The 229,205-nt window shown below is 71.9% G+C and carries 203 protein-coding genes, 5 tRNA genes, 3 pseudogenes and 1 riboswitch (1 of these 212 running past the window's edge); of the genes and pseudogenes, 127 read left to right on the top strand and 84 right to left on the bottom strand.

All coding sequences use genetic code 11. The features are described 5' to 3' along the window. The 3 genes in view from ACGFT1_RS21990 to ACGFT1_RS21980 are tightly spaced (at most 26 nt apart) and all read left to right on the top strand, a layout consistent with a single transcriptional unit that may run on beyond the window. Nucleotides 1–287: the 3' portion of a hypothetical protein gene (locus tag ACGFT1_RS21990; RefSeq protein WP_373910630.1), read on the top strand. It extends 67 nt beyond the left edge of the window; the window shows 287 of its 354 coding nt (coding positions 68–354); its start codon lies beyond the left edge, outside the window; its stop codon occupies nt 285–287. Further along, nucleotides 284–1,624 carry a hypothetical protein gene (locus tag ACGFT1_RS21985; protein WP_373910629.1) on the top strand — a complete coding sequence of 447 codons (1,341 nt, stop codon included), beginning with the start codon at nt 284–286 and terminating at the stop codon, nt 1,622–1,624. The genes ACGFT1_RS21990 and ACGFT1_RS21985 overlap by 4 nt, the downstream gene beginning before the upstream one ends. A gap of 26 nt (nt 1,625–1,650) precedes the next feature. Then, nucleotides 1,651–2,370, top strand: coding sequence for a hypothetical protein (locus ACGFT1_RS21980; RefSeq protein ID WP_373910628.1), 720 nt, complete (start codon nt 1,651–1,653; stop codon nt 2,368–2,370). Nucleotides 2,371–2,866: 496 nt separating this feature from the next. Here ACGFT1_RS21980 and ACGFT1_RS21975 read toward each other — a convergent pair whose 3' ends face one another. Next, entirely contained in the window at nt 2,867–3,331 is a 465-nt protein-coding gene (locus tag ACGFT1_RS21975; protein ID WP_373910627.1) for a hypothetical protein, read from the bottom strand. A gap of 55 nt (nt 3,332–3,386) precedes the next feature. Between ACGFT1_RS21975 and ACGFT1_RS21970 the strand changes: the two are divergent. Further along, nucleotides 3,387–3,611 (top strand): annotated as a pseudogene (locus ACGFT1_RS21970) (tyrosine-type recombinase/integrase); the annotation flags it as partial. Nucleotides 3,612–3,692: 81 nt separating this feature from the next. Here ACGFT1_RS21970 and ACGFT1_RS21965 read toward each other — a convergent pair. Beyond that, nucleotides 3,693–3,765, bottom strand: a tRNA-OTHER gene (locus ACGFT1_RS21965). Nucleotides 3,766–4,060: 295 nt separating this feature from the next. On the opposite strand from ACGFT1_RS21965, the gene ACGFT1_RS21960 reads away from it, so the two are divergent. The 3 genes and pseudogenes from ACGFT1_RS21960 (at nt 4,061) to ACGFT1_RS21950 (ending at nt 8,514) form a co-directional block, all read left to right on the top strand. After that, on the top strand, nt 4,061–4,354 hold the full coding sequence (locus ACGFT1_RS21960; RefSeq protein WP_373910626.1) for a CU044_2847 family protein: 294 nt from the start codon (nt 4,061–4,063) through the stop codon (nt 4,352–4,354). 11 nt (nt 4,355–4,365) lie between these two features. Continuing rightward, nucleotides 4,366–4,881, top strand: a pseudogene (locus tag ACGFT1_RS21955) (serine protease); the annotation flags it as partial. 597 nt (nt 4,882–5,478) lie between these two features. After that, nucleotides 5,479–8,514 carry a WD40 repeat domain-containing protein gene (locus tag ACGFT1_RS21950; protein WP_373910754.1) on the top strand — a complete coding sequence of 1,012 codons (3,036 nt, stop codon included), beginning with the start codon at nt 5,479–5,481 and terminating at the stop codon, nt 8,512–8,514. Between the two features lie 382 nt (nt 8,515–8,896). Here the strand turns inward: ACGFT1_RS21950 and ACGFT1_RS21945 are convergent, their stop codons facing one another. Genes ACGFT1_RS21945 through ACGFT1_RS21930 form a run of 4 tightly spaced genes read right to left on the bottom strand, consistent with a single transcriptional unit; the run spans nt 8,897 to nt 10,497 of the window. After that, the gene (locus tag ACGFT1_RS21945) at nt 8,897–9,274 is read right to left on the bottom strand and encodes a hypothetical protein (protein ID WP_373910625.1); all 378 of its coding nucleotides are present in this window, start codon (nt 9,272–9,274) and stop codon (nt 8,897–8,899) included. Further along, nucleotides 9,271–9,618 carry a hypothetical protein gene (locus ACGFT1_RS21940; protein WP_373910624.1) on the bottom strand — a complete coding sequence of 116 codons (348 nt, stop codon included), beginning with the start codon at nt 9,616–9,618 and terminating at the stop codon, nt 9,271–9,273. The genes ACGFT1_RS21945 and ACGFT1_RS21940 overlap by 4 nt, the downstream gene beginning before the upstream one ends. After that, a complete protein-coding gene (locus tag ACGFT1_RS21935; protein WP_373910623.1) occupies nt 9,612–10,043 on the bottom strand; it encodes an ATP-binding protein in 432 nt (143 codons plus the stop codon). Before ACGFT1_RS21935 ends, ACGFT1_RS21940 begins: the two co-directional genes overlap by 7 nt. Before the next feature lie 46 nt (nt 10,044–10,089). Beyond that, the gene (locus tag ACGFT1_RS21930) at nt 10,090–10,497 is read right to left on the bottom strand and encodes an NUDIX hydrolase (protein ID WP_121788297.1); all 408 of its coding nucleotides are present in this window, start codon (nt 10,495–10,497) and stop codon (nt 10,090–10,092) included. Between the two features lie 107 nt (nt 10,498–10,604). On the opposite strand from ACGFT1_RS21930, the gene ACGFT1_RS21925 reads away from it, so the two are divergent. The 10 genes from ACGFT1_RS21925 to ACGFT1_RS21880 all read left to right on the top strand — a co-directional run bounded on the left by ACGFT1_RS21925 (nt 10,605) and on the right by ACGFT1_RS21880 (nt 17,512). Then, entirely contained in the window at nt 10,605–11,390 is a 786-nt protein-coding gene (locus ACGFT1_RS21925; RefSeq protein WP_373910622.1) for a GntR family transcriptional regulator, read from the top strand. A gap of 170 nt (nt 11,391–11,560) precedes the next feature. Beyond that, nucleotides 11,561–11,902 (top strand): hypothetical protein, encoded by a 342-nt coding sequence (locus ACGFT1_RS21920; RefSeq protein WP_373910621.1) that lies wholly within the window; start codon nt 11,561–11,563, stop codon nt 11,900–11,902. Further along, nucleotides 11,902–13,278, top strand: coding sequence for an FtsK/SpoIIIE domain-containing protein (locus ACGFT1_RS21915; RefSeq protein WP_373910620.1), 1,377 nt, complete (start codon nt 11,902–11,904; stop codon nt 13,276–13,278). The genes ACGFT1_RS21920 and ACGFT1_RS21915 overlap by 1 nt, the downstream gene beginning before the upstream one ends. Before the next feature lie 88 nt (nt 13,279–13,366). Further along, nucleotides 13,367–14,014: a DUF2637 domain-containing protein gene (locus ACGFT1_RS21910; RefSeq protein ID WP_373910619.1), complete on the top strand. Its 648-nt coding sequence runs from the start codon at nt 13,367–13,369 to the stop codon at nt 14,012–14,014. 13 nt (nt 14,015–14,027) lie between these two features. Beyond that, on the top strand, nt 14,028–14,219 hold the full coding sequence (locus ACGFT1_RS21905; RefSeq protein ID WP_373910618.1) for a mobile element transfer protein: 192 nt from the start codon (nt 14,028–14,030) through the stop codon (nt 14,217–14,219). A 15-nt stretch (nt 14,220–14,234) separates the two neighbouring features. Continuing rightward, entirely contained in the window at nt 14,235–14,429 is a 195-nt protein-coding gene (locus ACGFT1_RS21900; protein ID WP_094054604.1) for a hypothetical protein, read from the top strand. Between the two features lie 25 nt (nt 14,430–14,454). Beyond that, nucleotides 14,455–14,700 carry a SpdD protein gene (locus tag ACGFT1_RS21895; protein ID WP_373910617.1) on the top strand — a complete coding sequence of 82 codons (246 nt, stop codon included), beginning with the start codon at nt 14,455–14,457 and terminating at the stop codon, nt 14,698–14,700. Between the two features lie 154 nt (nt 14,701–14,854). Beyond that, nucleotides 14,855–16,150, top strand: coding sequence for a replication initiator (locus tag ACGFT1_RS21890; protein ID WP_373910616.1), 1,296 nt, complete (start codon nt 14,855–14,857; stop codon nt 16,148–16,150). Beyond that, nucleotides 16,143–16,355: a helix-turn-helix domain-containing protein gene (locus tag ACGFT1_RS21885; RefSeq protein ID WP_373910615.1), complete on the top strand. Its 213-nt coding sequence runs from the start codon at nt 16,143–16,145 to the stop codon at nt 16,353–16,355. Before ACGFT1_RS21890 ends, ACGFT1_RS21885 begins: the two co-directional genes overlap by 8 nt. Next, nucleotides 16,355–17,512 (top strand): tyrosine-type recombinase/integrase, encoded by a 1,158-nt coding sequence (locus ACGFT1_RS21880; RefSeq protein ID WP_373910614.1) that lies wholly within the window; start codon nt 16,355–16,357, stop codon nt 17,510–17,512. Before ACGFT1_RS21885 ends, ACGFT1_RS21880 begins: the two co-directional genes overlap by 1 nt. A gap of 81 nt (nt 17,513–17,593) precedes the next feature. Here ACGFT1_RS21880 and ACGFT1_RS21875 read toward each other — a convergent pair. Next, a tRNA-Arg gene (locus tag ACGFT1_RS21875) sits at nt 17,594–17,666 on the bottom strand. A 210-nt stretch (nt 17,667–17,876) separates the two neighbouring features. Beyond that, a complete protein-coding gene (locus tag ACGFT1_RS21870) occupies nt 17,877–18,326 on the bottom strand; it encodes a hypothetical protein (protein WP_373910613.1) in 450 nt (149 codons plus the stop codon). Here ACGFT1_RS21870 and ACGFT1_RS21865 point away from each other — a divergent pair. Continuing rightward, nucleotides 18,301–18,816, top strand: coding sequence for a hypothetical protein (locus tag ACGFT1_RS21865; protein WP_373910612.1), 516 nt, complete (start codon nt 18,301–18,303; stop codon nt 18,814–18,816). The two genes, ACGFT1_RS21870 and ACGFT1_RS21865, sit on opposite strands and share 26 nt — an antisense overlap. Continuing rightward, nucleotides 18,809–20,059, top strand: a complete 1,251-nt coding sequence (locus ACGFT1_RS21860) for a M23 family metallopeptidase (RefSeq protein WP_373910611.1) — start codon at nt 18,809–18,811, stop codon at nt 20,057–20,059. Before ACGFT1_RS21865 ends, ACGFT1_RS21860 begins: the two co-directional genes overlap by 8 nt. A 264-nt stretch (nt 20,060–20,323) precedes the next feature. Here the strand turns inward: ACGFT1_RS21860 and ACGFT1_RS21855 are convergent, their stop codons facing one another. Next, a complete protein-coding gene (locus ACGFT1_RS21855) occupies nt 20,324–21,601 on the bottom strand; it encodes a M6 family metalloprotease domain-containing protein (RefSeq protein WP_373910610.1) in 1,278 nt (425 codons plus the stop codon). Nucleotides 21,602–22,013: 412 nt separating this feature from the next. Between ACGFT1_RS21855 and ACGFT1_RS21850 the strand changes: the two genes are divergently transcribed. Next, nucleotides 22,014–22,661 carry a TetR/AcrR family transcriptional regulator gene (locus ACGFT1_RS21850; RefSeq protein WP_373910609.1) on the top strand — a complete coding sequence of 216 codons (648 nt, stop codon included), beginning with the start codon at nt 22,014–22,016 and terminating at the stop codon, nt 22,659–22,661. 168 nt (nt 22,662–22,829) lie between these two features. Further along, nucleotides 22,830–24,368, top strand: coding sequence for an MFS transporter (locus ACGFT1_RS21845; protein WP_373910607.1), 1,539 nt, complete (start codon nt 22,830–22,832; stop codon nt 24,366–24,368). A gap of 115 nt (nt 24,369–24,483) precedes the next feature. On the opposite strand, the gene ACGFT1_RS21840 is transcribed toward ACGFT1_RS21845, so the two are convergent. Further along, entirely contained in the window at nt 24,484–24,993 is a 510-nt protein-coding gene (locus tag ACGFT1_RS21840) for a MarR family winged helix-turn-helix transcriptional regulator (RefSeq protein ID WP_373910606.1), read from the bottom strand. Between the two features lie 125 nt (nt 24,994–25,118). On the opposite strand from ACGFT1_RS21840, the gene ACGFT1_RS21835 reads away from it, so the two are divergent. Then, a complete protein-coding gene (locus ACGFT1_RS21835; RefSeq protein WP_373910605.1) occupies nt 25,119–25,910 on the top strand; it encodes a dioxygenase in 792 nt (263 codons plus the stop codon). 11 nt (nt 25,911–25,921) lie between these two features. On the opposite strand, the gene ACGFT1_RS21830 is transcribed toward ACGFT1_RS21835, so the two are convergent. Then, nucleotides 25,922–26,440: an N-acetyltransferase family protein gene (locus ACGFT1_RS21830; protein ID WP_373910604.1), complete on the bottom strand. Its 519-nt coding sequence runs from the start codon at nt 26,438–26,440 to the stop codon at nt 25,922–25,924. 193 nt (nt 26,441–26,633) lie between these two features. Here ACGFT1_RS21830 and ACGFT1_RS21825 point away from each other — a divergent pair, with 193 nt between their 5' ends. Next, nucleotides 26,634–27,632 (top strand): RNA polymerase sigma factor RpoD/SigA, encoded by a 999-nt coding sequence (locus tag ACGFT1_RS21825; protein WP_373910603.1) that lies wholly within the window; start codon nt 26,634–26,636, stop codon nt 27,630–27,632. 939 nt (nt 27,633–28,571) lie between these two features. Here ACGFT1_RS21825 and ACGFT1_RS21820 read toward each other — a convergent pair. Beyond that, complete coding sequence (locus ACGFT1_RS21820; RefSeq protein WP_373910753.1) at nt 28,572–29,555, bottom strand: helix-turn-helix transcriptional regulator; 984 nt, start codon at nt 29,553–29,555, stop codon at nt 28,572–28,574. A gap of 188 nt (nt 29,556–29,743) precedes the next feature. On the opposite strand from ACGFT1_RS21820, the gene ACGFT1_RS21815 reads away from it, so the two are divergent. The 5 genes from ACGFT1_RS21815 to ACGFT1_RS21795 all read left to right on the top strand — a co-directional run bounded on the left by ACGFT1_RS21815 (nt 29,744) and on the right by ACGFT1_RS21795 (nt 35,873). Beyond that, complete coding sequence (locus ACGFT1_RS21815; protein WP_373910752.1) at nt 29,744–31,207, top strand: MFS transporter; 1,464 nt, start codon at nt 29,744–29,746, stop codon at nt 31,205–31,207. A 304-nt stretch (nt 31,208–31,511) separates the two neighbouring features. After that, nucleotides 31,512–32,273, top strand: a complete 762-nt coding sequence (locus ACGFT1_RS21810) for a DeoR/GlpR family DNA-binding transcription regulator (RefSeq protein ID WP_373910602.1) — start codon at nt 31,512–31,514, stop codon at nt 32,271–32,273. Beyond that, nucleotides 32,270–33,217, top strand: a complete 948-nt coding sequence (gene pfkB / locus ACGFT1_RS21805) for a 1-phosphofructokinase (protein WP_373910601.1) — start codon at nt 32,270–32,272, stop codon at nt 33,215–33,217. The genes ACGFT1_RS21810 and pfkB overlap by 4 nt, the downstream gene beginning before the upstream one ends. 103 nt (nt 33,218–33,320) lie before the next feature. Continuing rightward, nucleotides 33,321–35,477, top strand: a complete 2,157-nt coding sequence (locus ACGFT1_RS21800) for a fructose-specific PTS transporter subunit EIIC (protein ID WP_373910600.1) — start codon at nt 33,321–33,323, stop codon at nt 35,475–35,477. Nucleotides 35,478–35,597: 120 nt separating this feature from the next. Further along, the gene (locus tag ACGFT1_RS21795; RefSeq protein WP_373910599.1) at nt 35,598–35,873 is read left to right on the top strand and encodes a hypothetical protein; all 276 of its coding nucleotides are present in this window, start codon (nt 35,598–35,600) and stop codon (nt 35,871–35,873) included. A 28-nt stretch (nt 35,874–35,901) separates the two neighbouring features. Here the strand turns inward: ACGFT1_RS21795 and ACGFT1_RS21790 are convergent, their stop codons facing one another. From ACGFT1_RS21790 to ACGFT1_RS21780, 3 genes are all read right to left on the bottom strand, one after another. Further along, nucleotides 35,902–36,648, bottom strand: coding sequence for a DUF6227 family protein (locus ACGFT1_RS21790; RefSeq protein WP_373910598.1), 747 nt, complete (start codon nt 36,646–36,648; stop codon nt 35,902–35,904). Nucleotides 36,649–36,805: 157 nt separating this feature from the next. Continuing rightward, nucleotides 36,806–38,023 (bottom strand): Ig-like domain-containing protein, encoded by a 1,218-nt coding sequence (locus tag ACGFT1_RS21785; protein WP_373910597.1) that lies wholly within the window; start codon nt 38,021–38,023, stop codon nt 36,806–36,808. Between the two features lie 263 nt (nt 38,024–38,286). Further along, nucleotides 38,287–39,312, bottom strand: coding sequence for a P1 family peptidase (locus ACGFT1_RS21780; RefSeq protein WP_373910596.1), 1,026 nt, complete (start codon nt 39,310–39,312; stop codon nt 38,287–38,289). A gap of 91 nt (nt 39,313–39,403) precedes the next feature. Here ACGFT1_RS21780 and ACGFT1_RS21775 point away from each other — a divergent pair, with 91 nt between their 5' ends. Next, complete coding sequence (locus tag ACGFT1_RS21775; RefSeq protein ID WP_361987015.1) at nt 39,404–39,580, top strand: hypothetical protein; 177 nt, start codon at nt 39,404–39,406, stop codon at nt 39,578–39,580. A 19-nt stretch (nt 39,581–39,599) separates the two neighbouring features. On the opposite strand, the gene mscL is transcribed toward ACGFT1_RS21775, so the two are convergent. The 6 genes from mscL to ACGFT1_RS21745 form a co-directional block, all read right to left on the bottom strand. Beyond that, on the bottom strand, nt 39,600–40,076 hold the full coding sequence (gene mscL, locus ACGFT1_RS21770) for a large conductance mechanosensitive channel protein MscL (protein WP_373910595.1): 477 nt from the start codon (nt 40,074–40,076) through the stop codon (nt 39,600–39,602). A 138-nt stretch (nt 40,077–40,214) separates the two neighbouring features. Beyond that, nucleotides 40,215–40,850, bottom strand: coding sequence for a hypothetical protein (locus ACGFT1_RS21765; RefSeq protein WP_373910594.1), 636 nt, complete (start codon nt 40,848–40,850; stop codon nt 40,215–40,217). Between the two features lie 258 nt (nt 40,851–41,108). After that, nucleotides 41,109–41,942, bottom strand: a complete 834-nt coding sequence (locus ACGFT1_RS21760) for an S-methyl-5'-thioadenosine phosphorylase (protein ID WP_373910593.1) — start codon at nt 41,940–41,942, stop codon at nt 41,109–41,111. 100 nt (nt 41,943–42,042) lie between these two features. Beyond that, complete coding sequence (locus ACGFT1_RS21755; RefSeq protein ID WP_373910592.1) at nt 42,043–42,372, bottom strand: FmdB family zinc ribbon protein; 330 nt, start codon at nt 42,370–42,372, stop codon at nt 42,043–42,045. A 67-nt stretch (nt 42,373–42,439) separates the two neighbouring features. Continuing rightward, on the bottom strand, nt 42,440–43,735 hold the full coding sequence (locus tag ACGFT1_RS21750; protein WP_373910591.1) for an MFS transporter: 1,296 nt from the start codon (nt 43,733–43,735) through the stop codon (nt 42,440–42,442). Nucleotides 43,736–44,024: 289 nt separating this feature from the next. Continuing rightward, nucleotides 44,025–45,551 carry a potassium/proton antiporter gene (locus tag ACGFT1_RS21745; RefSeq protein WP_373910751.1) on the bottom strand — a complete coding sequence of 509 codons (1,527 nt, stop codon included), beginning with the start codon at nt 45,549–45,551 and terminating at the stop codon, nt 44,025–44,027. Nucleotides 45,552–45,743: 192 nt separating this feature from the next. On the opposite strand from ACGFT1_RS21745, the gene ACGFT1_RS21740 reads away from it, so the two are divergent. Further along, nucleotides 45,744–48,650: a penicillin acylase family protein gene (locus ACGFT1_RS21740; protein ID WP_373910590.1), complete on the top strand. Its 2,907-nt coding sequence runs from the start codon at nt 45,744–45,746 to the stop codon at nt 48,648–48,650. A 93-nt stretch (nt 48,651–48,743) separates the two neighbouring features. Here the strand turns inward: ACGFT1_RS21740 and ACGFT1_RS21735 are convergent, their stop codons facing one another. Next, nucleotides 48,744–49,364 (bottom strand): 5-formyltetrahydrofolate cyclo-ligase, encoded by a 621-nt coding sequence (locus ACGFT1_RS21735; protein ID WP_373910750.1) that lies wholly within the window; start codon nt 49,362–49,364, stop codon nt 48,744–48,746. 98 nt (nt 49,365–49,462) lie between these two features. On the opposite strand from ACGFT1_RS21735, the gene galU reads away from it, so the two are divergent. The 7 genes from galU (at nt 49,463) to ACGFT1_RS21700 (ending at nt 55,077) form a co-directional block, all read left to right on the top strand. Then, nucleotides 49,463–50,374 carry a UTP--glucose-1-phosphate uridylyltransferase GalU gene (gene galU, locus ACGFT1_RS21730; protein ID WP_121788325.1) on the top strand — a complete coding sequence of 304 codons (912 nt, stop codon included), beginning with the start codon at nt 49,463–49,465 and terminating at the stop codon, nt 50,372–50,374. Then, complete coding sequence (glp, locus tag ACGFT1_RS21725) at nt 50,371–51,693, top strand: gephyrin-like molybdotransferase Glp (protein WP_373910589.1); 1,323 nt, start codon at nt 50,371–50,373, stop codon at nt 51,691–51,693. The genes galU and glp overlap by 4 nt, the downstream gene beginning before the upstream one ends. A gap of 121 nt (nt 51,694–51,814) precedes the next feature. Then, nucleotides 51,815–52,327: a cyclic pyranopterin monophosphate synthase MoaC gene (gene moaC / locus ACGFT1_RS21720; RefSeq protein ID WP_373910588.1), complete on the top strand. Its 513-nt coding sequence runs from the start codon at nt 51,815–51,817 to the stop codon at nt 52,325–52,327. Next, the gene (locus tag ACGFT1_RS21715; protein WP_373910587.1) at nt 52,324–52,863 is read left to right on the top strand and encodes a molybdenum cofactor biosynthesis protein B; all 540 of its coding nucleotides are present in this window, start codon (nt 52,324–52,326) and stop codon (nt 52,861–52,863) included. Before moaC ends, ACGFT1_RS21715 begins: the two co-directional genes overlap by 4 nt. A gap of 20 nt (nt 52,864–52,883) precedes the next feature. Next, complete coding sequence (locus tag ACGFT1_RS21710; protein ID WP_373910586.1) at nt 52,884–53,537, top strand: GNAT family N-acetyltransferase; 654 nt, start codon at nt 52,884–52,886, stop codon at nt 53,535–53,537. A gap of 173 nt (nt 53,538–53,710) precedes the next feature. Beyond that, the gene (gene glpR / locus ACGFT1_RS21705) at nt 53,711–54,907 is read left to right on the top strand and encodes a gephyrin-like molybdotransferase receptor GlpR (RefSeq protein ID WP_373910585.1); all 1,197 of its coding nucleotides are present in this window, start codon (nt 53,711–53,713) and stop codon (nt 54,905–54,907) included. A 96-nt stretch (nt 54,908–55,003) separates the two neighbouring features. After that, nucleotides 55,004–55,077 (top strand) — tRNA-Ala (locus tag ACGFT1_RS21700). A 155-nt stretch (nt 55,078–55,232) separates the two neighbouring features. Here ACGFT1_RS21700 and ACGFT1_RS21695 read toward each other — a convergent pair. Continuing rightward, nucleotides 55,233–55,709, bottom strand: a complete 477-nt coding sequence (locus tag ACGFT1_RS21695) for a GNAT family N-acetyltransferase (RefSeq protein WP_356817653.1) — start codon at nt 55,707–55,709, stop codon at nt 55,233–55,235. Nucleotides 55,710–55,801: 92 nt separating this feature from the next. Here ACGFT1_RS21695 and ACGFT1_RS21690 point away from each other — a divergent pair, with 92 nt between their 5' ends. Continuing rightward, nucleotides 55,802–56,605 carry an exodeoxyribonuclease III gene (locus tag ACGFT1_RS21690; RefSeq protein WP_373910584.1) on the top strand — a complete coding sequence of 268 codons (804 nt, stop codon included), beginning with the start codon at nt 55,802–55,804 and terminating at the stop codon, nt 56,603–56,605. Between the two features lie 5 nt (nt 56,606–56,610). On the opposite strand, the gene ACGFT1_RS21685 is transcribed toward ACGFT1_RS21690, so the two are convergent. Further along, complete coding sequence (locus ACGFT1_RS21685; RefSeq protein WP_373910583.1) at nt 56,611–57,315, bottom strand: MerR family transcriptional regulator; 705 nt, start codon at nt 57,313–57,315, stop codon at nt 56,611–56,613. Between the two features lie 132 nt (nt 57,316–57,447). Between ACGFT1_RS21685 and ACGFT1_RS21680 the strand changes: the two genes are divergently transcribed. The 4 genes from ACGFT1_RS21680 to ACGFT1_RS21665 all read left to right on the top strand — a co-directional run bounded on the left by ACGFT1_RS21680 (nt 57,448) and on the right by ACGFT1_RS21665 (nt 61,148). After that, nucleotides 57,448–58,974: a flavin-containing monooxygenase gene (locus ACGFT1_RS21680; protein ID WP_373910582.1), complete on the top strand. Its 1,527-nt coding sequence runs from the start codon at nt 57,448–57,450 to the stop codon at nt 58,972–58,974. Beyond that, nucleotides 58,971–59,951, top strand: a complete 981-nt coding sequence (locus ACGFT1_RS21675) for an alpha/beta fold hydrolase (RefSeq protein WP_373910581.1) — start codon at nt 58,971–58,973, stop codon at nt 59,949–59,951. Before ACGFT1_RS21680 ends, ACGFT1_RS21675 begins: the two co-directional genes overlap by 4 nt. After that, on the top strand, nt 59,948–60,832 hold the full coding sequence (locus ACGFT1_RS21670) for an SDR family oxidoreductase (protein ID WP_373910580.1): 885 nt from the start codon (nt 59,948–59,950) through the stop codon (nt 60,830–60,832). Before ACGFT1_RS21675 ends, ACGFT1_RS21670 begins: the two co-directional genes overlap by 4 nt. 88 nt (nt 60,833–60,920) lie before the next feature. After that, complete coding sequence (locus tag ACGFT1_RS21665) at nt 60,921–61,148, top strand: hypothetical protein (RefSeq protein WP_373910579.1); 228 nt, start codon at nt 60,921–60,923, stop codon at nt 61,146–61,148. A gap of 78 nt (nt 61,149–61,226) precedes the next feature. Here the strand turns inward: ACGFT1_RS21665 and ACGFT1_RS21660 are convergent, their stop codons facing one another. Next, complete coding sequence (locus ACGFT1_RS21660) at nt 61,227–64,520, bottom strand: S41 family peptidase (protein WP_373910578.1); 3,294 nt, start codon at nt 64,518–64,520, stop codon at nt 61,227–61,229. Between the two features lie 182 nt (nt 64,521–64,702). Here ACGFT1_RS21660 and ACGFT1_RS21655 point away from each other — a divergent pair, with 182 nt between their 5' ends. The 9 genes from ACGFT1_RS21655 to ACGFT1_RS21615 all read left to right on the top strand — a co-directional run bounded on the left by ACGFT1_RS21655 (nt 64,703) and on the right by ACGFT1_RS21615 (nt 72,237). After that, nucleotides 64,703–65,305, top strand: a complete 603-nt coding sequence (locus tag ACGFT1_RS21655) for a TetR/AcrR family transcriptional regulator (RefSeq protein WP_373910577.1) — start codon at nt 64,703–64,705, stop codon at nt 65,303–65,305. A 111-nt stretch (nt 65,306–65,416) separates the two neighbouring features. After that, complete coding sequence (locus tag ACGFT1_RS21650) at nt 65,417–67,618, top strand: MMPL family transporter (protein ID WP_373910576.1); 2,202 nt, start codon at nt 65,417–65,419, stop codon at nt 67,616–67,618. 210 nt (nt 67,619–67,828) lie between these two features. Next, entirely contained in the window at nt 67,829–68,254 is a 426-nt protein-coding gene (locus ACGFT1_RS21645) for a WXG100 family type VII secretion target (RefSeq protein WP_373910575.1), read from the top strand. Between the two features lie 59 nt (nt 68,255–68,313). Then, nucleotides 68,314–68,625: a WXG100 family type VII secretion target gene (locus ACGFT1_RS21640; RefSeq protein WP_373910749.1), complete on the top strand. Its 312-nt coding sequence runs from the start codon at nt 68,314–68,316 to the stop codon at nt 68,623–68,625. Further along, nucleotides 68,625–70,319: an RNase A-like domain-containing protein gene (locus tag ACGFT1_RS21635; protein WP_373910574.1), complete on the top strand. Its 1,695-nt coding sequence runs from the start codon at nt 68,625–68,627 to the stop codon at nt 70,317–70,319. Before ACGFT1_RS21640 ends, ACGFT1_RS21635 begins: the two co-directional genes overlap by 1 nt. Nucleotides 70,320–70,338: 19 nt before the next feature. Then, nucleotides 70,339–70,827, top strand: a complete 489-nt coding sequence (locus ACGFT1_RS21630) for a hypothetical protein (protein ID WP_373910573.1) — start codon at nt 70,339–70,341, stop codon at nt 70,825–70,827. Between the two features lie 52 nt (nt 70,828–70,879). After that, complete coding sequence (locus ACGFT1_RS21625) at nt 70,880–71,179, top strand: RNase A-like domain-containing protein (protein ID WP_373910572.1); 300 nt, start codon at nt 70,880–70,882, stop codon at nt 71,177–71,179. 21 nt (nt 71,180–71,200) lie between these two features. After that, nucleotides 71,201–71,866: a contact-dependent growth inhibition system immunity protein gene (locus ACGFT1_RS21620; protein WP_373910571.1), complete on the top strand. Its 666-nt coding sequence runs from the start codon at nt 71,201–71,203 to the stop codon at nt 71,864–71,866. Between the two features lie 95 nt (nt 71,867–71,961). Then, nucleotides 71,962–72,237 carry a DUF1876 domain-containing protein gene (locus ACGFT1_RS21615; protein ID WP_373910570.1) on the top strand — a complete coding sequence of 92 codons (276 nt, stop codon included), beginning with the start codon at nt 71,962–71,964 and terminating at the stop codon, nt 72,235–72,237. Nucleotides 72,238–72,252: 15 nt separating this feature from the next. Here the strand turns inward: ACGFT1_RS21615 and ACGFT1_RS21610 are convergent, their stop codons facing one another. The 4 genes from ACGFT1_RS21610 to ACGFT1_RS21595 form a co-directional block, all read right to left on the bottom strand. Next, a complete protein-coding gene (locus ACGFT1_RS21610) occupies nt 72,253–73,422 on the bottom strand; it encodes a serine hydrolase domain-containing protein (RefSeq protein WP_373910569.1) in 1,170 nt (389 codons plus the stop codon). 177 nt (nt 73,423–73,599) lie between these two features. Then, entirely contained in the window at nt 73,600–74,358 is a 759-nt protein-coding gene (locus ACGFT1_RS21605) for an energy-coupling factor ABC transporter ATP-binding protein (protein WP_373910568.1), read from the bottom strand. Continuing rightward, complete coding sequence (gene cbiQ, locus ACGFT1_RS21600; protein ID WP_361986955.1) at nt 74,346–75,107, bottom strand: cobalt ECF transporter T component CbiQ; 762 nt, start codon at nt 75,105–75,107, stop codon at nt 74,346–74,348. Before cbiQ ends, ACGFT1_RS21605 begins: the two co-directional genes overlap by 13 nt. Before the next feature lies 1 nt (nt 75,108). Then, complete coding sequence (locus tag ACGFT1_RS21595) at nt 75,109–76,152, bottom strand: energy-coupling factor ABC transporter permease (protein ID WP_373910567.1); 1,044 nt, start codon at nt 76,150–76,152, stop codon at nt 75,109–75,111. A 149-nt stretch (nt 76,153–76,301) separates the two neighbouring features. On the opposite strand from ACGFT1_RS21595, the gene ACGFT1_RS21590 reads away from it, so the two are divergent. After that, complete coding sequence (locus tag ACGFT1_RS21590; protein WP_373910566.1) at nt 76,302–76,640, top strand: SsgA family sporulation/cell division regulator; 339 nt, start codon at nt 76,302–76,304, stop codon at nt 76,638–76,640. Nucleotides 76,641–76,721: 81 nt separating this feature from the next. Here the strand turns inward: ACGFT1_RS21590 and ACGFT1_RS21585 are convergent, their stop codons facing one another. The 3 genes from ACGFT1_RS21585 to ACGFT1_RS21575 form a co-directional block, all read right to left on the bottom strand. Next, nucleotides 76,722–78,389 (bottom strand): penicillin-binding transpeptidase domain-containing protein, encoded by a 1,668-nt coding sequence (locus ACGFT1_RS21585; protein ID WP_373910565.1) that lies wholly within the window; start codon nt 78,387–78,389, stop codon nt 76,722–76,724. Nucleotides 78,390–78,485: 96 nt separating this feature from the next. Beyond that, entirely contained in the window at nt 78,486–80,117 is a 1,632-nt protein-coding gene (locus ACGFT1_RS21580; RefSeq protein ID WP_373910564.1) for a penicillin-binding transpeptidase domain-containing protein, read from the bottom strand. A 129-nt stretch (nt 80,118–80,246) separates the two neighbouring features. Beyond that, nucleotides 80,247–82,004 (bottom strand): dolichyl-phosphate-mannose--protein mannosyltransferase, encoded by a 1,758-nt coding sequence (locus ACGFT1_RS21575; protein ID WP_373910563.1) that lies wholly within the window; start codon nt 82,002–82,004, stop codon nt 80,247–80,249. A gap of 125 nt (nt 82,005–82,129) precedes the next feature. Here ACGFT1_RS21575 and rsmI point away from each other — a divergent pair, with 125 nt between their 5' ends. The 10 genes from rsmI (at nt 82,130) to ACGFT1_RS21525 (ending at nt 94,930) form a co-directional block, all read left to right on the top strand. Beyond that, nucleotides 82,130–82,978 (top strand): 16S rRNA (cytidine(1402)-2'-O)-methyltransferase, encoded by an 849-nt coding sequence (gene rsmI / locus ACGFT1_RS21570; protein ID WP_373910562.1) that lies wholly within the window; start codon nt 82,130–82,132, stop codon nt 82,976–82,978. Nucleotides 82,979–83,169: 191 nt separating this feature from the next. Next, entirely contained in the window at nt 83,170–83,577 is a 408-nt protein-coding gene (locus ACGFT1_RS21565) for a hypothetical protein (protein ID WP_373910561.1), read from the top strand. 47 nt (nt 83,578–83,624) lie between these two features. Then, complete coding sequence (locus ACGFT1_RS21560) at nt 83,625–84,521, top strand: TatD family hydrolase (RefSeq protein ID WP_373910560.1); 897 nt, start codon at nt 83,625–83,627, stop codon at nt 84,519–84,521. Nucleotides 84,522–84,629: 108 nt separating this feature from the next. Further along, entirely contained in the window at nt 84,630–86,039 is a 1,410-nt protein-coding gene (locus ACGFT1_RS21555; RefSeq protein WP_373910559.1) for a ubiquitin-like domain-containing protein, read from the top strand. A 75-nt stretch (nt 86,040–86,114) separates the two neighbouring features. Beyond that, complete coding sequence (rsmA, locus tag ACGFT1_RS21550; RefSeq protein ID WP_356817605.1) at nt 86,115–87,002, top strand: 16S rRNA (adenine(1518)-N(6)/adenine(1519)-N(6))-dimethyltransferase RsmA; 888 nt, start codon at nt 86,115–86,117, stop codon at nt 87,000–87,002. 169 nt (nt 87,003–87,171) lie between these two features. After that, complete coding sequence (locus ACGFT1_RS21545; protein WP_373910558.1) at nt 87,172–88,065, top strand: 4-(cytidine 5'-diphospho)-2-C-methyl-D-erythritol kinase; 894 nt, start codon at nt 87,172–87,174, stop codon at nt 88,063–88,065. A gap of 92 nt (nt 88,066–88,157) precedes the next feature. Beyond that, on the top strand, nt 88,158–89,966 hold the full coding sequence (locus ACGFT1_RS21540; protein ID WP_373910557.1) for an ABC-F family ATP-binding cassette domain-containing protein: 1,809 nt from the start codon (nt 88,158–88,160) through the stop codon (nt 89,964–89,966). Nucleotides 89,967–90,255: 289 nt separating this feature from the next. After that, nucleotides 90,256–92,223: a PQQ-binding-like beta-propeller repeat protein gene (locus tag ACGFT1_RS21535; protein WP_373910556.1), complete on the top strand. Its 1,968-nt coding sequence runs from the start codon at nt 90,256–90,258 to the stop codon at nt 92,221–92,223. Nucleotides 92,224–92,311: 88 nt separating this feature from the next. After that, nucleotides 92,312–94,063 (top strand): PQQ-binding-like beta-propeller repeat protein, encoded by a 1,752-nt coding sequence (locus ACGFT1_RS21530; RefSeq protein WP_373910555.1) that lies wholly within the window; start codon nt 92,312–92,314, stop codon nt 94,061–94,063. A gap of 174 nt (nt 94,064–94,237) precedes the next feature. Beyond that, complete coding sequence (locus ACGFT1_RS21525; protein WP_373910554.1) at nt 94,238–94,930, top strand: LuxR C-terminal-related transcriptional regulator; 693 nt, start codon at nt 94,238–94,240, stop codon at nt 94,928–94,930. A gap of 74 nt (nt 94,931–95,004) precedes the next feature. Here the strand turns inward: ACGFT1_RS21525 and ACGFT1_RS21520 are convergent, their stop codons facing one another. Further along, nucleotides 95,005–95,343: a hypothetical protein gene (locus tag ACGFT1_RS21520; RefSeq protein WP_373910553.1), complete on the bottom strand. Its 339-nt coding sequence runs from the start codon at nt 95,341–95,343 to the stop codon at nt 95,005–95,007. 21 nt (nt 95,344–95,364) lie between these two features. Further along, nucleotides 95,365–97,056: a sodium:solute symporter family protein gene (locus ACGFT1_RS21515; RefSeq protein ID WP_373910552.1), complete on the bottom strand. Its 1,692-nt coding sequence runs from the start codon at nt 97,054–97,056 to the stop codon at nt 95,365–95,367. 197 nt (nt 97,057–97,253) lie between these two features. Between ACGFT1_RS21515 and galT the strand changes: the two genes are divergently transcribed. From galT to galK, 3 genes are read left to right on the top strand one after another with little or no spacing between them, the layout of a single operon-like run. Then, nucleotides 97,254–98,315 carry a galactose-1-phosphate uridylyltransferase gene (galT, locus tag ACGFT1_RS21510; protein WP_373910551.1) on the top strand — a complete coding sequence of 354 codons (1,062 nt, stop codon included), beginning with the start codon at nt 97,254–97,256 and terminating at the stop codon, nt 98,313–98,315. Continuing rightward, nucleotides 98,312–99,274 carry a UDP-glucose 4-epimerase GalE gene (galE, locus tag ACGFT1_RS21505; RefSeq protein WP_373910550.1) on the top strand — a complete coding sequence of 321 codons (963 nt, stop codon included), beginning with the start codon at nt 98,312–98,314 and terminating at the stop codon, nt 99,272–99,274. Before galT ends, galE begins: the two co-directional genes overlap by 4 nt. Then, a complete protein-coding gene (gene galK / locus ACGFT1_RS21500) occupies nt 99,274–100,428 on the top strand; it encodes a galactokinase (protein WP_373910549.1) in 1,155 nt (384 codons plus the stop codon). The genes galE and galK overlap by 1 nt, the downstream gene beginning before the upstream one ends. Here the strand turns inward: galK and ACGFT1_RS21495 are convergent. Then, nucleotides 100,355–100,891 carry a GNAT family N-acetyltransferase gene (locus ACGFT1_RS21495; RefSeq protein WP_373910548.1) on the bottom strand — a complete coding sequence of 179 codons (537 nt, stop codon included), beginning with the start codon at nt 100,889–100,891 and terminating at the stop codon, nt 100,355–100,357. The two genes, galK and ACGFT1_RS21495, sit on opposite strands and share 74 nt — an antisense overlap. 104 nt (nt 100,892–100,995) lie before the next feature. Then, on the bottom strand, nt 100,996–101,148 hold the full coding sequence (locus ACGFT1_RS21490) for a hypothetical protein (RefSeq protein WP_373910547.1): 153 nt from the start codon (nt 101,146–101,148) through the stop codon (nt 100,996–100,998). A gap of 60 nt (nt 101,149–101,208) precedes the next feature. Here ACGFT1_RS21490 and ACGFT1_RS21485 point away from each other — a divergent pair, with 60 nt between their 5' ends. Further along, a complete protein-coding gene (locus ACGFT1_RS21485; protein WP_373910546.1) occupies nt 101,209–101,976 on the top strand; it encodes a LuxR C-terminal-related transcriptional regulator in 768 nt (255 codons plus the stop codon). On the opposite strand, the gene tamR is transcribed toward ACGFT1_RS21485, so the two are convergent. Beyond that, nucleotides 101,935–102,432 carry a MarR family transcriptional regulator TamR gene (gene tamR / locus ACGFT1_RS21480; protein WP_356817578.1) on the bottom strand — a complete coding sequence of 166 codons (498 nt, stop codon included), beginning with the start codon at nt 102,430–102,432 and terminating at the stop codon, nt 101,935–101,937. The two genes, ACGFT1_RS21485 and tamR, sit on opposite strands and share 42 nt — an antisense overlap. Before the next feature lie 88 nt (nt 102,433–102,520). On the opposite strand from tamR, the gene ACGFT1_RS21475 reads away from it, so the two are divergent. After that, a complete protein-coding gene (locus tag ACGFT1_RS21475; protein ID WP_373910545.1) occupies nt 102,521–103,333 on the top strand; it encodes a trans-aconitate 2-methyltransferase in 813 nt (270 codons plus the stop codon). Between the two features lie 43 nt (nt 103,334–103,376). Here the strand turns inward: ACGFT1_RS21475 and ACGFT1_RS21470 are convergent, their stop codons facing one another. Then, nucleotides 103,377–104,063, bottom strand: coding sequence for a TetR family transcriptional regulator (locus ACGFT1_RS21470; protein WP_373910544.1), 687 nt, complete (start codon nt 104,061–104,063; stop codon nt 103,377–103,379). Then, complete coding sequence (locus ACGFT1_RS21465) at nt 104,060–105,067, bottom strand: acyl-CoA desaturase (RefSeq protein WP_373910543.1); 1,008 nt, start codon at nt 105,065–105,067, stop codon at nt 104,060–104,062. Before ACGFT1_RS21465 ends, ACGFT1_RS21470 begins: the two co-directional genes overlap by 4 nt. A gap of 303 nt (nt 105,068–105,370) precedes the next feature. Between ACGFT1_RS21465 and ppc the strand changes: the two genes are divergently transcribed. Further along, nucleotides 105,371–108,103: a phosphoenolpyruvate carboxylase gene (gene ppc / locus ACGFT1_RS21460; RefSeq protein WP_373910542.1), complete on the top strand. Its 2,733-nt coding sequence runs from the start codon at nt 105,371–105,373 to the stop codon at nt 108,101–108,103. Nucleotides 108,104–108,417: 314 nt separating this feature from the next. Here the strand turns inward: ppc and pth are convergent, their stop codons facing one another. The 6 genes from pth to ACGFT1_RS21430 form a co-directional block, all read right to left on the bottom strand. Further along, nucleotides 108,418–109,020, bottom strand: a complete 603-nt coding sequence (pth, locus tag ACGFT1_RS21455; protein ID WP_373910541.1) for an aminoacyl-tRNA hydrolase — start codon at nt 109,018–109,020, stop codon at nt 108,418–108,420. 75 nt (nt 109,021–109,095) lie between these two features. Further along, complete coding sequence (locus ACGFT1_RS21450; RefSeq protein WP_373910540.1) at nt 109,096–109,686, bottom strand: 50S ribosomal protein L25/general stress protein Ctc; 591 nt, start codon at nt 109,684–109,686, stop codon at nt 109,096–109,098. Nucleotides 109,687–109,891: 205 nt separating this feature from the next. Further along, nucleotides 109,892–110,872 carry a ribose-phosphate diphosphokinase gene (locus tag ACGFT1_RS21445; protein ID WP_373910539.1) on the bottom strand — a complete coding sequence of 327 codons (981 nt, stop codon included), beginning with the start codon at nt 110,870–110,872 and terminating at the stop codon, nt 109,892–109,894. 153 nt (nt 110,873–111,025) lie between these two features. Beyond that, a complete protein-coding gene (glmU, locus tag ACGFT1_RS21440; protein ID WP_373910538.1) occupies nt 111,026–112,474 on the bottom strand; it encodes a bifunctional UDP-N-acetylglucosamine diphosphorylase/glucosamine-1-phosphate N-acetyltransferase GlmU in 1,449 nt (482 codons plus the stop codon). A 112-nt stretch (nt 112,475–112,586) separates the two neighbouring features. After that, nucleotides 112,587–112,661: transfer RNA gene (locus ACGFT1_RS21435), tRNA-Gln, on the bottom strand. Nucleotides 112,662–112,690: 29 nt separating this feature from the next. Beyond that, entirely contained in the window at nt 112,691–113,554 is an 864-nt protein-coding gene (locus ACGFT1_RS21430; RefSeq protein ID WP_373910537.1) for a helix-turn-helix domain-containing protein, read from the bottom strand. A gap of 161 nt (nt 113,555–113,715) precedes the next feature. On the opposite strand from ACGFT1_RS21430, the gene ACGFT1_RS21425 reads away from it, so the two are divergent. Continuing rightward, complete coding sequence (locus ACGFT1_RS21425) at nt 113,716–115,029, top strand: sensor histidine kinase (protein WP_373910536.1); 1,314 nt, start codon at nt 113,716–113,718, stop codon at nt 115,027–115,029. A 75-nt stretch (nt 115,030–115,104) separates the two neighbouring features. Here the strand turns inward: ACGFT1_RS21425 and ACGFT1_RS21420 are convergent, their stop codons facing one another. Both ACGFT1_RS21420 and ACGFT1_RS21415 read right to left on the bottom strand, forming a co-directional pair. Further along, nucleotides 115,105–115,638, bottom strand: coding sequence for an SUKH-3 domain-containing protein (locus ACGFT1_RS21420; RefSeq protein WP_373910535.1), 534 nt, complete (start codon nt 115,636–115,638; stop codon nt 115,105–115,107). 127 nt (nt 115,639–115,765) lie between these two features. Continuing rightward, entirely contained in the window at nt 115,766–116,281 is a 516-nt protein-coding gene (locus tag ACGFT1_RS21415; RefSeq protein ID WP_373910534.1) for a YwqJ-related putative deaminase, read from the bottom strand. Between the two features lie 287 nt (nt 116,282–116,568). On the opposite strand from ACGFT1_RS21415, the gene ACGFT1_RS21410 reads away from it, so the two are divergent. The 3 genes from ACGFT1_RS21410 (at nt 116,569) to ACGFT1_RS21400 (ending at nt 121,411) form a co-directional block, all read left to right on the top strand. Next, a complete protein-coding gene (locus ACGFT1_RS21410; protein WP_373910533.1) occupies nt 116,569–117,609 on the top strand; it encodes an SMI1/KNR4 family protein in 1,041 nt (346 codons plus the stop codon). 10 nt (nt 117,610–117,619) lie between these two features. Then, the gene (locus ACGFT1_RS21405; protein ID WP_373910532.1) at nt 117,620–120,310 is read left to right on the top strand and encodes an SUKH-4 family immunity protein; all 2,691 of its coding nucleotides are present in this window, start codon (nt 117,620–117,622) and stop codon (nt 120,308–120,310) included. A 213-nt stretch (nt 120,311–120,523) separates the two neighbouring features. Further along, the gene (locus ACGFT1_RS21400; RefSeq protein WP_373910531.1) at nt 120,524–121,411 is read left to right on the top strand and encodes a DivIVA domain-containing protein; all 888 of its coding nucleotides are present in this window, start codon (nt 120,524–120,526) and stop codon (nt 121,409–121,411) included. Nucleotides 121,412–121,434: 23 nt separating this feature from the next. Here the strand turns inward: ACGFT1_RS21400 and ACGFT1_RS21395 are convergent, their stop codons facing one another. From ACGFT1_RS21395 to ACGFT1_RS21385, 3 genes are all read right to left on the bottom strand, one after another. Then, the gene (locus ACGFT1_RS21395) at nt 121,435–123,060 is read right to left on the bottom strand and encodes a cation acetate symporter (protein ID WP_373910530.1); all 1,626 of its coding nucleotides are present in this window, start codon (nt 123,058–123,060) and stop codon (nt 121,435–121,437) included. Next, nucleotides 123,057–123,455 (bottom strand): DUF485 domain-containing protein, encoded by a 399-nt coding sequence (locus ACGFT1_RS21390; protein WP_373910529.1) that lies wholly within the window; start codon nt 123,453–123,455, stop codon nt 123,057–123,059. The genes ACGFT1_RS21395 and ACGFT1_RS21390 overlap by 4 nt, the downstream gene beginning before the upstream one ends. Before the next feature lie 179 nt (nt 123,456–123,634). Next, nucleotides 123,635–125,131: an MFS transporter gene (locus ACGFT1_RS21385; protein ID WP_373910528.1), complete on the bottom strand. Its 1,497-nt coding sequence runs from the start codon at nt 125,129–125,131 to the stop codon at nt 123,635–123,637. A gap of 445 nt (nt 125,132–125,576) precedes the next feature. Here ACGFT1_RS21385 and ACGFT1_RS21380 point away from each other — a divergent pair, with 445 nt between their 5' ends. The 4 genes from ACGFT1_RS21380 to ACGFT1_RS21365 all read left to right on the top strand — a co-directional run bounded on the left by ACGFT1_RS21380 (nt 125,577) and on the right by ACGFT1_RS21365 (nt 133,719). Then, nucleotides 125,577–126,365 carry an ABC transporter ATP-binding protein gene (locus ACGFT1_RS21380; RefSeq protein WP_373910527.1) on the top strand — a complete coding sequence of 263 codons (789 nt, stop codon included), beginning with the start codon at nt 125,577–125,579 and terminating at the stop codon, nt 126,363–126,365. Further along, the gene (locus ACGFT1_RS21375) at nt 126,362–128,941 is read left to right on the top strand and encodes an ABC transporter permease (protein WP_373910526.1); all 2,580 of its coding nucleotides are present in this window, start codon (nt 126,362–126,364) and stop codon (nt 128,939–128,941) included. The genes ACGFT1_RS21380 and ACGFT1_RS21375 overlap by 4 nt, the downstream gene beginning before the upstream one ends. A 297-nt stretch (nt 128,942–129,238) precedes the next feature. Beyond that, nucleotides 129,239–132,769: a transcription-repair coupling factor gene (gene mfd, locus ACGFT1_RS21370; protein ID WP_373910525.1), complete on the top strand. Its 3,531-nt coding sequence runs from the start codon at nt 129,239–129,241 to the stop codon at nt 132,767–132,769. A 233-nt stretch (nt 132,770–133,002) separates the two neighbouring features. Further along, nucleotides 133,003–133,719, top strand: coding sequence for an HNH endonuclease family protein (locus ACGFT1_RS21365; protein WP_373910524.1), 717 nt, complete (start codon nt 133,003–133,005; stop codon nt 133,717–133,719). A gap of 51 nt (nt 133,720–133,770) precedes the next feature. Here the strand turns inward: ACGFT1_RS21365 and ACGFT1_RS21360 are convergent, their stop codons facing one another. After that, a complete protein-coding gene (locus ACGFT1_RS21360; protein WP_373910523.1) occupies nt 133,771–134,484 on the bottom strand; it encodes a hypothetical protein in 714 nt (237 codons plus the stop codon). Between the two features lie 221 nt (nt 134,485–134,705). On the opposite strand from ACGFT1_RS21360, the gene ACGFT1_RS21355 reads away from it, so the two are divergent. The 15 genes from ACGFT1_RS21355 (at nt 134,706) to ACGFT1_RS21285 (ending at nt 154,000) form a co-directional block, all read left to right on the top strand. Then, entirely contained in the window at nt 134,706–137,129 is a 2,424-nt protein-coding gene (locus ACGFT1_RS21355) for an N-6 DNA methylase (RefSeq protein ID WP_373910522.1), read from the top strand. A 161-nt stretch (nt 137,130–137,290) separates the two neighbouring features. Further along, nucleotides 137,291–137,953 carry a hypothetical protein gene (locus ACGFT1_RS21350; RefSeq protein WP_373910521.1) on the top strand — a complete coding sequence of 221 codons (663 nt, stop codon included), beginning with the start codon at nt 137,291–137,293 and terminating at the stop codon, nt 137,951–137,953. A 38-nt stretch (nt 137,954–137,991) separates the two neighbouring features. Then, complete coding sequence (locus ACGFT1_RS21345) at nt 137,992–139,485, top strand: protein kinase (protein ID WP_373910748.1); 1,494 nt, start codon at nt 137,992–137,994, stop codon at nt 139,483–139,485. Nucleotides 139,486–139,617: 132 nt separating this feature from the next. Next, entirely contained in the window at nt 139,618–140,445 is an 828-nt protein-coding gene (locus ACGFT1_RS21340; protein WP_373910520.1) for a glycoside hydrolase domain-containing protein, read from the top strand. Nucleotides 140,446–140,579: 134 nt separating this feature from the next. After that, nucleotides 140,580–141,233, top strand: a complete 654-nt coding sequence (locus tag ACGFT1_RS21335; protein WP_373910519.1) for a SurA N-terminal domain-containing protein — start codon at nt 140,580–140,582, stop codon at nt 141,231–141,233. Between the two features lie 195 nt (nt 141,234–141,428). Then, nucleotides 141,429–142,412 carry a nucleoside triphosphate pyrophosphohydrolase gene (locus ACGFT1_RS21330; protein WP_373910518.1) on the top strand — a complete coding sequence of 328 codons (984 nt, stop codon included), beginning with the start codon at nt 141,429–141,431 and terminating at the stop codon, nt 142,410–142,412. Nucleotides 142,413–142,660: 248 nt separating this feature from the next. Continuing rightward, entirely contained in the window at nt 142,661–143,974 is a 1,314-nt protein-coding gene (locus ACGFT1_RS21325; protein WP_373910517.1) for a cytochrome P450, read from the top strand. Between the two features lie 119 nt (nt 143,975–144,093). Further along, entirely contained in the window at nt 144,094–145,182 is a 1,089-nt protein-coding gene (locus tag ACGFT1_RS21320; protein WP_373910516.1) for a transglycosylase family protein, read from the top strand. Between the two features lie 182 nt (nt 145,183–145,364). Beyond that, nucleotides 145,365–145,544: riboswitch (cyclic di-AMP (ydaO/yuaA leader) on the top strand. Between the two features lie 4 nt (nt 145,545–145,548). Beyond that, nucleotides 145,549–146,286 carry a transglycosylase family protein gene (locus ACGFT1_RS21315; protein ID WP_373910515.1) on the top strand — a complete coding sequence of 246 codons (738 nt, stop codon included), beginning with the start codon at nt 145,549–145,551 and terminating at the stop codon, nt 146,284–146,286. Nucleotides 146,287–146,623: 337 nt separating this feature from the next. Continuing rightward, nucleotides 146,624–147,913, top strand: a complete 1,290-nt coding sequence (eno, locus tag ACGFT1_RS21310; RefSeq protein ID WP_373910514.1) for a phosphopyruvate hydratase — start codon at nt 146,624–146,626, stop codon at nt 147,911–147,913. A 189-nt stretch (nt 147,914–148,102) separates the two neighbouring features. Beyond that, nucleotides 148,103–148,579 carry a septum formation initiator family protein gene (locus ACGFT1_RS21305; protein WP_373910513.1) on the top strand — a complete coding sequence of 159 codons (477 nt, stop codon included), beginning with the start codon at nt 148,103–148,105 and terminating at the stop codon, nt 148,577–148,579. A 50-nt stretch (nt 148,580–148,629) separates the two neighbouring features. Beyond that, nucleotides 148,630–149,166 carry a DUF501 domain-containing protein gene (locus ACGFT1_RS21300; protein WP_361986859.1) on the top strand — a complete coding sequence of 179 codons (537 nt, stop codon included), beginning with the start codon at nt 148,630–148,632 and terminating at the stop codon, nt 149,164–149,166. Beyond that, on the top strand, nt 149,163–150,131 hold the full coding sequence (locus ACGFT1_RS21295; RefSeq protein ID WP_373910512.1) for an exopolyphosphatase: 969 nt from the start codon (nt 149,163–149,165) through the stop codon (nt 150,129–150,131). Before ACGFT1_RS21300 ends, ACGFT1_RS21295 begins: the two co-directional genes overlap by 4 nt. Nucleotides 150,132–150,575: 444 nt before the next feature. Then, nucleotides 150,576–151,955, top strand: coding sequence for an NAD(P)/FAD-dependent oxidoreductase (locus tag ACGFT1_RS21290; protein WP_373910511.1), 1,380 nt, complete (start codon nt 150,576–150,578; stop codon nt 151,953–151,955). Between the two features lie 743 nt (nt 151,956–152,698). Then, entirely contained in the window at nt 152,699–154,000 is a 1,302-nt protein-coding gene (locus ACGFT1_RS21285) for a class I SAM-dependent methyltransferase (protein ID WP_373910510.1), read from the top strand. A 53-nt stretch (nt 154,001–154,053) separates the two neighbouring features. On the opposite strand, the gene ACGFT1_RS21280 is transcribed toward ACGFT1_RS21285, so the two are convergent. Beyond that, nucleotides 154,054–156,582, bottom strand: a complete 2,529-nt coding sequence (locus tag ACGFT1_RS21280; protein ID WP_373910509.1) for an ABC transporter permease — start codon at nt 156,580–156,582, stop codon at nt 154,054–154,056. Next, nucleotides 156,582–157,382, bottom strand: coding sequence for an ABC transporter ATP-binding protein (locus tag ACGFT1_RS21275; protein WP_373910508.1), 801 nt, complete (start codon nt 157,380–157,382; stop codon nt 156,582–156,584). Before ACGFT1_RS21275 ends, ACGFT1_RS21280 begins: the two co-directional genes overlap by 1 nt. A gap of 415 nt (nt 157,383–157,797) precedes the next feature. Here ACGFT1_RS21275 and ACGFT1_RS21270 point away from each other — a divergent pair. Together ACGFT1_RS21270 and ACGFT1_RS21265 are read left to right on the top strand one after the other, a co-directional pair. Continuing rightward, nucleotides 157,798–157,881 (top strand) — tRNA-Leu (locus ACGFT1_RS21270). A gap of 360 nt (nt 157,882–158,241) precedes the next feature. Beyond that, nucleotides 158,242–159,105 (top strand): Bax inhibitor-1/YccA family protein, encoded by an 864-nt coding sequence (locus ACGFT1_RS21265; RefSeq protein WP_373910507.1) that lies wholly within the window; start codon nt 158,242–158,244, stop codon nt 159,103–159,105. Nucleotides 159,106–159,183: 78 nt separating this feature from the next. On the opposite strand, the gene ACGFT1_RS21260 is transcribed toward ACGFT1_RS21265, so the two are convergent. Further along, nucleotides 159,184–159,414 carry a DUF4287 domain-containing protein gene (locus ACGFT1_RS21260; protein WP_356817497.1) on the bottom strand — a complete coding sequence of 77 codons (231 nt, stop codon included), beginning with the start codon at nt 159,412–159,414 and terminating at the stop codon, nt 159,184–159,186. Nucleotides 159,415–159,513: 99 nt separating this feature from the next. On the opposite strand from ACGFT1_RS21260, the gene ACGFT1_RS21255 reads away from it, so the two are divergent. Further along, a complete protein-coding gene (locus tag ACGFT1_RS21255) occupies nt 159,514–159,825 on the top strand; it encodes a hypothetical protein (RefSeq protein ID WP_373910506.1) in 312 nt (103 codons plus the stop codon). 7 nt (nt 159,826–159,832) lie between these two features. Here the strand turns inward: ACGFT1_RS21255 and ACGFT1_RS21250 are convergent, their stop codons facing one another. The 3 genes from ACGFT1_RS21250 to ACGFT1_RS21240 form a co-directional block, all read right to left on the bottom strand. Next, nucleotides 159,833–160,615, bottom strand: a complete 783-nt coding sequence (locus ACGFT1_RS21250) for a hypothetical protein (RefSeq protein WP_373910747.1) — start codon at nt 160,613–160,615, stop codon at nt 159,833–159,835. 292 nt (nt 160,616–160,907) lie between these two features. Then, nucleotides 160,908–162,125 (bottom strand): acetyl-CoA C-acetyltransferase, encoded by a 1,218-nt coding sequence (locus tag ACGFT1_RS21245; RefSeq protein WP_373910505.1) that lies wholly within the window; start codon nt 162,123–162,125, stop codon nt 160,908–160,910. Nucleotides 162,126–162,293: 168 nt separating this feature from the next. Further along, complete coding sequence (locus ACGFT1_RS21240; RefSeq protein ID WP_373910504.1) at nt 162,294–163,313, bottom strand: SGNH/GDSL hydrolase family protein; 1,020 nt, start codon at nt 163,311–163,313, stop codon at nt 162,294–162,296. Between the two features lie 161 nt (nt 163,314–163,474). Between ACGFT1_RS21240 and ACGFT1_RS21235 the strand changes: the two genes are divergently transcribed. Next, a complete protein-coding gene (locus tag ACGFT1_RS21235) occupies nt 163,475–164,866 on the top strand; it encodes a cystathionine beta-synthase (RefSeq protein ID WP_373910503.1) in 1,392 nt (463 codons plus the stop codon). A gap of 638 nt (nt 164,867–165,504) precedes the next feature. Here ACGFT1_RS21235 and ACGFT1_RS21230 read toward each other — a convergent pair. Then, nucleotides 165,505–165,927 (bottom strand): hypothetical protein, encoded by a 423-nt coding sequence (locus ACGFT1_RS21230; RefSeq protein ID WP_373910502.1) that lies wholly within the window; start codon nt 165,925–165,927, stop codon nt 165,505–165,507. 179 nt (nt 165,928–166,106) lie between these two features. Between ACGFT1_RS21230 and ACGFT1_RS21225 the strand changes: the two genes are divergently transcribed. Continuing rightward, nucleotides 166,107–166,949, top strand: coding sequence for a MurR/RpiR family transcriptional regulator (locus ACGFT1_RS21225; RefSeq protein ID WP_356817487.1), 843 nt, complete (start codon nt 166,107–166,109; stop codon nt 166,947–166,949). Between the two features lie 97 nt (nt 166,950–167,046). After that, nucleotides 167,047–167,631, top strand: a complete 585-nt coding sequence (locus ACGFT1_RS21220; RefSeq protein ID WP_373910501.1) for a hypothetical protein — start codon at nt 167,047–167,049, stop codon at nt 167,629–167,631. 7 nt (nt 167,632–167,638) lie between these two features. On the opposite strand, the gene ACGFT1_RS21215 is transcribed toward ACGFT1_RS21220, so the two are convergent. Genes ACGFT1_RS21215 through ACGFT1_RS21200 form a run of 4 tightly spaced genes read right to left on the bottom strand, consistent with a single transcriptional unit; the run spans nt 167,639 to nt 169,749 of the window. Next, nucleotides 167,639–168,013, bottom strand: a complete 375-nt coding sequence (locus ACGFT1_RS21215; protein WP_121788412.1) for a hypothetical protein — start codon at nt 168,011–168,013, stop codon at nt 167,639–167,641. A 20-nt stretch (nt 168,014–168,033) separates the two neighbouring features. Next, nucleotides 168,034–168,540 carry a roadblock/LC7 domain-containing protein gene (locus ACGFT1_RS21210; RefSeq protein ID WP_373910500.1) on the bottom strand — a complete coding sequence of 169 codons (507 nt, stop codon included), beginning with the start codon at nt 168,538–168,540 and terminating at the stop codon, nt 168,034–168,036. Between the two features lie 31 nt (nt 168,541–168,571). Further along, nucleotides 168,572–169,369 (bottom strand): transcriptional regulator, encoded by a 798-nt coding sequence (locus tag ACGFT1_RS21205; RefSeq protein WP_373910499.1) that lies wholly within the window; start codon nt 169,367–169,369, stop codon nt 168,572–168,574. After that, entirely contained in the window at nt 169,366–169,749 is a 384-nt protein-coding gene (locus ACGFT1_RS21200) for a hypothetical protein (protein ID WP_373910498.1), read from the bottom strand. The genes ACGFT1_RS21205 and ACGFT1_RS21200 overlap by 4 nt, the downstream gene beginning before the upstream one ends. A gap of 310 nt (nt 169,750–170,059) precedes the next feature. On the opposite strand from ACGFT1_RS21200, the gene hutU reads away from it, so the two are divergent. Genes hutU through hutI form a run of 4 tightly spaced genes read left to right on the top strand, consistent with a single transcriptional unit; the run spans nt 170,060 to nt 175,507 of the window. Then, on the top strand, nt 170,060–171,724 hold the full coding sequence (hutU, locus tag ACGFT1_RS21195; protein ID WP_373910497.1) for a urocanate hydratase: 1,665 nt from the start codon (nt 170,060–170,062) through the stop codon (nt 171,722–171,724). Between the two features lie 44 nt (nt 171,725–171,768). Then, nucleotides 171,769–172,971: an allantoate amidohydrolase gene (locus ACGFT1_RS21190; RefSeq protein WP_373910746.1), complete on the top strand. Its 1,203-nt coding sequence runs from the start codon at nt 171,769–171,771 to the stop codon at nt 172,969–172,971. Next, nucleotides 172,968–174,305, top strand: coding sequence for a formimidoylglutamate deiminase (locus ACGFT1_RS21185; protein ID WP_373910496.1), 1,338 nt, complete (start codon nt 172,968–172,970; stop codon nt 174,303–174,305). The genes ACGFT1_RS21190 and ACGFT1_RS21185 overlap by 4 nt, the downstream gene beginning before the upstream one ends. A 29-nt stretch (nt 174,306–174,334) precedes the next feature. After that, the gene (gene hutI / locus ACGFT1_RS21180) at nt 174,335–175,507 is read left to right on the top strand and encodes an imidazolonepropionase (RefSeq protein WP_373910495.1); all 1,173 of its coding nucleotides are present in this window, start codon (nt 174,335–174,337) and stop codon (nt 175,505–175,507) included. A 250-nt stretch (nt 175,508–175,757) separates the two neighbouring features. On the opposite strand, the pseudogene ACGFT1_RS21175 reads toward hutI, so the two are convergent. After that, nucleotides 175,758–176,654 (bottom strand): annotated as a pseudogene (locus ACGFT1_RS21175) (DMT family transporter); the annotation flags it as partial. A 145-nt stretch (nt 176,655–176,799) separates the two neighbouring features. Then, entirely contained in the window at nt 176,800–177,696 is an 897-nt protein-coding gene (locus ACGFT1_RS21170; protein ID WP_373910494.1) for an RNA polymerase sigma factor SigF, read from the bottom strand. Nucleotides 177,697–177,942: 246 nt separating this feature from the next. On the opposite strand from ACGFT1_RS21170, the gene ACGFT1_RS21165 reads away from it, so the two are divergent. Beyond that, nucleotides 177,943–178,320: an STAS domain-containing protein gene (locus ACGFT1_RS21165; RefSeq protein WP_373910493.1), complete on the top strand. Its 378-nt coding sequence runs from the start codon at nt 177,943–177,945 to the stop codon at nt 178,318–178,320. Between the two features lie 327 nt (nt 178,321–178,647). After that, nucleotides 178,648–179,217 carry an ATP-binding protein gene (locus ACGFT1_RS21160; RefSeq protein WP_373910492.1) on the top strand — a complete coding sequence of 190 codons (570 nt, stop codon included), beginning with the start codon at nt 178,648–178,650 and terminating at the stop codon, nt 179,215–179,217. A gap of 943 nt (nt 179,218–180,160) precedes the next feature. On the opposite strand, the gene ACGFT1_RS21155 is transcribed toward ACGFT1_RS21160, so the two are convergent. After that, nucleotides 180,161–181,666 carry a peptide MFS transporter gene (locus ACGFT1_RS21155; RefSeq protein ID WP_373910491.1) on the bottom strand — a complete coding sequence of 502 codons (1,506 nt, stop codon included), beginning with the start codon at nt 181,664–181,666 and terminating at the stop codon, nt 180,161–180,163. Between the two features lie 488 nt (nt 181,667–182,154). Between ACGFT1_RS21155 and ACGFT1_RS21150 the strand changes: the two genes are divergently transcribed. Both ACGFT1_RS21150 and ACGFT1_RS21145 read left to right on the top strand, forming a co-directional pair. Further along, a complete protein-coding gene (locus ACGFT1_RS21150) occupies nt 182,155–182,832 on the top strand; it encodes a response regulator transcription factor (RefSeq protein ID WP_030653180.1) in 678 nt (225 codons plus the stop codon). A 32-nt stretch (nt 182,833–182,864) separates the two neighbouring features. Then, complete coding sequence (locus ACGFT1_RS21145) at nt 182,865–184,136, top strand: ATP-binding protein (RefSeq protein ID WP_373910490.1); 1,272 nt, start codon at nt 182,865–182,867, stop codon at nt 184,134–184,136. A gap of 9 nt (nt 184,137–184,145) precedes the next feature. Here ACGFT1_RS21145 and ACGFT1_RS21140 read toward each other — a convergent pair whose 3' ends face one another. Continuing rightward, entirely contained in the window at nt 184,146–184,643 is a 498-nt protein-coding gene (locus tag ACGFT1_RS21140) for a GtrA family protein (RefSeq protein WP_373910489.1), read from the bottom strand. A 182-nt stretch (nt 184,644–184,825) separates the two neighbouring features. Here ACGFT1_RS21140 and ACGFT1_RS21135 point away from each other — a divergent pair, with 182 nt between their 5' ends. The 3 genes from ACGFT1_RS21135 to ACGFT1_RS21125 are packed head-to-tail and all read left to right on the top strand — an operon-like array spanning nt 184,826 to nt 187,667. Then, on the top strand, nt 184,826–185,965 hold the full coding sequence (locus tag ACGFT1_RS21135; RefSeq protein WP_373910488.1) for a 5-(carboxyamino)imidazole ribonucleotide synthase: 1,140 nt from the start codon (nt 184,826–184,828) through the stop codon (nt 185,963–185,965). Continuing rightward, a complete protein-coding gene (gene purE, locus ACGFT1_RS21130) occupies nt 185,962–186,483 on the top strand; it encodes a 5-(carboxyamino)imidazole ribonucleotide mutase (RefSeq protein WP_373910487.1) in 522 nt (173 codons plus the stop codon). The genes ACGFT1_RS21135 and purE overlap by 4 nt, the downstream gene beginning before the upstream one ends. A gap of 5 nt (nt 186,484–186,488) precedes the next feature. Continuing rightward, nucleotides 186,489–187,667 carry a dipeptidase gene (locus tag ACGFT1_RS21125; RefSeq protein ID WP_373910745.1) on the top strand — a complete coding sequence of 393 codons (1,179 nt, stop codon included), beginning with the start codon at nt 186,489–186,491 and terminating at the stop codon, nt 187,665–187,667. On the opposite strand, the gene ACGFT1_RS21120 is transcribed toward ACGFT1_RS21125, so the two are convergent. Continuing rightward, on the bottom strand, nt 187,616–188,746 hold the full coding sequence (locus tag ACGFT1_RS21120; protein ID WP_373910486.1) for an alkene reductase: 1,131 nt from the start codon (nt 188,744–188,746) through the stop codon (nt 187,616–187,618). The two genes, ACGFT1_RS21125 and ACGFT1_RS21120, sit on opposite strands and share 52 nt — an antisense overlap. Nucleotides 188,747–188,801: 55 nt before the next feature. Here ACGFT1_RS21120 and ACGFT1_RS21115 point away from each other — a divergent pair, with 55 nt between their 5' ends. Continuing rightward, a complete protein-coding gene (locus ACGFT1_RS21115; protein ID WP_373910485.1) occupies nt 188,802–189,161 on the top strand; it encodes a MerR family transcriptional regulator in 360 nt (119 codons plus the stop codon). Between the two features lie 126 nt (nt 189,162–189,287). Continuing rightward, nucleotides 189,288–190,388: a dipeptidase gene (locus ACGFT1_RS21110; RefSeq protein ID WP_373910484.1), complete on the top strand. Its 1,101-nt coding sequence runs from the start codon at nt 189,288–189,290 to the stop codon at nt 190,386–190,388. Nucleotides 190,389–190,476: 88 nt separating this feature from the next. Here the strand turns inward: ACGFT1_RS21110 and ACGFT1_RS21105 are convergent, their stop codons facing one another. Both ACGFT1_RS21105 and ACGFT1_RS21100 read right to left on the bottom strand, forming a co-directional pair. Continuing rightward, a complete protein-coding gene (locus ACGFT1_RS21105) occupies nt 190,477–190,863 on the bottom strand; it encodes a VOC family protein (RefSeq protein ID WP_373910483.1) in 387 nt (128 codons plus the stop codon). A gap of 143 nt (nt 190,864–191,006) precedes the next feature. Continuing rightward, nucleotides 191,007–191,366 (bottom strand): VOC family protein, encoded by a 360-nt coding sequence (locus ACGFT1_RS21100; RefSeq protein WP_373910482.1) that lies wholly within the window; start codon nt 191,364–191,366, stop codon nt 191,007–191,009. Nucleotides 191,367–191,471: 105 nt separating this feature from the next. Between ACGFT1_RS21100 and ACGFT1_RS21095 the strand changes: the two genes are divergently transcribed. Next, nucleotides 191,472–191,978: a CGNR zinc finger domain-containing protein gene (locus ACGFT1_RS21095; protein ID WP_373910481.1), complete on the top strand. Its 507-nt coding sequence runs from the start codon at nt 191,472–191,474 to the stop codon at nt 191,976–191,978. Between the two features lie 92 nt (nt 191,979–192,070). On the opposite strand, the gene ACGFT1_RS21090 is transcribed toward ACGFT1_RS21095, so the two are convergent. Next, nucleotides 192,071–193,414: a UDP-glucose/GDP-mannose dehydrogenase family protein gene (locus ACGFT1_RS21090; protein ID WP_373910480.1), complete on the bottom strand. Its 1,344-nt coding sequence runs from the start codon at nt 193,412–193,414 to the stop codon at nt 192,071–192,073. Nucleotides 193,415–193,594: 180 nt separating this feature from the next. Here ACGFT1_RS21090 and ACGFT1_RS21085 point away from each other — a divergent pair, with 180 nt between their 5' ends. Further along, nucleotides 193,595–194,767, top strand: a complete 1,173-nt coding sequence (locus ACGFT1_RS21085) for an acyl-CoA dehydrogenase family protein (protein WP_373910479.1) — start codon at nt 193,595–193,597, stop codon at nt 194,765–194,767. 162 nt (nt 194,768–194,929) lie between these two features. Further along, nucleotides 194,930–195,292, top strand: a complete 363-nt coding sequence (locus ACGFT1_RS21080; RefSeq protein WP_373910478.1) for a four-helix bundle copper-binding protein — start codon at nt 194,930–194,932, stop codon at nt 195,290–195,292. A 69-nt stretch (nt 195,293–195,361) separates the two neighbouring features. On the opposite strand, the gene ACGFT1_RS21075 is transcribed toward ACGFT1_RS21080, so the two are convergent. Then, nucleotides 195,362–196,639, bottom strand: coding sequence for an LCP family protein (locus tag ACGFT1_RS21075; protein ID WP_373910477.1), 1,278 nt, complete (start codon nt 196,637–196,639; stop codon nt 195,362–195,364). A 118-nt stretch (nt 196,640–196,757) separates the two neighbouring features. Here ACGFT1_RS21075 and ACGFT1_RS21070 point away from each other — a divergent pair, with 118 nt between their 5' ends. Next, a complete protein-coding gene (locus ACGFT1_RS21070) occupies nt 196,758–197,306 on the top strand; it encodes an acyl-CoA thioesterase (RefSeq protein WP_361986785.1) in 549 nt (182 codons plus the stop codon). Nucleotides 197,307–197,460: 154 nt separating this feature from the next. Here the strand turns inward: ACGFT1_RS21070 and ACGFT1_RS21065 are convergent, their stop codons facing one another. Continuing rightward, nucleotides 197,461–198,843, bottom strand: coding sequence for an LCP family protein (locus ACGFT1_RS21065; RefSeq protein ID WP_373910476.1), 1,383 nt, complete (start codon nt 198,841–198,843; stop codon nt 197,461–197,463). Nucleotides 198,844–199,094: 251 nt separating this feature from the next. Here ACGFT1_RS21065 and ACGFT1_RS21060 point away from each other — a divergent pair, with 251 nt between their 5' ends. Further along, complete coding sequence (locus tag ACGFT1_RS21060) at nt 199,095–200,123, top strand: glycosyltransferase family 2 protein (protein WP_373910475.1); 1,029 nt, start codon at nt 199,095–199,097, stop codon at nt 200,121–200,123. Between the two features lie 92 nt (nt 200,124–200,215). Here ACGFT1_RS21060 and ACGFT1_RS21055 read toward each other — a convergent pair whose 3' ends face one another. From ACGFT1_RS21055 to ACGFT1_RS21020, 8 genes are all read right to left on the bottom strand, one after another. Beyond that, on the bottom strand, nt 200,216–201,871 hold the full coding sequence (locus ACGFT1_RS21055) for an LCP family protein (RefSeq protein WP_373910474.1): 1,656 nt from the start codon (nt 201,869–201,871) through the stop codon (nt 200,216–200,218). An 82-nt stretch (nt 201,872–201,953) separates the two neighbouring features. Then, entirely contained in the window at nt 201,954–203,723 is a 1,770-nt protein-coding gene (locus ACGFT1_RS21050; protein WP_373910473.1) for an LCP family protein, read from the bottom strand. A 228-nt stretch (nt 203,724–203,951) separates the two neighbouring features. Beyond that, the gene (locus tag ACGFT1_RS21045) at nt 203,952–205,133 is read right to left on the bottom strand and encodes an LCP family protein (protein ID WP_373910472.1); all 1,182 of its coding nucleotides are present in this window, start codon (nt 205,131–205,133) and stop codon (nt 203,952–203,954) included. Between the two features lie 249 nt (nt 205,134–205,382). Continuing rightward, a complete protein-coding gene (locus ACGFT1_RS21040; protein ID WP_373910471.1) occupies nt 205,383–206,138 on the bottom strand; it encodes a TIGR03089 family protein in 756 nt (251 codons plus the stop codon). A gap of 94 nt (nt 206,139–206,232) precedes the next feature. Continuing rightward, the gene (locus tag ACGFT1_RS21035) at nt 206,233–207,255 is read right to left on the bottom strand and encodes a DNA-3-methyladenine glycosylase (protein ID WP_373910470.1); all 1,023 of its coding nucleotides are present in this window, start codon (nt 207,253–207,255) and stop codon (nt 206,233–206,235) included. 57 nt (nt 207,256–207,312) lie between these two features. Beyond that, nucleotides 207,313–208,677 carry a coenzyme F420-0:L-glutamate ligase gene (locus ACGFT1_RS21030; protein WP_373910469.1) on the bottom strand — a complete coding sequence of 455 codons (1,365 nt, stop codon included), beginning with the start codon at nt 208,675–208,677 and terminating at the stop codon, nt 207,313–207,315. After that, on the bottom strand, nt 208,674–209,657 hold the full coding sequence (gene cofD / locus ACGFT1_RS21025) for a 2-phospho-L-lactate transferase (RefSeq protein WP_373910468.1): 984 nt from the start codon (nt 209,655–209,657) through the stop codon (nt 208,674–208,676). Before cofD ends, ACGFT1_RS21030 begins: the two co-directional genes overlap by 4 nt. Before the next feature lie 107 nt (nt 209,658–209,764). Then, complete coding sequence (locus ACGFT1_RS21020) at nt 209,765–210,295, bottom strand: cysteine dioxygenase family protein (protein WP_373910467.1); 531 nt, start codon at nt 210,293–210,295, stop codon at nt 209,765–209,767. 687 nt (nt 210,296–210,982) lie between these two features. Here ACGFT1_RS21020 and ACGFT1_RS21015 point away from each other — a divergent pair. The 3 genes from ACGFT1_RS21015 (at nt 210,983) to ACGFT1_RS21005 (ending at nt 216,737) form a co-directional block, all read left to right on the top strand. Further along, a complete protein-coding gene (locus ACGFT1_RS21015; RefSeq protein ID WP_003975777.1) occupies nt 210,983–211,246 on the top strand; it encodes a WhiB family transcriptional regulator in 264 nt (87 codons plus the stop codon). Between the two features lie 233 nt (nt 211,247–211,479). Further along, nucleotides 211,480–215,247 (top strand): glycosyltransferase, encoded by a 3,768-nt coding sequence (locus ACGFT1_RS21010; protein ID WP_373910466.1) that lies wholly within the window; start codon nt 211,480–211,482, stop codon nt 215,245–215,247. Continuing rightward, nucleotides 215,244–216,737, top strand: coding sequence for a DUF5719 family protein (locus ACGFT1_RS21005; protein ID WP_373910465.1), 1,494 nt, complete (start codon nt 215,244–215,246; stop codon nt 216,735–216,737). The genes ACGFT1_RS21010 and ACGFT1_RS21005 overlap by 4 nt, the downstream gene beginning before the upstream one ends. A 162-nt stretch (nt 216,738–216,899) precedes the next feature. Here the strand turns inward: ACGFT1_RS21005 and ACGFT1_RS21000 are convergent, their stop codons facing one another. Then, complete coding sequence (locus ACGFT1_RS21000; RefSeq protein WP_373910464.1) at nt 216,900–217,286, bottom strand: metallopeptidase family protein; 387 nt, start codon at nt 217,284–217,286, stop codon at nt 216,900–216,902. 398 nt (nt 217,287–217,684) lie between these two features. On the opposite strand from ACGFT1_RS21000, the gene ACGFT1_RS20995 reads away from it, so the two are divergent. The 6 genes from ACGFT1_RS20995 to ACGFT1_RS20970 all read left to right on the top strand — a co-directional run bounded on the left by ACGFT1_RS20995 (nt 217,685) and on the right by ACGFT1_RS20970 (nt 223,461). Further along, entirely contained in the window at nt 217,685–218,062 is a 378-nt protein-coding gene (locus tag ACGFT1_RS20995) for a DUF3499 domain-containing protein (protein WP_373910463.1), read from the top strand. A gap of 155 nt (nt 218,063–218,217) precedes the next feature. Further along, entirely contained in the window at nt 218,218–219,582 is a 1,365-nt protein-coding gene (locus ACGFT1_RS20990) for a phosphomannomutase/phosphoglucomutase (protein ID WP_373910462.1), read from the top strand. Between the two features lie 70 nt (nt 219,583–219,652). Further along, nucleotides 219,653–219,823 (top strand): Trm112 family protein, encoded by a 171-nt coding sequence (locus tag ACGFT1_RS20985; RefSeq protein ID WP_023550037.1) that lies wholly within the window; start codon nt 219,653–219,655, stop codon nt 219,821–219,823. Nucleotides 219,824–219,959: 136 nt separating this feature from the next. After that, nucleotides 219,960–221,087 (top strand): SIS domain-containing protein, encoded by a 1,128-nt coding sequence (locus ACGFT1_RS20980; RefSeq protein WP_373910461.1) that lies wholly within the window; start codon nt 219,960–219,962, stop codon nt 221,085–221,087. Nucleotides 221,088–221,188: 101 nt separating this feature from the next. After that, nucleotides 221,189–222,340, top strand: a complete 1,152-nt coding sequence (gene manA, locus ACGFT1_RS20975; RefSeq protein WP_373910460.1) for a mannose-6-phosphate isomerase, class I — start codon at nt 221,189–221,191, stop codon at nt 222,338–222,340. A gap of 140 nt (nt 222,341–222,480) precedes the next feature. Continuing rightward, complete coding sequence (locus tag ACGFT1_RS20970; protein ID WP_373910459.1) at nt 222,481–223,461, top strand: cation diffusion facilitator family transporter; 981 nt, start codon at nt 222,481–222,483, stop codon at nt 223,459–223,461. Between the two features lie 22 nt (nt 223,462–223,483). Here ACGFT1_RS20970 and ACGFT1_RS20965 read toward each other — a convergent pair whose 3' ends face one another. Beyond that, complete coding sequence (locus tag ACGFT1_RS20965) at nt 223,484–223,867, bottom strand: S26 family signal peptidase (RefSeq protein ID WP_373910458.1); 384 nt, start codon at nt 223,865–223,867, stop codon at nt 223,484–223,486. A gap of 529 nt (nt 223,868–224,396) precedes the next feature. Here ACGFT1_RS20965 and ahcY point away from each other — a divergent pair. Together ahcY and ACGFT1_RS20955 are read left to right on the top strand one after the other, a co-directional pair. Then, the gene (ahcY, locus tag ACGFT1_RS20960) at nt 224,397–225,854 is read left to right on the top strand and encodes an adenosylhomocysteinase (RefSeq protein WP_373910457.1); all 1,458 of its coding nucleotides are present in this window, start codon (nt 224,397–224,399) and stop codon (nt 225,852–225,854) included. Nucleotides 225,855–226,070: 216 nt separating this feature from the next. Further along, complete coding sequence (locus ACGFT1_RS20955; RefSeq protein ID WP_373910456.1) at nt 226,071–226,685, top strand: hypothetical protein; 615 nt, start codon at nt 226,071–226,073, stop codon at nt 226,683–226,685. Nucleotides 226,686–226,739: 54 nt separating this feature from the next. Here ACGFT1_RS20955 and ACGFT1_RS20950 read toward each other — a convergent pair whose 3' ends face one another. Continuing rightward, entirely contained in the window at nt 226,740–227,699 is a 960-nt protein-coding gene (locus ACGFT1_RS20950) for an RDD family protein (RefSeq protein ID WP_373910455.1), read from the bottom strand. A 142-nt stretch (nt 227,700–227,841) separates the two neighbouring features. Here ACGFT1_RS20950 and ACGFT1_RS20945 point away from each other — a divergent pair, with 142 nt between their 5' ends. Next, complete coding sequence (locus ACGFT1_RS20945) at nt 227,842–228,849, top strand: stage II sporulation protein M (RefSeq protein WP_373910454.1); 1,008 nt, start codon at nt 227,842–227,844, stop codon at nt 228,847–228,849. A 130-nt stretch (nt 228,850–228,979) separates the two neighbouring features. Here the strand turns inward: ACGFT1_RS20945 and ACGFT1_RS20940 are convergent. After that, on the bottom strand, nt 228,980–229,205 hold a 226-nt coding region (locus ACGFT1_RS20940), incomplete at its 5' end, for a hypothetical protein (RefSeq protein ID WP_373910453.1).

Raw genomic sequence — 229,205 nt, 5'->3', positions numbered from 1 at the left:
ACGATGAGAGCGCTGCCCTCGCGGCGGCGCTCACGAAGCTCAAGCACGGGCTGGCCGCGGCCGGCTCTCCCTGGGGTGACGACGAGCAGGGCGAGAAGTTCCACAAGGCGTACGGCCCTCACGTCAAGCAGATTGAGGAGTCCACCCAGATCCTGGCTGACGGCCTGGCCAGCATCCGAGAGGCCATGGTCGACATGGCCGACGGGCACATCGACAACGAAGAATTGATCCGAGGCATGTTCAGCCGGATCCGTGTAGCTCACGACACCAAGGGCGACGGTAGGTGAGTGTCGCTGACAAGGCCCGTAAGGTCGTCCAAGACCTGACGGGCATGTGGTGGCCGGCTGCCGACGAGGGCGGGCTGCGAGATGCAGCCAAGGCGTGGCGGGGCTTCGCCGACGACGTCGACGATGTCACCTCCGGCGCCGACAAGGCAGCCCGCTCCATCATCGAGCACAACAAGGGCGAGGCCATCTCCGCCTTCGAAGACCCGTACTGGCGTCGCTACTACCATGACGGGCACGGCTGGCTGAAAGACCTGGCCGACGCCGCACGCGATATGGCCAAGGCACTGGACGCGTACGCGGACGCCGTGCACGGTGCGAAGAAGAAGCTGGAACACGAGCTGGAGATCGTCGGCGCCACCCTCGTCGCCGGCACCGCCCTGGCCATCTTCACCGCGGGCATCTCCGAGGGCGCGGCAGCGGCGGCCGCGGTCACTGTCGCGGACCTGGCCGCCGGCCTGGGCATCGCGGTAACCGAGGAGATCGCCACCATCGCGGGCACCACCCTGGCCACGGCAGCTTTCGCTGGCGTCGAATCCGTCACTGTCGACCTGGCCGTGACCCAGCCTGTTTCCATCGCTCTCGGCGAGAGCAAGGGCCTCAGCCTCGACGAGGCGGGTGACGCCGGTCTCCAGGGCATGGTGTTCGGCGGGCTGTTCGGCGCCGGAGCCGGGAGTATCAAAGCGGCAACCGACGCGGGGGGACTGCGTGACTTCTTCGCCAGCCTGCCCGGCTTCTCCCGGTCGGGGGCCGTGCTTCCCAGCGAGCTCGACTCCCTCAGTCCGGACGAACTACGCCTGATCCGTCAAGACGACGACTTCGGCGCCACGCACAACCCGGTCGGCCTGAAGAAGTCTCGCTTCGATCCGGACATCGGGGTTGTTCCGGCGGATCCGGATGGTGAGATCACCCCGCTGCAGCACGTGCTCGGCGGCAAGAACAGGGCGGCCAAGGAATCCAGCCAATACACATCGTTCGCTCCGCAGGACGGCACCGGCAAGGTGTACGGGAGCGAGGAGATCCACCTCGACTACCAGCGGCTTCAGAAGGACATCGACGCGGGGCACGTGCACGGGGTCGAAATCCTTCCTCCGCAACGCGTGCAACAGTCCATCGGCGAGGAGATCGACAAGGCGGCTGGGCAACGTGTCGAGGTCCCGTCCGCGCTCAAGCCCCATGAGGTGTCCGACTTTGTCGACGGCCTCGGGCTGAGCAAGGGCAAGTCACGTAAAGTGACCGACAGGGTGATGGCTCTGCTCAACACCCGCCGGGACGGCGAATGGCTGATCAGCGGCGTCGTTCCGAAGGAATACGTCACCGGCCCCTACCCCACCTCGTGATCGTGATTTTTGGAAAGGAGTGCCCTGTGCCCGACGCCCCATCCGCCCGCTGGGAGCCGGACCCTGTGCTGAGGGAGCTCCTGTTCACGGACTTCGACGGCCTGCCCGCCGAGCCGGACGACGTCATCGCCGATGCTCTCGACGGCGGCTACGTGGAACGCACCGAGGGCCTGGTGGCCCTCCTGCGCGACGAAGGCGCCGATCCGGCCGCACGCTTCCTCGCCTGCTGCGCGCTCTGTTCCTGGGCGGATCCGATCGGCTACGCGACGGTTGTCGAGGCGGCCGGTGCACCCGAGGACCTGGCTTGGAGAGGCCAGACGTACGACCGCTTCAACAGCCAGGACGACACGTTCGCGCACCTGGCAGAGGCGGTGGGCCGCAGCCGCGACATGGTCGACGAGCGAGGCACCGCGGCCGAACGCATCGAGGCGGCTCGGGCACTGATCCGGATCGCCGACCGGGTCCAACTCGACCGCAGTGCGAACGACCTGCTGTACCCGGAGATCGTCTCGGCGTGCCGGGGCGATCTCGTTGCCGTCGTCGACCGGGGCATCGCTCGCCTCGCGGCGGGCGGTCACCTTGAGTTCGACCTCGGCGTACAACTCGCCCTGTTCATCAACGCCCTCGCCGCATCCGAACCCGCGTGGGCCGTTGACGCCGGCCACCGACTCGCCGCCGCGCATCCCGGTGACCGGGCTCTGAGAGAACTGGTCGAGTCCGGAGGCAGCTCTCTCTGGCTGATGTAGCGGCGCCCACGGTCTCGTCCGGTCACCGTCGATGATGACGGCCGGGTTACCGAACGTCCCTGCTGAGGCGTTCACGCCTCAGGAAGGTCCGTGCCCCTCCGCGCGTCCGATTCTCATGGCCCTGACAGGCGCGACTGGTGTCGATGGTGCCTGCGTGGGTCACAGACACCCCGCACGGCTCGGCTCGGCAGTGCGTTTGCGGTGCGGATCCGGCACGCGGCCACTGATCCCTCCCGGCACAGCAAATAGGCCCCGGTCTCCGACCTGGGCCTTCTTCATGGAGCGGGTGACGAGAATCGAACTCGCGCTCTCAGCTTGGGAAGCTGCGAGCCTTTTGGGGCCGGTTTCCGTGCTGACCTGGATGAACGGTTCGCTCGGGGCCTCCACGGGTGCTGCCCCAGTCACCGTGGTTCCCCGCTGTTCCCCGCTCGATCTGGTGCGGTTGTGGTGCGGTCCGTCGGCGTTCGGAATCAGCTCAGGGGCCTGCGCAAGTACCTCAAAGGTGCTGCTTCGCTGAGCCGACGAGTCGGCTGATGTTGTCACGGGTCCGTGCTCTCAGCTCGTCCAGCTCAGCCCTGGCGTCCGTCTTGGGCAGCTCCGTGATGTCCGCAAGCACGTCTTCCGCGGTCCGGCTCAGCCGGTCGTCATCCGTCAGCATCTGCACCCGGAACAGGGCCTCCTGGGCGCTGGAGCGCAAGTCGTAGGCGCGGATGCGCACCGCGTCGGGGTCCTCCGGTGGTGGCTGCTCATGCTCACAGAACCACAGATGGACCAAGCAGCGGCGATAGTTGACCAACGCGCCGGCGTAGGCGGAGTAGGCATCGAGTCGCTCCTGCCGAAGCTTCTCGCGGCGCGTGAACTGATGGCTCCTGTCGGTGGTGCGCTGCTGAAACGCCAGGGTGATCCCCGACCCAAGCAGGGTTCCGAGAACGGCTATGGCGCTGGCGATGATGGACTCCACGCCTCAAGCTGATCACGTCTCGCCGCCATGGGTGGGCCGCTGGCCCAACTTCGGCGCCCAGTCCGCCGGCCTCCGCGTCGTCCGGCTGCACGACGCTCGCCACGGCACAGCCACGCTTCTCACGGCGGCCGGGGTCGCGCCCCGGGTCGTGATGGAGATCCTCGGGCACTCGCAGATCAGCATCACCATGGACGTCTACACGCACGTCGTGCAGGACACGCAGCGCGAGGCCATGAGCCACATGGACCGGCTGCTCAGGAGGCGCCCCGGTCGTCAGTGACCGTCGCCATTGATGTCAGACGTGGATGTCAACGCAGAGGGGGCACCTCCGGAAATCCGGAGGTGCCCCCTCTGACCTGTGTGCCCCCGGCAGGATTCGAACCTGCGACACCCGCTTTAGGAGAGAGGCTGGCGGATCATGCTGCTGACCTGGCGCTTCGGTGCCTGGGGCGGCGGCCGACAACTCAACCGGACGCACCCTCGTTGACCGCGGCTGACCCCTGCATCTGGCACGGTTGTGGCACGCGCCGTTTGGCGCCATCAAGGCCCGGTCCGTGCCATCCTCCCGCCGCCAGCCGCGACAATGATCACCGATGGCCGCGGCTCGCACCGGCGCCCGCATGGTCGCCGAGCAGTGCGGACCCAGAGTCAATCAGGCGACAAGCCACTAGACTGAGCGCTTCCAAGTAGGGGGGAGCAGCGGTGAGTTCGTCTCAAGTAGCTACATACATGCTCGATGACGACACAGTCGTAAGGTTCGAGATTGAGCCGACTAGCGACTTCCAACCGGTAAGTACGGATGGAGTCATCGGTCGCGTTCAGGAGGCAGTTCGTCCAGCTGTAGAGGCGGCACGGGCCGTGCTTCAAAAGGTGGCGGAAGCCAAGCCAGACGAAGTGCAAGTCAAGTTTGGTGTCAAAGTAAACGGCACAACGAACTGGCTGGTAGCGAAAACCGCGCTTGATGCGAATTTTGAAGTCACGTTGACATGGAAACCTGATGGCGGAAGTGGCGCTGCAGCGTAGGGTTGCGTGACATGCCCGAGTCCGAGCGTGAGGTTAGACCGCAATCCGCCGCGTGGGTTGCAGCCATCCATACATCAGAAGATGATTTGCGGCCAATTGGTTCTGGATTCGTTGCGGATATCGATCGCGTCATAACATGCGCTCATGTCGTGCAACCTCTGGTGGCGCAAGGGAATAAAATCTGGGTCGCATTCCCCAAGTCGGAGTTCATGGGACCTCGGCGGCTGCAGGTCCGAGAAGTCGTAACTCCCTCGCAACCGCAGATTCATGACGTTGCGATCCTGTACCTGGAGGAGACACTCCCAGAAGACGCTCCAGCCAGGTTGAGATGTCCCAGTGCTGGCGACTTGGTCGGTGGTGACTGGTGGTCCTTTGGCTTCCCTGACGGGCAGTGGATAGGTAACTCTGCATGCGGCCTAGTCGGTGAAGAGCTGAGCTATGGCTGGGTCCGGCTCGACACAAATTCTCGATACCCCGTTCGCCCTGGTTATAGCGGAGCTGCACTCTGGTCTCCTGATTACAGTGCTGTAGTCGGGATAGTTGGACAGGCGAACGGAATCAGTGGTGATGCTTGTGCTATTTCGCTTTCCCAGGCAGATCGTTGCCTCCCCGATCAAAAAATTCGCACCCTAAGTGAATGGAGCATTGAAGCGGCCGGCGAAGCTGCCTTGGCGGCATGGGGCTGGAGGCTTGAAGATGATCCAGAAGCGGGTAGACACTGGAAACCACGCGCACGCGGTGTCACCGTAGACACGGAACGCGGATTTCGGTTCCGTGGGCGCGCTACTGCTCTGACTAAAATTATTCAGTGGATGGGTGGGCGATATGAGCGTCGTGCTCTAGTTGTTACCGGTTCGCCGGGAGTCGGTAAGTCAGCAGTGCTGGGCCGAATCGTAACAACAGCAGATGCGGCAATCGCAGCATCTCTTCCCTCCGAGGACGATGGAGTACGGGCCCCTATCGGCTCGGTGGCATGCGCTGTGCATGCTAAGGGAAAGACGGCCCTGGACGTTGCCTGTGAGATCGCGCGGGCTGCTTCCGCTACGCTTCCAATGCAAGTAGATGACCTACCCGCAGCACTACACAAGGCGCTGACCTCTCGGTCGGGAAAATCTTTCACCGTCGTGATCGATGCCCTCGACGAAACCGTGAGCACTGAGCAAGCACGGCTTACAGTCACCAGGATCGTCCTCCCTCTCGTGGAAACTTGCTCAGATGTAGGCATTCGCGTACTTGTCGCCACCCGACCACGGGATGATGAGGGCAATCTGCTATCGACCTTCGGGCCGGCGGCAGAAATCATCGATCTGGACAGTTCTGAATTTTTCGAAAGCGCGGACCTCGCCGCTTACGCTGAAGCCACACTGCGCCTCCTAGGCGACGAAAGACCAGCCAATCCTTATCTCGATGCAGAAGTGGCCGGGCCTATCGCTCTTCGGATTGCTGAACTCTCGGAAAGAAACTTTCTTGTCGCAGGGCTCGTTGCTCGTACCCATGGGTTGTACGATGCCGCCGCGATCGCCCCACAGGATGTGTCGTTTACCCCAACAGTTGAAGCCGCTCTACGGAATTACCTTCAACGACTTCCCAATGTCGGTGACGTTAAAGCGGATATTGCGCTATCCGCACTCGCTTTTGCCGAGGCGCCTGGTTTTTCGCTGGATCTATGGAAGACGGCGATAGCCGCTATATCGGGTACCGACCTCACAGTCTCAGCGGTGAAGCATTTCGCGCGATCTTCTGCAGCTAATTTCCTGATCGAAACCAGCAGCGTTGGTGAGGTGAGCCAGTACCGCCTCTTCCATCAAGCTCTAAATGACGCTCTCATCAGCGGGCGAGCTGAAGTGTCTTCACGGGAAGAAGATGAGCGTGCAATAGCTAGATCCTTCATGGCTGAAGGAAGGTCTGCTCGCTGGCAGGATTGCCCACCATACTTGCTTAGGTCGCTTCCATATCATGCTCATCGTGGCGGCATCTTGGACGAGATGCTACTCGATGACGAGTATCTTCTGTACGGAGATTTGAGAAGGCTAATTCCTCTAGCAGACGGAAGCGCGAGTAAGGATACTCGTCACCGCGCTCAGTTGCTTAGGAAAGTGCCCGAGGCTATTAATGCGGATCCTGCGACCCGTGTTTCGCTATTCAGCGTGACGGAGCTACAGGAGCGACTCGGGAAAAGTTTTAAAGAGTATAAAGCAGACGCCCCTTATCGAGCTGAATGGACTACCGTAGCGCCTCGATCTGAGGAGGTTACGCTCGAAGGTCATACAGGAGGCGTCGGTGCGTTGTGCGCAGTGAAGGCCGGCGGCCGGCAGCTACTGGCAAGCGGTAGTGAGAACGGCAATCTTCGTTTGTCGGACCCTTCAAGCGGAGAAACTATCCGAGTGTTGGAGGGACACTCTGGGAGCGTAATTGCTCTCTCCAGTTTGCAGGTGGGGGGTCGCACGCTCCTAGCCAGCGCCACCACCGAAGCACCTTCTCGAAGGTTCAATTCCAGTGTGAACGAGGTATGGCTCTGGGAGCCGACAATGGGGATCAGGGTCGGAGTGCTAAACGACCAGGAAGAAGAACTTACCGATGCGTTTGCACTCTGCAGCGTACGTGTGGGAGAAGACGACCTCCTGGCAATGGCACATTTCAGTGGGCGAGTTTCTATATGGGATCCCATTTCCGGTCGCCATCTTCGTACGATCACTTCCGTGCACTGGGTTGAGTCCATCTGCACTGCCTCAACGGGGAAGCGGGAACTTCTTGTCTGCTCAGAAGAGGGAGATGTCAGCCTAGTTGACCCTGTTTCGGGCAGCGTGACGCGGACTTGGAGGCACGCGGATTCCGGAGATGTCAACGATGACTACTTCGACCAAGGGGACGTAAACGCAATCGCGCAAGTTGTCGTTGATGGTGTCCGGTGCCTAGTCAGCGCCTCGTTGCACGGTGTTTTCATCAGAGCGTTGGGTTCCGGAGAAGTCATACGCGAGCTAGAAACTACAGGTAGGTCCGTTCGCGGCCTCTGTGCCGTAAGTGACCAAAATTGCGATCTAATTGCTGGTTTCTGCGACGAAGATATTTTCCTGTGGGATGCGTCAACTGGCCGCATCATCCGAAAACTGAAGGGTCATACTCAAGACGTCCTCGCCCTTTGCAGCATTCAGGTGGGACAACGCATCATGCTGGCGAGCAGCGGGGTAGATAATTCCGTTCGCTTGTGGGACCCGAGGGCGGCGATCGGACATACCCTGTCTGAGTTGTCGAATGGCGTTTACTCGGTTCATAACTTCATGCTCTCCTCTCGCCCTTCGGTTCTGACCTGTGAATATAACGGGTCAATTCGATTGCGGAGTGTTAAGACTGGAAACACTGCACGACTGGTTCAAAATTATCCGCAAGATGTGTTGTCGGTTCTCGGCAAGCGGGTTGCAGGGAGACCGGCAATTATCACGGGGGGATTCGATGGCATAGTTAGGATGCGCGACCCGTTCGGTCTGGATGCTCCTCAGCCTGTCTTCACGTCGCACACGGGACCGGTGGTCGCTATTAGCGCCATCGATATTTTCGATTGGTCGCTTGTGGTAAGCGCAGATAAACACGGCACTATCTTCGTTTGGGATCCAGTCTCACGGGAGATCGTGCTGAGATTCGAGGACTGGTATGATGAGGTCTATGGCGTCGGTGACGTCGTAAATGGCGTGGATCCGCTTATCGCCTGCGCCGGGCATACTTCCTCGAATGGTTCGCTTATCACGGTCGATCCCATCAGTGGTGAGATCGTTCGAAAATTCTCGGCGCGGAGGGGATGGGTCTCGTGTCTGACCACATTCCGGGTTGGCGAAAATTCATTTGTCGCCACGGGTGGCGAAGATGCAATCATTCGCATATGGGATGCTGCCAGTGGAAAAGCCGTTGCAACGCTTGAAGGGCACACTGGCTCAGTTACGGCCCTGGCTATAGTTCGATCCGGCAGAAGGCTGATTCTGGCCAGTGGAGGCGGCGATCGGACGGTGCGTCTTTGGGATCCCTTGATGGGTAGGCGGTTGCTGGAAGTGCCGGTGTATCACCCCGTCACTTCAGTCGCCCAAGTTGGAAAGTCTCTGGTGATTGGATCGAGTGCTGGTGTGCTGTCGCTGGCGATCAATTGGCAGGCGCCAAAAATAGCCCAATGAGCTTGTATCGCAATCGTTCGTCGAACGAGGCGGAACGGGTTTGGCCGGTGGCCTGCCCGGTCTGGGGTCGAGCATGATCAGGGGGCCGTACGCTGGTTGGCAACTCGGGCAGGCTTTGGACCTGCCCGCAATGTGCACGAGTGGCCCCCTGGTCTTGCTCGGCGCGGGACCCGGACCGGGGAGGTGGCTAAAGCCGTGGAGCCGACCGGCCTCAGCCACGACGTAGCTCTTCTCTGACGCCAAGTGGCTGGTTGCTGTGCGCGCGGCACGGGCGCCGGCCGGGCTGGAGCGGGGCGGAGACAGGAGCGCAGGCCCGGCCGGGGGCCGGGCCGCGCGCGGGGAGCGGAGCGAGCCGCCTTGAACCAGTAGAGAAAGTTGTAACTCAGTCTGTGCGGTGGGGCGTGAAGGTATGGGCGCACGCTGGCAGTTCAACGCCCTGTCGGTGTGCGAGGGGCAGGAAGAGGGCCGGCCGGATCGTCCAGGTGATGTGGACGCTGGCATGCGTGATGGTCACTGCGCACGGTTCGGAGCGTAGGAGAGCCCTCCGCGTCTCCGCGCGCTCATCGTGCAGCCACGCCCATGCCTCGTCTGATGCGTCGGAGTCAAGTGCCGGCGAGATGGCGCGAAGCGCGATAGCGACCCATCGGTCTGCCTGAGGTGCCGAGTACGCATCGAACGACGCCAGGCGCCTCGGCGCTTCCGCGCCGGCGGCATCCTCGGTCCAGCATTCGCACCAGTATCCGCGGGTGGTCCCGTTCATGACTTCACTCCCACCGGGTAGGCCAGCAACACGTAACGGGTGCTCTCGTCGTGGAGGGTGAGTTGGTAGCCCGTGCCGCTGGTCATGTAGGCCAGGGCGCGTTCGTGTTCGGCTTCGTCCGTCAGCCAGTGCAGGCCCGGCTGTGCGTACGGCACGTCGAGCTGGTCGGTGATGTCCCGCGTGCGCTCTCGTAACCAGCGCAGCGCCAGGCGTGGGCTCGTGGCGTCGTGTGATCCCAACGGGATGGAACGGACCTCGTCCAGCGGGTAGGCGGCGGCTCGGCACTGGCAGAGGAGGGGGCTTCTGTCCGTCCTCGGCGGTACGGGAAGAGCGGGCATCAGCATGGGTGCCCTCCCGCTGGCCCGGCCTGGGGGAAGAGTTCCGCGGTGATGGTGTACCCGCCGGGACTGTCGTGGACGACGACTCGGTGAGCGATTGCGCTGACCATGCTCAGGCCCCGGCCGTGCTCGGCCCGCTCGTCCCGGTGCTCGACCTTCGGCGCCGTACCGGTGCTTCCCTCGTCGGTGACCGACAGGGCGACCGCCTGCGACGAGACCGCGAGTGCCAGGTGGAAGCTGCCCGGCCGCATGCCGCTGGCCGTGTGAAGGATCGCGTTGGTGCTCAGCTCGCTCACGATCAGCTCGGCGTCGTCGGCCAGAGGGGAGCCGCGCAGGATGTCGCGCGTCCAGCGGCGGGCCCGGCTGACCTCTTCCGGGAAACCTGGGCAAGACAGTCCCCAGACCCGGGCTGTACTCGTATACTCGTGCATACAAGTTCCTTCGTGCTGGTAGGCCGCCATGTGCAGCGGGTTCGGACTAGACGAGTTTCACGCCGTCGTGGGCGCGAATGGCCGGCGGGGACGCCGCGTCGAGTGCGTCAAGGACGCGGACCGCGTACGCCTCGTCGGCAAGTTCGATGACTTCTTCGCGGGTGGCCCAATGCAGTGCGCGGGTCTCATCCCCGGTGGTCGGAGTGCCGTCGGCCGCCTGGCAGCGGAAGACGAGGGAGACGATCAAGCCCGTCATGTTCTTGTAGATGCCGGTCAGGGTCGCGGGAAGTGCGATCTTGATGCCGGTTTCTTCGAGGACCTCGCGCTGAAGGGCTTCGGGGATGGTTTCCTCGCGTTCGAGGACTCCGCCCGGGGGCTCCCACTTACCGTTGTCGCGGCGCTTGATCAGGAGGGCCCGGCCTTGGTCATCGACGATGACCCCGGCGACGCTCACGGAGTGCGGGCGTTCAGTGCTCACGTTCCTCGGCCCTCTCGGCTGACTAGGCTCTCCACCGTAGCAACAAGACTCGCCCACTCGTCTAGATACCTAAAGGAGTACGCATGGCGTCCCTACCGAGCATTCTCGGCGGCCTCGACCCGACCAGTGATCGTGCGGTCTTCCGGCAGATCGCCGATCAACTGCGTGAAGCCATCGACCGTGGGCGATTCAAGGAGGGGGAGAAGCTGCCCTCCGAGGCTGAGCTGGTCGAGCACTACGGGGTTTCCCGCATGACGGTCCGGAACTCCTTCTCGATCCTCCAGGGTGAGGGCCTGGTGCACGCCGAGCACGGCAAGGGCGTCTTCGTCCGTCCCCGGCCTCCGGTGCGTCGGCTCGCCTCCGACCGGTTCGCCCGGCGCCACCGTGAGCAGGGGAAGTCCGCGTTCATCGTGGAGGCCGACGCCGCCGGCGGTCACCCGAAGGTGGACAGCCTGGAGGTCGAGGAGGAGAAGGCCAGCCAGGACATCTCTGCCCGGCTCGGTTCCGTGCGGCGCGTACTCGCCCGGCGTCGCCGGTACCTGCTCGACGGCCGGCCGGTCGAGTTCGCCACCTCCTACCTTCCGCTCGACATCGCCCGCGGTACGCAGATCGCCGAGCCCAATCCTGGCCCCGGCGGCATCTACGCCCGCCTGGAGGAGCTGGGCCACCAGCTCGACCACTTCGAGGAGGAGATCCGGGCCCGGATGCCCTCGCCGTCCGAGGTGAAGACGCTGCAACTGGCTTCCGGTGTGCCGGTGATCCACCTGATCCGTACCGCCTTCGACACCGCAGGGCGGGCCGTGGAGGTCTGCGACACGGTGATGGCGGCGGACGCGTACGTCCTCTCCTACCAACTTCCGGCGACCTGACCGGCGGTGCGCGAGGCCACTTCTCGGACTCGTACGCCTCGACACGCATACTCGTTTAGACGAGTGGGCAAGTCGTGTGGCAAGGTGGTTCCCGTTCCTGGCGAAGTCGGGTTCGAAAGATGCATCTTGTCTAGACGAGTAGATAGGAAGAAGCCTTACGCACCATCCGTGTGGAGACCTCGGCCGCGACGATCCTGCTGACCGAGGCGCCTGAGCCCAAGGTCCGCGACCGGCAGTCGGGCGAGATCGCGAAGGACGCCGTCAGCGGTGAGGCGCTGATGACGATCGGCGTCGTGTACATCGAGGAGGGGGAGTCGTCCCTGATCAAGGTGACCGTTCCGGAGAGCGGGGTGTCGGGAGGGCTCGCCCTCGGTGCCCCGGTCTCGTTGCCGGGCCTGGTCGCCCGGCCGTGGGAGAGCGTGTTCAACGGGCAGCAGCGCCACGGCATCGCCTTCCGGGCCGCCGCCGTCACTTCGGCCGCCTTCCCGGCCGCTGTGGGGGCCACGGCCTGATGACCGAACTGGCAACGCTCCTGGAGGTGGGTGGTCCCGTCGCCGCACTCGGTGGTGGGGCCGCCTACGCCCGGGCGCGACACCCCGGCGTCTACTGGTCCACGGTCGGCTTACCGGTGTCCACGGTCCGGCTGCTCAGTTCCTACGGCTCCGTGATGGAGGCGTGCGGCCTCACCGTGGCTCCCTCCAGGCTGCGGGTCCTGGCGGTCAAGGCCACCACTCGCCGCGAGGTCCGGCCCGTACCGCCGCGTCGGGGAGTCATCAGGCCGACCACGACGGGGCTGCGCGTCCGTCTGCGGCTCGCCCCGGGGCAGGAACCCGCCGACGTGGCCGCCTCCGCCGAACGGCTGCGGCACGCCTGGGGCGTCCATGCCGTCTACGTGACCACGGTCAAGCCGGGCGTGGTCGACCTGCGGCTCATCGGCTTCGACGTGCTGCGGCGGGTCCGCATGCCGCGAAAGCTGCCCTGGGGGCTTCTCCGGGTGCCGGTCGCACTGCGGGAGGACGCCACTCCCTTCGTACGCGACTACCGCACCGTGCCGCACCAGCTCACGCTTGGCGCCACGTTGTCCGGCAAGTCCATGTACCTGCGGCACTTGGTCGCCGGGCTCGCCCGTCAGCCCGTCGCCCTGGTGGGCATCGACTGCAAGCGGGGCGTGGAACTGGCGCCTTTCGCTCCGCGGCTGTCGGCGCTCGCCACCGACCCGGACGAGGCCACCGAACTCCTGCCCGTGCTCGTCAAGGAAATGGAGGCCCGGTACGACCTGATCAAGTCCCGGCAGGGCATCGAGCCGAGCACGCCGGACGAGGAGATCACCTCCGACATCTGGGGCCTGCCCGAGCATGAACGCCCGGTCCCCGTGGTGCTGTTCGTCGACGAGGTCGCCGAGCTGTTCCTCGTCGCCACGAAGAAGGATGAGGAGCGGCGGGACGAGATGGTCACACAGCTCATCCGGCTTGCTCAGCTCGGTCGGGCCGCCGGCATCTATCTGGAGGTCTGCGGGCAGCGCTTCGGCGCCGAGCTGGGCAAGGGCGCGACCATGCTGCGGGCCCAGTTGACCGGCCGCGTCTGCCACCGCGTCAACGACGAAGCCTCCGCCAAGATGGCACTGGGCGACATCGCCCCCGAGGCTGTCTCCGCCGCCTGTGCCATCGCACCCGAACGGCCCGGCCTCGCCGTGGCCGGTGACACCTCCGGCGGCTGGTCCCGCATCCGCACGCCGCACCTCTCCCTCAGCGACGCGGCCGAAACCTGTCGCGAATCGGCCCACCTGGTCCCCGAACTGCCCGCGCTCAACCGCTTCCGGCCTCACGTTCCCGTGCGGCCCGTCGAGACACCGAGCCCGGTCGTGCGGCCCCGACCGGTGACCGACTGACCCGCACCCGCCCTTGCCCCCGGTCGGCGTGACCGCCTCACGCCATGTCCCTACCCCTCCCATGCCCGACCCCGGAAGGAGCCGCAGCATGCGCGCCCACCTGGCCCGCGTCGACGCGGTGCTCGTCCAAGCGGTCATCGCCGCCGCGCTGTCCTTCGCCCACCTGCACGACGTCGCCACGGCGGCCGGACATGACGGGTGGAAGGCGTGGGCCTACCCCGTCTCGGTCGACCTGCTGCTCGTCGCCGCCTGGCGCCGACTGCGGTCCGGCGAGGCCAAAGCGGCTGGGTGGTGCTGGTTCCTGATCGCACTCGCCGCGTCCCTGGGTGCGAACGTCGCCACCGCCGGGCTGCTCGACCTGGACCAGGTGCCGGCCTGGCTTCGCATCCTCGTCGCGGGCTGGCCCGCGGTCGCCTTCCTCGGCGGAACCCTCCTCGTCCACTCGTCGCCGACCACGGACGACGAGACCAGTGACGACGTGGACCCGGAGAAGGTCGAGGACATCCAGGCCGAGGAGGACGCGCCTGGCCCCGCACCGGAGCCCCCGGTGACACCGGCAGTCGAGCCACTACCGACCCCCGTTCCCGTCGCTGTCCCGGCCGCTCTGGTCGCACACGCCCGCAAGGTCGCCGCCGAACACCACGCCCGTACCGGAACAGCCATCGACACCCCGACCCTGCGCGCCCGCCTCGGCGTCCCGCCGCCCATGGCCGACGCCATCGCCGCCCAGCTCTGAAAGGAGACCCCACGTGAGCGCCAACCGCCGCTTCCGCTCCGTCACCCGCATCGGCCCCGTCCAGGTCGGCACGTCCCACGACGGTCGCGGCCGGGAGAAGCACACCGCCGCCTGCACGGCGCCGCGCTGCGGCTTCTCCGCCGACTACGACAGCCGCGCCGCCGCCGAACTGGCCGCCCGTACCCACCACTGCCCCGTCCGCTGAAAGGACCCGGAAACCGTGACCGTCAGCCTCCCGCTCGTCGCCGTCCTCGGCTTCTTCGCCTGGGGAGCGGTCAAATTCCTCGGCGTCCGCACGTGGATCGTCGTCCTGATCGCCCTCTTCGGGTTCTGGCTCTCGCACACGTTCATGGCCCCGGCCATCGAGTCCGGCACGCGCTCCGGCGTGGACATCGTCAACGGCTCACATGACTAGACGAGTAGGTAAGGAGAGCTTCGCCGTGTTCTTGCCCAAGTACCCCGACAGCCCGACGCCGCCGCCCGCGTATACGCACACCGTGGCCGACCCGGCTCCCGTCCGACGTCCCGTCCCTCAGATCTCCGTAAGCACCGGAGCGGTCGCGGCTGTCCTGGTCGGCGGTGTCGTGCTGACCGCGCTCCTGGCCGCCGTCGCCGTCACGGCCGTCTCCGTGGCCGTCGCCACCGTGGTCCTGCGCTCCCTGTTGCGAGACCAGCACCGCCGCTGACGCACTGAACCCCCCGGGGCGGCCTCGATACCGCCAAGCATCCGCCGCCCCGGGGGCTGTCTCCCTCCAGCCGAACCAGAAGGAGAAAGCCATCATCGCCCGCGCCACTCCGCCTGGGCTCCACGAACTCGGCGAACTGGCTGCCCTCGGCACCATGCCCGCGCTACTGCGCCAACTCGCCGGCCTCGGGGGCTGCACGCACCCGATCCGCCTCGACGGCCACCGCACCGAGTACGACGTGAACACCCGCACCGGAGAGATCGGCAACGTCCTCCACCACCTCGACTCCTCCAGCCTCCCGGCCGGTCACCTCCTGGTCCGCTGCAACAACCGCCGCACGACCCGGTGCGCGGCCTGCGCCGAGGTGTACCGCCGCGACACCTTCCACCTGATCACCTCCGGACTGCGCGGCGGCAAGGGCATCCCCGAACGCGTCGCCGCCCACCCACGCGTCTTCGCCACCTTCACCGCGCCCAGCTTCGGCCCGGTCCACAACCGGCCCACCGCCCCGCCCGGTTCGGTCCGCCGCTGTCGCTGTGGCGCCCTCCACGACCAAGACGACCCGGCCCTGGGCACTCCGCTCGACCCGGACCGCTACGACTACGAAGCGGCCGTGCTCTGGAACGCGCACGCGGGCCCGCTGTGGCGGCGCTTCTCCATCTACCTGCGCCGGGAGGTCGCCAAGCGCGCCGGCCTCACCCAGCGGGCTTTCCGCGAGTACGCCCGGGTGTCCTTCGCCAAGGTGGCCGAGTACCAGAAGCGAGGGGCCGTCCACTTTCACGCCGTCGTCCGCATCGACGGCCCCGAGGGCGGTGACACCCCGCCTCCCGCCTGGGCCACCGCCGAGCTGCTGACCGACGCCATCCGGGCCGCCGCCATCGCTGCCCGCGTGGACGGCCCGGTCATCGACGGCCGGGCGCACGCCTTCGCCTTCGGTCGTCAGCTTGACGTGCGGACTATCCGCTCGGCCGACTTCGACGGCGGCCAGGAGCTGACCGAGCGGGCCGTCGCCGCGTACATCGCCAAGTACGCCACCAAGGGCGCCGAGACCGCCACGGGTGCTCTCGACCGGCCGCTGAAGTTCCTCGCCGAACTCGCCCAGCTCGACATCAGCGACCACGCCCGCCAGCTCGTCCGCACCGCCTGGACCCTCGGCGCGCGCAAGGACCTCGAACCCCTCCGGCTGCGGGCCTGGGCCCACATGCTCGGCTTCCGCGGCCACTTCTCCACCAAGTCCCGCCGCTACTCCACCACCCTCGGCGCCCTCCGCGGCGCCCGCGCCGAATGGCGTCGCGCACAGGCCCTGGAAGCGACCGAGACCGACCGGGACACCACCCTCGTCCTCGCGCACTGGATCTACGCCGGAACCGGCCTCACCGACGCCGAAGCCTGGCTCGCCGGAACCCTCGAACCCGCTCCCGGAACGGAAGGAGAACCCACCCATGGCTGACCGCTACCTGACCGTGGCGCAGGTGGCCGAACTCCTCGGCACCACGGAGCGCTTCCCGCGCCGCCTGATCGCCGAGCGACGCATCGTGTTCGTCAAGGTCGGTCGGCACGTCCGTATCCCGGAGAGCGCACTGAACGCCTTCATCGACGCCAATACGGTGCAGCCGATCGGTCACCGGCGAGGCTCGCTGCGGAGGGCTGCCTGATGGCCAACAAGAAGGGGAAGCGCCGGGACTTCGGTTCCGTCCGACAGCTTCCGTCCGGCCGTTGGCAGGTCCGCTACCGAGACCCGGAGACTGGGCAACTGCGCCCCGCTGAGAAGACGTACGCCACCAAGACCGACGCCCAGGTCGCCCTGACGCACATCGAGTCGGACATCGCGCGCGGGCAGTGGTCGGACCCGGACGCCGCGGTGGCGAACTTCGCCGAGTACGCCACCGCATGGCTGCGAGACCGGAAGCTCGCCGACCGTACCCGTGAGCGGAACGAGTCGGTGATGCGGCTGCACATCCTGCCCACCCTCGGGGCCGGAACGGTGGCCGACGTGACGACCGCCCGCGTGCGGAGTTGGCGCGGCAAGCTCCTGGCGGCCGGCGTGGGCGAGCCGTCGGTCGTGAAGGCGTACCAGTTGCTGCGTGCCCTGATGAACACTGCCGTGGACGACGAGCTGATCCGGCGCAACCCGTGCCGCATCAAGGGCGCGGACCGCTATGACGTGCCCGAGCGACCGGTCCTCACCGTCGCGGAGGTTTTCGCCCTCACCGACTCCATCGCTCCGCGTTACCGGCTGCTCGTGCTCCTGGCGGCCTTCACCACTCTGCGGTTCGGGGAGCTGGCGGCCCTGCGGCGCCGGGACATCGACCTGGAAGGCCTGACCGTCACCGTGCGCCGCGCTCAGGCCGAGTTGCAGGACGGCCGGCTCTTCGACAAGGCGCCGAAGTCCGCGGCCGGGATGCGCTCCGTTTCCTTCCCGGCCGAGCTGCTGGACGCGGTCACGTACCACCTGGAGCGCTTCGCCGCTCCCGGCCGCGACGGGCATGTCTTCGTCGGGCCGCAGGGTGGGCAACTGCGGCGGAGCAACTACCGGGACGACTGGGTCAAGGCTCGGAAGGCTGCGGGTATCACGGCCGAGCTGCACTTCCACGATCTGCGCCACACGGGCAACACCCTGGCCTCGACCGCAGGGGCCAGCACACGGGAGCTGATGACCCGCATGGGCCACAGCAGCTCGCGGGCCGCGCTGATCTATCAGCACATGACCAGCGATCGTGACCGGGCCATCGCCGATCGGCTCGGGGCCATGATCCGGGGCGGCGGGGGAGTGGCCTGCGGGCCCGCCGAGAAGGACTCTGCGGGCTCGTAGTGGCACGCGTGTGGCACGACCCCTATAACGCCGAAGGGCCAGCCTGGGAGGAAACCCCTCCTGAGCTGGCCCTTCTGGCTGTGCCCCCGGCAGGATTCGAACCTGCGACACCCGCTTTAGGAGAGCGGTGCTCTATCCCCTGAGCTACGAAGGCGTGGCTTGATCGAAACCTTGCACGGAACTCGGTGAGGTGTCCGTGGCCAGGTCTGGGTGTCAAGCCCTGAGTGTCCTGGAGGCGACCGCTGCGGCGTGGACAGGCTGGGCCTGTTGACATGCCGCAGCGCCCGCCGAGACGCTCGATCCACAGGGTACCGGATCGGGGCTCGGGCGGGCGCTGGTGTTGGGGGGCCGGCGGTGGTGGTGCTCAGGCGGTGGGGCTCAGCAAGGGTGACCGCTCTTCGTGGAGGGCCCGGCTCGTCGAGTTCTGGGCGAGGACGAAACCGAGGGTGAGGAGCGTGTGGGCCTCGACGCCGTAGCCGATCAGGCGCCCGTTCCACAGTGAGGCGTCGAGCTGGGAGTGGCCCGACTCGGCGTCGCTGCGGTATCGGTAGGCGAGCTGGTGGGTGCGGGTGTATTCAGGGATCTGCTGGAGGTGCTCGGCGCGGTGGAATCCGCGTTCCTCGTCGCTTTCGCCGGCCGGGCGGTCACCGGCACGGCTCGTGGTGGCGCCGGCGACGCGTTGGATATGGGCCCCGTGGCGGCAAGGAGGTTCCAGGATGTGACACTTCGGGTTCTCGATCTTCCTGTGGGGCCATTCCACGATCTGGTTCGAGATCGTCTTCCATGCCGTGATCGTGATTGCGCTGGCGTTCATGATCTTCGGTGGCCGACTGCTCACGCTGGCGCAGGCGGTGATGATGTGGTCCCTGCACAACCGCAACCAGGACGTCCTGGAAGGTGGCGACAATCTCGCCCAGATCGTCATCTTGTTCATGTTTTTCACCGTCTCCAACGCCTACTTCGCATCTGGTGCTGAGCGGCGGCGCGCACAGATGCGCGCACAGGAACAGCCGACCGTCTCCACCGTGCTACACAACCTGGGCGCCTTCCTGATCGTCTTCCAGGCCGCGGTGCTGTACTTCGCCGCCGGCTACTGGAAAATCACCGGAAAGGTGTGGCAGGACGGCGTGGCCATGTATTACATCAGCCGGGTCACCGGCTTCGAGACGTCGGCGACGTACACGCATCTGATGAACAACGCCCTTGTGGGCACCACCACTTGGTCACTGTCGCCCGCGAGCGGCATGTCCTCCGCTGCGATGACGGCCGTACCGGCCGGCCAGGAGGGAATGGTCGATGCGTGACAGGACCGGAGACCCGGCGGACTCCCGTCACGAATCGGGGCCGGACGCCGGCTCGGAGCATGCCGCTGCGGACGCCTTGTACCGGTTCCTCACTGCCGAGCCCGCCGACCGGGGACGTCTGGCACCGCGCGTCGTCACCGCTGTCGGCCTGGAGCGGTTCCACCAAATCGTGGACAGCACCCTTGAACGCGTCGGCGATGTCACGGAAGTGCGTGACAGTCCGGACGGACTGGTGATCGAGGGCACTCGGGGGCGTGCCCTCGCCTTCGCCACCACCAAGGACGGCCATGAACTCGACGGGCTCCTGCTCGCCCCTGGCGAACACCGTCCCCCACGTCTGCGTATTCCCCTCGGCGCCCGCTCGGCTCCGGGGTGGATTGTGCTCGCCCTGCTGCTCATCCTGCGCATCGACGCATGCTGGGAGGCTCCCTCCAGGATGGCCTGGTGCGGTCGGCTGCTCTTCGTAATGGCCGGGTACCTGTTCATCGAGGGGTGGTGCGCTCCCGCCGAGCTGCCGTGGTGGGTGCGCGGGCCGCTGGAGGCCGGCGCGCTCGCTGCCCTCGCCTCCGCCTGGCGGCTGCCGGGGCTGCCCACATCGAGCGGGGACGCCCCGGAGCTCGTCGTGGGGGCCGTCATGGTGGCCCTTCTCGGCTGGTTCCTGATACGGGCACGGCGCCACCGCTGGGGGACGGCCGTCTCCCGGCCCCTCGTCTTTCCCCTACGGGGCGGCAGCTGGTGTGTGGTGCAGGGCGGTGGACGCAGTATGAACCATCACGTGGTCGTCCCTGCGCAGCGCGGCGCCCTGGATGTCATCCAGATCGGGCCTCTCGGCGGGCGGACGCGTCGCCGAGCCCGGAGTGAGGGCGTACAGGCGAAGAACGAAAGCTACCTCGTGTACGGGCAGCCTGTGCACGCACCTTGCGACGGGACGGTCGTCTCCGCCGTCGGTCGCCTCGCGGACCAGGAGCCGGGCACGATCCGCCTCCAGCCCACCTACGGCAACCACGTGTGGATCGACACCGGCGCCGAGATCCTCAAGCTGGCACACCTGCGTCCGGGCAGCGTGACCGTGGCCGAAGGCGACACCGTGCGCGCCGGTCAGGTGCTCGGCGAGGTCGGCAACTCCGGCAACAGCAGTGAGCCGCATCTGCACATCCACGCCGAACGCGACGGCCTCGGCCTCGACCTAAAGTTCGAGGGCATCTCTGGCCCGCTGTGCCGAGGCCGGACCGTCCGCACGTAGGCACCCCGTTCATTTCAGCGGCTACCGGCCCGGGACGGCGAGACACCCGTACCGTGCCGCCTCGCCCTGCCCCGCGCGCCACCCGGCGCCCCCACACCAGAAGGTCCGCACCCGTAACTCTCCATACCCTCATGTAGGTACTCGAGGACCTCGGTCGGTCCGGCAGGCGCCGTTCTTGCCACGCTCGGTCTGCTCCCCTGGGTCCCGCCTGCCCGTACCGGTGCGGCCCTCAGGTCCGGCCGGCCCGTCTTCCCCGGGTCCCTCTCACGCCCGCGTTATCCGCACCCGGTAGTTCCCTTCGTCGTCCTTGCTCATCACCCGCACCGTTATCCCGTGGCGCGGGTCCTTGAAGCTCTCGCCGGGGGTGAAGGGGGCGTCGGAGAGTTCCGCGTGGACGTTGGGGCTGCGGGTGCAGCCGCCGCTGGAGCGGTGGCTGTCGTAGACGGTGACGGGGCCGCGGCCGGTGTCGACCGTGGCGTCGATCTTGTAGATCAGCAGGCCCGGGCGGCACACCATCTCGTCGTTGCCGCCCTGTGCGCGTATCTCGAGTGCGTAGGCGCTGCGGGCGGTGACGGGCACGAGGATCAGCTTGCCGCCGCCCACCTTGTACAGCGGTGACAGGGTGTACTCGACGCTGCCCCGCGCCGCCGCGCAGTCGACCTGGTCGCCGTCCAGCCAGCCCAGTTTCCACTTGTGCCAGCCGAGCAGGTCGTTGTCGGCGCCCCAGTCCTCGCTCATGATGTCCCAGTGCCCGACCGCGCCCCCGCCCTCCTGGGTGTAGAGGTCGGGCAGCCCGAAGGTGTGGGCGTTCTCGTGCGGCAGCACCCGGAAGCCGGTGCGGGCGTAGGAGCCGGAGCCGTCGTCCTGGCGGGAGTAGACGAAGGACGCGTTGGCGATGTGGACGCCGTCGGCGACCGGGGCGTCCGTGTTCCCGGCGAAGGTCACGGACAGCACGGTGTCCAGTGCGGAGGGGCCGGCGTTGGGGGCGACGAGCACGTTCAGCAGGTCGTAGTCGCGGAAGTCGACCGTGGGATCGGCGACGGCCACGATGTCCTGCACCAGGCGCCGGTAGCCGGGGTCGAAAGGGGCGCCGCGCTCTATGCCGTAGTCCCGGAAGGTCTTCGGCATCCGCAGCCAGCTGGTGACAGGAGTTTCGGGGCGGTAGTCGAGACGGCCGTACGAGGCGGTGCGGAACCATTCCTGGGTCTGCGGGAAGAACTCGTGGAAGCGGTCCATGGCGCTGCCCTGACCGGGTGCGTCGGGAAAGTCGATCATCAGGGTGAGGGCGTGCACCGTGCCGGTGGAGCGGGAGTAGCCGGGCGGGGTGGGCAGGCCTTCGGTCATCTGCACCTCCCGGCCGCCGTGGACCATGCACGGCAGCAGCGCGGAGGAGCGGGCCAGGGCGGCCGGCCCGGCGGTGGTGGGCGCCGTCAGATGTCCGCTCCCCGCCGAGGTGCTGACCGCGAGGGTCAGCACGGTCACCACGGCGAGGGCGGCCACACGGCGCGGGCGTATGCGGCGGCGGGGCGGCTGCGGCTGCATACATGGACCTTTCGCTCCACGGCAGCCGCCGGTATCCGGCTGCACCCTTGCGATCACCCTGGGGCGGGGGGAGGCCGGGCGCGCGCTGGCGGAGCCGATCGTGGGAACGCCGGTCCGCAGAGGGGTGAAACCCGGGGGAGGGTGCGTGTGGCTCAGGTCACAGGAATTTTCGGGAAGGCGGGAAATAACCGGGGAGGCTCTCCCCGTTTAGCCCTGTGTCGGAACGAAGCGGGGACCGGCTCCCCGGATCGGCCTCTCGCCCCGGCAGGCAACGACCGGTGTGACGACCGATGACACGACGAACAGCGCCACAGCGACACAGCGGTACCGGAACACCGGCTCAAGCACCGACCGAGCCCCGACCCACGCATCGACTCGGGCCCCGCGCCCCAGAGACCTCAAGGAGTACACCGTGACGGCCACGACCGCCTCCACCGTGCGCAAGGTGCCCCGGCCCCGCGCCGACGCCCTGCGCAACCGGGAGCGGATCGTCACCGCCGCCCAGGAGATGTTCGTCGAGCACGGGCCGGATGTGCCGCTCGACGAGATCGCCCGCCGGGCCGGCGTCGGCAACGCCACGGTGTACCGGAACTTCCCCGACCGCGACGCCCTCGTCCGCGAGGTCGTCTGCACCGTGATGGACCGTACGGCCGAGGCGGCCGAGCGGGCCCTCGCGGAGACGGGGGACGCCTTCGCCGCCCTGGAGCACTTCGTGCACACCGCCGCTGACGAGCGGATCAGTGCCCTGTGCCCCATGGTGACGAGCACTTTCGACCAGCACCATCCCGACCTGGAGGCCTCCCGCAAGCGCATCGAGCAGCTCGTCGAGGAGGTCATGGGCCGGGCCGAGGCGGCCGGACAGCTCCGGTCCGACGTGGGGGTCGGCGATCTGCTGATCGTCGTGGCCCAGTTGAGCCGGCCCCCGGCCGGCACGGACTGCGTCCGTGGCGACCGCTTCGTCCACCGTCACCTGCAACTGTTTCTGGACGGCCTGCGGGCCCCCGCCCACTCCGCTCTGCCGGGCGCGGCCGTCAGCATCACCGAACTGCGCAACTGCTGACGCGATCAACGACACGATCAGCGATCAGCGATCGACGGCCGATGGTCACAACGATCAGTGATCCGTGATCAGTGATCGATGCGGTCGCGTCCGTGAATCTCCGTTTTCTCGTCATTTTCCGTTTACCAGACGTCTTTTCCGTCACGAAGTCCCGAAGTGGGTATCCCCATGTCAGAAACAGCCCTCAAGGCTCCCGGCCTCGCCGCCCCGAGCGGTGACGCCAACCGCTGGAAGGCGCTCGTCTTCATCGCGCTCGCCCAGCTGATGGTCGTCCTGGACGCCACCATCGTGAACATCGCCCTGCCCTCGGCCCAGCAGGACCTCGGCATATCCGACGGCAACAAGCAGTGGGTCGTCACGGCCTACGCCCTCGCCTTCGGCGGTCTGCTGCTCTTCGGTGGCCGCATCGCCGACCTGTGGGGCCGCAAGCGCGCCTTCGTGCTGGGTCTCGTCGGTTTCGCCGCCGCCTCCGCGCTCGGCGGCGCCGCCACCACCGGCGGGATGATGTTCGGCGCCCGCGCCCTCCAGGGTGCCTTCGGCGCGCTGCTCGCCCCGGCCGCGCTCTCCCTGCTCGCGGTGATGTTCACCGACGCCAAGGAGCGCGCCAAGGCGTTCGGCATCTACGGCGCCATCGCGGGCGGCGGCGGCGCCGTCGGCCTGATCCTGGGCGGTTTCCTCACCGAGTACCTGGACTGGCGCTGGACCTTCTTCGTCAACGTCCCGTTCGCCGTCGTCGCCGCGGCCGGTGCCTACTTCGTCATCCGGGAGCCGGAGGGCGGCCGCAACCGCTCCCCGCTCGACATCCCCGGCGTGATCCTCTCCACGCTCGGCCTGGTCGCCCTGGTGTACGGCTTCACCCGCGCCGCGTCCGACGGCTGGAGTGACAGCGTGACCGTCGCCATGTTCGTCGCGTCCGTGGTGCTGCTGGTGACGTTCGTCTTCGTCGAGGCCCGGGTCAAGGCCCCGCTGCTGCCGCTGCGCGTGGTGACCGACCGCAACCGCGGCGGCATCTACCTCTCCCTCGGTCTCGCGATCATCGGCATGTTCGGCCTGTTCCTCTTCCTGACCTACTACCTCCAGATCGTGAAGGGCTACTCCCCGGTCAAGACCGGCTTCGCGTTCCTGCCGATGGTCGCCGGCATGATCACCGGCTCCACCCAGATCGGCACCCGGCTGATGACCCGCGTCCCGGCCCGCCTGCTGATGGGCCCGGGCTTCCTGGTCGCCGGTCTCGGCATGCTGCTGCTGACCCAGCTGGAGATCGGCTCCTCGTACGCCGGCCTGCTGCTGCCCGCGATCATGCTGCTCGGTCTCGGCATGGGTACGGCGTTCATGCCGGCGATGTCCCTGGCCACCCAGGGTGTCCAGGCCCGGGACGCCGGTGTCGCCTCCGCGATGGTCAACACCTCGCAGCAGGTCGGCGGCGCGATCGGCACGGCCCTGCTGAACACGATCGCCGCCTCGGCGACCACCTCGTACGTCAGGGACCACATCGCCGGTGCCGCAGCCAAGCCGCAGCAGGAGCTGGTGAAGCTCCAGGGCATGGTCCACGGCTACAGCACCGCGATCTGGTTCGCCGTCGGCATCCTGGGTCTCGCCTCCCTGATCGCCTTCACCTTCGTCAACGCGGGCCGCGCCGGTGGCACCGTGGTGGCCGCCGGTGAGGGCGCCGAGGACGAGCTGCCGGTGCCGGTGATCGCCCACTGACGGACTGCCGTCCGCACCCGCTTCCGCTGCGCCACGTGAGCTGTCGCTCAGGTGAGTGGGCCGGCGGAGCCGGGGCGGCCCCGCGCCCACGGCGTCGCGCTGATGGGTGCGGGAGTCAGCGGAGCCAGGGCAGGTCCGCACCCGCTCCGTCGGGTTGGAGGCCCTCGGCGACGATCTCCATGATCTCGCCGAGGGCCTTCTGCTGTTCCGGGGTCAGCCGTTCGAACAGCGCCTGCCGTACGGCCTTCACGTGGCCCGGTGCGGTGCGCCGCAGCACCTCCTGGCCCTCGTCGGTGAGTACGGCGAACTGGCCGCGCTTGTCGGAGGGGCAGTCCTCGCGCCGTACCCAGCCGTTCTTCTCCAGCCGGGCGATCGCGTGCGAGAGCCGGGAGCGGGTGATCTTGGCCTGCATGGCGAGCTCGGTCATCCGCAGCCGGCGGCGCGGTGCCTCGGCGAGGCCGACGAGGAGGCCGTAGTAGATGTGCGGCATACCCGCGTCGCGCTGTAGCTGCCGGTCGAGGTGGTCCTCGAGCAGGGTGGTGGCGTGCAGGTACGCGCGCCAGACGCGCTGTTCCTCGTCGGTGAGCCAGCGGGGCGATGCGGCGGTGTCCGGTGCCGTGTTCATGGGTCCACTGTACGAGCCTGCTGCTTGAAACTTGAACAAGTCGGGCGTAAGGTCGCTCCTACGAGCTTGAGAGTTAAAGTATCTGGCTCGGGACCGCAGTCTCTGGACCACTGGGAGCCGCCGAGATGTCCGCCACCACCCAGGAGCGCATGCCCGCCCTGTACCTCAGCCACGGCGCCCCGCCGCTCGCCGACGACCCCGTCTGGCCCGGCCAGCTCGCCGCCTGGGCCGCCGGCCTGCCCCGCCCCCGGGCCGTCCTCATGGTCTCCGCCCACTGGGAGGAGGCCCCGCTCGCGCTCGGCGCGGTCGAGACCGTCCCCCTGGTCTATGACTTCTGGGGCTTCCCGGAGCACTACTACCGGGTGCGGTACGCCGCCCCCGGCGCCCCCGCACTCGCCGACTCCGTCCGCAAGCTGCTGCGCGCCCCCGGCATCCCCGTCCAGGACATCCCCGACCGCGGCCTCGACCACGGCGCCTACGTCCCCCTCGTCGAGATGTTCCCGGCCGCCGACGTCCCCGTCCTCCAGATCTCCCTGCCCACCCTCGACCCGGTCCGCCTGATGGACATCGGCCGCAAACTCGCCCCGCTCCGCGACGAGGGCGTACTGATCGTCGGCTCCGGGTTCTTCACCCACAACCTCGCCGCCCTGCGGTACACCGGCCCCGGCGTGCCGAGCTGGTCCTCCGAGTTCGACGACTGGGGCAGGCGCGCCCTGGAGGCCCGGGACTGGGACGCCCTGCTCGACTTCCTGGACAAGGCCCCGGCCGGCCGCTATGCCCACCCGCGCACCGAACACTTCGCCCCGCTCTTCGTCACCATGGGCGCGGCGGAGGCGGGCGGCGAGCTGGACACGCAGAAGTCGGTGATCGACGGCTTCTGGATGGGCATGGCGAAGCGGTCGGTGCAGTTCGGCTGAGCCCGCTTCGGCTACAGCCGCTTCTCGTACCAGGCCACGTCCCAGTAGCGGCCGAACTTGCGCCCGACCTCCTGGAAGGTGCCGACGCGCCGGAAGCCGAAACGCTCGTGGAGCCGGACGGAGGCCGCGTTGGGCTGGGCGATGCCCGCGTAGGCGCGGTGCACGTCCTCCGCGGCGAGGACCTCGAACAGGGCGCCGTAGAGCAGCGTGCCGATCCCGCGCCGGCCGGACTCCGGGGCGACGTACACCGACGTCTCCACGGACGTCGCGTACGCCGGCTTCGGCCGGTGCGGGCCGGACGTGGCGTACCCCAGAATCCGCTGTGAGTCCGCGGCCGCGGCAACCAACAGCCGGTGCGGGCCGTCTTGTGGGTGGGAGAGCAGCCAGGGACGGCGCTCCTCGGGAGTGAGGGCCACGGTGTCGAATGTGACGGCCGTCTCACGCACGTAAGTGTTGTAGATCGCCGTGAGGCTCTCGAGATCCCTCTCGATCCCCGCTCTGACCTGCACCTCAGCGGTCTCCGACGGCATCTTTCCCCCTCGCGTGGTGGCACAGGGTACTGCATGATCAGAAAAATCGGAGGGCGGGTTGGGAATTCTGTCCGGATTCCAGTCGTTGTTCCCCACGGATGCAGGGCACTCGGAAAGAGTCCCAGAGACAGTCCCCGGAGTGCTGAGCGTTCACCAGAACCACCCGCCAGCCCACCACCGCAAGGGAGCACGCATGGCAACCCGTGCCGTCGCCCGTCGTAAGTCCGCCACCGGCGAGACGGCCGACTCGGCAAGCAGTGTTCGCGCTCATGGCGGCGAGATCGCAGACCGCGACCTGGTCGGCATGTACCTCGAAGAGATCGCGCGCACGCCGCTGCTCGACGCCGCCAAGGAAGTCGATCTCTCCCAGACCATCGAGGCGGGTGTGTTCGCGAGCCAGGTCCTCGACGGCTACGAGGAGACCAGGACGGACGCCACCCGCGAGGAGCTGGAGGCACTGGTCGCCGAGGGAGAACGGGCCAAGGACGTCTTCATCCGCTCCAACCTCCGTCTGGTCGTCGCCGTGGCCCGGCGCTACCCGCGCAGCGGGCTGCCCCTGCTCGACCTGATCCAGGAGGGCAACGCCGGTCTGGTGCGCGCCGTCGAGAAGTTCGACTACCGCAAGGGCTTCAAGTTCTCGACGTACGCCACCTGGTGGATCCGCCAGGCCATCACCCGCTCCATAGCCGACCAGTCCCGCACGATCCGGCTCCCCGTCCACCTCGTGGAGGAGCTGGGCCGCATCCGCCGCGTCCAGCGTGAGTTCAACCGCGAGAACGGCCGCGACCCGGAGCCGGCCGAGATCGCCGCGGAGCTGGGCTCGACGCCGGAGCGCGTCATCGACGTCCTCGACTGGGCCCGCGACCCGGTCTCCCTCAACATGTCGGTGGACGATGAGGGCGAGACCCAGTTCGGCGACCTGCTGGAGGACACCTCGGCCGTCTCCCCCGAGCAGTCCGTCATGACCCTGCTGCGCAGCGAGGAACTCGACGACCTGATCGGCCGCCTGGACCAGCGCACGGCCTCCATCATCAAGATGCGGTACGGCATCGAGGACGGCCGTGAGCGCACCCTGACCGAGGTCGGCAAGGAGCACGGTCTGACCCGCGAACGCATCCGGCAGATCGAGAAGCACGCCCTGCTGGAACTGAAGAAGCTGGCCCGCGACACCGGGTTCGACGCGGCGGCGTAGCGGGGACGGGGAGACGCCGGGGGCCGCGCGGCCCCGCCGGCGCGGGGTGTGGCGAAGCGCGGGCGAGGGGATGATCGTCGTGAGCGATGTCCGCCCGCGGCCGATGCCCGCGCCCCGAACGGCGTCCGCCGGTGGGCGGCGCCCGTCCGTGGGTGCGGCGTCCGGCCGTGGCCGAAGGGGCCGCGGCGTACCGGGCGGGCGTACGAGGCGGTGGGGTGCGGACCGTACGCCGTCACGGCGAAAACGGCGTATCGGATGTACGGCTTCCGCGCGGCGCGCACGCCCGTGGCGAAAGACGGCGCAAACATGGCGTAGTCCGATCGCTTCAACCGTGGAGACCGAGGGAACAACCCATGCGGGCCCTTCAGCGGGCCTCAGGACCGCACTCCCCACCCCCACGGCACCACCTGCCGACCCCACGTGAACCACGTCCCGACGCAATCCCCCCCCGGCGCCGGGACTTCCCCGCCGGGCTCCGGCGCCCTCCCCCCCCCGGGCGTCCGGAGCCCGGCTTCTTCTTGTCCTCGCGGCGGAGGCCGGGGGGTGCGGGGTGGTCGTCGGGCGGTGTGCCGGCTGTTCGTCAGGGCTGTGCCGGGTGCCCGGGCACTGGAGCGGCGGTCCACCCCGGACCTGAACACCGGGGTGGGCCGCCAGACGGCAAATTCTGTCACACGGGCATAGATCGCCCGGACGAGCACCATCCCCACCCCTGCTCACCAGCCGTTCTCCGCCTCCGCGCCGGTGTCGCTCACCGAAGCCGCAAGGCCGGGAGCCGGATGGAGATCGCCCGGACGGCGGCCCTCCACCGCCTGGCCGACACTGCTGGGTGGCCACGGCGGCCGTGGCCGATTCCGCCGTCCGCGTGGCCGTGGAGTGCCGGGCGGCCACGGCGGCCCCGCCCTGGGAAGCGGCAGCGGGCGGCGCGGGCCGGTGCGGGATTCAGGCGTCGCCGTGCGCGAGCGTGTCCGTGGCTCTGGTGAGGCGTTCGCCCAGCTCTCGCACCCCGTCCACGAGTTCCGCCGGGCCGCGCACGGTGAACTCGCACCCGACCATGGCCAGCCGCACCGCCAGCCACTCGACGGGACCGCCGGTGGTGCCGCGCAGGACGCAGCCGCCCGCGCCGTCGTCCTCGAGTGTCCCGGCCCACGACGGTATGCGCGCGCAGACCTGCTCCGAGGGCGCGGCGAACCGCACGTCGAACGTGTACGTCTCCTGGTGCCGGTGGATGGACTGCCGCAGATACTCGGCGGCGCTCCCCGCAGGCAGCTCCCTCGGCGCGAACCGGACCCCGGTCGAGAACGGCCGGCTGACCCGGTCCACCCGGAACGTGCGCCAGTCGGCCCGGTCGAGGTCGTAGGCGACGAGGTACCAGCGCCGCCCGGTGGACACCAGCCGGTGCGGCTCGGTCAGCCGTCGGGACGCGCTGCCGTCCTTGTCGCGGTAGGCGAACCTCAGCCGTTCCCGCCCCGCCACGCTCGACGCCATCACGGTGAGTGTCTCCGGCGCGATGCTCGGCCCGTCTCCGCTGGTCAACAACGTCGTCGCGGCCCCCAGCGTGGACACCCGGTGGCGCAGCCGGGCCGGCAGCACCTGCTCGAGCTTGGCCAGGGCCCGTACGGACGCCTCGTCCACCCCTGCCACGGCGTGTCCGGCGCCGGCCCGCAGCCCCACGGCGATCGCGACCGCCTCCTCGTCGTCCAGCACCAGCGGCGGCATGGCCTTGCCCGCCACCAGCCGGTACCCGCCGTCCGCGCCCTTCGTGGCCTGCACCGGATACCCCAGCTCGCGGAGCCGGTCCACATCCCGCCGCACCGTCCGCCGGGACACCCGGAGCCGCTCGGCCAGCTCCCCGCCGGGCCACTCGCGGGGGGTCTGGAGGAGGGAGAGGAGCTGGAGCAGGCGTGCCGGGGTGTCGGTCGTCATGAGGACCAGGATGCCGTGGATATAGGACACGATCTGACCTACTGCGGGTCTAGCTTTCTCGCATGACCTCGATCGACCGCAACGCCGAGAAGATCCGCGGCACCGGCACCGGCACCGGCACCGGCCCGCTCCCACCCACGCCTCCGGCGTCCGGTGACAGGACCCGCTGGCTGGCCCTGGCCATCGTCATGACCGCGGCCTTCATGGACCTGGTCGACGTGACGATCGTCAACATCGCCATCCCGTCCATCCGGCGCACCGCCCACGCCTCGGTCAGCCAGATCCAGTGGATAACCGCCGGCTACGCCCTCGCGTTCGCCGCCGGCCTCATCACCGGCGGCCGGCTCGGTGACATCCACGGCCGCAAGCGGCTGTTCCTGATCGGCGTCGGCGGCTTCACCCTCGCCTCCGCCCTGTGCGGCTTCGCCGTGAACCCGGAGATGCTGGTCGCCTCCCGCATCCTCCAGGGCGGCATGGCGGCGCTGATGGTGCCGCAGGTGCTGTCGATCGTGCACGCCACCTTCCCGGCCCACGAACGCGGCAAGGTCTTCGGCCTGTTCGGCGCGATCGTCGGTCTCGGCGCGGTCTCCGGCCCGCTGCTGGGCGCACTGCTGACGGAGTGGAACCTGTTCGGCCTGGAGTGGCGGCCCATCTTCCTCATCAACCTGCCGGTCGGCATCGTCTCCTTCCTCCTCGGCCGCCGTTTCATCACCGAGTCGCGGGCACCGAAGGCCCTGAAACTGGACCTGGTCGGCGTCGCCCTGGTCACACTGGGCCTGCTGATGCTGCTCTACCCGCTCACCCGCGGTCGTGAGCTGGGCTGGCCGCTGTGGGGGTACGTGTGCATGGCCGGCGCGCTCGTCGTCTTCGCCGGGCTGGTGGCCTACGAGCGGCGCAAGGCGGCCCGGGACGGTTCCCCGCTGGTCGAGCTGTCGCTGTTCCGCGTGAAGAGCTTCGCCGCCGGCATCGCCGTACAGACCGTCTTCGGCGTCGCGCTCGGCATCTTCTTCCTGGTCTGGACGCTCTACATGCAGATCGGCCTGGGCTGGAGCCCGCTGCGGGCCGGGCTGACCGGGGTGCCGTTCTCCATCGCCGTGTCGGTGGCGGCCGGGCTGTCGGTGCAGCAGCTCGTCCCGCGGTTCGGACGCAAGGTCCTCCAGGCCGGCGCGCTGCTGATGGGCGCGGGCGTGCTGCTCTACCTGTGGGAGGCCCACCACTACGGCCTCGCCATCGCCTCCTGGCAGATGGCCCTGCCGCTGGTGGTGATGGGCGCGGGCATGGGGCTGATCGTCGCTCCGCTGACCGACGCGGTGCTCTCGGAGGTGCCGCGTGAGCACGCCGGTTCCGCCTCCGGGCTCATCAACACCGTGCAGCAGATGGGCAACGCGCTCGGACTGGGTCTGGTGTCGGTCGTGTTCTTCGGGGAGATCGGCGACCGGTTGACCCCGGACCGGGTCGGCCCGGCCTTCGTGCACGCCTTCCAGCACGCCCTGTGGTGGGTCGCCGGGATCATGGCTGTGATCTTCTTGCTGATGTCCGCCCTCCCCAAGCGCCCGGCGCAGCACCTGGAGGGCGCGGAGCCGGCGGCCGCGGAGGACGGCGCCGGACAGGACGCGCCGGTGGCCGGAGCGGAGCCCGAGCTGGTGCCGTGACCCCGTAGGCCGCGGCGCCCCCGCAGGACGGGGGTGAGACACACGCGCGGCTCACGTCCGTACGACGACAGGCCCGGCGCCGGACAGGCGCCGGGCCTTGTGCTGCCCGCACGCTCGTCAGGCGTGCCTCGCCCCCGCCACCGCCATCCGCCCATGCGGATTCACGCCCACTCATGCCCAGCCGTGCCCGTCATGCGCCCGAATGTGTTTACTTCCTCGAAGGTGCGGCGTAGTCTCGGCTTGAAACCACATATTCGGGCATGGCATCGGAAGTGGCCGGACATCGAGGCGGAGGCAGAAGGACATGTACGCACCGGAGCGGCAGCAGGAGATCCTCCGGCTCGCCCGTGACGGCGGCCGGGTCGACGTGCTGTCGCTGGCCGAGGAGTTCCAGGTCACCGCGGAAACGATCCGCCGCGACCTGAAAGCCCTCGACCGCGCCGGCCTCGTCCGCCGGGTGCACGGCGGCGCCATCCCGGCCGGCCGGCTCGACTTCGAGCCGGACCTCGCCGAGCGCGAGACCACCGCCGCCGACGAGAAGGACCGCATCGCCAAGGCCGCCCTCGCCGAACTGCCGGCCGAGGGCACGGTGATCCTGGACGCCGGGACGACGGTCGCCCGCCTGGCCGCCGCCCTCCCGCTGGAGGCCGACCTCACCGTCGTCACCCACTCCCTGCCCATCGCGGCCCGGCTCGCGGACCACCCCGGCCTCCAGCTCCACCTCATCGGGGGGCGCGTACGGCACCGTACGCGCGCCGCCGTGGACGCCTGGGCGCTCCGCGCGTACGGCGAGATCCGCGCCGACGTCCTGTTCGTCGCCGCCAACGGCTTCTCCGCCGAGCACGGCCTGACCACCCCCGACCTCGCCGAGGCCGCGGTCAAGCGCGCGGCGATCGCCGCCGCCCGGCGCGTGGTGCTGCTGGCCGACTCCGCCAAGCACGGCCAGGAGCACTTCGCCCGCTTCGGGGGCCTGAGCGACGTGGACCTGCTGATCACCGACAGCGGGCTGAGCCCCGAAGACACCGCCGTCATCGAGCGCGGCGGCACGGAAGTAGTGCGCGCATGATCCTCACCGTCACTCCCAACCCGTCCCTCGACCGCACCTACGAGGTGCCCGCCCTGGAGCGCGGCGAGGTCATCCGCGCCACCGGTGAACGCATGGACCCCGGCGGCAAGGGCGTGAACGTCTCGCGCGCCGTCGCGGCCGCCGGCCGGCGCACCGTCGCCGTCCTGCCCCTGGGGGGCGCGCCGGGCGCGCTCGTCGCCGACCTGCTCGACGCGCAGGGCATCGAGGTCGCACCGGTCCCGGTCGCCGGCGCCACCCGCTCCAACATCGCGCTCGCCGAGGACAACGGCGTGCTCACGAAGATCAACGCCCCGGGCCCGGACCTGTCCGCGGCGGAACAGGAACTGCTCCTGGAGACGGTCCGCGCCCAGTCGCGCGACGCCGACTGGATCGCCTGCTGCGGCAGCCTGCCCCGGGGGCTCAGCCCCTCCTGGTACGCCGACGTCGTCACGCGGGCGCACGCCGGCGGCGCGCGCATCGCCCTGGACACCTCCGGCCCCGCGCTCCTGGAGGCGCTGCGCGCCCGGCCCGACGTGGTGAAGCCCAACGCCGAGGAACTCGCGGAAGCGGTCGCGCGCCCCCTGGCGACCGTGGGTGACGCCCTCAAGGCGGCCGAGGAGGTGCGCGCGATGGGCGCCGGCTCCGTGCTCGCGAGTCTGGGCGCCGACGGCCAGCTCCTGGTGTCCGAGGCCGGCGCCTGGTTCGGCAGCGCGCGTGTCTGCGCCGTCCGCAGCAACGTCGGCGCCGGGGACGCTTCCCTCGCCGGCTTCCTCATCGCCGGCGGCACCGGACCCGCCGCCCTCGCCTCCGCCGTCGCCCACGGTGCCGCCGCCGTCCAGCTCCCCGGCAGTGTGATGCCGGGCCCCGCCGACCTGGACCCCGCGGTGGTGACGGTCACGGCCGACATCCCCCTCGACCGCGAACTGACGGAGCCGGCGCCATGACCCCCCTCCCCGCACCCACCCCACCCCGCTCCCCCCACACCACCCCCGTCCCCACCACCGCCCATCCGTCCCCCCGGGCGGTACGCGTGCAGAGGAGCCCGCGATGAGCGACATGATCACCGCGGATCTGGTCGACCTCGACCTGTCCGCCGACTCCAAGGAAGCGGCGGCCCGTGCCCTCGCCGAGCGCATGGCGGCCCAGGGCCGGGTGACCGACCTGGAGGGCTTCCTCGCCGACGTCGCCGCCCGCGAGGCCCAGATGCCCACCGGTCTCGACGGCGGCATCGGCATCCCGCACTGCCGCAGCACCCACGTCACCGAGCCGTCCCTGGCCTTCGGCCGCAGCGCCGCCGGTGTCGACTTCGGTGCCGCGGACGGCCCGGCCGACCTGATCTTCCTGATCGCGGCACCCGCCGGGGCGGACGACGCCCACCTGACGATCCTCTCCTCCCTCGCCCGTCAGCTGATGAACGCCGAGTTCACCGCCGCACTGCGGACGGCGAACGCCCCGGAGACGGCCGCGGCGCTGATCCGCGGGGACGACGTGCCGCCGGCGGAGACGGGCGCCACCCAAGACGCCGAGAGGACCGGCCGGAGTGCCGGTGACGGCGTCGCTCAGGACGCTGCCCAGCGCACCGCGGGCGCCTCCACAGACACCGCTGCGGCGCCGGCGGCGGCCTCCGCCGGCGCCGCAGCGGCCACCAGCACGGCACCCACCCCGCCCGCACCCCCCGGCAGCGGCGCCGACGAGCGTCCCTTCCGTATCGTCGCCGTCACCTCCTGCCCCACCGGTATCGCCCACACCTACATGGCGGCCGAGTCCCTGGAGAACGCGGGCCGTGCGGCGGGTGTCGAGCTGGTCGTCGAGACGCAGGGCTCGGCCGGTTTCACCCGGCTGGATCCGGCGGTGATCGCGGCGGCCGACGGCGTGATCTTCGCGCACGACGTCCCCGTACGCGACAAGGACCGCTTCGCGGGCAAGCCGACCGTCGACGTGGGCGTGAAGGCGGGCATCAACCGTCCCGGCGACCTCATCGCGGAGGCCCGCGAGAAGGCGGCGCGCGGCGAGACGAGCGGCCCGGCGCACGCGTCGGCCGGTACGCCGGTCGAGCGCGCGGGCGACTCCACCGAGGGGTACGGCAGCAAGCTCCGCACATGGCTGATGTCCGGCGTCAGCTACATGGTCCCGTTCGTCGCCGCGGGCGGTCTCCTCATCGCCCTGGGCTTCGCGATCGGCGGCTACGGCATCAAGAACGCGCCCTCGGTCATGGACCACTTCGTGTGGAGCCAGGCGGACAGCTGGGGCGCGCTGCTGTTCCAGATCGGCGGCGTGGCCTTCGGCTTCCTGGTCCCGGTCCTGGCCGGCTACATCGCCTACGGCATGGCGGACCGCCCCGGCCTGGTCCCCGGCTTCGTCGGCGGCATGATCGCCTCGACCATCAACGCCGGTTTCCTGGGCGGTCTGGCGGCCGGTCTCCTCGCCGGCGGCGTGGTGCTGGCGATCCAGAGGTACGACGTACCGGCGGCGCTGCGCGGCATCATGCCGGTGGTGGTCATCCCGCTGATCTCCACGGCGATCGTCGGTTTCCTGATGTTCGTCGTGATCGGCAAGCCCATCGCGACGGCGCAGAAGGCCCTCACCGACTGGCTGGGCGGCCTCACCGGCACCAACGCCGTCCTGCTCGGCGCGCTGCTCGGCCTGATGATGTGCTTCGACCTGGGCGGACCGGTCAACAAGGTCGCCTACACCTTCGCCACCGCCGGTATCGCCGTCGCCGACCCCAGCGCCTCCGCCATGCAGATCATGGCCGCCGTGATGGCGGCCGGCATGGTCCCGCCGCTGGCGATGGCCCTGGCCACCACCGTGCGCGGCAAGCTGTTCACCCGGACCGAGCGCGAGAACGGCAAGGCCGCCTGGGTCCTGGGCGCGTCCTTCATCTCCGAGGGCGCGATCCCCTTCGCGGCGGCCGACCCGCTGCGGGTGATCCCGTCCGCCATGGTGGGCGGCGCGATCACCGGCGCCCTGTCGATGGCCTTCGGCGCGACTCTGCGCGCCCCGCACGGCGGCATCTTCGTGGTCCCGCTGATCGGCAACCCGTTCCTGTACCTGGTGGCCATCGCGGCCGGTGTCTGCGTCGCCACGGCCCTGGTCGTCGTCCTCAAGGGCATGCGCAAGCAGGCTCCCGAGTCCCCGGCCACCGACCCCGCCGCGGACCGGGCCACCGCACCGGAGGGGAGCAGGCAGCCGATAGCCGCCTGAGCGCCGCACCACCCCGCGTGGCGCCTTGTCCCTTTAGTTCGCTGTGAGTTGTTCACGGCACCTGCGAGATACGTCACGGTCCGGGACCGAAGTCCCGGACCGTGGTGTGTACTGGGACGCATGCCTGACCACGCCCCGACCCTCCAGCTGATCGGCGTGGCCGTCCTCGCGGTGGCGGCCGTCGCCTGGGCCGTCGTCCTGGTGCGTCTGCTCCGCCTGCTGCGCCGCACCGGCCCCCGGGCCACCGCCCGGCGCTCCATCGCCCGGCGTGGGCCCGCGCGGCTCCCGGCCCTGCCGCGTCAGACGCGGGTCGGCCCCCCGCTGGAATCCGTCGAGCTGACACCCGCGGAACAGGACGCGTTCGCCGGCCTGGTCCGGCAACTCGCCAGCGGCTGACCGAGGGCGGTTCCTGCCCCCGCCGCCGTTACCCCTGGCGCGCCGCGCGCCTCTCCATGGCCTCACGGGCCGCGTCCTCCGACATGTACACCTCGCACATGTGCCGCCCGTCGGGGGTCGCCGTGTGCTCGACCTCCCACAGGGAGAGCTCGGTGCCGTCCGGCAGCAGGAAGGCGTGTTCGTACAGCGTGTAGCTCAGCCCCGCCCGTCCGGCCCGGCCGGGTCGTCCGAAGGCCTGGGTGATCTCGTGCGCGGTCGCCGTCGCCAGCAGCGCCGCCGTCTCGGCGCCGGGCCGGTCGGCGTTCTCCGCGCGGCGCAACAGTCGGCGTGCGTGGTCCGCCGAGTCACCGGAGGCGAACACGTGCCGGGGCTCGGGAACCGCCCACAGCCGCATCAGCGCGGGCAGCTCGAACTCCCGGGTGTCCGGCGGCATCCCCAGCCGTGCCGTGGCGGCCTGTAGCTCCTCCTCGTCGGCGTACACCTCGTGCTCCGGCGCGCTGCCGGGCATGGGGTTGTGCACCAGCTCCCACAACGTCACCGCCGTGCCGTCGGCGAGCAGCCAGGTGTGACGGTACGTCTCCCTGTGCAGCCCCGCGCTGTGATACGCGGAGTGCAGCGAACTGTCGTGCGCCAGCGCGCAGTCCAGTCGCCGTATCACCTCGTCGGGCAGTTCGAAGGAGTTCAGGGCACGGCCGAGGAGTCGCGCGAGATGCTCCTCAGGAGACTCGGGCGACTCGGCTGGTTCGTACGCTGCGGTCTCGTACGGAACGCTCAAGGCATCTCCCGGCGTTGCTGCATGTCACCTTGTGGGTGCATACCGTAGCCCCTCGGTCGGACATCATGCCCGGGAACCGGGAAAACGTACGCCGGGAAAACGCGCGGGCCGCGCGAAATGTTCCCGCGCGGCCCGTCATACCGTCAAAAGCCGCCGGTCAGAGGGCGCTTCCGGCGGTCCAGGCGCTCCATGACATGTTCCAGCCGTTGAGGCCGTTGTCGGGGGCGACCGTCGCGTCGGGGGAGTTCTTGACGATCACGACATCCCCGACGAGCGTGTTGTCGTAGAACCACTTGGCGGAGGTGTCGCCCTGCGCTCCCTGCACGTCCGCGAGCCCGACACAGCCGTGGCTGGTGCCCTCCCGGCCGAAGGGCGGGTTGCCCTTGTTGTACCAGTAGTTGCCGTGGATGAACGTCCCCGACGACGTCAGCCGCATCGCGTGCGGGACGTCCGCGATGTCGTACTCCCCGCCGAACCCGACCGTCGAGCCGTTCATGCGGGTCTGCACGAACTTCTCGGAGATCACCATCTGCCCGTTGTACGTCGTGTGCTGCGCGCTGCCCGCCGATATCGGCACCGATTTGAAGGTCTTGCCGTCCCGCACCACCGTCATGGTCTGCGTACCGGCGTCGACCGTGGAGACCTGCGAACGCCCGACGGTGAAGGAGACGTTCTTCTTCTGCACCCCGTAGACGCCCTTCGCGCCCTCGACCCCGTCCAGGTCGACCTTCATCGTGACCTTGGACCCGGCCTTCCAGTACTCCCGCGGCCGGAAGTCCAGGCGCCGGTCCCCGAACCAGTGCCCGACCACCTGCTGACCGCTGCTGGAGTTCACCGCGATGTGCGACTGCACGGCCTTCTTGTCGGTGATCGACTTGTCGAAGGTGAACGACACCGGCATGCCCACGCCGACGGTCGTGCCGTTGTCCGGCGTGTAGGTGCCGATGAAGCTGTTCGACGAGGTGACGGTGGTGAAGATGGAGTTCGCCGCCGCCGTGCGGCCCCGGGAGTCCTTCGCGGTCGCGGCTATCTGGTACTTCGTCCCGCGCTCCAGGTGCTCCTTCGGCTTCCAGCTGTCGCCGTCCGCGGATATCGCCCCCGGCACGGTCCGCCCCGACCCGGCCACGGTCATCTTCACGTCGGTCAGCCTGCCGTCGCTGACCTTCACCCCGGTGGCGTTGATGGACGCGCCGGTCGAGCCGTCCTTGGCCGATATCGCTATCTCCGCCGTCGACGTCTTCGGGGAGCCCTTGGCGCCCTTGCCGTCGTCGTTGCCGCCGTCGGCGCCACCGCAGGCGGTCAGGGTGAGGGCGCCGACCATCAGGGCGGCACAGGCCCCGAGTGCGCGCCGCGCTGCAATGTCCGGCGTTGTCACGGGCTGCTCCAGTTCATGTGATGTGCGTGGTCCGTTCCAGTGCGTGGAGAAAGAGGGGACCGACGCCGGTCGGGGTTCCCTCCGGCCCTCTTGAACGCCATCACGTGACAGAACCGCGACAAAACACCGCCGTCAGCCGCACCCCCCGGCCCGCTCGTCCACCCGGCCCCGCCCCGGCCGGGCCTTCCGCGAACCGGCGCGCGGCAACCACCTGCGCGGCAACCACCCGTGCGGCAACCACCTGTGCGGCAACCACCTGTGCCCTATCCCTGCCGGTACAGCTCCTCGTACGCCGGCCACCCGCCTCCCGGCCCGTCGACCGACTCGGCGGCGCGCACCGCCCCTACGATCGCGCGCGTCACCAGATCCGCGCCGGCGGCCAGGATGTCGTTGAGCGCCAGGGGATGCGCGCCGAGCGTTCGGGTCCCGGTCGCCAGCGCGAACACCGTGTCCCCGTCGTGCAGGAGGTGCACCGGCCGCACCGCGCGCGCGATACCGTCGTGCGCCGTGCCCGCCAGCTTCTGCGCCTGCGCCTTGGAGAGGCCGGCGTCCGTCGCGACCACCGCCAGCGTCGTGTTGAGCGGCGCCGCCGCGTCCCGGCCGGCGATCTCGTCGAGACGCCGACGCGCGGCCTCGTGCACGCGCCGCTCCGGATACGCCACCCGTCCCTGGAACAACTCCCCGTACAGCACGCCCGTGTCGGGGTCCGCGACCGACCCGGCCGCGTTCGCGACGACCAGCGCCGCCACGGTGATGCCCGAGTCGAGCACGGTGCTCGCGGTGCCCACCCCGCCCTTGAGCAGCCCCGCCACGGCGCCCGTGCCGGCGCCGACACACCCCTGCGGCACCCGGGCGCCGGGCGGACAGGCCGCCGCGGCCTCCACCGCCGCGCGTCCCGTCGCCGCGTCCGGACGCGCCCGGAAGTCGCCGCCGCGCCCCAGGTCGAAGACGCACGCGGCGGGCACCACCGGCACGACGTGTGCCGGATCCGTCCCCACCGGCACCCCACGCCGCTGTTCCTCCAGCCAGGCCATCACCCCGGAGGCCGCGTCGAGGCCGTAGGCGCTGCCTCCGGTCAGCACGACGGCGTCGACCTTCCGCACCAGGTTGCGCGGGTCGAGCGCGTCGGTCTCCTTGGTGCCGGGGCCGCCGCCGCGCACGTCCACCGCGGCGACGGCACCGCCTCGGGGGGCGAGGACGACCGTGGTCCCGGTGAGCCAGCCGTCACCGCTGCGGGTCGCGTGCCCCACCCGCAGTCCGGCGACGTCGGTCAGTGCGTCAGCTGTCATGGACGCCAGTCTGGCCCAGCCCGTCCCCATCGAGGAGTGACGGCGGGAACACCGCGCCCGGCCGGTCCGGCGGGAGCCGTACCCTGGTGGCATGAGCACCGCCCCCGAACCCGCGCCGCGCGACCCGAAGCCCGCGCTGGTCTTCGACGACCCGCTGGAGCAGCAGTCCTCGGACGACACCGACCGCGGGTGGGGCGAGCGCCCGGACGGTGACAGCGCCGCCGACCTGAAGCGCTTCCTCGACGAGAAGCCGCCCCACCACCTCTGAGCCGGCCGGGAGGGAACCGCTAGCGCTCCTGGTTCCCGGAGCCGCGCTGCGCCACCAGCGCGTCGCGGATCTCCTTGAGCACCTCCAGCTCGGACACCTGCACGACCTCCTTCGTGCCCTCCCGTGCCGCCCTGCGCGCCGCCTGCCGCGCGAGGTACTTCGACATGGGCAGCACCATCAGGAAGTACACCACCGCGGCGGTGGTCACGAAGGTGAGCGTGGCCCCGAGGACCGAGCCCCACAGGATCTGCACGCCGCTCTTGACCGTGCCGTTCGCGCCCACCTTGCAGGGGGCTTTCAGGCAGGAGCTGTAGTTGTCGAGATTCTGGGTGCCGATCGCTCCGACCAGCGGGTTGATGATTCCCTTCACCACCGCGTTGACGATGTTCGTGAAGGCCGCGCCGATCACCACCGCCACCGCCAGATCGACGACGTTGCCGCGCATCAGGAAGGCCTTGAAGCCGTGCCAGACGCTCGGTTCCTTCTTCGCGCTCACCTGGGGGACTCTCCTCGCGTGCACAGGGTGTGGAACAAAGCCCCCCGCAACCTACGGCACCGTGCGGCCATGGTGTCCAGTCCCGTAGCTTGATCGATACCCGCGACAGGAGGCCGCCGAGCACGCGGGCGAGCGGGGTCAGCACAGGGTCACCGCCAGGCGGGCCGTGGCGCTCGCGCCGACCAGCCGGGCCGCCGTGGCCCGCGGTGCCGCCAGCACGACCAGGGCCCCGCTTCCGGCCGCACCGTCCAGCGGCTCCGGCACCTTCGCCACCCGCACACCGCGCGCGAGCACCCGGGCGCCGCCCCCGGCCGACGGGTCCTCGGCGGCGATGACGTCGACCCGGTCACCGGGCCGGAGGAGCCGTACCGTGGCGGCGTCGGCGATCCGCACGGGTGCCGCCACCATGTCCACCGCCGCGTGCCGTCGTACGGGGTCCGCCGGCCGGTGACCGCGGGCGCGGTCGGTGCCGTGCGGTTCCGGTGCGGTCCGGGGCCCCGCGGCCACGAGTGCCGCCGCGGTCACCGCGAGGCCGGCCGCGACGGCCCTCCTGCGGTGCCGCAGCAGCCGTTGCAGCTGATACCGCCCGCCCCGCACGCGCACCGGGGCGAACGCCGGCACCTCACGGGTCATCGGGGCATCCGTGCCGAGCGGGAGCGGGGGCCGGAGCGGTGCCGCGAGCGCGGCGGGAGCGGGTGGGCGGGCAGGAGAGGAGCGCGAGCCCGGAGGAGGGGGCGGGGTGGAGGCGTACGGGGTGGGCGAGGACGAGGGCATGGGGATCACCGCCTGCGACGAGGAATTCGGCTTGCCATGCCACGATGAGGCCTGGCGCCGGATCCCGTCGCAGTCGGTGGATCACCGGCCGACTGTGGACAACTCGCTCACTCGAACGGGCACTCCCGCCCGCTCCCGCCCCGGCGCCCGGCCGTCCCGCCCGCTGCCGTCCCGCCGTTCAGCCCGGCCGCCGTCCCGCCCGTTGCCGCCCCGACGTTCAGCCGCTCAGCCCGCCGCCGCGCCCCCGCCCCCGGCGCGTCACGGCAGTTCGAACCCCGGGTCCATCCCGCCGAGCCCGTTCACGCACAGGCAGTCCCGCGCCTCCGTGTCCGGCAGTGCCGCCACCGCGTCGAACAGGACACCGCGCAGCCGGTCGACGTTGGCCGCGAACACCCGCAGCACCTCCTCGTGGGAGACGCCCTCACCGGTCTCGGCGCCCGCGTCGAGGTCGGTGACCAGGGCCAGCGACGAGTAGCAGAGCTCCAGTTCCCGGGCGAGCGCCGCCTCGGGGTGGCCCGTCATGCCCACCACCGACCAGCCCTGTGCCCGGTGCCACAACGATTCCGCACGCGTGGAGAAGCGCGGCCCCTCGACCACGACCAGCGTGCCGCCGTCCACCGGCTCCCAGTCCCGCCCGCGCGCCGCCTTCAGCGCGGCCGCGCGCCCGGTGGGGCAGTACGGGTCGGCCATGGACACGTGCACGACGTTCGGCACGGTGCCGTCGGGCAGCGGCAGCCCGTCGAAGTACGTCTGCGCCCGGGACTTCGTACGGTCCACGAACTGGTCCGGGACGAGCAGGGTGCCGGGGCCGTACTCGGGGCGCAGGCCGCCCACCGCGCAGGGGGCGAGGACCTGCCGGACGCCCATGGAGCGCAGGGCCCACAGGTTGGCGCGGTAGTTGATGCGGTGCGGCGGCAGATGGTGACCCCGGCCGTGCCGGGGCAGGAAGGCGACCCGCCGGCCGGCGATCTCGCCGAGGAAGAGGGAGTCGCTGGGCGCCCCGTAGGGGGTGTCGACCTGGACCTCGGTCACGTCCTCGAGGAACGAGTAGAAGCCCGAGCCGCCGATTACACCGATCTCTGCGTTCGCCATGACCAGCACACTAGCTGGCGGCGGATGCGCGGGGGAGCCGGTGCCGGGGAGCGCCGAAGACCCCGCCGTCGTACGACGGCGGGGTCTTCGATGAGAGGTCTCAGGCGGCGGAGCTGCTGGACGAGCCGGAGCCCGACGCGGCCGAGCCAGACGAGGCCGAGCCCGAAGAGGACGAGGTCGTCGAAGAGGACGCCTTCGAGTCGGACGACGAGCCCGACGACGGCTTCGACGCCGGCGCGCTGCTCGACGTGGAGCCCCGCGAGTCGTTGCGGTAGAAGCCGGAGCCCTTGAAGACGATGCCGACCGCGGAGAACACCTTCTTCAGGCGGCCCTGGCAGTTGGGGCACTCGGTCAGAGCGTCATCGGTGAACTTCTGCACCGCCTCGAGGCCCTCGCCGCACTCGGTGCACTGGTACTGGTAGGTCGGCACTGTCTTCCTCCTGGCACTCTCACTCAATGAGTGCTAACGACGGTCCATAGTGACGTATTCCCGGGGATCAGTCCACCGTGACCGGCACGCGGTGACCGACGCCACGCGCGACGGTACGGTTGCGGGGCCGCGCGATCAGCCGTGAGCGCAGCGCCAGCAGGGTGATCAGCGCGAGTACGGTGCCGGCCATGGGCACCAGGAATCCCGCGCCGTCCCACAGCCGGTCCTCCAGCTGTCCGGCGACCGTCACGGCGGCGGCCTGGCCGAGCGCGACCGCGCCGGTCAGCCAGGTGAAGGCCTCCGTGCGGGCACCGGCCGGGACCAGGCCCTCGACCAGCGTGTAGCCCGTGATCAGCGCCGGCGCGATGCACATGCCGACCAGCAGGCCGAGCGCGGCGAGCAGCAGCACCGAGTGCGCAGTCCACAGGGCGGACGCGGTCAGCGCGAGCGCGGTGTAGCCGACGACCAGGCGCTTGTGGGGGGCCACCTTCCAGGCGATCGCGCCGCAGACGATGCCGGACAGCATGTTCCCGGTGGCGAAGGTGCCGTAGAGGACGCCGTTCAGACCGGGCTCGCCGATCGACTCGGTGAACGCCGCGAGCGACACCTGCATGCCGCCGAAGACCGAGCCGATCCCCAGGAAGGTCGCGATCAGCACGCGTACGCCGGGAATGCGCAGGGCGGAGACGTGCTGCACGCGCGCGTGCCCGTCGCCGCCGGTCACCGGCGGCTGCGTGCCTCTCTGGGCCGCGAACAGCAGGCCGCCGACGAGGGTCAGCGCGGCCTCCGTGACCAGCCCCGCCGCCGGTGCCACGGCCGTGCTCAGGGCGGTCGCCAGCAGGGGGCCGAAGACGAAGGTCAGCTCGTCGGTGACCGACTCGAACGCCGCCGCGGTGGTCATCAGGGGCGAGTCCTGCAGCTTCACGCCCCAGCGGGCCCGCACCATCGGGCCGACCTGCGGCACCGAGGCGCCCGTCGGGACGGCCGCGAGGAACAGGGCCCACAGGGGTGCGTGTCCCAGGGCGAGTGCCGTCAGTGTCAGGCCGGCGAGGGTGTGCACCAGGACGCCGGGGACCAGCACGGCGCGCTGTCCGTGGCGGTCCGCGAGACGGCCGCTGTAGGGCGCGAACAACGCCATGGAGACGCCGGTGGCGGCCGCGACGGCGCCCGCCGCGCCGTACGAGCCGGTGGTGTGCTGCACGAGCAGCACGATGGAGATGGTGAGCATCGCGAACGGCTGGCGCGCCGCGAAGCCGGGGACCAGGAACGTCCAGGCGCCGCGGGTGCGCAGCAGCTGTCCGTATCCCGGGCGGGACGACGCCTGCGGGTTCTCCGCCGGCTCGTTGGTGACCGTGGACGCCACGGCCCGTGCCTTTCTTCCGCCTGGTAGCGCGCCCGTGCGGGGGCGCCGAGAGCTGTCCTCTTGCGCGGAACTGCGGTAGATACCGGGCCTCTGCGAAAGGGCGTTTCCGGCCGCCATACGGTCGCGCCAGCTCTGCATCAGGCAGAGTTGGTTCGATCAGTGCGCCTTTATCCTACAGGGATCATGTCCTTGTGCTCCTGTGAAAGAGAGCACCGTCGGGCATGTTCGCCTCTGATCGGCGCGGGTGCGCCTCGTACGGGACGCAGCCGGGACGCTCGGCGCCGGCGCGTCACCGCCCGCCGTCCGCCTCGCCGGTGCCCAGCCAGCTCGCCAGCTTGCCGCCGCGGGCGACCGCGCGCAGCCGGCGTTCGGCCGCGTCGCGGACCGGATCGGTGGCGACGACCAACAGCTCGTCGCCCCGCCTGAGCACCGTCGTGGGCAGCGGCACGAACGACTTCTCCGCGCGCACCACGAGGGTGACGGCGGCACCGGCCGGCAGCCGCAGCTCGTTGACCTCCACGCCGTGCATCCGTGAGCCCTCGGGGATCGAGACGGACAGCAGGTGCCCGCGCAGCCGCTCCAGGGGCGCCGACTCGATGCCGAGATCGGAGGCCTCGCCCTGCTCGCCCAGGCGCAGGGTGCGCGCCAGCCACGGCAGGGTCGGGCCTTGGACGAGGGTGTAGACGACGACCAGCACGAAGACGATGTTGAAGATGCGGTGGCTGTTGGTGACGCCGTTGACCATGGGGATGGTCGCCAGGATGACGGGCACAGCGCCGCGCAGTCCGGCCCACGACATCAGGACCTGCTCCGGCCACGGCACCCGGAACGGAGCGAGGCTGGACACCACGCTCAGCGGCCGGGCCACCATGGTCAGGACGAGCCCGATGACCAGCGCGGGCCAGACGTCGTCGCCCAGCTCGTGCGGGGTGACCAGCAGCCCGAGCACGACGAACATGCCGATCTGGGCGATCCAGCCGAGCCCCTCGGCGAAGCCGCGCGTCGCGGGCCAGTGGGGGAGCTTGGCGTTGCCGAGCACCATGGAGGCCAGGTAGACGGCCAGGAAGCCGCTGCCGTGCGCCAGGGCGCCGGCGGCGTACGCCGTGACGGCGATCGCCAGCACGGCGATCGGGTAGAGGCCGGAGGCGGGCAGAGCCACGTGCTTGAGCCCCCAGGAGCCGAACCAGCCCACCGCGAGCCCCAGGACCGCGCCGATGGCCAGCTCCAGGAGTATCTCGCCCAGCAGTACGTACCAGTGGTCGACCGGACCCGCGGTGGAGAAGGCGACGACGAGGATGACCACCGGGGCGTCGTTGAAGCCGGACTCCGCCTCCAGCGTGCCCGTCACGCGCGCGGGCAGCGGGATGCGCCGCAGTACGGAGAAGACCGCCGCCGCGTCCGTCGACGACACCACCGCCCCGATGATGAGCGCCTGCCGCCACTCCAGACCGACCAGGTAGTGCGCGCCCGCCGCGGTGACCCCCACGCTGACCGCGACTCCCGCCGTGGCCAGGACGGAGGCGGAGGGCAGGATGGGCCGGACCTCTTTCCACTTCGTGCCCAGGCCGCCCTCGGCCAGGATCACGACGAGGGCCGCGTACCCCATGACCTGGGTCACCTCGGCGCTGTTGAAGTGGATGTCACCGATGCCGTCCTGGCCCATGAGGACGCCGATGCCGAGGTAGACGAGCAGGCTGGGGAGCCCGCTGCGCGAGGAGATCCGGACGGCCGCGACGGCGACCAGCAGGACGACGGAGCAGACGAGCAGGAGCTGGTTGAGGTGGTGAACAGTCAGCGGGCGTTCCTCCTCCGGGATGTCCGGTTACTTCGTTACCTTACCTAACTCTTGACGCTTTCTTGACGTTCCACAAGGCAAGATCGAACGCTCGTGCACGCCGGTTCCCGACTCCGCGTCAAGCGGCACAGGGCCCTGCGCCTATGGTTGCTCCAGCGCTCATTCAAAGTCACAGCCCGACCTGCCGCTCGCGTTAGGACAGCAAGGACAGCGATGCCCCCCAACACCACCGCCACAACGGGTGACAAGCCCGCCAAGTCCGGCAGGAAGAAGGGGCGCAAAGCCCGACTCGTCGTGCTCGTGCTGGTTCTGGCCGTCATCGGAGGCATCGCCTACGGGGCGTACTGGTCGATCAGCACCGTCCGCGCCTCCTTCCCGCAGACCACGGGTTCGATCAAGCTCGACGGCCTGTCCGGGCCGGTCGACGTCAAGCGGGACGGCAACGGCATCCCGCAGGTCTACGCCTCCTCCGACGAGGACCTGTTCATGGCGCAGGGCTATGTCCAGGCGCAGGACCGCTTCTATGAGATGGATGTGCGCCGGCACATGACCTCCGGCCGCCTGTCGGAGATGTTCGGCAAGGGCCAGGTCAAGAACGACGAGTTCCTGCGCACCCTCGGCTGGCACCGGATCGCCCAGCGGGAGTACGACACCAAGCTGTCGCCCGCCGCGAAGAAGTACCTCCGGGCGTACGCCGAGGGTGTCAACGCCTACCTCAAGGGCAAGGACGGCGCGGATCTCTCCCTGGAGTACGCGGCCCTGGGTCTGACCAACGACTACAAGCCGGAGAAGTGGACCCCGGTCGACTCCGTGGCCTGGCTGAAGGCGATGGCCTGGGACCTGCGCGGCAACATGCAGGACGAGATCGACCGCGCCCTGATGACCAGTCGCCTCGGCCCGCAGCAGATCCAGGAGCTGTACCCGCAGTACCCCTACGGCCGCCACAAGCCGATCGTGCAGGAAGGCCAGTACGACGAGCTGAGCAAGAGCTTCCGGCAGAGCGGCGGCACGGGCACCTCGCAGACCACGGGCACGACCGGCTCCACGGGTGCGACCGGCACGACGGGTACGACCGGCACAGCGGGCACGACCGGTACGGCGGGCACCACGGGCGGTACGACCGGCACCACCGGCACCACGGGGGCGACCGGTACCACCGGCACCACGGGTACGACCGGCTCCACCGCCACGGGCACCACCACCGGCGCGAGCGGTTCGGGTCTCACGAGCCAGCTGGGCGGCCTGTACAACGTCCTGGACAACGTCCCCGCGGCCGTCGGCGTGAACGGTCAGGGCATCGGTTCGAACTCCTGGGTCGTCGCCGGGAAGTACACCGTGAGCAAGAAGCCCCTCCTCGCCAACGACCCGCACCTGTCGGCGTCCCTGCCGTCCGTCTGGTACCAGATGGGCCTGCACTGCCGGACCGTGTCGAGCAAGTGCCAGTACGACGTCGCCGGCTACACGTTTGCCGGGATGCCCGGTGTGATCATCGGCCACAACGCGAAGATCGCCTGGGGTCTGACCAACTCCGGCGTCGACGTCACCGACCTGTACCTGGAGAAGGTGACCGCGAACGGTTACCTGTACGACGGCAGGGTGCGGCCCTTCAAGACCCGTGAGGAGACCATCGAGGTCGCCGGCGGCCAGTCCAAGACGATCGTCGTCCGGCAGACCCAGGACGGCATGCCACTGCTGTCCGACCGTGACGACGAGCTCGTCCAGGTCGGCAGGAAGGCCGCCGTCAACACCGCCGCGCCCGACCGCGGCGACGGCTACGGCATCGCCCTGAGGTGGACGGCGCTCGACCCGGGCACCACCATGGACGCGGTGTTCGCCCTCGACAAGGCGTCGGACTTCAGCGAGTTCCGCTCGGCGGCGGCCCTGTTCGACGTGCCCTCGCAGAACCTGGTCTACGCCGACACGGACAACCACATCGGTTACACGCTGCCCGGCAAGATCCCCACGCGCTCCGCCGCGGACGACGGTTCCGTCCCGGCGCCCGGCTGGGAGTCGAAGTACCGCTGGACCGGCTTCGTCAAGCCCGACGAGCTGCCCTACGAGTACGACCCCGCGCGCGGCTACATCGTCACCGCCAACCAGGCCGTCGTCGGCAAGGACGCGTACCCGTACACCCTCACCGCCGACTGGGGCTACGGCACCCGCAGTCAGCGCATCACCGACCTGATCGAGTCCAAGATCAAGGACGGCGGCAAGATCTCCACCGACGACATGCGGCAGATGCAGCTGGACAACAGCAGTGAGATCGCCAAGCTCCTGGTGCCCAAGCTGCTGAAGCTCGACCTGGGCGACCCGGACGTCCGCGAGGCGCAGAAGCTGCTGGAGGGCTGGGACTACACCCAGGACGCCGACTCCGCAGCGGCCGCCTACTTCAACTCCGTGTGGCGCAACATCCTCAAGCTCGCCTTCGGCAACAAGCTTCCCGAGGAGCTGCGCGTCAAGGGGCAGTGCCTGTGGGTCGACAAGATCGACAGCACCGGCCCGCTGGACGACGACACCAAGGTCCGCGAGTGCGGCCAGCGTGACGCCGACCAGGCACAGCCGGACGGCGGCGACCGCTGGTTCGAGGTCGTGCGCATCCTGATGGACAAGCCCGGCAGCGACTGGTGGAAGACGCCCAAGTCGGGCACCCGCCCCGCCGCGGCCAACCGCGACCAGCTCTTCGCCCGCGCGATGATCGACGCCCGCTGGGAGCTGACCGCCAAGCTGGGCAAGGACATCGACACCTGGAGCTGGGGCCGGCTGCACCGCCTGTTCCTGAAGAACCAGACGCTCGGCACCGAGGGCCCCAAGGCCGTGCAGTACCTCCTCAACCGCGGCCCCTGGAAGCTCAGCGGTGGCGAGGCGGCGGTGAACGCGTCCGGCTGGAACGCCGCCGGCGGCTACAACGTCGTGTGGGTGCCGTCCATGCGCATGGTCGTCAACCTCGCGGACCTCGACAAGTCCAAGTGGATCAACCTGACGGGCGCCTCCGGACACGCCTTCAGCGCGCACTACACGGACCAGACGGGCATGTGGGCCAAGGGCGAGCTGCTGCCCTGGTCGTTCTCGGACAAGGCGGTCGGCAAGAGCACGAGCGACACCCTCGTCCTCAAGCCGTGAGCCGCTGACGGCACCGCACGGGAAAAGGCCCTCCACGCGCGCGTGGAGGGCCTTTTCCCGTCCGCGAAGCCTGTGGGACCCGCGGAGCGCCGCTCAGGCGGGCGCGAAACGGTGCACGCCGCGAGGCGTCACCGCCGCGTGCACCGGCTTGTCGTGCGCCTCGGCCGGGACGCGCGCGACGACCTCCGTGTCGTACAGCAGCACCACCAGCCGGGGCCGTGCGCCCGCCCCCTCGAGACGGGCCAGCACCCGGTCGTAGGAGCCTCCACCGCGCCCCAGGCGCATCCCGCGCCCGTCCACCGCGAGCCCCGGCAGCAGGACGACGTCCGCGCCCGTCACGGCGTCGGGGCCGAGGCGCGCGCCCGACGGCTCGGACAGCGTCATCCGCCCGCCGTGCCGGACCCGCGCGAGGGAGCCGGGGCCGGTGTACTCGCCCCAGTCCAGATCGTTGTCGGGCAGCAGCACGGGGAGCAGCACGCGCACCCCGCGGGCGCGCAGCGTGTCCAGCAGCGCGAGGGTGCCCGGTTCGCCGCCCACGGAGACGTACGCCGCCACCGTGCGTCCGCCCGCCAGCTCGGGCAGCTCCAGCGCGCGTTCCGCCAGCGCCCGGCCCGCCGCGCGGACGTCATCCGCCGTCAACCCGTTCCTCACCGCGAGGATCTCCCGCCGCAACGTGGCCTTGTCAGGCTCACCCGTACGTCCGCAGTGTTCCACTGGTCGTTCTCGCACCCTTCTCTTAACGCAGGCGATATAAGGGTCAACCGAACCGGAGCCACAGATCTCCCACAAAGGCACCGGATATGGTTGCGGGCATGACTCAGTCCCACCCCAGGATCAGCAAGGCTGTCATCCCCGCGGCAGGCCTCGGCACCCGGTTCCTGCCGGCGACCAAGGCGACTCCCAAGGAGATGCTGCCGGTAGTGGACAAGCCGGCGATCCAGTATGTGGTCGAGGAGGCCGTTGCGGCGGGACTCGACGACGTCCTCATGGTCACCGGGCGCAACAAGCGCCCCCTGGAGGACCACTTCGACCGCAACTACGAGCTGGAGTCGGCGCTCGGCAAGAAGGGCGACGCCGAACGCCTCGCGAAGGTGCAGGAGTCCAGCGACCTGGCCACCATGCACTACGTGCGCCAGGGCGACCCCCGGGGTCTCGGGCACGCCGTGCTGTGCGCCGCCCCGCACGTCGGCCACGAGCCGTTCGCCGTGCTGCTCGGTGACGACCTCATCGACCCGCGGGACCCGCTGCTCCAGCGCATGATCGAGGTCCAGGAGCGGCACGGCGGCAGCGTGATCGCCCTCATGGAGGTCGCGCCCGAGCAGATGCACCTGTACGGCTGCGCGGCCGTGGAGGCCACCGCGGACGGCGACGTGGTCAAGGTGACCGGACTGGTCGAGAAGCCGGACCCGGCGGACGCCCCGTCGAACTACGCGGTCATCGGCCGCTACGTCCTCGACCCGCGCATCTTCGGCATACTCCGCACCACCGAGCCGGGCCGCGGCGGCGAGATCCAGCTGACCGACGCCCTCCAGCAGCTCGCCCAGGACGAGAAGGCCGGCGGCCCCGTGCACGGCGTCGTCTTCAAGGGCCGCCGCTATGACACCGGCGACCGTGGCGACTACCTCCGTGCCATTGTCAGACTCGCGTGCGAACGTGAGGACCTGGGCCCGGACTTCCGGACCTGGCTCCGCAGTTACGTAGCCGAGGAGATGCAGCAGCCTTGACCAGCGCCGCGACCCGCCCCGCCGGCCCTGACGACCTGTGGTCGGTGGACGAGCACCTGGAGGACATCCTCTCCACCGTCCGCCCCCTGGAACCCATCGAGTTGCAACTGCTCGACGCCCAGGGCTGCGTCCTGGTCGAGGACGTCACGGTGCCGGTGTCCCTGCCGCCGTTCGACAACAGCTCCATGGACGGGTACGCGGTGCGGGTCGCGGACATCGCGGGCGCCGGCGAGGAGTTCCCGGCCGTCCTGGAGGTCGTCGGGGACGTCGCGGCCGGCGCCGCCGACCCGGTCCGGATCGGCCCCGGGCAGGCCGCGCGCATCATGACCGGCGCGCCGCTGCCGCCCGGCGCCGAGACCGTCGTCCCCGTCGAGTGGACCGACGGAGGACTCGGCGAGGGCCCGGTGAGCGGCATGCGGTCGCGCAGCCTGGCCCCCCAGGGCGCCGAGGGGCAGGTGCGCGTGTACCGGCCCGCCGCGCCGCGCGCGCACGTGCGCGCCAGGGGCAGCGACGTGAAGGCCGGTGACCTGGCCCTGGAGGCCGGCACGGTCCTCGGCCCGCCGCAGCTCGGGCTGCTCGCCGCGATCGGCCGCGGCACGGTCCGGGTGCGCCCGCGCCCGCGCGTGGTCGTCCTGTCCACCGGCAGCGAACTCGTCCAGCCCGGTGAGGAACTGGGCCCGGGCCAGATCCACGACTCCAACAGCTTCGCGCTCACCGCCGCCGCGCGGGACGCGGGCGCCATCGCCTACCGGGTCGGAGCCGTCGCCGACGACGCCGAGACCCTCCGCTCCACCATCGAGGACCAGCTGATCCGCGCGGACCTGCTGGTGACCACGGGCGGGGTGAGCGTCGGGGCGTACGACGTCGTCAAGGAGGCGCTGTCGTACGCCGCCGACGCGGACGAGGCGGGCAGCGGTGTGGAGTTCCGCAGGCTCGCCATGCAGCCCGGCAAGCCCCAGGGCTTCGGCTCCATCGGCCCCGACCACATCCCGCTGCTGGCCCTGCCCGGCAACCCGGTGTCGTCGTACGTCTCCTTCGAGCTGTTCGTCCGTCCCGCGATCCGCACGCTGGCGGGCCTCACGGACATCCACCGGCCCCGCGCGCGGGCCGCGCTCACGGCGGACGAGGCGCTGCGCTCGCCCCGGGGGCGCCGGCAGTTCCTGCGCGGCGTCCACGCCGAGGGGAAGGTCACCCCCGTGGGCGGTGCGGGTTCCCACCTGGTCGCGGCGCTCGCGCGGGCGAACGCGCTGATCGTCGTCCCCGAGGACGCGGAGTCGGTGGAGCCCGGGACCGAGGTGGAGGTCGTCCTCCTGGGCTGACGCGCGCGCCCGTCCACAGGAGGATCCTCCTCCGCTGCGCGCCCCGGCTTGGCGGTAGCGTGTCGGGCACAGCAGGCCCGCGCACCGCACCGCGCCGGGCCCGGACCGGGAGCGCCACACCATGACTGTGCCTTCCCGGGGGGAGACCCCCGGACGCCCTGTGCAGGACCGACTGACGCACATCGACGAGGCGGGCGCGGCCCGCATGGTCGACGTGTCCGGGAAGGACGTGACCGCGCGCACCGCCCGTGCCGCCGGCCGGGTCCTCGTCTCACCGCGCGTGGTCGAGTTGCTGCGCGGTGAGGGGATGCCCAAGGGGGACGCCCTCGCCACCGCCCGCATCGCGGGGATCATGGGCGCCAAGCGCACTCCGGATCTGATCCCGCTGTGCCACCCGTTGTCGGTGTCCGGTGTGAGACTGGACCTGTCGGTCGCGGACGACGCCGTGGAGATCCGGGCCACGGTGAAGACGACGGACCGCACGGGCGTCGAGATGGAGGCCCTCACCGCGGTGACGGTCGCCGCGCTCACCGTGATCGACATGGTCAAGGCGGTCGACAAGGGAGCGGTCATCACGGACGTACGGGTGGAGGAGAAGACGGGCGGCGCGTCGGGCGACTGGAGCCGGGCATGACCGGCGACGGCACGACCGGCGGGGCGCTGGGGGCACCGTACGCCGCGCTGGTCGTCACCGCGTCCAACCGGGCCGCCGCCGGAGTCTACGAGGACAAGGGCGGCCCGCTGGTCGTGCGGGGCCTGGAGGGCTTCGGCTTCGCCGTGGACGGGCCGCGGGTGGTGCCCGACGGCGATCCGGTCGAGGCGGAACTGCGGGCGGCCGTGGCAGCCGGCTACGACGTGGTCGTCACCACCGGCGGCACGGGCGTCTCGCCCACCGACCGCACCCCCGAGGCGACCCGCGCGGTCATCGACCACGAGGTGCCGGGCATCGCGGAGGCCGTGCGCGCGTACGGGCGGGACAAGGTGCCGACCGCCGCGCTGTCCCGGGGACTCGCGGGCGTGGCCGGCGGAACGCTGATCGTCAACCTGCCCGGGTCCACCGGGGGGGTGCGCGACGGCCTCGCCGTCCTGGAGCCCCTCCTCGTGCACGCCGTCGACCAGATCCGCGGCGGTGACCACCCCAGACCCGGCAGCGGTGGGGGTGCGAGCTGAACAGCCCTTCGTGGCCCGCCGTGCTGGCGGACGGCGAGGTCGTCCTCCGGCCGATAAAGCTGCGCGACCAGCGGATGTGGCGCGAGGTGAACCGGCGCAACCGCGACTGGCTGCGGCCCTGGGAGGCGACCATCCCGCCGCCCACGCCGAGCGGGCCGGTCGCGCACCGGCCGACCTACCGCCAGATGGTCCGGCACCTGCGGGCCGAGGCCGGCGCGGGCCGGATGCTGCCGTTCGTCATCGAGTACCAGGGGCGGCTCGTCGGACAGCTGACGGTCGCCGGGATCACCTGGGGATCGATGTGTTCCGGACACGTCGGTTACTGGGTGGACCAGGGGGTGGCCGGACGCGGGGTGATGCCGACGGCCGTCGCGCTGGCGGTGGACCACTGCTTCCGCACCGTCGGACTGCACCGCGTCGAGGTCTGCATTCGCCCCGAGAACCGGCCCAGCCGCCGGGTCGTGGAGAAACTCGGATTCCGCGAGGAGGGGATCCGGCCGCGTTATCTGCACATCGACGGGGCCTGGCGCGACCACCTCGTCTTCGCGCTCACCGCGGAAGAGGTGCCCGACGGGCTGCTCGCCCGCTGGCACCGGGCGCGCTCCCGCGAGGCCCGGCGCGCCGAGGGCCCGGCCGGTGCCCCGGGGAATCCCGCCGAGCGCCCGAGAAATTGAATATGTGTTCGAAATTGATCCGGTGTTGACCGTTCGTGCGGCACATAATTCGCGCCTGCGGCGGTCCGCTGATCGCATCGGTCCCAAAAAATGCTGGAAATATCAGCCGGATCGTGCGACACACCGGCCCAATTGGCGGATGGCCTCAGGCAAACCCCTCTACCGTGTGAGACGTGAGCAGCAGCGGCCTCATCTACGCAGTCATTGTCGGGGCCTGGGCCGCCTACTTGGTGCCGATGTGGCTCCGTAGGCAGGACGAGCTGAACGAGGCCCGTCCGACGGAACGCTTCAGCACCGCCATCCGGCTGCTGTCCGGACGGGCGGGGATGGAGCGCCGGTACGCCAGGGACCTGCGGGCGCGCTCCACCCAGGAGGGGGAGCCGGACGCCGGCGATCCGGACGCGGTCACCGACTCGGTGGACGTCCGGGCCTTCGCCATGCCTCCGACGCGCCGTCAGAGCGTCCCGGACGCCGAACCCGAGACACCCGGCACCGCCGAACCGGCACGCGACCAGGCCGCCGAACCGGCGGCCGGGCCGGGATCCGGTCACTCGCCCTGGGTCCCGCCCCAGCGGGAGCCGGCCGCCCGGCGCGAGCCCTCGGCACAGGCGGCCGAGGCACGCGCCCGGCGCTCGAAGGTGCTCGCGCGCCGACGGCGCACCACCGTGATGCTCTTCCTCGCCTTCACGCTCGGCGCGATCGTCGCCGCCGTCGGCGGGCTCGCCTTCCTGTGGGTGCCCGCCGTGCCGGCCGTGACCCTCAGCGGCTACATCGCCCACCTGCGCGCGCAGGAGCGCCGCCGGTTCGCCTACCAGATGGACCGCCGGCAGGCCGAGGCCGCCGCCCAGCGCCTGCGCGAGCGCCAGCCGCGCCGCCGGGCCCCGCTCGACGCCGGCCCCGGCGCGGACCAGCCGGCGGAGGGCCCGGACAGCGGCACGGACACCGGCCTGTCCGCGCTCGCCGCGGACCGCCGTGCCCTCGTCGAGCAGACCGACCACGCCGAGTGGGTCGACCAGCAGCGGGAGCGGCAGCGCAGGCCCGGACACGGGGACAGCTGGGACCCGGTGCCGGTGCCCCTGCCGACGTACGTCACCGCGCCGGTCGCTCCGCGCGCCACCTCCGACGTGGATCTGGCGGCGCCCGACACCTGGAGTTCGGCGCGCTCCAGCGCGGTCGCGCCGGAGCGCGAGGCGGGCCACCCGCCGCAGGGCGAGGCGGACGAGGCGGCCCCCGCGCCCGGGGAGAAGCCGGTGGCCGGCCGCAACGGCGCACGCCGTGCGGCCTCCGCGCGCCGAGCGCGGGAACGCGGCCGTACGCCTCTCTTCGACCAGTACGACGAGGGCGGACGCCCGCGTGCGGCCAACGAGTGACCCCGCCCGTCCGCACCCCTCCCGGCCCGCCCTGACCAGTCAGGGAGCGGATTTCCGGGCACCGCGATCGGGATGCTAGAGTTTCACTCGTTGCAAGGGCCTGTGGCGCAGTCCGGTAGCGCACCTCGTTCGCATCGAGGGGGCCAGGGGTTCGAATCCCCTCAGGTCCACGCACAACTGTCCCCGAGTCAGCTCGGGACGGTGAACGAAGATCCCGCCGATCATCACGATCGGCCGGGATCTTCGTCGTTTCGCGGGCACGGCGCCTGGCCGGGTCCGCGCCGCCGGGAAGCGGTGCGCGGGCGGGACCCGGCGTGTGCGTGGCTCACAGGCGCTTGGCGTAGCAGCGGCTGTCCTCGTAGTGGCGGTAGTAGCCGAACTTCACGCACGGCTCGTAGCCGCTGGAGGTGTACAGCGCGATCGCCTCGGGCTGCTTGGTGCCCGTCTCCAGGACCATGCGGAGCCGGCCGGCCGCGCGGGCGTCCTCCTCCAGGGCGGCGAGGATGCGGCGGGCCAGGCCGCGGCCCCGCATGTCCTCGACGACGTACATGCGCTTGAGCTCGGCGTCGCCGTCCTCGTTGCCCTCCTCGTTGCGGTCCTGGCCGCGCCAGCCGCCGGTGGCCACGGGGCGGTCGTGCTCGTCGTACGCGATCAGGTACAGGCCCCGGGGCGGGTCGAAGTCGGCGGGGTCGAGGGCGGTGGCGTCGCCTCCGTCGCCGTAGCGCAGGTGGTACTCGGCCTGGACCTCGTCGTTGAGCTTGGTGGCGTCGGGGTGATCGAACCGAACGCGACGTATATTCATTCTGGGTATCGTACTTCTATGCAGTGGGTGGCGGGGGGTGGCGCGGGTTGGGGTCGTGCGGACACCGACCAGTGTGCCGGTAGGGTGCCCGGGTGCTGACTGTGACCTCCGTGAACGTGAATGGACTGCGGGCCGCCGCGAGGAAGGGCTTCGTGGAGTGGCTCGCCGGGACCGAGGCGGACGTCGTCTGCCTCCAGGAGGTCCGCGCCGAGCCGCACCAGCTGCCCGAGGAGGTCCGCGGCCCCGACGGCTGGCACGTCACCCACGCCCCGGCCGCCGCGAAGGGCCGCGCGGGCGTCTCCCTCTACACGCGCCGCGAACCCGACCGGGTCCGGATCGGCTTCGGCTCGGCCGAGTTCGACGGCAGCGGGCGCTACGTCGAGGCCGATCTGCCCGGCGTCACCGTCGCCTCCCTCTACCTGCCCTCCGGCGAGGCCGGCACCGAGCGGCAGGACGAGAAGGTCCGCTTCATGGACGAGTTCCTCACCCACCTGAAGGACCTGCGCACGCGGGCCGCCGCCGACGGGCGCGAGGTGCTGGTCTGCGGCGACTGGAACATCGCCCATCGGCAGGCCGACCTGAGGAACTGGCGCGGCAACACCAAGAACTCCGGCTTCCTGCCCGAGGAGCGCGCCTGGCTCGGCCGGGTCCTGGAACCGGCGGACGGCGGCTACGTCGACATCGTCCGCGCCCTCCACCCGGACGCCGAGGGCCCGTACACGTGGTGGTCGTACCGCGGGCGGGCCTTCGACAACGACTCGGGATGGAGGATCGACTACCAGATCGCCACGCCGGGGCTCGCCGACCGGGCGATCAAGGGTTTCGTCGAGCGCGCGGCCACGCATGCCGAGCGGTGGTCGGACCACGCGCCGGTCACCGTCGTGTACGACCTGTAGCGGGCCTACGGGCGCCCCTGGCCGCGCTCGGCCACGCGGCGGTCCAGGGCCAGGGAGAGTTCCGCCTCCACGACGCTGCGGGCCAGGGGGCGCAGGCGGTTCAGGTCCTCCTCGGGGGCGTGGCGCAGGATCAGGTCGGTGAAGAGGGCGGCCAGGGTGTCGGCGTGTTCGCGGACGCGGGCGCCGGCCGCCAGGACCTCGGCGAGCGGAATGCCCTCGCGGACCAGGGCGGAGGAGACGTCGAGCAGGCGCCGGCTGATGTGGACGATCTCGTCGCCGTCGGTGCCGAGGTAGCCCAGGTCCATGGCGGCGGCGAGGTTGTCGGGGGTGACCTCGCCCTCGAAGCGGGCGGCGAGTTCCTCGGGGGTGAGGCGGACCGGTTCCTCCTCGCTGGGTGTGCCCACGCCGAGCAGGTCGGCGACGTCGCGTCCGTGGTCGAAGGCCTCGGCCAGCTCCGCGATGCCGGTCAGGGTGTGGCCGCGCTCCAGCAGGGCCGCGATGGTGCGCAGCCGGGCCAGGTGGTGGTCGTCGTACCAGGCGATGCGGCCCTCGCGGCGGGGTGCCGGCAGCAGTCTGCGCTCGCGGTAGAAGCGCAGGGTGCGCACGGTGATGCCGGCCAGCCGGGCCAGTTCCTCCGTGCGGTACTCGCGGGGCGCCGGGGGGTGGGCCGCCGGGGGGCCGGCCTCGAAGTGCTCTGCGTCCTCTGCCACGACCGCAGCCTATGGCGTACCGCCGGTAACTTCCTTGTCCTGCCCCCTACCGCTCGGTACGGAGCTGCTCTACAGTCCCATTGCGCCAGTGTTCACTGGCATGGTTCCTAGGTGACGCGTGGAGGTCTCGGGATGGCCGAGCACGAGCATGTACGGGTGGCGGTGATCGGGTCCGGCTTCGGCGGTCTCGGGGCCGCCGTACGGCTGCGCCGGGAAGGGATCACCGACTTCGTCGTCCTGGAACGGGCCGACAGCGTCGGTGGCACCTGGCGGGACAACAGCTACCCCGGGTGCGCCTGCGACGTGCCCTCCCACCTCTACTCCTTCTCCTTCGCGCCGCACCCCGACTGGCCGCGCACCTTCTCCGGGCAGCGGCACATCCGGGGCTACCTGGAGCACGTCACCGACCTGTTCGGACTGCGCCCGCACCTGCGCCTGGGCTCCGAGGTCACGCTGATGACCTGGGACACCGAGAAGCTGCGGTGGACCGTCGAGACCACGCGCGGCACGCTGACCGCCGACGTCGTCGTCTCCGCCACCGGGCCGCTGTCCGACCCGAAGATCCCCCGGATCCCGGGCCTGGAGTCCTTCCCCGGCGAGGTGTTCCACTCCGCCCGCTGGGACCACGACTACGACCTGCGCGGCAAGCGGGTCGCCATGGTCGGCACCGGCGCCTCCGCCATCCAGATCGTGCCCGCCATCCAGCCGCAGGTCGGCCGGCTCACCCTCTTCCAGCGCACCCCGCCGTGGGTGCTGCCCCGCGTCGACCGGGCCATCAGCGGCGCCGAGCGGTGGCTGCACCGGCGGCTGCCGGTCACCGCCCAGGTCCGGCGCGGCCTGCTGTGGGGCATCCGCGAGCTCCAGGTCCAGGCGTTCACCAAGCGCCCCGACGAACTCGGCGTGGTCGAACAGCTCGCCAAGCGCAACATGGCCCGCGCCGTCAAGGACCCGGCCCTGCGCGCCAGGCTCACGCCCGACTACCGCATCGGCTGCAAGCGGATCCTGCTCTCCAGCACGTACTACCCGGCGCTCGCCCGGCCCAATGTGGACGTGGTCGCCAGTGGGCTGAGCGAGGTCCGCGGGTCGACGGTCGTCGCGGCCGACGGCACCGAGGCCGAGGTCGACGCGATCATCTTCGGTACGGGTTTCCACGTCACGGACATGCCCATCGCCGAGCGCGTGGTCGGCGCCGACGGCATGACGCTCGCCGAGTCCTGGAAGGGCGGCATGCGGGCGCTGCGCGGCGCCGCGGCGGCCGGGTTCCCGAACTTCATGACGGTCATCGGGCCCAACACCGGCCTGGGGAACTCCTCCATGATCCTGATGATCGAGTCCCAGCTGAACTACCTGGCCGACTACCTGCGCCAGCTCCGCGTCCTGGGCGAGGGCACCGCCCTGGACGCCCGGCCCGGCGCCGTCGAGGCCTGGAACCAGCGGGTGCAGGAGCGCATGAAGCGGACCGTGTGGAGCACCGGCGGCTGCACCAGCTGGTACCAGGACGCGAGCGGCCGCAACACCACCATCTGGCCCGGTACGACGACCGAGTTCCGGCGCGCGACCCGGCGGGTGGACCTCGCGGAGTACGAGGTCGTGCGCGCCGCCGGGCGGTCCGCGCCGACGCAGGGCGACGGGACCCGGCAGAGCGAGGCCGCCGCATGACCCGGCGCACCCCGATCGCCTCCGTGACCTCCGGCCCGTACGCCCCGCCCACCCCCTCCCGCACCCTCACCGTCACGTCCGCCGACGGCGCGCGCCTGCACGTCGAGGTGCACGGCCCGCAGGGCGCGCCCCCGGTCGTCCTCTCTCACGGCTGGACCTGCTCGACGGCGTTCTGGGCGGCCCAGATACGGGACCTGGCGGCCGACCACCGGGTGATCGCCTACGACCAGCGGGGCCACGGGCGCAGTCCGTCGAGCCCCGCCTGCACCACCGACGCGCTGGCGGACGACCTGGAAGCGGTACTCGCGCAGACACTCGCCCCCGGGCAGAAGGCGGTGGTCGTCGGCCACTCCATGGGCGGCATGACGGTCATGGCCGCCGCCGGGCGCCCCCGCCTGCGCGAACACGCCGCCGCCGTCCTGCTGTGCAGCACGGGCAGTTCGCGGCTGATCGCCGAGTCGCTCGTGGTGCCGATGCGCGCCGGACGCGTGCGCACCTGGATCACCGGGCGCGTCCTCGGCTCGCGCGCACCCCTCGGACCGGTCACACCCCTCGCCCTGCGCGTCCTCAAGTACGGCACCATGGGCGCCGGTTCGGCCCGGCACATGGTGGAGGCGTGCGCGCGCATCGTGCACGGCTGCCCGCGTGCCGTACGCCACGCCTGGGCCGGGGTGCTGGGCACGCTCGACCTCGAACACGGCGTACGGGAGCTGCACGTGCCCACCGCCGTCCTGTTCGGCACGTCCGACCGGCTCACGCCCCCGGTGCACGCCCGTGCGCTGGTCGCCGCGCTGCCGCACTGCGTCGGCCTGACCGAGCTGCCCGGCATCGGCCACATGACCCCGGTCGAGGCGCCCGGGCCGGTGACCGGCCTCATCCGGGAACTGGCCGGTACGTACGTCACGGGGACCAACTCCCCGAAGTCCCCGGCAGGTTCCCCTGCCACACCCGTACAGCAGGTCAAGGAGGGCGCATGAGCAGGGTCAGCCTCGAAGGACAGGTCGCGGTCGTCACGGGAGCGGCGCGCGGCGTCGGTGAGCTGCTGGCGCGCAAGCTGTCCGCGCGCGGGGCGAAGGTCGCGCTGGTCGGGCTGGAGGAGGAGGTGCTCAAGGAGGTCTCCGGTCGGCTGCACAGCGAGAGCGCGCACTGGTACGCCGACGTCACCGACCACGAGGCGATGGGCCGGGTCGCGCGGGAGGTGAAGGAACGCTTCGGGAAGGTCGACATCGTGGTCGCCAACGCCGGTGTGGCGAACGGCGGTCCGTTCGCCGACTCCGATCCGCAGGCGTGGCGGCGGGTGATCGAGGTGAACCTGATCGGTTCAGCGGTGACCGCGCGGGCTTTCCTGCCGGTGCTGGCCGAGAGTCGCGGCTACCTGCTCCAGATCGCCTCGCTCGCCGCGATCACGCCGGCGCCGATGATGACGGCGTACTGCGCGTCCAAGTCGGGCGTGGAGGCGTACGCGCACAGTCTGCGCGCCGAGGTCGGATACCAGGGCGTGCGTGTCGGGGTCGCCTATCTGTCCTGGACCGACACCGACATGGTGCGCGGCGCCGACCAGGACGAGGTCATGCGGGAGCTGCGGCAGCGGCTGCCGTGGCCGTCGAACAAGACCTACCCGCTCGGCCCCGCGGTGGACCGGCTCGTCGCCGGGATCGAGCGGCGCTCGGCGCATGTGTACGGACAGTGGTGGCTGCGCGGCATGCAGGGTGTGCGCGGTTACCTCCCCGCGCTCATCGCCACGGTCGGGCAGCGCGAGATGAAGCGGTTCGCACCGCGTCTGCAGGGGATGCGCTCCGGGCTCGTCGGCGCGGGTGGGGCGGCCGACGAGACCGCTCGCGTCACGCACCGTAACTGATCGACATGCACTTCGTGTTCGCCCGTGTGAATCTGGTCGAGGCCCCACCGAGGGGTCGATTCCCCACCCACTACGGGAGTGAACCCACATGGGTATGAAGGACCAGTTCCAGGAGAAGTCGGGCCGGCGGCCGGAGCAGGCCGAGGAGAAGCTCGGCCAGGCCCGTGAGAAGGCCGGCCAGCGCGGACCGCAGGACCGCCAGGGCCGCCAGGGCCGTCAGGGCCGGCAGCCTGAGCGGACCAGCCCCGGCCACCGTGGCATCGAGGACACGGAGCATCAGGCGGAGGACCGCTTCGACCAGGACTACGACGCCTAGTCGAGGCTCCGGCCGGACCGGCGTGGGGTGCCCTTCTCCGCGAGGGGCGCCCCGCGCCGCTGTGCGGGGGACGGCCCGTCAGGAGGCGTTTCTGGGAGGCAGTTTCGGGCGGGACCGGTCCGGGACGTCGCGGTAGCCCGGTGGCGTCGCAGCGGGGGTGGCCGCCAGGAGGTCGAGGGCCAGCCGGACGGCGTCGGCCAGTTGGGCGTGGCGGCCCTCGGCCCAGTCCAGCGGGGTGCGCGTGATGTCCAGGTCCGGGGCGACGCCGTGGTTCTCGACGGACCAGCCGTAGGCGTCGAACCAGGCCGCGTTCATGGGGACGGTGATGACCGTGCCGTCGCCCAGCCGGTGCCGGCCGGTCATGCCGACGACCCCGCCCCAGGTGCGCTGGCCGACCACCGGGCCGAGTCCCAGCAACTTGAAGGCCGCCGTGATCATGTCGCCGTCGGACGAGGTCGCCTCGTCGGCCAGGGCCACCACCGGGCCGCGGGGGGCGTTGGAGGTGTACGACACCGGTTGCGCGTCCCGGGTCAGGTCCCAGCCCAGGATCGTACGGGTCAGTTTCTCGATGACGAGTTCGCTGATGTGCCCGCCCGCGTTGCCGCGCACGTCCACGATCAGCGCGGGCCGGGAGACCTCCAGGCGCAGGTCGCGGTTGAACTGGGCCCAGCCGGAACCGCCCATGTCGGGGATGTGCAGATAGCCGCACTTGCCGTCGCTCAGCTCCCGGACGACCTGGCGGCGTTTGGCCACCCAGTCCTGGTAGCGCAGCGGGCGTTCGTCGACGAGCGGGACGACGGCGACCCGCCGGGCCCGCCCGGGTTCGCCCTCGGCGGGGGTGAACGTCAGCTCCACGGTGGTACCGCCGGAGCCGGCGAGCAGCGGGTAGGGGCCGGTGACCGGGTCGACCGGCCGGCCGTCGACGTGGGTGAGGGCGGCGCCCTCCCGGATGCCCGTGCCGGCCAGCGGTGAGCGGGCCTTGGAGTCGGAGGAGTCGCCGGGCAGGACGCGTCTGAGCAGCCACCGGCCGTCGCGGCGGACGAGGTCGGCGCCGAGGAGGCCCTGCCGGCGCTGGTAGTGGGGCGGCCCCTCGTTGCGGCGGGCGGCGGTGACGTAGGCGTGGGAGGTGCCGAGTTCACCGAGGACCTCGCGGAGCAGGTCCGCGAACTCGTCGGGAGAGGCCACCCGTTCGACCAGGGGTCGGTACTGGGCGAGCACCGCGTCCCAGTCGATGCCGCACATGCCCGGGTCCCAGAAGTGGGCGCGGATCAGGCGTCCCGCCTCCTCGTAGGCCTGGCGCCATTCGGCGGGCGGGTCGGCCTGGTGCAGGATGCGGCGCGAGTCGATCCAGACGGTCGTGTCACTGTCGCCGGGCTCGGCCGACGGCACGGCCCGCAGGTCGCCCTCGTCGACGACGACCAGCCGGGTGCCGTCACCGCTGACCGCGAACCAGTCGAGGTGGCCGACGAGTTCGGACTTCTTCGCCTTGCCGATGCCGAAGTGTTCGAGGGTCGGGCGGCCGGTGGTGTCGTCCGGGCTGGCGAAGGTCTCGCCGAGCGCGCCGGAGATCGGCCAGCGCAGCCAGACCAGGCCGCCGCCGGCGACCGGGTACAGCGCGGAGTACTTGGAGGCGATCACCGGGAACGGTGTGACCCGGTTCTCCAGCCCCTCCACCTCGACGGTCACCGTGCCGGCCTCGCCGGTGTCCTCGTCGTCCACCAGCGGGTCGAGTCCGCCGGCGGCGGGGCGGCCCTCGGGGTTCAGGGCGAAGGGGGAGGGGGTCGCCGAGGAGAGCGGGACCAGGTACGGGCGGCAGCCGAGCGGGAAGGACAGGTCGCCGGTGTGGACGTCGTACACCGGGTCGAAGCCGCGCCAGGAGAGGAACGCGAGGTAGCGGCCGTCGCGGGTGAACACCGGGTTCTCGTCCTCGAAGCGGCCGTTGGTCACGTCCACGATGAGCCGGTCCTTGATCCGGGCCAGCTTGATCTGGCGCAGGGTGCGGCCGACGCCGGGGTGGGACCAGGCGAGCCAGGTGCCGTCGGGGGAGAAGGCGAGGTCCCGCACGGGACCGTTCCCGGACCGCACCAGCTCGCTCACCCGCCCACCCTGACCACCGGCCTCTGTGTCCGTCGTGTCCGTTCCTTCCTCCTCCGGCACGTCGATCAGCAGCAGCCGTCCGTCGTGCGAGGCGACGGCGAGCCGTTCGCCCCGCGGGTCGCAGACCAGCTCCCGGACGCGGCCCAGTGCGCCGGAGGCGAGCCGGCGCGGCGGGCGGTCGCCGGTGGCGCGGGGCAGGCGGGCGATCTCGACGGCGTCCTCGCCCTCGGCGTCGGTGACGTAGGCGACCTGCCCGGTGGAGCCCAGCATCTCCGGCAGCCGTACCCGGACGCCGGGGGTGTCGGTGAGGGTGCGGGCCGGGCCGTCGCGGTGGGTGAGCCAGTACAGGCTGCCGCGGACGACGACGGCGCTGGCCCGGCCGGTCTCGTCCACGGAGATGCCGTCGATGTCCTGCGCGGCCGGCACCTGGTGGCGGCGGCGGCCGGTGCGCGCTCCGGCGAGCCGGATGTCGAGCCTGCGCGGTACGCCGTCGGGGGAGAAGTCGTCCACCAGCCACAGGTCGCCCGCGCACTGGTAGACCACGCGGCTGCCGTCGCCGGCGGCGTGCCGGGCGTAGAAGGTGTCGTGGTCGGTGTGGCGGCGCAGGTCGGTGCCGTCGTAGGCGCAGGAGTAGAGGTTGCCGACGCCCTCGTGGTCGGAGAGGAAGGCGATCCGGCCGGCGACGAACACGGGGGAGGACAGATGGCCGCCGAGGTCCGGCAGGAGCCGCTGCCCGTGCAGCCACAGCCGGCCCATGGCGCCGCCGCGGTACCGCTTCCAGGCGGCCGGCTCGTGCGGCGGGGTACCGGTGAGCAGCAGCGTCCTGCGCTCACCGGCGAGGTCGGCGGCCTGGATGTCGGCGACCGGCCCCCAGGGCAGCCGTCCGCCCGGGTCGCCGTCGGCGGGGACCTTGTAGGCCCAGGTGAAGTGCGAGAAGGGCTGGCCGTGGGAGGCGACGGCCAGAATGTCCGTGGTGCCGTCCGGGTCGGGGGGCGTCCAGCCGCACACCTGGGTGTCGGCGCCGCCCCAGTACGTCAGCTGCTTCGCGGGCCCGCCGTCGACGGCGGCGAGGTGGATCTCGGGGGCGAGGCTGCGCCAGGTCGTGTACGCGATGTGCCGGCCGTCGGGCGAGAAGCGCGGGGGCCCGGTCCTGGTGCGGTCCACGGTGAGCCGCCAGGCGCGGCCCGGGGTGTCCAGGGGGGCCAGCCAGAGGTCGTCCTCGGCCACGAAACACAGCAGGTCGCCGCTGAGGTGGGGGCAGCGCAGATAGCTCACCTCCCCATGCTTTTCCGGTCCCACGGCACCAGCAACTCGTGGGCCCGCGCCGGGCGGCCCCTTACGGGCTCCTCACCTTCGTGACCGAGCACACGTACGAAACCGTTTCGTTTCGCACGCGTCCGGGGTATCTTCAGTCAGGTACGACGACGAAAGTTCCGGAAGCGGGGAAGGTGACAGGCATGACCGAAGCCGTGTCGACGGCGCGTCGCAGCCGGATCACCCCCGAGCGCGAGGCCGAACTGTACGAGGCCGTGCTCGACCTGCTCCGGGAGGTCGGCTACGACGCCCTCACCATGGACGCCGTGGCCGCCCGCACCCGGTCCAGCAAGGCCACGCTCTACCGCCAGTGGGGCGGCAAGGCCCAGCTGGTCGTCAAGGCACTGCGGCACGGCAAGCGGATCCACACGGAGGACGTCGACACCGGTTCCCTCCGCGGCGACCTGCACGCCGTCGTGGCGCTGGAGGACGACTGCACCATGGAGCGGAACTCCGCGCTGATGCGGGGCGTCGCCATGGCGATGCACCACAACGACGATCTGCGCGAGGCCTTCCGGGACCAGATGGTCGACCCGGAGATGGGCGGGTTCCAGCAGGTGCTGCAACGCGCGATCGACCGGGGCGAGGTCCGCCCGGACTGCCCGGCGATCGAGTTCCTGCTGCACATGATGGTCGGCGGCTTCGCCACCCGGGCCCTGCTGGACGACCAGCCGCCCACCCAGGCCTTCCTCACCTCGTACATCGACGCCGTGGTCCTCCCCGCCCTCGGCGTGCGTACCGACTGACACTCCCCACGAAACAGCCCCGAACAGCCTCCACCTGACGTCACCGCTCACGTCGTCGGGCTGATCACCCCTGCCCAGCTCAATCCACGACCTGACCGGGAGTACGCCTCCGTGGCCATGTTCCTCGCCAAACTCGGCCGGCTCGCCTTCCGGCGACGCCACTTCGTCGCCCTGATATGGGTCGCCCTGCTCACCCTCGCGGGGGTGGGCGCCGCCTCCGCGCCGGCGGCCGGCAACACCTCCTTCTCCATCCCCGGCACCGAGGCCCAGAAGGCCTTCGACCTGCTGGAACAGCGCTTCCCCGGCATGAGCGCCGACGGCGCCACCGCCCGGGTCGTCTTCAAGGCCGACCACGGCGGGAAGATGACGGACGCCGGCAACAAGGCGGCCGTCGAGAAGACCGTCAAGGAGCTGGGAAGCGGCTCCGAGGTCGCCTCCGTCGCCGACCCCTACCGCGGCCACACCGTCAGCAAGGACGGCACCGTCGCCTACGCCTCGGTGAAGTACAAGGTCTCCGGCATGGAGCTGGAGGACTCCTCCAGGGACGCCCTCAAGACCGCCGCCCAGCACGCGCGGGACGCCGGCCTGACCGTCGAGGTCGGCGGCGACGCGCTGAACACGACCCCCGAGACGGGCTCCAGCGAGGTCATCGGCATCGCGATCGCCGCCGTCGTCCTCGTCATCACCTTCGGCTCGCTGCTCGCCGCCGGGCTGCCCCTGCTGACCGCGCTGATCGGCGTCGGCATCGGCGTCTCCAGCATCACCGCGCTCGCCTCCACCCTGGACCTCGGCTCCACCACCTCCACCCTCGCCTCGATGATCGGCCTCGCCGTCGGCATCGACTACGCCCTGTTCATCGTCTCCCGCTACCGCGCCGAACTCGCCGAGGGCCGCGAACGCGAGGAGGCCGCGGGGCGCGCCGTCGGCACCGCCGGCTCCGCGGTGGTCTTCGCCGGCCTGACCGTCGTCATCGCCCTGGTCGGCCTGTCCGTCGTCAACATCCCGATGCTGACGAAGATGGGCGTCGCCGCGGCGGGCACCGTCGCCATCGCCGTCCTGATCGCCCTCACGCTGATCCCCGCGCTGCTCGGCTACGCCGGCCGCAAGGTGAAGCCGGCCGGTGAGAAGAGCCGGCTGCTCGGCGGCGGCCGCACCCCGAAGAATCCCGGCCGCCCCAACATGGGCACCCGCTGGGCCCGCTTCGTCGTCCGCCGGCCGATCGCCGTTCTCCTGCTCGGCGTCGTCGGCCTCGGCGCGGCGGCCGTCCCGGCCGCCTCCCTGGAGCTGGGCCTGCCCGACGACGGCTCCCAGCCCGTCTCCACCACCCAGCGCCGCGCCTACGACCTGCTCTCCGAGGGCTTCGGCCCCGGCTTCAACGGCCCCCTGATGGTCGTCGTCGACGCCAAGGGCAGCCCCGACCCCAAGGGCGCCTTCACCGAGGTCGGCAAGGAGATCAAGGGCCTGAAGGACGTCGTCACGGTCACCCCGGCCGCGCCCAACAAGGCGGGCGACACCGCGACCATCACCGTCGTCCCCAGGTCCAAGCCGTCCTCGGCGACCACCGAGGACCTCGTGCACGCCATCCGCGGCAAGGGCGCGGACATCGCGCACGACACCGGTTCCACGGTCCTCGTCACCGGCTCCACGGCGATGAACATCGACGTCTCGCAGAAGCTGAACGACGCCCTGCTTCCCTACCTCGCCCTCGTCGTCGGCCTGGCCTTCCTCCTGCTGATCGTGGTGTTCCGCTCGGTCCTGGTCCCGCTGAAGGCGGCCCTGGGCTTCCTGCTGTCGGTGCTCGCCGCCCTCGGCGCCGTCGTCGCCGTGTTCCAGTGGGGCTGGCTGTCCGGCCTGATGAACGTCGAGCAGACCGGACCGGTCATGTCGATGATGCCGATCTTCATGGTGGGCGTCGTCTTCGGCCTCGCCATGGACTACGAGGTGTTCCTCGTGACCCGCATGCGGGAGGCGTACGTCCACGGCGAGAGTCCCGGCCAGGCCGTGGTGACGGGCTTCCGGCACGGCGCGCGCGTCGTGACCGCCGCCGCCGTCATCATGATCGCCGTCTTCTCCGGCTTCATCGGCTCCAGCGAGGCGATGGTCAAGATGATCGGTTTCGGTCTGGCGATCGCCGTCTTGTTCGACGCGTTCATCGTCCGCATGGCCATCGTCCCGGCCGTCCTGGCCCTCCTCGGCCGGCGGGCCTGGTGGCTGCCGCGCTGGCTGGACCGCGCGCTGCCCAACGTGGACGTCGAGGGCGAGGCGCTGCGCGCCGCCGGCCCGGACGCGGAGAAGGAACTGGTACGCGCCTGACGCACCACGCGTGACCGGCCGGTGAGGGTGCCACCCCGTTTCCCACGGGGTGGCACCCTCACCGGTTTCCTTTTGCCCGCCTCTGTCCCGCGCGGAAGCACGTCCGCTCGGCATCCCCTTGCCGGCAGGGCCGCGCCTCCGCCTCAGGAATCTTTCGTATGATTCTGCGGTCAGTTGAGGGCGAGATGCCGACTTGGTGGGGGAAACGGCATGGGGGCACCAGGCACGAGCACGAGTGAGAACGGCGCTTCCGACCTGCGGGTGTCGTCCGACGGCCTGACCAAGCTCGCCGGCGACCTCGGCGAGATGCAGGACCACCTCGACAAACAGATCAAGCGCATGGACGAACTCGTCGACCGTATCGAGGCCGGCTGGCGGGGACCGGCGGCAACGGCCTACCGGGAGTTCCATCGTGCTGCCGCGGGCGACGCCGTACGTATCCGGGAAGTGGTGAAGGGCCTGGCGGAAGCCGTTCGTATGAGCCGTGACGGCTTCAGCGCCGACGATCTGCGTGTGCTCGAACAGATGCGTCGGATCCACGTGGATGTCGACAGCGAGGTCGACAAGCTCTCCACGCCGAATGCGGGAGCGGCCGACGGTCCGGCTCGCCCGCGCAGCAACCTGGACGGTCTCTGACGTTCGCAGCGCCACACGCCGGCCTCGTGAACCAGGTCACCGACTGCAAGGGGGAAAGCATGTCGTCCGGTACCGACGGCGACCACATCTCTGTCTCGTTCGCCACGCTGCATGAACTGGCCGTCGAGCTGGAGGACATCCTCAAACAGCTCAACGGCAAGCTGGACGACCTGTATGAACGCGTCGAACCGGTCGTCCTGTCCTGGAAGGGCGAAGCGCGCGAGGTCTTCGTCGAGAAGCTCGACGAGTGGGATCGCTCTGCGCAGGACCTTCAGGCGGCACAGAAGTGGCTGCACCAATACGTCATCACCGGTCACGCCAATTACGCGGCAGCGCACAAAGCGGTCCTGCGTGGCTGGGGAGCCGCCTGATGGCCGCCCCGGCGGCCCCCGGGCACGGGGAGATCGATGTGACGCCATCGATCCTCTACCAGGTCTCCTCGAACGTGGCGGGCCAACAGGACCCTCTCGACGGGGGCATCAAGGCGTTCGTCGACGAGTTGGTACGGTACCCCGACGGGGGCGGCAACGGCTCTGCCATGAAGGACTTCACCCAGGCCTACGTGAGAGTCGCCAATCGATTTCTCGAGGTGTGGGCCAAGGCCGTGGTGAGCGTCGGTGGCGCCGGCGTCGGATTCACCAGCACTGCCAACAACTACGCCGCGGCTGACGCCGCCACGCACCCTTCATCAACAGGCCATGCGCCCCAGCGCCCCCTTCCGCAGGTGATCGACACACCACCCAGGTACGGGCCGGTCACCGATTTCAAGTGGGCGGACTTCGACGACGGCCAAGACTTCGCGCAAAAGGCCCTGGAAGGGCTGGAGGTCGTAGTCCTCGCCATCCTGCGTCCTCTGCTGGAACACGAGTGCCGTTGGGGGAAGGCGGCGACGATCCTCCCCTTGCCCAATCACCTCCAGCTGTACAAGGTCTCCGAGACCTGGAGGATGCCGCAGACCACGCTCAGCATGGTGGACGGGATGCTGACCAGCTTCATCGGCGGCATCACCGACCAGTCCAACCAGGAGTGGTATGACGCCATGCGGCAGTTCTGCAGCACGCTGTGGGGCACGTCCGCCTGGGGGAAGACCCGAGACGGTTACGACTGGGCGAACGACGGTGCGCGCAAGAGGGGCACCAGCCACCCGGTCTTCGCCGTCCTGTTCGACACCTGTGATGCCATGGTCGATGCCGTGTACCACGTGGCCCAGGCGGCGGAAGACGTTCGTAACGACCTGCACCGGATCTATCGGCAGGCCGTGCTGGACAGCCTCAAGCAGCTCGATCCGCGAGAATTGGACGTCACGGACGCCAAGAGCCTGGTCAAGGGGCTGTGGCACGTGGGCAGGGGCCTGGTCGTGGACGTATCGGTCGGTATCGTCCTCAACATCGACGAAGACGCCATGAACGACGCCGTCGCCACCTACAACAACCGGGTCCATCGTCAGGTTCGAGGCATCAACGATCTGATGTCGGCGCTGGACGAGGCTTATACGAGTGCGCCGACGTTCCATGCAGAATCCGCCAGAGCCGAGGCATTCGGTGCGCGAGCTCTGACCGACTTCAAAGGAAACCCGCTGTACACCGTGCCTCGTGACAGCGAGGCCAACCATGCGTATCCCATCGACCTGGCGAATCAAGAGGGAATTCATGGCAGTCATGTCATCGATAAGCACGTAGGTAAGACCGATGAGCAGTTGGCGCAGCGACTCAGGGATCAGTCAACGATTCCCGCCGCTTCCAGCTTCACTGATCTCGCGGGAGCCCAGAAATACACGCAAGAAACGGTAGAATATGTGGGACCGTCGGCTAATTCGGGCCAGCGGAACGAAGGTGTCGACAATCGGGCAAAAATCAAGAGATGGCTCTCAAGGCCTCGCGCTGACAATTCTATTCTGAAGCTCGATCCGGTGGAGTTCGCTCACGTGACCGGGCGTACCCTTACGTCGGCGGACCCGAGGGCGGGTGCCGCACGGGATGCGCATTCCGTGGAGGTGGTACTCAAGTACAAGAACGGTCTGCACCCGCCCTATGTGGTCTACACGTCCATGCCGAGACTTCCGTGAGAACACCTGGGGAGGACCTGTGACGAACAGTAATACAGCTCTGCCGGTCTGTGCGCGGCAGCGCTTTGATGAACGTCACGCCTTCGTCGCTCTCGGGGTGCGCGGCGGCGCGGATTGGCGCGACACGGTGATGGAAGTGATCCAGGGGCATCCCGTACTCCGGCAGGTGGATCGCCAAGAGATGCGGGACAGCCTCTTGGAGGTTTCACCCGGCCAGGCCATGGAGCTAGCCGGGCTGATTTCGGTTGGATCTCTTCTCTATGGCCCTTGTGCATCCCTTCGCGCACCGGATGAGGAACGTGACGCCTGCCTGCGGGAACTACTGAGAGCGGTAGGGGATGGCGCACGTTTCTTCACCAACCACGGACATGCGGAAGACGGTGAGGAAGGTGACTTTTTGGCGTCGTCCTTTCACGCCAACGTGCTCGCCGGGACAACCATCGACATTTGCCTGGTCGGGGTGTCGGACGGCAACGTCCTGGTTCTCTGGCGTTTCGAGGATGACTAGGCGTTCGCAATCATGCGATCGCTGCCGTCACAGCCCCAGGAGAAGACCGAAGATGCGCACCCGTTCCGCGACCTACCCCGACCGCGAGACCGCCCAGTGGGCCACCCAGCAGGTCGTCACCGTCAATGAGCAGCTGATCCACCGCTGGCTCGCCCGGTCGACGCGCTCGCGCCTGACCATCGAGGCATCCTGGCCGTCCCGGCGCGAGCCGGTCGGACGCGTCCTGCTCCAGGCGATGATGCTGGCCGGGCGGGAGCCCGTCGATGTCCGGGCCGCCCGCGTCACTCTGAAGCGGGATGCCTCCCTCCCACACGGCTTCGCCGTTCACGCCACCTTTCCCATCTATCTGTAGCGATCGCAGAGGCTGACCCCCGTGCCCCTGAGCCCCCTCGAACACGACCGCCGCTATGGCGAACTCGACCAAGTCATGCGCGCCTACCTCGGACATCCGGCGGACGACACCCCGGACAGGCCCGGCGCAGCCCTGACCGCGTACCTCCGGCAGACCTGGCACAGCCGACCGTGGGCTCTGGCCATCGCCGAGCGACAGCTGCGTGACTACGCGGAGAATCCGCCGGGGCGGTTGCGGTTGCGACTCGGGGAGTTCTACGCCATCCCCGACACAGGCCTTGCCGAGGGCGAGATCCAACAGTGGCTCCTCTGCCTCGCCGACCACATCAAGCGCAGCGTCGAGGCGGGCGAGGTCCCACCGCCGGCGATCCCCGCCACCCACTGGGAGTGGCAAGCCCGTTTCCCCGAACTGGGCCAGTTCCTCGGCGGCTGGTTCTCGCAGGACATGCCCGACGAGTTCACCGACCACGCCTTTGCCGTCGAGGACTACCGGGTGTCGACAGACCCGCATCTCGTCGCCCGACTGATCGGAGAACTGCACGAACTCCTCGCACTCGATCTCGACGAGTCCGGCTACGCCGTCGCTGTCGCCGAGCTGGGCATGGAGGTCGACCCCCCGGCCCCCTACTCAACGGACGCCTGGCTCGCGCTTGTCGCCGACCTGCTCATCGGGCCGGGACCGGGCTGATGGTGCACGCCGGGTAGGGGGACGCGCGGCGTCGATATGACGGGGCGGGGTTCTCGGGCGCACCCTGGGAGGAGTGGTTCTCGGAGGTGGTCCTCATGATGCACACCACTGTGGGATGGCACGTCGAGCTGGAGTTCCTGGAGGACGACCAGCACACGCGCGCGGCGGCCATGGTGCGCCTGCCCGACGGCAGCGAGGTACGGGCGCACGGCCGCGCCAGCCGGCACCGCGTGGACGCGAACCAGCCCCGGGTCGGCGAGGAGGTCGCCGGTGCCCGGGCACTGAACGAACTGGCCATGCTGCTGCTGGCCAAGGCGCACGAGGAGATCGACGCGGACTCCGGCCGGACCTCGCACCCGATCAACGTCTGACCGGCGCCCCGCGCGTCAGTCCAGCGCCGTGCGTACGGCCCCGACCAGCGCCTGCGCCCTCGGGTCCGCCGTCACGCTCTTGCGGAAGCCGTTGGTGACGTAGCCGAAGGCGATGCCGGTGTCCGGGTCGGCGAACGCGAGGGCGCCGCCCCGGCCCGGGTGGCCGAAGGAGCCGGGGGAGAGCAGCGGGGACGCGGCGCCGTGCAGCATGTAGCCGAGACCGAAGCGGGTGTTGACCACCAGGACCCGGTCCGCCCCGGCCGACTGCTCGGTGCGGGCCAGTTCCGTCGTCTCCGGCGCGAACAGGCGGGTGCCGCCGTCCACCTCGCCGATCAGCGAGGCGTAGAAGCGGGCCAGTCCGTCGGCGGTGGCGATGCCGTTGGAGGCGGGCAGGGCGGCGGCGCGGTAGGCGGGGTCGTTCTCGTCGGGCAGGGGGGTGATCGCGGCGAACGCGCGGCGGGTGAGCGAGCCGGGGTCGGCGTAGGCCTCGGCCACCGCCCGCTTGGGGCGCGTCCTGAGCCCGCCGGGTGCCGGGGGCGCCTCCAGCGGGCCGACGCGGCCGACGCGCGCCCGCTCCCGCTCCGGCAGGCCCAGCCACAGGTCCGCGCCGACGGGCCGGGCGATCTCGTCGGCGATCCACTCGCCCACGGGACGGCCGGTGACCCGGCGGATCAGTTCGCCGGTGAGCCAGCTGTAGGTCTGGGCGTGGTAGCCGTGGTCCGTGCCCGGCTCCCACACCGGGGCCTGAGCGGCGACGGCCGCGGCGCCGACGCCGGGGTCGGCGGCTTCGGCGGGGGTCAGCGGGCGGTCCAGCACGGGCACGCCCGCGCGGTGGGCGAGCAGGTGCCTCACCCGCGTGTGCTCCTTGCCGGCCGCCTTGTACTCCGGCCAGTACGTGCCGACCGGGGCGTCCAGGTCCAGCTCGCCGCGCTGGTGCAGGAGCAGCAGCGCGGCGGCGGCGACGCCCTTGGTGGCGGAGCGCACGATCTGCGCGGTGCCGTCCTCCCAGGGTGCCGCGCCGGCCGGGGCGTCGACGTCCCGGTCGCCGGTCCACAGGTGGACGACCCGGTGCCCGTCGCGGTAGACGGTGACGGCCGCGCCGCGCTCGCCGAGCCGCGCGAAGTTCGCGGCGAACGCCTCCCCGACCGGCTCGAAGCCCTCGGCCACAGTGCCGTGCACGTCCACGCCCGCCGTCCCTTCCCTCGCCTGCGACGCTGGGTGCAACATCGACCGCGGACCTGCGATTCCTCGGTGGCGGGGCGGCGGACGTGAGGTGTCTCTCAGCCCGCCCGTCGAGGCCCGCCCGCCGGAGCCCGGCCGTCTAGGCCTGGCCGTCGAGGCCCGCCCGTCAGAGCCGGGCCGTCACGCGCCCGTCGCCACGCCCTTCGGGTCGAACCCGAAGGGCAGTTCCAGCCGGTGCGCCCGCATCAGCGTGTCGTCGGAGAGCAGCTCGCCGGTCGGGCCGTCCGCCACGATCACGCCGTCGCTGAGGATCAGGGAGCGCGGGCACAGCTCCAGCGCGTACGGCAGGTCGTGGGTGACCATCAGCACCGTGACGTCCAGGGAGCGCAGGATGTCGGCGAGTTCACGGCGGGAGGCCGGGTCGAGGTTGGAGGACGGCTCGTCCAGGACCAGGATCTCCGGTTCCATGGCGAGCACGGTGGCCACCGCGACGCGACGGCGCTGGCCGAAGGAGAGGTGGTGCGGGGGCCGGTCGGCGAAGTCGCCCATGCCGACCTGTTCCAGCGCGGTGCGCACCCGCTCCTCCAGGGCGGCCCCCTTCACCCCGGCGGCGGCCGGCCCGAACGCGACGTCCTCCCGCACGGTCGGCATGAACAGCTGGTCGTCCGGGTCCTGGAAGACGATGCCGACCTTCTGCCGGATCGCGGCCATGTGCCGCTTGCCGACGGGCAGCCCGGCCACGGTCACCGTGCCGGTGCCGCCGCCGAGGATGCCGTTGAGATGCAGCACCAGCGTGGTCTTGCCGGCGCCGTTCGGGCCGAGGAGCGCGACCCGTTCGCCGCGGGAGAGGGAGAAGTCCACGCCGAAGAGGGCCTGGTGCCCGTCGGGGTAGGCGAAGGCGAGGCCGGAGACCTCCAGAGAAGCAGTCACAGTACCCATCCCAGCAGACAGACGACGAGGGCGGCGCAGGGGAGGGTGAGGGCGTGCCGCCACTGTGCGCGGGACGCGGTCACCTCGTCGATGACCGGCATCGCGCCGGCGTACCCCCGGCTCACCATGGCCAGGTGGACCCGCTCCCCGCGCTCGTAGGAGCGGATGAACAGCGCACCGGCGGACTTGGCGAGCACGCCCCAGTGCCGCACGCCCCTCGCCTCGAAGCCGCGCGACTCCCGGGCGATCCGCATCCGGCGCATCTCGTCGGTGATGACGTCGCCGTAGCGGATCATGAAGGACGCGATCTGCACGAGCAGCGGCGGCAGCCTCAGCCGCTGGAGCCCGAGCAGCAGTTCCCGCAGTTCGGTGGTGGCGGCCAGCAGCACGGAGGCGGCGACGCCGAGGGTGCCCTTGGCGAGCACGTTCCAGGCCCCCCACAGCCCGTTGACGCTGAGCGAGAGCCCCAGGACGTGCACCCGTTCGCCCTCCGCGACGAACGGCATGAGCACCGCGAACGCGACGAACGGCACCTCGATCAGCAGCCGGCCGAGCAGGAAACGGGCGGGCACGCGCGCGTGGTGTGCGACGGCGGCGAGCAGCACGGCGTACCCGGCGAACGCCCACATCGCCTCGCGCGGGGTCGACACGACGACCACCACGAACAGGAACGTGGCGGCGAGCTTGGTGTGCGGCGGCAGGGCGTGCACGGGCGAGTGCCCGTGCCGGTAGAGCCTGTGTGCGTGTCCGGCGCCCACGTCAGACGCCCAGGTTGGCGGGGGAGACGTCGTCCGTGCGCCGCCTGCGCACCGCCCAGAACACCGTGCTGCCCGCGACGATCGTGACGCCGACGCCGATGACGCCCGCGAGGCCGCCGGACAGCCGGGCGTCCCTGACGTCCTTGACGCCGTAGCCGGCGAGCGGCGAGCCGGACGCGGAGTGCTTCTGCGCCTTCCGGTCGATCCCCTTGTCGTGCGCGACCTTCTCCAGGCCGTCGGGGCTGGCGGAGGCGTAGAAGCTGACGAAGCCGGCGAGGACGAGGGAGGTGACGAGGCCGGTCACCCACAGCGTGCGCCGCGAGGTACGCGCCGCCACGGGCGCCGCGGGAGCCGGCGCGTCCACCAGCACGCCGTCCACGCGCAGCCGGAGCCGCTGGTGCAGGCCGCGCGCGCCGTGCACCAGGTCGGGCCGTACGGCGATGACGGCGCCGACGGTCAGCGCGGTGATGACCGCCTCACCGATACCGATCAGCACGTGGACGCCGATCATGGCGGTGGCGACCTTGGCGAGGGAGACGTCGGTGGTGCCGCCGACCGCGTAGATCAGGGTGAAGGCGACCGCGGCGGCCGGCACGGACACCAGCGCGGCGACGAAGGAGGCGACGGTCACCGAGCGCCGCTTGCGGGGCAGCACGGCGAGCAGGCCGCGGAAGACGGCGTACGACACGACGGTGGTGACGATCGCCATGTCGGTGATGTTCACGCCGAGCGCGGTCAGCCCGCCGTCGGCGAACAGCACGCCCTGCATGAGCAGCACCACCGACACGCACAGCACGGCGGTGTACGGCCCGACGAGTATCGCGGCGAGGGCGCCGCCCAGCAGATGGCCGCTGGTGCCGCCGGCGACGGGGAAGTTGAGCATCTGCACGGCGAAGATGAACGCCGCCACGAGACCCGCGAGCGGTGCGGTCCGCTCGTCGAGCTCGCGGCGGGCGCCGCGCAGGCTCACCGCTAGGGCGCCGGCGGCGACCACTGCGGTGACCGCGGAGGTGGGGGCGTCGATGAATCCGTCAGGTACGTGCACCGTACGATTTTAGGCCCTTGTTGCGAACGCCTTGCAAGAGAGACCCGGTCTCGATTCTCGCCGGGGCGGAATCCGGAAACTGTGCGACGCTGGATAGAAAGCGGATGCACAGCTTTCGCATACGTCACCATGCGTGAGAGGGCGGTCCGATGTCGGTAGTCGAACAGTACGCGCGCGCCCATATCGTCACGGACGAGGAGGAGCCGGGGGCCGTACCCGTCATGCTGCGCTACGACCCCGACAGCGACCCCCGCTCCGTCCGCGTCGGCCTTCCCGGACCGCACGAGTGGACCTTCTCCCGCGCCCTCCTCGAGCAGGGGCTGCGGACGCCGGCCGAGAGCGGCGACGTCCGGGTCTGGCCCTGCGGACGGGTCCAGGCCATCGTCGAGTTCCACACCGACCACGGTGTCGAAGTGGTGCAGTTCGAGTCGAAGACCCTGATCAGGTTCCTGCGCCGGACGTACACCGCCGAGCCCGTACGGGTCTGACCGGACCGGCCCGTACGGATGTGACCGGACCAGCCCGTACGGACATGACCTGCCGAGCCCGTACCGATCCGGCCGGCCGGTTCAGCCGCCCGTGCGCAGCAGCGTCGCCACGATCGGGCCGGCCGTGTCGCCGCCGTGGCCGCCCGCCTGGACCACGCCCGCGGCGGCGAGGTCGCCCCGGTAGGCGGTGAACCAGCCGTTGGGCTTCTTCTGCCCGTCGACCTCCGCCGAGCCGGTCTTCGCGCCGAAGTCCGGGCCGAGCCCCGACATCGCCTCGGCGGCGGTGCCGGAGGCGGCTGTGTACCGCATCAGCTCGCGCAGCTGGGACAGCGTCCCGGCCGACAGCCGGCGGGACGCGGTGGCCGGTGTGCGGTGGTCCACGGCCGGGGACACCAGGTAGGGCTGGTGGAAGGTGCCCGACCTGACCGTGGCGGCGACCGAGGCCATGTTCAGCGGGTTCATGCGCACCCCGCCCTGCCCGATCAGCGAGGCCGCCATCTGGGCCGCCGACTGCACCGGCACCGAGCCGTCGAAGGTGGGCACGCCGATCTGCCAGTTGTTCATGGACAGGCCGAAGACCTGCTGGGCCTGGCGGGTCAGGTCGTCGTTCTTCAGCTTCTTCGCCTGGCTGACGAAGGCGGTGTTGCAGGAGCGGGCGAAACTCGCCTTGAACGTGCCGCCCTTGATCTGGAAGTCGTCGTCGTTGTGGAACTTCCAGCCGCCGTACGTGACCGTCTTCGGACAGGGATGCGTCCGGTCCGCGGCGGCCAGTCCCTTGTCGATCAGCAGCGAGGACGTGATGATCTTCATCGTGGAGCCGGGCGCGAGGGCCCCCTGGAAGGCGGTGTTGAAGCCGTGGCCGCTGTTGGCGACCGCGAGGATCTCACCGGTCGAGGGCCGCAGGACGACCACCGAGGCACGCGCGCGCCGGGCCACCTGCCGCTCGGCCGTCGCCTGGAGCGCCGGGCTGAGCGTCGTGCGCACCGTTCCCGGAGTGCCCCGGCTCAGCTCCACCAGCGTCCTGTCGGACAGTTTGGCCGCCCTGGACGCCTTGCCGCGCACCACGCGCAGCTCGACGCCCGCGGTGCCGCCCGCCTTCTTGCCGTACTTCTCCCGCAGGCCGTCCAGCACCGTGCCCAGCGACGGGTACCGGGCGGCCGTCACCTCGCCGCCGTCGCGGTCCAGCGCCTTGACCGGCGGGGTGCCGGACGCGCCGGTGACGAGCGTGTCGCCGTCCTCCAGGCCGGGGTGGACCACGCGGGCGTGCCAGTCGACCAGCGGCCTGCCGTCGCTCGCCCGGCGCACGACGGTGAGCGAACTGCCGTACGACAGCGGCTTGCTCATGTGGCGGTAGGCCACCGTGGCCCTGACGGAGAACGGCACCGCGGCGCCCTTCGCCGGGCCGGGGGTGAGCGTGACGTCCTTCAGGTGGGCGTCCTTGCCGTAGCCGGTGAGCAGCCTGCGCGCGGCGGACGGGTCGTCGGTGGCGGCGGCGGCCTCGGAGACCTCGCCCCGCTGCCAGGCGGTGAGGAAGCGGGTGGTGGCCGTGCGGACCTCGGTGGCGGTGAGCGGGCCGGCCGGTACGGGCTTGTGGCCGGCTGTGGCGGCGGGCCGCTCGTCGGCCGCGGCGCCGCCGCCGTAGAGCGCCCAGGCGCCGAGCGCGGCGCCGCCGACCACCACGGCGATCGTCCCGCCGAGTACGGCCGGACGGGTCTTCCGTCCCTCGGCGACACGCCTTCTCTTGCCCACAGCCTCAGTTCCTCCGCGCCTTCCGCAGGCTGCCCGCAGCCTTCACCCGCCCCAACGACCCCATTTACCTTAGAGTCCCCGTTTTCGCGGGTGGCGTCAGCCGGCGTTCCGTAGCACGCTTGCGACAATCGGACCGGCCGCGTCGATGCCGTGGCCGCCGTCCTCCACCATCGCCGCCGCGGCCACGTCGTCGCGGTATCCGGCGAACCAGCTGTCCGACCTGGCCTCCCCGTCGGCCTCCGCCGAACCCGTCTTCGCGCCCACGTTCCCGCTCAACCCGGCCATCACACCCGCCGCGGTACCGCTGCGCGCGGTGCGGTTCATCATGGCGCGCAGCTGCGCGGCCGTGCCCGGCGGCAGCCCGCGCGCGCGTGCCGGTTCGCGGCCGTCCAGGGAGAGCGGCACGAGCACCGGCTGCCGGAAGGTGCCGGTCATCGCGGTCGCCGTCACGGAGGCCATGTTCAGCGGACTCATCTGGACCTGGCCCTGGCCGATCAGCCCGGCCGCCTTGTCGGAGCCGCCCGCGGCGGGCACCCGGCCGTCGAAGGAGGGCACACCGATCTGCCAGTTGTTCCGGCCGAGCCCGAACCGCTCCTCGGCCTCCCGGGTCAGGGTGTCCGGCTTCACCTCGTCCGCGAACTTCACGAACGCCGTGTTGCAGGACCGGGCGAAACTGTCGGAGAGGGTCGCGTGGTCGTCGGGCGCCAGGCCCTTGAGGTTGTGGAAGGTCTGGCTCATCGAGACGGCGGACGGTGGGCAGGGGGCCGGGCCGTTCGCGGTGGTGGTGCCGGTGTCGATCAGGGCCGCCGCGCTGATGATCTTCATGGTGGAGCCGGGCGCGCGTTCGCCGAGCAGGGCCGCGTCGAAGCCGTCGTTGCGGTGGTCGGCGACCGCCAGGATCTCGCCCGTGCTCGCCTCGACGGCGACGACGGAGGCGTCCGGGTACTTCCCCACGGCCGTCTCGGCCGCCGCCTGCGCCCGCGCGCTGAACGTCGTACGGAGCCGGCCCGGCCTGCCCTTGAGCAGGGTGAGCAGCGGCGTGTCGGCCCGGTCCGCGCCGTCCGCGCCCGCGTGGCGGATGGCCAGCTCCACACCGGCCCGGCCGCCCGCCTTGTCGCCGTACCGCTTGCGCAGCTCGTCGAGCACGGGGCTGAGGGACGGGTACTTCTGCTTCGTCAGCACCCTGTTGTCGCGGTCCACGGCCTCGATCGGCGGGGCCGCCGACTCGCCGGTCACGAGCGTGTCCCCCTTGCGCAGCCGCGGATGCACCACGGACGGCTGCCAGTCGACCAGCGGCCGGTGCGAGGTCCGCCCGCGGACGACGGTCAGCCTGCTGCGGTAGGTGAGCGGCCGTGAGGTGCCGCCGTACGACACCTTCGCGGTGACCGTGAACGGGACGGTCCGGCCGGCGGCCGTGCCGGGGGCGACGTGTACCGCGGTGATGTGCGCGTCACCGCCGTAGGCCGTCAGCAGCTGCCGGGCCGCCTCCGGGAAGTTGGTGTACGAGGCGGCGGTCGCGGCGTCGCCCTTCTCCCAGGCGGCGAAGAACCGCGCGGTCGTCTCCTCGACCTCGGCGGCGCCGGGCGGCCCGCTCTTCACCGCCACGGCCCCGCCCCCACCGCCCCCGCCGTCCAGAGCGGTCAGCAGGTTGTAGGCCCCGTAACCACCACCGCCCAGCACCACCGCGCACACGCCGCCTATGACCCCGGCCTTGACTCCCCTGCGCACCGCGCGCTCCTCCCCGTGTCCCCGCCGGCCCCTGCCGCACCCGGTTTCCTGAACGCGTTCAAAACAGGTTGCCGCAGGCACTCTATGCGGTGGGGAAGCCTCCGCAACGGATCGTGTCGAAACCGTGACTCAGACCCACGTATCCAGCCACATCCGCGACCGCCAGGAGTCCAGGGGGATCGCCGTGCCCGTGTACAGCGGCCAGAAATAGATGAAGTTCCAGGCGATCAGCAGGACCAGTACGCCCGCCGCCGACGCGCCGATCACGCGGCGGGTGTCGGTCGAGCCCGGTGGGCCGATCACCGCGCCCGCCATCATGGCCACCGCCAGGCACAGGAACGGCAGGAAGACCACCGCGTAGAAGAGGAAGATCGTGCGCTCCTGGTACATGAACCAGGGGAGGTAGCCCGCCGCGATGCCGCAGGCGATGGCGCCGGCCCGCCAGTCCCGGCGGAACGCCCACCGCCACAGGACGTAGGCGAGCGCGAAGCAGCCCGCCCACCACAGCAGGGGCGTGCCGAGCGCGAGGACCTCGCGGGCGCACTTCTGGCCCGCGTCCACGGGGCAGCCGTCGGCGCCGGGGGAGGGGGACTCGTAGAAGTACGACACCGGGCGGCCCAGCACGATCCAGCTCCACGGGTTGGACTGGTACGTGTGCGGCTGCGACAGGTGCAGGTGGAACTCGTACACCTCGTGCTCGTAGTGCCACAGGCTGCGCAGCCAGTCCGGCAGGAAGGACCAGGTGCCGCCCCTGCCCTCGGTGGCCGCCCAGTTGCGGTAGTAGCCGCCGGTGCCGTCGGTCGCGGAGAGGATCCAGCCCGTCCAGGAGGCCACGTAGACGACGAGGGCCACCGGGACGGTCGCCACGAAGGCGAGGCCGGTGTCGTACTTGAGGACGGCGGCGTACGGGTGGCGGGCGCCCGCCACCCTGCGGGTGCCGACGTCCCACAGGACGGTCATCACACAGAACGCGGCCAGCACGTACAGGCCGTTCCACTTGGTGCCGGCGGCCAGGCCCAGCATCAGTCCGGCCGCCCAGCGCCAGGGCCGCGGACCGAAGCGGAAGGTGTCGGCGACGTGCCCGTCGGGGCGGACCCGGCCGTCCGGGTCCGCGGGCAGCGCGGCGGCCAGCCGTTCCCGGGCCCGGTCGCGGTCGACGACGAGGCAGCCGAACGCGGCCACCACGAAGAACATCAGCACCCCGTCGAGCAGCGAGGTCCGGCTCATCACGAACTGCAGCCCGTCCACCGCCATCAGCGCGCCCGCCAGGCAGCCCAGGAACGTCGAGCGGAACATCCGGCGCCCGATCCGGCACAGCAGCAGCACGCTCAGCGTCCCCAGCAGCGCCGTCATGAACCGCCAGCCGAACGGGTCGAACCCGAACACCAGCTCGCCCAGCCCGATGACGTACTTGCCGACCGGCGGGTGCACGACGTACGCCGGATCCGTCGGGAGCCCGATCCGGCCGTGCTGCTGCAGCACCAGGTCGTTGGCGGTCTTGCCGTACTTGTCCCAGCTGACCTCGAAACCGCGGTGGACGATCGCCCACGCGTCCTTCGCGTAGTACGTCTCGTCGAATATCACCTGATCCGGCCGGCCCAGGTTCCAGAACCGCATCAGGCCCGCCATCAGCGTCACCAGCAGCGGCCCGCCCCAGCCCGACCAGCGGGTGATCCGGTCGGCCAGGACCGGCGGCACGCCGAACACCCGCCACAGCCGTGGGCTCGGCCCGGTGTACGGCGGCACCAGCCGGTCGCGTACGTCGCCCGCGGGCGCGTCCGCGGGCGGCGCATACCCGAAGCGGCGCAGCCGCTGCTGCCACGACGGCCGCCGGTCGTGCGGCGCCTGCCCCTGCCGGAGGTCCATGGAGGACGCGGTACTGGTCACCGCGCCATCGTAGGGAACCGTGCTGTGGGAGTCCCGTGCAAGCGCGGTACCGGTCGGGACACGGTCGCGCTCCCCGGCCGCCGGGCGCCCGGAGCCGGGCCCGCGACTCCTGGGAGGATGGGGGCGTGACTGGAACCCTTGTCCTCGCAGGTACCCCCATCGGCGACGTCGCGGACGCGCCGCCCCGGCTCGTCGCGGAACTGGCCGGCGCCGACGTCGTCGCCGCCGAGGACACCCGCCGGCTGCGCCGGCTCACCCAGGCGCTGGGCGTCACGCCCAAGGGCCGGGTGGTCTCCTACTTCGAGGGCAACGAGTCCGCGCGCACCCCGGAGCTGGTCGAGGACCTGCTCGGCGGGGCCCGCGTCCTGCTGGTGACCGACGCCGGCATGCCGTCGGTGTCCGACCCCGGGTACCGGCTGGTCGCCGCCGCCGTCGAGCGGGACATCCGGGTCACCGCCGTACCCGGCCCGTCCGCCGTGCTCACCGCGCTCGCCCTGTCCGGGCTGCCCGTCGACCGGTTCTGCTTCGAGGGCTTCCTGCCGCGCAAGGCCGGGGAACGGCTGTCCCGGCTGCGCGAGGTCGCGGACGAACGGCGGACCCTCGTCTACTTCGAGGCCCCGCACCGGCTCGACGACACCCTCGCCGCGATGGCCGAGGCCTTCGGCGCCGGCCGGCGGGCCGCCGTCTGCCGCGAGCTGACCAAGACGTACGAGGAGGTGCGGCGCGGCCCGCTGGAGGAGCTGGCGCGGTGGGCCGCGGAGGGCGTGCGCGGTGAGATCACCGTCGTGGTCGAGGGCGCCCCCGACACCGGACCCGAGGAGGTCGGCCCCGCGGAGCTGGTCCGCCGGGTCCGGGACCGCGAGGAGGCGGGCGAGCGCCGCAAGGAGGCCATCGCGGCCGTCGCGGCGGAGGCGGGGCTGCCCAAGCGCGTGGTCTTCGACGCCGTGGTCGCCGCCAAGCGCGCCGGGGAATGAGCCGGTCCGCGCACTTCACGCCCCATAGGACGGCAAAGGGCTGACGAGCCAGGCAAAGCCCACGTGCCTCATCCGCGGTGCTTGGGCAAGCCCCGCCCAAATCGGCTCCAACACTCGGCAGACCCGATGCGTTCAGGCCGGTGGCGCAGTCCACTGGTCGCAAGGACGCACCCGTCCACAAGGGAGCTGGCATGAGTGAGAACGCAGGGCAGACCGGCCTCCACGGCACGGCCACGGCGGTCGTTCACGAGTCGTATTCGTTCGCCTGCATGCGCTGCGGGCACGGCTGGGAACAGTCGTACGAGATAGAGCACCACACGGACGCGCAGGGGGAGAAGTTCGTGCGGTACGTGACCGACGGGCGGGTCGTGCCCTCACCCCTGAGCCGGCCGGGCTGCCAGAACTGCGACGGCCACGTCGTCCGGATCATGCGCGCGGGCCAGGTCTCCTCGGTGCGCAGCGCGGCCGAGCGGCAGCAGCACCGGGTGCCGCAGGCAGGTCCGGCCGAGGCGCCGCACGGGCCGGGGGCGCCGGCCGGGCAGCCGCACCACTGGCACCTGTCCGACCTCCTGCACCCGTTCCAGCGCCGGGCGAGCTGACCGGAGCACCGGCCCGCACGGGGCCGCCCCTTTCGTAGGATCGGGGCATGCCTTCGAACACCGGCCGCGGCCCGACGGACGACCGCAACGCGGCACCACCGCTCCCGGCCCCCCTCCAGGTGCCCGTCGCCGACTCGCACACCCACCTCGACATGCAGTCCGGCACCGTCGAGGAGGCACTGGCGAAGGCCGCGTCGGTGGGCGTCACGACGGTCGTCCAGGTCGGCTGCGACATCAAGGGCTCGCAGTGGGCGGCCGAGACCGCGGCGGCGTTCGAGTCCGTCCACGCAGCCGTCGCCCTCCACCCCAACGAGGCCCCGCGGATCGTCCACGGCGACCCCGACGGCTGGTCCCGGCAGGGCGCCCGCACCCCGGGCGGCGACGCGGCGCTGGACGAGGCCCTCGCCGAGATCGACCGGCTGGCCGGGCTGCCCCAGGTCAAGGGTGTCGGCGAGACCGGCCTGGACCACTTCCGCACCGGGCCCGGGGGCAAGGCCGCGCAGGAGCGGTCCTTCCGCGCCCACATCGAGATCGCCAAGCGGCACGGCAAGACGCTCGTCATCCACGACCGCGACGCCCACGCCGACGTCCTGCGCATCCTGAAGGAGGAGGGCGCCCCCGAGCGCACCGTCTTCCACTGCTACTCCGGCGACGCGGAGATGGCCGGGATCTGCGCCCGCGCGGGCTACTACATGTCCTTCGCCGGGAACGTCACCTTCAAGAACGCCCAGAACCTGCGGGACGCGCTCGCCGTCGCCCCGCCGGAGCTGGTCCTCGTGGAGACCGACGCGCCCTTCCTGACCCCGGCGCCGTACCGCGGACGGCCCAACGCGCCGTACCTCGTCCCTGTCACGGTCCGTGCCATGGCCGCCGTGCGCGGCACCGACGAGGACACGCTGGCGGCCGCCCTGGGCGCGAACACCGCCCGCGCCTTCGGTTACTGAACCACCCGCTCGCCGCGACACTGCGTAGTCGCGCCGCTTTGGAGAGTGACCGGCGCTCCGCTAGGTTCTGGGGGCCCGGACCCCTGTGGCCCTCTGGAGCGTGTCGGCGTGAGCACATCGCAGTACGAGACCCGAAGGGCGTACGGCCCCAGCGGCGCGCCGCCCGCCGCGCCCGGCGCGCGGGGTGGCGCGTGGCCCGGCCCGCACGACGCGGAGACGGTGACGTACGGGGTCGCGGCCCCGGTGTACGGGGCCGCGTACGACGACACCTGCCGGCCCGCGTACGAGACCCGGACGGCCCCGACGCCGGCGGCGCCCACGCCCACCCTCACCCTCACGCCGGCACCGGTGGACGAGCCGGGCGCGCGCGCCGCAAGGGACGGGCGGGCCGGGCGCCGGCGCAGGGCCCGCTACACCGAGCGCCCCGACTCCGCCATGCGCCGCCTGCTGCCGCAGGCACTGGTCGTGGCCTTCCTGGCCGGCGGCACCACGGCCTTCGTCGCCGAGGACAAGGCCGTCGACCTGAGCGTCGACGGCCGGCAGCGCGTCCTGCACACCTTCGCCGACGACGTGGGCGAACTCCTCGCCGAGGAGGGCGTACGGGTGGGGGCGCACGACATGATCGCGCCGGCCCCCGGCACGGCCCTGCGCAGCGGCGACGCGGTCGCGGTGCGGTACGGCCGCCCCGTCCGGCTCACCCTGGACGGCAGGCCGCGCGAGGTGTGGACGACGGCGCACACGGTGGAGGGCGCGCTGGACGAGCTGGGGGTGCGCGCCGAGGGCGCCCACCTGTCGGTCTCCCGCTCCCGGCCCATCGGACGCACCGGGCTCGCCCTCGACGTGCGCACCGAGCGCGCCGTCACCGTCCTCGCGGACGGCCGGACCAGGACCGTCCGCACCAACGCGGGCACCGTCCGCGAGGCGGTCGGGGAGGCCGGGATCACCCTGCGCGGCCAGGACGCCCTCTCCGTCCCGCCGGACAGCTTCCCGCGCGACGGGCAGACGGTGACCGTGCTGCGGATCAGCGGCGTCCGGGAGGTCCGCGAGGAACAGATCCCGTTCGGCGTCCGGCGCGTGGAGGACCCCACCCTGTTCCGGGGCACCGAGGTCATCGCCAGGCCCGGGCAGCCCGGGCTGCGCCGGACCACCTACCTGCTGCGCACCGTCAACGGGGTGCGGGAGAGACCCCGCCGGGAGCGGACGGAGCTGGTGCGCGGGCCGCGCCCGCAGCTGGTGCGGGTGGGCACCAGGGCGCGGCCCGCCTCCGTGGCCGGCGCCGACCGCCTGAACTGGCGCGGCCTCGCCGCCTGCGAGTCCGGCGGCAGGCCGCACGCGGTCGACCCCTCGGGGACGTACGGCGGCCTGTACCAGTTCGACGCGCACACCTGGCACAGCCTCGGCGGCAGCGGACGCCCGCAGGACGCACCGGCGGAGGAGCAGACGTACCGCGCGAAGAAGCTGTACCTGAGCCGCGGCGCGACCCCCTGGCCGCACTGCGGAGCACGCCTGCACACGTAGGCGGCGGGGGGCGGGCACGATGCGGGCGCCGGGCACCTGGTGAGAGGGCCGGTGCCGCCCCCGTACCCTTGTCCCGTGAGCAGCCCCCTCCCCGACGCCCTCCTCGGCCCGGCCGACATCCGTGAACTCGCCGCAGCGCTCGGTGTCCGTCCCACCAAGCAGCGCGGCCAGAACTTCGTGATCGACGCCAACACGGTCCGCCGGATCGTCCGGACCGCCGGCGTCCGCCCCGACGACGTGGTCGTCGAGGTCGGTCCCGGGCTCGGCTCCCTCACCCTCGCCCTGCTGGAGGTCGCGGACCGGGTCACCGCCGTCGAGATCGACGATGTCCTGGCCGCCGCGCTGCCCGCCACCATCGCCACGCGCATGCCGGAGCGCGCCGACCGGTTCGCGCTGGTCCACTCCGACGCGATGCACGTCACCGGGCTGCCCGGCCCCGCGCCGACGGCCCTGGTGGCGAACCTGCCGTACAACGTCGCCGTCCCCGTGCTGCTGCACATGCTCGACACCTTCCCGAGCATCGAGCGGACGCTGGTGATGGTGCAGTCCGAGGTCGCCGACCGGCTCGCCGCCGCGCCGGGGAACAAGGTGTACGGCGTGCCGTCGGTGAAGGCCAACTGGTACGCCGAGGTGAAGCGGGCCGGGGCCATCGGGCGCAACGTCTTCTGGCCCGCGCCGAACGTGGACAGCGGGCTGGTCTCCCTCGTCCGGCGGACCGAGCCGGTCCGGACGACCGCCGCCAAGGACCAGGTCTTCCGGGTGATCGACGCGGCCTTCGCCCAGCGCCGCAAGACGCTGCGGGCGGCGCTCGCCGGCTGGGCCGGGTCCGCGGCGGCGGCCGAGGCGGCCCTGGTCGCGGCCGGGGTGTCGCCGCAGGCCCGCGGGGAGGCCCTGACGGTGGAGGAGTTCGCCCGCATCGCCGAGCACCGCGACGCCGGGGACGCCGCCCGGCAGGCCGGTTAGCGCCCACGGCACCCGACGCCGGCGGCGCGCGGGGCCCCGGAGCCGCCGGTGGCCCCGGTGCCGCAGGCAGCCTCGGTGACACCGAGGAGCGGCCCCGGCGCCGCCGCCCCGCCCCGTACAGCCCGCACCGCCCCGTACAGCCTTCGTCCCTCAAGGAGCCCGGTCAGCAGTGAGCGTCACGGTCCGTGTACCCGCCAAGGTCAACGCCCAGCTCGCGGTGGGCGCCGCCCGCTCCGACGGGTTCCACGACCTCGCCAACGTCTTCCTCGCCGTCGGCCTGTACGACGAGGTCACCGTCACCCCGGCCGACGAGCTGCGCGTCACCTGCGCCGGCCCCGACGCCGGCCAGGTACCGCTGGACCGCACCAACCTCGCCGCGCGCGCGGCCCTCGCCCTCGCCGGGCGCCGGGGCATCGAACCGGCCGTGCACGTCCACATCGCCAAGGACATCCCGGTGGCCGGCGGCATGGCGGGCGGCAGCGCGGACGGCGCGGGCGCGCTGCTCGCCTGCGACGCACTGTGGGGTACGGGCGCCTCCCGCACCGAACTCCTCGACATCTGCGCCGAGCTCGGCAGCGACGTGCCGTTCAGCCTGGTCGGCGGCGCCGCCCTGGGCGTCGGCCGCGGTGAACGGCTGACCGCCCTGGAGGTCGGCGGCACCTTCCACTGGGTGTTCGCGATGGCCGGGCGGGGCCTGTCCACGCCGGCGGTCTTCCGGGAGTTCGACCGGCTGGCACACGGCCGGGACATCCCCGCACCGGTCGCCTCCCCGGACCTCCTGGAGGCGCTCGCCAAGGGCGACCCGGCGGCGCTGGCGGCGGCCGTCTCCAACGACCTCCAGCCCGCGGCCCTGTCCCTGTTCCCCGAACTGTCCGACACCCTGGCCGCCGGCCGCGCGGCGGGCGCGCTCACCGCGCTGGTCTCGGGCTCCGGTCCCACGACCGCGTTCCTGGCGCGCGACGGCGAGTCGGCGGAGCGGATCGCGCGGGCGCTGCGCGCCTCGGGGACGTGCCGGTCGGTACGGACGGCGGCGGGCCCGGTGCCGGGGGCGACCGTCCTGTGAGAGAGGCTCGAAGGAGCGTCCCCGGGCACCCCGCATCCACCCCCCGAAGGCCTACGCTAGAAGGCTGACCGACCCCCGCGCACAGGAGTGAAATGGCCGTCAACCTGGTCAATGTCGAGAACGTCAGCAAGGTGTACGGCACCCGTGCCCTGCTGGACGGCGTCTCGCTCGGTGTGTCGGAGGGGGACCGGATCGGCGTCGTCGGACGCAACGGCGACGGCAAGACCACCCTCATCCGGATGCTCGCCAAGCTGGAGGACGCCGACACCGGGCGGGTCACGCACTCCGGCGGGCTGCGCCTGGGCGTGCTCACCCAGCACGACTCCCTCGACCCCGCCGCCACCGTCCGCCACGAGGTCATCGGCGACCTGGCCGACCACGAGTGGGCCGGCAACGCCAAGGTCAGGGACGTGCTGACCGGATTGTTCGGCGGGCTCGACCTGCCCGGCTTCCCCAAGGGCCTGGACACCGTGATCGGGCCGCTGTCCGGTGGCGAGCGGCGCCGGATCGCGCTCGCCAAGCTGCTCATCGAGGAGCCGGACCTGGTCGTCCTCGACGAGCCCACCAACCACCTCGACGTCGAGGGCATCGCCTGGCTCGCCGAGCACCTGCGCAACCGGCGCTCGGCGCTGGTCTGCGTGACGCACGACCGGTGGTTCCTGGACCAGGTCTGCACCCGCATGTGGGACGTGCAGCGCGGTGACGTGTACGAGTACGAGGGCGGCTACTCCGACTACGTCTTCGCGCGCGCGGAACGCGAGCGGATCGCCGCCACGGAGGAGACCAAGCGGCAGAACCTGGTCCGCAAGGAGCTGGCCTGGCTGCGGCGCGGCGCGCCCGCGCGGACGTCCAAGCCCCGCTTCCGCGTGGAGGCCGCCAACGAGCTGATCGCGGACGTGCCGCCGCCCCGGGACAGCAGCGAGCTGATGAAGTTCGCCTCCTCCCGGCTCGGCAGGACCGTCTTCGACCTCGAGGACGTCACCGTGCAGGCCGGACCCAAGGTGCTGCTCAAGCACATCACCTGGCAGCTCGGCCCGGGCGACCGGATCGGCCTCGTCGGCGTCAACGGCGCCGGCAAGACCTCCCTGCTGCGCGCGATGGCGGCGGCGGCCCGCACGGAGGGCGAGGCCCAGCCGGCGGGCGGCCGTATCGCCGTCGGCCGGACCGTCAAGCTCGCCTACCTCTCCCAGGAGGTCTCCGAACTCGATCCGGCCCTGCGAGTGCTGGAAGCCGTGCAGCAGGTCCGCGAGCGCGTCGACCTCGGCAAGGGGCGCGAGATGACCGCCGGGCAGCTGTGCGAGACGTTCGGCTTCAACAAGGAGAAGCAGTGGACCCCGGTCGGGGACCTCTCCGGCGGTGAGCGCCGGCGGCTCCAGCTGCTGCGGCTCCTCATGGACGAGCCCAATGTCCTCTTCCTGGACGAGCCCACCAACGACCTCGACATCGAGACCCTCACCCAGCTGGAGGACGTCCTCGACGGCTGGCCCGGCTCGATGATCGTCATCTCCCACGACCGGTTCTTCGTGGAGCGCACCACGGACCGCGTGTTCGCCCTCCTCGGCGACGGCGCCCTGCGGATGCTGCCGCGCGGCATCGACGAGTACCTGGAGCGGCGCCGGCGCATGGAGGAGACGGTGGCCGCGCAGACCGCCACCGCGGCCCCCAAGCCGGTCACCACGGAGCGCAGCGCCGCCGACCAGCGCGTCGCCAAGAAAGAACTCCAGAAGATCGAGCGCCAGTTGGACAAGATCTCCGAGAAGGAGTCCACGCTGCACGCCCAGATCGCCGACAACGCCACCGACTTCGCGAAGGTGGCCGAACTCGACACCCGACTGCGGGACCTCGCCGCGGAGCGCGAGGAACTGGAGCTGCGCTGGCTGGAACTGGCGGAGGACGCGTAGCCCCCGCGCGGTGCGTGGCGCGTGCGCGCGGGGCGTGCGTACGGCGCGATCCAGCCGCGTACCAGCGCGGCACGACGCTGTCGCGCACCCTGCGTGAAGGGCGCGTGAAGGCGCATAACGGGGGCGTCACGGGCCCGTCCTCCCTTGGGAACAGCGGGGGCGCGGGCCCGTGCACTGTCGGTGCCGGGTGATAGAAAGAGCCGTCCGAGAACCGACTCAGTACGACCTTGGATCCGTCACGAACCTCAGGGCGTGGCTAAAAATCAGTGAACGAGGGGGAAGAGCGCTGATGACTCAGCCGCCCGACCAGCCGCCGCAGGGCGGGTTCGGAGCTCCGCAGGACCAGCCGCCGCAGCCCGGTGGTTTCGGCCCTCCGCGGACTCCACCGTCCCAGGGCGGCCCCGACGCCCCCGAAGCACCCCCGGCCCAGGGCGGTTTCGGCCCTCCTGAGGCTCCGCCGGCCCAGGGTGGTGCTGGTGCTCCGCAGACCCCGCCCGTCCAGGGGGATGCCGGCGCTCCGCCGACGCCGCCCGCGCAGGGTGGTTTCGGTGCGCCGCAGGCCCCGCCCGGCCAGGGCGGGTTCGGTGCGCCGCCGCAAGCTCCGCCCGCGCAGGGCGGGTTCGGCGCGCCACCGCCGCCCGCCGGCCCCCCGCCGCAGCCGGGGTACGGCTACCCCCAGCAGCCGGGTCCGTACGCCGGTGCCCCGGGTCCCTACGGCTACCCGCAACCCCCGCAGCAGCCGGGCCCGTACGCCGGCCCGCAGCCCGGTTACGGGCACCCGCAGCAGCCGCCGTACCCCGGCGCGCCCGGCGCCCCCTTCCCGGGCGGCCCGGGCAAGCCGGCCTCCCGGAAGAAGACGGCGCTGATCATCGGCGCGGCGGTCGCGGCGCTGCTCGTCATCGGCGGCACGGTGTACGCGGTCACCTCCGGCGACGGCGGTGGCGGCCACAAGAAGCCCGTGGCCCAGGGCAGCGACGACCCGAAGCAGTCGGCCTCCGGCACGCCCACCGCGGCCGCCGCCGGTGACGACCCCGAGCACCTCAACGAGGGCCGGCAGGCCGGTGACGCGAAGGTGCTCTGGTACAAGCCGGCACCGGACGCCCCGGCGTCGGGCGCCGACGCGCCCGGCCTGTGGGTCAGCGGTGACACGGTGGTGAAGGCGGCGTACAAGCAGGTCTTCGCGTTCGGCACGCAGGACGGGAAGAACGCCTGGGGGCCGGTCGCCTTCCCGCAGAAGATATGCGCGGTCACCCCGCAGAAGTCGGCCGACGACAAGGTCGTCGTGGCGTACATGAGCGGCGGCAGCGACCGCGCCAAGTGCAACCAGCTCCAGCAGCTCGACCTCGCCACCGGCGAGAAGGGCTGGAGCGGCGAGGTCGCCGACGGCGGGCTGTTCGACAGCGCGCTCACCGTCGAACTGAGTGTGAGCGGCAGGACGCTGATGGTGGGGCGCTCCCAGTCGGGCACGGCGTACGACATCGACAGCGGCAAGAAGCTGTACGACAAGAAGCGCTACGGCCAGGCCTGCTTCCCGGCCGCGTTCGCGGGCGGCACCGGGCGGCTGATCCAGGTGGCCTCCTGCGGTGTGGGCACCGGGAACGAGCACGAGGAGATCCAGGAACTCGACCCGGCCACGGGCAAGGTCCGCTGGACCCGGCCGGTCAAGAAGGGCTGGGAGGTCTCCCGGGCCTACTCCGTGGACCCGCTCGTGGTCTACCTGACCAACCGGGAGAAGAAGGCCTGGAACATCTCCACCTTCACCAAGGACGGCGCGTTCCGCTCGGAGGTCAAGGTGGACGAGAAGTTCGCCCCCCGCTGCGGCTGGGCGATCCTCGAACGCGAACTCCAGGGCTGCCAGGGGGTCGTGGCCGACGCCGACACGCTCTACCTGCCCACCGACACCACCATGAGCGCCAATGAGATCGTCGCGATCAGCCTCTCCGACGGCAAGGAGAAGTGGCGGGTCAAGTCCCCGACGAGCCAGCCGATGACCCCCGTGAAGATCGAGGACGGCAAGCTCGTCGCGTACGTGCGGCCGTCCTACGACGCGGGCGGCCAGGTGGTCTCGGTCCCGCTCACCGGCTCCTCCCACAGCACGACCGGGCTGCTGCGGAACCCGCAGGGCGGCGCCGACGCCGAGAACTCCTTCTACGACGGTGTCGTCGACTGGTCCGGCGGGCGGCTCTTCGTCTCCTCGGGCCGGCTGTCCGGCAACGACGCCTCGAAGGAGAAGCTGATCATGGCCTTCGGCAACTGAGCCCGGTGCCTGTTCCCGGCGTCCCGCCCGTCCTGCCCAGTTCCCCTCCGCCCTCCGGCCGCCCGACCGTCCCCGAGGTACCCGCGCCATGACCCAGCCGCCCCCCAACCAGCCGCCGCCGCCCCCCAACCAGCCCCCGCAGGCGCCGAACCAGCCCCCGCAGGCCCCGCCGCCGGGCTACGGCTACCCCCACCCGGCGCCCCCGCAGCCGCCGGCCCAGCCCGGCTACGGCTACCCCCAGCCGCCGGCCCAGCCCGGTTACGGCTACCCCGGCGCACAGCAGAACCCGTACGCCCAGCCCATGCCCCCGGGCTACGGCTATCCGGCCCAGCCCGGTCATCCCGGCCAGCCGATGACCGTGCCGATGCAGCCCCAGCCCGGGAAGGGCGGCGCCGGGCGGAACAACACCGCGCTGCTCATCGTCGTCGCGGCGGTCGTCGCCATCGCGCTGATCATCGGCGGCGGCGTCTGGTACGCCCGGTCCTCCGGCGGCGACGGCAAGAAGCACGACACCGCCTCCTCCGGCGGCACCGGTGGCAAGAACGGCGCGGACGCCTCCGGGGACTCCTCGGGTGGCGGCGGCAAGGAGAAGGCGCCGGCGAACACCGCGTCCAAGGTGCTCTTCCAGGTGCCGATGCCCCGGACCGACGACACGATCGGCACCACCGGCTCGTGGCTGACCGACACGGTGTACGCCAAGAGCGGCATCGCCGAGATCGTCGGCTACGACCCGGCCAAGGGCACGAAGCTGTGGACGCTCAAGCTCCCGGGGCCGGTCTGCGCGGCCAGCGGCCATGTCACCTCCGCCGGCCTGACCGCGATCACGTTCCAGCCGAAGATGCCCACCAAGGACAAGACGGCGGGATGCAGCGAGGTCGCCGCGATCGACCTCACCGCGGGCACAAAACTGTGGACGAAGTCGGTCAAGACCGGTGACTTCCCGATCACCTTCCAGAACGTGACGGTCGCCCAGCACACCGTCGCGGTCGGCAGTTCCGACGGCGGCGCCGCGTTCGACATCGGCTCCGGCAAGGTCCTGTGGCAGCCCAAGCCGGACGACACCTGCTACGACGCGGGTTACGGCGGCGGCACCCGGCTGGTCGCGGTCCGCAAGTGCGGCGCGTACGACAACCGGCAACTGCACATCCAGACCATCGACCCGAAGAGCGGGAAGGTGATCTCCGAGTACAAGATGCCCGACGGCGTCGAGTACGCCTCCGTCGTCTCCACCGACCCGCTGGTGATCGCGGCCGACGTCGGCGACAGCGCGGGCGACGGCAGCGGCGTCTCGGACTACTTCTCCATCGACGGCAGGACCGGCCGGCTCCTCGCGCGCATCTCCGCGCCCGGCGACACGTACGGCGGCCACTGCGACGGCATCACCCGCATCGAGGGGTGCCGGCAGATCGCCGCCGGCCACGGCAGGCTGTACCTGCCGACCGAGGTCCACGACGGCTCCGGCCAGTACAACAAGACCAACGAGATCGTCGCCTTCGACCTGACCACCGGCAAGCCGGCCCGCGGACGTGCCGAGGCCGGCGACGGCTACACGCTCTCCCCGCTGCGCATGGACGGCGGCAACCTCCTCGCCTACATGGCGCCGCCGTGGAACAAGGGCGGCCAGGTCGTCAGCATCGACGGTGATTCGCTCAGGACGACCAAGCTGCTGGAGAACCCCGGCACGCGCAGCGTGCACCAGGGCGAGAGCGGCCTGCTGCCCGAGTACGCGGAACTCCTCTTCGGCAAGGGCCGCCTGTACATGTCGGCCGTCTTCGCCCACAAGACGAACCCGGCGTACGGCAAGGAGTACCTGCTGATGGCGTTCGGCACGGACGGCTGACCCGGCCCGGACTCCGTCACCCGTGTCACCCGAATGAGTGACTTGCCGAGAAGTGCCCCGGATTTCATCGATCCGGGGCACTTCTCGGTGAGACGGGCAGCGCGACGTCGAACAAGCGTGTAGCTTCCGGGGGCATGAAGGGCGGGGGTGCCTGGGTTTCTGGGGGGTTGCTCTATGGGAGTGCGGCTCGTGGTCGTCGACGACCACCGCCTGCTCGCGGAGGCGCTGGCGTCGGCGCTGAAGCTGCGCGGTCACCGGGTGCTGGCCGCGGCGGCACCGGCCGCGGGCGCGGCTGATCTGGTGATCGCACGGGCGCCCGAGGTGTGCCTGCTGGGTACGGCGGCCCCGGCCGAACCGGGGATCTTCGACCCGGTGGTGAAGATCAAGCGGGAACGGCCGCAGGTGGCGGTGCTGGTGCTGGGCCCGGTGCCCTCACCGCGCGGGATCGCGGCGGCCTTCGCCGCGGGCGCCTCGGGATACGTACGGCACGACGAGCGGATCGAGGGCGTCGAGCGGGCCATCGGCAAGGCCCGGGCCGGCGAGGCCGCGGTGGCTCCCCAACTGCTCCAGCAGGCCTTCGCCGAGCTGCTGAACCCCGCCGCACAGCCCGACGACGAGGCCCAGCGGCTGCTGGGGATGCTGACGCCGCGGGAGGTGGAGGTGCTCGTCAGGGTGGCCGACGGGGAGGACACCCGGCTGATCGCGGCGGGCATGGGCATCGCCCCGAGCACCGCGCGGACGCATGTGCAGCGGGTGCTGATGAAGCTGGGGGTGGGATCGCGCCTGGAGGCGGCGGCCCTGGCCGCCCGCACGGGCCTGCTGGACCGAGCGGCCGCTGTCCGCCCCGCCCGGGACCCCCGGCCCTGACACCGCCGCCCCGGAAGGGGCCCGGGGAACCGCGCGCCCAGCTCCCACGCGCCCGCGTCCGGGACGGCCGGTGATTACTCCTTCTCCTCCGCCGGCCCCTCCGGGGGAACCGCCGCAGGGGTCGGCCGCAGCTTCAGCCAGCCCAGGAAGAAGATGCCCAGCAGCAGCATGCCGATGCCGGTCCACAGGTTGATGTTGACGCCCTCGGCCTTGTCGATCGCGGCCTGGGAGTCGGTGATTCCGGTGATCGTGACGATGATGCCGTAGATCACGAACAGGCCGCCGATGATGCGGCGCAGGTCGAAGATGCGGGCCGCCGTGGCGGACTTGCCCTCCAGCTCGGTGACTTCCCGCTGGACGTCCTCCTCCGAGTAGCCGGTGCGCTCGGGGTGACGGTCGGAGTGCTCGGTCATGGTTTCCTCGATCCTCCCGCGTCAGAACGAGAACGGGATGTAGCAGGCGGCGGCCAGGACGACCGCGCCCCAGCCCAGCAGGGCCGGCCTGCGGTACCAGGCGTCGTCGCCCGCGGCGGGCGGTTCGGACATGCCGGGGGAGCGGGTGCCGTAGACCAGGCCCTGGAGCTGCTCCGCCGGCTTCGGCTCGGTGAACAGGGACACCGCGACCATCACGACCGCGCCGGCGACGAAGCCCGCGATCGCCGAGACGAAGTTGGCGCCCTGGTCGGTGGGGATGGAGATGATGCCCTTCTTGTAGAGGACGAAGTAGTTGACCATCGCCGTCACGGTGCCGGCCAGCAGGCCCCAGAACCCGGACTTGGCGGACGCGCGCTTCCAGAACATGCCGACGATGAAGACGACGAACATCGGCACGTTGAAGAAGGAGAACAGCGTCTGGAGGTAACTCATGATGTTCGAGAACGACGACGCCAGGAAGGCCGTGCCGACGGACGCGGCCACGCCCACCGCGGTGATCAGGCGGCCGAAGCGGACGTAGTAGGCGTCCTCGCGGCCGCGCACCACGTACTTGGCCCAGATGTCGTTGGTGAACACCGTGTTGAACGAGGACACGTTCGCGGCCATACCGGCCATGAAGGCCGCCAGCAGACCGGTGACGGCGATGCCGAGCACGCCGTTGGGGAGCAGCTCCTGCATCAGGTAGGGGATGGCGTCGTTGTACTGGTAACCGGAGGCGGCGGAGCCGAAGTTCGGGATGAGCGCGGCGGCGACCAGACCGGGGATCATCACCAGGAAGACGATGAAGATCTTCGGGTAGGCGGCGATCAGCGGCGTCCGCTGCCCGGCGGAGAGGTTCTTCGCGGACAGGGCGCGCTGCACCTCGGCGAAGTTGGTGGTCCAGTAGCCGAAGGAGAGCACGAAGCCGAGGCCGAGGACGATGGTGAGCCAGTTGGCACCCAGCGGGTTGGTGCTGCCGATGCCGGTGCCGCCCCAGGCCGTGGTGAAGTTGCCGCCGTGGGTGGCGGTCAGCTTGTCGGTCAGCCCGCCCCAGCCGCCGACCTTCTTCAGGCCGAGGATGGTGATCGGGATGAGGGCGGCGAGGATCACGAAGAACTGGAGCACCTCGTTGTAGATCGCCGAGGACAGGCCGCCCAGGGTGATGTACGCGAGCACGAAGGCGCCGGCGACGACGATGGCGACCCACTGCGGCCAGCCGAGCAGGGCCTCGACGACGATCGCGAGGGCGTAGAGGTTGACGCCCGCGATCAGGATGGCGGCGAACGCGAACAGGATCGAGCTGAGCAGGTGGGCGGCCCGGTCGAAGCGAAGCAGCAGGAACTCGGGGACCGAGCGGACCTTGCTGCCGTAGTAGAAGGGCATCATCACCAGGCCGAGGAAGACCATGGCGGGGATGGCGCCGACCCAGTACCAGTGCACGGTGTAGGCGCCGTACTGGGCGCTGTTGGCCGCCATGCCGAGGATCTCGGTGGCGGCAAGGTTCGCGGAGATGAAGGCCAGGCCCGTGATCCAGGCGGGCAGGGAGCGGCCGGAGAGGAAGAAGTCGAGGCTGGTCTTCACGGACCGGCGGGCGGCGAAGCCGATGCCGAGGACGACGACGAAGTAGATCGCCAGGATCGTGTAGTCCAGCCAGTTGGTGGGGAGCCGTAGCTCCGCCGCCAGGTAGGTGGGGGACTCTGTGGGGGTTTGCATGAGAACTCGCTTCGTTGCGCGAACTGATCCAGAGCGGAACCTACGCCGCCGTGTTCAGTATTTGAACACTTTGACTGGTGTTCTTTGTTTGATTGTGATCGAGCGAGCCGATGTCGAGTTGTGATCTGTTATGTTTGATTGTGTTGAGTCATTGGGTGCGGGCACGCCCCCTCAGGGCGTCGAGCAAGGAGTCCGGCGTGAAGAAGACCTCGACCCGGCTGGCCGACGGCCGTGAGCTGATCTACTACGACCTCGGTGACGACACCGTGCGCGACGCGGCCGACCGCCGTCCGCTGGACCCTACGGTCACCACCTCCGAGATCCGCCGCGACCCGCTGCTCGGCGACGCGGTCGCCGTGGCCTCCCACCGCCAGGGCCGCATCTACCATCCGCCCGCCGACGAGTGCCCGCTGTGCCCGACCCGGGGCGAGCGGCTCAGCGAGATCCCGGACTCCTCGTACGACGTCGTCGTCTTCGAGAACCGCTTCCCGTCCCTCGCCGGCGACTCCGGCCGCTGCGAGGTCGTCTGCTTCACCTCCGACCACGACGCCTCCTTCGCGGCCCTGACCGAGGAGCAGGCGCGCCTGGTGCTGGACGCGTGGACGGACCGCACCTCGGAGCTGTCGCATCTGCCCTCCGTCGAGCAGGTGTTCTGTTTCGAGAACCGTGGGGCCGAGATCGGTGTCACCCTCGGTCACCCGCACGGACAGATCTACGCCTACCCCTTCACCACCCCGCGCACCGCGCTGATGCTCCGCTCACTCGCCGCGCACAAGGAGGCGACCGGCGGGGAGAACCTCTTCGACACGGTCCTGGAGCGGGAACTCGCCGGGGAGCGAGTCGTCCTCGAGGGTGAACACTGGGTGGCCTTCGTGCCGTACGCGGCGCACTGGCCGTACGAGGTCCACCTGTACCCCAAGCGCCGCGTCCCCGATCTCCTCGCGCTCGGCGAGGCCGCGCGCACAGAGTTCCCCCAGGTCTATCTGGAACTCTTGAGGCGCTTCGACCGGATCTTCGGCGAGGGTGAGCCTCCGACGCCCTACATCGCGGCCTGGCACCAGGCCCCGTTCGGCGCGCTGGAGGAGTTCGACGGCGTCACGCGCGACGACTTCGCGCTCCACCTCGAGCTTTTCACCATCCGCCGCACTTCCGGCAAGCTGAAGTTCCTCGCGGGTTCCGAGTCCGGCATGAACGTGTTCATCAACGACGTGCCGCCGGAGCGCGCGGCCGAGCGACTGCGAGAGGTAGCGAGTTCATGAAGTACCTGGTGACGGGTGGCGCGGGATACGTCGGCGGGGTCGTGGCCCAGCATCTGCTGGAGGCCGGGCACGAGGTCACCGTCCTCGACAACCTCTCCACCGGCTTCCGCGAGGGCGTGCCCGCAGGCGCCGCCTTCGTCGAGGGCGACATCCGCGACGCCGCCAAGTGGCTCGACTCCTCCTACGACGGCGTGCTGCACTTCGCCGCGTTCTCGCAGGTCGGCGAGTCGGTGGTGAAGCCGGAGAAGTACTGGGACAACAACGTCGGCGGCAGCATGGCCCTGCTCGCCGCGATGCGCGACGCGGGCGTGCGCTCGCTGGTCTTCTCCTCCACGGCGGCCACCTACGGCGAGCCGGAGCAGGTCCCGATCACGGAGCACGCGCCGACGCGGCCGACCAACCCCTACGGCGCCTCCAAGCTCGCCGTCGACCACATGATCACCAGCGAGGCGCACGCCCACGGCCTGGCCGCGGTCTCGCTGCGCTACTTCAACGTCGCCGGCGCCTACGGCGCCCAGGGCGAGCGCCACGACCCCGAGTCGCACCTGATCCCGCTGGTCCTCCAGGTCGCCCAGGGCCGCCGCGAGGCGATCTCCGTCTACGGCGACGACTACGCGACCCCCGACGGCACCTGCGTGCGCGACTACATCCACGTCGCCGACCTCGCCGAGGCCCACCTGCTGGCCCTGGCGGCGGCCCGGCCGGGCGAGCACCTGATCTGCAACCTCGGCAACGGCAACGGCTTCTCCGTCCGCGAGGTCATCGAGACCGTCCGCCGGGTCACCGGCCACCCGATCCCCGAGGTGGCCGCCCCACGCCGGGGCGGCGACCCCGCGGTCCTGGTCGCCTCGGCGGACACGGCCCGCGAGAAACTGGGCTGGAACCCGTCCCGCGCGGACCTCGCGGGCATCGTCGCGGACGCGTGGGAGTTCGCGCAGAGCATCACGAGGGAGCACTAGTGGGGGCACAGCAGGTCGCGGAGCGCTACGCCGAGCTGTACGGGGCGCCGCCGGAGGGCGTGTGGGCGGCCCCCGGCCGGGTGAACCTGATCGGTGAGCACACCGACTACAACGACGGCTTCGTCATGCCGTTCGCACTGCCGCACCAGGCGCTCGCGGCGGTCTCCCGCCGGGACGACGGGCTGCTGCGCCTGCACTCGGCGGACGTCGCGGGCGGGGTCGTGGAGCTGCGGCTGGACGCCCTCGTACCCGGCGGCGACGAGAACTGGACGGCGTACCCGGCGGGCGTGGTCTGGGCGCTGCGCGAGGCGGGCCACGAGATCACCGGCGCCGACGTCCACCTGTCGTCCACCGTGCCGACGGGCGCCGGCCTGTCCTCGTCCGCCGCGCTGGAGGTCGTCATCGCCCTGGCGCTCAACGACCTGTACGGCCTCGGCCTGAAGCGCTGGAAACTGGCCCGCCTGTGCCAGCGCGCCGAGAACGTCTACGTCGGCGCCCCCACCGGCATCATGGACCAGACGGCGTCGGCGTGCTGCGAGCCGGGCCACGCGCTCTTCCTCGACACCCGTGACCTGTCCCAGCGGCAGATCCCCTTCGACCTCGCGGCCGAGGGCCTGCGCCTGCTGGTCGTGGACACCCGGGTCAAGCACGCCCACAGCGGCGGCGAGTACGGCAAGCGCCGGGCCGGCTGCGAGAAGGGCGCGGCCCTGCTCGGCGTCGACGCCCTGCGGGACATCCCCTACGCCGGCCTGGACGCGGCCCTGGCCCGCCTGGGCGACGAGGAGGAGGTCGTCCGCCTCGTCCGCCATGTCGTCACCGAGGACCACCGGGTCGAACGCGTCGTCGGCCTCCTCCGCTCCGGTGAGACCCGCGCGATCGGCCCGGTCCTCACCGAGGGCCACGCCTCCCTGCGCGACGACTTCCGCATCTCCTGCCCGGAGCTGGACCTGGTCGTCGACACCGCCCTGGCCCACGGCGCGCTCGGCGCCCGCATGACCGGCGGCGGCTTCGGCGGCTCGGCGATCGTCCTGGCGGAGGCGACCGACGTGGACGCACTGACCAAGGCGGTCGAGGAAGCCTTCACCGCGGCGTCCTTCGCGGCCCCCCGCGTCTTCGAGGCCGTCCCGTCCCCGGGAGCCCACCGGCTCCCCTGACCCGGCGGGGAACGCCCACTCGGATCAGGCGCTTGGTCAGCGTGTACTCCGTGATACCCGGGGGGTAGTCGGGGACCGTGCCCACCACCTCGTAGCCCTGGCGGCGGTAGAAGCGCGGGGCCTGGAAGTCCCAGGTCTCCAGGCGGGCCGCCGTGCAGGCGCGATCGGTGGTGGCGAGGTGTTCGGCCTCGGCGAGGAGGCGGGTGCCGAGGCCCGTGCCGCGGTGGCGGGCGTCGACCCACAGGTAGGTGATGTGCAGCCAGGCCGCCCAGGTGTGGCCGACCAGGCCGCCCGCCAGGTCGCCGGTGCCGTCCAGCGCCCACACGTGGAGCGGTGTCTCGCGTTCGGCGGGGGTGCCGCGCAGCGCGGCGATCACCGGGGACGCCGCGGCGTTGGTCTCCCGGAGCCGTGAGCGGAGCAGATCACGTCGGTCTCTGTCGACTTCCGCCTCAATACGAAACATGCGGCACACGATAAGCGCGCCGGACGGCCAGTTCTGCAAATCGTCTTCCGCTGTGTGCGCGCATCCGTACTCTGAGGAGCAGCACCGGTGGGGGCCGGTGCCGTTCAGGGGGCGAGACAGGCGGGTACGGCGCCCGCGGTGGGGGTGGCGGACTCCGCGACGGCGGCGGCCGTACGGCGTGCGACCTCGGCCGCGGGTGCCGTGTCCGCGTACGCCGTCGTGCTCCGCACCTTTCCGGGCTTTCCGGACCGGCTCATCCGGAGTCTTCCGGACCTTGGTATCCCCTGCTCCGCGCGGAGCCTGGGGAAGGGGGTTTCGTGGTTCGCATCCGAGTCCTGGTCGTGGACGACCACCGCATCTTCGCCGAGTCGCTGGCCGCCGCCCTGGCGGCCGAGCCCGACGTCGAGGTCTCCGCCGCCGGCAGCGGCCCGGCCGCGCTGCGCTGCCTGGAGCGCGCGGCCGGCGAGGGCCGCCGTTTCGACGTCCTCCTGGCCGACGCCGACCTGGGCGGCAATCTGCCCGGCGCCGGCCCGGCCGTGCCGGTGCGGGACGGTGATGCGGAGGGCCTGGTCGACGGGATCTCGCTCGTCGCCGGGGTCCGGGCCGCCCAGCCGCGGGTACGGGTCGTCGTGCTCGCCGAGAAGGACGACCCGCGCCGCGCGGCCCTCGCGTTGCAGGCGGGCGCCGCCGGCTGGGTCGCCAAGGACTGCTCGCTGTCCCGCCTGCTGACGGTGATACGCGGAGTGCTGCGCGACGAGACCCATCTGCCGCCGGCGCTGCTGACCGGTGTGCTCCGGGAGCTGACGGCCGCGCGCCGGCACCGCACCGAGAGCGAGCGGCTGGTGGAGTCCCTCACCCCCAGGGAGCGGGAGGTGCTGCGCTGCATGGTGGCCGGGCTCGGCCGCAAGGCCGTCGCCGAGCGGCTGTTCCTCTCCCCGCACACCGTCCGCACCCACATGCAGAACGTCCTCGGCAAACTCGGCGTCCACTCGACGCTGGCCGCGGTGGCGCTGGCCCGGCGGGCCGGGGTGGGGCCGGCCGAGCTATCCGGGGACGTTGTCGAACGGGGCGGTCAGCTGGCGTAGCAGGCCGGCGAGTTCGCCGCGCTGGGCGCGGGTCAGCTCGCCGAGGATCGCCCGCTCCTGCTCCAGCAGGCCGGCCAGCGCCTGGTCGGCGCGGTCCCGGCCCTCGTCGGTCAGCCGGACCAGCACGCCGCGCCGGTCACTGGGGTCGGGCAGCCGTTCCACGAGGCCCTTCTTGGCCAGCCGGTCGATACGGTTCGTCATCGTGCCCGAGGTGACCAGGGTCTGGGTGAGGAGCTGGCCGGGGGAGAGCTGGTACGGCGTCCCGGCGCGCCGCAGCGCGGTCAGCACGTCGAACTCCCAGGGCTCCAGCTGGTGCTCGGCGAAGGCGAGCCGGCGGGCGCGGTCGAGGTGCCGGGCGAGTCGGCTCACCCGGCTGAGTACTTCCAGCGGCTCCACGTCGAGGTCCGGACGCTCCCGGCGCCACGCTGCGACCAGCCGATCGACCTCGTCCTCCATGGAGATCAGTGTAGTGGTTGTGTCGACATGAAGTCTCTTGATGTCGAGTCTCTTGACGTTGAGATAAAAATCCCGGGAGAGTGGTCCCATGACGACGCCCGCCTGGGACCCCGCCCAGTACCTCCGCCACGCCGGCCACCGGACCCGCCCCTTCGCCGACCTCCTCGCCCGGATCCCGGACCCGCCGGCCGGCCGGCCGCGCATCGCCGACCTCGGCTGCGGCCCCGGCAACGTCACCACCCTGCTCGCCGGCCGCTGGCCCACCGCGCACATCACCGGCTACGACAACTCGCCCGCGATGCTCGACCGGGCCCACGTCGAACACGAGGGGCCCACCGCCCAGGGCGGCCGGATCGACTTCACCCACGCCGACGTACGCACGTGGACGCCCGGAGAGCCCTGCGACCTGATCGTCTCCAACGCCACCCTCCAGTGGGTGCCCGGACACGCCGACCGTTTCGCCGACTGGATCGCCGCCCTGAACCCCGGCGGCACCCTCGCCTTCCAGGTCCCCGACAACACCGACGCACCGCTGCACGCCCTGATGCGCGACCTCGCCGCCACGCCCCGCTGGCGGGCCCGCCTCGCCGGCGTCCTGCGCCGCCCGGACTCCGTCCACACCCCCGCCGCCTACCTGGACCGGCTGGCCCGCCTCGGCTGTGCCACCGACGTGTGGCAGACGACGTACCTCCACGTCCTCGCGGGCGAGGACCCGGTGCTCGACTGGGTCAAGGGCACCGGCCTGCGGCCCGCCCTCACCGTGCTCGCCGACGACCCCGGGGCGCGGGACGCGTTCCTCGCCGAGTACCGCGACCTGCTGCGCACGGCCTACCCGCGCACCCCGTACGGCACCGTCCTGCCGTTCCGGCGGCTGTTCGCCGTCGCCCGCAGGACGGCCTGAACGCGGACCCGGGCGCGTCAGGAGCGCCCCGGCCCGCGCAGGGTCAGCACTTGCGGTGGCCTATCAGCCGCGGCTTCTGCTCCAGCCCGTCCAGGCCGTGCCAGGCCAGGTTCACCAGATGCGCCGCCACCTCCGCCTTCTTCGGGCGGCGCACGTCCAGCCACCACTGGCCGGTCAGCGCGACCATGCCGACCAGCGCCTGCGCGTACAGCGGGGCGAGCTTCGGATCGAAGCCGCGGGACTTGAACTCGCGGCCGAGGATGTCCTCCACCTGCGTGGCGATGTCCGAGATCAGCGAGGCGAAGGAACCCGTGGACTGGGGAATGGGGGAGTCACGGACCAGGATGCGGAAACCGTCCGTGTACTCCTCGATGTAGTCCAGCAGCGCGAAGGCCGCCTGTTCGCACAGCTCACGCGGATGACCGGCGGTGAGCGAGCTGGTCACCATGTCCAGCAGGCGGCGCATCTCGCGGTCGACCACCACCGCGTACAGGCCCTCCTTGCCGCCGAAGTGCTCGTACACCACCGGCTTGGACACCCCGGCCTTCGCCGCGATCTCCTCCACGGACGTGCCCTCGAAGCCCTTGGCCGCGAAGAGGGTGCGACCGATCTCCAGCAACTGCTGGCGGCGCTCCGCACCGGTCATACGGGTCCGGCGGGTCCGCCGCTGCTTGTCGTTGCCCGGATCACCCGGATTGCTGCTGGAGTCGGTCGCCACGGCGTCAATCATGCCGCCTCGGCGGTCTCCCTCCGGCGCCGGGAACCGCCCTCCCCGGTGTCACGGCGGGAATCGATACGCGAGCGTGACGGCCAGCGCACGTCGTACGCCCAGCCGAGCCGCTCGAAGATGCGGATGAAACGGGCCGACGAGTCGATCTGGCCGCGCATCACCCCGTGCCGCGCCGACGTGGGGTCGGCGTGGTGCAGGTTGTGCCAGGACTCACCGCAGGACAGCACCGCCAGCCACCACACGTTGCCCGACCGGTCCCGCGACTTGAACGGCCGCTTGCCGACCGCGTGGCAGATCGAGTTGATCGACCACGTCACATGGTGCAGCAGCGCCACGCGCACGAGTGACCCCCAGAAGAACGCGGTGGCCGCGCCCCACCAGGACTGCGTCACCAGACCACCGATCAGCGGCGGCAGCCCGAGGGACACCAGGGTCCACAGGATGAACTGGCGGGAGATCATCCGGATGGCCCTGTCCTTGATGAGATCCGGCGCGTACTTCTCCTGCGACGTCCGCTCCTCGTCGAACATCCAGCCGATGTGGGCCCACCACAGCCCCTTCAGCAAAGCCGGCAGCGTCTCACCGAACCGCCACGGCGAATGCGGGTCGCCCTCGGCGTCGGAGAACTTGTGGTGCCTGCGGTGGTCGGCCACCCAGCGCACCACCGGGCCCTCCACCGCCATCGATCCCGCGATCGCCAGCGCGATGCGCAACGGCCGCCGGGCCTTGAACGAGCCGTGGGTGAAGTACCGGTGGAAACCGATGGTGATGCCGTGGCATCCGAGGAAGTAGAAGAAGACCAGCAGACCCAGGTCGAGCCAGCTCACCCCCCGGCCCCAGGCCAGCGGCACGGCCGCGACCAGTGCCACGAACGGCACGACGATGAACACGAGCAGCGCGATCTGTTCGATCGAACGCTTCTGCTCACCGCCCAGCGTGGCGGGGGGAGAGGGCGTGTCGGTGGCCTTGCGGGCTTCTTCGATCACATCGGAACGTGAGGTCATGCGGTCCCCTGTGGGGTCGAGGGTCAAGACAGGCAGGCGCGGACCGCCGGGACCGGGTGGACTCGCCGCCATTCCCTACGGTTCCGTAACCTACGGCGTCGTAAGTATGGCAGTGTGCCGCGCCGCGGCAAGAGCCCCGGCCCCTGCGCGTCCGCGCGGACACCTATCCTTGGAAGCGGTCGGACAGCGCGGTCCGCTGACGTTTCCTTCCCGGACGCTCCGGCCCGTAGTGCGGCGCCCGCCGCCTGGTAGCCGGCCGGGTTCCCCGCCAGACGAGCTTCAACACTGCAAGGAGCCGCACCTGTGAGCAGTGCCGACGACCAGACCACCACGACCAGCACCGAACTGCGCGCCGACATCCGCCGCCTGGGTGATCTCCTGGGAGAGACCCTCGTCCGGCAGGAGGGCCCCGAACTCCTCGAGCTGGTCGAGAAGGTGCGCCGCCTCACCAGGGAGGACGGCGAAGCCGCCGCCGAACTGCTGCGCGGCACGGAACTGGAGACCGCGGCCAAGCTGGTCCGCGCCTTCTCCACCTACTTCCACCTGGCCAACATCACCGAACAGGTGCACCGCGGCCGGGAACTGCGGGCCAGGCGCGCCGCCGAGGGCGGCCTGCTCGCCCGCACCGCCGACCGGCTGAAGGACGCCGACCCCGAACACCTGCGCGAGGCCGTGCAGCACCTCAACGTCCGCCCGGTGTTCACCGCCCACCCCACCGAGGCCGCGCGCCGCTCCGTCCTCAACAAGCTCCGGCGCGTCGCCGCGCTCCTGGACACCCCCGTCCTCGACTCCGACCGCCGCCGCCACGACATCCGCCTCGCCGAGAACATCGACCTGGTGTGGCAGACGGACGAGCTGCGCGTCGTACGGCCCGAACCCGCCGACGAGGCCCGCAACGCCATCTACTACCTCGACGAACTGCACGCCGACGCCGTCGGCGACGTCCTGGAGGACCTCACCGCCGAACTCGAACGCGTCGGCGTCAGGCTCCCCGACGACACCCGCCCCCTCACCTTCGGCACCTGGATCGGCGGCGACCGCGACGGCAACCCCAACGTCACCCCCCAGGTGACCTGGGACGTCCTCATCCTCCAGCACGAACACGGCATCAACGACGCCCTCGCCACCATCGACGAGCTGCGCGGCCTGCTCTCCAACTCCATCCGCTACGCCGGAGCCACCGAGGAACTGCTGGACTCGCTCGGCACCGACCTGGAACTGCTCCCCGAGATCAGCCCCCGCTACAAGCGACTCAACGCCGAGGAGCCCTACCGGCTCAAGGCCACCTGCATCCGGCAGAAGCTGGAGAACACCAAGCAGCGCCTCGCCAAGGGCACCCCGCACGAGCCGGGCCGCGACTACCTCGGCACCGGCGAACTCCTCGCCGACCTGCGGATCATCCAGACGTCCCTGCGCGAGCACCGCGGCGGCCTGTTCGCCGACGGCCGCCTCGCCCGCACCATCCGCACCCTGGCCGCCTTCGGCCTCCAGCTCGCCACCATGGACGTCCGCGAACACGCCGACGCCCACCACCACGCCCTCGGCCAGCTCTTCGACCGGCTCGGCGAGGAGTCCTGGCGCTACGCCGACATGCCCCGCGACTACCGCGGCAAGCTCCTGGCGAAGGAACTGCGCTCCCGCCGCCCCCTGGCACCGACCCCGGCACCCGTGGACGCGGCCGGCGAGAAGACCCTCGGCGTCTTCCGCACCGTCAGGAAGGCCCTGGAGGTCTTCGGCCCCGAGGTCATCGAGTCCTACATCATCTCCATGTGCCAGGGCGCCGACGACGTCTTCGCCGCCGCCGTCCTCGCCCGCGAGGCCGGCCTCCTCGACCTGCACGCCGGCTGGGCCAAGATCGGCATCGTGCCGCTCCTGGAGACCACCGACGAGCTGCGCGCCGCCGACACCATCCTCGAGGACATGCTCTCCGACCCGTCCTACCGGCGCCTGGTCGCGCTGCGCGGCGACGTCCAGGAGGTCATGCTCGGCTACTCCGACTCCTCCAAGTTCGGCGGCATCACCACCAGCCAGTGGGAGATCCACCGCGCCCAGCGCCGCCTGCGCGACGTCGCCCACCGCTACGGCGTCCGGCTGCGCCTCTTCCACGGCCGCGGCGGCACCGTCGGCCGCGGCGGCGGCCCCTCCCACGACGCCATCCTCGCCCAGCCCTGGGGCACCCTGGAGGGCGAGATCAAGGTCACCGAGCAGGGCGAGGTCATCTCCGACAAGTACCTCATCCCCTCCTTGGCCCGCGAGAACCTGGAACTGACCGTCGCGGCCACCCTCCAGGCCTCCGCCCTGCACACCGCGCCCCGCCAGTCCGACGAGGCCCTCGCCCGCTGGGACGCCGCCATGGACGTCGTCTCCGACGCCGCCCACGGCGCCTACCGCCGCCTGGTGGAGGACCCCGACCTGCCGGCGTACTTCTTCGCCTCCACCCCCGTCGACCAGCTCGCCGATCTGCACCTGGGCTCCCGGCCCTCCCGCCGGCCCGACTCCGGCGCCGGCCTCGACGGCCTGCGCGCCATCCCGTGGGTGTTCGGCTGGACCCAGTCCCGGCAGATCGTCCCCGGCTGGTTCGGCGTCGGCTCCGGCCTCAAGGCCCTGCGCGAAGCCGGCCTGGACACCGTCCTGGACGAGATGCACCAGCAGTGGCACTTCTTCCGCAACTTCGTCTCCAACGTCGAGATGACCCTCGCCAAGACCGACCTGCGGATCGCCCAGCACTACGTCGACACCCTGGTCCCCGACGAGCTGCGGCACGTCTTCGACACCATCAGGGCCGAGCACGAGCTGACGGTCCGCGAGGTCCTGCGGGTCACCGGCGAGACCGAGCTGCTCGAGGCCCACCCGGTCCTCAAGCAGACCTTCACCATCCGCGACGCCTACCTCGACCCGATCTCCTACCTCCAGGTCACCCTGCTCAAGCGGCAGCGCGACGCCGCCGCGGCCGGGGCCAACCCCGACCCGCTGCTCTCCCGCGCCCTGCTCCTCACCGTCAACGGCGTGGCGGCCGGCCTGCGCAACACCGGCTGACAGCCCCCCGGCACAAGGATGCCCCCGAGGCCGCGAGGCCCCGGGGGCATCCCCCTGTCCGACGTCAGCGCGTGCGCCGCAGGCGGGGGCTTCACGTCACCGCGACGCTCGGACGCCGCCGTCGGCAGCCCCGTCCCGCACAGCCCCGGCACCCACGCCGCCCGGTCCAGCCGATCCCGCCGCCCGCCACCACCACCGAAGGCCGGCAGCAGCGCTTCCGCCCGGCGGCACCCAGGCGTACGAGACCCCCGCCGGCCCGCAGGCGCACCGCGTCGTGCCAGGACGCGCACGACACCCAGGACCCCCACGCGGCCTCAGGAGTTGTACGTGCTCTGCGCCCGCTCCAGCCCCTCGATCACCAGGGCCTCCACCGCGTCCGCCGCACGGTCCACGAAATAGCCCAGCTCCTTGCGCTCCCCCGAGGAGAAGTCCTTCAGCACGAAGTCCGCGACCTGCATACGCCCCGGCGGCCGGCCGATCCCGAACCGCACCCGGTGATAGCCCGGCCCCATGGCCTTCGTCATCGACTTCAGACCGTTGTGCCCGTTGTCGCCGCCGCCCAGCTTCAGCCGCAGCGTGCCGTAGTCGATGTCCAGCTCGTCATGGACCGCCACGATGTTCGCCGGCGGCACCTTGTAGAAGTCCTTCAGCGCGTTCACCGGGCCGCCGGACAGGTTCATGTACGACATCGGCTTCGCCAGGACCACCCGGCGGTTCGCCGGCCCCACCGGACCGATCCGCCCCTCCAGGACCTGCGCCTGCGCCTTGCCCGCCCGCTTGAACTTCCCCCCGATCCGCTCCGCGAGCAGGTCGGCCACCATGAAACCGACGTTGTGGCGGTTCATGGCGTACTCCGGCCCGGGATTACCGAGCCCGACGATGAGCCAGGGCTCGCTGGCGGGAGTGGTCACGTCCATCTCTCCTCGATACACGCCAGCCGCCGCTCCCGGAGAAGGAAGCGGCGGCTGACCGGTTGACGACGACGGCGAGGATCAGGCCTCGGCCGCCTCCCCGCCCTCGGACTCGCCCGCGGACTCCTCGGCCTGCGCGGCCAGGACCTGGAGGACGACCGTGTCACCGTCGACGGCCAGCGTGGTGCCGGACGGGAGCGGGATGTCCTTGGCGAGGATGGAGGAACCGGCCTCCAGGCCCTCGACGGAGACGGTGACCGACTCGGGGATGTGCGTGGCCTCGGTCTCCACCGGCAGGGTGTTCAGCACGTGCTCCAGCAGGTTGCCGCCCGGGGCCAGTTCGCCCTCGGTGTGCACGTAGATCTCGACGTTGACCTTCTCGCCCCGCTTCACCAGCTGGAGGTCGACGTGCTCCAGGAAGCCCTTCAGCGCGTCACGCTGCACGGCCTTCGGGATCGCCAGCTCGTTGGACTTGCCGTCGATGTCCAGCGAGATCAGGACGTTCGCCGTACGCAGCGCCAGCGCCAGCTCGTGACCCGGGAGGGTCAGGTGCAGCGGGTCGGAACCGTGGCCGTACAGCACACCGGGAACCTTGTTGTCACGACGGATACGACGGGCGGCACCCTTGCCGAACTCGGTGCGGGTCTCGGCGGCGAGCTTGACCTCGGACATGCGGATCACTCCTCGTAGAACTAGGAACGGACGTGGTCACCCGGCCACGAACGGCCTGCTACGAAGAGCGCGTCGATAACGGACCACCGTGTTCGCGGAAACGGACACGGCCTCCCTCGCCGAGCAACTCGTGCAGTTTACTCGGAAAGGGAGGCCGCACCCAAAAGGATCAACGGCTAACGCCGGCGACGACCGCGCAGAAACCTCACTGCTCGTCGAAGAGGCTGGTCACCGAGCCGTCCTCGAACACCTCACGCACCGCGCTCGCGATCGTCGTGGCGATCGACAGCACCGTGATCTTGTCCAGATCCACCGCCAGCTCACCCGGCGTCGGCAGCGTGTCCGTGAACACGAACTCACTCACCCGCGAGTTCTTCAGCCGGTCCGCCGCCGGACCCGACAGCACACCGTGCGTCGCCGTCACGATGACGTCCTCCGCACCGTGCGCGAACAGCGCGTCCGCCGCCGCACAGATCGTCCCACCCGTGTCGATCATGTCGTCGACCAGGACACACACCCGGCCCTCGACCTCACCCACGACCTCGTGGACGGTCACCTGGTTCGCCACGTCCTTGTCACGCCGCTTGTGCACGATCGCCAGCGGCGCACCGAGCCGGTCGCACCACCGGTCCGCCACCCGCACCCGGCCCGCGTCCGGCGAGACCACCGTCAGCTTGTTCCGGTCGACCTTGCGGCCCACGTAGTCCGCCAGCAGCGGCAGCGCGAACAGGTGATCCACCGGACCGTCGAAGAAGCCCTGGATCTGATCCGTGTGCAGATCCACGGTCAGGAGCCGGTGGGCACCCGCCGTCTTCATCAGATCGGCGATCAGACGCGCCGAGATCGGTTCACGGCCCCGGTGCTTCTTGTCCTGCCGCGCGTAACCGTAGAACGGCACGATCACCGTGATGGAACGAGCCGACGCGCGCTTCAGCGCGTCGATCATGATCAGCTGCTCCATGATCCACTTGTTGATCGGAGCCGTGTGGCTCTGGATCAGGAAGCAGTCCGCACCACGAGCCGAGTCCTGGTAGCGGACGTAGATCTCACCGTTCGCGAAGTCGAAGGCCTTCGTCGGGACGACCCCGACACCCAGCTGCTGGGCGACCTCCTCGGCAAGCTCGGGGTGGGCGCGGCCGGAGAAGAACATCAACTTCTTCTCGCCGGTCGTCTTGATCCCGGTCACAGCACTGTCTCCTCAGAGGTTGTCTCAGCCAACCGGCTGCTCTTCGACCTCTCGGCTGGGCGTGAGAGGCCGTATCAGCTGGTAAGGGTGTGGGCGCACGCGTGCGGATGTGCACTTATCACGGTACGCCGTGTTCGAGGCACCCGTTCGCGCTCAGTCCTCGCCCTCACCCCGCCGGGACGCCGCCTCGGCCGCCTTCGCCGCCGCACTCCCCGGACGCTTCCGCGCCACCCAGCCCTCGATATTCCGCTGCTGGCCACGGGCCACGGCCAGCGAACCCGGCGGCACATCCTTCGTGATCACCGACCCGGCAGCGGTGTAAGCACCGTCCCCGACCGTGACAGGAGCCACAAACATGTTGTCCGAACCCGTCCGGCAGTGCGACCCGACCGTCGTGTGGTGCTTGTCCTGACCGTCGTAGTTCACGAACACACTCGCCGCCCCGATGTTCGTGTACTCACCGATCGTCGCGTCCCCCACGTACGACAGATGCGGAACCTTCGTCCCCTCACCGATCGACGCGTTCTTCGTCTCCACGTACGTCCCGATCTTGCCCTTCGCACCCAGCCGCGTCCCCGGACGCAGATACGCGTACGGCCCCACGACCGCCCGCGCACCGATCCGCGCCCCCTCGGCCACCGAGTTGTCCAGCCGCGCCCCCGCACCCACCAGCGTGTCCTTCAGCCGGCTGTTCGGCCCGACCTCGCACCCCTCACCGAGATGCGTCGACCCGGCCAGCTGCGTCCCCGGATGCACGACGACGTCCCGCTCGAAGGACACCGTCACATCCACCCACGTGGTCGCCGGATCCACCACCGTCACCCCGTCCAGCATCGCCCGCGTCAGCAACCGGTCGTTCAGGATCCGCCGCGCCTGCGCCAGCTGCACCCGGTTGTTGATCCCGGCGATCTCACGGTGATCACCGGCCACCGACGCCCCCACCCGGTGCCCGGCCTCCCGCAGGATCCCCAGCACGTCCGTGAGGTACTCCTCACCCTGGCTGTTGTCCGTCCGCACCTTCTTCAACGCGTCCGCCAGCAACGGCCCGTCGAACGCGAACACCCCGCTGTTGATCTCCCGGATCGCCCGCTGCTCCCCGGTCGCGTCCTTGTGCTCCACGATCGCGGTGACCGCTCCCGTCGCCCCGTCACGCACGATCCGGCCGTACCCGGTGGCGTCCGGCACCTCGGCCGTCAGCACGGTCACCGCGTTGCCGTCCGCCCGGTGCGTCTCCGCGAGCCGCCGCAGCGTGTCCCCGGTGAGCAGCGGGGTGTCCCCGCACACGACGACGACCGTGCCGTCCACGGTCCCGCCCAGCTCCTCCAGGCCCATCCGTACGGCGTGTCCGGTGCCGTTCTGCTCCGCCTGCACGGCCGTGCGCACATCCGGGTCGATCTCCGTCAGATGCGCGGTGACCCGCTCCCGGGCGTGGCCCACCACGACGACCAGGTTCTGCGGGTCCAACTCACGAGCGGAGGCCAGCACATGGCCGACCAGGGAGCGGCCGCAGAGCTGGTGGAGGACCTTGGGTGTGGCCGACTTCATACGGGTGCCCTCACCCGCGGCGAGAACGACGACGGCGGCCGGGCGGATGGCGCTCACGGGGTTGCCCTTCGGCTCTGGATGGGTGGGGGTGACAGCCGCAGGATACCGGGGCGGGTTGGTCGGGAAATGAGTGCGGGCCCTGACGGTGAGGTCAGGGCCCGGTCGTGCGTGGCTCCCCTGCCAGGACTCGAACCTGGAACAAATCATCCAAAGTGACCCGTGTTGCCGATTACACCACAGGGGAGTGTGTAAGCCTCCTGAACGGACATTCGGTCAGTCCGTGGAGGCCGCGGCACCTACTATGCCGCACCACCAGCCCTCGATGCGACGGTACAAGTCGGCACCCTTCAGGACTTTGATCACGAGACAGCCGCGGTAGCCGTCACCGGTGTTCTTGCGGACCGTCCTGGGGTTGTGCTTCTTGAGGGTGGTCTTGTTGAAGGCGGAGGCATCGGCGCCGACGAGGTCCGCCCAGTATCGTTCGGCCCCGGCCACGTCGGCGTTCTCATGGATTGTCACCGTATAGCGGATGCGGTCGCGCTCCACTCCGACGAGGCGCAGCCAGGCGAGGAACACCTTGATGATGCCGGGGTCGCTGTTGACGAAGACGACGCACTCCCGGCGGTCGTAGGGCTTGTCCTTGCCGCCCTCGGCCCAGTAGAGGCCGACGCCGATCAGGAACAGCTCCCGGTCGGAGAGTTCGCCGACGGCTGCCGCGGCCCGCTGCTTGGTCGCCGCGCGTTCGCGGTCCTGCGCCGCCCGCATGGCCGCGAGACCCTCGTTCATCAGGGCTCGCTGCTCCTCGGGGGTGTAGCGCGGCTCCGGCTTCGGCAGGTCCCGTACCCACAGCGAGACCGAGCTCCGCGAGCATCCCAGCTCCGCCTGGATCCGGTCGTACGTCCAGCCTTCGCGTCGTAACTCCCGCGCCCTCTCCCGCAGGTCGTCCTTCGCGTTCGGGCGCCGCGTCCATTCCGGCGGCGGTTCCCCCTTCACCAGCTGGTTGAGGGTGTCGTTGTTGAAGACCTTCAGCTCGTCCCGGATCTGCCGGAGGCTGTGACCCGCCCGTCGCAGGGCGACCGCCCGCTGCCGCAGGGACGCGAAGTCGGTGGGTGTGTCGGGTGTCGGTGCCATGCGCATACCGTCCGGGTGGAATGTCGGATTCCGAGGGTGGACGGGGCTGGTTCACCAGTTCGGGGGATAGGGGTGGGTTTCGAGGCCGTTCGGTTACGGGGTGTGGTGTGTGGAGGTAGGGGAAACTCACCGGAAAAGCCGCACCTGCCGCCCGTAGGCTGGGACGCATGACCATGACGGGGGAAGACCACGCCAGGGCTCTGACCGGCCCCTGGTGGTGGGCCAGGTGGCGCAGTGCGGTGCTCGACGGGAGTGTCGCGCTGGTGTCCGCCGTGGAGTGCGGTGCGGAGGGGATCCCGTTCGCCCGGGACGCGGGTGTCCCGGTGTGGGTGGGGGTCGTGTTCGGGGTGATCGCCGGGTCGGTGCTGTTGCTGCGGCGGAAGTGGCCGATCGCGGTGGTGCTGGTGGCGATCGCGATCACGCCGGCGCAGATGGGCTTCCTGCTGGGGGTCGTGGGCCTGTACACGCTCGCCGCGTGCGAGCTGCCGCGGCGGGTCCTCGCCGCGCTGGCGGGGATGTCGCTGCTGGGGACGGCGGTGGTGACGTTCGTGCGGGTGCGGCAGGACATGGCGCGGGGTGATCTGACGCTCGGTGACTGGTTCCTGCCGTTCGCGGCGGTGACGACGGCGCTGGGTCTGACGGCTCCGCCGCTGCTGCTGGGTCTGTACGTGGGGGCGCGGCGGCGGTTGATGGAGAGTCTGCGGGAGCGGGCGGATTCGCTGGAGCGGGAGTTGCAGCTGCTCGCGGAGCGGGCGGAGGAGCGGGCCGAGTGGGCGCGCAACGAGGAGCGGACGCGGATCGCGCGGGAGATGCATGACGTGGTCGCGCACCGGGTGAGTCTGATGGTGGTGCACGCGGCGGCGCTTCAGGCGGTGGCGCGGAAGGATCCGGAGAAGGCGGTGCGGAATGCGGCGCTGGTGGGGGACATGGGGCGGCAGGCGCTGACCGAGCTGCGGGAGATGCTCGGGGTGCTGCGGGCGGGGGACGGTGTGGGCCGGCGGGCCGCTTCGGCGTCGTCGCTGGCGGCGGTGGGGGAGGCGGCCGCGGCGGCGGCTTCGCGGGTGGCCGAGGCGGAGGGGTCGATGGAGGGTCCCTGGTTGTCGGAGCTGGAGGAGCTGGTGGGGCAGTCGGCCGCCGCGGGGATGGTGGTGGATCTGTCGGTGCAGGGGGAGGCGCGGTCGTACGCGGCGGAGGTGGAGCAGACGGCGTACCGGGTGGTGCAGGAGGCGCTGACGAACGTCCACAAGCACGCGGCGGGCGCGAAGACGTACGTGCGGCTGGCGCACCGGGTGTCGGAGATCGCGATGCAGGTGGAGAACGAGCCGCCGCCGGAGCCCGCGTCGGCGTCGGCGGGGCTGCCGTCGGGCGGGAACGGGCTGGTGGGGATGCGGGAGCGGGTCGCGGCGCTGGGCGGGGTGTTCGTGTCGGGGCCGACGGACGGGGGCGGGTTCCGGGTGTCGGCGGTGATTCCGGCGGTGTAGGGCGGCCCGCCGCCGGCGGTGTGCGGTGCGGCGGGTGCCGGCCGTGATGCCGGTGGTGCGGGGCGGGCTCGGTGTTCAGCCGGCGGTGAGGCGTACGGGCGGGATGCCGGTGATGAGGGTGGTCAGGGCGTGGTCGATGTCGGGGCCGAGGTACCAGTCGCCGGTGTGGTCGACGGTGTAGACGCGGCCTTCGCTGTCGATGGCGAGGACGGCGGCGGTGTCGGTCTCCTCGCCGAGGGGGCTCAGCGCGGTGCCGAGGGCGCGGCCGAGGTCGCCGAGGGTGCGGGCGAGGTGGAGGCCGTGCAGGGGGTCGAGTCGGAGGGCGGCGGGGGCGATCTGGCGGCCGGGGCCGGTGGGGCTGATGTCGAGTCCGCCGAACTCGGCCCAGGCCTCGACGGCTGCGGGGAAGACGGCGTGCCGGTGGCCTGCGGGTGAGGTGTGTGCGCGCAGGGTGTCGGCCCAGATCTCGGCCTGCCTTATGTCCCAGCGTCCGGGGTGCCAGCCGGCGGCGCGCAGGGCGGCGTCGACGGGCACGGAGAAGCGTGTGGAGGACCCTGCCGGGGTGCGGGGGGCCGGGGGCTGGGGGGTGGAGGCGCGGTCGGGGTGCATCTGCCCTTGGTTCGTCGTGCTCGCGGGGTCGTGCTCGTGCGGCGAGTTGGCGGCGGTTCTGGCGGCGGGTTCTGTCGTGGCCGGGGTGGCCGGGGTGGCCGGCCGTCGGTCGTGCGGGGCGGGGTGGTCAGCCGTCGGCCGGGGTGGGGTCGACGATGCGGACGCCGAAGTGGGCGCTGAGGGCGGTGCAGGCGCGGCAGGGGGCGGCGAAGCTGCCGTGGAGGGGGTCGCCGTCCTCTCGTATACGGCGGGCGGTGAGCTTGGCCTGTCTGAGGGCCTTGCGGGCCTCGCCGTTGGTCATGGGTCTGCGGGCGGCGCGTTTGCTGCGGGCGGCGTCGGCGGTGGCCAGGTGCCGCGAGATGAGGATGGTCTCGGCGCAGCGGCCGGTGAAGCGGTCGCGCTGGGCGCTGGTGAGGGTGTCGAGGAAGTCCTGGACCAAGGGGTGCAGGGCGGCGGGCCGGTCGCTGCGGGTGGCGGTGCCGGTGAGGGTGGCGCCGCGGACGGAGAGGGCGGCGGCGACGGTGGGCAGGATGCCGTCGCGGCGGTGCCGGAGGGTGGGGGTGGGGGGTGTGCCGGTGCCGCTCCAGCCGATGCGGGGGTCGCCGGCGCGTACGTCGGTACTCCCGGTCTGCAACGCGTTCATGATCGTTCTACCTCCCCTGGCGTCCCCCTGGAGGACACAGGGTGCCAAATGCCGTGGCTCATGGGGAAGCTGGGGCGGCGCGACACGCCCGTGGGGGGGCGTGCGGTGACGGTGGGTTGACGGCCGGTCACGGATGCGGGGCAGGCGGTGAGGTGCGCGGGGTGCGAGGGTGGGGGCGGGGATGCGGTGGGCCGGTGACCGTGGTGGGCGCACCGCATAGGCTGTCGCCGTCCGCGATCGACACCGCCGTTCAGGCGCCACAGACAACGCCGCAGGGGGCAACCGCCATGACGACAGGTCGGCTCGGGCTGGGGGCTCCGCCCAGCCGCCAGGCCGGGGGACGAGTCGCGCCGCCGAACGCGGCCTACGCCGGGCAGGTCGTGCACTTCCCGGACCCGGTGCGGGCGGCGCGTCACCCGAGAGGAGTACGGGTCGACGAGCGCGGCTATCCGGATTTCTCGCCGTACGCGCGCGTGGCGGTGGAGATCGCCGAGCCGCCGCAGGGGTTCGGGGTGGACGAGCTGCGGCTGACGGACTACGTGTCGGCGAATGCCGCGCTGGCGGCGCAGGGCCACGCGTTGTGGGACACGGTGCCGGCTGTGGCGACGCCGCACGGCTGGACGTGGCATCACGTGGCGGGCACGCGGCGCCTGGAGCTGATCCCGGTCGAGGTGAAGGCGTTGCTGCGGCACCACGGTGGGGTGGCGACGGCGCCGGTGGACCACGGCAAGCGGGGGACGCGGCCGTTGCAGGAGGTGCGGCCGGCGCACTTCCGCCTGCCGAAGTCGGGTGTGGCGGTGCCGGAGGCGCAGGTGCAGGGGCTGGAGGAGGACCTGGGCTACCGGCTCCCCGGCGCGTACCGCTCGTTCCTGAAGGCGGCGGGCGGTTGCGCGCCCGTCGGCGCGGCGCTGGACCCCGAGCTGGGGCTGCTGCTGGACCAGCCGTTCTTCACGGTGCGGGACGAGGCCGCGGTCAACGACCTGGCGTACGTGAACAAGTGCCTGCGGGATCATCTGACGAAGGACTACCTCGGTGTCGTCTTCGTGCAGGGCGGTCTGCTCGCGGTGAAGGTGAAGGGCGAGCGGGCCGGTTCGGTGTGGTTCTGCGCGTACGACGATGTGCGGGACGTGGATCCGTCGTGGTCGCCGGCGGAGCGGGTGGAGCGCCTGCTGCTGCCGTGCGGTGACGACTTCGACGCCTTCCTGTCCCGGCTGGCCGGCCAGCCGCCGGAGCTGGAGACGGTGGCGGACCTGATGGTCGACGGCGGTTTCGCGCGTGCCGTCCCGGTGTCTTCCGGTCCGGCGTCGCCGGGTCCGGCGGGGGAGTGAGCTGACGACGATGGTGACGTACGCGCAGGCGCAGGAGCGCGCCGAGGAGTGGGTCAACGGCGACGTGCCGGCGTACCAGCACCGTGAGGTGCGGGTGCGGGAGTTCGAGCTGGGTTTCGTGGTGTGGGGTGAGGACCGGCCGGAGGGGCCGCGCTCGGACGCGGGCGGTCAGCGGCTGGTCATCGCCCGGGACAGCGGGGAGGCGACGCTGTGGCCCGCCCTGCCGGTGGGTGAGGTGATCCGCCGGTACGAGGAGGAGTACGGCCGCTCCGACGGGCCGGAGGACGCGGTGCCGGCGGCTGCCGCCCGGGTGGACCTGAACCAGACGTCGTTCCTGCTGACTCCGCCGGAGTGGTTGCAGGAGGCGGCGGACAAGCTGGGCGTGGGATCTGGCTCCGGTGCGGATGCGGATGCGGATGCGGGTACCGCGGGTTCGGCTCCGGGGCCGGCTTCCGCCTCGGTGGTCTCCGACGGGGCGCCGGGTGCGGTGTCCTCCGGTGGGGGCGCGTCGGCGCGGACGCAGGCCGGGGTGCCCGGGCCGGTGGACGTGCCCGCGGGGGCCACGCCCTGGGCCGGTACCGACACGAACGCGGACGCCGGTGAGGACGACCGTTCCGTGCCGTTGCCCGCGACGGTGTTCGCGCCGCCGCTGAGCGACCGGGACGCCCCGCCGCGCCCGCCGATGGCCGCGCCGGACGCGCCGACGGCGCTGATGTCGGGCGGTAGCCAACTGCCGCCGACGGCGGTCGCACCGGCGCTCGGCGCGTCGATGGCGCCGGGCGCGCAGGACGTTCCGCCGGGCGCCCTCGCGGACGCGTCCCCGGACGGCGCCACGCCGGGCGGCCCGCGGGGCAGCACGCCCCCGCCGGCGCCGGCGCCGGCGGCCCCGGGCACGCCCCCCGCGCCTCCCACGGTGCCCGGCGCGCCGGGCGGGCCGTCGTACGGCTACCCGCAGGGCGCCGGTCCGCAGGACGCCGCGGGGTACGGCTACCCGCTGGCGCCCGCCGGGCCGGGCGCGCCGGGGCGGCAGCTCGCGCCGAACGCCGGGGACATCGCGGACGCCGCGACGAGCAAGGCGGCGCCGCCGCCGAAGAAGGCGCGCGGTGGAGTGGGAGCACCTCCGCCGCCGCCGGGCGTTCCCGGTCTGCCGGGCGCACGCCCGGGGAACACGGCGACGCCGCCCGCGGGCGGGTATGTGCCGACCCAGCTCGTCTCGGCGCTCGGGCCGCAGGGACCCGGGGGGCCGGAGGGGCTCGCCGAGGCCGAGGGGCGGGGCGGCGCGGGCGCGCCGAACGCTCCGGGCGCCCCCCGTCCGCCTGTCGTGCCCCCGGGCGCTCCGGGCGGTACGCCTCCGGGTGGTGTCCACCACGCGGCGACGATGCTGGCCGACCCCGGCCAGCCGGGTGGGGCCGGCACACCCCGGCCTCCGGGCGGCCCCGCGTTCCCCGGCTCCCCCGGTGCGCCTCAGCCTCCGGGCGCTCCCGGTGGGGCTCACGGTGCCATGCACCATGCCGAGACCGTGCTGTCCGCTCCGCCGCCGTCCGGCCCCGGCATGCCCCCGCCGCCCGGCCCCGGCGTGCCCCCGCCGCCCGCCCCGGGCATGTCCCCGCACGCTCAGGGAGCCCCGCCGATGCCGCCGGGTGCGATGCCCCCGCCCGGTGCGATGCCGCCGCCCGGTGGGCCGTTGCCGGCGCAGGCCGGGGCGTACGGGTATCCGCAGCAGGGGCTGCCGACGGTCGGCCCCGGCTATCAGGCGGTGCTGCGCTACCGCGCGCAGGACGGTTCGGAGCAGCAGCTGATCCGGCGTTCGGCGCCGGGTACGCCGCACCCGGAATGGCAGATCTTCCATGAGCTGCGGGCGATGAACGTACCCCCGGACCAGGTGCTGGAGCTGCACACGGAGCTGGAGTCGTGCGAGCTGCCGGGTGCCTACTGCTCCCGGATGATCCGGGAGCAGTGGCCGCAGGCGCGGATCGCGAGCATCGCGCCGTACGGAACGGACCACGCGAGCCGGCAGCAGGGCATGCGGCAGCTGCTGGCGCATCAGGGCGAGTTGCATCAGGTGGCGGACGGTCCCGCGCGGCCGGCGCCGGTGCGGGCGCCGCTGCCGCCGGTGCAGGCCGTGCCGCCCGTACCGCCGGAGGCGATCGCGCAGGAGCTGGCCGCGGCGTTCGGGCCGGGGGTCTTCCGGTTCGAGCAGCAGGCCGTCTCCCGGCAGGGTGTGCCGCCGGTCGTGGCGCACACGCTGGTGGTGGCGGGGCTGCCGCTGGACATGGGTCCGTTCTTCTGGGCGCAGGCGCAGCCGGGCCGTCCGGTGCCGACGCTGGCGGAGCTGGCGGCGGAGCACGGGGTGCGGCCGGCCGCGGACGCGGGCTCGTACCTCGTCATGGGCACCGACTTCGGCAAGGCGGTCTGTGTGCAGTACGGGACGGCGAACATCGTGGCCGTTCCCGTGGAGGCGGGACCGGGCGGGGCGCCGGTGCCGCCGCAGTTCGTGAACACCGGGCTGCCGGAGTTCGTCCGCTGCCTGGCCCTGCTGGGCCGGATGTGGCGGCTGCGGTACGGGCTGAACCAGGAGCAGGCGGGCCGCTGGACCGTCGACTTCCAGGCGCAGCTCGCGGCCCTGGACCCGGCGGCGCTCGGGTCGCCGGAGAGCTGGTGGTCGGTGCTGCTGGAGCAGATGTGGGACGGCTTGCTGTAACGGGCACCGGCCGGGTGTGCCCTCGTGCCCTTCACGCGCGCGCGTGAAGGGCACGAGGCGTTTTCCGGGGACGTGGGCTGCTGTCGGTGCGGTGTGGGTGACACCGGCCGTGACGTGACTGCGGAGTGTCGCGTTATGAACACTTACGCCCTATCCATCAAGATGTGCGCGAAATCGTCCTGTCGTGTATGTCCGGTGGAGAGGGGTTCCGGGATGAGCAGCGCAGCGATGCCGCCGCACGGCTTCGTGACCGTCCGGGGGCGCGGCTACCGCCCCGACCAGGTCGACGCGTACCTGGAGGCGCTCTCCGAGGACCGCGACGCCGCCTGGGTGCGTGCCGCCCGGCTGACGGTGCTCGCCCGGGAGATGGAGGAGGAGGTCGTACGGCTGCGGGAGACCGTGGCGCAGCTCGCGCCGCAGACGTACGAGACGCTCGGGGAGCCCGCGCGGCGCCTGTTCCAGCTCGCCCTGGAGACGGCGGCTGAGCTGCGGGAACGTACGCGGTGTGAGACCGGGCAGGAGGTCGCGCGGGCCGAGGAGCGGGCCGAGGGCGTGCGCCGGGAGGCGCGGGAGGCCGCGGACGCGGTTCGCGCGGAGGCCGACGAACAGGCCCGCCAGTGCCTCCTCGACGCGCGTGCCGAGGCCGACGGTCATCGGGTGGGCGCCCGGCGCGAGGTGAAGGAAGGGCGCGGGCAGGCGCTCGGGGCGTTGCGCGAGACGCGGCAGCGCATCACCGCGATGCTCGCCGAGCATGCCCGGGAGCAGACCGAACGCTGGGCCGAGGCCGAGCGCGAGGAGGCCGGACGGGTGGCCGCGCTGGATGCCCGGCACGCCGAACGGGTGAGCCGGGCGGAGGGGGAGCTGGCCGCGGCCGAGCGGGCTGTGGTGGAGGCCGGGCAGTACGCGCGCCGCCGCGAGGAGGAGGCACACGCGCGTGCCGCGGAGATCGTCGACGACGCGCGCGCGCACGCGGAGCGCATCGCCCGGGAGACCGAGCAGGTGCTGCGTGAGCACAGTGCGACCTGGGACGACGTCCAGGCGCACATGGACTCCGTACGCGACAGCCTGCTGTCACTGACCGGCAGGGTGGCGATGGAGTAGCGGCCGGCGTGGCGCCCGCGTCGTCAGTCGTCCTTGCGTACCGCCCCGGCCAGGATCCGGGCCTCCACCGCCTCGTACCGGTGCCGCTGTCGTTCCGCACCCGTGCGGCCGGACAGCACCGTGCCCAGCCAGCCGAGGAGGAAGCCGGCCGGGATGGAGACGAGGCCGGTGGTGGTGAACGGGAACCAGTCGAAGTGGGCGTGCGGGAACGCCGAGGTGGGTGAGCCGGAGACGAGCGTGGTGCCCGGCATGAGCAGCAGCACGGTCAGCGAGCCGCCGATCAGGGTGCTCAGCAGTCCGCCGCGGGTGTAGCGGCGCCAGAAGAGGCCGTAGACCAGGGCGGGTGCGAGGGCGGAGGCGCCCAGGCAGAACGAGAGCGTGACCAGGGGCTGGAGGCTGTGGTGCTGCACCAGGGTGGCCAGCAATATCGTCGGCGCTCCGATGGCGAGTGCCGAGACGCGCGCCAGGGCAGTTTCGCGGCGGGCAGGCATCTCCTGCACCCGGGCCGCGAACACGTCGTGGGCGAGGGAGTTGGCGCAGGCGAGGATCATCCCGGCCACCGAGGCGAGCAGGGTCAGGAAGATCGCGGCGGTGACGAGGGTGAACAGGAACGTCTCCGCCGTGGACACGTCGGCGCCGAACACCGCGCGCGAGCCCAGCAGGTACGCCGTGTTGCCCCGCGGGTCGGCCGCGGCGATCGCCGTGCGGCCGACCAGGGCCGTCGCGCCGAACCCGACCACCGTGATGACCAGGACGAACAGGGCGACGATCGACACCGCCCAGGACATCGCGCGGCGCACCTGGCGGGCGCTGGAGGCGGTGTACATGCGCATGGTGACGTGCGGCAGGCAGGCGCCGCCGAGTACGACGGTCAGCTGGGAGGCGATCATGTCGACGCGGGACGCGGGGGTGGTGCCGAACTCCAGGCCGGAGCGCAGGAACGCGGGCCCGGCGCCGCTCCGCCGTGCCGCGGCGGTGAACAGGGCGCCCGGGTCCCCGTCGAAGCGGCGCAGCACGAGGACGGCGACCAGGATGCCGGAGCCGACGAGCAGCACGATCTTCAGGATCTGGATGAGGGCGGTGCCCTTCATGCCGCCGATCGCGGCGTAGGCGATCATCAGGGCGCCCACGCCCACGACGCATCCGGTCCTCAGGGACTCGCTGGAGAAGCCGAGGATGAACGCCATCAGCTGTCCGGTGCCGGCGAGCTGGACGAGCATCAGCGGCAGCAGCGCGGCGATGGTGACCGCGCAGGCCACCACGCGCACGCGGCGGCCGGGCAGCCGGCGGGCCAGCGCGTCGCCCATGGTGAACCGGCCGGCGTTGCGCAGCGGTTCGGCGAGCAGGAACATCAGCAGCAGCAGGGACAGGGCCGTGCTGAGGGCGAGGACGACACCGTCGTAACCGCACAGGGCGATCACGCCGCCGGTGCCGAGGACGGTGGCCGCGGAGATGTAGTCGCCGGCGATGGCGAGGCCGTTGCGCAGCGGGGACAGGGCGCCGTAGCCGGTGTAGAACGCGTCGAGGTCGTCCCCGTCGGGGCCGGTGAGCACGCACAGCAGCAGGGTCACCGTGGCGACGGTGGAGAAGGCCACCAGGGACATCGCCCGGGCGGAGTCGCTGAATCCGGAGAGGGCGGCGCTGGTCATCTGCTCGCTCCTCGCCGCGCGTCCAGTTCGGTCTGCCTGCGGATGCGGTCGGCGAGCGGGTCGACGTAGCGGCGCGCGGTGGTCTCGTACAGGCCGATCGCCAGCCAGGTGACGGGGAGTTGGAGGAGGGCGAGCAGCAGGCCGGCGGGGACGCCGTCGGCGACCGTGCGTGTCATGACGCCGGGGGCGTACGCGGACAGGACGAGGAACAGGGTGAAGTAGCCCAGCGCGGTGAGTGTGGCGGTGCGGCGCTGCCGGCGGTAGGCGCCGCGCAGGACGCGCAGGTCGCTGTGGTGGCCGAGGGGTTCGCGGAGCGGGCGGCGGGCCGGGCGGGGCGGCCCGGGGGGTGCGGGCTGCCGGGGACGGGCGAGGCGGGGCGGCGGGTCGTAGGACATCCCGGTGCTCCTTGCGTGGCTCGGGTCCGTGACGACGGACCGCAGGGAGGTGGGAGAGCTGAGCCACGCACGCTACTCGCGCGGTCACGACCGCGCGGCGTTTTCTCCGAACTGGCCGGTCGGTATGTGCGCCCCGCGCCAGGACGGCCCGCGGCACCCGGACCCGCCCGCGGCGCCGCTCACTCCTCGAGCACCGGGAACCGTCGTGGTGCCACCAGCAGCAGCAGGACGAACGCCAGTGCCGCCGCTGCCGCCGCACCGAGGTACACCGCGTGCACCGCTTCCGCGATCGCCCGCCGGGTGGTCTCCGGGGCCGTACCGGCGCGCAGGGCGCGCGTGACGGAGTCCAGGTCGCCCGCTCCGCCCAGCCGCGCGGCCAGCACGCCGTTGGCGACGGCGCCGAACAGCGACGCGCCGACGGTCTGCCCGGTCTGCCGGCAGAAGAGCACGGACGCGGTCGTGGTGCCCCGCTCCGACCAGCCCACCGTCGACTGCACCCCGACGATCAGCGGCAGCTGGAACAGACCCAGCGCCCCGCCGAGCAGCAGCATCAGCAGCGTCGGCTGCCACCACGAGCCGGGGTAGGGCAGGAAGGGGAACGCGGACAGGATCAGGGCGGCCAGGCCGATGCCGAGCAGCGCGGTGTCGCGGAAGCCGATCCTGCGGTAGACGTGCTGGCTGAGCGCGGCCGTCACCGGCCAGCTCAGCGTCCACACGGACAGCACGAACCCGGCGGCCACCGGCGCGAGCCCGAGCACCGACTGCGCGTACGTCGGCAGGAACACCGCCGGTGCCACCATCAGCAGGCCCAGCGCGCCGAGCGCCAGATTGACGGCGGCGATCGTCCGGCGCCGCCACACCCACCCCGGGATGACCGGCTCCGCGGCCCGCCGTTCCACCGCGACCACCACGGCGGCCAGGGCGAGGCCGGTGCCGAAGAGGGCCAGGGAGGGCGCCGACAGCCACGGCCAGGCCACCCCGCCCTGCACCAGCGCGGTCAGCAGCACCCCGCCGCACGCGAACACCGCCAGCGCGCCGGCCCAGTCCACGCGCGCGTGGCGCGCGCGCCGCCGCCGCGGTTCGTGCAGGTGGCGAACGATCAGCCACAGGGCGGCGGCGCCGACCGGCAGGTTGACCAGGAAGATCCAGCGCCAGTCGGTGCAGGCGGCGAGCACCCCGCCCAGCCCGGGACCGGCCACCGCGGCCACCGCCCACACCGTGGACAGCCTGGACTGGATCTTCGGACGCTCCGCCAGCGGGTACAGGTCGGCGGCCAGGGTCTGCACCGTGCCCTGCAACGCCCCGCCGCCCAGGCCCTGCACGATCCGGAACGCGATCAGCGCCGCCATGTTCCAGGCCGCCGCGCACAGCAGCGAACCCAGCAGGAACACGGCCGCGCCCACCACCAGCACCGGTTTGCGGCCGAAGGTGTCGGACAGCTTGCCGTAGACGGGGAGCGTGACGGTGACGGCGAGCAGATAGCCGGAGAACAGCCACGAGAAGACGGAGAACCCGCCCAGGTCGCCGACGATCTGCGGTACGGCCGTGGCGACGATGGTGGAGTCGAGCGCCGCCAGTGCCATCGCCAGCATCAGAGCGGCGACCACCGCACCCCGCCGGCCGGTGTCCAGCTGCCGTGCGGCCCCGCCGCGTATCGCCGGTGTCGTGCTCCCCACCGCGACTCCCCTCCCGTGGTCCCCGCCGGGCGACGTTCCGTGTCCCCTGCATCCGTCGCCGGACGACAGCCTCCCACGGCGGGCGGGATCGCGGCTGTGACCCGGCACGAGGGTGGAGACCTCCCGCACCGAAGGGTGGAGACGACCCCGGGAACGGCTCCACCCGGCGGTGGACCACCCCTAGGGGTATCTCCGTACCGCGGCTCGGGGAGGGGTCGTCCCGGCGGAGGACGAGGCCGGCCGGGGACAGTCCCTAACCTGGCTTCGACGCCGCTGGGGGGCGGCGTACCGCACCGGCGGGGGTGGGGTTTACCCCCCGGAAAGACGGGGCCCCGCACCAGCGCGCGCCACCGCCGCCGGCCGCGAGACTCGACGGCGTACCCAGGACGGCCGCCCGGCACACCCGGGCATCGCATCGACCTGCCAACGACATAGGAGACATACCGTGACATCGGCTGTGACCATTCCCAGGCACGGGGGCACTGGAGGGCGTACGGCCGTTGCCGCACGGGCACGGCAGGTGGTGAAGGCGTACGGGTCCGGCGAGACCCGCGTCGTCGCCCTGGACCACGTCGACGTGGACATCGCCCGCGGCCGGTTCACCGCGATCATGGGCCCCTCCGGGTCCGGCAAGTCCACCCTGATGCACTGTCTCGCCGGCCTCGACACGGTGACCAGCGGTCACATCCACCTGGACGAGACCGAGATCACCGGGCTGAAGGACAAGAAGCTCACCCAGCTGCGCCGGGACCGGATCGGCTTCATCTTCCAGGCGTTCAACCTGCTGCCGACGCTGAACGCGATCGAGAACATCACGCTGCCCATGGACATCGCCGGCCGCAAGCCCGACCGGGCCTGGCTGGACCGGGTGGTGGAGACCGTCGGGCTCGCCGGACGGCTCAAGCACCGGCCGACCCAGCTCTCCGGCGGCCAGCAGCAGCGCGTCGCCGTCGCCCGCGCGCTCGCCGCCCGCCCGGAGATCATCTTCGGGGACGAGCCGACCGGAAACCTCGACTCGCGCGCCGGAGCGGAGGTCCTGGGCTTCCTGCGCCGCTCCGTGGACGAACTGGGGCAGACCATCGTGATGGTCACCCACGACCCGGTGGCCGCCTCCTACGCCGACCGCGTGCTCTACCTCGCCGACGGCCGCATCGTGGACGAGATGCACCACCCGACGGCCGACCAGGTCCTGGACCGCATGAAGGACTTCGACGCCCGGGGCCGTACGTCATGACCGTGCTGAAGACCTCGATGCGCAACTTCTTCGCCCACAAGGGCCGCATGGCGCTGTCGGCGGTCGCCGTCCTGCTGTCCGTGGGCTTCGTGTGCGGCACCCTGGTGTTCACCGACACGATGAACACCACCTTCGACAAACTGTTCCAGGCGACCGCCTCGGACGTCACGGTCAGCGCCCAGGGCTCCTCCGACAGCGGTCAGACCGTCTCCCGCACCGGCAAGCCGCCCGTCATGCCGGCCTCCGTGCTCGACCGGGTCCGTGCCGCCCGGGGCGTCGCGTCCGCGGAGGGCACGGTGTTCTCCACCTCGGCGACCGTCGTCGACGCCGCCAAGGACAAGCTGTCACCGAGCAACGGCGGGCCGACCATCGTCGGCGGCTGGAACCGCAACGACGCCCGCACGATGGACATCACCTCCGGTGCGGCGCCCAGGGGCCCGGACCAGGTGATGGTCGACGCCGACACCGCAGGCAAGCACCACCTGGGTCTCGGTGACGAGATCGGCGTGATCACGGCCGTCGGCACGCACCGCGCGCGCGTGTCCGGCATCGCCGCCTTCCGGGTCACCAACCCCGGCGCGGCGCTGTTCTACCTGGACACCCGCACCGCCCAGCAGACCATCGTCGGCCGGACCGGCGTCTACACCGACGTCAACGTCACCGCCGCCAAGGGCGTGACGGACGCCCGGCTGAAGGAGAACGTCACCGCCGCCCTCGGGCACACCTACAAGGTGCGGACCGCCAAGGAGGTCGCCGACGCCAACCAGAAGAGCGTCGGAAGCTTCCTGAAGGTCATGAAGTACGCGATGCTCGGCTTCGCCGGAGTCGCCTTCCTGGTCGGCATCTTCCTGATCATCAACACCTTCTCCATGCTGGTCGCCCAGCGCACCCGGGAGATCGGCCTGATGCGGGCCATCGGCTCCTCCCGCAAGCAGGTCAACCGCTCGGTGCTGGTCGAGGCGCTGCTGCTCGGCGTGGTCGGCTCCGTGCTCGGTGTCGGCGCGGGCATCGGCCTCGCCGTCGGCCTGATGAAGCTCATGGGTCGGATGGACATGCACCTGTCCACCGACGACCTGACGGTCGCCTGGACCACCCCGGTGACCGGGCTGCTGCTCGGCGTGGTCGTCACCGTGCTCGCCGCCTACCTCCCCGCCCGGCGTGCCGGCAAGGTCTCCCCGATGGCCGCCCTGCGCGACGCGGGCGCCCCCACCGACGCCAGGGCGGGCACGGTCCGGGCCGCCATCGGCCTGCTCCTCACCGCCGCCGGCGCGTGGAGCCTGTACGCCGCCGCCACCGCCGGGCGGGCCACGACCGGCTCGGGCTGGCTCGGCCTCGGCGTGCTGCTCACCCTGATCGGGTTCGTCGTCATCGGCCCGCTGCTCGCCGCCGGCCTGGTCCGCGTCCTCGGCGCGGCCCTCCTGCGGATCTTCGGCCCCGTCGGCCGGATGGCCGAACGCAACGCCCTGCGCAACCCGCGCCGCACCGGCGCCACCGGCGCCGCCCTGATGATCGGCCTCGCCCTCGTCGCCTGCCTGTCGGTGGTCGGCTCCTCCATGGTGGCCTCCGCCACCGACCAGCTGGACAAGACCGTGGGCGCGGACTTCATCGTCGAGGAGGACCACGGCCAGGTCATCGACGCGCAGGCCGTCGAAGCCGTCAAGCGCGCACCCGGCCTCGCCCGGGTCACCGAGTACAAGGTGCTGGACGCCTCCCTGACCACCCCCGACGGCCGCACCACCGGCAAGGAGACGATCAGCGCCGCCGACCCGGCCCACGCGCGTGACGTGCGTACCAGGACCGTGGCCGGCCGGCTCGCCGACGCCTACGCCCCCGGCTCGATGTCCGTCTTCGAAGGCTTCGCCAAGGACCACGGCGTCAAGCTGGGCTCCACCGTCACCGTGCGCTTCAAGGGCGGCAGGACGGCAAGACTCACCGTCCGCGCGATCACCAGCGACGACGTCGTCATCGACAAGGGCGCGATGTACGTGTCCATCGCCACCGCCGCGCGGTACGTGCCCGCCGACCGGATGCCACTGGACCAGCTCGTCTTCGCCACGGCTGCGGACGGCCGGGAGAAGACCGCCTACCAGGCGCTGAAGTCGGCCCTGCACGAGTTCCCGCAGTACACCGTGCGCGACCAGACCGACTACAAGCAGGAGCTGAAGGACCAGATCGGCCAGCTGCTGAACATGATCTACGGCCTGCTGGCGCTCGCGATCATCGTCGCCGTTCTGGGCGTGGTGAACACCCTGGCCCTGTCGGTGGTCGAGCGGACCCGGGAGATCGGCCTCATGCGGGCCATCGGCCTCTCCCGCCGCCAGCTGCGCCGCATGATCCGCCTGGAGTCCGTGGTCATCGCCGTCTTCGGCGCGCTCCTCGGCCTCGGGCTGGGCATGGGCTGGGGCGCCACCGCCCACCGGCTCCTCGCCCTGGAGGGTCTCACCATCCTGGAGATCCCCTGGCCGACGATCACCGCGGTCTTCGTGGGCTCCGCGTTCGTGGGCCTGTTCGCCGCGCTGGTCCCGGCGTTCCGGGCGGGCCGGCTGAACGTCCTGAACGCCATCGCGACGGAGTAGCCCGCGCCACGCCGAGGGCCACCGCGTACGGGGGTTGCGGTGGAGTAACCCGGTGCCGGGACGCCTTCGGGCGCCACCGGCACCGGGTTCCCGCCGTCGCACCGACCGCCGGACGGCGGGTCGCCCACAGGGGCTGTCCACAGCCGTCGTTCACAGCCGTCGCCCCCAGGCGATGTCCACAGGGGTTGTCCACAGCTCCCGCGCCGCCGGGCGAGGCGTCGTACGCTGGACACCCCCGGCCGCTCCAAGCGTCGGGCTCTTCGCGTTGCCCCACGACCCGGACGGAAAGCCCCCTCCATGAGCCTGCACGGTCTGCTCGACGCCGTCGTCAAGGACCCCGCCCTCGCGGAAGCGATCGGCGCGGCAGCGGACGGCACCCGCACGCACGTCGACCTCGTCGGTCCCCCGGCGGCCCGTCCCTTCGCGGTCGCCGCCCTGGCCCGCGAGGCCGGCCGCCCGGTGCTGGCCGTGACGGCGACCGGCCGCGAGGCCGAGGACCTCGCGGCGGCCCTGCGCTCGCTGCTGCCCCCCGAGGGCGTCGTGGAGTACCCCTCCTGGGAGACCCTCCCGCACGAGCGGCTCAGCCCCCGCAGCGACACCGTGGGCCGCCGCCTCGCCGTCCTGCGGCGCCTCGCCCACCCCAGCACGGACGACCCCGGGGCCGGCCCCGTCTCCGTCGTCGTCGCACCCGTACGCTCCGTGCTCCAGCCGCAGGTCAAGGGCCTGGGCGACCTGGAACCGGTGGCCCTGAGGACCGGCCGTACCGCCGACCTCGGCCAGATCGTCGAAGCCCTCGCGGCGGCGGCCTACGCGCGCGTGGAGCTGGTCGAGAAGCGCGGCGAGTTCGCCGTACGCGGCGGCATCCTCGACGTGTTCCCGCCCACCGAGGAACACCCCCTGCGCATCGAGTTCTGGGGCGACGACATCGAGGAGATCCGCTACTTCAAGGTCGCCGACCAGCGCTCCCTCGAAGTAGCCGAGCACGGCCTGTGGGCGCCCCCGTGCCGCGAGCTGCTCCTCACCGACGAGGTCCGCACCCGGGCGCGCGCCCTCGCCGAGGAACACCCCGAGCTGGGCGAGCTGCTCGGCAAGATCGCCGAAGGCATCGCGGTGGAGGGCATGGAGTCCCTCGCGCCGGTCCTGGTGGACGACATGGAACTGCTCCTCGACGTGCTGCCCGAGGGCTCGATGGCCGTCGTCTGCGACCCCGAGCGGGTCCGCACCCGCGCCGCCGACCTCGTGGCCACCTCCCAGGAGTTCCTCCAGGCATCCTGGGCGGCCACCGCCGGCGGCGGCGAGGCCCCGATCGACGTGGGCGCCGCCTCCCTGTGGTCCATCGCCGACGTCCGCGACCGCGCGCGCGAGCTGGACATGATGTGGTGGTCGGTGTCCCCGTTCGCGGCCGACCTGGAACCGGACGCCGACACCCTCAAGCTCGGCATGCACGCCCCCGAGACCTACCGCGGCGACACCGCGCGGGCCCTCGCCGACACCAAGGGCTGGCTCGCCGACGGCTGGCGCACGGTGTTCATCACCGAGGGCCACGGCCCGGCAGCCCGCACGGTCGAGGTGCTCGGCGGCGAGGGCATCGCCGCCCGCCTGGACTCCGACCTCGGCACGCTCGGCCCCTCCGTCGTGCACGTCTCCTGCGGCTCGCTCGAGTACGGCTTCGTGGACCCGGCGCTGAAACTCGCCGTGCTCACCGAGACCGACCTCTCCGGCCAGCGCACCGCGAGCCGCGACGGCGCCCGCATGCCGGCCCGCCGCCGCAAGACCATCGACCCGCTCACCCTGGAACCGGGCGACTACATCGTCCACGAACAGCACGGCGTCGGCCGCTACATCGAGATGGTGCAGCGCACCGTGCAGGGCGCCACCCGCGAGTACCTCGTCGTCGAGTACGCGCCCGCCAAACGCGGCCAGCCCGGCGACCGGCTGTACATCCCGACCGACCAGCTGGAGCAGATCACCAAGTACGTCGGCGGCGAGGCGCCCACCCTGCACCGGCTGGGCGGTGCCGACTGGACGAAGACGAAGGCGCGCGCGAAGAAGGCCGTCAAGGAGATCGCGGCCGACCTGATCAAGCTGTACAGCGCGCGCATGGCCGCCCCCGGCCACGCCTTCGGCACGGACACCCCCTGGCAGCGCGAGCTGGAGGACGCCTTCCCCTACGCGGAGACCCCCGACCAGCTCACCACCATCGCCGAGGTCAAGGAGGACATGGAGAAGTCGGTCCCCATGGACCGCCTGGTCTGCGGCGACGTCGGTTACGGCAAAACCGAGATCGCCGTACGGGCCGCCTTCAAAGCCGTACAGGACGGCAAGCAGGTCGCCGTCCTGGTGCCCACGACCCTGCTGGTGCAGCAGCACTTCGGCACGTTCTCCGAGCGGTACGGGCAGTTCCCGGTCAACGTGCGGGCGCTCTCCCGCTTCCAGACCGACACCGAGGCCAAGGCCGTCCTGGAGGGGCTGAAGGACGGCTCCGTGGACCTCGTCATCGGCACCCACCGCCTGTTCTCCTCCGAGACCAAGTTCAAGGACCTCGGCCTGGTCATCGTGGACGAGGAGCAGCGCTTCGGCGTCGAGCACAAGGAGCAGCTGAAGAAGCTGCGCGCCAACGTCGACGTGCTGACCATGTCGGCCACGCCCATTCCGCGCACCCTGGAGATGGCGGTCACCGGCATCCGCGAGATGTCCACGATCACCACCCCGCCGGAGGAGCGCCACCCGGTGCTCACCTTCGTCGGACCGTACGAGGAGCGGCAGATCGGCGCAGCCATCCGCCGCGAACTGCTGCGCGAGGGCCAGGTCTTCTACATCCACAACCGGGTCGAGTCCATCGACCGGGCGGCGGCCAAGCTGCGGGAGATCGTGCCCGAGGCCCGCATCGCCACCGCCCACGGCCAGATGTCCGAGGCGGCCCTGGAACAGGTCGTCGTCGACTTCTGGGAGAAGCGGTTCGACGTCCTCGTCTCGACCACCATCGTGGAATCCGGCATCGACATCTCCAACGCCAACACCCTGATCGTGGAACGCGGCGACACCTTCGGCCTGTCCCAGCTGCACCAGCTGCGCGGCCGGGTCGGCCGGGGCCGCGAGCGCGGCTACGCCTACTTCCTGTACCCGCCGGAGAAGCCGCTGACGGAGACCGCCCACGAGCGGCTCGCGACGATCGCCCAGCACACGGAGATGGGCGCCGGCATGTACGTCGCGATGAAGGACCTGGAGATCCGCGGCGCCGGCAACCTGCTCGGCGGCGAACAGTCCGGGCACATCGCGGGCGTCGGCTTCGACCTGTACGTCCGCATGGTCGGCGAGGCCGTCGCCGACTACCGGCGCCAGCTGGAGACCGGCGGGGCCGAGGAGGAGCCGCCGCTCGAGGTGAAGATCGAGCTGCCCGTCGACGCCCACGTCCCGCACGACTACGCCCCCGGCGAGCGGCTGCGCCTCCAGGCCTACCGGGCCATCGCCTCCGCCAACAGCGAGGAGGACATCAAGGCCGTCCGCGAGGAACTCACCGACCGCTACGGCAAGCTGCCCGAGCCGGTGGAGAACCTGCTGCTGGTGGCCGCCCTGCGCATGCTCGCGCGCGCGTGCGGCGTCGGCGAGATCGTCCTCCAGGGCACCAACATCCGCTTCGCGCCGGTGGAGCTGCGCGAGTCGCAGGAGCTGCGGCTCAAGCGGCTCTACCCCGGCACGGTCATCAAGCCCACCGCCCACCAGGTGCTGGTCCCGCGCCCCAAGACCGCCAAGGTGGGCGGCAAGCCGGTGGTCGGCCGCGAACTGCTGGGCTGGGTCGGGGAGTTCCTCACCTCGGTCCTCGGCTGACCCGCGGGGGCGGGCGGTCCTCCGGGGCTCTCCACGCCCGGCACCGCCGCGGGCCGGACCGGCCGCGGCACCGGGACGGGGCCCGTGGCGGCTGCCGGGGCCCGTAACGCCCCACTCGTCCGGTGATCGCCCCTTCACGCCCCATCCGGTGGGCGCCGAAGGGGCGTTACCGTGGGGGCGGAACGATCCGTCCGCATCCGGGGGGCGGTTCAGGGTGAGCGAGGGGGCGCAGCGTGACACGTCTGAGGGGCGGGGCGGTCACCGCCGTGGCCGTGCTGGTCGCCGTGACCGGCTGCAAGGCGGAGCAGACGGCCGGGTCCGGCGGACCGCAGCGGACCGCGGGCGGGGGACCGGCCATGGCCGCCGCCGGCTCACTGGCCGTCAAGGGGCGCGCGCCGAAGACCGGTTACTCCCGGGAGCGGTTCGGCACCGCCTGGGCGGACACCGACTCCAACTCCTGCGACACCCGCGACGACATACTCAAACGCGACCTGGAGAAGGTCAGGTTCACGAGCGGCGGCTGCAAGGTCTCCTACGGGCTGCTGGCGTCCGACCCTTACTCCGGGAAGGAGATCACCTACCGGCGCGGTCGCAGCCAGGTCGACATCGACCATGTCGTGGCCCTCTCGGACGCCTGGCAGAAGGGCGCCAAGTACTGGGACCCCGGCAAGCGCATAGCCCTCGCCAACGACCCCCTCAACCTCCTCGCGGTCGACGCCGGCACCAACCGCGGCAAGGGGGACGGCGACGCGGCCACCTGGCTTCCCCCCAACAAGGCCTATCGCTGCGCCTACGTCGCCGCGCAGGTCGCCGTCAAGAAGAAGTACGGCCTGTGGGTGACCGCCGCCGAGAAGTCCGCGATGCGGAAGGTCCTCGCGACCTGCCCGGAGCAGAAGCTCCCCTCCGGCGGCAATCCCACCAGCGCACCGGAACGCTTCCGCGCCCGCTGACCGGCCCGGCGGCCGGGCATACCAGTGTAGCCCGGCCGCCGGCGCCTTGGCTCACGCGCCCGTCTTGCCCTTGAGGGAGCCCAGGACCTGGGTCGTCAGCTTCTTCGCGATCGCGGCGCCGTTGTCGCCGCCCGCCGTCGACAGCACGGTGACCACGGCGTTGCCGGAGCGGGCCGCGATCAGGGTGGTGCCGTTCTCCCAGGCGCCGCTCGTCAGCGTCATCGTGTACGCCTCGTCACCGAGCCCGGTCGTGGACTGCCCGGCGAGCTTCACCGTGGCGTGCGCGTCGGTGTCCGTGAAAGTGGCGCACTCGGTGGCCACGGACCGCAGGTTCTTCATCACCGTCTTCGCCGTGGCGCCCTGGAACGCGTCGACCTCCTGGGCGACTTCCTCGGTCTTGTCCTGGTTCACGTAGTCGTTCTGCGCGAACGACGCGCCGCCCTTGAAACCGGACACCTGTATCCAGGACGTGCCCTCCAGCCGGGTGCAGTCCGGCTTCCCCTTGTTCCCGGCGGACGCGGGGACGAACTGGCTGCCACTGTCCGAGGCGCCGTCGGCCTCGGCCTTGAACCCGGCCGGGAAGGCGGACGCGGGCGCCAGCACACCCTTGAGCTGCGTACCGGTGAGCAGACCGGCGTCGGGGTTCGCCGACTTGGCCGGCTTGGCGCTCGTGGTGTCGGAGGAGGAATCCGACGAACAGGCGGACAGGGCCAGAGGAAGTGCCGCAACCGCGAGCGTGGTGACGACACGGGACGAGAGGCGCATGACAGTCCTTCAGAACGGTGGGTGATACGGGGGGCACGGCAGGGGGGGTGGCGGGGGCCGCGCAGACGTTGAGTGACCGCTCGGCCGCAGGGCCAATAAGATCAAAGCTTGTGAACCGAGTCAACACGATGCACGAGTATCGCTGTGTACACGTCGTGAAGCTCCGGATCATGTGTACGTCGGTATGCTCGGTCACACACGGGACGAGGGGAGCGGCAACCGTGCACGACAACGCGACAGAGGTGACCGCAGCCGGCATCGCACGGCTCGCCGGAGTGGGCCGAGCCGCCGTGAGCAACTGGCGCCGCCGGCACCCGGACTTCCCCAAGCCGGTCGGCGGCAGTGAGACCAGCCCGTCCTTCGCGCTCGCCGAGGTCGAGTCCTGGCTGCGCGCACAGGGGAAACTGGCCGAAGTGCCGTTGCGGGAGCGGGTCTGGCAGCAGCTCGCCGGCCACCCCGAGGGCCCGCTGACGGCCCTCGTGCACGCGGGCTGCGCACTGCTGCTGATCCACGAACGCCCCACCGTCTGGCTCGATGCGAGCGCCGGTTCCGACGCACGGCTCGCGGCGATGCTGCCGGGCGCGCTGGAGCAGGTGCTGACACCGCGCCTCGGCGGCGCGAGCGCCGGGCCGGGTGCCGGGCCGGGCCCCCGGCCGACGGCCGAGGGTGTGAACACCGCGCTCACGCGAACCGCTGTGAACCCCGCACCGGCGCCCCCGCCTGTGAACACCTCACCGGCCGCGTCGCCTGTGAACCCCTCGTCGGCCATGCCACCTGTGAGCGCCCCACGCACGCCGCCCCCCGTGAACACCGTTCCGACGCGGCCCCCCGTGGACGCCGTACCGACACCGTTGCGCGTGAGCTCCGTACCGACGCCGTCGCCCGTGAATGTCTCACCAACGGTTCACAGCGCCCCAGCCGCTCACGGCTCGGCCCCCTCCATCCACGCCACCGCGTCCCCCCCCACCACCCCGGCCGTCCGGGCCGTCCCCGCCGTCCGCACCCCCACCGGCCCCCAGCTCCTCCCCTCCGTCCCCCTCCTGCGCGGTGCCGCCGAGCTGGCCGCCGAGGTGGGGGCGCGGCAGGCGTTCGAGTTCCTGCTGGGGCGGCACCTGGACGCCAACCCCCGCCAGTACACGCTCACCCCCGCCGGACTCGCCGGCCTCATGGCGGACCTCGCCGGCCCGGCCCGTACCGTCCTGGACCCGGCCTGCGGCACCGGCGCCCTGCTGCGCGCCGTGGACACGCGCCCCGGCCAGGAGCTGTACGCCCAGGACAGCGCCCCCGACCTCGCCGCGCTCAGCGCGTTGCGGCTCGCGCTGCACACCCGGGCCGCCGTACGCGGCGCCGTGGGCGACAGTCTGCGCGCCGACGCCCACCCGGAACTGCGCGCGGACGCGGTCCTGTGCCATCCGCCGTTCAACGAGCGGAACTGGGGCCACGACGAACTCGCCTACGACCCGCGGTGGGAGTACGGCTTCCCGGCGCGCACCGAGTCCGAGCTGGCCTGGGTGCAGCACGCGCTGGCCCGGCTGACCGACGGCGGCACCGCCGTCCTGCTGATGCCGCCGGCCGCCGCCTCCCGCCGCTCCGGGCGCCGGATCCGCGCCGACCTGCTGCGCCGGGGCGCGCTCAGGGCCGTGGTCGCGCTGCCGGTCGGGGCCGCACCGCCGTACAACATCCCGCTGCACCTGTGGGTACTGCGCCGGCCGGACCGTACGCCGGCGGCGCCGGAGGTGCTGCTCGTGGACACCGGGAGGTTCGCCGCCGGGGGGCGTGGCGGGCCGGACTGGGCGGCGGTGCGGGAGGCCGTCCTGGACGCCTGGCGGGTGTTCGGGCGGGCCGGCCGGCTGGCGGAGCGGCCGGGCCTCGCCCGCTCCGTGCCGGTGATCGCGCTCCTCGGCGACGACGTGGACCTGGCCCCCGCCCGTCATCTGCCGCCACCGGCGGTGGCCGACGGCGCGGCCCACCTCGCCGAGGTGCGCGAGCGGCTCGGCGAGACCCTGCGCCTGACCGCCGGCCTGACCCCGCCACCGGCGGATCGGGCACCGGCCGATCCCGCATCGGCCGGTCCGGCCCCGGCCGCCCACCGGCCGGTCACCACCATCGGTGAACTCGCGCGCGGGGGCGCGCTGGTGCTGCGCACGGGCGGGAACGGCGGCCACGCGCGCGTGCCCGTCCTCACCGACCACGACGTCCTCGCCGGGACGGGTCCCTCGGGCACGCTCCCGGAGAGCGAGGAGGAGGCCGTACTGACCGAGATCGGTGACATCGTCGTACCGGTGCTGGGCGGGGGTTCGGTGGCGCGGGTGATCGACGAGGGGACAGCGGGCGCCGCCCTGGGGCGCAACCTCGTGCTCCTGCGCCCCGACCGGGCGGCGCTCGACCCCTGGTTCCTCGCCGGCTTCCTGCGCGGTACGGCCAACAACCGCCAGGCCAGCAGCTACGCCTCCACCGCTACCCGGCTGGACGTGCGCCGGTTGCAGCTGCCCCGGCTCCCGCTGGAGGAACAGCGGCGCTACGGCGCGCGGTTCCGCGCACTCGACGAGTTCGAGCGGGCGCTGCGCCACGCGAGCAGACTCGGGGAAGAGCTCGTGCGCGGGATGTACGACGGTCTCACCGACGGCACGGTCCTGCCCGGCTGATCCCCGGGCGGGTGGCCGTCGGACAACGGTTCGGTACAACCCGGACCGCATGTCCCCGCCGGGCCATATGCTCGACGCGACATGCGCACGACCGGCGTCCGTCCGCCCCGCGGAGGGTGCCGGCCGGGCGTGCACGCCCACTTCAGGCATCAGGAGCAGCCATGCAAGGCCACGGCTACGGACAGCCGGTGAAGCAGCCGCCGCACACCGCGTGGCTGGTTCTCCTGCGCGTGCTGTTCGTGGCGCTCGGGATCCTCACCATCGGCTTCCTGGCGTGGGTGATGCTGCTCCGGCTGGCGGCCGTCACCCGCCGGTCGCTGGACTGGGGGCTGTTCGTGGCGGTGCTCGCGGCCGACATCCTCAGCATGGCGCTGCTGGCGGCCGAGCCCGGCGACGACATCCACACGGCCGGCGGCTACACGGGCATCCTGCTGCTGCTCGGCACGCTCGTGGCCACGACGGCGTACTACCTGGCCGCGGACATCCGTCACTTCCTGCTGCGTCAGCAGGCCTACCGGGCGCAGCAGCAGGCGTACCGGGCGCCGCAGCACGCGCCGGGCTACGGGTACCCGGCGCTCGCGACGCCGTACCCCGCGGCGACCGTACCCACACCGCCGACGGCGGCGACTCCCCCGCACCCCGCGCCCATGACTCCCATGCACCCGGCCTCCCCGCACACCCCGCACCCGGCCGTGCCCCGGCCGCCGCTGGCCACTCCGCCGCCGCAGCGTCCGGCGCCCGCCCGGATCGACCAGGTGCGGGCCGAGCTGGACGAGCTGAGCGACTACCTCCGCCGGCACGACGGCCATGAGGGCGGACGGTGAGTGTGGCGACCGGACGTGTCGTCGCGGGCCGTTACGAGCTGTCGACGCTCATCGGCCAGGGCGGCATGGGCCAGGTCTGGACGGCGTACGACCAGCGGCTGGACCGGCGCGTGGCGGTGAAGCTGCTGCGGCCCGACAAGGTGGCGGGCCAGGAGGCGGACGAGCTGCGCCGGCGCTTCCTGCGCGAGTGCCGGGTGACCGCGCAGGTGGCGCACCCCGGCCTGGTGACGGTGCACGACGCGGGCACCGAGGGCGAGGAGCTGTTCCTCGTCATGCAGTACGTCGACGGCGCCGACCTCTCCGACCACCTCGCCGAGCACGACCCGTACCCGTGGCAGTGGGCGGTCGCGGTGGCCGCTCAGCTGTGCGCCGTGCTGAGCGCGGTGCACGCCGTGCCGATCGTGCACCGCGACCTCAAGCCGCGCAATGTGATGGTGCAGCAGGACGGCACGGTCACCGTCCTCGACCTGGGCGTGGCCTCGGTCATGGACACCGACACCACCCGCCTCACCCACACCGGCTCCCCGATCGGCTCGCCCGCCTACATGGCGCCCGAACAGGCGATGGGCGGCGCGGTCGGCCCGTACACCGACCTGTACGCGCTGGGAGTGCTGATGCACGAGCTCCTCAGCGGTGACGTGCCGTTCGCCGGCTCCACGGCGCTCGGTGTGCTGCACCGGCACCTGTACGAGCCGCCGCTGCCGGTGCGCCGGATCCGCCCCGAGGTCCCCGAGGCGCTGGAAGCCCTGGTGCTGCGGCTGCTCGCGAAGGACCCGCAGCACCGGCCCGCGTCCGCTCAGGACGTGTACGAGGACCTGGCGCCGCTGCTGCCCGCGCGCGGGACGCCCACCGGGGCGCCCCTGGATCCCACCCGCCCCTTCCTGCGCCCGCACGCCCCCTGGCCGGACCGCGCGCGCACCCCCGCGCCGCAGCCCGCCCCCGTCGCGCCGGCGCCCACGGTGGTGGGGAAGCCCGATGTCGCCGCCGCCGTCGACGACGTCAAACGGCTGCTGGGAGAGGGCCGTATCACGCAGGCCGTCGACATCCTCGGCGCGATCCTGCCGGCCGCCGCTCACCAGCACGGCGAGCACTCCCCGGTCGTCCGTACGCTGCGCAAGCAGTACGCGGCGACGCTCATGGACGACGGCCAGTACCGGCGCGCGCTGCCCGAACTGCGCCGGCTCGCCGACGAACGAGCCGCCGAGGCCGGGCAGGCCGACCCGCAGTCACTGCGTTACCGCTACGAGGCCGCGCAGTGCCTGGAACAGCTGGGCGAACCGGCGGCGGCGCTCGCCGAGTACCGCGCGCTGCTGCCGTACTACGAGAACCAGTACGTGTCCGGCGACCCCGGGATCGCCCACGAGGTGCGCCGGCGCGTCGGCCATCTGCTGCTCGCCCTCGGCGACCGCCCGGCCGCCCACGACACGCTCGCGCGGCTGCTGATGGACGTGGAGCGGCTGCACGGCCCCGGCCACCCCACGGCCGTGGAGGTCCGGCGGACCTTGCAGTGGCTGGGGCAGGTGCGCGGGTAGATTTCGCTGTTCCCCGGGTGCCGCTCGAGCACTTCCGGGGCGCGGGTTTCCCGGCGGCGGACCCGCCGCCCGATAGCTCGCGGTTCGTTTCCGACAGGCACGCGCGCGCGTGCACGATGAGGGGTGGGGTTCATGGCCGGTCACCGGCAGTCCAAGAAGCGCAGACACATCACGTGGGCGGTGGCCGGCGCGGCCGTCGTCACCGGGTCCGGGATCGCCGCCCAGGCGTCCATGGCCGCCACCACGTGGCCGGCCCAGAAGACCTTCACGGGGCGCGCGTTCGACACGTGCACCGCGCCCTCGCTGTCCGCCATGAAGGCCTGGCACACCGGCTTCTACGGCGCGGCGGCCGTCTACGTGGGCGGGAAGAACCGCGGCTGCGCCCAGCCCAACCTCACCGCCTCCTGGGTGAAGTCCGTCAACTCCCTCGGCTGGAAGCTCATCCCGCTCTACGTCGGCGCCCAGCCGCCGTGCCAGTCGGGCGCCAACCCCGAGAAGATGACCGCCGCCACCGCCGCCTCGCTCGGCGCGAAGGACGCCGCGGACGCCGTGGCCAAGGCGTCCGCGCTCGGCATGAGGGCGGGCAGCGCGGTCTACCTCGACATGGAGGCGTACGACATCACGAACAAGTCGTGCGACGACGCCGTGCTGACGTATGTGCGCGCCTTCGACAAGGGCCTGCACGCCAGGACCTACCGGGCCGGCTACTACGGCTTCAGCAGCTCCAGCGCCAAGTCGATAGCCACCGCCAAGGACCGCACGGACCTGCCGGGCAACCTCTGGTACGCGCTCTGGGACAAGCAGAACACGACGACCGCGGACTGGCCGTGGGACTCCACCCGGTTCACCCAGCACAGCCGCGCCCACCAGTACCTGGTCAACAGCAAGGAGTCGCACGGCGGCGTCACGCTGACCGTCGACCGGGACGCGTGGGACGCGCCGGTGGCCCTCGTCGGTTGACCCGGCGGCTAACCCCGCGGCGGGCGGCGGTGCCCGAAGGGCGTGTGAATCGTTGGTCGAATGGGTTGGCCGCAGGCTGCCCACTGCCTACCATCGATCATCGCAAGTCATTGCAATCTCCCCTGGAGGTTTCCTTGCACCGCCGCCGTCGCACCGCGCTCGTCCTCACCGCCGCGATCGCCGCCGCGGCACCCCTGCTGACCGCCTGCGGGAATGACGCCCACCCGGGCGCCGCGGCCGTCGTCGGAGGCGGGCGGATCACCGTCGCCCAGCTGGAGAGCCGGGTCGACGAGGTACGCGAGGCGCAACGGGCCGCGGTGGCGGACGACGCCCAGTACCGGCAGGTCGTCTCCTCCACGAGCAGCCTGACCCGCGACACCCTGCACAACATGATCCTCGACCGGGTGCTGCACCGCGCCGCCCGGGACGAGGGCGTCACGGTCAGCCGCAAGGAGATCCAGCAGATGCGCGCGGGCCTGGAGCAGCAGACCGGCGGCGCCAAGGGCCTGGAGACGGCCTGGCTCCAGAAGTACGGCATCGCCCCGGAACGCCTCGACGACAACCTGCGCCTCCAGCTGGAGGCGCAGAAGCTCGCCGCGAAGCTGGGCACCGACACCAGCCGGCCGGAGTTCTGGAAGGCTTTGTCCGCGGCGTCCCGGGAACTGCGCGTCGACCTCAACCCGCGCTACGGCTCCTGGGACGTGCAGAAGAGCAGTCGCGTGGACGCCCGGACGCCGTGGGTACGGGAGGTCACGACGACGGACGGACAGCCACCGGCCACGGCATAGGCCGGACAGCCACCGGCCACCGGCGCAGACCGGGTAACGGCTTGGTCCGGCCAGGGCGCACAGGCGGCCCCGGCGCAGGCCGGCCACGGCTTGGTCCCGGCCTCGGCGCAGGCCGGCCGGTCATACGATCACAGGACTCCTCGGTCCTGTGGACAACGCGATCCGTTCGCTCCCGCCGTGGGTTACGTTCGGATCGTGAACGAAACCAGCCGCGAGACCGCTGCCGCCCCCGGTCGTGTCGTCCTGCTCACCACCAGCCACCGCGTCGCCCCCGGCCTGCTGTCCTGGCCCGCCTGGCAGGCCCTGCGCGCCGCCGACGCCGTGCTGTGCGCGGACGGCGCGCATCCGCAGCTGCCGTACCTGCGGGAGGCGGGGATAGCGGTGGCGCGGACGGCGCCCACCGCGCAGGAGCTGGTCGACGCGTGCGCCGGCGGGCGGACGGTGGTGGTCGTGGCCACCGGCGAGGGCGAGCCGGCCCTCACCGACGGCCTGGCCCGGCTGGCCGGCACCGGCCGGACCGCCATGCCCGACCTGGAGCTGCTGCCCGCCTCGTACGACCTGCCCGGCGCCCGCCTCCTGGACCTCGTGCAGGTGATGGACCGCATCCGTGCGGAGTGCCCGTGGTCGTCCCGGCAGACCCACGAGGGCCTGGCGAAGTACGGCATAGAGGAGGCGTACGAACTGGTCGAGGCGATCGAGGCCGGCGACCGCGAGGAGCTGCGCGAAGAACTGGGTGACGTCCTCCTCCAGGTCGTCTTCCACTCCCGGATCGCCGAGGAGCACCCGGACGCGCCGTTCTCCGTCGACGACGTCGCCGGCGGCATCGTCGCCAAGCTCGTCCACCGGCACCCGCACGTCTTCGGCGACGAGACGGCCGAGACCCCGGAGGACGTCAAGGAGCACTGGCTGCGCACCAAGGCCGAGGAGAAGCGGCGCACCTCGGTCACGGACGGCGTACCCCTCGGGCAGCCCGGCCTGGCCCTCGCCGCGAAGCTCGCCTCCCGCGCCCGCACGGCGGACCTGGACGTACCCCTGCCGCGCGGTGAGGGCATCGGGTACGAACTGCTGGCGCTGGCGGTCCGCGCCGAGGCGGCCGGCATCGACCCCGAGGCGGCGCTGCGGGCGGTGGCGCGGGTGTACCGGGACGCGATACGGGCCGCTGAGGGCCTGTCCGCTTAGAGCCCTCGCCCCGGCGGGCCGGTGCGAGGCGCGCGGAGCAGGTACGGAAAGGGAGAAGGAGCCGTCCACGCCACACGGCACGAGGTCCCGCTGCCGCATCGGCCAGCCGCGAACGGGGCAGCAGGGGAGAACAGGGGAATAGGGGAGTAGGGGAGCAGGGCGGCCGCCGGGGAGCCGGAGGGCATGCTGCAAGCGCTTGCCGTGTCACCCCGCCGCGCGTTGCCCGGCGAGGCGGATACCGTCGGGGAGTGACCGACCAGCTCCGCCCCGACGGCCCGGCGCCCGCCCTCTTCACGTGGGAGTTCGCCACCGACCCCTACCCCGCCTACGCCTGGCTGCGCGAGCACGCCCCCGTGCACCGCACGCGGTTGCCGAGCGGGGTGGAGGCCTGGCTCGTCACCCGGTACGCCGACGCCCGGCAGGCCCTGGCCGACCAGCGGCTGAGCAAGAACCCGGCGCATCACGACGAGCCCGCGCACGCCAGGGGCAAGACCGGCATCCCCGGCGAGCGCAAGGCCGAACTGATGACGCATCTGCTGAACATCGACCCGCCGGATCACACCAGGTTGCGCAGGCTGGTCAGCAAGGCGTTCACCCCGCGCCGGGTCGCCGAGTTCGCGCCCCGGGTGCAGCAGCTGGCCGACGACCTCATCGACCGGTTCGCGGCATCGGGATCCGCCGACCTCATCCACGAGTTCGCCTTCCCGCTGCCCATCTACGCCATCTGCGACCTGCTCGGCGTCCCGCGCGAGGACCAGGACGACTTCCGGGACTGGGCCGGCATGATGATCCGGCACGGCGGCGGTCCCCGGGGCGGGGTCGCCCGGTCGGTGAAGAAGATGCGCGGCTATCTCGCCGAGCTGATCCACCGCAAGCGTGCTGCCCTGCCCGCCGAACCGGCGCCCGGCGAGGACCTGATCTCCGGCCTGATCCGCGCCTCCGACCACGGCGAGCACCTCACCGAGAACGAGGCCGCCGCGATGGCCTTCATCCTGCTGTTCGCCGGCTTCGAGACGACGGTCAACCTCATCGGCAACGGCACCTACGCCCTGCTCACCCACCCCGAGCAGCGCCTGCGGCTCCAGGAGTCCCTGGCGCGCGGGGAACAGGATCTGCTGGAGAGCGGCGTGGAGGAACTGCTGCGCTACGACGGCCCGGTGGAGCTGGCCACCTGGCGGTTCGCCACCGAGCCGCTCACCATCGGCGGGCAGGACATCGCGCCGGGCGATCCGGTGCTCGTCGTCCTGGCCGCGGCCGACCGGGACCCGGAGCGGTTCGCCGGCCCGGACGTGCTCGACCTCGCCCGTCGCGACAACCAGCACCTCGGCTACGGCCACGGCATCCACTACTGCCTCGGCGCACCGCTCGCCCGGCTGGAGGGCCAGACCGCGCTCGCCACCCTGCTCAGCCGCCTGCCCGACCTGCGTCTCGCCGCGGACCCGGCCGAGCTGCGCTGGCGCGGCGGGCTCATCATGCGCGGCCTGCGCACCCTGCCGGTGGAGTTCACACCCCCGCCTGAGGCCCACCGCCTCACGGGAAATGACAGACGTTCAACCTTGTGATCTTCACGTGATCTGTGCGGCATTAACTTGTGACAAGTGATCGTCTGCCGATACGTTCACCCCTCAGCGCGGCGGGCACCGTTCGCCGCCGGTCCTGCTGTCGCTCGAAAGGCTTCTGCATGCTCTCCGGGAACGGCCGACACCGTCGCCCCCGTCAGGCTCCGGCCCTCCTCGTCGCGGCCGGCGTGACCGGTTCCGCCATCGCCATTCCGCTCCTCGGGGCCGCGAGCGCCCACGCGGCCGACGGCACCACGTGGGACAAGGTGGCCGAATGCGAGAGCGGCGGCTCCTGGAGCGCGGACACCGGCAACGGGTATTTCGGCGGCCTCCAGATCTCGCAGGACGACTGGGCCAAGTACGGCGGCAGCCAGTACGCGGCCAGCGCCGACCAGGCCAGCCGCTCCCAGCAGATCGCCGTCGCCGAGAAGATCCTCGCCGCCAAGGGCACCACTCCGTGGGCCACCTGCGCCCTGCTGTCCGGGCTGACCTCGAACTCGGGCTCCGTGGACGTCGACACCGGCGTCGGCGGTTCCGGTGACACCGGCGGCACCGGTGACGCCGGGGGTTCGACCGGCACCTCGGACTCCACCGGCTCGCCGGGATCGACCGGTACATCCGGCAGTTCCGGTACTTCCGATACCTCCGGCACGTCCGGCTCGCCTGATTCGCCGTCCTCCACCGGTGCCGGCTCGGACGCCGGTTCCGGCACCGGCGCCGGGTCCTCCTCGGGCCCGGCCACCACGCCGGCCGCGAAGCCGGGCAAGGACGCCGGCAAGGCCGCCGGGACGAGGACTCCCAAGTCCGACAAGTCCACTCCGTCGGACGCCGGGACCCCGCAGGGTGGCGGCAGCCCGGCCACGGCGACCCCCGATGCCGGTAAATCGGACAATCCCCAGCAGGCCGCCGGTTCTTGGAGCCTGGTCGACACCGGCAGCCTGGACGCCGGCGGGCGCCACCGCGGCGCGAGTGCGGATGAAACCGTGACAAACGGTCAAAGCCCCGCACTGGCCGGCCGGCACGCCTCCCGGGAGCCGGACTCCTACATCGTCCACGAGGGCGACACCCTGGCCTCCATCGCCGACTCCCTTGACGTCGACGGCGGATGGCGCGCGCTCTACGCCGGCAACAAGAAGGCCATCGGCACCGACCCGAACCACATCAGTGCCGGTCAGACCCTAGAAGTCGGGGATGAAACGGACGCGGAATAGCGAGAGTTGACGCCTCATTTAGCGCTTGATGTCCGTTTTGGCGAAAGTGTGGGATGAGTCTCAGAAGCCCTGATCGTCTTTGAAATTCCGGCGATCACGTGTCTACGGTCGAGATCGCTCGTCACCACGAGCCCCGGCAGTCGCAACGCCGAATCCTGCCAGCGGTTGCCCGGGAACAGTCGTCGCGTCAAGCGCCGCAGGCAGGAGCGGGGGACCCAAGGTAAGTGCCGGGACCAGCAGTCGAAGAGGCTGGCACCGGCTGGGGGTGAAGCCGTACCTCGCGTGACAGCGAGAGGTACGGCCGGGCAACTCAACCGGCCCGAACCCGACAGCTCACCTCGCAGGCGTCGGTGAGGGGATAGATTCATGCTGTTTTCCGCCAAGGGCAAGCACCGTCGTCCGTCCAAGGCCGTTCGTGCCATCACGCTCGCCGGTGTCACCGGCGCCGCCGTCGCCGCCCCGCTGATGGCGACCGGCACCGCCTCCGCCGCCACCACCTCCGAGTGGGACGCCGTCGCCCAGTGCGAGTCCGGCGGCAACTGGGCCATCAACACCGGCAACGGCTACTACGGCGGCCTTCAGTTCTCCGCCTCCACCTGGGCCGCGTACGGCGGCACGCAGTACGCCGCCACCGCCGACCAGGCCGGCAAGGCGCAGCAGATCGCCGTCGCCGAGAAGGTCCTGGCCGCGCAGGGCAAGGGCGCCTGGCCGGTCTGCGGCACGGGCCTGTCGGGCGCGTCCTCCAGTGGCTCCGCCCCGAGCACCACCTCGGACTCGGCCGGCACCACCACCCGCTCCACCGACCAGCAGACCGCGTCCCGCTCCGCCGAGCGCCCGGCCGCGTCCGCGAGCCAGACCCCGAGCCAGGCCCCGAGCCAGGCCCCGAGCCAGAGCCAGAACAAGAGCAAGACCGTCACCACCCCGACCGGCAAGACGGTCAAGAAGGGCGACGGCGAGTACAAGGTCGTCACCGGCGACACCCTCAGCTCCATCGCCACCGCGCAGCACGTGCGGGGCGGCTGGGCGAAGCTGTTCGAGCTGAACAAGGACATCGTCCAGGACGCCAACCTCATCTACCCGGGCCAGCAGCTGCACCTGAAGTGACCCCCCGGCTCCGTGCGGAGCCACAGCCCCCTCACGCCCGGCCCGCATACCTGGGCCCGTGAGGGGCCCCCGTCCCCGCGGGCTCCCCGCCCCGGTGCGTGTTCCCCCGTACGCACCGAGGCGGGGCTTTTTTCTGCCCGCCGACCTTCTCCTCCGTGCCGGCCTCTTTTCGCCGGAGCCCTTTGTTTCGGCAACGAACAAAAGGTACGGTCGCCTTGTCCACGGGACGGTCGGTCGGTGGCCGACGGCCCCGGGACGGTTAGGCTCTAGTCGCAAGGCACAGCCGTAAGGCACCCAGCCCCGCACTTCCAGCGTCACATCCAAGAAGGAGATGCTCGTGCCGTCCATCGACGTCGTCGTAGCCCGGGAAATCCTGGACTCCCGAGGCAACCCCACGGTCGAGGTCGAGGTCGGCCTCGACGACGGCAGCACGGGTCGTGCCGCCGTTCCGTCCGGCGCCTCGACCGGCGCCTTCGAGGCCATCGAGCTGCGCGACGGTGACCCGAACCGCTACCAGGGCAAGGGCGTCGAGAAGGCCGTCCTCGCCGTGATCGAGCAGATCGGCCCGGAGCTGGTGGGCTACGACGCCACCGAGCAGCGCCTGATCGACCAGGCCATGTTCGACCTGGACGCCACCGACAACAAGGGCTCCCTCGGCGCCAACGCCATCCTCGGCGTCTCGCTCGCGGTCGCCCACGCCGCCTCCGAGGCCAGCGACCTGCCGCTCTTCCGCTACCTGGGCGGCCCGAACGCGCACCTGCTGCCGGTGCCGATGATGAACATCCTGAACGGCGGCTCGCACGCCGACTCCAACGTGGACATCCAGGAGTTCATGATCGCCCCGATCGGCGCGGAGTCCTTCTCCGAGGCCCTGCGCTGGGGCACCGAGGTCTACCACACGCTGAAGAAGGTCCTGAAGAGCAAGGGCCTGTCCACCGGCCTCGGCGACGAGGGCGGCTTCGCCCCGAACCTCGGCTCCAACCGCGAGGCTCTCGACCTCATCCTCGAGGCGATCAGGGAGGCCGGCTACACCCCCGGCGAGCAGATCGCCCTGGCCCTCGACGTCGCCGCCTCAGAGTTCTACAAGGACGGCTCGTACGCCTTCGAGGGCAAGTCCCGCTCCGCCCAGGAGATGACCGAGTACTACGCCGAGCTGGTCGAGGCGTACCCGCTGGTCTCCATCGAGGACCCGCTGTTCGAGGACGACTGGGAGGGCTGGAAGACTATCACCGACCAGCTCGGCGACAAGGTCCAGCTCGTCGGCGACGACCTGTTCGTCACCAACCCCGAGCGCCTCGCCCGGGGCATCGAGGACGGCGCCGCCAACGCCCTGCTGGTCAAGGTGAACCAGATCGGCTCGCTGACCGAGACCCTCGACGCCGTCGAGCTCGCCCAGCGCAGCGGCTACAAGTGCATGATGTCCCACCGCTCCGGCGAGACGGAGGACGTCACCATCGCAGACCTGGCCGTCGCCACCAACTGCGGCCAGATCAAGACCGGCGCCCCGGCCCGTTCCGAGCGCGTCGCCAAGTACAACCAGCTGCTGCGCATCGAGGAGATCCTCGACGACGCCGCGGTGTACGCGGGCCGCTCGGCCTTCCCCCGGTTTCGTTCCGCGAACCAGTAAGTACAGCGCTCTGCGAACCAGTAGGCACAGCGCTCCGCGAACCAGTGAGCGCGGCGTTCCGCCCACCAGTGAGCACAGCAAGGACTGAGCCGGCCCGGGCTGTGTCCTAGCCAGTCGTACGTACGTCCCCGTACCCGGTCCCGTACCGTGTCCGGGGACGTACGCGCGTGTGACGGGAGGCGGGAAACAATGGCCGTGAAGGACCGCGACCGGTTCTCCACCGCGACCAGGCTGCGGCTGCTCGGCGAGCAGACGGCGGCCCGGGTCTACCGCTCCCAGACGAAACGGCAGGCCCGCCGCTCCCGGCTCACCGGACGCGCGGCGCTGCTCGCGCTCGTGCTGTGCTCGCTGGTCGTCGCCCTCGCCTATCCGATGCGGCAGTACGTCTCCCAGCGCGCGGAGATCGCCGACGTCCAGCGGCAGCAGCGCCAGGCCCGCGAGCGCGTGGAACAGTTGCGCGATCTCAAGGCCCGCTGGCAGGACGACGCCTACGCCGAGCAGCAGATCCGCCGTCGCCTGCACTATGTGATGCCCGGCGAGACCGGGTTCGTCGTCATCGACCCGGGCGCGGCCAAGCAGTCCCGCGCCGACCTCCGGGCCGCCCACCGGCCCTGGTACGCGAATGTCTGGGACGGTGTCGACAAGTCCGACGCCTCCGACCAGTGAGCCGGCGTCAGAGCCGGCACAACGACGAGAAAGCCACCCTGAAAGCAGTCATGGAAACCCCTCCGCCGCCCACTCCGCGCACCGAGCCCACCGACGCGGACGTCGAGGCCTTCAAGCAGCAGCTGGGCCGCCCGCCCCGGGGCCTGAGGGCCATCGCGCACCGCTGCCCCTGCGGTCAGCCGGACGTCGTGGAGACGGCACCGCGCCTGCCCGACGGCACCCCCTTCCCGACGCTGTACTACCTCACGTGCCCGAAGGCGTCCTCCGTCATCGGCACGCTGGAGGCGAACGGCGTCATGAAGGAGATGACCGAGCGGCTCCAGCGCGACCCCGAACTGGCCGCCGCCTACCGGGCCGCGCACGAGGACTACATCCGGCGCCGCGACGAGATCGAGGTCCTCCAGGGCTTCCCGAGCGCGGGCGGCATGCCGGACCGGGTCAAGTGCCTGCACGTGCTCGTCGCCCACTCCCTGGCCGCCGGCCCGGGCGTGAACCCGCTCGGCGACGAGGCCCTGGCGATGCTGCCGGAGTGGTGGCGCAAGGGCGCCTGCGTGACACTCGACGACACCGAGGAGGACGCGAAGTGACCCGCGTCGCCGCCATCGACTGCGGCACCAACTCCATCCGCCTGCTGGTGGCCGACGCCGACGGGGACGCCGACGGCGCCCTCGGCACGGGCCCGGCGGCCGAACTGGTCGAACTGGACCGCCGTATGACGATCGTGCGGCTCGGCCAGGGGGTCGACCGCACCGGCCGGCTCGCCCCCGAGGCGCTGGAGCGCACCTTCGCCGCCTGCCGCGAGTACGCGGACGTCATCAAGGAGCACGGCGCCGAGCGCGTCCGTTTCGTCGCCACCTCCGCCTCCCGGGACGCCGAGAACCGGGCCGACTTCGTCCGGGGTGTCGTGGACATCCTCGGGGTCGAGCCGGAGGTCATCACCGGTGACCAGGAGGCCGAGTTCTCCTTCACGGGAGCGACGCGGGAACTGCGGGGCCGCGACGACCTGGCCCGGCCCTACCTGGTGGTGGACATCGGCGGCGGCTCCACCGAGTTCGTCGTCGGCGACGACCGCGTACGCGCGGCACGGTCCGTGGACGTCGGCTGCGTGCGGATGACGGAGCGGCACCTCGTGCACGACGGCCAGGTGGCCGACCCGCCCACCGAGAGGCAGATCGCCGCCATGAGGGCCGACATCGAGGCCGCCCTGGACCTCGCGGAGCAGACGGTCCCGCTGCGCGAGGCGCGCACCCTGGTGGGCCTCGCCGGCTCGGTCACCACGGTGTCCGCGATCGCCCAGGAGCTGCCCGCGTACGACTCCGCGCGCATCCACCACTCCCGCGTCTCCCGCGACCGCGTCCGTCGGATCACCGACCGGCTGCTGCACGCCACGCACGCCGATCGCGCCGCGATCCCGTCCATGCACCCGGGCCGGGTCGACGTCATCGGCGCGGGCGCCCTCGTCCTGCTCGCGATCATGGAGCGGACGGGCGCCGAGGAGGTCGTGGTGAGCGAACACGACATCCTCGACGGCATCGCGTGGTCGGTGGCGTAGCTCTCTTTTATTACCGAACGGTAGCCATCTGCTGAGCAGGCTGGATAACGTTTGAGCGGCTTCGAGGGCCCCGCGAGGGGCCCTCCGCCGTAGCCGCGCGAAAAGGTTCGTGAAGTTCTTCACAAGGAATTCCCTCACGTCGGATCCCAGACAGGGACCCATAGGCCCTTCCGGGGCCCCAAGGGGCGTTTGAACATGTTCAGACGATGAGCGCGCGGATGCCCTGGAGGAGTGTGTTCCGGTGGTGTCGCGCGGCCCTCACGACCGCCGTGCCGTGCCGGAGAGGCAGCTCACGCGGCATTGACAACGGCACCGGGGGCCCTGCGGTTCCCCCGCCCCCGCATGACCTGCGTCACGCGGGCCGCGGAGTTTAACACAGGCCCCGTCAGACCTTGTGAAGGGGCGCACGAGCGACCCCCCATCAGCGGGTGGATACTCGATGGCATGAGCACCACGGAGCGTCCCAGGATCCTCGTAGTAGGCGGTGGGTACGTAGGCCTGTACGCAGCTCGGCGCATTCTCAAGAAGATGCGCTACGGCGAGGCGACCGTCACGGTCGTCGACCCCCGGTCGTACATGACCTACCAGCCCTTCCTCCCCGAAGCCGCCGCCGGCAGCATCTCCCCTCGGCACGTCGTCGTCCCGCTGCGACGCGTGCTGCCGAAGGCGGAGGTCCTCACCGGCCGGGTCACCACCATCGACCAGGACCGCAAGGTCGCCACGATCGCCCCGCTGGTGGGCGAGGCGTACGAGCTGCCCTTCGACTACCTGGTCATCGCCATGGGCGCGGTCTCCCGCACCTTCCCGATCCCCGGCCTCGCCGAGCAGGGCATCGGCATGAAGGGCATCGAGGAGTCCATCGGCCTGCGCAACCACGTCCTGGAGCAGCTGGACAAGGCCGACTCCACCGACGACGAGGAGATCCGCCGCAAGGCGCTCACCTTCGTCTTCATCGGCGGCGGCTTCGCCGGCGCGGAGACCATCGGCGAGGTCGAGGACATGGCCCGGGACGCGGCCAAGTACTACAAGAACGTGTCGCGCGAGGACATGCGCTTCGTCCTCGTCGACGCCGCCGACAAGATCCTCCCCGAGGTCGGTCCCAAGCTCGGCCAGTACGGCAAGGAGCACCTGGAGAGCCGCGGCGTGGAGATCTACCTCTCCACCTCGATGGACTCCTGCGTCGACGGCCACGTCGTGCTGAAGAACGGCCTCGAGGTCGACTCCAACACCATCGTGTGGACCGCCGGCGTCAAGCCGAACCCGGCCCTCGCCCGCTTCGGCCTGCCCCTCGGCCCCCGCGGCCACGTCGACTGCGAGCCCACGCTCCAGGTCAAGGGCACCGACTACATCTGGGCCGCCGGCGACAACGCCCAGGTCCCGGACCTCGTCGGCCGCAAGGCGGGCAACGAGAACGCCTGGTGCCCGCCGAACGCCCAGCACGCGCTGCGCCAGGCCCGCGTCCTCGGCGACAACGTGATCTCCGGTATGCGGGGCTTCCCGCAGAAGGAGTACGAGCACGCCAACAAGGGTGCGGTCGCCGGTCTCGGCCTGCACAAGGGCGTGGCGATGATCGTCATGGGCAAGATGAAGATCAAGCTCAAGGGCCGCCTCGCCTGGTACATGCACCGTGGCTACCACGGCCTGGCGATGCCGACCTGGAACCGCAAGATCCGCGTCTTCGCCGACTGGACCCTCGGCATGTTCCTCAAGCGCGAGGTCGTCTCCCTGGGCGCCATGGAGAACCCGCGCGAGGAGTTCTACGAGGCCGCCAAACCGGCGCCGGTCGCCGCCGCCAAGACCGAGGAGAAGGCCAAGGCCTCCTGACCTCGGGATCACCCCGTACGACCCGTAGGGGCCGCCTGCCATCCGTGGTGCGGGCGGCCCCTTCGGCGTGCCCGGGCAACCTGTTCGGCGTGCCCGGGCGGCCGGGCAGACGGTTCTCCCCGTCAGTCAGGTGATCCCCGGGCTTGCCGCCATGCCGGTGAGCGCACCGGGTGGTGCACGACGCAGGTGAGCATCCAACCGCCTCCGGGACCGCCCTCCGGCCCGCCGTCCGCCCCCTGGTCCGCCGCCGTCACCCCGCCGCCGCGGTGCCCCTGGTGGCGCAGGCGCCGTCGGACCGGGCGCCGTGCGGTCAGGTGGACCGGGTGCCGTCGCCGGACGGCGGCGCCGTGCCACGGCCGGACGGTGCCGTGTCACCGCCCGAGGATGCCGTGTCACCGCCCCGGCCTTCCTGAGGCCCTGGTGGGCAGCAGCGCGCCCGCGGTGATCACCGCGGTGGAGGCGGCGAGCAGGGCGAGGCGCCGGTACGTGGCGGGACGGGTCATGGGGCCGCACTTCCTGGTCTGCGAGATGGGCGGGGGCCGTGCATCCATTGCGGCGCGCCCCGCGCCCCGGGTCATGCCGGGAGAACTCGGGACTTGACCGGTGACCGTCCGGCGCCCGCACTCCACCGGCCCCGCGTGTCGGCGCGGGCGCACGAAGGGGAATGACGGCGATGTGCGCGATGGTTTGCCAGGAACGGATGCAGACGGTACGGGCCGATTCCCCTCACGGAGGTGTGCGCCATGGCCGACGCCGCGTCGCGGCTGACGAGTCTTGCCGAGCAGATGCTGGGAGCCCCGCTCCCCCTACGGGTACGAGCCTGGGACGGCTCGCAGGCCGGGCCGCCGGACGCCCCGGCGCTGGTGATCCGCAACCGCCGCGCCCTGCGCCGCATGCTGTTCAAACCGGGCGAACTGGGCCTCGCCCGCGCCTATGTGTCCGGTGACCTGGACATCGAGGGCGACCTGTACACCGCGCTCGGTGCGATTGCGGGCCTCGTCTGGGAGCGCGGGGAGGACGCTCGTGGCCTGGCCGAGGCCGTACGCGACCCCGCCGTCCGGGCCGCCGCCCGTGACCTGCTGAGGCTGGCCGGTCCGCCCGTCCCGCCCGCCCCGCCGCGCGAGGAGGTCCGCAGACCGCGCCGGGGCCTGCACACCCGGCGCACCGACCGCCGCGCCATCAGCCACCACTACGACGTCGGCAACGACTTCTACGAGCTGGTCCTCGGCCCCTCGATGGTGTACTCCTGCGCGTACTGGGAGGCCGACGGCAGCGGCGCCACCCTGGAGTCCGCCCAGCGCGACAAGCTCGAACTGGTCTCGGCGAAACTCGGGCTGACGGCGGGTCAGCGGCTGCTGGACGTCGGCTGCGGCTGGGGCTCCATGGCCGTGCACGCGGCCCGTGAGCACGGGGTGAGCGTCGTCGGGGTCACCCTGTCGCAGGAACAGGCGGCGTACGCCCGTAAACGCGTCGCCGACGAGGGACTGACCGACCGGGTGGAGATCCGGGTCCAGGACTACCGGGACGTCACGGACGGCCCCTTCGACGCGATCTCCTCCATCGGCATGGCCGAACACGTCGGCGCCGAACGGTACCTGGAGTACGCGCGCCGGCTGTACGCGCTGCTGAGGCCCGGCGGACGGCTGCTCAACCACCAGATCGCCCGCCGCCCGCAGGGGGACGAGTCGACGTACCGGCCGGACCCATTCATCGACGCCTACGTCTTCCCCGACGGCGAACTCGCCCCGGTCGGCACCACCGTCACCCAGCTGGAGCGGGCCGGCTTCGAGGTCAGGGACGTGGAGTCCATCCGCGAGCACTACGCCCGCACCCTGCGCCAGTGGGTCGCCAACCTGGAGGCCGGCTGGGATGGGGCGGTGGGACTCACCGGCTTCGGCCGGGCGCGCGTCTGGCAGCTGTACATGGCCGCCTGCGCGCTCGCCTTCGAACGCAACCGCATCGGCGTCAACCAGGTCCTGGCCGTCCGCACCCCCGAGACCGGCGCCTCGGGACTCCCGCTGCGCACCCGCACCTGGAACACCTGACACGGTGACGGGCCCCGCCCCGCCACCGCGGGGCGGGGCCCTTCGCCGTGCGGTCACTCGGCCTTGATGGCCGCCAGCATGTTCAGCCGGGCCGCCCGGCGTGCCGGCCACAGGGCGGCCAGCACGCCGACCACCCCCGCCAGCAGCAGGAACACCGCCAGCCGGCCCCAGGGCAGCACCAGTTCGTACGTCGGCATCTTCGTGCCCAGCAGCTCGCCGGCCGCCCAGCCGAAGAACACGCCCAGCCCGATGCCCAGCACCCCGCCGAACAGGGAGATCACCAGGGACTCCAGGCGGACCATCCGCTTCACCGCCTTGCGGTCCAGACCGATCGCGCGGAGCATGCCGATCTCCTGCGCCCGCTCGAAGACCGACATGGCCAGCGTGTTGACGACGCCGAGCACGGCGACGATCACCGCCATGGCGAGCAGGCCGTAGACCATGTTCAGCATGAGCGTGAACATCTGCGCGGTCTCATCCGAGATGTCCTGCTTGTCCTGCACCTTGATCGCCGGGTTGGAGCCGAGGATCTTCTCCAGCCGGTCCTTGGCCGCGCCGGACGCACCGTCCGCGGTCTTGACCATGACCTTCATGTCGGCCGGGTCGGCCAGGTGCGGGGTGAGGATCTTGTTGTCCAGGATGATCCCGCTGAACAGGTCATTGCCCTCGTAGACCCCGGCGACCGTCAGCCGCCGCGTCCCACCGTCCTCGAAGTGCGCGGTGAACCGGGAACCGGCCCGCCATCCGTGGACATCGGCCGCGTCCGCGTCCACGACGACCCGCGTACCGCCCACGCTGAAGGAACCGTCGGTCACCTTCAGGTCGGTGAGCCTGCCGATGTCCGCGCCGTCGACGCCGGTCAGGAACTCCGTGGCGCCGTCGACGCGGGACTCGCCGTCGCGCAGCGGGCTGCTGGCGGTGACCCCGTCGGCGGCGGCCAGCCTGCGCGCCACGTCGGGGGAGAGCGGGCCGTGGTCGGCCATCGAGACGACGTAGTCCGCGCGGATCGCCGCGCCGGCCATCTTGTCGATCGAGGTCTGGAGGCTGCCCGCCATCACCGTCATGCCGGTGATCAGGGTCAGGCCGATCATCAGCGCGGAGGCGGTGGCGGCGGTGCGGCGCGGGTTGCGCACCGAGTTCTGGCGGGCCAGCTTGCCCGCCACCCCGAAGACGCGCAGGACCGGGGCGGCGGCCGCGATCAGCGGGCGCGACAGCAGCGGGGTCAGGACGAACACGCCGACGATCAGCAGGACGGCACCCGCACCCATCGGTCCCTGTGCCGCGTCCGCGTCCATCGAGGTGGCCGCGAGGACCACCGCGACACCGGCTCCGGCACACAGCGCGCCCAGCGTGTTGCGCAGCACCAGTGACTTGGTGGCGGCCTTGGCGTGCACGCTGTTCATCGCGGCCACCGGGGGGATCTTCGCGGCCCGGCGGCCGGGCAGCCAGGCGGCCAGCATGGTGACGAGGACGCCGACCGCGAGAGCGGCCACCACCGTGCCGGGGCCGACCACCAGCGGCCCGTCGGGCACGCTGGCGCCGAAGGAGCCGAGCAGCGCGCGCAGGCCCGCGCCTATGCCGACACCGGCGGCCAGACCGGCGACACCGGCGACCGCGCCCACCGCGAACGCCTCGGCCAGCACCGAGCGGGTGACCTGGCGGCGGGAGGCGCCGACCGCCCGCATCAGGGCCAGTTCCCGGGTGCGCTGGGCGACCAGCATGGTGAAGGTGTTGGCGATGATGAACGTGCCGACGAACAGGGCGATGCCGGCGAACACCAGCAGCGTCTGCCGCAGGCCGCTCATCGACGCGGAGATGGCCCGGGCCTGGTCGTCGGCGAGTTGCCGGCCCGTCGTGGTCTCCACCAGGTGCGCGGGCAGGGCCCGGTCCAGCGTGGCCTTGAGCGCCCGCTGGCTCGTGCCGGCCGCGGCCCGCACGTCGATCTCGTCGTACGTCCCCTTCTTGCCGAACAGCGCCTGCGCGGTCGGGGTGTCGAACAGGACGAGGCTGCCGCCGGCGGCCACGTTGCCGTCGTCGGTGGTGAAGACGCCGCTGACGACCGGGGTGAGGACCGGGCCGTCGACGGACAGGCGCACCCGGTCGCCGACCGTGTAACCGGTCCGCTTCGCGGTCGCGGAGTCGATCAGCACCTCGCCCTTTCCATGCGGCGCCCGGCCACTGACCAGCGGATAGCGGGGATCTCCGGTGCCCCGGTAGTTGCCGCCGGCGGACTGCCAGTCGCCGCCGACGAGCTTGCCGTCCTTGCCGGCGAGGGCGGTGAATCCGCTGACGACACCGGTGGCGGAGGCGGCCCCGTGGACGTGGGCCGCCTTGTCGAGCAGGGCCTCGGTCAGCTGGGGGGTCCGGCCGACCTTGTCGCCCTTGGAGTCCTGGTACTCGGGCCGTACGGCGACGTCGACCTGGTCGAAGCCCTTGGCGGAACTCTTCTGATAGGCGTCGGAGATGGTGTCGGTGAAGACCAGCGTCCCGGACACGAACGCCACGCCGAGCAGGACGGCGAGCACGGTCATCAGCAGCCGGGCCTTGTGCGCGAGGACGTTGCGCAGGGCGGTGCGGAACATCAGCGGGTACGGCCCTTCGCGTCGGACTCGGCGGGCTGGGCGCCGCCCCCGGGGAAGCTGCGCATGAGGTCCAGCACGCTGTCGGCGGTGGGGCCGTGCATCTCGTCCACGATCCGCCCGTCGGCCAGGAAGATCACGCGGTCGGCGTACGCGGCGGCCACCGGGTCGTGGGTCACCATGACCACCGTCTGGCCCAGCTCGCGCACGGAGTTGCGCAGGAAGCCGAGAACCTCGGCACCGGCGCGCGAGTCCAGGTTCCCGGTCGGCTCGTCCCCGAAGATGATCTCGGGCCGGGAGGCGAGGGCCCGGGCGACGGCCACCCGCTGCTGCTGGCCGCCGGAGAGCTGGGACGGCCGGTGGCTCAGCCGGTCGGACAGCCCGACCATCCGGATGACCCGCTCCAGCCACGCCTTGTCCGGTTTCCGCCCGGCGATGTCCATCGGGAGCGTGATGTTCTCCAGGGCGGTCAGCGTGGGCAGCAGGTTGAACGCCTGGAAGATGAAGCCGATCTTGTCCCGGCGCAACTTGGTGAGTTGCTTGTCCTTCAGGGAGCCCAGTTCGGTGTCCCCGATGCGCACCGACCCCGAGGAGAAGGTGTCCAGACCCGCCACGCAGTGCATCAGCGTGGACTTGCCCGAGCCGGACGGGCCCATGATCGCGGTGAACTCGGCCTGCCGGAAGTCGACGGAGACCTGGTCCAGGGCGACGACACGGGTCTCACCCTGCCCGTAGATCTTGGACAGCTCCGTGGCGCGTGCGGCCACGGCTGTGGTCCGGCCGGCGGTGGGGGTGGTGGTCACGGGGCGGTGCTCCTGTCGGGACGACGTCTGTGGAGGGGACCTGTCCATCGTCCCGGCGCGGAGCGGGCGTGTAGTCAGTCGCTGATCCGGTTCCGGAGGGCGACTCGGGGCGGACAGGAGGCCGCGGTGTCATACCTGGGGAGGACTGCCGACCCCGAGAGGCGGGCCGGCCGTGCCGGACCGCCACCCGGTTGTCGAGAACAGGTGGGCCGCCCTCGTTCGTACGGTGAAATTCCGTCATTCCGCGTACGGGCGCACCGGTGCCACGTCAGGCTGTTGGCACGTGCGGACGGCGCATTCCTTGGGCTGATGCTCCCTCAGGCGCCAATAAAATAAGACAACATCGGTCCGACACTCCGCTGTCCGGGGGATGGGTGCCGATAGGCTCGGATCCTCGAAGCGGAGCCCATGGCCTGCCCGGATGGTGGAAAGCAGACACGGCGAGCTTAAACCTCGCTGCCCCTTCGCGGGCGTGCCGGTTCAAGTCCGGCTCCGGGCACCTTCCGTCAAGCACGGCCCGACCACGGGAACGGCCCTACGGGGCCGTTTTCCTGTCTCCGCCCTGGCCGCCCCGCCGAGCATGTGCCGCCGCTCGGGACTCACAGCCCTTACGGAGCGTTCGGCCCCGCGCGGCCCCCGGCCCCATCACCCGGAAGGCGGTCGCGCCCGTGCGCTCCTCCTTTCGATCAGGCGGCGGTTTCGTCAGGAAAGACCATCGTCCGTGGCCGGGAACCGGTCCTGCGCGTAGCGTGTGGGTCAGCACGGCAGGGGAAAGATCCTCCTCAAGTATCATGGTCGATCCTTTGCCAATCCATTACTCTTGAGCCAAGGCTGCGCACGGCAGCCATGGAGGAGTGAAATGAGGAGCAGCAACCCGGTCTTCTCGCGACGGGGGTTCAGCCGCGACAACGGCTACGCCGGCTTCAACACCGCACCGCAGGCCGGGTACGCGCAGGGCAACCCCTATGCACAGGGCAACCCGTACGCGCAGAACCCGTACGCGCAGACCGACGTCCAGAACGGCGCCCCGCCGCAGGCCCCGGTCACCACCGACCGGATGACCATGGACGACGTCGTCGTCCGCTCGGCTCTCACGCTCGGCACGGTCGCCGTGGGCGCCGTCCTCGCCTGGGCGCTGCTGCCGGTCTCCGGCACCAGCTACGGCCTGGCCGTCGGCGCCGCGCTGATCGCGTTCGTCCTGGCCATGGTCCAGAGCTTCAAGCGCACCCCGTCGCCCGCGCTGATCCTCGGGTACGCCGCGTTCGAGGGCGTGTTCCTCGGCGTCATCAGCGAGATGTACAACAGCCGCTGGAGCGGGGCTCCCTTCCAGGCGGTGCTCGGCACCATGGCGGTGTCGGGCGCGACCCTGCTGGTCTACAAGGCCGGCTGGATCCGCGTCACCGCCCGCTACGCCCGCGTCGGTATCGCCATCGCGATCGCCTTCATGGTGGTCATGGCGGTCAACCTGCTGCTGGTGGCGTTCGGTGTCGCCGCCGACGGCGGCCTGCGCAGCTTCGGCCCGCTCGGCGCGATCGTCGGCATCTTCGCGATCCTGCTCGGCGCGTTCTTCCTGACCCTCGACTTCAAGCAGATCGAGGACGGCATCGCCTACGGCGCTCCGCGCAACGAGTCCTGGCTCGCCGCGTTCGGTCTCACCATGACCCTGGTGTGGATCTACGTGGAGATGCTGCGGCTGGTGGCGATCTTCAGCAGCAACGACTAGCGGCCCGACGGCCGTACGCGAAGGGCTCCGGACGCGTTCCGGGGCCCTTCGTCGTCGCCGCCGGTGCGGCGGCGCCGGCTAGAGCAGCTTGCGGGCCGCCCTGCGGAGGTCGTACTCGTGCACGAGCGCCTTCGCGTGGCCGTACGCGAGGTCGTACTCGTGCCGGAGCCAGCTCACCTTCTCCTCGAAGCGGAACAGGGCGGGGCCTTCTTCGACGGTGCGCAGCCAGTCGGAGACCTCGCGGCCGGTGCAGTGCGGAATGCGGGCGAGTATGTTGCGGTGGGTCTCTTCGGACAAGACATGGGACATCGGCGCCTCCGAGGGCAAAGGGGATGTGAGCCGGTCCTTCCCGTCACCGTGCCTGAGCGTCCGCGTATTGGCAACAGTGCGGCGCGTTACGCTCGGCGGGTGGTTGATACGACGCCGTTGAGCCGAGCAGTGGATCACTTCGCCGACCGCTTGCGGGCCGCTCCGCAGAGCCGGCTGCAACGAGGGGCCGCCGCCGAGGCGCTGGCCGCTGCCCGGGAGCTGTCCCGCCGGGCCCAGCAGCTGGAGGAGCCGGGCACCGAGGCCCGGGAGATGCCCGATGCGGGGATGTTCGCCGCCGCCGACCAGATCCTCGTGGCCGCGCACGACCTGGCGGTCGTGGTGGAGAGCGACGAGCAGGTCGCCGAGGCGGTGCGGCTGGTGGAGGAGGCCCGGCAGCGGGCCGGGGTCTGAGCCGGCGTCAGAAGGAGGCGATGACCCGGTCGGCCAGGATGTAGAGCATGTCGTCGCCGCACGCGAACGTCAGGGTGTAGGCGCCGGAGATGCCGGAGCCGCCCAGGAGGTACGGGGCCTCGCCCGCTTCCAGGGCCGCCGCCAGGCGTTCGGCCGTCTCGCGGTGGCCCGGGGTCATGCACAGGGTGGTGCCGTCGGCGAAGACGTAGACGTCCAGCGTGCCGAGCGGGCCGGGGCGGACGTCCGACAGGGCCACGCGGTCGGCGGCCAGCTGCTCCAGGGCGGTCACCGTGCGCTCGTGGTCGTTCACCGCCGGGGACTGCACGGGGACGAAGTCGGGGTGCGAGGGGTGGCGGCGGCGGGCCGCGGCCAGCTCCGGGGACTCCCCGCCGAACTCGTCGGCGTCCACGGTCGGCTCGGACACCGGCTCCAGCGGCTCCAGGCCGAGGAAGTCGGCCTGCCGGGGCAGGAACAGATCCATCTCGGGCAGGCCCAGCAGCGAGGGGGCGTCGGAGACGTCACGGGTCTCCTGCGCCGCCCAGAAGGCACGCGCCTCGGCCAGCTCCCGCTCCCGCTCCTCGGCGAGCGCCTCGGCCACCGCCGCGCGTATCTGGTCGGTGTCGGCGCCGGCGCGGGCGTTCGGCAGCACGGCGCGCGCGCCGGCCGTCTGGTTCCCGGCCAGCTGCCGCTGGAGCTCCGTGAGCTGGCGGCGCAGCTTCAGCACGGTGCGCAGGACGGCGACGCCCACGGCGCCCGTGGCGGCCGTGGTGAGCAGCAGGGCGATCGGCATGGCGCTCACTGACGTACTCCCGGTTCAGACTCGTCCCCCGACTTCCTACATCAGCTTGAAGGGCGGACTATCCAGCTGTCAGTGCGTAACGTCACGAATCGGACAGGAACTTGGTTGTGTGATGTGGGGGTCCACTCGGCCGGCCCGCTCTGACCTGGGGCGATGGCCCCGGTGAGCGAGATAGGTCACATCCTGGGGGAGATTGGATCACGGAAAGGCCCAGAACCTTGGCGTTTCCTCGGTTCTGGGCCCTTGCGCGACGGGACGTGCGCATCCCGTCACGGACGGTGTGTCAGCTGAGGCGCTCGATGACCATCGCCATGCCCTGGCCGCCGCCGACGCACATCGTCTCCAGGCCGAACTGCTTGTCGTGCCACTGCAGGGAGTTGATGAGCGTGCCGGTGATGCGGGCGCCGGTCATGCCGAAGGGGTGGCCGACGGCGATGGCGCCGCCGTTGACGTTCAGCTTGTCGAGGTCGATGCCGAGGTCCTGGTAGGAGGGGATCACCTGGGCGGCGAAGGCCTCGTTGATCTCGACCAGGTCGATGTCGTCGATGGTGAGACCGGCGCGCCGCAGTGCCTGCCGGCTCGCCTCGACCGGGCCGAGGCCCATGATCTCGGGGGAGAGGCCGGAGACACCGGTGGACACGATCCGGGCGAGCGGGGTCAGGCCCAGCTCGCGCGCCTTGGTGTCGGACATGATGACGAGCGCGGCGGCGCCGTCGTTGAGGGGGCAGCAGTTGGCGGCGGTGACCAGGCCGTCGGGGCGGAACACCGGCTTGAGGCCCGACACGCCCTCCAGGGTGACGCCCGCGCGCGGACCGTCGTCCTTGCTGACGACCGTGCCGTCGGGGAGGGTGACCGGGGTGATCTCGCGCTCCCAGAAACCGTTCTTGACGGCTTCCTCGGCGAGGTTCTGCGAGCGGACGCCGAACTCGTCCATCTCCTGGCGGCTGATGCCCTTGGCGCGGGCCAGGTTCTCGGCGGTCTGGCCCATCGCGATGTAAGGGTCGGGCAGCAGGCCGTCCTCGCGCGGGTCGTGCCAGGTGCTGCCCTCCTGCTGGGCGACCTCGGCGGTACGGGCCTCCGCCTCGGCGAACAGCGGGTTGTGGGTGCCCGGCATGTCGGAGCTGCCGTGGACGTAGCGGGAGACCGTCTCGACGCCGGCCGAGATGAAGACGTCCCCCTCGCCGGCCTTGATGGCGTGCAGCGCCATGCGGGAGGTCTGGAGGGAGGAGGAGCAGTAGCGGGTGACCGTACAGCCCGGCAGGTGGTCCATGCCCATCTGCACGGCGACGATCCGGCCGAGGTTGTGGCCCTGCTCGCCGCCGGGGAGGCCGCAGCCGAGCATCAGGTCGTCGATGTCCTCGGGGTTCAGCTCGGGGACCTTGGCGAGTGCCGCCTGGATGATCGTGGCGGTCAGGTCGTCGGGGCGCAGGTCCTTCAGGGAGCCCTTGTTCGCGCGGCCGATGGGGGAGCGGGCGGTCGAGACGATGACGGCTTCGGGCATCACGGCTCCAGTGGGACTGGGGATCGGGCAGGGCCGGTTGGGAAGTTACCTGTCCGTATGGCCCGGGTCACCGTTGTGGCGGTGTGACACTGACCGCAATTGTCTAAGCGCTTGCTTGGCCAGGTTGGGCGGCTCACCGCGACAGGACGGCGGGCGGACCCACCCCGGTCAGACCGAGGGGCGCGCCGGTTCGGCCTCCGGCACCCGGCGCCGCCGCCTCCGCTTGAGCAGCGCCCACGGGCCCCGGGGCCCCGCCGGCATCGCCGCCGTGACCTCCGTACCGGCCTCCGACGCGGCCTCGGCCGCCGCCCGGGCGACCGGCAGGAACCCCTCGCGCCGCGACGCGTCCGGCCGCTCCTCGTCCGCCGGCCACAGGCCCAGCGCCGCGCACACCGTCGGCAGCACCGCCATCGCCGCCGTCGCGTACCCCTCCGCCGACGGGTGGTAGTTGTCCGGGCCGAACAGTTCCCGCGGGTTCGCCTCGAACTCGGGGCCCAGCAGGTCGCCCAGCGAGACCGTGCGCCCGCCCTGCTCCACCGCGCCGATCGTCTGCGCCGCCGCGAGCTGCCGGGATGCCCGCCGGGCCAGCCAGCGCAGCGGCTGCTGCACGGGCTCGATCGTGCCGAGGTCGGGACAGGTGCCGACGATCACCTCGGCGCCGGCCGTGCGCAGCCGCCGTACCGCCGCCGACAGGTGCCGTACCGAGCGGGTCGGCGGCATCCGGTGGGTCACGTCGTTCGCCCCGATCATGATCACGCACACGTCCGGGTCCGGGAACGCGGACGAGAGCACCAGCGTCACCTGGCGGTCGAGGTCGTCGGACCGGGCGCCGGGCAGCGCCACGTTGCGCAGCTCCACCGGCCGCTCCGCCACCGCCGCCAGGCCCGACGCCAGCAGCGCCCCGGGGGTCTGGCCCGCCCGGTGCACGCCCTGCCCCGCGGCCGTGGAGTCGCCGAGCATGGTCAGGCGGAGCGGGGGTTCGCCGGGGACGTCGTACGCGTGGCCGTACAGCCCGTCGGCCGGCGGCACCCGGCCGCTGCTGCCGTTGCCCACATGGCGCCGGGCCAGCCGCAGCTCCGTCAGCACCAGGCCGACGACCGCGGCGCCGACCAGCCCGACCCCGCCCCCGCCGTACGCCGCTCCGGCCGCGATGCGCCGGGCCACTCTCGCCCTGGACATGCTCGTCATGCGTCGCCGCCACCTCCTCGTAGCCGTACACCCACTCCTTGCCCCGTACAGACGGTCCGCCAATCTCGACGGGGAGTGAACGACCACGCCGGTTCGGCCCGGGGCCTTAGGCTGGCGGCACCACTTACGACCACATTTTGCGCAAGCAACCGGAGACAACGGTGCGATTCCACGACTCGATGATCAGCCTCGTCGGCAACACCCCGCTGCTGAGGCTCAACAGCGTCACCAAGGGCATCCAGGCGACCGTCCTGGCCAAGGTGGAGTACTTCAACCCGGGCGGCTCCGTGAAGGACCGCATCGCCCTGCGCATGATCGAGGCCGCCGAGCAGAGCGGGGAACTGAAGCCGGGTGGCACGATCGTCGAGCCGACCAGTGGGAACACCGGCGTCGGACTGGCCATCGTCGCGCAGCAGAAGGGCTACAAGTGCATCTTCGTGTGCCCCGACAAGGTGAGCACCGACAAGATCAACGTACTGCGCGCGTACGGTGCCGAGGTCGTGGTGTGCCCGACCGCCGTGGCTCCGGAGCACCCGGACTCGTACTACAACGTCTCCGACCGGCTCGTCCGTGAGACGCCGGGCGCGTGGAAGCCCGACCAGTACTCCAACCCCAACAACCCGCTCTCGCACTATCACTCGACCGGTCCCGAACTGTGGGAGCAGACCGAGGGGAAGATCACCCACTTCGTCGCGGGCGTCGGCACCGGCGGCACCATCTCCGGCACCGGGCGGTACCTGAAGGAAGCCAGCCAGGGCGCGGTCAAGGTGATCGGCGCCGACCCCGAGGGCTCCGTGTACTCCGGCGGCTCCGGGCGGCCGTACCTGGTCGAGGGCGTCGGTGAGGACTTCTGGCCGACCGCCTACGACCGCAGCGTCGCGGACGAGATCGTCGCCGTCTCCGACAAGGACTCCTTCCAGATGACCCGCCGGCTGGCCAAGGAGGAGGGCCTGCTGGTGGGCGGCTCCTGCGGCATGGCCGTCGTCGCCGCGCTGGAGGTCGCCGAGCGGCTCGGCCCGGACGACGTCGTGGTCGTCCTGCTGCCGGACAGCGGCCGCGGCTACCTCAGCAAGATCTTCAACGACGAGTGGATGGCCGACTACGGCTTCCTGGAGGACGAGGGCCCCAGCGCCCGCGTCGCCGACGTCCTCAGCGACAAGGCGGGCGGGACCATCCCGTCCCTGGTGCACATGCACCCGGAGGAGACCGTCGGCCAGGCCATCGAGGTGCTGCGCGAGTACGGCGTCTCGCAGATGCCGGTCGTCAAGCCGGGCGCCGGGCACCCGGACGTCATGGCCGCCGAGGTCGTCGGCTCGGTCGTGGAACGGGAACTGCTGGACGCCCTGTTCAGCCAGCGCGCGTCGCTGGAGGACCCGCTGGAGAAGCACATGTCCGCGCCGCTGCCCCAGGTCGGCTCCGGTGAGCCGGTCGGCGACCTGATGGCGGTGCTCGGCGCGGCCGACGCGGCGATCGTGCTCGTCGAGGGCAAGCCGACCGGTGTGGTCAGCCGGCAGGACCTCCTGGCCTTCCTGGCCAAGGGCGGCGGCAAGTAGCGGACTCCGCGCGCCCGGTCCGGGAGCGCCACGAGGACCGGGGGCGGGGTTCGCGGAAGTGGTACGCGCGTGTCACGTGCGCGCAGCGCCCGCTTAACACGGGCCCGGCACAGTGGTGGGTGTCGGCAGGGGCGGGTCAAGCGCCTCCCGGGCTCCGCGCCCGGGCAGAGGCTTCCCGCCCGGGCCGGCGCCGAACGGCGCCAAGGACTACCGGAGCGGCTCCCGGACCTCCCTGGACGCCACGGACGCGGGAGCCCGGCCTGACCCGGCCCGCGTCCCTCGCGGGGACCGCCGTCGTCCCGCCCCCCGGAAACGGGGGTGCGGCGGTCCCCGCGAAAGTCTTCTGCGCGCTCACCCCGCCACTGCCGGGCACCGCGAGCCTCCCGGCCGTCCGCGGTCCCCGGGCGGAGTGCGGGGACCGCGGGACGCGCGGGTCACCGCGGTGGTGCCCGGCACGCGCAGGCGCGCGACCTGCCGGGCCCGCGGACGCGCGGTGACCGGCATGGACGGCCGGGCATGACGTGCGCGGCGCGGGTGGCCGGCGTGGGCGGGGGCCGACGTACGACGCGCGAGTCTCCGGCATGGACGGCCGGGGGCGACGTGTGACGCGCGGTCGCCGGGGACCGGGCCGGGGGCCGTCAGTCGTCGGTCGTGGGCCGGTCGCGGCCGGGGAAGAGTTCCGGGTTCAGCCGGACCGCCTGCACCGCGTTGACGCCGACGATGCCGAGCCAGGTGACGACCATCCCGGACAGTCCCGCGAAGGCGGCGGCGATCGCGGACAGCGGAATGGCCAGGACCAGCGTGATCAGGGCGAAGCCGTAGCGCTCGGCCCAGGAGTCGGCCGGTTTCGGCCGCCGGGTGCCGCGGGCCGCCGCCATGTCCTGCTCGGCCAGCCGGCGCCGTACCCGGCGGTCCACCGCGTCGTCGATCCGCTGTTCGACCTTCTCCAGGAAGGAGTCGACCAGCACGGTGTCGTAGTCGTCGCCCAGTTCCCGGCGGGCCCGCACGGTGGCGTCGAGGTCCCTTCCGAGGTCGGTGCCTCGCGGGTCGAGTGTGCTCATGCGGGCCAGCCTAGGGAGCGGCGGCCGGTGCCGCACTGGGGCTAGCCCCCCGGTCCGGACGGCCGGGGATGTATAACGGTATGCAGTGACACGCTCTCTGAATAATCGACTGGTGTGTGTCCACGCCCCGGCGCTGTACTCTCCCGGGGCGTCGAGGACTCGCAGAGGGGGAGTACGTCATGAGTGCGACCGACAGCCCGGCCAACCGGTTGCAGGCCCTCTTCGAGGGGCACCGGCTCACGCCGACCCAGCGCCGCATCGCGCACAGCATGGTGCGCCGGGCCGCCGACGTACCGTTCCTGTCCAGCGTGGAACTGGCCGACCTGGCCGGGGTCAGCCAGCCGTCGGTGACCCGGTTCGCGGTCGCCCTCGGTTTCGACGGCTACCCCGCCCTGCGCAGGCACCTGCGCGAGGTCGTCCCGGCCGAGCCGGCCGCCGGGGCGGGCGCCTACAACGAGTACCAGCAGGCCGTCGAGGCCGAGATCGAGAACCTCCGGCACCTCGCCGAGCTGCTCGCCGACCCGCGCCCGGTGCAGAAGGCCGGCCGGATCCTCGCCGCCTCCCGCCCGCTGCCGGTGCTCGGCCTGCGGGCCGCCGCCTCCCAGGCCTACGGCTTCGCCTACTTCGCCGCCAAGGTCCACCCCGACGTACGGCTGCTCCACGAGGGCGGCACCATGATCCATGACCGCGTCGACGCCGCCGTCCGCGCGGGCGCCACCGCATTGCTGTGCTTCGCGCTGCCCCGGCACCCCCGCGAGGTCGTGGACACGCTCGCCTACGCCAAGGACGCGGGCCTGACCGTCGTCACGGTCGCCGACTCCGCGTTCGCACCCGTCGCCAAGTACTCCGACCTGCTGCTGCCCGCCGCCGTCGGCACCGGGCTGGCCTTCGACACCGCGTGCGCGCCGATGCTGCTCGGCCGGGTGCTGCTGGAGGCGGTCTGCGACGACCTGCCGGACGCCCAGGCCCGCCTGGAGGAGTTCGACGCGGGCGCGGCGGCGCGCGGACTGTTCGTGGAGTGAGAACCCCGCACGGCCTCTCTCAGACTCGTCTCAGGTTCTGCTATTAGCTTCCCGGGAGGACACAGGCGCTCACTGCAACGTGACACGGGAGGCTGACGTGGCGCGCGGAGGACAGGGACTGGCCCGGGTGGCCGTCGTCGTACGGGCGGGGGCCGCCCCGCTCTGGTGGAGCGGGGTGGTCGCCGCGGGGATCGGCGCCGTACCGGAAGGACTGACCGGACGCCGGATCGGCGTACTCGCCGGGGCGGCGCTCTTCCTGCTCGGCGTGGCCGGCGTGGCCCTCGCCCGCCGGGGCCGGTACACCGCCCTCGCCCGCGGCGCGGCCCGCGCCGGCAAGTACGACATCCTGCAGGACCGGGCGGTGACCGTGCGCAACTGGCGCCGGGGACACCGCTGGTGGCTGCTGCTCGGCGGCGCCGCCGCCCTCGGATCCGCCTTCGCGGTGCCCGTGGCCGGCGGCCTGCTGCTGGCCGGGCTCGGCGCCGGGCTGCGGCTGAAGGCCGCGTGGCTCGGCCGGCTGGAGCGGGCCGGGCAGACGCTGCTGTGGGTGCGCGTCGACTGGCTCGGCCGGTTCGGCGGACGCCCGGCCGGCAAGGCCGTCAGGGGCCTGCGCGGTACGGGCGTGGCGGCCGGCGACGCGGCCCCGGGCGGGGCCCGCCGCCGTACCGCGGCACTCGTCTGAGCCGCCGTCAGACCTCCAGCTCCTCCTCGATCCGCTTCAGCTGGTGCCGGGCCATCGCCAGGTTGGCCCGGCCCGAGTCGAGGACCAGGTAGAGGAACAGGCCGTTGCCGCCGCGGCTGTTGAGCAGGCGGATCAGGTGGTACTGGTCCGACAGGGTGATGAGGATGTCCTCGATGCCGCCCTTGAGGCCCAGCATCTCCATCGTGCGCATCTTGGCGCGGATGACGTCGGTGTTGCCGGCGGCGGCCACGTTCAGGTCGAAGGTCTTGCTGCCGCCCATCGTGCCCAGCGCCATCCCGCTGGTGTAGTCGACGAGCGCGACGCCGGTGGCGCCCTCGATGGAGGTCAGCGCCTCTTTCAGCGCGGTCTCGGTGTTGGCCATGGTGAGTCCTTCCGGATCGTTCAACTGTCGGTCGCGGCGCGCGTTTCGGCGCTCGTGGTGCGGGTGGTCGGGCGGGGGCGGGCCGGGGGCACGGAGCTGACGGCGCCGGGTGGCCTGCGGGCCGGACGGGCGGCTCGGGCCGCCGCCTCGGCGGCGTCGAGCAGCTCCCCGACGCGCGCTCCGGCCCGGCGGCCCTCCAGGTGCAGCCGGCCGACGTTGACCCGGTCCTGGGCGAGCAGGGTCAGTACGGCGGTACGGCCGGCCGCGTAGGTGGCGACATAGCCGCGCTCGCCGCGCACCAGCAGTTCGCGGAAGCCGCCGTGCCCGGTGGTGTCGGTGACCCGCACGGCGACGCCGAGCGAGGCGGCGGTGAGCGCGGACAGGCCCTCCGGGTCCACCCCGGGGGTGTCGTGGGCGATGACGAGACCGTCGACACCGGCCGCCAGGGCGCCGGTGAGCTGGGGCACCCGGGTGCGCAGCCGGCGCAGCTCCTCCAGGACGGCCTGGAAAACCTCGTCGGACACCATCAGCTCTCTCCTCTCGGCGGGGCGGTGCCGTTCAAAGTGCCTCCAGCGCATCCCTGAGCCTCTTCAGCAGCGCGATGTCGGGGTCGGTGACCGTCGGCGGCGGCGGAGCGGGCCGCGCGTACCCGGCTGCCACCGGGGCGACGTGGCCGGCCGCCGCGAGCCGGCGTACGTCGACGAGGGTGTGGAAGGCCTGCCGTCCCAGGTTCCGGGCGATCTCGACGGCCGAGCGGACGCCGTCCACGCGGTCCAGGACCGCCCGCTGCCGGGGGGTGAGCGGGGTGGCCGCCGCCGGGTCCGCGCGGATCAGCGGGGCGCCGTCGACGGCCGGGTCGGGCCACAGCCGGTGCAGCAGCAGGCGGCGCCGCAGCGTCTCGCGTTCCAGCGCGACGACCGGGACCGAGGGCAGCGGGCCGGGCCGGGGCGTGCTGTCGTAGCGGAACCGGCCCGGGGTGCTGCTCGGCGCCAGCGCGAAGTACCCGGCGTCGTACAGGGCGTCCAGGTGGCACAGTTCCAGCGCGCCCGCGGGCAGCAGTCCTGAGTCCAGCAGGAGCCCGGCGGCCTGCGGGGGGCCCGCGGCGCGGGCGGCGGCCCACTGCCAGGCGGTGGTCGCGAGGGTGCCGTGGGCGGTGAGGAGCACGTCGAGGCCGGGGGCGAGGGGGCTTTCGGCGTGCACCACCCGGCCCTCGGCGAGGTACAGGGCGCCGCACTCGCGGAGCAGGACGCCGGTGGCCCGCTCCTCGGCCAGCCGGGTCAGCATCGGCGACAGCGCGCGCGGGGCCGTCGTGTCCCGCACCGGCAGGGGCGACGGAGGTATGCGGACCACGGTCATCCCAGCACCAGCCGGGCGGCCATCTCGCCGAGCCGTATCCGGGCGAGCGCGAGGTTGCCCTCCTCGCGGCCGAGCCACAGGTGCAGGAACACGCTGCTGTCGAAGGACGTGTCCAGGAAGCGCAGCAGGTGATAGCTGTCACCGTTGCTGATGATCACGTCCTCCACGGGCAGCAGGTCGCCCCCGCGCGCCGCGAAGGTGCCGTGTTCGGTGGCCATCCGGGCCAGTTCGGCGGCCTCGGCGGCGGTCGTCTCGTGGTCGCCGCCGGGCGCCTCGCCTACCGTGCCGAGGGCCAGTCCGCTGGTCCAGTCCACCAGCGCGGCTCCCCGGGCACCCGGTAACCGCATCGCTTCCAGCAGGCACTCGTCGATTCCGGGCACCGTGGCTCCCCTCCCGCCTGGGACTCCGGCTGAGTGACTAAGACACTACGCAACGTGTGTGCGGGAGGTGATGCGTTTGGCATTTTCCGATGGAACATGCTTCCGGCGTACTAGTGTGGGTCAATTGCCCTCTGTGACGCAGGAGTTGATCACCGGTGACGGGGGGCCTGTCAACGGCGCACGGGCGCTCAAGGGTGGCGTGAGCGGGCGCGTGCGCCCCCTGTCTCCCGTATCGGCGCTCCGATGTATTGACTAGCTCTATTCAGACAGACAGGATGTGAATAGACGTAGGCACCGGAGGAGGCAGACGATGTCGGGACCCCGCCCCGTACGAGCACCGCGCGGCACGGAACTCAGCGCGCTGGGATGGCAGCAGGAAGCCGCCCTGCGCATGCTCCAGAACAACCTCGACCCCGAGGTCGCCGAGCACCCCGACAAGCTCGTCGTCTACGGCGGCACCGGCAAGGCCGCCCGTGACTGGCGCTCCTTCGACGCCATGGTGCGCACGCTGCGGACGCTCAAGCAGGACGAGACCATGCTGGTCCAGTCCGGCCGCCCGGTCGGCGTCATGCAGACCCACGAATGGGCCCCGCGCGTCCTCATCGCCAACTCCAACCTCGTCGGCGACTGGGCCAACTGGGAGGAGTTCCGCCGCCTGGAGGCCCTCGGCCTGACCATGTACGGCCAGATGACCGCCGGCTCCTGGATCTACATCGGCACCCAGGGCATCCTCCAGGGCACCTACGAGACCTTCGCCGCCGTCGCCGCGAAGAAGTTCGGCGGCACCCTCGCCGGGACGATCACCCTCACGGCCGGCCTCGGCGGCATGGGCGGCGCCCAGCCCCTCGCCGTGACCATGAACGACGGCGTCGCCCTCTGCATCGACTGCGACCCGCGCGCCATCGAGCGCCGCATCGAGCACCGCTACCTCGACGTCGCGGCCGACAGTCTGGAACACGCCCTCCAGCTGGCCGTCGAGGCCCGCGACGCGCGCCGTCCGCTGTCCATCGGCGTCCTCGGCAACGCGGCCGAACTGGTTCCGCAGCTGCTCGCCATGGGCGCGCCCATCGACATCGTCACCGACCAGACCTCCGCCCACGACCCGCTGGCCTACCTGCCCACCGGCATCGCCTTCGAGGACATGGCCGACGCCGCCGCCAAGGACCCGGCCGGCTTCACCACCCGCGCCCGTGAGTCCATGGCACGCCACGTCGAGGCCATGGTCGGCTTCATGGACGCCGGCGCCGAGGTCTTCGACTACGGCAACTCCATCCGCGGCGAGGCGCGACTCGCCGGCTACGACCGCGCCTTCGCGTTCCCCGGCTTCGTCCCCGCCTACATCCGCCCCCTCTTCTGCGAGGGCAAGGGCCCCTTCCGCTGGGCCGCCCTCTCCGGCGACCCCGCCGACATCGCCAAGACCGACAAGGCGCTCCTGGAGCTGTTCCCCGAGAACGAGTCCCTGGCCCGCTGGATCAAGATGGCCGGCGAGCGCGTCCACTTCCAGGGCCTGCCCGCCCGTATCTGCTGGCTCGGCTACGGCGAGCGCGACAAGGCCGGCGAGCGGTTCAACGACATGGTGGCGAGCGGCGAGCTGGCCGCCCCGCTGGCCATCGGCCGCGACCACCTGGACTGCGGCTCCGTCGCCTCCCCGTACCGCGAGACCGAGGCCATGCTCGACGGGTCCGACGCGATCGCCGACTGGCCGCTGCTGAACGCGATGGTCAACGTCGCCTCGGGCGCCTCCTGGGTGTCCATCCACCACGGCGGCGGCGTCGGCATGGGACGGTCCATCCACGCCGGGCAGGTCACCGTGGCCGACGGCACGAAGCTGGGCGGCGAGAAGATCCGGCGCGTCCTCACCAACGACCCGGGCATGGGTGTCATCCGGCACGTGGACGCCGGGTACGACATCGCCGAGTCGGTGGCCGCCGAGCGCGGGGTCCGGGTCCCGATGCGCGAGGGTGACCAGGCGTGACCCAGCGTTCCGCCGAGTCCGTCGTGGGCAGCTCCTTCCATGAGATGTGGGCGGAGCTGCTCCCCATCGGCCGCCACGCCGGCTCCCGGGGATACCGCCGCTACGCCTGGACCGGGGCCGACGCCGACTGCCGGGCCTGGTTCGAGGAGCAGGCCCGGGCGCGAGGGCTGTCGTACGAGGTCGACCGGAACGGCAACCAGTGGGCCTGGCTGGGCGATCCGGCCGCCGGGGACGCCGTCGTCACCGGATCGCACCTGGACTCCGTGCCGGACGGCGGCGCCTTCGACGGGCCCCTCGGGGTGGTGTCCTCCTTCGCCGCGCTCGACGAGCTGCGCGGCCGGGGAGCCGAGTTCACCAGGCCCCTGGCCGTCGTCAACTTCGGCGACGAGGAGGGCGCCCGGTTCGGGCTCGCCTGCGTCGGCTCCCGGCTGACCGCCGGCCAGCTGACCGCCGAGCAGGCCCACCGGCTCACCGACGGCGACGGGGTCAGCCTGCCGCGCGCCATGGAGGCCGCCGGGTACGACCCCGAGGCCATCGGTGCCGACCCCGAGCGGCTGGCCCGGATCGGCGCCTTCGTCGAACTCCACGTCGAACAGGGCCGCGCGCTGGACCTGTCCGGCGACCCGGTCGGCATCGCCAGCGCCATCTGGCCGCACGGCCGCTGGCGGTTCGACTTCCGCGGCGAGGCCAACCACGCCGGCACCACCCGGCTGGCCGACCGCCGCGACCCGATGCCGTCCTACGCCGAGACCGTGCTCGCCGCCCGCCGCGAGGCCGAACTCGCCGGTGCCGTCGCCACCTTCGGCAAGGTCTCCGTCGAGCCGAACGGCGTCAACGCCATCCCCTCGCTGGTGCGCGGCTGGCTCGACTCCCGCGCCGCCGACCAGGAGACCCTGGACACGGTCGTCGGGGGAGTGCAGAAGGCCGCCCGCGAGTACGCCGCCGCGCACGGCGTCGACCTCGACGTCGTCCGGGAGTCCTTCACCCCGGTCGTCGAGTTCGACCACGCCCTGCGGGACGAACTCGCCCGCATCCTGGGCCGGGACACCGGCCTGCGGGTACCCGTCCTCGGAACCGGTGCCGGACACGACGCCGGCATCCTGTCCGGGAGCATCCCGACCGCCATGCTGTTCGTGCGCAACCCCACCGGTGTCTCGCACTCCCCGGCCGAGTCCGCGGCCGAGGACGACTGCGTGGCCGGGGTGCGCGCACTCGCCGACGTACTGGAAGGACTGGCCTGCCGGTGACCGAGGGAACCTACTGGCTGGAGCACGCCTGGCTGGGCGACCGGGTCGAACCGGGCGTGACGGTCGAGGTGGCGCGCGGCCGCGTCACGGCCGTACGCACCGCGACGCCCGCCCCGCCGCCCGGCGCCGAGGTGCTGCGCGGGCTGACCCTCCCGGGTCTGGCCAACGCCCACAGCCACGCCTTCCACCGGGCGCTGCGCGGCACCGTCCAGGTCGGCAGCGGCACCTTCTGGACCTGGCGCGAGGTGATGTACTCCGTCGCCGACCGGCTGACCCCGGAGACCTACCACGCCCTGGCCCGCGCGGTGTACGCCGAGATGGCCCTCGCCGGCATCACCTGCGTCGGCGAGTTCCACTACGTGCACCACGCGCCCGGCGGCACCCCCTACGCCGACCCCAACGCCATGGGCGAGGCGCTGATCGCCGCCGCCGCCGAGGCCGGGATCCGCATCACCCTCCTCGACACCTGCTATCTCTCCGCCGGCTTCGGGCAGCCGCCGGACAGCCACCAGCAGCGCTTCTCCGACGGCGACGCGGAGAGCTGGGCCGCACGCTGCGCGGATCTGCGGGAGCGGGACCACGCCCGGATCGGGGCGGCGATCCACTCCGTACGGGCCGTCCCCGCCGGCCAGCTGGCCACCGTGGCACGGTGGGCCGAGGAGCGGCGCGCCCCGCTGCACGTGCACCTGTCGGAGCAGACCGCCGAGAACGACGCCTGCCTGGCCGCCCACGGCCGCACGCCCACCCGGCTGCTCGCCGACCACGGCGCCCTCGGGCCGCGCACCACCGGTGTGCACAGCACCCACCTCACCGACGAGGACATCGCCCTGCTCGGTGGCTCGGGCACCGGCACCTGCATGTGCCCCACCACCGAACGGGACCTGGCCGACGGCATCGGCCCGGCCGCCGCGCTGCAACGGGCCGGCTCCCCGCTCTCCCTCGGCTCCGACAGCCACGCCGTCATCGACCTGCTCGAAGAGGCACGCGCGATGGAACTGGACGAGCGGCTGCGCACCCGCACCCGGGGCCACTGGACCGCCGCGGCGCTGCTGCGGGCCGCCACCGCCGACGGCCACACCGCCCTGGGCTGGGACGACGCCGGCACCATCGAGCCCGGCGCGCTCGCCGACCTGACGACGATCGCCCTGGACACGGTCAGGACGGCCGGGCCGCCGCCCCGGCTGGGCGCCGAGACGGCCGTCTTCGCGGCGGGCGCGGCGGACGTACGGCACACGGTCGTGGGCGGCCGGCACGTCGTACGCGACGGCGCGCACACGCTCGTACCGGACGTGCCGCGCGCACTGGCCGCCGCCGTCGAAGCCCTGCGCGGCTGAGGAACGCCGACCCCCACGAGGACGACACCATGAGCAGCAGCACCGTCATCACCAACATCGCCACGCTGGTCACCAACGACCCCTCCCTGGGAGGTTCCGCCCTCGGCCTGGTCCAGGACGCGGCCGTCGTCATCGACGGCGACCGCATCGCGTGGACCGGTGAAGCAAGCAAAGCACCCGCCACCGACAACCGGGTCGACGCGGGCGGCCGGGCGGTGCTGCCGGGGTTCGTGGACTCCCACTCCCACCTGCTCTTCGCGGGCGACCGCACGCAGGAGTTCAACGCCCGTATGTCCGGTCGCGCCTACACCGCGGGCGGCATCCGCACGACGGTCGCCGCGACCCGGGCCGCGAGCGACGCGGAGCTGGAGGCGAACCTGACCCGCTACCTGGCGGAGGCGCTCCGCCAGGGCACCACCACCTTCGAGACCAAGTCGGGCTACGGCCTCACCGTCGAGGACGAGTCGCGTGCCCTGCGCGTCGCGGCCACGCACACCGACGAGGTCACCTACCTCGGCGGGCACATCGTCCCCCCGGACCACGCCGACGACCCGGCGGCCTACGTCGCCCTGGTCACCGGCGAGATGCTGGACGCCTGCGCGCCGCACGCCCGCTGGATCGACGTGTTCTGCGAGAAGGGCGCCTTCGACGGCGACCAGGCCCGTGCGATCCTCACGGCCGGCCGGGCCAAGGGCCTGCACCCGCGCATCCACGCCAACCAGCTCACCTACGGCCCCGGCGTCCAGCTGGCCGTCGAACTCGACGCGGCCAGCGCCGACCACTGCACCCACCTCACGGACGCCGACGTCGACGCCCTGGCCCAGGGCCGCACGGTCGCCACCCTGCTTCCGGGCGCCGAGTTCTCCACCCGCGCGCAGTGGCCCGACGCCCGCCGCCTGCTGGACGCGGGCGTCACCGTCGCCCTCTCCACGGACTGCAACCCCGGCTCCTCCTTCACCTCGTCGGTGCCGTTCTGCATCGCCCTCGCCGTCCGTGACATGGGGATGACGCCCGACGAGGCGGTCTGGTCGGCCACGGCGGGCGGCGCCGCCGCCCTGCGCCGCACCGACATCGGCCGCCTCACGCCCGGCGCCCGCGCCGACCTGATCCTCCTGGACGCCCCGAGCCACGTCCACCTGGCCTACCGGCCGGGCGTGCCGCTGGTCAGCGGGGTGTGGCGCGGGGGCGTACGCGTCGTCTGAGCGGCGGCCGGGCACCCCGGCAGCGCGCCCGCGCGACGTCCTCGCGGACCGGTCAGGCGGGCTCCACCGCGGTGGCTCCACAGCCACCGCCCGCCACCGGAGCCTGGCCACGGCCCGGCGACGGAGCCTGCCCGCCCGCTGCCGTGACGCCGGCTGCCGTGACGCCGTCCGCTGTGACGCCGTCCGCTGTGACGCCGTCCGTTGTGACGCCGTCCGCGGCGATGCCGTCCGGGTGCGCACCGGCCGTGCGTCCCCGGTCCGCCGGCGTCCGGCCCCAGGCCGTACCGGCGAGCACCAGGACGGCGCCGAGGTATCCGAGCGGGCCCGGCCGGTCGCCGCCCAGGGCGATGCCCACGGCCGCGGCCCACACCGGCTCCGTGCCGAGCAGCAGGCTGACCCGCGACGGGGACGACCGCCGGACCGCCCACATCTGCACGAAGAACGCGAGCACCGTGCAGAACACCGACAGGTACAGCAGCCCCAGCCAGTCCCCGGCGCCGAACCCGGCCGCCGCGGACCAGGGCGAGGCGCCGGTGCCCGGCAGCGCCACCAGAACGGCGAACACCACGACCGCACCGCCCAGCTGAACGGTCGTCAGCGACAGCGCGTCCGCCCCCCGCACCGACTTCATGCGGGACATGGCCAGGACGTGCGCCGTACGGGCGGCGGCGGCCCCGAGCATCAGCAGGTCGCCGCCGTTCGGGGCGGTGAAACCCGCGCCCAGGGTCAGCAGGGCGACACCGAGCACGGACAGTCCGGCCGCCGTCAGGAACGACCCGGGCAGCCGGGTGCCGCTCACCCTGCTCTCGGCGAGCGGGGTGAAGACCATGGTGAGACTGATGATCAGGCCCGCGTTCGTCGCCGAGGTGTGCACCACCCCGTACGTCTCCAGCAGGAAGATGCCGGCGAGGATCAGCCCCAGCAGCCCGCCACCGCGCAGTTGGGCCGCGCTCAGCCCGCGCAGCCGCCGCAGACCGGCGGCGGCGAGCACCGGCACGGCCAGGGCGAACCGCAGCACCAGCACGGCGAGCACCGTCCGCTCCGTGGTGACGCCCTTGGCGGCCAGGTAGCTGGAACCCCACACCACCGCGATCAGCAGGACGGGAAGATCGGTGAGCCGGCCGCCACGGGCCGCGGAGACAGTCATGGGCATCCTTCGGGGGCGTACGGACGGGGCGCACTGCGGCGGCATGACGGTTGCCCGGTCGGGTACCCCTCAGCCGGTGGAGGCTGCCCGAACGCGGGAGCGGCCCGGCGCGTCGGCCGGGCCGCTCCCGCGGTGGACGACAGGCTCACTCCTCCACGGTCAGTCCCTTGCGCAGCTGGACCAGCGTGCGCGACAGCAGCCGGGACACATGCATCTGGGAGATGCCGAGTTCCTCGCCGATCTCCGACTGGGTCATGTTCGCCACGAACCGCAGCGAGAGGATCTTCCGGTCGCGGGCCGGCAGACCGGCGATCAGCGGCTTGAGCGACTCGATGTACTCGATGCCCTCGAGCCCGTGGTCCTCGTAGCCGATGCGGTCCGCGAGCGCGCCCTCGGACTCGTCCTCGTCCGGCTGGGCGTCCAGCGAGGAGGCCGTGTAGGCGTTCGAGGCCGCCATGCCCTCGACGACCTCCTCGTTGGAGAGGCCGAGCCGCTCGGCGAGTTCCGCGACCGTCGGGGCGCGGTCCAGCTTCTGCGCCAGCTCGTCCCCGGCCTTGGCGAGGTCCAGCCGCAGCTCCTGGAGCCGGCGCGGGACGCGCACGGACCACGAGGTGTCCCGGAAGAAGCGTTTGATCTCACCGATGATGGTCGGCATCGCGAATGTGGGAAATTCCACACCGCGGGCGAGTTCGAAGCGGTCGATCGCCTTGATCAGGCCGATGGTGCCGACCTGGACGATGTCCTCCATCGGCTCGCTGCGGGAGCGGAAGCGGGCGGCGGCGAATCTCACGAGCGCGAGGTTCAGTTCGACGAGCGTGTTGCGGACGTACGCGTGCTCGTGCGTCCCTTCCTCCAGCGACTCCAGGCGCTCGAACAGGGTCTTGGACAGCGCCCGCGCGTCGACCGGGCCGATCTCGTCGTACGGGGGGATCTCCGGGAGTCCCTCGGGGAGGTCGAGGGCGCCGATGGGATGTTCCAGTTGTTCCGGTGGGGGTGCCGACGTCGCGATGGGGGTATGCGATGCGTCGAGCCGGGGTGACATGGGTGTCCTCCATCGTTCTCGGCATAAGGCTGCCGAAGCCAGTGCGTGCACTACCGTGTGCGGCGCCTCCGAAGCCGGCGTGTAGGGATGTGTGTCCCTACTAGCCCTACCCGCTGAACCGAGCGAGTCGCAAGAGCAATGTGTTGTGATATGTCCGTTTGTGCGCGGTTGTTCGGGTGTCGGAGTGCGCGGGGAAGGCGTAATGTTCGAGGGCATCAGCAGCCACGACCTCGGGAGAGAGACGGCATGGACCACGGGACGGTCGGCAGCGCACAGTCGGGCCGGCTTCTGGTGGAGGTGCGGGAAGAGGGCTCCAGCGCCGTAGTGACACCGGCCGGAGAGCTGGACCACCACACCGCCGATCTTTTGCGGGAGCCCCTCGACGACCTTCTGGCCAAGGGCTTCGCGCGGCTCGTGGTGGACTGCTCACGCCTGGAGTTCTGCGACTCCACGGGCCTGAACGTCCTGCTCGGCGCCCGGCTGAAGGCGGAGGCCGCCGGAGGCGGTGTCCACCTCGCCGGAATGCAGCCAGTGGTCGCCCGCGTGTTCGAGATCACCGGAGCCGAAGCGGTCTTCACCCTCCATGACTCACTGGAGGCGGCCCTGGCCGACGGTGCCGACTGACCCGCCGCCCCGCGCGGCCCGTCCGGGCACCCGTCGCCGGCCGCTTTCGGGCGTTGCGCGCGTCACGCCGAACACAGGGGTGTTCCGCCGGATCGGTCGGGCAGGAGAGGGCAGAAGAACCAGGAGGCGACCGGACGGCCGCCGGACCCTGCCGGGCCCGGCGAACGGCCTGGACTGGACCCGCCTCGGCGGACCGGTGGTCACAGGACCCCGCACGGATGACGCGCGGGCGGCGGCCGGACGACGTACGACCCGGCACCGGTGGTGCCGGACCTTTGACCGCACTTTTAGGATCATGAACTGGTGAATCGGTGAGGTGAAGCGCTGATGAGCACCACCCGGCCTTACTCGCCGGGCGACCGCGGCCCGGAGCCCAGCGGCGCTTCCGGGGCGTCCGAGGGGGTTGCGCCGGTCGTCGGCGCAACCACGGGGGCAGCCGCGCCGTCCGTGCCGACCGGCTCGTCCGGCGGCACACCGCAGGAACGGAGCCCGCAGCTCCGCAGACTCCGTCTGGAAGGCGAGAGCGGGGTCGTCCCCCTCGCCCGTGACTTCACCCGCCAGGCGCTGTACGCGTGGGGCTGGCTGCCCGCCGACTCCGCGGACCAGCGGGCCGCCGCCGAGGACGTCCTGCTGGTCGTCTCCGAACTGGTCACCAACGCCTGCCTGCACGCCGATGGCCCCGACGAGCTGTTCCTCTCCTGCGACAACAAGGTGATCCGGGTCGAGGTCTCGGACCGGGGCGCGGGCCAGCCGGCCCCGCGCACCCCGCACCGCGCCGGCCGCCCGGGCGGCCACGGCATGTTCATCGTGGAGCGGCTGTGCCTGGACTGGGGCGTGGTCCGCACCGACGGGCGCCCCGGCAAGACCGTCTGGGCGGAAATGGGCGCGCCCGCCTGACCGTTGACGCGAGGCGGCGCGCGAGCGCCGCCCGACCGTCACCGGAGCCCAGCGTTCCCCTGCACTGTCGCCACCCCGGTCGGACCGACGACCGGAACGCGCGGTACGGCTACGACGTGCCTGCCGGCAGGGACGGATACCTGTGGGCAGCACCCCGGCGGTCCGGCCCCGCGGAGTTCCGCGACCTGTCCGGCCCGCCGTTCCTGTCGCCAGGCGCCTGATCCGCCTCTGACGTACCCGCCGGCCCGGACAGACGCCTTGGCACCCCTGGCAGCCGTGCGGGCCGTGGGCGGGTACGCCGGCACTCGACAGGCAGGTCAGCGGTGGCAGCGACGCCGGCGGCGTCGCCGGGCCCGGCGACCACGGCACGCGGCGCGGGGCCCAGCGGTGGCAGCGCCCCGGCCTCTGACGGCCCGGTGCTGCCCGGTGCGGGACGCGCTGAGCCGCACGCTGCGACCCTTCGCGGCCCGGCGTCCGAGCCACGGCCCCGCGCGCCGTCGGCCTCGGCGCCCCGCAGGTCACCGCACCCCGAAGGCGCTCCGCCAGACACCGTATGCCGCAGCCCCACCGCCCGCCGGTCGGCGCCCGCAGGCCGCCGCCCCCGCGAACTTCCTGGAGGGCCCATGCGTCCGGCAGGTCACCGCAGCCCCACCGCCCGCCGGTCGGCGCCCGCAGGCCGCCGTGCCCCGGCACCCCCGGAGGGCCGCGAACCTCGCAGGCACCCGCAGAGCCGCCGTACCCCGCCCCCCACCGCGGAGCCACCGCACTTCCCACCCCGCCCCCCGGGAGGCCCGCCGAACCCCGCAGGCCCCCGAACCTGCCGCAGGCCCCCGCAGGTTGCCGAACCCGGCATCACCCGGCGGGTCGCCCCGCCCGCACGCAAAAGCCTGGAGGGCCGCCGCATCCCGGGATGCGGCGGCCCTCCAGTCGTGTTCAGCGGTCGTCAGTTCACGTTGCCCATGAGCTTCTTGACCTTGCTGCGGTACATCCACACCGCGACACCTGCGATCACGGCGAGCACGGCCTCCAGGGCGACGAAGCCCATCTTGTCGAGGTTGACGCCACCGACGGCCGGATTGGACAGCAGCGCGGTGATCGAGTCGCCCGCGGTGACCGCGAGGAACCAGACGCCCATCATCTGCGAGGCGTACTTCTTCGGCGCCATCTTCGTCGTCACCGACAGACCCACCGGCGACAGAGTCAGCTCACCGACGGTCTGCACGAAGTAGATCGCCACCAGCCACAGCGCCGCGGCCTTGTGACCGCCCTCGGCGATCGACAGGGGGGCGAGGAAGAGGAAGAAGGACGCGCCCACCAGGACCAGGCCGGAGGAGAACTTCACGATCGTGCTGGGCTCCTTGCCGCGCCGGTTCAGCCACAGCCACAGCCAGGCGAAGACGGGCGCCAGGGCCATGATCATGACCGGGTTGACCGACTGGTACCAGGAGACCGGGAACGTCCAGCCGAGGACCGAGTTCTTGGCCGAGTCCGAGGCGAAGATCGACATCGTCGAACCGCCCTGGTCGTAGATCATCCAGAAGACGGCGGCGGCCACGAAGAACCAGATGTACGCCGACACCTTCGAGCGCTCCGCCGGCTCCAGGTCCTTGTCGCGCAGGATCCGGGTGATGACGAGGATCGGCACGAGCAGGCCGATCAGGGTGAGCGGGATCAGCGCCCAGTTCAGGGTGAAGTGGCCGGAGAAGCTCACGGCGCCGTAGAAGACGGCGGCGACGGCCAGCCAGATCAGGCCCTTGCGCAGGGTGGCGGCCTTCTCCGCGGCCGACAGCGGGGTGGGGACCTCGCTGCTGCGCGGGTTGAGGTGGCGCCCGCCGAGCAGGTACTGGACGAGGCCCAGCGCCATGCCCAGGGCGGCCAGCGCGAAGCCCAGGTGCCAGTTGACGTTCTCGCCGACGGTGCCGATGACCAGCGGCGCGACGAAGGCGCCGAGGTTGATGCCGATGTAGAACAGCGTGAAGCCGGCATCCCGGCGCGGGTCGTCCGGGCCCTTGTACAGGTGGCCGACCATCGTGGAGATGTTGGCCTTCAGCAGGCCGGAGCCGATGGCGACGAGGCCCAGGCCGACGAAGAAGCTGGCGGCGGCGGGCAGCGCCAGGCACAGGTGGCCGAGCATGATGACCAGACCGGCGACGGCGACCGTCTTGCGGGGGCCGAGCACCCGGTCGGCGAACCAGCCGCCGGGCAGGGCGAGCAGGTAGACGAGCGACACGTACACGGAGTAGATCGCGGTCGCCGTGCCCGCGTTCATGTGCAGGCCACCCGGGGCCACCAGGTACAGCGGGAGCAGGGCCCTCATGCCGTAGTAGGAGAAACGCTCCCACATCTCGGTCATGAAGAGAGTGGCCAGTCCGCGGGGGTGGCCGAAGAAGGTCTTCTCGGACCCGGGGGTGCCCGGGCGGACCGAGTCCTTCGTCAGGCTGGACGCCATGGTCGTTCCTTGCTGGTCGGGACGCGCGGTCGAGCGTGCGCGCCCGGTGGGGGTGCGGCCGGCACCGGCGGGGTCGGCCGTCCACCCCCACGCCCAGGGGGAGTCCGTTCCGGATCGCGGAGCGGTGGGCGGCGACCACCGGGATCCACGCTCCGACGCGTCACTGCGTCCGGAGCCCGGCCAGAGGTCATTCCTTTCAAGGCTGATCTTCATCAGCCCGCACACAAAAGAGACCTTCAGCGTCACTGCCCGCCGAAGGCCCCCGGTGTACTACAGGCGTTCAGGTCACCATACGGCAGGACACCGCCGGATATGGAAGGACTTGAGACGCGGATCACAGGTGTCGTGGGAACCGCACGAGGGCATTCGAAGGTCCCTTCTACGATCCCATCCCCAGGTCAATGGTTCGTACCAGTGGGCCGCGAAGGTAAGAAGCCCGGGAAGCGATCACACCCCGGCACCCTCCGCGAGCGGTCTACCATCACCTCATGACCCGTGTACTGCTCGCCGAGGACGACGCGTCCATCTCGGAGCCGCTGGCCCGCGCCCTGCGCCGGGAAGGTTACGAGGTCGAGGTGCGCGAGGACGGACCCGCCGCGCTCGACGCCGGAATGCAGGGCGGTGTCGACCTGGTCGTGCTGGACCTGGGCCTGCCGGGCATGGACGGCCTCGAGGTCGCCCGCCGGCTGCGTGCCGACGGCCACACCGTGCCGATCCTCATCCTGACCGCGCGGGCCGACGAGGTGGACACCGTCGTCGGCCTGGACGCGGGCGCCGACGACTACGTCACCAAGCCCTTCCGGCTCGCCGAACTGCTCGCCCGGGTCCGGGCCCTGCTGCGGCGCGGCGCCGCCGAGCCGCAGCAGCCGCCGGCCACGCACGGGGTGCGGATCGACGTCGAGTCGCACCGGGCCTGGATGGGCGACGAGGAACTCCAGCTCACCGCCAAGGAGTTCGACCTGCTACGGGTGCTGGTGCGGGACGCCGGCCGGGTCGTGACCCGCGATCAGCTGATGCGCGAGGTGTGGGACACCACCTGGTGGTCCTCGACCAAGACCCTCGACATGCACATCTCCTGGCTGCGCAAGAAGCTCGGCGACGACGCGGCGAACCCGAGGTACATCGCGACGGTCCGCGGCGTGGGCTTCCGCTTCGAGAAGAGCTGAGCCCGGACCAGCGACAGCACAGGTGACCGACCATGCGCCGACGTCTCATCCAGTCCACCCTCGCCGTCGTCCTGGTGGTGATCGCCGTCTTCGGTGTCTCCCTGGTGATCGTGGAGACGCGGACGATCAGCAACAGCGCCCAGGAGCGGGTGTACTCCGAGGCGGTGCGGCTGGCCAGCATCGTCGACAGCCGGATACTCGCCGCCGAGAACGTCAACGCGGACGTGCTGCGCAATCCGGTCAGCAAGGAGCAGTACGCGGTGATCCGCATGCCCGGCCGGCCGCCCATCGAGATCGGCACCCCGCCGCAGGGTGACGTCATCCGCGCCCGGCAGACGGGCGAGGAGGGCGAGAGCGTCACCGTGGAGGAGCCGCGCTCCGCGGTGACCCGCGAGGTCGGCCGCACCCTGCTGATCATCGGCCTGGTGGCGCTGCTCGCCGTGGTCGCCGCCGTGCTCCTCGCCGTACGCCAGGCCAGCCGGCTCGCCTCCCCGCTGACCGACCTCGCCGAGACCGCCGAGCGCCTCGGCTCCGGCGACCCGCGCCCCCGGCACAAGCGCTACGGGGTTCCCGAGCTGGACCGGGTCGCCGATGTGCTGGACTCCTCCGCCGAGCGGATCGGGCGCATGCTGACCGCCGAGCGGCGCCTGGCCGCCGACGCCTCCCACCAGCTCCGTACGCCGCTGACCGCCCTGTCCATGCGGCTGGAGGAGATCACCCTCACCGACGACCCGGACACGGTGAAGGAGGAGGCGACCATCGCGCTGACGCAGGTGGAGCGGCTGACGGACGTCGTCCAGCGGCTGCTGACCAACTCCCGCGACCCGCGTACCGGCTCCGCCGTCACCTTCGACCTCGACGAGGTCATCCAGCAGCAGCTCGCCGAGTGGCGGCCCGCCTACCGCAGCGCCGGCCGGGCGGTCGTCAGCTCCGGCAAACGGCATCTCCAGGCGGTGGGCACCCCGGGCGCGGTCGCCCAGGTGCTGGCCGCGCTGATCGAGAACTCCCTGATGCACGGCGGCGGGACCGTCGCCCTGCGCACCCGGGTCACCGGCAACCAGGCCGTGATCGAGGTCACCGACGAGGGGCCCGGTGTGCCGGCCGACCTCGGCGCGCGGATCTTCGAGCGCACGATCAGCGGGCGGAACTCCACGGGCATCGGCCTGGCCGTCGCCCGGGACCTCGCGGAGGCCGACGGCGGCCGGCTGGAGCTGCTCCAGGCGCAGCCCCCGGTCTTCGGCCTGTTCCTGTCCCGCACGCCCCCGGCCCGCACCCCGGACGACGACCGCCCGACGGTGCGCTGAGCGCGCCCGTCAGCGGACGCGCTGCTGCGGCTCGGACGCGTGGGGGTGCGCCTCGGCCGCGAGGATCGACTCCGCCTCGCGGGAGGGCAGCGCCCGGAACACCCAGGTGCGGTACGACCAGAACCGGAACAGGGTCGCGACGCCGATGCCGACGAACTTGAAGACGTTGCTCTGGAGCGGGCTGTCCCAGCCGAAGCCGTAGGTCGCCAGGTACAGCAGGCCGTTCTCGATCACCAGGCCGATCGCGCTGAACAGCAGGAACAGCGTGAGTTCCTTGGTACGGCCGTGCTTGTCACGGTCCCGGTAGGTCCAGTAGCGGAAGCCGACGTAGTTGAAGACGATCGCCACGACGGTCGCGATGACGCTGGCCCGCACCACCGGCAGCCCGGAGACGTGCCGGACCAGGTTGAAGACGCCGAGGTTGACGAGGACACCGGCGCCGCCGACGGCCCCGAACTTGGCCACCTCGCGTACGAGCCGTTGCAGCCCCGAGGAACGAGGTTCCATGGCTGTGCAGCTCCCGTCGGTAGGTTCCGTCGACGCCGCCATGTTATCCGGGGCGGGGCGCCGATGCCCGTGGGCCGGACCACGCCCAGGAAACAGGTCGGAAAGAGCCGGGGAAGCGCTGGGTAAGAGATCGGGAGCGGGACGGGATCCGGCCGCCCCGCCGTGGCCGATACGCTAGGGGTGTGACGTTCCCGGTAGTCGGCATGGTCGGCGGGGGTCAGCTCGCGCGTATGACGCACGAGGCTGGCATCCCGTTGGGCATCAGGTTCAAGCTCCTCAGTGACACTCCTCAGGATTCCGCGGCGCAGGTCGTCGGCGATGTCGTCATCGGCGACTACCGCGACCTCGACACGCTGCGCGAGTTCGCGCGCGGCTGTGACGTGATCACCTTCGATCACGAACACGTGCCCACCGAGCATCTGCGGGCCCTGGAGGCGGACGGCATCCCCGTGCGCCCCGGGCCGGACGCGCTGGTGCACGCCCAGGACAAGGGCGTGATGCGCGCGCGGCTCGACGCGATCGGCATCCCGTGCCCGCGGCACCGGATCGTGCGCGATCCCGCGGACGTCGCGGCCTTCGCGGCGGAGGGCGACGGCTTCCCGGTCGTCCTCAAGACCGTCCGCGGCGGCTACGACGGCAAGGGCGTGTGGGTCGTCGGCTCCGTCGAGGAGGCCGCCGCGCCGTTCCGGGCGGGTGTGCCGGTCCTCGCCGAGGAGAAGGTCGACTACGTCCGCGAGCTGGCCGCCAACGTCGTACGCTCCCCGCACGGCCAGGCCGTCGCCTATCCGGTGGTGGAGTCGCAGCAGGTCGACGGCGTCTGCGACACCGTCATAGCCCCCGCGCCGGACCTTGACGAGGCCCTGGCCCTGCACGCCGAGCAGCTGGCGCTGACCATCGCCAAGGAGCTGGGCGTCGTCGGGCACCTCGCCGTGGAGCTGTTCCAGACCCGCGACGGCCGCGTCCTGGTCAACGAGCTGGCGATGCGCCCGCACAACTCCGGCCACTGGACCATGGACGGCGCCGTCACCTCGCAGTTCGCCAACCACGTCCGCGCGGTCCTCGACCTCCCGCTCGGTGATCCGCGTCCCCGCGCGCCGTGGACGGTCATGGTCAACGTCCTGGGCGGCGACTACCCGGACATGTACGGGGCGTACCTGCACTGCATGGCCCGCGACCCCAAGCTCAAGATCCACATGTACGGCAAGGACGTGAAGCCCGGCCGCAAGGTCGGACACGTCAACACCTACGGCGACGACCTGGACGACGTGCTGGAGCGCGCCCGTCACGCAGCCGGCTACCTGAGAGGCACGATCACCGAATGAGCCCCGTTGTTGGCATCGTCATGGGGTCGGACTCCGACTGGCCCGTCATGGAAGCCGCCGCCAAGGCCCTGGACGAGTTCGAGATCGCCTACGAGGTCGACGTCGTCTCCGCGCACCGCATGCCCCGCGAGATGATCACGTACGGGGAGCAGGCCGCCGACCGCGGCCTGAAGGCGATCATCGCCGGTGCGGGCGGCGCCGCCCATCTGCCCGGCATGCTCGCCTCCGTCACCCCGCTGCCCGTCATCGGCGTGCCGGTGCCGCTGAAGTACCTGGACGGAATGGACTCGCTGCTGTCCATCGTGCAGATGCCGGCCGGTGTCCCGGTCGCCACGGTCTCCGTCGCCGGTGCCCGCAACGCCGGTCTGCTCGCGGCCCGGATGCTCGCCGCGCACGACGAGGACCTGCTGCACCGGATGCGCGACTTCCAGCAGGACCTCAACGACCAGGCCACCGAGAAGGGCAAGCGGCTGCGTGCCAAGGTCGAGGGCGCGAGCGGCTTCGGCTTCGCGAAGTGACCGCGGTGACGTCCCTGGCCCAGGCCCGGGAACTGCTGCGCGAGTTCCCGGTCGTCGACGGCCACAACGACCTGCCGTGGGCGCTGCGCCAGGCGGCCGGCTACGACCTGGACAAGCTCGACATCGCCGCCCACCAGGGCGCCCACCTGCACACCGACCTGCCGAGGCTGCGCGAGGGCGGCGTCGGCGCGCAGTACTGGTCGGTGTACGTGCCCGCCGAGCAGCCCGAGCCGGTGGCGGCGACGCTGGAGCAGATCGACTGCGTCCGGCGGCTGCTCGCCCGCTACCCGGCGGACCTGGCGCCCGCGCTGACCGCCGCGGACATGCGCCGGGCACGCCGGGACGGCCGTATCGCCTCCCTGATGGGCGCCGAGGGCGGCCACTCCATAGCCAACTCGCTGGGCACCCTGCGCGGCCTGCACGCGCTCGGCGTGCGCTACATGACGCTCACTCACAACTCGAACGTCGACTGGGCGGACTCCGCGACCGACGAGCCGAGGGCCGGCGGCCTCACCGCGTTCGGCCGTGAGGTCGTCCGGGAGATGAACCGGCTCGGCATGCTGGTCGACCTCTCGCACGTCGCGGCCACGACCATGCGCGACGCGCTGGAGACGGCCTCCGCACCGGTGATCTTCTCGCACTCCTCCGCCCGCGCCGTCTGCGACCATCCGCGCAACATCCCCGACGACGTCCTGGAGCGGCTGCCCGCCAACGGCGGTGTGGCCATGGTGACGTTCGTGCCGAAGTTCGTCCTGCGGGCGGCCGTCGACTGGACGGCCGCGGCCGACGAGAACCTGCGCGCCCACGGCCTCCACCACCTGGACACCGGCCCGGAGGCGATGAGGCTGCACCGCGCCTTCGAGGAGCGCTTCCCGCGTCCCGTCGCCACGGTGTCGACGGTGGCGGACCACCTCGACCACATGCGCGAGGTGGCCGGCGTCGACCACCTGGGCATCGGCGGTGACTACGACGGCACCGCGTTCACCCCGGACGGCCTCAGCGACGTCTCCGGCTACCCCAACCTGCTCGCCGAGCTGCTCGACCGGGGCTGGTCCAAGGCCGACCTGGCCAAGCTGACCTGGCAGAACGCGGTCCGTGTGCTGGGCGCCGCGGAGGACGTGGCCCGTGACCTTCAGGCCACCCGGGCGCCGTCCCTCGCCACCATCGACTCGCTCGACGGCTGACGGTCCAGGGTGGGGTAGTCGTTGTAGCCCTCCGCCCCGCCCACGTACATGAAGTACCGGTCCCGGACCGGGTTGAGCGGCGCGCCGAGACGCAGCCGCTCGACCAGGTCCGGGTTGGCGAGGAACGGCCGGCCGAGCGCCACCAGGTCGGCGCCGGCCGCCAGCATCTCCCGCGCGGCCCGGGCGACGGCCTCGCCGGACAGGTCGGCCAGGTCCGGGTTGCCGATCAGCACGCCGGGCCAGCCGGTGCGGATCCGCCGGTACCAGCCGGCCCCCGGATCGGAGCGCACCAGGCTGAGATAGGCCAGGCCCAGCCCCTTCAGGCGGGCGAGGAGCGCGGCGTACAGGGCGTCGGTGTCGTCCTCGCGGACGCCGTTGACGGTGCTCGCGGGGGAGACGCGGATGCCCACCCGGTCCGCGCCGATCGCGTCGGCCACCGCCTCGGTCACCTCCGCCGCGAACCGCACCCGCCGCTCCACGGAGCCGCCGTAGGCGTCCGTCCGGAGGTTGGTGTTGTCGGCGAGGAACTGGTGCAGCAGCATCCCGTTGGCCGAGTGCACCTCCACGCCCTCGAAGCCCGCCTCGACGGCCCGGCGCGCGGCGGCGGCGAAGTCGGCGATCGTGGCACGGATGTCGTCCGCCGTCATCTCACGGGGCACGCAGGCCGGCCGGTGCCCGCCCGGCGTGAAGATCGTCTCCGGTAGGGAAACGGGGGAGGGCGCGACCGGGGTGAGCCCGGTGGTCTCCGGGTGGCTGACCCGGCCGCCGTGCTGGAGCTGGAGGAACATCCGCCCGCCGGCCGTCCGCACCGCGTCGGTCACCTGCCGCCAGCCGGCCGTGTGCCGGTCGGTGTGGATCGCGGTGATGTCCGGGTACGTCTGCCCGGCCGCGTTCGGCGTCGAGCCCTCGGCGACGATCAGCCCGGCGGTGGCGCGCTGGGCGTAGTGGGTGACCATCAGCGGGGTGGGGGAGCCGTCGGGCTCCGCTCGGTTGCGGGTCAGCGGCGCCATCACCAGGCGGTTCGGGAGCGTCAGCCGGCCGAGCCGGGTCGGGGCCAGGAAGTCCGTTGTCTGCGTCATGCCCGGCACGGTAGAACGTGACACTGATGTCAGGTTCAAGCCCGGAGGCACCGGCATGAGAATCGGCGAACTGGCCCGGCGCACCGGAGTGAGCGAGCGCTCGCTGCGGTACTACGAGACCCGGGGGCTGCTGAGCAGCGACCGCACCCCCGGCGGCCACCGCGACTACCCGGACGCGGCCGTCGACCGCGTCATCCGGATCCAGGAGCTGTACGCGGCCGGTCTGAACAGCGAGAAGATCCGGCAGCTGCTGCCCTGCATGCGCGACCGGGACGGTGGCCCCTCCGCGATCGCCACCCCCCGGCTGGTCGCCGACCTCAGCGCCGAGCGTGACCGCATCGACCGCATGATCATCGACCTCCGACGCTCCCGGGAGACCCTGGACGAGGTCATCCGCACCGCACGCGAGACCTGACCGGCGTACCCCCGAACGCCCCGCTCACCAGGAAGCGTTCCTCCTCCCCGTGCGACCGTGGCGGTACGCCAGCGACATCACGACGCAGCTCACGACCGACGTAGCCCACGACGTACGGAGCCCGCCATGGCCGACCTCCAGGACGACGTCCCCACCACCGCCGAGGTCGGCGGGGAGGACGGGCTGCCGGACGACCCCTTCCCGCCCACGCCGGCCGCGCAGACGCTGGAGCGGGCTCACGCCCTGCTCGCCGCCCACCCGGTCGCGGACGGCTACAGCGGCCTGCCCTGGGCCCTGCGCCATCTGCCCCGGTACGACCTCGAACTGGGCGAGGCCGCGATCGACACGGACGTGCCGCGGATGCGCGAGGGCCACGTCGGTGCGCTGTTCTGGTCGCTGCACCTGCCCGAGGGCCCGGGCGGCGAACGCGTCGTGGCGGCGACCCTGGAACAGCTCGACCAGGTGCGCACGGTCGTCGCGAGCCACCCCGAGGGACTGCGCCTGGCCCACACCGCCGGCCAGATCATCGACGCCCGCAACTGCGGCCGGGTCGCGGTCGTGCCGGGCCCCGCGCACGGCACCGCGCTCGGCGACTCCCTCGGCATCCTGCGCATCCTGCGCGCCCTGGGCCTGCGCGTGCTCAGCCTCGCGGGCACGGCCTGGACGGACCGGCCGGGGCTGACCCGGTTCGGTGAGGAGGTGGTGCGCGAGATGAACCGGCTCGGCGTGCTCGCGGACGTCTCCGGCGCCTCCCCGGCCACCGTGGAGCGGACCGTCGCCCTGTCCAAGGCCCCGGTGCTGTGCACCCGCTCCGCCGCCCGCGTCCTGCGCCCGCACCCCGCCAACCTGCCCGACGACCTCCTCGCCGCGCTGGGCGGGGCCGGGGGCCTGTGCATGGTGCCGCTGACCGCCGAGCAGACCGGCCCGACCGTCCGAGACGTCGCCGACCACCTCGACCACGTCCGGGAAGTCGCCGGCCCCGAGTGCGTCGGCCTGTCCGGCACCTACGACTCCGGCGCCGCCCACCCCCACGACCTCGCCGACACCTCCCGCTACCCCCACCTGATCGCCGAACTGCTGCGGCGCGGCTGGTCCGAGACCCAGCTGTCCCTGCTGACCTGGGGCAACGTGCAGCGGGTGCTGCGCAGCGCGGACTTCGTGGCCCGGGCCGCACAGCACCGCCAGGAGGCGTCCAACGCCAGGATCACCGAACTGGACGCGCCCTAAGGGCTCCTCGTCCCGATCATGCCGGGCTCGCGGGCCCTGGCGCCGCTCCCCGCTCATCCGGCCCGATCCGAACAAAAGACCCTGGGCCTCACTCGATCCGGCACAGGCAGAAGGGGTGCCCGGCCGGGTCCGCGTACACCTGGAAGTCCTTCTTCTCCCGGTCCGCCGTGTCCAGCGGGCGGGCGCCGAGCGCCAGTACCCGCTCGTGCGCCGCGTCGCCCTCCGCCCAGGTGCTTCCCGCGTCGAAGTCCAGGTGGAACTGCTGGCCGTTGCGGTCCGCGCGCGGCCACTCCGGCGGGGTGTGCCCCTGTGCCCGCTGGAAGGCCAGCCGAGGCCCGTCCGGGACGTACAGCACGACCCAGTCGTCGTCCTGGGCCTGCGGGGTGCCCCCGGCCACCGCCGCGTAGAAAGCGGCCAGCGCGTGCGGATCGGGACAGTCCAGCACGACGGAACGGAGACGGGCGACGGACGCCATGGTGTCCTCCTCAGGAAAACGACTCGGGAAACGGCTTCAGGACGACAACGTGAGCGCCCCCGGAACGGTTTCGGCTGCGCAAGCGGCTCCGCAGCGGCTGCGGAACGACTCCGGAACGGCTCCGGGACCGGCCTGCGCCCCGGTCAGCAGGCGCAGAGGCAGAACGGGTGCCCCGCGGGATCGGCGTAGACACGGAAGCTGCGCGAGCGGTCCGCCGCGTCCAGCGGCTTCGCCCCCAGCTCGAGCACCCCCTTCTCGGCCGCGTCCAGGTCCGTCACCACCAGGTCCAGGTGGAACTGCTGCGAGTCGTCCGGGGCGGGCCACCGCGGCGGCACGAACCCCGGCGCCCGCTGGAAGGCCAGCGCCGGCCCGCCGGGCACCTTCAGGTCCACCCACTTTCCCTCCCCCTCCACCGCGCCGCCCAGCACACCGGCGTAGAAATCGGCCAGCGCACGGGGGTCGGGACAGTCCAGGACCACGACACCGAGCTTGGCGAGAGCCATGACGAACCTCCTTGTGCTACCCGCGGGCTCCTTGTGTTACCCGCAGGACCCGGGTAACCGGTAACGGTCACCGCATGCTCCCGCATCGGGGGTAACGTCGCAAGCATGAGCGAGAGAACGGCCGCTCCCGGCGGCCTGGCCCTGATCGAGTCCCTCGTGAACACGCTGGACATCGAGACGGGCGCCGACTCGCTGGACACCGCGGAGGGCCGCGCCCGCCTCGGGATCGCACGGGCCGCGCTGGCCGACACCCGCGAGCTGCGGGAGTCGCTGCGGGCCGCGCTGCTCGCCCACGCCGGCCACCCGCCGCACCGCGCGGTGACCCCGCTGGGCACCCTGCTGGCCCGGGCCCCGCTCCACGTCACCGTCGACGGACGCGACGGCTCGGCCCGCCTCGTCCCCGCCGACGAGGGCCCGCTGCTCTCCCGGGTCGCCGCCGCTGTCGCCGAGGCGCTCGTCGCGGACACCTGGACCCGCCTGAAGGCCTGCGAGGCCGACACCTGCCACTGGGCGTACTACGACCGCAGCCCCGCCGGGCGCGGACGCTGGTGCTCGATGCGGGTGTGCGGGGCGCGCGCGAAGATGCGGCGGTACCGCGCGAAGGGATCCTGAGCCGGCGCGATGTGGTGCAGAATGCGGAAAGACGCCGGTTCGGCCGACTGAGCCTCGGCCGAACCGGCGTCACCCGCGGCAGCCCTGTCCGGTCACGCGGTCGGGCGTCCCATCGCCCGGTACGTCCACCCCGCCCGCCGCCACAGCTCCGGGTCCAGGGTGTTGCGCCCGTCCAGCAGCACCCGGCCCGCCGCGGCCTCGCCGAGCGCCACCGGGTCCAGCTCGCGGAACTCCTGCCACTCGGTCAGGTGCAGCACCACGTCCGCGCCCCGGGCGGCCTCCAGCGCCGAGTCGGCGTAGCCCAGGGTCGGGAAGACCTTGCGGGCGTTGGCCATGCCCTTCGGGTCGTACACGGTGACCTGGCCGCCCTGGAGGTGGATCTGGCCGGCCACGTTCAGCGCGGGGGAGTCACGGACGTCGTCCGAGTCCGGCTTGAAGGTGGCGCCGAGCACCGCCACCCGCCGGCCGAGGAAGGAGCCGCCGCCGAGCGCCTCCCGGGTCATCTCCACCATCTGGCCGCGCCGGCGCATGTTGATGGAGTCGATCTCGCGCAGGAACGTCAGCGCCTGGTCCGCGCCCAGCTCGCCCGCGCGGGCCATGAACGCCCGGATGTCCTTGGGCAGGCAGCCGCCGCCGAAGCCGATCCCGGCACGCAGGAACTTCCGGCCGATCCGGTCGTCGTGCCCGATGGCCTCCGCGAGCCTCGCCACGTCACCGCCCGCGGCCTCGCACACCTCCGCCATCGCGTTGATGAAGGAGATCTTCGTGGCGAGGAAGGAGTTCGCGGCGGTCTTCACCAGCTCCGCGGTCGGGAAGTCGGTGACGACGAACGGCGTGCCGTCGCCGACCGGGCCGGCGTACACCTCGCGCAGCAGCTTCTCCGCGCGCTCGCTGCGCACGCCGACGACGATCCGGTCCGGGTGCAGGGTGTCCTGGACGGCGAACCCCTCGCGCAGGAACTCCGGGTTCCAGGCGAGCTCGGCGTCCGCGCCGGCCGGGGCGTGCTCGGCGAGGTAGGCGGCCAGCCGGCCGGCGGAGCCCACCGGCACCGTCGACTTGCCGACGACCAGGGCCGGGCCGTGCAGATGCGGGGCCAGGGAGGCGATCGCGGAGTCGACGTAGGACATGTCGCAGGCATACTCGCCGTGCTTCTGCGGCGTGTTCACGCACACGAAGTGCACGTCGCCGAAGGCACCGACCTCGGCCCAGTCCGTGGTGAAGCGCAGCCGCCCGGTGGCGCCCTCGATCCCGGCCACGTGCCGGCGCAGCAGCTCCTCAAGGCCCGGCTCGTACATCGGGGTCTCGCCGCGCTCCAGCATGGCGATCTTCTCGGGGACGACGTCCAGTCCCAGCACCTCGAAGCCCAGCTCGGCCATGGCCGCGGCGTGCGTGGCGCCGAGGTAGCCGGTGCCGATCACGGTGATCTTCAGGCTCATGCGAGTGCTCCAGCTCAGGTCCGTCGGTCGTGCGGTGCCTGAGCATAGTCGGGGCGCTCACCGGGCAACTTTCCCGCTGTCGCCAAACTCACGTAGGCGGGTTCGCGCCAGAGCTCTAAAATTCAGTTACTTAACGGTAATTAGCGTCAGTATCACTGCGTCTTTGGAGCGTGAGAGACCGTGGCCGGATCGGCTGACTTCGACCTGTACCGCCCGTCCGAGGAGCACGACATGCTCCGTGAGGTCGTCCGGGCCCTGGCCGAGGCGAAGATCGCGCCCTACGCCGCCGCGGTGGACGAGGAGGCCCGCTTCCCGCAGGAGGCGCTCGACGCCCTGGTGGCCAACGACCTGCACGCCGTGCACGTCCCCGAGGAGTACGGCGGCGCCGGCGCCGACGCGCTCGCCACGGTCATCGTCATCGAGGAGGTGGCCCGCGCCTGTGTGTCCTCCTCGCTGATCCCGGCCGTGAACAAGCTCGGCTCGCTCCCCGTGATCCTCTCCGGCTCCGAGGACCTGAAGAAGAAGTACCTCGGCCCGCTGGCCAAGGGCGACGCGATGTTCTCGTACTGCCTCTCGGAGCCGGACGCCGGCTCGGACGCGGCCGGCATGAAGACCAAGGCGGTCCGTGACGGCGACCACTGGATCCTCAACGGCGTCAAGCGCTGGATCACCAACGCGGGCGTGTCGGAGTACTACACGGTGATGGCCGTGACCGACCCCTCGAAGCGCTCGAAGGGCATCTCGGCGTTCGTGGTCGAGAAGTCCGACGAGGGCGTCTCCTTCGGCGCCCCCGAGAAGAAGCTCGGCATCAAGGGCTCGCCGACCCGCGAGGTCTACTTCGACAACGTCCGCATCCCCGCCGACCGCATGATCGGCGAGGAGGGCACCGGCTTCGCCACCGCCATGCAGACCCTGGACCACACCCGCATCACCATCGCCGCCCAGGCCCTCGGTGTCGCCCAGGGCGCCCTCGACTACGCCAAGGGCTACGTCCGGGAGCGCAAGCAGTTCGGCAAGCCGATCGCCGACTTCCAGGGCATCCAGTTCATGCTCGCCGACATGTCCATGAAGATCTCGGCGGCCCGTGCCCTCACCTACCAGGCCGCCGCCGCCTCCGAGCGCGTCGCCGCCGGAGGTGAGGAGAAGGACCTTACCTACCTGGGCGCCGCCGCCAAGTGCTTCGCCTCCGACACCGCGATGGAGGTCACCACCGACGCGGTCCAGCTCCTCGGCGGCTACGGCTACACCCGCGACTACCCGGTGGAACGCATGATGCGGGACGCCAAGATCACCCAGATCTACGAGGGCACCAACCAGGTCCAGCGCATCGTGATGGCGAGGAACCTGCCGTAGCGGGACGGCGATCTCCCCGGCCCCCGGCGTGTTCGCCGGGGGCTGTCGTCATTGCGCGCTGGGCCGTAGGGCCGTAGGCCGACGTGCGGTGCCGCGGTGCGGGACGTAGGACGGAAGCAGACGGGGTCCGCCCCGGATCCCCACCGCCTCCGAGGAGGAGCCATGACCCAGTCCGGAATGATGCCCGCCATCAGCCAGCAGATGCAGGACTGCATCGAGGCCTGCATGAGCTGCCACAGCATGTGCGAGGAGACCATGAGCTCCTGCATGCAGCAGGGCGGTCAGGCGCAGATGCAGGTCATGCGCGCGCTCATGGACTGCTCCGAGGCGACCCGGATGTGCGCCGACATGATGATGCGGCGCTCGCCCATGGCCGGCGAGATGAGCGCGCTCTGCGCGAAGGTCTGTGACATGTGCGCCGAAGCGTGTATGTCCATGCCGGACGACCAGCAGATGATGCGCTGTGCGGAGGCGTGTCGCCGCTGCGCCGAGACCTGTCGCGCGATGGCGGGCGCCACGATGTGACCCGGCTGAGCTGAGCCACGCGTCAAGGGCACCCTCGCGGGTGCCCTTGCACCGTGTCCGCGCCGGCCGTCAGCTGCCTGCGACGGTGACCTTCTCGTCGTTGTTCAGTTCCTTGACGAGGGTCCTCACCTTCGCCTTGTCCCAGAGCAGGTTGCCGCCGGCCGAGCCGGAGATCGGCATGTTCATCGAGGTGCCGTCACCGCCGCTGACGCCCTTCATCGCCCAGAACATGGAGGCCAGGTCCCACAGCGACATGTCCTTGTCGACGATGAGGGAGTCCAGGCCCGCGCCCATGGTCGGGTAGAGCTTGAACGGGTTGAGGACCGTCGACGGGGTGGCCACCTGGTGGGCCAGGGCGGCCAGGAACTTCTGCTGGTTCTTGGTGCGCTGGAGGTCGGACGCGGCGAACGCGTGCCGGGTGCGCACGAAGGCCAGGGCCTGCCGGCCGTCGAGGGTCTGCTTGCCGGCCTTGAAGTCGGCGCCCGACCACTTGTCCTTGAAGCCCTTGTCGATGGTGATGTCGACCCCGCCGACCGCGTCCACGATGTCGGCGAAGCCCTGGAAGCCGATCTCCACGTAGTGGTCGATGTGCAGCCCGGTGTTGTACTCGACCGCGCGGACCAGCAGGGTCGGTCCGTCCTCGGCGTAGGCCGCGTTCAGCTTCTCGTGCCGCCCTCTGGCGGGATAGGTCTTCCCGGACGTCGAGCCCCGGTACGACGGTATCTGCACGTCGGAGTCGCGCGGCAGCGAGACCAGCGTGTCGCCGTTGCCGCCGACGTGCAGGATCATCATCGAGTCGGTGCGCTTGCCCTCGGCACCGCCGGTGTGCAGGTTCTTCTCGTCCTGCTTGGACATGCCCTCCCGGCTGTCGGAGCCGACGATCAGGTAGTTCGTGCCGTCGCCTCCCTCCGGCCGGTCGATGACCGTGGAGAGGTCCACCTCGCGGCGCAGCTTGGAGTCGGCCCAGAAGTAGGTGGCGACCGACGTGACGACCACCACGGTCGCCACCGTGATCGCCGTCCACTTGATCCGGCGCCGCCAGTTCGGCGCGGGGCGCGGGGCACGGCCGGCCGCCGCGCCGGGACTGCCGGGGCCGCGGCCGCCGGGGGCGCCGTAGACCTGGCCGGTGTTGTAGCCGTCGTCGTACGCGTCGTGGCCGCCGTCGTCGTGCCCCCGGCCGTCGACGTACGAGGGCTGCTGCGGCACGCCGGCCCCGTACGGCGGCGCCGACGGTCCCCGTCGTACCTGACGCATCACGCGCGCGCCCTCAGGCTGCGCGCCGGCACTGCCGCGTCCGTGGCGCGTGCCGCGGTTGTCGTCGGACCATCCCTCGGGCCAGTCATTCATGGGCCCCAGTGTGCAGGGCGCCGCCATGTGCTCCACAAGGGCTGTCGGAAAATCAGGGCGCCGCTGTTGCGAACCCGACACAAATTCCGCGAAGGGGGCTCGGCATAAGGTGGAGGGCATGACAGATCAGGCCACGGACAGGGAAACGGACATCCCGGGCAAGCCCACGTCCTCCTCGCGCACCACCCTCAGCCACATCATGACCCACAACGACACCAACCTGCTGGGTACGGTGCACGGCGGGGTGATCATGAAGCTGGTCGACGACGCGGCGGGCGCGGTGGCCGGCCGGCACTCCGGCGGTCCCGCCGTCACCGCGTCGATGGACGAGATGGTGTTCCTGGAGCCGGTCCGCGTCGGCGACCTGGTCCATGTCAAGGCCCAGGTGAACTGGACCGGCCGGACCTCCATGGAGATCGGCGTCCGGGTCCTGGCCGAACGCTGGAACGAGTCCGACCCGGCCACCCAGGTCGGCTCGGCCTACCTGGTCTTCGCGGCCGTGGACGCCGACGGCAGCCCGCGCCGGGTGCCGCCGGTCCTCCCCGAGACCGACCGCGACCGCCGCCGCTACCAGGAGGCCCAGATCCGCCGCACCCACCGCCTGGCCCGCCGCCGGGCGATCCGGGAACTGCGCGAGAAGCGCGCCGCGGAGGGCTTCGAGGACTAGCCACGGATCGGGCGCGCCGCCGGCCCCGCCGTCGTGCGCGCCCCGCTCCCGCGCCTACGGGTCCCCTCCCGCGCCTCGCTCCCGCGCCTACGGGTCCCCTCCCGCGCCTCGCTCCCGCGCCTACGGGTCCCCTCCCGCGTCCCGCTACGGCGTCCTACGCGTTTCCGGAGCAGACCACCTCGCTGCCCCGCACCGCGTTCTGCTCCGGTTGCCCCGGGTCCTCGAAGCGCACCTTGCGCACCTTGCGTACGTCGCCGAAGTCGGGTCCGGCGATCACCTTCAGCAGCGGGCCCTGGCCCGGGGCCGCGCGCAGCTCGCTGCCCGGCAGGGCCGCGGCGAGGGAGCGGGCGGAGCGGTCCCAGCGGGGGTCGTAGGAGATCACCGTGTGCCCGACGCGGGCGGGGGCGGTCACCGGCTGCCGGGTGGTGGCGAAACCGTTCGCCACGAGCGCGGCGTCGACCTGCTTGGCCAGCCCCGCCGTGCCGGAGCCGTTCTGCACCTGCACCCGGATCCGGTCCGGGGCCACCTCCACCGGCACCGGCGCCGGGCCGTGGTGCGGGCGGTCCGCGGTGAGCGGTTTGTCGTCGCGCAGCGCCTGGAACAGCTTGTCCGCCCTCGCCTGGTCCCATTTCAGGGTCGAGCCGATGCCCTTGACCTGGTAGTTCATCTGCGCGAGGGGAACGGTGGTGAACTCGGAGGACGACGGGGAGAAGTTCCGCATCGCACGGCCGAGGTCGAGCAGTTCGTCGGTGCCGAACCCCTCGTCGGCGCGGACCGAGCCGAGCACCGCACGGGTCACGTCCCGGAACCGCATCGGGTTCAGCAGCACCCCGGAGGAGGTCGCCTTCTCGATCAGCGCGGCCAGGAACCGCTGCTGCCGCTTCATCCGGCCCAGGTCGCTGGCCCCGTCGACGTGCCGGGCCCGCACGTACTGGAGGGCCTGCCCGCCCATGAGGGTGTGCGTGCCGGGCGGGAGGTCCAGGCCGGTGTACGCGTCCTTCAGCGGTGTCGGCGTGCAGACCTTCACCCCGCCGAGCACGTCCACGGTCCGCATGAAGCTGGAGAAGTCGACCTCCAGGTAGTGGTCGATCTTCACGTGGGTCATGCTCTCGACGGTGCGGATGGTCAGCTGGGGGCCGCCCTCGGCGTAGGCGGCGTTGAGCTTGACCGGGTGCGGCCCGTGGCGCTGACCGGAGTTCTGGTCGACGTGCGCGGGCATCTCGGCGTACGAGTCGCGCGGCAGGCTCACCACGGTGGCCCGCTCCCGGCCCTCCGCGATGTGCACGATCATCATGGTGTCGGTGCAGTGGCACGGCTGGCCGCCCAGCCGGTACGCGCGCCGCTCCCGCTCGCCGATCTTGTCGCGGCCGTCGGTGCCGACGAGCAGGACGTTCATGCCGTGGCCGGCCCGGGGGCGGTTCTTCATGTCCTTGAAGGCGTCGATCCGGGCGATGCCCGCGTCCAGGCTGCTGACGACCGCGTGCCCGATGCCGGCCGAGGCGAGCACCACGACCGAGAGGGTGGTCACCGCCCGCATGGCCCAGCGTGGCCGCCGGGGCGGCCGGACGGAGCGCATGGGCCGCTCGGGCGGGCGCGGCACACGGCGGGGTGGTTGCGGTCGGGACTGCGGACGCGCGGGCGACCGAGGCGGGCTGGGCAAGGGGGACACCTCCGGACGAGGCCGTACGTGGGATCCGTGAGCACAGTAGGGCGATACGATCTCCAGCCCGCTGTGCTGTCCCGGCGGCGCGCAACGCTGTCCCCCGTTCGCGGTAACGTGACTCTCCTATGAACGCCAAGCCCGACGTGCGGCTCCCCGCTGTGTCCGTGATCATGCCCGTCCTCAACGAGGAGCGGCATCTGCGCGGAGCCGTCCAAGCGATCCTCGCGCAGGAGTACCCCGGCGAGATGGAGGTCGTGATCGCCCTCGGTCCGTCCACGGACCGCACGGACGAGATCGCCGCCGAGCTGGTGCACGAAGACCCGCGCGTGCACACCGTCCCCAACCCGACCGGTCGCACGCCGGCGGCGCTGAACGCGGCGATCAAGGCCTCACGGCATCCGGTCGTGGTCCGCGTCGACGGCCACGGCATGCTCTCGCCGGACTACATCGCCACCGCCGTCCGCCTCCTGGAGGAGACCGGCGCGCAGAACGTCGGCGGCATCATGCACGCCGAGGGCGAGACCGACTGGGAGCACGCGGTCGCCGCCGCGATGACCTCGAAGATCGGCGTGGGCAACGCCGCCTTCCACACCGGCGGCCGGGCCGGCCCCGCCGAGACCGTCTACCTCGGTGTCTTCCGCCGGGAGGCCCTGGAGCGGCAGGGCGGCTACAACGAGGAGTTCATCCGCGCCCAGGACTGGGAGCTGAACTTCCGGATCCGTGAGGCGGGCGGGCTGATCTGGTTCTCGCCCGAGCTGCGGGTGTCCTACCGGCCGCGGCCGTCCGTGCGGGCGCTGGCGAAGCAGTACAAGGACTACGGCCGCTGGCGGCACGTCGTCGCCCGCTACCACTCGGGCTCCATCAACCTGCGCTACCTCGCCCCGCCGACCGCCGTGTGCGCGATCGCGGCGGGGATCGTGGTGGGCGCGGCCCTGACGCCATGGGGCCTGCTGGTCCCCGGCGGCTACCTGGCCGCGATCGCCGCGGGCTCCGTCCCGGCCGGCCGGGGCCTGCCCCTGAAGGCCCGGATACAGATCCCGGTGGCCCTGGCCACCATGCACATGTGCTGGGGCTGGGGCTTCCTCACCAGCCCCCGGTCCCTGGCGAGGAAGGTCATCGCCTCCCGGCGGCCGGCCGTCCTCGACGCCGCCTGACCGGCCGGACGCCATGCGGCGCCCCACCCACCGGGAGGGGCGCGCGACGGGGCCCCACCCCTTCCGGGAGGGGCCCTTGGCCGTTCATCCGGCTACCACCGGTACACGCTGTACACCGGCATGCACGACTTCGTGTCCGAGCCGTTGACCGCGTCGGAGTTGTCGGGCAGGTCGCCCGCCTCCGGCTCGGACTTGCCGGGGTAGGAGGTGCCCGTGCGCCAGTCCGCGCCGACGACGAGCGTGACCCCCGAGACATCGGTCGACTTCTGCACCGCGCTCACCGGGATGCCCAGCGCCGCGGCCAGGGCCTGCGCGTCGCCCTCCAGGTCGGCGCTCGGGTACCGCACGGCCGTCCTGTCCTCGGCCAGGCTGCCCGAGGTGTCGGCCTGGGCCCGGGCGTAGCCCTTGCCCACGAGCGTCCGGGCGATCTCCGAGGCCCGCTGCGGTACCGCGGCCTGCGTGGCGGTCCGGGTGGCGTTGCGCACCAGCACCCCGAGCCGGCCCGCCTCGACCGACGGCTGCCTGGCCGGCTTGGCGTCCTTCGCGCCCTTGGCGCCCTTCTTCGCACCGGACTTCCCGCCGTTCTTGTCGAACGCCACGTCGTCCTGGAGCATCTGCCACATCTTGTCGGCGTTGGGCTTGTCCGGCACGACGTGGTTGCCGTCCAGCGGGTCCTTCAGGTTGGGCATGGTCACCGAGGTGATGCGGTCGGCCGGCACCGACTTCAGCTGCATGCCGAGGTCGTAGAGCTTCTTGACCGTACCGATCTCCTCGGACACCTTCAGCGACTTGGTGGCCGCCTCGGCCAGGTCCATGAGGCGGCCGGTGTCGGTGAACACGTTCTGCTTCTTCAGCGTGCGCATCATCGAGTTCAGGTACATGTGCTGGGCGCGGGCGCGCAACAGGTCGTCGCCCCAGGCGTGCCGCGTGCGCAGCCACTGGAGGGCCTGCTCGTGGTAGATCTTGTGCGTCCCGGCCCGCAGCTTCAGTCCCGACCCGCCGGGCACGTCCCGCGTCGGGCGGTCCCACACGTTCTGCTTCACGCAGACCTCGACACCGCCGATGGCGTCCGCCATCCGCACCACACCCGCGAAGTCGATCGTCATCCAGTGGTCGATGTAGACCCCGGTGAGGTTCTCCCAGGTGAGCAGGGTGCAGCCGGCGCCGCCGCGGGCCAGGGTGACGTTGATGATGTCGTTCGTCGGCGGATACCGCTTGCCGGTCGCGGGGTCCTTGCACTCGGGGATGTCCACCCGGGTGTCCCGCGGGATGCTGACCATGGCGGCGCTCTTGCGGTCCGCGGAGAGGTGGATGAGCATCTGCACGTCCGCGAGCGGAGGGTCACCGGCGTGGTCCCTGCTGCCGCCGAGCTTCACGTTCTCCGCGCTGTTGCGGCTGTCCGAGCCGATCAGCAGGATGTTCAGCGGGGTCTGACCGGCCGCGTTCGGCTCGGTCCGGTGCGCCTTGGAGTCGTCCCCGTTGGCGCGCGCCCCTTTCTTGATGTTGCCGTTGAGATGCTGGTAGTACACGTAGCCGGCGCCAGCCGTGCCGAGTATCACCACCGCCAGCACGGTCGCCGACCAGCGCATGGCTCGCCGTCTGCGCCGTCTCGGTTCGGTCTTCGGACCACCGCTCCGCCGCCTGCCGCCGCGCCGGCCCCGCCCCGCCGACGCGTCCGCGGTCCGCGGCGTGAGCGACTTCGCGTCCTCGACCGCGGCGGACCGTCCGCGCACCTCACTCTGCGCCAACTCCCTGCCCTCCCCACCCCTTGCGCCGGGCAACGGACCCGCCCCGCGTCCGGTTAGACGCACGACGGGCCCGTCGGGTTACCTACGAGGCGCACTTGACCTTGTCTGCCGTGGACTTGTCGACCTCCGGCGCCTTGGACGGCACCGTGAGGGAGACTCCCGCCCCCTTGAAGTCCTTGCCCAGGGTCAGCGTCATCGCCGGCAGCCCCTGGGAGTTGGTCACGCTCTTGCCCGGCTTCAGCGCCGACCCGGACATCCCCATGAGGGCGGCCAGCCGGCGTGCCTGGGCCGCCTGGCCGGGGGCGTACTCCAGCGTCGTCCGGTCGGCCGGCGCCGGGGCGTTGCCGTCGTTCTCCGACCTGGTCACGCCCTCGTCGTTCTGGAGCCAGTTGAGCACCGCCTGGGCGCTGCCGGTGACGGCACCGCCGTTGAGGATGCGCACCCGCACCTCGGAGGCGGGCGCCTTGCTGCCCTTGAGCCGGGCGGCCTGGGCGTCCTTCGCGGCCTTCTGCTTCTTCTTCACGTCGCTGAAGGAGACGTCGTTGCGGACGGCGTCGAAGACCGCGGGCGCCTTCGCCTCGTCCAGGACCACGGTGGCATGGACCTTCTCCGCCGGGTTGTCCTTGACCGGCACCGTGGTGAAGGTCAGGTTCTTCGGGTTGAGCTTGCCCAGCTCCAGGCCCAGGTCCTTCAGCTTGCCGATGCTGTCCAGCTTGTCGTCCACCGTCAGCGCCTTGGTGCCGGCCTCGGCCAGCTTCAGCATCTTCGTCGGGCTGGTGAGCGTGGAGTTGCCCTTCAGCTTGCGCATCAGCGCGCCCAGGAACTGCTGCTGGAGCCCGATCCGGCTCAGGTCACCGCCGAAGCCCACGGAGTGCCGGGTGCGGACGAACGCCAGCGCCTGCTCACCGGAGATCGTGTGGGTGCCCTTGGACAGCTTCAGGTGCGAGTCGGCGTCGTCGATGTCATGGGCCAGGCAGACGTCGACGCCGTCGACCGCCTCGGTCAGCGTCTTGACCGCGTTGAAGTCGGCGACCATGAAGTCGTCCGGCGTGATGCCGGTCAGTGCCGTCACCGTGCGCATGGTGCAGCTGGGCGTGCGGTCGTCCTGCCCGAGACTCTGGTTGAAACGGGCGCCGGTCGAGCCGGGGATGACCTTCCGGGTGCCGTCCGCCTGCTGCGTCGGGCAGTCCGGGATGTCGGTGATCAGGTCGCGGGGGATGCTCAGCGCGGTGGCGTTCGACCGGTCCTTGGACAGGTGCAGCAGGATCGTGGTGTCGGCGTGCCCGACGCTGCCCGAGTCGCCGTAGCCCTCGTTGCCCTTGCCGGTGCGCTTGTCGGTGCCGATCAGCAGGATGTTGATCGCCTGATCCTTGCTGAAGCCGCCGGTGCTGGCGCCGTCGTCCGACAGGGACGTGATGTTGCCGTTGAGGTGCCTGATGTACAGGTAGCCGGCGGCCGTCGCCGCGACCAGCACGAAGGCCATGCTCCCGCCGGTCCACAGCAGGATCTTCCTCGTCCTCGACTTCTTCTTCACCGGGCGCCGGGCCGCGCGCCGCCCCTGGGGCGGCTCAGGCTCAGGCTCAGGCTCACCGCCCCGGCGCCGCGCCGAGCGCGGCTGCGGCACGTCGGTGCCGCGCGTGCGGGGCTCCGGCCGGGTCTCGCCGGCCGGCTGCCGGGTATGTCCGCCCGCCGCGCGACCGCCGTCACGGGGAGAGGGGCGACGCGGTCCGGGGACCGGCGACTGCGCTGGGGAAGGAGTCAGTCGCAGTTCGTATTCGCCGGTGTTCGGATTGAGTACCCACTGGTCTGCGGGGTCGATGTTGTCCGCCCGCCCACGGCCTTGCGCGTCCACGGTTGTCCGAATCCTCCGTCGGGGCCACGCGGCGCCTTCCCCCTGCGGCGCTCGGGTCTCGGTGAAACAGTGCACGACCCAGGTCGGACCTCGCGGCCAGGTGCACCGGATCGCTCACACTATCCGCCCAGTTCAGCGTCGGGCGACGCCGGTGACAAATTCCACCTCCCTACAACCGGGCAATCCCCCTCATTCTCCGAACGGAAGGCCGTTGTCTTGGTAAGCGCCTTACTCACAGGTGTGTTCGGCGGCGGTGTTCCCGCGGAAGGTCGGCACCGGTGAGGGGTCGCTCTTGCCGTCCTTCCCCGCGTCCTTCCCTGTGTCCTCGCTGTGCGCGTCCCGGGTCACCGCGACCGGCCGGTCGGCCCGCAGCCGCGCGAACAGCCGCTCGGCCGAGGGCTCCACGAGCTGGTCACGGTTGGAGTCGTAGACGTACGCCTCTCTCGGTACGGTCAGGAACTGCACCCGCTCGGTGGGGATGTCGCGCAGCCCGCGCACCAGTTGGTACAAACCGCGCAGACTCGCCAGTTCCGGGTCGGTGGTCAGCGACGACGTCGCCGCGTCCAGCACCGGATACAGCTTCACCGGGTTCAGCAGGACGTCGGTGCCGCGCACCTTGCTGACCAGCGCCCCGAGGAACCGCTGCTGCCGTTCCATCCGCTCGGTGTCGCTGCCGTCGCCCAGCGTCTTGCGGGCGCGCACGTACCCGAGTGCCTGCTCCCCGTCGAGCGTGACCTCCCCGGCGGGCAGCTTCAGCTTCGCCGCCTTGTCGTCGACGGGTTCCCGCAGGCACACCTGGACGCCGTCGACCGCGTCCACCATGTCCTTGAACCCGCTGAAGTCCACGACCATGTGATGGTCGACGCGGATGTCCGTCAGCTTCTCGACGGTACGGATCGTGCAGGCCGAACCGCCCACCTGGAAGGCGTGGTTGAGCATCGCGAACACCGGGTCGCTGCGGGTGCCGTCCGGCTGCCGGCAGCCGGGGACGTCCACCATCAGGTCCCGGGGGAGCGACACCGCGGTGGCGCTGCCCCGGTCGGCGGACAGATGCAGCAGGATCGTCGTGTCCGACCGCTCACTGCCCAGGTCCCGCCCGTACCTGCCGTTGTCCTGCCCGGCCCGCGTGTCCGACCCGATCAGCAGGATGTTCTGCGCGTCCCGCACCAGCGCGGTGGGCCGTTCCCGCTCGTAGAGCGCCAGCTCGGCGGCCGCCGCGTCGTCGGCGGTGATGTTGGCGCTGAGCTTGGCGTAGACGGCCCATCCGGCCCCGCCGGCCAGGGCGGCGAGCACGGCGGCCCCCAGTGCCGAGTAGCGCAGCCAGCGCCGCCGCCGGCGCCGGGACAGCCCGTCACCGGTGGCGGAGGCTCCCGGACCGGGACCGAGGGACCTGCCTGCGGTGTCGGTCACGGTGGGGCCACCCCCTCATGGCGTACGAGCGTCACGTCACGGCCTGCTCCTACGACCATGGCGGGGGCCGGGGCGGGAGGCGCCCTGTGCTACGCCGATCGGGGGAACGGCCGGGCCCGGGCTTTCGGGCCGTCCGGGGCCCGCGGCCCACTCGGTCCGGGCCCACTCGGTTCGGGCCCTGTCGGTTCGGGCCCTGTCGGTCCGGGCCCTCCCGGTCGCGGCTCTACCGGTCCCGCCCCGGGCGCGGTTCTACCGCCGGACCGCCGTCACCCTCTCGCTCTCCACCCGCTCCGCGAGACGGTCCTCGTCCACACGTTCCAGATGCCGGCACAGCACCACCGACCCCCCGACGGCCAGCGGCGCGTACAGCCCGGCGCTGAGCCCCTCCCAGGTGTCGTACGGCAGCCCCGACAGCAGTCGCGCCCCCGGCCCCGTCAGACCCAGCGACGGCGCCTGCGCCGAGGCCCGCTCGACCACCTCCGCCGCGCTGAACTCCCGCCCGGCGACGATGAGCGCCGGCTCCTGAGGATCCACCGGCGCGAACGGGGCGAACCGGTCTCCTTGCCCCGGCACCTCCACGGCGTAGTCGGCGAAGCCCTCCGGCGTCCGCGGGAACCGCCCGCCCAGGGGCCGCAGCGCCAGCGCCACCCGCTCACCCCGGCAGGCCCGCGCGGCCTCCAGGGAGTCGGGGCCGCTGACGACGACGTCGGCCGCCGCCGGATCCCCCGCGACGTCGGCCACCGCGCCCACCGAGGAGCACGCCAGCAGCCACACCGCCGTCTGCCAGTGCGCGGGCAGCAGGAGCGCGACCCGGTCACCGGGCCCGGCGGCGAGGTCGCCCTGAAGGAGGTTGGCGGTCTTGGCCACCCAATTGGCGAAGGTGGCCACGGACAGTTCGACGCGTTCGCCCGTGGCGTCGTCGTAGAAGGTCACCAGCGGGCGGCCGGGATCCGCGGCGAGCGCGGAAGTCAGCAGGTCGGCAGGGGTGCGATCGGTGGCGTTCACCCGGCACAGGGTACGCGCGGGCCGGTGCGGGCACCGCGTGCCGAGGCCGGCGGTCCGGCGGAACGGCGGCCACCCGCCGGACCCCGCAGCCCCTTCACAGCAACCCGATGTCCACCCGGGGCATCTTCGGCACCCGCCGCCCCGGCACGCACCCGCTCAGCAGAATCAGCCGAGCCGCCCGATGCCGTTGCCCGGCATACGGTTCCAGCAGCCGCAGCATCACGGAGTCGTCCGCCTCCCGGTCCCCGGCCAGCGCCCACCCCACGATCCCCGGCAGATGCAGATCCCCCACCGTCACCGCGTCCGCCGCCCCGTGACTGCGCTGCACGACCTCGGCCGACGTCCACGGCCCCACCCCCGGCACGACCTCCAGCCGCGCCCGAGCGGCCTCCGCCGGCATCCCGACCGCCTGCTCCAGCCGCGCGCCGACCCGCACGGCCCGCAGGATCGTGGACGCCCGCTTGTCATCGACCCCGGCCCGGTGCCACTCCCAGGAGGGAATCAGCGCCCACGTCCGCGGCGCGGGCATGACGGACATCGGCCGTTCCCCCACCCCCGCGGGCCCCGGCGCGGGCTCCCCGAACCGCCGCACGAGCAGCCGCCACGCCCGGTACGCCTCGTCCGCGGTGACCTTCTGTTCCAGCACGGACGGGATCAGCGACTCCAGCACCAGCCCGGTCCGGGTCAGCCGCAGCCCCGGCCGCCGGTGCCGCGCCAGCGCCACCAGCCGGTGCCGCGGCACGAAGGCGCCGGGATCGTCGGCGGCACCGAGCAGCTCCGGCAACTGCTCCAGCAGCCACTCGGCCCCGGGCCCCCACGCTTCGCCGAGCACCTCACCGCCGTACGCGCGCACCCGCAGCGTGCCCGGCCCGGCGGGCGTACGGGCGGCCCGCCACACGGACCCGTCCGCCGTGGCCCGGAACGTCGGGTCGGCGGGCCCGCGCCGGAGCGGTCCGAGGACGAGCCCGAGGTCGACGGGGCCGTCCGGCACCCACCGCCGTACCCGCATCGGCGCGCTCGCCTGCCGCGGTACCCCGGCCCCGGCGCCCGCGGGTACGGCGGCATGCCCGCCGCGTACGGTCGTACGCGTGGGGCGCTGGGGAAAACGTCCTGCCACTGGGGGGTCCTAGAGCTGCCGGGGCTGTCCTAAGAGACTAGGCGGTGTCCGGCCCGCTCACCGCACCTCGAGGAACGCCCCGGCGTCCCGCTGCGGACGCGGTGCCGGCTCCCCGGCCGGATGGCCGACCGCCACCGCGCCCATCGGGTCCCAGCCGGCCGGCAGGTCCAGCACCTCGCGCACCACGTCCCGGCAGAACATCGTGGACGACACCCACGCCGAGCCCAGCCGTTCCCCGGCCAGAGCGACCAGCAGGTTCTGCACGCCCGCTCCCATCGCGACGACGAACATCTCCCGCTCGGCGCCGTCCCGCCGCGCGTCCCCGTACGTGTGCGAGCCGTCCATGACGAGGCACGGCACGACGAGGCAGGGCGCGTTGCGCAGCACGTCCCCGCGCCGGACCCGCCGGGCGACGGACTCCTCGCTCTTGCCGTCCCCGCGCAGGTCGGCCACCCAGGCGTCGCGCATCGCGTCCAGCAGCCGGGTCCGGGACTCCGCCGACTCCAGCAGCACGAACCGCCACGGCGTGGTGTGGTGCGGGGCGGGCGCGGTGACCGCTGCGGCCACCGCGCGGCGTACCGCGCCGGGGTCGACGGGCTCGTCGGTGAACGCCCGGACCGTGCGCCGCTGGGTCACCGCCTCCCGGACCGCCTCCGAGGTGCCGAGCCGGAACATGTCGTCCCGCGCGGTGCGCACCAGCGCCCGCGCGCCTTCGGCACCCTCCTCGCTCCCGGTACCGTCCTGGCCGCCCGTGCCGTCCAGGGCATCGGTCACCAGGTGCGGGAGGCCACGCACCACGGCCACGGGCCGGCCGGCCGTCTTGCCCTTGACCAGGTCGCCGGCGGCGGCCAGCTCGTCCGCCGTGGCGACGACGGTCGAGTTGAGCGGGTTGCCGTGCGCGTCCGTGCCGCCGCGCAGGTCGTCCAGCACGCGCACACCGGCCGCGCCGATGGCCACGTCCGTCAGCCCGGCGCGCCAGGGTCGCCCGAAGGTGTCGGTGACGACGACACCGACGTCGACGCCGAGGGTGTCGCGCAGGCCGGCGCGGATCGCGCGCGCGGACGCGTCCGGGTCCTCGGGCAGCAACAGCACCGTCCCGGCGGGGGTGTTGGAGGCGTCGACCCCGGCGGCGGCCATGACCAGGCCCTGCCGGTTCTCCACGATGCGCAGCGCGCCGCGCCGGGCCACCACCCGGACGGTCTCGGCGTCGATCGCGGCCTCCCGGTCGGCCGCCCGGACGATCCGGCCCTCTGCCTTGGACACGATCTTGGAGGTGACGAGCAGCACGTCCCCGTCGGCCAGGCGCGGCTCGGCCGCGGCGATCAGCTTGGCCAGGTCGTCGCCCGGCTGCACCTCGGGGATGCCCGGCAGGGCCCGGACCGAGTACTCCGGGCGCTCCTGCCCGGGCCGCTCCTCGCTCACGCTCCCCGCACCTCCTCGGCCAGCGCCAGCGCCTCCCGTGCCATCTGCGCGGTCGCCTCCGGGCCGGTCATCATCAGAGGCACGGCCCGGCAGCGGATGCCGTCGGCCTCGACCCGCTCCACCACGCCGGCGTCCACGGTGTCGACCAGCCAGCCGTCCAGCAGGCCGGAGCCGTAGTGCTCGGCGACCGCGGCGGCCGTGGACTCCACGCCGACCGCGGCGAGCACCTTGTCGGCCATCCCGCGCACGGGCGCGTCACCGACGATGGGGGACAGGCCGACCACGGGCACGCCCGCGTCGGCGATGGCCTCGCGGATGCCGGGCACGGCCAGGATCGTGCCGATGGACACGACCGGGTTGGACGGCGGGAAGAGGATGACGTCCGCCGCGGCGATGGCCTCCAGGACGCCCGGGGCCGGCTTGGCCCGCTCCGCGCCGACCGGGACGACGGCCTCGGCCGGGACGGAGGCGCGCAGCCGCACCCAGTACTCCTGGAAGTGGATCACCTTTCGTTCGCCCTCGCCCGCGGCGGAGCCGCTGCCGGGCAGGGTGACGGCCACGTGCGTCTCGACGCGGTCGTCGGTCATCGGGATCAGTTTCACGCCCGGCTGCCAGCGGTCGCACAGCGCCTCGGTGACCGCGCTCAGCGGGTAGCCGGCGCCGAGCATCTGCGTCCGCACGATGTGCGTGGCGAAGTCCCGGTCGCCCAGCCCGAACCACTCGGGCCCGACGCCGTAGGCCGCCAGCTCCTCCTTCAGGTGGAAGGTCTCGTCGGCCCGCCCCCACCCCTGCTCCTCGTTGATGCCGCCGCCCAGCGTGTACATCACCGTGTCGAGGTCCGGGCAGACCTTCAGCCCGAAGAGATGGATGTCGTCGCCGGTGTTGCCGATGACCGTGACGTCCGCGTCCGGCGCGGCCCGCTTCAGACCACGCAGGAAACGGGCACCACCGATGCCGCCTGCCAGAACCACAATGCGCATGGGGCAAGTCTCGCAGGCGGGTACGACAACGCGTCAGGCAGTCACCGGACGCGGCGCCGACGGATTTCGGGCAGCCGGGTTCCCGGCGACCGGGTTCCGGCCGGGCGTCAGGCGGCCACGGGACGCGGCCCGGGGCGCGCCTCGCAGTGCGGGGAGCCGTGCATCGGCATCTCGGTCAGCCCCGGGAAGTACACGTGCAGGCTGACGGCAGGCTCCAGCGTGTCGTTGACGACCTCGTGGACGTATCCGGGTGCGAACACCCGTCCCCACTCCCCGCCGCCTCCGTGCGGCGTGCTCGCCGTCAGCGCGCGCGTGCCGTGCTCGGTGCGCTCGGTGAGGGCGCCCTCCAGGACGGTCAGCACGCCGGAGGAGCGGCCGTGGTCGTGCCGCCCGCTGCCCTGTCCGGGTACCCAGGACAGCAGCCACACCTCGTAGCCGGGGCCGGTGCGCAGCCGGTGGTACCAGCGGGTGGTGGCGTCGTAGCGGACGAGGTGGGCCCACTGGGTGCGGTCGGCGGCGATCGAGCGCGCGAGTCCCACGAATTCGGCGATGGTGGCCGGGTGCTCGCGCGGCGGCTGGAGCAGGTGCGGGACTTCGAGGATGTCGCCGGCGATCTGGAGGTCGTTGTCGCTGTTCATCGGGATGCGGTGGTCCTCGGTGAAGGAGTGGGGGGCTGGAGCCGGGGTGTGGAGCCGGGTGACGCGTGCGGTCCGTCCGGGTCACGGGCGGGCGGGTGCCCCGGTGCGGGATCACGGAGCGGGGAACGCGGCCGAGCCGGGATGGACTCGGGGACAGCCGGAGCGGGCTGGGCTCAACAGCTGGGACAGCAACAACAGCTACAGCGCGCGCGGGCGGCACCGAGGGACCCGGCGGAGCGGGTCGAGGCGGGCGCCGAGTTCGCGAGCATGCCCACTAGGACACCGGGTCACACCCGCACTGTCAACTCGTCGCCCGGTATGTGGGACATGTTTCACCTCATCCGGTTCTTCTGGCAGGTGAAAGGTTTGTTCACCGGGATGGCGGGACACATGGGGCACATCCGAGCGCTCGAGCCTCACGGAACGCGATCGAACACGGGGACGTCCTTCTCCGTACAGACAGGTGTACGGCTTTCGGCCACCTCGTGGGTCCCGTCTGCATGGCCAGGTTTATGCCTATTTGAACACTTTCCGCACGGCCTTGGTTCCGCAGAGTGAATAACGGGCCCAATAGCAGATCTCGGCTTGACTCGCCCGGAGCAGCACACTTGTAATTTCACTCGTGTCGTTCAGCCGGAATCGGTAACGGCCACGCACGGGGACGTGAAAGACGGACGAGGGGCGCACATGACCGAGCTGGTGCAGCAACTGCTGGTCGACGACGCGGACGAGGAACTCGGCTGGCAGGAGCGCGCGCTGTGCGCCCAGACCGACCCCGAGTCCTTCTTCCCCGAGAAGGGCGGCTCCACCAGAGAGGCCAAAAAGGTCTGTCTCGCCTGCGAGGTCCGCTCCGAGTGCCTCGAGTACGCCCTCGCCAACGACGAGCGCTTCGGCATCTGGGGCGGCCTGTCCGAGCGGGAACGCCGCCGGCTGAAGAAGGCCGCGGTCTGAGCACAGCCGCGCGTACGGCCGCACGCGCACAGCCGTACGCGGATGCGCACACGCACGCGTACACACGGGAGCGTCACGAACGGCCCGGCGCCGGTGGGTTGTCCACAGGCGGCGGGCCGTAGTCATGGCCAGCCGATAGTGTGGTCGCTCGTCCGAGACGCCCCACCGTCCCCTCGACGCACGAGGAGGCGCGGGCGTCCACCGCAGTCCATCGAACCGGGGCCCGTACCTCGATGTCCGTGCACAGCCATACGGCGGCCCAAGACGGCACCGCCACCCCTGAGTTCCCGCGCCATGTGGTGACCGCGGTCCTCGTCTCCCACGACGGCGCCCGCTGGCTGCCCGACGCGCTCGCCGGGCTGCTCGGCCAGGAGCGCCCCGTCCAGTACGCGGTGGCCGCCGACACCGGCAGCGCGGACGGCTCCGCCCAGCTGCTCACCGACGCCCTCGGCGACGCCAACGTGCTGCACCTCGCCCGCCGTACCGGCTTCGGCCAGGCCGTGGAGGAGGCGAGCCGCACCGCGCCCGTCCTCACCCCGGAGGACCTGCCGTACCTCAAGCGCCCCAGCGGCTGGGACCCGGTGACGCGCAGCTGGCGCGACGACGCCTACGACCTGCCCGAACTGCCGCACGGCGAACCCGTGCAGTGGCTGTGGCTGCTGCACGACGACTGCGCCCCCGAACCCGACGCCCTCGCCCAGCTCCTGCGGGTCGTCGACACCGAACTCGAACTCGGCCGCGACGACGTCGCGGTCGTCGGCCCCAAGCTGCGCGGCTGGTATGACCGCCGCCAGCTGCTGGAGGTCGGCGTCACCCTCGCCAACTCTGGCCGCCGCTGGACCGGCCTGGACCGCCGCGAACAGGACCAGGGCCAGCACGACCACGTCCGCACCGTGCTGTCCGTCTCCACCGCCGGCATGCTCATCCGCCGCGACGTCTACGAACAGCTCGGCGGCTTCGACCGCCGGCTGCCCCTGATGCGCGACGACGTCGACCTGTGCTGGCGCGTCCACACCGCCGGCCGCCGCGTCCTGGTCGCCCCCGACGCGGTCGTCCGGCACGCCGAGGCCGCCTCCCGGGAGCGCCGCGCCGTCGACTGCGCGGGCCGCACCACCGCCTCCCCGCACAAGGTCGACAAGGCCGGCGCCGTCTACACCCTCCTCGTCAACACCCGTACGGCCGCGCTGCCCTGGGTGCTGACGCGGATCGTCCTCGGCACCGTCCTGCGGACCCTCGCCTACCTCGTCGGCAAGGTCCCCGGTCAGGCCCTCGACGAGATCCGCGGCCTGCTGAGCACGCTGCTGCGCCCCGAGCGGATCATCGCCGCCCGGCGCCGCCGCGGCCCCGCGCAGACCGACAAGGGCGAACTGCGCGCCCTGTTCCCGCCGCCCGGCGCCACCGTCCGGGCCACCGTGGAACAGCTCGCGGGCCACTTCACCAGCGACTCCGACATCGACACCACCTCGGCCGGCCGGCACGGCGGCGCCGTGGAATCCGGGCCCGGCGGCGACGACGCCGACTTCCTGGAGGTCGAGCAGTTCGCCCGGCTCCGGCGGATCGCCCGCCGGCCCGGCCCGGTGCTCTTCCTCGCCCTGCTGCTCGTCTCCCTCGCCGCCTGCCGCGCCCTGCTCGGCGGCGGCGCGCTCGGCGGCGGCGCCCTGCTGCCGGCCCCGGCCGACGCCGGCGACCTGTGGTCCCGCTACCTGGACGCCTGGCACCCGGTCGGCTCCGGCGGCACCCCGTCCGCCCCGCCCTACCTGGCCTTCGTCGCGGCCCTCGGCTCCCTCCTGTTCGGATCCACCGGGCTCGCCGTCACCGTCCTGCTGGTCTGCTCGGTGCCGCTCGCCGGATGCACCGCCTACTTCGCGTCCCGCCCCCTGGTCACCTCCCGGCTGCTGCGCGCCTGGGCGGCCATCGGCTACGCCTTCCTGCCCGCCACCACCGGCGCCCTGGCCGGCGGCCACATCGGCACCGCCGTCCTCGCCGTCCTGCTCCCGCTCATCGCGCGCGCGGGCGTCGCCGCGAGCGGCCTCGCGCACCGCGCCGGTGCCCCCGGCAGCTGGCGAGCCACCTGGGCGTACGCGCTGCTGCTGAGCATCGCCACCGCCTTCACGCCGATCGTCTGGCCCGTCGCACTGCTCCTCGGCCTCGGCGTACTCGTCCTGCGTCGCCGCGACCTCGTCGCCCACGGCCTGCGCTTCCTCGTCCAGCTCGGCACCCCGCTGCTCGTCCTCGCGCCCTGGTCGCTGACCCTCCTGCCGGCCGGTTTCCTCCGCGAGGCCGGCCTGGAGTACGGCCCCTCGGCGGCCTCCGCGCTGGATCTGCTCGGCTCCAGCCCCGGTGGCCCCGGCACCGTGCACGGCCTGATGCTCATCGGCATCGTGCTCGCCGCCCTCGCCGCACTCCTGCGCTCCGAACGGCAGCTCGGCATCCGTACCGCCTGGGTCGTCGCCCTCGTCGGCCTCGTGTCCGCCGTCCTGTCCAACCGCTCCGCCTGGGCGGGACCGGCCACCCTCGTCTACGGCATCGCCCTGCTGGCCGCCGCCGCGCTCGGCGCCGACGGCGCACGCGCGCGTGTGGCCGAGCAGAGCTTCGGCTGGCGCCAGCCCGTCGCCGCCCTGATCGCCTTCGCCTCGGCCGCCGGCCCGCTGCTCGTCGCCGCCGGCTGGATGATCCGCGGCGCCGACGGCCCCCTGGAGCGTCGCGACCCCTCGCAGGTGCCCGCGTTCGTCGCCGAGGACTCCGCCACCGGCGACCGGGCCCGCACCCTGATCCTGGACAGCGATTCCACCGCGCGCGTGCGCTACACCCTGGTCCGCGGCTCCGGCGCCCGCATGGGGGACGCCGAACTCGCCGCCGCCGAGGGCGAGAACCCCCGCCTGGACAAGGTGGTCGCCAACCTGGTCGCCGGCTCCGGCGCCGACCAGGCCGACGAACTCGGCGGCTTCGCCGTGCGCTACGTCCTTGTGCACCAGGGCGCCCCCCGCGACACTACCCGCGTCCTGGACGCCACCCCCGGCCTGTCCCGGCTCAGCCGGCAGAGCGGGAACGCCCTGTGGCGCGTCGACCAGGAGGTCTCCCGCGCGGCCATCGTGCCCGCCGCCGGCCCGGGCCCGGCCCAGCCGGTCGCCGCGGGACCGGTGGAGATCCACACCACGATCCCGTCGGGCTCGGGCGGCCGCGTCCTGCGCCTGGCCGACAGCGCCGCCGACGGCTGGACGGCGACCCTGGACGGCAAGCCGCTCACCCCGACCACGGTCGACGGCTGGGCCCAGGGCTTCCGGCTGCCGTCCACCGGCGGCAGGCTCGATGTCACCTACGACGCGCCGCTCGCTCATACCGCCTGGCTGTGGGCCCAGGGCGCGCTCGCCGTCGTCCTGGTCGTCCTCGCCCTGCCCGGCCGCCGCCGCGACGTCGACGACGACCTGCCCGAGGAGCAGCCGGTGCCCGCGCAGGCCACCACCGGCGAGGGCCGCCGCGCCCGCCGCCTGCGCGCCCAGGCCGAGGAATCGCCCGCCGAGAACCCGCCCGCCGAGAACCCGCCCGTGCCCGCGCCCACCGAGCAGCCCCCGGTGGCCGTACCCCACCAGCAGTCCTACGACGAGTGGAACCCGGCCACCTACGGCGACACGGCGAACGGCGGCTACGGCACCGACCCGTACCCCACCGCGACGGGCTACGACCAGCAGGCGTACCAGCAGCCCGACCCCTACCAGGCGGCCCCCTACGACCCTTACGCCTACAACGGTGGCGCCGACCAGCCCCCCTACGAGCCGGCGGCGTACCAGCAGCAGGGTTATGACCAGGGGTACGAGCAGGCCTACGATCCCGCCCGTCAGGGGTACGAGCAGGCCTACGATCCCGCCCGTCAGGGTTACGACCCGGCTCACGATCCCGCCCGTCAGGGTCACGACCCGGCTCATGACCCCGCCCGGCAGGGTTACGACCCGGCCCATCCCCACGGCACCGGCAACGAACGCCCCGACGGGAGCCAGCAGTGAACCGCACCACCCTGTCCCTGTTCGCCGGCACGGCCGCGCTGGCCGCCGTCACCGCGTTCGCCGCGGTGGCCACACCTGCCGCGACCGGCGCAGCCGCCCCCCGGACGGCCGCCCGGCTGCCCGTAGAACGCACCGGCCTGCTGTGCCCGGCACCCAGCGACTCGGACATCGCGGACACGTCGTACACGTCGTTCACCCCCGTCACCAAGGGCGCCGCGCGCAACGGCACGGCGCGGCTCCGGGCGGCCGCCGGGGACGCGGCCGGGAGCGGGAAGGGCAAGGGCGGCAAGCAGAGCACCGGCCGGCCGGTACTCACCCCGAAGGCGCCGGGCACGCCGGTCACCGGCGACACCTCCGGCGCCGCCCCCGCACTGGTCGGCACGGCGGACGGCGGGTTCGCCCCCGGCTGGACCCTCCAGGAGACCACCGAGGTCGCCGCCGGCACCGGCCGCGGCCTCCAGGGCGTCAACTGCACCGGCGCGGACACCGAGTTCTGGTTCCCGGGCGCCGCCACGGCCGCCGGCCGCACCGACTACGTCCACCTGATCAACCCCGACGACTCCGCCGCCGTCGTCGACATCGAGCTGTTCGGCAAAGACGGGGCGATCAAGTCCCCCCTGGGCGAGAACCTCACCGTCAAGCCGCACACCGCCAAGGCGTTCCTGCTCTCCACGCTCACCGACGAGCGGCAGGCGGACCTGACCGTGCACGTCGGCGTGCGCAGCGGGCGGGTCGGCGCGGCCGTGCAGGCCCTGGACGACAAGGCGGGCGGCGACTGGCTGGCCGCCGCCGCCGACCCGGCCGGCAGCCTGGTCCTGCCCGGCATCCCGAAGGACGCCACCGACGTCCGCCTCATCGCCTTCACGCCCGGCGACGACGACGCCGACCTGAAGATCCGCCTGGCCTCGCCCGACGGCCTGATCACCCCGGCCGGGAACGAGACGCTGCACGTCAAGTCCGGCATGACCGGTGCGGTGGACCTCGGCGACGTCACCCGCGGCGAGGCCGGCTCCCTGGTCCTGACCCCCACCGGCCGGCCGGTCCCGGTCGTCGCGGCGCTCCAGGTCGTCCGGGGCAAGGGCGGCAACAAGGAAACGGCATTCATCCCGGCCACCGCCGCCGTCGGCACGCGCGCGACGTCGGCCGGCAACCGGGCGAAGGGCACCACCCTCGCCCTGACGGCCCCCACCGCGACGGCCACGGTCAAGGTCACCGCGTCGGCCGGCAGCGAGGGCGGAACGCCGGTCACCAGGACGTACACGGTGAAATCCGGCACCACACAGGACATCCCCGCCCCGGTCCCGGCCGGCCTGAAGGGCACGTACGCCCTCACGGTGGAGCCCACGTCCGGCGGCCCCGTCTACGCCGCGCGCACCCTCGCCGTCACCGGTACCGACCTCCCCGCCTTCACCGTCCAGACCCTGCCGAACGACCACGGCACGGTGGCGGTTCCCCAGGCGGAGCAGGATCTGGCGATCCTCCAGAAGTAGGCGGCGGGCCGGCGTCCGCGAGCGGGCGGGCCCAGCCGAGCGGGTCGCCGCGGGCAGAGGCGGGGCAGGCGGCCGTAGGAAGGTGGCGCGGGATTCCCGCGCCACCCGCCTGAAGCGCCGACCGGGCCGAAGCCGCCGGGGCGCCCCGCCGGACGAGAGGGCCTAGTCCTCCCCGTACCGCGGATCCACGGTCTCCGGAGTCAGCCCGAGCAGCTCGGCCACCTGCTCCACCACGATCTCGTGCACCAGCGCGGCCCGCTCGTCGCGTCCCTTGGTCCGGATCTCCACCGGCCGCCGGTACACGACGACCCGGGCCCGCCGCCCCTCCCGCGCGGGGACGGTCCCGCCGAGCGGCACGGACTCGTCGCTCCAGGCCGCCTGCTCCCCCCGCCCCTCCAGCCGGGGCACCTCCACTACGAGGAAGTCGAAGTCGGCCAGCTGCGGCCAGCGCCGCTCGAGACGGTCCACGGAGTCCTGGACCAGGTCCGCGAACACCTCGGCACGGCTGGCCGCGAGGGGCACCTGCGGCGGTGCGATCGGCCCCCGCATGCCCCGCCCGTGGCGATCACGGCGACGGGGTCCGGGTCCGGCGGCACGGGGCGGTACACGGTTGTCCATCACCGGTGAAGCGTAGTCCCCGCGCCCCGCGCCCGTCCGTCTTCACACGGCAACAGACGGTGATCACTCGTGTCGCAGGGCGACCGTTCCGGCCAAGGTCTGGCTCGTTCCCGCGCTCTTCAGGGATCACTGAACCCAAGACGATCGGCGGTGTCTGTACCGAAATATGACCGGTCGTCCCGCTGCCCGGCAGCCGTATGAAGGCCCTCCGCGCAGGTCAGCGGGGGCCGCCCGGAGCGGCGTGTGGGGCGTTTCACAGCACGACACGGTGGAGTGACCTGGGGGAGAGTCGTCGCGGCCCGCTCAAGAGTGCGGTACCGTCCAACGTCGTGAGCCCTGTACGTCGCTGTTCGCGCACCGCCTGCGGCCGACCCGCCGTCGCGACGCTGACGTACGTCTACGCCGACTCGACCGCGGTCCTCGGCCCGCTCGCCACCTACGCCGAACCCCACTGCTACGACCTGTGCGCCGAGCACTCCGAGCGCCTCACCGCCCCGCGCGGCTGGGAGGTCGTCCGCCTCCTTGACGGCTCCGCTCCCGCGCGGCCCAGCGGAGACGATCTGGAAGCGCTTGCCAACGCCGTACGCGAGGCGGCGCGCCCGCAGCAGCGCGCGGCCGGGGCGGGCGGCGGCGGAAGCCGCTCGGTGGACCCCATGGAGGTGGCCCGCCGCGGTCACCTGAGGGTTCTGCGCTCCCCGGACAACTGAGCGCACCCTCCGCCACCCCGTCAGGCGTGACGGTTCTCCTCCCGCGGGCGTCACCGCCGCAGGGCCCGCCGGGCGTCCACCCGGTGTCCGCGCACCGACCCCGCACCCCGGACGGGTAGTTTGTGGGCACCCATAGGACTTCGGAAGGGTTGGCCGTGACTGCTGATCTGTCGCAGCTCGTGAAGGCGTACGACGTGCGCGGTGTGGTCCCGGACCAGTGGGACGAGAAACTGGCCGCCCTGTTCGGCGCCGCCTTCGCCGAGGTGACGGGGGCGGCGGCCATCGTCGTCGGCCACGACATGCGGCCCTCCTCCCCCGGCCTCTCCCGCGCCTTCGCGCGCGGCGCGGCGGACCGCGGCGTGGACGTCACCGAGATCGGCCTGTGCTCCACGGACCAGCTCTACTACGCCTCGGGCGCGCTGGACCTGCCGGGCGCCATGTTCACCGCCTCCCACAACCCGGCCCGGTACAACGGCATCAAGCTGTGCCGCGCGGGCGCCGCCCCCGTCGGCCAGGACACCGGCCTCGCGGAGATCCGCGAGCTGGCCGAGCGCTGGCTGGAGCAGGGCGCTCCTGAGCCCGTGGGCCGACCGGGAACCCTCTCCTCGCGCGAGACGCTGGAGGACTACGCGGCGTACCTGCGCTCCCTGGTCGACCTGACCTCCGTCCGCCCCCTGAAGGTCGTGGTCGACGCCGGCAACGGCATGGGCGGCCACACGGTCCCCCAGGTCTTCGCCGGCCTGCCCCTGACCCTCGTCCCGATGTACTTCGAGCTGGACGGGACCTTCCCCAACCACGAGGCCAACCCACTGGACCCGGCGAACCTCGTGGACCTCCAGAAGCGGGTCCCGGCGGAGGGCGCCGACCTCGGCATCGCCTTCGACGGCGACGCCGACCGCTGCTTCGTCGTGGACGAGAACGGCGACCCCGTCTCCCCGTCCGCGATCACCGCGCTGGTCGCCGCCCGCGAACTCGCCCGCAACGGCGGCACGGGCACGGTCATCCACAACCTGATCACGTCCCGCACGGTCCCGGAGGTCGTACGGGAGAACGGCGGCACCCCGGCCCGCACCCGGGTCGGCCACTCCTTCATCAAGGCCGAGATGGCCCGTACCGGCGCGATCTTCGGCGGCGAGCACTCCGCCCACTACTACTTCAAGGACTTCTGGAACGCCGACACGGGCATGCTGGCCGCCCTGCACGTCCTCGCGGCCCTCGGCGGCCAGGAAGGCCCGCTCTCCGGCCTGGTCGACCGGTACGACCGCTACGCCGGATCCGGCGAGATCAACTCCACCGTCGCCGACCAGACCGCCCGTCTGGCCGCGGTCCGCACCGCGTACGAGGGCCGCGCCGACGTCACCCTCGACGACCTCGACGGCCTCACCGTCGCCGCGGCCGACTGGTGGTTCAACGTCCGCCCCTCCAACACCGAGCCCCTCCTGCGGCTGAACGCGGAGGCGAAGGACGAGGCCACGATGGCCAAGATCAGGGACGAGGCCCTGGCGATCATCAGGAGCTGAGCGGCCTGCCCACCAGCGGTACGCTGACCGGGCATCCACAGACACCCGCACGCTCCCGAAGGGACACCCCATGCCGCTCGAAGCCGGCCTCCTGGAGATCCTCGCCTGCCCGGCCTGCCACGCCCCCCTCAAGGAGCAGGACACCGAGCTGATCTGCACCGGCCAGGACTGCGGCCTCGCCTACCCCGTGCGCGACGACATCCCGGTCCTCCTCGTCGACGAGGCCCGCCGCCCCGGGTGACGGGACCCCGCACGCCGTAGCGAGGCCCCAGCACGTCGCGGCCACGAGGCCCTGTTTCCCCGTGGCGGCGAGGCGCCCCGCGCCACCCCCCGCAAAGGCTCTGCCCAGGACCCCCCGGCGATGGAGGCTGCCGCCCATGCTGGACGAATCGCTGCTCGACACCCCGGAGGGTCTCTCCGAGGCCGACCGCCGAGGCCTGCTCCGCGGCGCCGCGGAGGCCGGTGCCCGCGTGCGCACCGCCGCCCGGCACACCGCCGAGGCCGGCGTCGGCGGTCTCACCCCCGACGGCCGTCCGCGCGCCGTCCTGATCGCGGGCCCGGGCGTCGCCGCCACCCACACCGCCGACCTCCTCGGCACGCTGGCCGGCCCCGGCAGCCCCGTGGTCCGGCTGGCCCCCACCGGTGTCGCCCCGGCGCCGGGCGCCCTGCGCTGGGAACTGCCCGGCTGGGCCGGCTCGGTGGACCTGCTGCTGATCGCCACCCCGGACGGCACCGAACCGAGCCTCTCCCTCCTCGCCGAGCAGGCCTACCGGCGCGGCTGTTCAGTCGTCGCCGTCGCCCCGGGGAGCACCCCGCTCGCCGAGGCGGCCGCCGGCGCGCACGGCCTGTTCGTGCCGATGGCGACCGCACCGTACGACCAGCAGGAACCGCTTGCCGGGTCCGCCCCGGGCGTCTTCTGGGCCCTGCTGACCCCGCTGCTGGCCCTCCTGGACCGCGTCGGCCTGCTCGACGCCCCGCCTGAGGCCATCGAACGGATCGCCGACCGCCTGGACCGCATCGCGGAACGCTGCGGCCCCGCCATCGCGACCTACGCCAACCCGGCCAAGACCCTGGCCGCGGAACTCGCCGACGGGCTCCCCGTGATCTGGACGGAAGGCACCTCGGCGGGCCCGGCCGGCCGCCGGTTCGCCGCCGCCCTCGCCGAACTCGCCGGCCGGCCCGCCCTGGTCGCCGAACTGCCCGAGGCGCTCGCAGCGCACGCCGCACTGCTGGCCGGCCCACTGGCCGCCGGCGCCGATCCGGAGGACTTCTTCCGCGACCGCGTGGAGGAGCCCCCCGCGCTGCACGCGCGCGTGGTGCTCCTCCGCGACCGCCCGACAAGCGGGCTCACCGCCGCGCCCGCCGCCCGTGACCTGGCCCTCGACCACGACACGCCGATCAGCGAGCTCGAACCCGAGGAAGGCGGCGAACTCGAGACCCTCGCGGAACTGATCGCCGTCACGGATTTCGCCGCCGTTTACCTGGCGCTCGCTTCCGGAGCCTGATCTTTGCTCCGGGCCGGACCAGCCGTGCCCGTACCGGTGCCGCGACCGGCGTAGCCACCGGCGCCGGCCGAGCAGCGTACGTACGGAGACAGAGAAGACACATGGACCGCCTCGACAACACCGTCCGCCCTTACGCCTGGGGTTCCCCCACCGCCATCCCGCACCTCCTCGGCACCGAGCCGACCGGGGAACCCCAGGCGGAGATGTGGATGGGCGCCCACCCGGGCGCCCCCTCGCGCACCACGCGCGGGACGCTCGCCGAGGTCATCGACGCCGACCCGGAGCGCGAACTGGGCCCCCGCGCGGTCGCCAGGTTCGGCCCCCGCCTGCCGTTCCTGCTCAAGATCCTCGCCGCCGGCGCGCCGCTGTCCCTCCAGGTGCACCCCGACCTGGCACAGGCCCGGCAGGGCTACGCCGACGAGGAGCGCCGCGGCGTTCCCGTCGACGCCCCGCAGCGCAACTACAAGGACGCCAACCACAAGCCCGAACTGATCTGCGCCCTCACCGACTTCGACGGCCTGTGCGGCTTCCGCGACCCGGCCGAGGCCGCCAGCCTGCTCGCCGGCCTCGGCGTCGGCTCCCTCGAGCCGTACGTCGACCTGCTGCGCGCCCACCCCGAGGACGCGGCCCTGCGCGAGGTCCTCACCGCCGTCCTCAGCGCCGACCCGCGGGAGATGGCCCGCACGGTCGCCGAGGCCACCGCCGCCTGCACCCGCCTCGGCGGCGCCTACGCGCCCTACGCCGACATCGCCCACCACTACCCGGGCGACCCCGGCGTACTCGCCGCCATGCTGCTCAACCACGTCCGCCTGCAAGCCGGCGAAGCCCTCTTCCTGGGCGCCGGCATCCCGCACGCCTACCTCAACGGCCTCGGCGTCGAGATCATGGCCAACTCCGACAACGTCCTGCGCTGCGGCCTCACCCCCAAGCACGTCGACGTCCCCGAGCTCCTGCGGATCGTCCGCTTCGAACCGAGCGACCCGGGCGTGCTGCGCCCCGAGGCGTCCCCGGACGGCGAAGAGGTCTACGAGACGCCGATCGACGAGTTCCGCCTCTCCCGGTACGTCCTCCCGCAGGCCGGCAGCGCCCACGACCTCACCCGGGACACCCCGCAGATCCTGCTCTGCACGGCGGGTACCGTCCGGGCCGGGGAACACGAACTGGGCCCCGGCCGATCGGTCTTCGTCCCGGCCGACGAGAAGGCGGAGATCTCGGGCGCCGGCACGGTCTTCCGCGCCACTGTGATCGTATGACCGGGCCTGTGGACGGGTGACGCGGCGCGGCCCGGCCGGACTGCAAGAATGATCCACCGGCAAAGGCCGGGCAAAGCCGGGCACACGTCCTGACGGCAGGGACGTACGAGGCGACAGAGGCGAAGGGACAACGCGGACACATGAGCGCGTCAGGCGGTACCAGGGCGATCGTGGCGGCACTCGGCGCCAACCTCGCGATCGCGGCATCGAAGTTCGTGGCGTTCGCGTTCAGCGGCTCCTCCTCGATGCTCGCCGAGGGCGTCCACTCGCTCGCCGACTCCGGCAACCAGTTCCTGCTGCTCGTCGGCGGCAAGAAGGCACAGCGCGAGGCGACCCCCCAACACCCCTTCGGCTACGGCCGCGAACGGTTCATCTACGCCTTCCTCGTCTCGATCGTCCTGTTCTCGATCGGCGGCATGTTCGCCATCTACGAGGGCTACGAGAAGGTCCGTCACCCGCACCAGCTGGAGCACTGGTACTGGCCGGTGGGCGTCCTCGCCTTCGCGATCATCGCCGAGGGCTTCTCCTTCCGTACGGCCATCAAGGAATCCAACCAGACGCGCGGCACGCTCTCCTGGGCCCAGTTCATCCGCCGCGCCAAGGCACCCGAACTGCCCGTCGTCCTGCTGGAGGACTTCGGCGCGCTCATCGGCCTGGCCCTCGCCCTCGGCGGCGTCGGCCTCTCCCTGCTCACCGGCGACGGCATCTGGGACGGCATCGGCACCGTCTGCATCGGTGTCCTGCTCGTCCTCATCGCCCTCGTCCTGGCCGCAGAGACCAAGTCGCTGCTCCTCGGCGAGGCCGCGGGCCTCGACGACGTCAAGAAGATCGAGGCCGCGATCGTCGACGGGGCCACGGTCACCCGCATCATCCACATGCGCACCCTGCACCTCGGCCCCGAGGAACTGCTGATCGCCGCCAAGATCGCCGTCCGGCACGACGACACGGCCGCCGAGGTCGCCAACGCCATCAACGCCGCCGAGACGCGCATCCGCACCGCCGTCCCCATCGCCCGCGTCATCTATCTGGAACCGGACATCTACAGCGAGGCCGAGGCCGCCAAGGGCCCGGACCCCCAGGCCACCCCGGGCGGCCCGAACCCCCACGCGACCGGTCACTGAGCGCCGTAGGCGGCGCCCGCCGTCAGACGGGCCGCACGGGCCAGGGCACCGGCGGCACCGCCGGCGCCCTCCGCCGCCGTACGGCCAGGGCACCGATCCCCAGCCCGGCACCGGTCACGACCAGCACCACGGCCGCACCCAGCAGGGACAGGAGCGCCTGCCCGCCCGTCACCCGCCCCCGTACGGCGGCCACCGGAAGCGTTCCGTACCGGTCGGAGGCGAAGAACCGCGAATCCATCGAGTCGGACCGGTGGTCCCCCCTGAGGATCAGCCGGCCACGCGGCACCCTGACGTCGTACGACCGGTGCAGCCCGTCGGCGTCGCCCCCATAGACGTACGGCTCCTGCATCGGCCTCCCGTCCACGGCGATCCGCTCCTTGCCCGCCACGACCGTGCAGCAGACCACACGGCCCGTCCCCGGCGCGGACGATATAGGCCCAGCGTGCACTCCGTGCCGCTGGAGGTGCGGAAGATCACGGCCGTCGGCCCCGGCCGGACCGATCACGTCGATCTCCTCACGCTTCCGGCCGCGCGCGCCGCGTCCCGCACACCCCGCGAACCGCAGCGCCCCGGTCACCGCCTCCGCCCTCGGAGAGCGAGAAGTCCCAAGTCAGACCGGTGTGCCGCCCCCGGCCGCACGCTCGACCCCCACCCGCCGGCCGCCGGACCCGGCCCCCGGACAGCCGTCCGTACGGCCCGGTGCCCACGAAGGAGGACTGGGGGCGGACGGGCCCTCCGGTGTAGCTTGGGACGGAGCCAGACGTCGCTGCTGATGGCGGTCGGGCGGTCCCACGTGGACCGGCCGAGGGAGAGAGGGCCTCCGACGGACTGCGCTGCGCGCACGTGGGCATGCCTGTGTCCTCTTCTCGGGCACCCCTGTGTCCGCCGCCGCGCAGACCAGCCGTACCTACCTCGCCCCGATCCCGAGGAGCACAATGACGACTGTCGACAACCGACAGGACTTCAAGGTCGCCGATCTCTCACTGGCCGAGTTCGGCCGCAAGGAGATCTCCCTCGCCGAGCACGAGATGCCCGGCCTGATGGCGCTCCGCAAGGAGTACGCCGAGGCGCAGCCGCTGGCCGGCGCCCGCGTCACGGGCTCGCTGCACATGACCGTGCAGACCGCCGTGCTCATCGAGACCCTGGTCGCCCTCGGCGCCCAGGTCCGCTGGGCCTCCTGCAACATCTTCTCCACCCAGGACCACGCGGCCGCCGCCATCGCCGTCGGCCCGAACGGCACGCCGGACAACCCGCAGGGCATCCCGGTCTTCGCCTGGAAGGGCGAGTCCCTGGAGGAGTACTGGTGGTGCACCGAGCAGGCGCTGACCTGGCCGGGCACCCCCACCGGCGGCCCGAACATGATCCTCGACGACGGCGGTGACGCCACCCTCCTCGTCCACAAGGGCGTCGAGTACGAGAAGGACGGCAAGGTCCCTGGCCTGGAGACCGCCGAGTCCGACGAGCACCGCGTCATCCTCCAGCTGCTGCACCGCACCCTGGGCGAGAACCCCCAGAAGTGGACCCAGCTGGCCTCCGAGATCCGTGGTGTCACCGAGGAGACCACGACCGGTGTCCACCGCCTGTACGAGATGCAGCGCGACGGCGCCCTCCTCTTCCCGGCGATCAACGTCAACGACGCGGTCACCAAGTCGAAGTTCGACAACAAGTACGGCTGCCGCCACTCCCTGGTCGACGGCATCAACCGTGCCACCGACGTCCTGATCGGCGGCAAGACCGCGGTCGTGTGCGGTTACGGCGACGTGGGCAAGGGCTGTGCCGAGTCCCTGCGCGGCCAGGGCGCCCGTGTGATCATCACCGAGATCGACCCGATCTGCGCCCTCCAGGCGGCGATGGACGGCTACCAGGTCACCACCCTGGACGAGGTCGTCGAGACCGCCGACATCTTCATCACCACCACCGGCAACAAGGACATCATCCTCGCGTCGGACATGGCGAGGATGAAGCACCAGGCGATCGTCGGCAACATCGGTCACTTCGACAACGAGATCGACATGGCCGGCCTCGCGAAGATCCCCGGCATCGTCAAGGACGAGGTCAAGCCGCAGGTCCACACCTGGACCTTCCCGGAGGGCAAGAAGCTCATCGTGCTGTCCGAGGGCCGCCTGCTGAACCTGGGCAACGCCACCGGTCACCCGTCGTTCGTGATGTCCAACTCCTTCGCGGACCAGACCCTGGCCCAGATCGAGCTGTTCACCAAGCCCGACGAATACCCGACCGGCGTCTACGTGCTGCCCAAGCACCTCGACGAGAAGGTCGCCCGCCTCCACCTGGACGCGCTCGGTGTCAAGCTCACCAAGCTCCGCCCGGAGCAGGCCGCGTACATCGGCGTCGAGGTCGACGGCCCGTTCAAGTCGGACCACTACCGCTACTGAGCCGGTGATCGCGTAGCCCGGCCCCCGGGGTGAGTGCGTCGGCGCACCGACGCACCATCCCCGGCAGCAGGACCTCCGGGACAGGCCCCCGCACCCCCGTGCCGGGGGCCTGTCCCTTTGCCCAGCCGCCCCGGCGGCGGGCGACCGACCGGTTCACCGACCGGGCCCGGGTCAACGGCCCGGCCGGCCGTCAGTCCGTCAAGACCCAGGACCCCCATGCCCCGCGGCCGTTATTCGCTCCACGATCCGCACGATCGCACCCCCCTCGCTGAAGAACACTTCCAGTGCGCCCCCGGCCCGTCCGGCTGGCGTTACGTCTCTCAGCTGACGACTCCCGCCGGCGACCACCGCGGCTCGGTCGACCTCACCCTGGACGACCTCGGCCGCCCCATCCGCCTGGAACTCCACGCGGGTGGCTGGCAGGTACGCGGCGCCGCCCTCGACGGCGTCACCTGGGTCCGGACCGACCCCACCGGCACCTATGCCACCGAAGGCAATGTGCGCGCCCATGCCTTCACCGGCATGTCCCCCGCGTTCCTCGTCGCGACCGCCCGTCTGCTGCGCCTCACCCCCTCGTCCGCGGCGACCCGCGTACGCCTCGTGGCCCTCACCGACCCGGTCCTCGCCCCCCGCACCGTGGACCAGTCCTGGGCGCTGGTGGACAGCGAAACACACGCCACTGACAACGGCCCCCTGACCGTGGACGCATACCAGGTCACAGCCCTGGACACGGGCGAACGGCACACCGTGCACCTCGCCGGAGACGTCGTCCTGGCCGCACCCGGCATCGAGCTGGAGGACCTCCAGTCACCGCCGTCGGTATTCCCCTGACCACACGGCTCACGCATCCGGCCGCCGCGCCCCGAGTCCCGGGCAGGCCACGCGTTACGCCGGCGGCGCGAACCCGGTGACCGGCTGGCCGCCCGCCGGTTCGCCCCGCGCCGGCGCCGCCGACGGAGCGGCGGGAGCCTGAACCGAACCCTGCGGCCGGACCATCGAGGGCTGATGAACGGCCTGCGGCGGGTGAGCGGCCGGATGGGCGGACCGGGGCTGATGACCGACCGGGACAACCGGCTGTCCCGGCGGCGGGGCGAACCCACCGCCGAACACCTTCCTGACCTCGCGGGACTGCCGCTCGTGCACCACGGCCGCCAGGAACGCGGCCGGAGGAAGATCCACCGGCGCCGGAGTGCCCGTACGTGCCGCGAGGTCGGCCGCGAGCCGCTGCGCCATCCCCGCCGACACCTGCGGGTCCAGCTGCCACGCCCGCGTCAGGTACTGCCGCACGGCGAGCCACAGCCCGTCCGGAACCGCCGACAGATCCAGCCCGGCGAAGCGCCCCACGAGCCAGGGAGGCGGAGGCGGTACGAACCCGGTCCGCCCGGCGGGTATCCGCTCGCGCACGACCAGCGTGCCCGCGAACACGTCCCCCAGCCGCCGCCCCCGCGCCGACACCAGAGAGGCGATGCAGGCCACGACCCCCAGTGTCATGAGGATTTCGATCACCCCGACCGCGCCCCGCACCAACGCGTGCCGGAACCGGATCGGCCCGCCGTCGTCCCGTACCACCCGCAGGCCGAAGGCCAGCTTCCCCAGTGAACGCCCGTGACTCAGGGTCTCCACCGCGATCGGGCCGCCGACCAGCACCAGCAGGAACGACGCGATGGACAACGCCACCTGCGCCGCCTCGTCCAGTGAAGCGGTCGACAACGCCAGGGCCATGAGCACGACGAGATAGGCGAAGACGGCCACCACCAGGTCGAGCAACACGGCCAGCGCCCTGCTCGGCAGCTTCGCGGGCCGCAGCTCCAGTGCCACCGCCTCGCCCGTCACCAGCTCGCTCACGCCCGCCGCCCTTCACCGGTCCGCCCCTGAACTGCAAGTCTGCCAAGCTGTGGGCGCATCGCGTCCCAGTACGACAAGCTGACAACATCCACGAGCATCCACGACGAGCCGTGGACGATCAGCCGAGGAGCAGGCAGACCCGATGGACTTGGACGTCTTCGTCTCCGTGCACCGAGCCGAATGGGACCGTCTCGATGCTCTCCTGCGGCGCCGGCGCCGCCTCACCGGCGCCGAGGCGGACGAACTCGTCGTCCTCTACCAGCGCACCGCCACCCACCTCTCCCTCATCCGGTCCAGCGCACCGGACCCGCAGCTGACGGGACGGCTCAGCCAACTCGTGGCACGCGCGCGCAGTGTCGTCACCGGCACCCGCCGCGCCTCATGGAGTGACGTCACGCGCTTCCTGGGCCGGAGCTTCCCCGCGGCCGTCTACCGCGCCCGGCACTGGTGGATCCCCACGGCACTCGTCTCCACCGCGATCGCCGTCCTCCTGGGCTGGTGGATCGGCACCCACCCCGACGTGCAGTCCTCCATCGCAGCCCCCAGCCAGCTGCGCGAGCTGACCCGCCCCGGTGGTGAGTACGAGACCTACTACTCCAGCCACCCCGCGACCGCCTTCGCCGCCCAGGTGTGGACCAACAACGCCCAGGCCGCGGCGATGTGCCTGGTCCTGGGAGTCTTCCTGGGCCTGCCGGTCCTCTGGATCCTCTTCGAGAACATGCTCAACCTGGGCGTCGGCTTCGGTCTCATGTCCTCGGCCGGCCGTCTCGACACCTTCCTCGGGCTGGTCCTTCCGCACGGCCTGCTCGAACTGACCGCCGTGTTCGTCGCCGCCGGTACGGGACTGCGGCTCGGCTGGACCGTTGTGGACCCCGGCCCCCGCACGCGGCGTGCCGCACTCGCGGAGGAGGGGCGGGCCGCCATCGGGATGGCGATCGGTCTCGCTCTCGTGCTGTTCGTCTCCGGCGCCATCGAAGGCTTCGTCACCCCCTCCGACCTGCCCACGTGGGCGCGCATCGGCATCGGGATCGTGGCCGAGCTGGCGTTCCTGGCGTACGTCTACGTCCTGGGCGGCCGCGCGGCACGCGCGGGCGAGACGGGCGACCTCGAGGCGGTGGACCGCAGCGCATCCGTGCCCACGGCCGCCTGATGTGCATCCGGCCCGCGCGAGCTGCTAGTCTCCTCTTCGCCCCGCAAGAGCCGTTGACACGGAGCTCGTGGGGAGGTAGATTCAAACAGTTGCCTAGGAACTGGACAGCGTCCGGTGACGGCCGATAGAATCAACCAGCTTCTCCAAAGCCGTGAACGGCATTCCGAGAAGCACCCCCCGATAATTCGGAAATGAACGGCCGGTCAGACCGGCCAAGAACTTCTGATAAAGTCGGAACCGCCGGAAAGGGAAACGCGGAAGCGGGAACCTGGAAAGCACCGAGGAAATCGGGTCGAGAAAAGATCTGATAGAGTCGGAAACGCAAGACCGAAGGGAAGCGCCCGGAGGAAAGCCCG

It is taken from the genome of Streptomyces sp. Y20, assembly GCF_043195475.1.
Lineage (GTDB): Bacteria > Actinomycetota > Actinomycetes > Streptomycetales > Streptomycetaceae > Streptomyces.
The sequence above is the reverse complement of the archived record's forward strand: the minus strand, read 5'-3'. Positions and strand labels throughout refer to the sequence as shown.

Coding starts and splice junctions, on each gene's coding strand:
- ACGFT1_RS21815 (WP_373910752.1), top strand. CDS start 29,744: ATGACCGCGGCCTTCATGGACCTGGTCGACGTGACGATCGTCAACATC.
- ACGFT1_RS21190 (WP_373910746.1), top strand. CDS start 171,769: ATGTGGGCGGAGCTGCTCCCCATCGGCCGCCACGCCGGCTCCCGGGGA.
- ACGFT1_RS21070 (WP_361986785.1), top strand. CDS start 196,758: ATGACAGATCAGGCCACGGACAGGGAAACGGACATCCCGGGCAAGCCC.
- ACGFT1_RS21405 (WP_373910532.1), top strand. CDS start 117,620: ATGGTGACGTACGCGCAGGCGCAGGAGCGCGCCGAGGAGTGGGTCAAC.
- ACGFT1_RS21465 (WP_373910543.1), bottom strand. CDS start 105,067: ATGACCTCACGTTCCGATGTGATCGAAGAAGCCCGCAAGGCCACCGAC.
- moaC (WP_373910588.1), top strand. CDS start 51,815: ATGACTGTGCCTTCCCGGGGGGAGACCCCCGGACGCCCTGTGCAGGAC.
- ACGFT1_RS21935 (WP_373910623.1), bottom strand. CDS start 10,043: ATGCACGAGTATACGAGTACAGCCCGGGTCTGGGGACTGTCTTGCCCA.
- ACGFT1_RS21760 (WP_373910593.1), bottom strand. CDS start 41,942: ATGGCGAACGCAGAGATCGGTGTAATCGGCGGCTCGGGCTTCTACTCG.
- ACGFT1_RS21350 (WP_373910521.1), top strand. CDS start 137,291: ATGCAAGGCCACGGCTACGGACAGCCGGTGAAGCAGCCGCCGCACACC.
- ACGFT1_RS21925 (WP_373910622.1), top strand. CDS start 10,605: ATGGCGTCCCTACCGAGCATTCTCGGCGGCCTCGACCCGACCAGTGAT.
- ACGFT1_RS20985 (WP_023550037.1), top strand. CDS start 219,653: ATGCCGCTCGAAGCCGGCCTCCTGGAGATCCTCGCCTGCCCGGCCTGC.
- ACGFT1_RS21475 (WP_373910545.1), top strand. CDS start 102,521: ATGACGACGCCCGCCTGGGACCCCGCCCAGTACCTCCGCCACGCCGGC.
- ACGFT1_RS21450 (WP_373910540.1), bottom strand. CDS start 109,686: ATGTCCGAGGTCAAGCTCGCCGCCGAGACCCGCACCGAGTTCGGCAAG.
- ACGFT1_RS21340 (WP_373910520.1), top strand. CDS start 139,618: ATGGCCGGTCACCGGCAGTCCAAGAAGCGCAGACACATCACGTGGGCG.
- ACGFT1_RS21795 (WP_373910599.1), top strand. CDS start 35,598: ATGCCTGACCACGCCCCGACCCTCCAGCTGATCGGCGTGGCCGTCCTC.
- ACGFT1_RS21525 (WP_373910554.1), top strand. CDS start 94,238: ATGGGAGTGCGGCTCGTGGTCGTCGACGACCACCGCCTGCTCGCGGAG.
- ACGFT1_RS21780 (WP_373910596.1), bottom strand. CDS start 39,312: ATGACAGCTGACGCACTGACCGACGTCGCCGGACTGCGGGTGGGGCAC.
- ACGFT1_RS21680 (WP_373910582.1), top strand. CDS start 57,448: ATGGCCGAGCACGAGCATGTACGGGTGGCGGTGATCGGGTCCGGCTTC.
- ACGFT1_RS21495 (WP_373910548.1), bottom strand. CDS start 100,891: ATGTTTCGTATTGAGGCGGAAGTCGACAGAGACCGACGTGATCTGCTC.
- ACGFT1_RS21885 (WP_373910615.1), top strand. CDS start 16,143: ATGGCTGACCGCTACCTGACCGTGGCGCAGGTGGCCGAACTCCTCGGC.
- ACGFT1_RS21290 (WP_373910511.1), top strand. CDS start 150,576: ATGAGCACCACGGAGCGTCCCAGGATCCTCGTAGTAGGCGGTGGGTAC.
- ACGFT1_RS21360 (WP_373910523.1), bottom strand. CDS start 134,484: ATGCGCCTCTCGTCCCGTGTCGTCACCACGCTCGCGGTTGCGGCACTT.
- ACGFT1_RS21490 (WP_373910547.1), bottom strand. CDS start 101,148: ATGAGCCGGTCCGGAAAGCCCGGAAAGGTGCGGAGCACGACGGCGTAC.
- ACGFT1_RS21675 (WP_373910581.1), top strand. CDS start 58,971: ATGACCCGGCGCACCCCGATCGCCTCCGTGACCTCCGGCCCGTACGCC.
- ACGFT1_RS21830 (WP_373910604.1), bottom strand. CDS start 26,440: ATGCCGTCGGAGACCGCTGAGGTGCAGGTCAGAGCGGGGATCGAGAGG.
- ACGFT1_RS21390 (WP_373910529.1), bottom strand. CDS start 123,455: ATGTCCTACGACCCGCCGCCCCGCCTCGCCCGTCCCCGGCAGCCCGCA.
- ACGFT1_RS21590 (WP_373910566.1), top strand. CDS start 76,302: ATGTCGGTAGTCGAACAGTACGCGCGCGCCCATATCGTCACGGACGAG.
- ACGFT1_RS21140 (WP_373910489.1), bottom strand. CDS start 184,643: ATGGAACCTCGTTCCTCGGGGCTGCAACGGCTCGTACGCGAGGTGGCC.
- hutI (WP_373910495.1), top strand. CDS start 174,335: ATGAGCAGCAGCACCGTCATCACCAACATCGCCACGCTGGTCACCAAC.
- ACGFT1_RS21870 (WP_373910613.1), bottom strand. CDS start 18,326: ATGAACGCCAGCGCAATCACGATCACGGCATGGAAGACGATCTCGAAC.
- ACGFT1_RS21635 (WP_373910574.1), top strand. CDS start 68,625: ATGGCCGCCCCGGCGGCCCCCGGGCACGGGGAGATCGATGTGACGCCA.
- ACGFT1_RS21410 (WP_373910533.1), top strand. CDS start 116,569: ATGACGACAGGTCGGCTCGGGCTGGGGGCTCCGCCCAGCCGCCAGGCC.
- pfkB (WP_373910601.1), top strand. CDS start 32,270: ATGATCCTCACCGTCACTCCCAACCCGTCCCTCGACCGCACCTACGAG.
- ACGFT1_RS21615 (WP_373910570.1), top strand. CDS start 71,962: ATGATGCACACCACTGTGGGATGGCACGTCGAGCTGGAGTTCCTGGAG.
- purE (WP_373910487.1), top strand. CDS start 185,962: ATGAGCCCCGTTGTTGGCATCGTCATGGGGTCGGACTCCGACTGGCCC.
- ACGFT1_RS21740 (WP_373910590.1), top strand. CDS start 45,744: ATGCCCCCCAACACCACCGCCACAACGGGTGACAAGCCCGCCAAGTCC.
- ACGFT1_RS21765 (WP_373910594.1), bottom strand. CDS start 40,850: ATGCCCTCGTCCTCGCCCACCCCGTACGCCTCCACCCCGCCCCCTCCT.
- ACGFT1_RS21165 (WP_373910493.1), top strand. CDS start 177,943: ATGGACCACGGGACGGTCGGCAGCGCACAGTCGGGCCGGCTTCTGGTG.
- ACGFT1_RS21100 (WP_373910482.1), bottom strand. CDS start 191,366: ATGGCTCTCGCCAAGCTCGGTGTCGTGGTCCTGGACTGTCCCGACCCC.
- ACGFT1_RS21075 (WP_373910477.1), bottom strand. CDS start 196,639: ATGAATGACTGGCCCGAGGGATGGTCCGACGACAACCGCGGCACGCGC.
- ACGFT1_RS21155 (WP_373910491.1), bottom strand. CDS start 181,666: ATGGCGTCCAGCCTGACGAAGGACTCGGTCCGCCCGGGCACCCCCGGG.
- ACGFT1_RS21205 (WP_373910499.1), bottom strand. CDS start 169,369: ATGACCGTGGTCCGCATACCTCCGTCGCCCCTGCCGGTGCGGGACACG.
- ACGFT1_RS21845 (WP_373910607.1), top strand. CDS start 22,830: ATGTCAGAAACAGCCCTCAAGGCTCCCGGCCTCGCCGCCCCGAGCGGT.
- tamR (WP_356817578.1), bottom strand. CDS start 102,432: ATGGAGGACGAGGTCGATCGGCTGGTCGCAGCGTGGCGCCGGGAGCGT.
- ACGFT1_RS21420 (WP_373910535.1), bottom strand. CDS start 115,638: ATGCACCCCGACCGCGCCTCCACCCCCCAGCCCCCGGCCCCCCGCACC.
- ACGFT1_RS21095 (WP_373910481.1), top strand. CDS start 191,472: ATGAGCGAGAGAACGGCCGCTCCCGGCGGCCTGGCCCTGATCGAGTCC.
- ACGFT1_RS21230 (WP_373910502.1), bottom strand. CDS start 165,927: ATGAGCACACTCGACCCGCGAGGCACCGACCTCGGAAGGGACCTCGAC.
- ACGFT1_RS21090 (WP_373910480.1), bottom strand. CDS start 193,414: ATGAGCCTGAAGATCACCGTGATCGGCACCGGCTACCTCGGCGCCACG.
- ACGFT1_RS21320 (WP_373910516.1), top strand. CDS start 144,094: ATGCTCTCCGGGAACGGCCGACACCGTCGCCCCCGTCAGGCTCCGGCC.
- ACGFT1_RS21890 (WP_373910616.1), top strand. CDS start 14,855: ATGCCCGCGCTACTGCGCCAACTCGCCGGCCTCGGGGGCTGCACGCAC.
- pth (WP_373910541.1), bottom strand. CDS start 109,020: ATGGACGTGACCACTCCCGCCAGCGAGCCCTGGCTCATCGTCGGGCTC.
- ACGFT1_RS21145 (WP_373910490.1), top strand. CDS start 182,865: ATGCGCCGACGTCTCATCCAGTCCACCCTCGCCGTCGTCCTGGTGGTG.
- galU (WP_121788325.1), top strand. CDS start 49,463: ATGACTCAGTCCCACCCCAGGATCAGCAAGGCTGTCATCCCCGCGGCA.
- ACGFT1_RS21535 (WP_373910556.1), top strand. CDS start 90,256: ATGACTCAGCCGCCCGACCAGCCGCCGCAGGGCGGGTTCGGAGCTCCG.
- ACGFT1_RS21655 (WP_373910577.1), top strand. CDS start 64,703: ATGACCGAAGCCGTGTCGACGGCGCGTCGCAGCCGGATCACCCCCGAG.
- ACGFT1_RS21915 (WP_373910620.1), top strand. CDS start 11,902: ATGACCGAACTGGCAACGCTCCTGGAGGTGGGTGGTCCCGTCGCCGCA.
- ACGFT1_RS21110 (WP_373910484.1), top strand. CDS start 189,288: ATGGCCGACCTCCAGGACGACGTCCCCACCACCGCCGAGGTCGGCGGG.
- ACGFT1_RS21215 (WP_121788412.1), bottom strand. CDS start 168,013: ATGGCCAACACCGAGACCGCGCTGAAAGAGGCGCTGACCTCCATCGAG.
- cofD (WP_373910468.1), bottom strand. CDS start 209,657: ATGCGCATTGTGGTTCTGGCAGGCGGCATCGGTGGTGCCCGTTTCCTG.
- ACGFT1_RS21430 (WP_373910537.1), bottom strand. CDS start 113,554: ATGCGCATGGCACCGACACCCGACACACCCACCGACTTCGCGTCCCTG.
- ACGFT1_RS21530 (WP_373910555.1), top strand. CDS start 92,312: ATGACCCAGCCGCCCCCCAACCAGCCGCCGCCGCCCCCCAACCAGCCC.
- ACGFT1_RS21820 (WP_373910753.1), bottom strand. CDS start 29,555: ATGACGACCGACACCCCGGCACGCCTGCTCCAGCTCCTCTCCCTCCTC.
- ACGFT1_RS21640 (WP_373910749.1), top strand. CDS start 68,314: ATGTCGTCCGGTACCGACGGCGACCACATCTCTGTCTCGTTCGCCACG.
- ACGFT1_RS21105 (WP_373910483.1), bottom strand. CDS start 190,863: ATGGCGTCCGTCGCCCGTCTCCGTTCCGTCGTGCTGGACTGTCCCGAT.
- ACGFT1_RS21395 (WP_373910530.1), bottom strand. CDS start 123,060: ATGACCAGCGCCGCCCTCTCCGGATTCAGCGACTCCGCCCGGGCGATG.
- ACGFT1_RS20945 (WP_373910454.1), top strand. CDS start 227,842: ATGGACTTGGACGTCTTCGTCTCCGTGCACCGAGCCGAATGGGACCGT.
- ACGFT1_RS21060 (WP_373910475.1), top strand. CDS start 199,095: ATGAACGCCAAGCCCGACGTGCGGCTCCCCGCTGTGTCCGTGATCATG.
- ACGFT1_RS21250 (WP_373910747.1), bottom strand. CDS start 160,615: ATGCCGATCGCCCTGCTGCTCACCACGGCCGCCACGGGCGCCGTGGGC.
- ACGFT1_RS21115 (WP_373910485.1), top strand. CDS start 188,802: ATGAGAATCGGCGAACTGGCCCGGCGCACCGGAGTGAGCGAGCGCTCG.
- ACGFT1_RS20980 (WP_373910461.1), top strand. CDS start 219,960: ATGCTGGACGAATCGCTGCTCGACACCCCGGAGGGTCTCTCCGAGGCC.
- ACGFT1_RS20955 (WP_373910456.1), top strand. CDS start 226,071: ATGCCCCGCGGCCGTTATTCGCTCCACGATCCGCACGATCGCACCCCC.
- ACGFT1_RS21855 (WP_373910610.1), bottom strand. CDS start 21,601: ATGCAGCCGCAGCCGCCCCGCCGCCGCATACGCCCGCGCCGTGTGGCC.
- ACGFT1_RS21240 (WP_373910504.1), bottom strand. CDS start 163,313: ATGACGAGCATGTCCAGGGCGAGAGTGGCCCGGCGCATCGCGGCCGGA.
- ACGFT1_RS21665 (WP_373910579.1), top strand. CDS start 60,921: ATGGGTATGAAGGACCAGTTCCAGGAGAAGTCGGGCCGGCGGCCGGAG.
- ACGFT1_RS21800 (WP_373910600.1), top strand. CDS start 33,321: ATGAGCGACATGATCACCGCGGATCTGGTCGACCTCGACCTGTCCGCC.
- ACGFT1_RS21425 (WP_373910536.1), top strand. CDS start 113,716: ATGACCATGACGGGGGAAGACCACGCCAGGGCTCTGACCGGCCCCTGG.
- ACGFT1_RS21300 (WP_361986859.1), top strand. CDS start 148,630: ATGGAAACCCCTCCGCCGCCCACTCCGCGCACCGAGCCCACCGACGCG.
- ACGFT1_RS21540 (WP_373910557.1), top strand. CDS start 88,158: ATGGCCGTCAACCTGGTCAATGTCGAGAACGTCAGCAAGGTGTACGGC.
- ACGFT1_RS21305 (WP_373910513.1), top strand. CDS start 148,103: ATGGCCGTGAAGGACCGCGACCGGTTCTCCACCGCGACCAGGCTGCGG.
- ACGFT1_RS21470 (WP_373910544.1), bottom strand. CDS start 104,063: ATGATTGACGCCGTGGCGACCGACTCCAGCAGCAATCCGGGTGATCCG.
- ACGFT1_RS21225 (WP_356817487.1), top strand. CDS start 166,107: ATGAGTGCGACCGACAGCCCGGCCAACCGGTTGCAGGCCCTCTTCGAG.
- ACGFT1_RS21880 (WP_373910614.1), top strand. CDS start 16,355: ATGGCCAACAAGAAGGGGAAGCGCCGGGACTTCGGTTCCGTCCGACAG.
- ACGFT1_RS21625 (WP_373910572.1), top strand. CDS start 70,880: ATGCGCACCCGTTCCGCGACCTACCCCGACCGCGAGACCGCCCAGTGG.
- mfd (WP_373910525.1), top strand. CDS start 129,239: ATGAGCCTGCACGGTCTGCTCGACGCCGTCGTCAAGGACCCCGCCCTC.
- ACGFT1_RS21560 (WP_373910560.1), top strand. CDS start 83,625: ATGCCTTCGAACACCGGCCGCGGCCCGACGGACGACCGCAACGCGGCA.
- ACGFT1_RS21245 (WP_373910505.1), bottom strand. CDS start 162,125: ATGCCCGAAGCCGTCATCGTCTCGACCGCCCGCTCCCCCATCGGCCGC.
- hutU (WP_373910497.1), top strand. CDS start 170,060: ATGTCGGGACCCCGCCCCGTACGAGCACCGCGCGGCACGGAACTCAGC.
- ACGFT1_RS21065 (WP_373910476.1), bottom strand. CDS start 198,843: ATGCGGGCGGTGACCACCCTCTCGGTCGTGGTGCTCGCCTCGGCCGGC.
- ACGFT1_RS21775 (WP_361987015.1), top strand. CDS start 39,404: ATGAGCACCGCCCCCGAACCCGCGCCGCGCGACCCGAAGCCCGCGCTG.
- ACGFT1_RS21825 (WP_373910603.1), top strand. CDS start 26,634: ATGGCAACCCGTGCCGTCGCCCGTCGTAAGTCCGCCACCGGCGAGACG.
- ACGFT1_RS21260 (WP_356817497.1), bottom strand. CDS start 159,414: ATGTCCCATGTCTTGTCCGAAGAGACCCACCGCAACATACTCGCCCGC.
- ACGFT1_RS21715 (WP_373910587.1), top strand. CDS start 52,324: ATGACCGGCGACGGCACGACCGGCGGGGCGCTGGGGGCACCGTACGCC.
- manA (WP_373910460.1), top strand. CDS start 221,189: ATGGACCGCCTCGACAACACCGTCCGCCCTTACGCCTGGGGTTCCCCC.
- ACGFT1_RS21375 (WP_373910526.1), top strand. CDS start 126,362: ATGACCGTGCTGAAGACCTCGATGCGCAACTTCTTCGCCCACAAGGGC.
- ACGFT1_RS21285 (WP_373910510.1), top strand. CDS start 152,699: ATGGCCGACGCCGCGTCGCGGCTGACGAGTCTTGCCGAGCAGATGCTG.
- ACGFT1_RS21010 (WP_373910466.1), top strand. CDS start 211,480: ATGTCCGTGCACAGCCATACGGCGGCCCAAGACGGCACCGCCACCCCT.
- ACGFT1_RS21940 (WP_373910624.1), bottom strand. CDS start 9,618: ATGCTGATGCCCGCTCTTCCCGTACCGCCGAGGACGGACAGAAGCCCC.
- ACGFT1_RS21000 (WP_373910464.1), bottom strand. CDS start 217,286: ATGCGGGGGCCGATCGCACCGCCGCAGGTGCCCCTCGCGGCCAGCCGT.
- ACGFT1_RS21670 (WP_373910580.1), top strand. CDS start 59,948: ATGAGCAGGGTCAGCCTCGAAGGACAGGTCGCGGTCGTCACGGGAGCG.
- ACGFT1_RS21170 (WP_373910494.1), bottom strand. CDS start 177,696: ATGTCACCCCGGCTCGACGCATCGCATACCCCCATCGCGACGTCGGCA.
- ACGFT1_RS20970 (WP_373910459.1), top strand. CDS start 222,481: ATGAGCGCGTCAGGCGGTACCAGGGCGATCGTGGCGGCACTCGGCGCC.
- ACGFT1_RS21150 (WP_030653180.1), top strand. CDS start 182,155: ATGACCCGTGTACTGCTCGCCGAGGACGACGCGTCCATCTCGGAGCCG.
- ACGFT1_RS21120 (WP_373910486.1), bottom strand. CDS start 188,746: ATGACGCAGACAACGGACTTCCTGGCCCCGACCCGGCTCGGCCGGCTG.
- ACGFT1_RS21280 (WP_373910509.1), bottom strand. CDS start 156,582: ATGTTCCGCACCGCCCTGCGCAACGTCCTCGCGCACAAGGCCCGGCTG.
- ACGFT1_RS21515 (WP_373910552.1), bottom strand. CDS start 97,056: ATGCAAACCCCCACAGAGTCCCCCACCTACCTGGCGGCGGAGCTACGG.
- ACGFT1_RS21910 (WP_373910619.1), top strand. CDS start 13,367: ATGCGCGCCCACCTGGCCCGCGTCGACGCGGTGCTCGTCCAAGCGGTC.
- galE (WP_373910550.1), top strand. CDS start 98,312: ATGAAGTACCTGGTGACGGGTGGCGCGGGATACGTCGGCGGGGTCGTG.
- ACGFT1_RS21415 (WP_373910534.1), bottom strand. CDS start 116,281: ATGAACGCGTTGCAGACCGGGAGTACCGACGTACGCGCCGGCGACCCC.
- ACGFT1_RS21835 (WP_373910605.1), top strand. CDS start 25,119: ATGTCCGCCACCACCCAGGAGCGCATGCCCGCCCTGTACCTCAGCCAC.
- ACGFT1_RS21810 (WP_373910602.1), top strand. CDS start 31,512: ATGTACGCACCGGAGCGGCAGCAGGAGATCCTCCGGCTCGCCCGTGAC.
- ACGFT1_RS21160 (WP_373910492.1), top strand. CDS start 178,648: ATGAGCACCACCCGGCCTTACTCGCCGGGCGACCGCGGCCCGGAGCCC.
- ACGFT1_RS21645 (WP_373910575.1), top strand. CDS start 67,829: ATGGGGGCACCAGGCACGAGCACGAGTGAGAACGGCGCTTCCGACCTG.
- ACGFT1_RS21860 (WP_373910611.1), top strand. CDS start 18,809: ATGCGTGACAGGACCGGAGACCCGGCGGACTCCCGTCACGAATCGGGG.
- ACGFT1_RS21695 (WP_356817653.1), bottom strand. CDS start 55,709: ATGAATATACGTCGCGTTCGGTTCGATCACCCCGACGCCACCAAGCTC.
- ACGFT1_RS21605 (WP_373910568.1), bottom strand. CDS start 74,358: ATGGGTACTGTGACTGCTTCTCTGGAGGTCTCCGGCCTCGCCTTCGCC.
- ACGFT1_RS21565 (WP_373910561.1), top strand. CDS start 83,170: ATGAGTGAGAACGCAGGGCAGACCGGCCTCCACGGCACGGCCACGGCG.
- ACGFT1_RS21945 (WP_373910625.1), bottom strand. CDS start 9,274: ATGAACGGGACCACCCGCGGATACTGGTGCGAATGCTGGACCGAGGAT.
- ACGFT1_RS21020 (WP_373910467.1), bottom strand. CDS start 210,295: ATGAACAGCGACAACGACCTCCAGATCGCCGGCGACATCCTCGAAGTC.
- ACGFT1_RS21960 (WP_373910626.1), top strand. CDS start 4,061: ATGCTCGATGACGACACAGTCGTAAGGTTCGAGATTGAGCCGACTAGC.
- ACGFT1_RS21520 (WP_373910553.1), bottom strand. CDS start 95,343: ATGACCGAGCACTCCGACCGTCACCCCGAGCGCACCGGCTACTCGGAG.
- ACGFT1_RS21400 (WP_373910531.1), top strand. CDS start 120,524: ATGAGCAGCGCAGCGATGCCGCCGCACGGCTTCGTGACCGTCCGGGGG.
- ahcY (WP_373910457.1), top strand. CDS start 224,397: ATGACGACTGTCGACAACCGACAGGACTTCAAGGTCGCCGATCTCTCA.
- ACGFT1_RS21265 (WP_373910507.1), top strand. CDS start 158,242: ATGAGGAGCAGCAACCCGGTCTTCTCGCGACGGGGGTTCAGCCGCGAC.
- ACGFT1_RS21840 (WP_373910606.1), bottom strand. CDS start 24,993: ATGAACACGGCACCGGACACCGCCGCATCGCCCCGCTGGCTCACCGAC.
- ACGFT1_RS21210 (WP_373910500.1), bottom strand. CDS start 168,540: ATGGTGTCCGACGAGGTTTTCCAGGCCGTCCTGGAGGAGCTGCGCCGG.
- ACGFT1_RS21080 (WP_373910478.1), top strand. CDS start 194,930: ATGACCCAGTCCGGAATGATGCCCGCCATCAGCCAGCAGATGCAGGAC.
- ACGFT1_RS21015 (WP_003975777.1), top strand. CDS start 210,983: ATGACCGAGCTGGTGCAGCAACTGCTGGTCGACGACGCGGACGAGGAA.
- ACGFT1_RS21315 (WP_373910515.1), top strand. CDS start 145,549: ATGCTGTTTTCCGCCAAGGGCAAGCACCGTCGTCCGTCCAAGGCCGTT.